Raw genomic sequence first — 230,686 nt, 5'->3', positions numbered from 1 at the left:
CTAGAAACTTTTGATAAATTAGGCATTCCTCTTACTGAACAAAAAAAACTTACAAACGTTGCTGTTGATGCAGTATTCGATAGTGTATCCATTGCAACAACCTTCCGAAAAGAACTTGCTGAGCATGGTGTAATATTTTGTTCTATAAGTGAAGCAGTAAAAGATCACTCAAATTTAATCGAAAAATATTTAGGTTCTGTAGTACCAGCTAATGATAACTATTTTGCTGCATTAAACTCAGCTGTTTTTAGTGATGGCTCATTCGTTTACATCCCAAAAGGAGTTAAATGTCCGATGGATCTCTCATCATATTTTAGAATCAATAGTGGAGACTCTGGTCAGTTTGAAAGAACTTTAATTATCGCAGAAGAATCTAGCTCCGTCAGCTACCTTGAAGGATGTACAGCTCCAATGTTTGATACGAATACTCTTCACGCAGCGGTAGTTGAACTTATTGCCTTAGACGACGCCTCAATAAAATATTCAACAGTACAAAATTGGTATGCTGGAAATGAAGAAGGAGTTGGAGGAATCTTTAATTTTGTCACCAAAAGGGGGAAATGTTTAGGTAAGAGAAGTAAAATAAGTTGGTCTCAAGTTGAAACAGGCTCTGCCATAACATGGAAATATCCTAGTTGTATACTTTTAGGAGAGGAATCGGTAGGAGAATTTTATTCTGTAGCTCTCACTAATAACCTTCAACAAGCCGATACAGGTACAAAAATGATTCACATTGGTCCTAGAACTAAATCAACAATAGTTAGTAAAGGAATTAGTGCTGGTAATTCAATTAATAGTTACAGAGGTCTTGTAAAAATGGGTTCAAAAGCTTCTGGATCGAGAAATTATAGTCAATGTGATTCAATGTTAATAGGTGATCAAGCTGCTGCGAATACATTTCCTTATATTCAATCTCAACAACCAAATTCAGAAATTGAGCATGAAGCAAGTACATGTAGAATTTCTGAAGATCAACTTTTTTATTTACAAAGCAGAGGTATTGAATTTGAAGAGGCTGTATCAATGATGGTAAGTGGCTTTTGTAGAGATGTATTCAATCAACTACCGATGGAATTTGCGGCTGAAGCAGATAAGCTGCTTGCCCTCAAATTAGAAGGTTCCGTTGGATAATCAATTAATTTCTAAAGTGCGATGCAAAGCAAAACTAAAGAATTAGATCCAATATTAGAAGTAAATAATCTTTTTGCATCTATAGAAAATCTTCCTATTTTAAAAGGGGTGACCATTTCAGTTAATCCTGGCGAAATTCATGCAATCATGGGAAGAAATGGATGTGGTAAAAGTACTCTTTCCAAGATTATTGCGGGTCATCCATCATACAATATAACTAAAGGTGAAATAAAATTTACTGGAAACGATATTCACTCTTTAGAGCCAGAAGAGAGAGCCCAATCTGGCATTTTTCTTGGTTTTCAATATCCGATTGAAATTCCAGGAGTAAGTAATCTAGAATTTCTTAGAGTTGCAACAAATGCAAGAAGAAAATTTCTTAATAAAGAAGAACTAGATACTTTTGATTTTGAAGACTTAGTAAAAGAAAAACTAGACTTAGTCAAAATGGATTCTGCTTTTTTATCGAGGAGTATTAATCAAGGATTTTCAGGTGGGGAAAAGAAAAGGAATGAAATATTACAAATGGCATTATTAGAACCAAAAATTGCAATTTTGGATGAAACCGACTCAGGTTTAGATATTGATGCACTTAGGATAGTTGCCTCAGGTATCAAGAAGATATCTAATGAACAAACCGGCATTATATTAATCACTCACTATCAGAGATTATTAGACGAAATACAGCCCGATTATGTTCATGTAATGGCAGACGGTCAAATAATAAAAACTGGAAAAAGTGATCTTGCTCTAGAACTTGAGAAAAATGGATATGAATGGACTGATAATTTTATAAAAGAGCAATAAATTAATGCAAATTATTGAAGAAATAAAAAAGAATGAATTAATTAGTAATCCATCTGAGATACAAAAAATTTGTCTTGATAAATTAAAATTAAATCCATTACCAAATATCAAAAGTGAATACTGGAGACTTTCAAATAAATCTAAATTTTCAAGTTTTTTAGACCATTCAAATAAGAATAAAGAATCTAAAGTTAATCTCCCATATAAAAAAGCATCTCAAAATATAATTAGACTGATCATCGGAGAGAATAACTCAATCAATTTAGAAAAAGAAAACTATTCAATAAAAAAATTAAAAGAGATAGAAATAATAGACTATATAAAAAAAAATATATCTAATTCTGATCAAAATGATCATTGGAGTGACCTACTAAATCATTGTTTAAGTTCTAAAGAAAACATCTTAGGTTTAAATATTTCTGGTAATAAAATTCCTCCTCTTGAGATATTTAGTGCTTCCTCACCCGACTCTTTTAATGCTAAAACACTTATTTTATTCTTTGAAAAGAATTCTAAAGTCGATTTAATACAGATTAATCTCGGAAACAAAAATTCTTCACTATCTCAATCAACTTATTTGTGCTTGGAAGAAAATACTTTGGTTAATCATGGGGTGGTTTCTTATGGAGAAAGCAAATCTAATTTATTAAATTCTTTAAATGTAATTCAAAAGAACAAAAGTGAATACAGCCTTGGATCACTACATTTCAAATTTAATTATGCAAGATTTGAAATAAGGATCAATCAATTAGATGGAAATGCCAAAACGAATATAAAAGGAATACAAATAACAAAAAATAACGACCAGATAGCTACTTATACAACAATGCAATTTAACGGTCCTAATGGATTTTTAGATCAAATTAATAAATCCTTGGCCGATGATAAATCACATGCAGTCTTTGAAGGTTCCATCATTGTTCCAAAAATTGCGCAAAAGACCGATGCGTCACAATTAAGTAGGAATCTACTTTTATCGAGACACGCAAAAATAGATACTAAACCTCAATTAGAAATAATTGCTGATGATGTAAAATGCAAACATGGTGCTACTATTTCACAATTAAATGAAGAAGAACTTTTCTACATGAGATCAAGAGGACTCACGTTAGCAGAAGCCAGTAAACTACAATTAAGTTCTTATATACAAGAAATTATTTCAAGTATTCCTATTACAAAAGATAGATGGGATTTGCTTGATAAAATTTTAAAAGAAAATTAATGGAAACAATTAAAAATTTCCCGAAAATTGAAAAAAAAAACTTCCCTCTAATAGATAAAAAAGACTTTCCTTTATTAGAAAATAATTTTAAAAGCAAAAATCCAATTATTTATCTAGATCACGCTGCAACAACCCAAAAACCAATCCAAGTTCTTGAAAAAATTGACGAATACTATAAGAATTTCAATGCAAACGTGCATAGAGGTGCTCATCAATTAAGTGCAAAATCAACAGAAGAATTTGAGAATTCAAGATCTTTAATTGCAAAATACGTTAATGCTAATTCAACAAAAGAAATAATTTTTACAAGAAATGCAACTGAAGCTATAAATCTGGTTGCCAGATCATGGGGAGAGTTTACTTTAAAAGAAAATGATGAAATTCTTTTATCAATAATGGAGCATCATAGTAATATTGTTCCTTGGCAAATGGTAGCTGCAAAAAACAAATGTAAACTGAAATTTGTGGGCATAGATCAAGACGGAAGATTAGATATAAATGATTTCAAATCAAAATTAACAACGAAAACAAAACTAGTCAGCTTATTACATATAAGCAACACTTTAGGGTGCTGTAATCCAATAAAAGAAATAACTAAATTAGCTAGGGATAAGGGTTCTTTAATTCTTCTTGATGCTTGTCAAAGTTTAGCCCATCAAAAGTTAGATATTCATGAACTAGGTATAGATTTTTTAGCCGGTTCAGGACATAAATTATGTGGCCCAACAGGCATAGGTTTCTTATGGTCTAAAAAAGAAATTTTAGAAAAGATTCCTCCTTTTTTTGGAGGTGGTGAAATGATTCAAGATGTTTTTGAAGAGAAAAGTACTTGGGCTGAACTACCTCATAAATTTGAAGCTGGTACTCCAGCTATTGCTGAAGCAATAGGATTAGCTGCAGCGATTAACTACATTAACAATATTGGGTTAGATCGTATTAGTGAATACGAAAAGGAGATTACAAAATATTTATTTGAAAAATTAAATCAAATAGAGGATCTTGAAATAATAGGTCCTTCTCCGAGAATAGATCCTAACAGAGCTTCATTGGCAACATTTTATGTGAAAGAAATACATTCAAACGATATCGCTGAAATTCTTGATTCTAAAGGTATTTGTATAAGAAGTGGACATCACTGTTGTCAACCTCTGCATAGACATATAGGAATAAAATCAACGGCTAGAGTTAGTATGAACTTCACAACTACCAAAGAAGACATCAATAATTTTATCGACAAACTTAAGGAAACTATTAGTTTTTTAAAACTAAATTCTTAAATATTTAAAGTTTTCTCTAAAAATTCCTGAGTTTTAAAAAGAACTTGTTTTTTATTATTAGTATTTTTAAAACCATGCCCTTCATTTTCAAAAATTATAACTTCTGAATTTTTGTTATTTTTAAGTAGTTTTTCTTTGATTTGTAGAGTTTTTTTGTATGAAATAACTAGATCTTTTTTTCCATGAAATAATAAAACTGGTTTTTTTAATTGATTAATTTTATAAATTGGTGATCGAAGTTGATACTCATTACGAAATTTTGAATATTTACCTATAAGAGAATTTAAATATCCTTTCTCAAATCTATGAGTTTTTTGATGCATATCATTTAAATCAAGAACAGGATATTTACAAATCGCCACTTTAAACAAATCACCTTCACATAAAGCATTAATTGCAGTTAGACCACCAGCACTATTCCCTAAAATTGCAACTTTGGTGCTATCAACTTGACTTAACCTAATTAAATCAAGTACCAATGCTTTACAATCATACGAATCAAGAATACCCCATTTATAGTTTAATCTCTCCCTGTACGCTCTTCCAAAACCCGAGGAACCACCATAATTCACTTCCGCAACTGTAAATCCTTTCGAAGTCCAATACTGCACTTCCGAATTTAAAGACCCGTCAAAGCAAGCAGTAGGGCCACTATGTGCCTTAACGATTAATGGTGGCTTAATAAATCTTTCAAATAGAGGCTTATAAATAAAAGAATGTGTGGGTTGATTATTAAAACCTTTAAACCAAAAAGATTCTGGTCTTGAATATTCATTTATAGAATCAAGGGATATCTCATTTAATAATTTAGTATGACTTTTCTCTCCAAAATCACACTCAAATAATTCGTCGAAACAACCAAAACTACAACCTCTAATAACTAATTTTTGATCACAAACATCTAAATCACCTATTGAACAAAATGGTAATTTAAGTTCTTTAATACATTCACAATTCTGATAATGTTCTAGTACCCAACTATTATCTTTTTTTGCAACACAAAATAGATTTTTAATATTTCCAGAAAAAAATGAAATTCCAGAAACCCACTGAGGCGATCCATACTCAGTCAAAGGTTTAATTATTCTTTTTTTTAGAATAATATTTTTAATATCAGTTAAATCGAGAAATAATAAATTCCACCAGCCTGTACTATCTTCAGAACAGACTAAAGTAGTATCACTAATCCAGTAAGGTTGAAAGAAAGAAACATTTTTCTCTTCATTAACAAATTTATTAGAAAAATTTTTTATGTTTTGTATCTCTCCATCGTTATCAATTATTGCAAAAAATAGCTCATTTCTTTCCCAAGGCATGGAGCCAGCACTCCACTCTATCCAGGAAAATAAATCAGCTGAAATATTAGAAGATAAATTCCCCGCAAAATTATCAAATTTTTTTATTATGCGAATTTCTTGTTTAGTTTTCTTTAAATTTAATGAGAATAAATAATCTCTGTGTTTTATCTCACATAAACCGAATAAAAGATTGTTTTTAGAAATAATAAATGAAGTATCAAAATTCGTTTTTCTTGACTCAGTAAGTTGTCTTGGTTCCATATCGCATAGCAGATATTCATTATCATTTTTAGGTACTTTTTCTTGGACTTTGAAAATTTTTAACCACATTGCTTTTGAAAGCTGATCGACCCATATCAAATAAATTTGATCATTCACCTCTATACATTTATATGATTTCCCCCCATAACCATGAAAATTGCTTTTAATATAAAAATTATCACCCGTTAATTTTTGTGGAATTGCATTTTTATCATTAAATGGCTTAGCAAAAATAGCATTTTTATGTGTTTGATCTCCAGGAATAATATCTACCCAGAAGATTATATTCTTAATAAGAGATAACTCTTTAAAAGATATATTTTTTTTATCGATTTGCTTAATTTTTAAATTCTTAGCATTATTCATTTAGAAAGTTTATTTCAAGATGTATTTAAAGTGCTAGTATTTTTATAGCTTAACTGTTGAGTAAATAATTTTTTTTACCGTGGCAAACAATTTTTCACAACTCGCAAGAAAGTCAAAAGCAAACAGTCCTACAGAAAAGGTATCTAAAGAACAAACAGGAACTCCATCACTAGAAATATATAAACTTGGTGATGATATATTGAGAGAAAATGCTAAAAGAATAAGTAAAGTTGATAATTCCATAAGAAATTTAGCTAAAGAGATGCTTCAAAGTATGTATGCAGCCAAAGGGATTGGACTTGCCGCTCCGCAAATAGGAATCAAGAAAGAGCTACTTGTAATTGATGTAAATTTTGAAGATGCTGCTGCTGAACCATTAATTTTAATAAATCCAGAAATTACTGATTATGGAACAACTTTAAATTCATATGAAGAGGGTTGTCTAAGTATCCCAGGAGTTTATTTAAACGTTGTAAGACCATCAACAATTAAATTAAGATTTAGAGATGAAATGGGCAGGCCAAGAAAAATGAAAGCTGATGGACTCTTAGCAAGATGCATTCAACATGAAATGGATCATCTCAATGGTGTTTTATTTGTTGATAGAGTTACTTCAAAAGAAGATTTGAATAAAGAACTCATCAAAGAAGGATTTCATCAAAAAGATGTAATACCAATCAACTGATTTAATTATTCAATAAAGCAATGGCTGAAACTACAATCTTTAGCAAAATAATAAATGGTGAGATTCCCTGCGAAAAGCTTCATGAAGATGAGCTTTGTTTAGCATTTAATGATATTGCCTCTCAAGCTCCAGTTCACTTTTTAGTAATTCCTAAAAAACCATTAGTTAGCTTATTCGAGTGTTTGGAGGAAGATAAAGATTTATTAGGACATCTTCTTTTAATAGGAAAAAATATTGCCAAATCTAAGAAATTAAAAAATTGGAGAACTGTTATTAATACTGGTGAAGAATCTGGACAAACAGTATTTCATTTACATATACATTTCTTAGCTGGTAGGAAAATGAGTTGGCCTCCTGGCTAAAACTCTCAAAAGAGTTTCTTTTTAGCTATAAATAAGAAAAATTAAACATGAATTCTCCAGAATCCCTCAATAATAAATCTAAAAATTTACTAGATCTAATTGCTACAAATTGGGAGAGTTTAGATGAATCTCAGAAGTTAGTTTTAACTAAAATTTGGAAAGTATTAACTTACAAATGGCAACTACAGATTTTATTTAATTTACCTTTCCTAATATGGTGGATTATGGATATATCGATTATTAAAGTCCATGAATTTGATTTAAAATTATTAACGTACCTCAACCTTCCAGATTGGGCACTTTCGCTAATAGGATTTGGGCAATCATCTTCATAGATATATAATCTATTAAATATAAAGATATAGAAAAAATATGAATAATGTAGTGCAAAATAAATCTAAAATATTATATCAACTTCAAAAGTTAAGAAGATTAGCACAACCATTTTTCTTACCGATTGATCAATGTAATGGCTTTCAATTTATATGGCTTTTAATATCTCTTTTATTTTGTGTAGGAGGTATTGTTCTTGTAGTTCTTACAGGCATAATTAGTTTTTTTGAAAGCATTCAACCTATTTTTCTTGATAAATATTTTGGAGGAGTAGTTAATACTGTTAATACAATATGGTCTGGCTGGTGGGGATTATTGTTTTCAGGATTATTTCTTATCGGTTCAGGAAGTTTTTTTAGTTTAAGGCGTCAACTTAAGAATCGCAGATGGGTACATTGGTTATTCCTAGCAGTCATAGTATTAATGCTTTTGGCAGTAAATGGAATTAATGCAGGAATAGGATTTATTGCTAGAGACTTAACAAATGCTTTAGTAGAGAAACAACAAGATGGATTTTATAGAATTTTAGGAATCTATGCTTGTTGCTTTGCTGTAGCGCTCCCAATTCGGGTTTCTCAAATATTCTTTACTTATAAATTAGGAATAATTTGGAGAGATTGGCTTTCAAAAAGCTTAGTTAAAGACTACATGACTAATAAAGCATACTACCAACTAAATCCTAATGATGAAGAACAAACAGATGTAGATAATCCTGACCAACGAATAACAGATGATACCAGAGCTTTTACTGGTCAAAGTTTATCCTTTACTTTGGGAGTTTTTGATGCACTTCTTACTTTTTCTCTGAACATTTTAATATTATGGAGCATTAGTACAACATTAACCTTTTCATTATTTGGATACGCAGCATTTGCTACTGCTATCTTATTAATTGCTGGAAAAAATCTTGTAAAAATTGATTTTGATCAACTTAGATATGAGGCAGACTTTAGATATGGATTAGTTCATATTAGAGATAATGCTGAATCAATAGCTTTTTATTCGGGTGAAAAACCAGAAAAAAGTGAAACAGAGAGAAGATTAGGAGAAGTGGTAAGAAACTTTAACTTACTAATAATTTGGAGAGTAATTATTGATGTAATGAGACGTTCTATTAATTATGCTGGCAACTTCTTTCCATATTTAATAATGGCAATTCCTTACTTTAGAGGAGATATTGATTATGGTCGATTTATTCAAGCAAGTTTTGCATTTGGGATGGTAGAAGGTTCGTTATTTTTTATAGTTAATCAAATAGAGGAACTTGCAAAGTTCACAGCAGGAATTGGAAGATTAGAGGGTTTTCAGTCAAAAGTTGAAAGTATCAGTCAAACCAAGCCAATAGACAATCAAAATATAATTTCTGATTATTCTTCTATTCTTATCAACAATGCCGACCTTTTCCCACCTGGGTCTGATAAAGCTATTATCAAAAACTTAAATCTGAGTATTGAAACAAATCAATCATTATTAGTAGTAGGCCCATCTGGTTGTGGCAAAACCTCTTTGTTAAGAATGATCAGTGGATTATGGGAACCCAATCAAGGATCGATTAAAAAACCAAAGACGGGTGATTTGCTATTTATACCTCAAAAACCCTATATGCTATTAGGTTCTTTAAGGGAACAATTATGTTATCCAACAGAAGTTGACAAATTTAGTGATGACCACTTAATTTCTGTTCTTAATGAAGTAAATTTAAATTCTATTGTTGATAGATATCCCAACCTTGACGTCAAACAAGATTGGCCAAGAATACTTTCATTAGGAGAGCAGCAAAGATTAGCCTTTGCAAGATTACTACTTAATTCTCCGAGATTTGCTGTGTTAGATGAAGCAACTAGTGCACTCGATATTAAAACTGAAAAAAGACTATATAATCTATTAAAAGATAGGGAATTATCGTTGATAAGCGTAGGTCATAGGCCAAGTTTAAAGGATTTTCATGAGAACATTTTAGAATTAAATGGGAAAGGAGACTGGAAATTATTTACTACAGATAAGTATAATTTTAAAAATTAGATTACAATCATGAATTCAAATCAAGAACAAAATAATAAGAAAACTATGGATGTAGATAAAACAAATTCGGAAGAATTTCAAATTGATGAGCAAACAATTGAAATTGAAGATAGATATAAGTTTGGATGGAGCAATTATTCAGAAATAACAAATGGAAGATTCGCAATGCTAGGATTTTTAGCAATTATTTTAATTGAATTAATAAGTCAAAAATCATTTCTAAATTGGGCCGGGATATTTTAATTAGTCATCAAATCTAGAGCTGTTATCTCTAGGTTTATTTTTTTTTGTGCCTACAGTATATCTTCCAGTTTTATTTTTAGAGGTTGATCTTGCACTAGCTGCTGTGCTTCTTGTTTGACGAGGCTTTTTTACTTCATTTATGTTTGTAGAAAATGATGCATCTTCTACTTTTTCTCTTGAAGACTGAGATCTTATAGATGATCTTGTTGGTTTGTTAGAAGAGGGTGAAGAATCCTTAAGAGAGGAATTATTTGATTTTCTTGAAACTTCTTGATTAGATAATGGCCGAGAGCCTCTTTTAATTTCACTTCTTGATGATCTTCTTTCTCCAAAACTTCCTCTTCTATCCTCATTACTAATCCTATTGTCTTCAGACCGATTTCTTCTTATCTTAGGTTCATCATTCTCAAATTGATTAGACTCTCTTAAAGAAGGACGCCTCCTGCTTACTGCAGACTCAGGGATAGCTCTTGATATATTTCTCCTTTGCGATCTACCTTCCATATAATCATCTTCTAAATCATCATCTTGAGGTTTGAATCTTCTGGAAGGTCTATCAGAATCTTCAAATTGATCATAATCGTCATTAAATCTATTTCTAGAAGAATTTCTAGGCATATCTGGAATCTGATCATCTTCAAAGTAAGAAGATCTTCTTGCTTGATCAGTGGCAACACCTCTTAATCGAACACTTTCATATGCAAAGAATACCGTCGTTCCTGCTAATAAAAACTGCCCAAATTGCAAAATAGGATCTAATCTCCATCCTTGAAAAAATAATATTCCTCCACATAAAAGACCTATTGCCGCAAAGAAAACATCATAATCTCTTGCCAGCGCAGGTTTAAATGACCTCAAAAAATATAGGCCACCTCCACATACAGCTAGTACGATGCCTACAATACTCGCCCAATTTAGACTAGCATTGACCACTTTTTTTCTCCAAAACTTATTTTTTTAAGGTGCAATAAAGCACCTTTACATATAGTTTACTTAAAACTTTTATAAAAACTAGCGTCTACGTGTAGCTGAAGTACGTTCAAGTGAATCTTTTTGGCTAACAAAGATCAAAAAAGCTGCTGCTGGAATAACTATAAGTAACGCTGCTGCGAAAAAACTCGCTATCATATTAAAGCTAGAACTACCAGCGACTTCTGGGGAAACATCAGCCGCTAATATTAGATTTGAAATTTGAATCACTTTTTAAAATTAAATTCTGAATTTATAATACGAATTAAATCCCAACTTATGGGATATTTATTAAGATGGATTAAATAATTGTCATTTCATTGCCTCAAAACTATTTAAACGTTTTAGATCTTACGCTAGGAATTCTTTTATCGTTTCTAACGCTAGTCTTTTTAATAAGATTAATATTAACTTGGTACCCAAAAGTTGATTTAAATAAAGGTTTTTGGTTATTTATTGCAGTCCCAACAAGTTCTATTTTAAACCTTACAAGAAAACTAATTCCTCCCATCGGGGGAGTCGATGTGGGGCCAGTCATTTGGATAGGAATAATAAGTTTTATAAGAGAAATATTGGTTGGTCAGCAAGGTTTAATCAAATTAGCCATTCAAAAGGGTATTAATTAAGAAAGTATGATATTGCATTAATAGTTAGGTAATAATTCTTCCTCAACGTATTTTGTATGAATTTTACCTTCCATAAATTTTCTTTTATTGAGAAGAGATAAATGAAAATTAATTGTTGTTGGAATTCCTGTTACTGCACATTCATTTAAAGCTCTATTCATTCTTTTAATAGCAGTATTACGATCTTTACCCCAGACTATTAATTTACCTATTAGTGAATCATAAAATGGGGGTATTTCATAACCAGTATAAACATGACTATCGACCCTTACTCCAGGACCTCCTGGAGGCAGCCATCCAGTTATTTTGCCAGGGGAGGGGCGAAAATTATGTGAGGGGTCTTCAGCATTAATTCTGCATTCAATAGCATGACCGTTTAATTGAATATCGTCTTGAGTAAATCCTAAATTGTCACCTCCAGCTATTTTGATTTGTTCAGCGATTAGATCAACACCAGTAACCATTTCAGTTACGGGGTGTTCCACTTGAATCCTGGTATTCATCTCCATAAAGTAAAAATTATTATCATCATCTACTAAAAATTCGACAGTTCCCGCCCCTTCATAACTAATACTTTTTGCAGCAGCAATGGCTGCATTACCCATTTTCTCTCTAAGAGAATGATTTATAGCTGGACTGGGAGACTCTTCTAATAATTTTTGGTGTCTCCTTTGTACAGAACAATCTCTCTCTCCTAGATGAACCACATTACCTGACCTATCAGCAAGGATTTGAATTTCTACATGTCTTGGCTTTTTTATAAATTTCTCCATATATAAACCATCATTTCCAAATGCCGCTTCTGCTTCTCCTTGGGCTGCTTTAAACATTTTTTCTAAGTTAGCCTTATTTTCAACCAATCTCATTCCTCTACCTCCTCCTCCAGCTGTGGCTTTTATTATTACGGGATATCCAATCTCTTGTGCCATTTCATAGGCCTCCTCAACACTCGATAATAAACCTTTGCTTCCCGGAACAGTGGGTACTCCGACTCTATCCATTGTCTCTTTAGCAGTAGATTTGTCTCCCATTGATCTAATAGCATTGGGAGATGGACCAATAAAAGTTATGCCATGATCGTTACACATTTCTGCAAATTTATCGTTCTCCGCAAGAAAACCATAACCTGGATGAATAGCATCAACTCCTCTTGATGTAGCAGCAGCTAAGATATTAGGAATATTTAAATAACTCTTGTTACTTAGTGAGTCTCCAACGCAAACTGCTTCATCTGCTAATTGCACATGCAATGCCTTTTTATCTACGGTGCTATAAACAGCAACAGTTGCAATATCAAGCTCTCTACAACTTCTGATAATTCGTAAAGCTATTTCTCCACGATTAGCAATTAAAACTTTTTCAACCATTACAAAATTAAATTGAAGAAATAAAAATTAATTTAAATTGAAATTACTTTAAAAAGTATTCAATAAAATTTTTGAATTTCAAGAATGCATTGATTAACAATACAACCTAAAACGTTATATGTGGATAATTATTTATTTATGCAATAGAAAAAATCAGTCATCTTAAGTATTTAAAACTAAGTTGTATGAAATAAATCTTTTAAGAATTTAAACCGAACAGATTAATAAAATATTATCGCAAATTAATTCGATTAATGTATTATGATTTAACGGTCTAAGAACACCCTTGTGCTCGAAAACCCTTAGCGGACGTGACGGAATTGGTAGACGCGCACGTCTAAGGAGCGTGTACAAAATTAATGCACTTGTACAGGGATTGGATTAAAACTCCAGTCCCTTTGTTATTTCTCAGCCCTCCACATCTGCAACAGTCGGATGCGTACGGCGGATGTGGCGGCTGACTCCCCAATTTCAGGCTATCGGCTATACTAATTTTGAGTTTTACGCACCCGCCGGTGCTCGAAAACCCTTTGCGGACGTGGCGGAATTGGTAGACGCGCACGTCTAAGGAGCGTGTGGCTTAGGCCTTGCGAGTTCAAGTCTCGCCGTCCGCATTTAATGTATCCTGGATTGATTGCAATGAAAAAAAAATCAATTGCAGTTGTAATTATCTCTAATGGGCCTGGGGAATTGTCAACGTGGGTAAGGCCTGTAGTGGATTATCTAAATAAGATAAATGATACTTCGAAAAATATTGATAAACTGAATTTCTCAATAAGATTAGTTTTAGTACCGTGTCCAAATGCTACTGGTAAAGAATATGAAGTTGCTAAATCATGGCACAAATTTGAATTAGTTACAGAAGCAAAGACTTTTTGGAAATTGTTAATCAGGCCTGCTCAATATGCAAAATGGCCTAAAAAAGGGATCGTTATTTTTCTTGGAGGTGATCAATTTTGGAGTGTTTTGTTAGCAAAAAGATTAGGTTATATCAACATCACATATGCTGAATGGATTTCAAGATGGCCACGTTGGAACAATGTAATTGCAGCAATGAATAAAAAGGTCAAGAAAAGCATTCCTTCAAAATATAGATACAAATGTAAAATTATTGGCGATTTAATGGCAGACATTACTAATAAAAAAGAAATTGCTTTAAATCTTGAAGAAAAAAAGTGGATTGCTTTACTACCAGGTTCAAAAAAAGCAAAGCTCATGGTAGGTATTCCTTTCTTTCTTGAAATGGCTGATCATATGAATAAAAATAATAAAAATATTAATTTTATTATTCCTATAGCACCAACTACAAGTACTAGCGAATATTTATTCTTTCAAAGTAATAAGAATCCTATATCAAAATATTATTCATCCAAAATTAAACAAATTAAACAAATTAAAAGTTCCGTTTTTGATTATGTTATTGAAACCTCAAATAATACAAAAATTTATTTAATTAATAAACATCCTTGCTATGAAGTACTAAAAAAATGTGATCTTGCAATTACCACAGTTGGGGCAAATACTGCTGAATTAGCTTCACTTACTTTACCCATGATAGTTGTTCTACCCACACAACATTTGAATGTAATGAACGCTTGGGACGGTATCTTCGGAATAATTGGGAAAATTTCTTTTATCAATAAATTCTTCACTTTTATAATTAAAAATTGGTACTTAAAACAGAAAAAATTTTTTTCATGGCCAAATATAAAAGCTAACAAGTTAATTATTCCAGAAAGAATAGGAAACATTTCACCAAAACAAATCGCTAATGAAGCTATATTTCTGATAAAAAATAAAAAATATTTAAGTGAGCAAAAAGATAATTTATCAAAACAACGAGGGGAAACTGGTGCAGTTAAAAAATTAGCTTACATAATTTTTAATTCGATCAAAAGATTCAGTTAATTACTAAATAATTACCAGGGATCATCAATTTCTACGGATTCTGATTGAGGATTTTCTATGACTGTTTTTTTCTCTTCAACAGGTTCAATATCTAAAGGTTCTTGTGACCTTTGAATAGGTCTCTTTGAAGCCCGATTAGATATAGATGGCCTTTGAACAGCAAATTCTGTCGTATTTTCTTCAATAGTTTGATTGTCTAATTGTTCAGAGGAGTCATTATCCAAATAAAGTTGTTTTTTATTATTTATTTTTTCTTTTGTGGTTTCGATTTCTACATATTCAAGTTCTTCTTCATATTCTTCTTCTTCTATAAATTCTTCTTCTTTAATTTCTTCCATAAAATTATTTTGTTCTTCTGATTCAGAACCTGACAATAGCTGATTCTCCACTGGAACAAGATTTGCTGTATACCTATTAGCTTCCCTTTCTTCCCAAGAAGAACCACCGACCCCAAGTTTTTCGAGTAATCCACTACTTAATTGATTTAGTTTTTCCTCAGCGCCTTCATAAACAATTATTCTGTCAGTACCACTACTGACTATCTCATCTACAGGAATTTCCCAAGTACTTAAAACGCCTTCACCTAAAAGAGGAACTCCTACTGCACCCATCACAAGAGAAATTAAACCCCCCGTCTCAATATCGAAGGAAAATCCAAGAACTCTTCCAAGAAGCTGACCAGATTCCGTAATTACCTGACAATTTATAACTTTCCCATATCTTTCAGGAGAAAAACCGTCGCTCAAAGAATCTAAAGAATCCACTAAAATTACATCGCCAACCTGCTTTATGCTTTCAAGAGGCATCCATTTAGGTAAACCTGGCAAAAATCTTGTGAGAGGATTATCTCTCAGACCTAAAGCAACTACCTCTCTTCTATCAATATCAACAACCACTTCACCTACAACCCCTAATCTCCTACCAGTATCAGTAGTAATAACTTGGGTCCCCATAAGTTCAGATCTTAACCATAGACGTTCGCTAGGTACAGAATTGCGGCCATTATTATTTGTGGATGTGTTCGACAAACTCATTAATATCTTTCTAACATTCTGACGTAAAAATTTAAAAAAGTGTGATTATGCAGCATTTGGTAATCCAACAACTTGAGTATTAGCACCTCTTGCTTGAGCAACACCAATTGTTCGTTCAGATGCACTTATCATAGGTCTTCTATGGCTTACGACTATAAATTGAGCATTTGATGACTGACTTGTTATTAATTTTGATAACCTTTCAACGTTAATACCATCTAAGAAACTATCTACTTCATCTAATGCATAAAATGGAGAAGGCTTATATTTTTGCAAAGCAAATAAAAAACTTAGGGCCGTTAATGATTTCTCACCCCCCGACATTGAAGCTAATCTTCTAACATTTTTTCCTTTAGGATGAGCCACTAAAGTTAAACCTCCCTCCAAAGGAGCTTCTGGATTTTCGAGCTGAAGGAACCCATCTCCATCTGATAAATTGGCAAAGATCTCTCTAAAATGCTTATCAACCTCTATGAATGCCTTCATAAATGCTTCTTGTCGCATAGTTGAAACAGTTTCTATTCTTAATAACAACTCTGATCTTTCATTAGATAAAACTTCCAGTCTTTGTATCAAATCATTTAATCTTTCTGTCAATTCCTCGAGTTCATCTAAAGCCAACATATTTACCGGTTCTAAACTTTCCAATTTCGTATTAATCACAACGATCTCTGATTGTAATAAATCAAGAGTTATAGATTCATATTCTCCAAAGCTGGGCAAAGGATCAGGTAGCTGTTCTTTATAATTTTCTAACTTGATAGTTTCGCTACGCATTTCCTCATTTAGAGAACTTATATCTCTTTCAAGATATTCCAACTTAAGGGTCAACTGATTTATTTCTTGTCTTTTATTGGAAAAAGATGAATTCAATTCATCCCTTTTTCTTCTTAATATTCCGAGATCCTTTTCAAGCAATGATTTTTGACCATCAAGACTCTCTAGCTCACTTTTATAATCATCTCTTTTCTTTATCCATTCATTATGAGCATTAGATAGCTCTTTAACTGATTCTTGTAGATTCTTTTCTTGAAGAGATATTAGATTTAATTGATTATTTATACGTTCTCGATTTAAAACAAATTGATTCTTTTTATTTAATAATTCATCTTTCTCTTGAATCATTAATTCAAGTTTTTTATCTAACTTTTCGAAATCATTATTATGAGTCATTAAAGAGGATGTTTGATTATCTTCATAATTCTTTTTAAGGATCATCTCCAATTCATCCAACTTTTTTTTATATGGTTTTATTTCATTTTGAATGTTATCCAACATATCATTTAATAAATTATTTTGAGACTTAAGCTTATTAAGCCTCAAATTGTTATCTTCAATTCTTTTCATAGAAACTTTTAAAGCATTATTATTTACTTCAATTTCTTTATTAGAAGATACGCAATCCTCTAATATTTCCCTTTGATTAAAAATTAGTTTATTCAAGTTATTAGTTTTATTTAAAATATCATTATCTGATTTCTTTAAAGCTTCTACAATTATAGATAGTCTTTGTTTTATGGGGTGAGCCTCGTCAATATCATTATTGGTTCCGAACCTATAAGCAAGATCTTTATTAACTTTACTACCACCTGTAATTGCCCCACTCACTTCTAAAAGTTCTCCACTCAAAGTAACCATTCTAATTTTTTGTTTAGATGATTTCGCTGACTCTAAGTCTGAAAAGACTACTGTATCTCCAAAAACGTATTTAAAAACATCATCATAAACATCATCACAATCAATTAAATTAATAGCCTTATCTAAAAATCCATTCTCTTTAAAATTTTCAAATCTTTTAAGCGCGAAATTTTTTTTATAGCTTTTAATTCTATTAAGTGGAAGAAAGGTTAATCTGCCTGCTTTCTTTTTTTTAAGAATTTCAATAGCTTTTGAAGCAATAGTGTCATTATCAACAACTATTTGTCCAAGTCTATTACCAGCTGCAATTTCCAATGCATACCTATGCTTTTCATTAACGGCACCTAATTGAGCAACATATCCATGTATACCCTCTAAACCTGCCTCTAAAAGTATTCTTAATGCATATGATCCCCTGGTTTCATTTAGAGCTTCTTTTCTGCTTTCACATCTTGATAAATCCTTTTCAAGCCTTAATTGTTCGTTGTTTAGCCTTAGTTTAGTTTTATTTAACAAATCTATTTCAATTTTTAAAGTATCAATCTCAGATCTAATAGTGCTCAAATTACGATTTTTTATATCAGTTGATTTTTCATTATTTTGATTAAATTCTGATAGTTTTTGTTTTTCTAACTTTAAAAGATCATTTTGAGTTGCTATTTCTTCTCTTTGAATATTAATTTGTATAATTTCCTCTTCAATATTCCTTTTACTAGATTCAAGAGGTTGTACTAAAGATTTTATATTTTCTAACTCATTATTAAGCTTTATACTTTGCTTTGAAAATTCACCTGATTCACCTGCAGCATCAGAAAGTTTTTTTCTAGATAGCTTGTGTTTTAACGTTAAATCTTGAATCTCGATGTTCAATTTTTCTAGATAATTATCATTAAAGTCCTCTTGTTGATTCTTTTCTAGCTCCGTACTTTTTTTAGATATTGCAATTTTATCGCGTTGATCTTGCAATTTAATACCCTCCTCTTTATTGACAACTGCTATTCTTTCTAATTCCCTTAAATTAGAATTTATACTCCCAATATCAGAATTTACTTTGATTAAATTATCTTCTCCTTTCTCTTTTAATTCTGCAATCATGATTTGCATTGCATCTTGCAATACTTGTATTTCTTTACTAAGAGATTCTTTTTGTTGATTAAATAAAATCTTACTCTTATCCAAGTTAATAGCTTTTTTCTTAATTAATTCAATATTTTGAACTTGTTTATCGAATAAAAGTACTTTTTCAATCTCCTTAATATGAAAAAGTTTTGCCTTCAACTCTTTATATTTTTTTGCTTTTTCACATTCTTTTTCAAGCTTTACTTTACTAGATTGCAGTTCGTTTTCTAGAATCTCGCATCTTTCTTGTCTTTCAAAAACGTCATTAAGTTTTGAATGTGTTTGTTCAATTCTGCTATCAAAAAGAGCTACCCCTGCCAATTCATCAATCAGGGTTCTCCTCTCTTTATTATTCATTGATACTATTCTTGTAACATCTCCCTGCATCACGACATTACTGCCTTCTGGATCAACACTTATATCTCTCAGAACTTTCTGTATTTGTTGTAAAGTGCATTGGCGTCCATCAGAGGTATAAGTCGATGCATATGAGCCCCCAGGCATTAGCCGCAATTTTCTGGAAACTATCCATTCTTTTTGACCTCTTTTAAGCGCGATATCATCTTCTTCTAAATCCAAAGGTGGGACATCTTCCCTTGGCGACCAATCTTCAATATTGAATTTAACGGAAACAAATGTTTCGGAAGATTTACCTTCTTTCACTTTAGAATTATTTATTAAATCTGGTAATCTATCTGCTCTCATACCTCTACTATTTGCCAAACCTAAACAGAATAAAATTCCGTCCAAAATATTACTTTTCCCAGATCCATTTGGACCAGTAACCACTGTAAAACCTTCTTCAAGAGGAATTTTTACACTTCCTCCAAAAGATTTAAAATTTTCAAACTCGACCTGATTGATGTATACCAATCGCAAGTCACAATAGCTAAGTAAGAATAGCTACTTTTCAAAAAATCTCAAGAGAATTATTAAGATTATTTCTAAAAACAAATTAATTATTTTTCGTTAATTGACAAAAATTCCCATCTATTGTGAACAAACCGTTTAACAATTTACCGTTCAATATAATTTTTAACTCTTGAGAGTCTTCATTATGAGAAATACGAGTGAAGGTTCCATTATCGATTCTTTTTACTAAACCTCTATTATTAGAAAGTTGATATTTAACTCTAGAAAGCCACACCAATCTATGATTTGGTTGTTTTACTATTTTAACAACACCCTTATTTAGTGATGGAATTTCGTGAAATTTCCAAGTTAAACAGTCTAATTTATCTTCAACAAGAAAATCATAGTGAATATCAATTAATTTAGTACCAAGAATCTTATGTTCGAGTAAAACCCATCGATTCATGATCTAGTACATCAATACTTTATTTTATTTCAATAATCAATCATTAAATTGAGCTAACAAGATAGCTCATCTTAAAAAGGGAAAACCTAGTTACCCGCATCAGGAACAAATCTCAAAGCAATAAATAGCAAACTGCCAGCTCCTGCAATAGCTGCTGCTACCAAACCAAAATCAGTTGGAATTGTACGGGATGCAAAAATAATTGCTGCAAGTGAGATATCCATGATGAAATAAAAAACTTAATTTAATAAAGTCAGTAATAGCTTATCAAAACCTTAAGACAGAACAGGGGAGATAAATGAAATGTAAATAAAATTTTATATGTCTATAATTTTTTTATTAAAAACAAATCTAAATAAAAGGGTTCCAAATTAAGAAAATACGGACTACTGTAAAAGATATGTAGGTTGATTAATGGAAGCTTTTCATCCTCCCAAAGAAATTGAAGAAACTATTGATGATTCTGATCTGCCAAAGGAAGAAGGCATATCAGAAAAATGGTTGCGTGAAAAAATCGATAGTTTGATTCCGTTAATACAAGAAAGATGGCCTAATATTGCACAACAAACTCTTGAGACGGCAAAAGGAAGTATTGATGATTTAGTTGGAGTAATAGCAAGTCATACTGGATCATCTGCTAGTGGTATTAAAAATCAATTATTTCAAATTATTGATTCAATTCAAGAAAATAATTGGGAAATCGCAGATAAAATAGAACCAATCGAAAGTCAATTAGAAGAGTTACTAGATGAACTGAACAGTACATTAAGGCCAAAACTAGAAACCCCAATTAGAAAAAAACCAATTTTATCTATTGCTATTGCTGCTGGTATAGGATTATTTATAGGTAGTTTAATTAATAGTAGAAATAAATAAATGGATAAACCTAAAAACAAAAACTTTGCTAATACAGCTTCAAGAATCTCTGCAATTGCAAGTTCTGTAATGGATTTGCATGTCCGAATCGCACTTCAAGAAGTTGATAGAGAAAAGAGAAGATTAATAAGTGGGGGAGTATTTATTGCTATGGGTGGAATTTTATTATTATTAGTTTTAATTTGTATTCATGTTATTTTTTATCTCACTCTTAGTAAGTTTAATAATTGGGCCACTGAATATAATTTACTTTTAATAATATTTGTTGATTTATTTCTTGCAGGTTTAAGCTTAAAGCTTGGAGGAAAACTTGCTAAAGGACCTTATCTCCCCCAAACACTAGAGGGTTTAGGTAAAACAACAAAAGCAGTATTAGGAAAAAAATAAATTATCTTATTAAATATTTAATCCATCTACAATCAATACCTCCATTGCTTACAGGTATTTTTAAAGAAGATTTCATTTTTAAATATCTTGTAAGTTTTGGATTCCCACTTAGTAACCAGAATTCCCAACCAGAAAAATTGCTCTTCAAAAATTCACCCATATCCTCATATAAAGTAATTAATTTGTTTTCATCACCTAGTTTTTTTCCATAAGGTGGATTACATAAAACTAATCCTTCTGAAGATTTAAATTGAATGTTTTTAAAATCATCATTTTGTAATTCAATATAGTTATTAAGTCCTGCTTTTTTTATGTTGACTTTTGCTTGATCAAAAACATCTTTATTAATCTCACAACCAATAATTTTTGATAGTTTCTCGAAGGTAAAGACTCTCTTCTGAGCCTTGTTTTTCTCTTCTAGATAAATATTTTTATTAAAATCGAGCCAATTTTCAAAAAGATAAAATTGCTGAAATTTAAGTGGAACTTTAAGAATTTGATTAATAGCTTCTATTAAAAAAGTTCCTGAACCACACATAAGATCAACCAAAGGTTTAGTTCCGTTCCATTCAGTCATCTTTAAAAGTCCAGAAGCTAAATTTTCTTTAAGTGGAGCATTTCCAATAGCAGGTCTATAGCCCCTTTTATGAAGACTTTCAAAAGTGCTCTGCAGGCTAAGAACCCCACGATCATTATTTAAATGTAAATGAATTATCAAATCAGGATTATCTAAAGAAATATTAGATCTTTTATTCCAAACAGATTGTTGGAGATCTGTTATTGAATTTTTAACCTCAAGAGCAGTGAAATGAGAATGACTTAACGATGAAGTTCTGCCGGTTACTTGAACATTAAATGTTTTTTCAGAAGGTAACCATTTCAACCAATCAAATGAATCTCTAACTCCCTCATATAAAGAAAGCCTGTCGTAGCAGACAAAACGTGATACTTCTCTATAAAAACGAAATGCAACTCTTGAAAAAAAATGAATTCTATAAAAAGTGGCATAATCACATTCAAAAGAAACTGATCTTTTATAGGTATTAATATTAAATCCACCCAATTCAGTAATTTCGCTTGCTAAATATTTCTCTAAACCTTCAGGAGATGATGCAATTACGTTCATATATTTAAAAAATTAATGAAATAACTATTCAATACTCATTTTGCCTGCCAGAATATAAATGTCCAATTGGACTAGGTGATCTCAACCGATGTTTCGGACAGCGGTTCGATTCCGCTCAACTCCATTACCTTTTGGGGTTGTAATGGTTTCGACGGGGCGTAAGGAAGATGACTGAAGCCTGCTCGGTTTGAGCAAAAACACAAACGCTAACAAAATCGTTAGTTTCTCCCGTCAAACAGCACCAGTTGCTGCTTGATCTCAAAGGAGATGGGGTGATATCAGCCTTATCAACCAAATGATCCAAGGAGCCTGGAAGGGCTCCACCATTTTAAATTGATCAAAATTTTGTATTAAAATGTTCGTTAATTTGTAAAATTTACTTCAAGAGAATGTATTAGAAATTATTTTTTAAATTTTATGAGTATAAATACTGAGAAGATTAGAAAAAAAATATTTTAACGTGTTAGAAATTAACAATATTAATGAGCACAAAAAATAACATTAATGACTTATTAATAAACTTAAAACCTAAAGTTTTAAGGTTTACAGGTTCAAACTTTCCCACGGAACTTTGGTGTAATAATCAAATAAAAAATCATAAAAAAATATCTGGATAAAATTGTATTTAACTCTCTTTTACAAGCTTGAAAAAGGATTGCTAGGCATTTTTTTCAAACACTTTGTAGACGCTTGTTGTAGCATTTGAAATTCTTTTTGATTTAAGTTCCATTTAAAAACGTTTGCTATATCAATAACTTGAGACTTTTTTCTCATTCCTACAAGAGGTATGGCTCCCTGATAACAACACCAATTAATTGCTACTTGAGCTTGTGAAACTGATCTTGAAACAGCAATCTTTTTAAGACATCTCCTTAATTCAGTAGTTGATTTTTTATAGTTTTTAAAAATCAAACTACGTAGAAAAGAATTTTGCTTGTCTTCATCTTTTTCAGGATCTATACATAATATTCCAAAAGATAAAGGACTATAGGCTAAAAAATCAATATTATTATTTTCACAAATTTTTTTTACGTTGGTATGTTTTAAGAAATCTGGAGATAATAAAGAAAACTGAATTTGAACACTTTTAACTTTCTTATCTCTTTTTGATAAGTATTGAATAATTTTCTTTAATCTTTTAGGTCCAATATTTGATAATCCAATTTGAAAATTAAAACCTTGATCAATTAAATCACAAAGATTATTTAATAATTGTAATTCTTGCCAAGGATTATATTTTGCAGTTGACCAATGTATTTGGACTATATCTAATTTATTATTTAATCTTTCTAAACTTTTGAGAAAAGGTTTGGTGAAGCCTTTATTCCCAACTCTCCATGGATAAGGAGCGAGCTTTGTGGCTATTTGAATGCGTGTTTTTTGAAAAGTAGGAGTATCTAGTAAAAATTTCCCTAAAAGTTCTTCACTTCTTCCGTTAAGTTTTCCAGTTCCATAAGAATCTGCACTATCAATTAAGTTAAACCCTCTTTTTAATGCTTCTTTATAAGTCTCACGTAAATCATCATCATTACTAATTTGATAGTCCCAAAAAAATTTATTTCCCCAAGACCATGTTCCTAATCCAATTCTTTTTTTCACTTACTATTTTTTAGACATACTTTTAAGATTACTCGAAACTATATATTCCACAAATAAGTATTTAGCAAATATAAATTTTAAAACTTTTCAAATAATTACCTATTGACATTAAGAAATTATTCTCCAAAGTAAGGGAAATATTAGTAAAAAATTGTTTATTACTGTTTGCGGTCAAAAAGGAGGTGTTGCTAAAACTTGTACAAGTATTCACCTTGCAAGTGTTTGGCATTCTGAAGGCAAAAAGGTATGTATCGTTGATGCTGATAAAAATAGATCAGCATTAGCCTACTCATCCAGAGGAAACCTTCCATTTCCCGTTTTTCCAGTTAGTTCAGCCGCAAAAGCCTCCAGATCCTCTGAAATTGTTATTACAGATGGGCAAGCAAGCAGTGATAAAGAAGAACTTAAACATCTTGCATACGGATCAGATTTAGTAGTTCTACCCACAACCGCAAAAGCGAGGTCTGTTGAATTAACTGTTGAATTAGCCAGCTTATTAAATACTTTAAAAGTTAACCATGCAGTCGTAATTGTAAAAGTAGATTTTAGACAACAAAAAGCAGCTCAACAAGCTAAGGCAGCGTTAGAAAATTTCGGTTTACACGTTTTTGATACATTTATTCCTTTACTTTCAGCATTTGATAAAGCAGAAGCATCTGGAAATGCAGTATTTGAAGCTGTAGACGATTTAGGAAGATCAGATCCTCGTCGAATGACGGGCTGGTCTGCCTATTGTTCTATTGCATCTCAAATTCCATGCCTGATTTCGAAGCACTCATCCGACACCAACAACTTAAACAACCAACAACTAATCAGCGCTTAAAAGTAGTTGATTCTCCTGATTTTAAAATAGAAAATGGAGAAAACTCACAAATCATACAACCCAAGATATTTAATTATTTTATTGGAAGTTTTATTGGTTCTGTAATAGGAACTATTTCAATCCTCTTTCTTTACATAAACGAATATTTACCAATTGAGCTGCTAAAAATTAAGTAGTATATTCGCTATTTATTTCAACGTACTTTTTAGACAAATCACAACCCCAAGCAGTTCCTTTTTCCGTGCCAGAATTAAGATTAAGAGTTATTGATACTATATCCTCAACTAAATATTTACCATTCATTTTTGTTCGCATGTAATTGGCAACTTTGTTGACATCAAATTTATTTAACTTACCCTTTTTCAAAATCTGAAAATCTCCAATATATAAATCAACAACATCTAATTTAAAATCAATTCCAGAGTTACCTGCAGCTGAAATAATTCTGCCCCAATTTGGATCACAACCATGAATTGCAGTTTTGACCAATGAAGAATTACATATAGATTTAGCCATCTTAATTGCATCTGAATTATTCTTTGCCCCCTCAACCAAAACCTCTAACAAGCAATTTGCGCCTTCTCCATCTCTAGCAATATTTTTTGCCAAGCTTTGGCATACAATATCAATTCCTGCTTGAATCTTTGATAAAAATTTCTTATCAATTTTGTTTCCTGAATTTATTCCTATAAAGGAATCATTAGTACTTGTCTCTCCATCCACAGAAATAGCATTAAAAGACTTTTTAACTGCAATAGTTATCATCTTATCCCAATCTTCTTTATCAACTCCAACATCACAGGTAAGAAAAGCTAACATAGTAGCCATATTGGGATAAATCATTCCTGATCCTTTTGCAAATCCAGATATCTTGACCTTTCTACCTTCAATAAATGTTTCTATAGTTATTTTTTTGTCAACTAAATCAGTAGTTAGAATAGCTTCTGCCGCATTCTGTAAACTATTTATTTTTAACTCCTTGACCAAATTAGGTAAATTATCAATTAAATTTTTTATTTGAATGGGCACACCAATTACACCAGTTGAGCACATTAAAACTTCTTCTTCATTTATTCCTAATAATTGCGAGACCTCCTTCGTGGCAATCAAAGTATGTTGAGTACCAAAATCTCCTGTACATGCATTTGCTTGTCCGGAGTTTATTAATATTGCTCTTATCTGACCTGAAGACTTTTTAATCCTTTGTTCACAAATATCTACGCAGGATGCTCGGACTGTTGATTGTGTAAACAGTCCAGTACAAATGCTATTTTTTGGGGCTAATATTAAAGCCAGGTCTTTTTTTTTAGAATCTTTTAAACCTGCAACGATACCTGCAAAAGAAAAACCATCAGGCTTTTCTTCGCCATCGCTCACAAATGACCAATTACTCTTAATCTGACTCAATCTTATTTATAAATTAAACTCATAATAACTATTCTTTTAATTAAAACACTGCCATATAGATTCTTATGAAATTTATGAGCATCCAACCAAAATTAAAAAATAAACAACGAAGAATAGGTCTTACTGGAGGTATTGCAAGTGGAAAATCAACAATAGCTGACTACATAAAGAAATATAAAGACATTCCAATACTAGATGCAGATCAATATTCAAAAGAACTAATCAAGCCGAAAAGTAATAGCTATAAAAAAGTTTTAGCTTATTTTGGACCTCAAATAGTTGATGAGTATTCTTCAGAAAATGCAATAAACAGGGCATTATTAAAAAAAATAATTTTCGAAAATTCTATACATAGAACATGGATTCAAAATCTTCTTCACCCATTAATAAAAGAAAAAATGATAGAAAAATGTAATCAATTTGAAAAAAATAAAATTTTACTTTTAGTTATCCCTTTGCTATTTGAAGCAAAATTTACGGACCTATGTACTGAAATATGGTTAGTAAAATGTCCAAGAGAACTCCAAAAAAAAAGACTTATGAAAAGAGATAAAATCAGTAATAATGAGGCTGAGAAAATTATAAATCTTCAATTAAATTTTGAAGATAAATCTAAATTTTCAGATGTGATTTTAGACAATTCAGATGATCAAAAGTTATGGGTAAATACAATACAAAAACATCTCTAGAAATTAACTTTTTAGTTTTTCTGTAATAAGTTGATTAGCAAGTTTGGGATCTGCTTTACCTTTAGTTTTTTTCATAAGTTGTCCTACAAAAAAACCAAGGAGTTTAGTTTTTCCCTCTTTAAAAGATTTAACTTCTTTAGGATATTCAATAATAAGTTCTTCAATAATTGGCACAATACTTTCAGAATCAGATATCATTGCCAAGCCTTTTTCTTCAACTACTTTTTGTGGAGAAATATTGTCCTTAATTAATTCTGGTAAGATTTCTTTTGCTATTTTCCCACTAATAACTTTTTTAGAAATCATATTGATCATCTCTGCAAGGTTATTAGGGCTAAGCTTTAAGTCAACAAAACTTTGCTTATTTGATTTCAAATAGCCAACAATATCACTTGTTATCCAATTTGAGGCAAGTTTGGGATCGGCACCGTTTGCTACGGTTTCTTCAAAAAAGTTTGCCATAAAAACTTCATCTGAAATAACTCTTGAATCATATGATGACAACCCTAATTCTTTGACATATTTTTGTCTTTTCTTAGAAGGTAATTCAGGCAATTCATTAAGCCATTTATCTTTTTGTTCTTTTGATATTTCAATTGGGCCAAGATCAGGATCTGGGAAATATCTATAATCACTACTACCCTCCTTTAATCTCATACTTTTTGTTAGTTGCTTAGCTTCGTCCCAAAGCCTAGTTTCTTGATAAATTTCCCCTCCATTCTCATATACATCAATTTGTCTTTCTATTTCATACTCACAAGCCTTTTGAATAGCAGAGAAAGAATTCATATTCTTTATTTCAACTTTTGTACCGAAAGGAGCATTAGGGCCTCTCCTTACAGAAATATTCACATCACACCTGAGTGAACCCTCTTGCATATTTCCGTCTGAAACACCAAGGTATCTAACAGTTCTTCTTATTTCTGAAGCATATTCTGATGCCTCTCTACCTGTCCTAATGTCTGGTTTACTTACGATTTCGACAAGTGCTATACCTGCGCGGTTGTAATCAACTAATGAATATTTAGAGCCGGCCAATCGATCGCTTCCTACATGAACTAACTTACCAGCATCTTCTTCCATATGAAGTCTTTCTATACCGATTTTTTTTAAGTATGTTTCTTTATCTTTTTCTGATATTTCAACTTCTAGCCAGCCATTTTCTGCTAAAGGTTCATCGAATTGAGAGATTTGATAGTTTTTAGGCAAATCAGGGTAAAAGTATTGTTTCCTATCAAATTTACAATGTTCTGCCACATTTAAATTTAAAGCTAGAGAAGTTTTTACTGCATACTCTAAAACAGTCTTATTTAAAACAGGGAGAGTTCCTGGTAAACCACAAACAACAGGATCAATATGAGTATTAGGTTCATCACCAAAAGCTGTTGATGCAGATGTAAATATTTTGCTTTTAGTATTAAGCTGGACATGGGTTTCTAAACCGATCACAGCTTCCCAAGGTTCTAAATTTTTCATTATTAAATATTCCTCTCTTAATCTTATTGGATATAAGGTAAAAGAGGATCAAAACATATCTAAATTATAAAAATAATTAAATGGAATCAGAAACTAAAAATACAATTTTAATTATTGGTGGGGGATTAATAGGTTTATCTATTGCTTATGAATTTGCACGTAATAAATTTAAAGTTGAAGTTTTAAGCAAAAACAGAAGCGAATCTGCTGGATTCGTTGCGGCGGGAATGCTAGCCACCCATGCTGAGGGACTTGAAGATGAATTACTCATATTTGGACAACAAAGTCAAAATTTAATTCCAGAATGGATTAAAAATATCGAACAAGATAGTGGCATTGATTGTGGTTTAAAAAAATGTGGAATAGTAGTACCGTTTGAAAATTTAAAAAAATTGAAGAAATTCAAAACTTATAAATATGGGAAATATTTAAATCAGAAAAACCTGCAGAAAGAAATCAGTGGAATAAATACAAATTGGGAGCATGGATTACTTTTTGAACAAGACGGCCAAATAGATAATAGAAGGAGGCTTATGCGTGCTCTTGAGCGTGCATGTTCTATGCATGGGGTCAAGTTCCAAGAAGGAGCAGATGTAAAAGAATTAATCTTAGAAAAAAATAAAATTCTTGGTGCAAAAGTTTTAAACGCTACTGGAGAAATAAAAAATATTTTTGGGGAAAAAGTAATTCTATGTTGCGGTGCTTGGAGTAAAAAAGTTTTAAATAACTTACCTATCTTTCCTGTAAAGGGACAAATGCTTTCAATACAAGGTCCAGAAAATTCTATTAAAAGAGTTCTTTTTGGTCCTAATACTTACTTAGTTCCTAGAGACGATGGTCTTATAGTTGTTGGAGCAACGGTTGAAGATAAGGCCGAATTTAATCAAGGAAATACACCAAAGGGCATAAATCAACTTCAGGAGGGTATTAAATCTTTATTACCAGAAGCATTAAACTGGCCACAAATGGAACATTGGTGGGGGTTCAGGCCTTGTACACCTGACTTCAAGCCTATAATTGGAAAAACTCAAATCGTCAATCTTTATATAGCTACCGGACATTACAGGAATGGAGTGCTCTTTTCAGCAATTACAAGCGATATTATGTTCAAATTAATTCAAGAAAAAACTCTCAACAATATTGAAACTACTTTCCTTAAAAAATTTAGTTTTAATAGATTTTAAATATAAATTTCTTTAATTTTCTGCTCGCCATTCAGAATCAGAAGTCTCCCAATCACATATTTCGTCTTGATCAAACCATAAATTTATCTCAAATTTTGCAGTTTCTTCTCCATCTGAACCATGAATTATATTTCTACCTATATCAATAGCTAAATCACCTCTTATAGTGCCAGGTTCAGCCTCAAGTGGTTTTGTAGCCCCAATTAATTTTCTTGCACTTAAGATTACCCCTTCTCCTTCCCAAATCATCGCAACCACAGGCCCACTTGATATAAAGTCGACTAAATCCCTAAAAAAAGGTCTCTCTCTATGTACCCCATAATGGTCTTGAGCAAGTTGCTTTGATGGAATTAATTGTTTTAAACCTACCAATTTAAAGCCTTTTTTTTCAAACCTTCCAATAATCTCTGAAACATATCCTCTCTGAACTCCATCTGGTTTAATTGCAAGAAACGTTCTCTCTTTGATCATTTAATTAGTAATCTCTCTATGTATATTCTTCTTTTAGGTGGTAACTTGGCAAGTAATCATTAAAATAAGAGATATTGTTTTGAGTAATTTTCAAAAACTTATATAAATCACAAAACTAAAATTGACCGATTTTGATACAAAAAAATTAAATAAAAATTGGACTATAGAAGATAGTATTTCTACGTACGGCATTGATAAATGGGGAGAAAAATATTTTTCAATTAATTCAGATGGCAATATATCGATAAGCCCAAATAGAAAATCCAAAAAAAAAGTCGATCTTTTTAAACTTGTTAAGGAATTTAAAAGTAGAGAAATCAATACTCCCTTAATAATAAGATTCAACGACATTTTAAAAGACCGAATTACGGAATTAAATAATGCCTTCTGCCAAGCTATAGAAACTTATAACTACAAAAATATTTATCAAGGAGTTTTTCCTATTAAATGTAATCAGCAAAAAAATGTCTTGGAAAAAATCATTGAATATGGGGATCCTTGGAATTTTGGTTTAGAAGTAGGAAGTAAATCCGAATTATTAATTGGATTATCAATCCTAGAAAATCAAAAATCACTTTTAATTTGTAATGGATATAAAGATAAAAAGTATATTGAGAGTGCAATATTAGCTAGAAAACTTGGTAAACAGCCAATTATAGTTATTGAACAAAGAGATGAAGTTAAAAGAATTATAGAAGCTGTAAAAAATCTCAAAGCAACCCCCATACTTGGAATTAGATCAAAATTATCATGTAAGAGTAGTGGGAGGTGGGGTAAATCAGTGGGAGATAATTCCAAATTTGGATTATCAATTCCAGAAATAATGCTAACAATAAAAGAGCTCAAAGAAGCAAATCTAATAAATGAAATGAAATTGCTGCATTTCCATGTTGGAAGCCAAATCAGTGATATATCAGTAATAAAAGATGCATTACAAGAAGCTAGTCAAATATTTGTTGAATTATCTAAGTTAGGTGCGCCAATGAAATATATAGATGTTGGAGGCGGCTTAGGAATAGACTTCGATGGAACTAAAACATCTTCCAATACTTCGACAAATTATTCTCTTCAAAACTACGCAAATGACGTTATTGCAACAGTAAAAGATTCATGTGAAGTAAATAATATTCAACATCCAATCATAATCTCAGAAAGTGGTAGAGCGATAATCAGTCATTGTTCAGTTTTAATTTTTAATATTTTAGGGACAAGCCATGTCAACTCCCAAGTCAAAGTATCCGATAACAAAGAACAATCATTAATCATCACAAATCTGATAGAAACCCTTAATCAGCTAAAGAGTCTTAGAGATAAAAAAGAAGATTTATCTGAAATAATAGAGTTATGGAATGACGCTAAAAAATTTAAAGAGGATTGCCTAGTCGCTTTTAGATTAGGATTTGTTTGTTTGGAAGAACGTGCGTATGCAGAAGAACTTGCATGGGCTTGTGCAAAGGAGATTGCAAATCAATTGGAGAGTGATGAAATTAACCATCCAGATTTATCTGAAATAACCGACACGCTTGCATCAACATATTACGCAAATTTATCAGTTTTTAAATCTATTCCTGATACCTGGGCAATTAATCAAGTTTTTCCAATTATTCCAATTCATAGACACTTAGAAGAGCCCTGTTGTAAGGGAAACTTTGCGGATTTAACTTGTGATTCTGATGGCAAGCTGAATAGTTTTATTGACAATGGAAAGATTAAATCACTTTTAAATTTACATCCTCCAGAAAAAAATAATGATTATCTAATAGGAATCTTTTTGGCAGGAGCATATCAAGAAGCATTAGGGAATTTCCATAATTTATTTGGAAATACAAATGTTATTCATATTGATATAAATGAAGATAATTCTTATAAAATTAAAAACATTATTAAAGAAAATAGCAAATCAGAAATTTTAGAGTTATTGGATTACAGCTCAGATAATTTAGTTGAAACAATAAGAGTCAATACTGAATCTGCTATCAATAATAAAACTTTGACTATTAAAGAAGCACGAAAGTTAATTGACCAAATAGAAACCAGTTTAAGAAAAAGTAGTTACTTGTCAGAATAACTAAGGAGTTTTGTCCTCAAATCTTTTCTTGCATATTCCAAAGCATCATTTAATTTATCAATATCTTTAGCACCCGCCTGTGCAAAATTAGGTTTACCTCCCCCTCCCCCAGAGCAAATACGTGAAATATCATTAATTAATTTCCCTGCATGCATACCTCTTTTAACTAAGTCTTCCCCAAAAGAGACAACAAATAACAATTTTCTATTTTCCTTATTTGGTATTCCTCCAAGAATCACAACCGACTTATCTCCCAATTTAGAAGTTAAATCTAATGCTGCAGATTGTAGAGAATTTCCATCTAGTCCATCAAGTTGACTAATAATCAGCGAAAATAATCCAATTTTATTTGCAGAAGAACTTAGCGAAGAGTATTTAAAATAAGCAATTTCATCCTTCATTTTTTGTATTTCTTTATTTTTATTAACCAACTCTGATTGCAAAGAATTAACCCTATCCAGGAGTTGATTAGGATTTGCTTTTAACAAATCACTTAGTTGACATACGAGAGAATTTTTATCACTAAAGTATTCAAAGGCTGATTGCCCTGACAATGCTTCGATTCTTCTTACGCCCGCTGAAATTCCTTCTTCACTAATTATTTTAAAACAACCTAATTCAGATGTTGTTTTTACATGAGTACCACCGCATAGTTCCATCGAAACACTTGGCACATCAACAACTCTTACTTCATCATCATATTTCTCTCCAAACATAGCCACTGCACCTCTCTCTAGAGCCTCACTCTTGGCCATGTTTTTAATATCAAGAGAATGATTTTCCAAAATCCAAGAATTAACTAAAGTCTCAACTTTAAAAATTTGATCTTTTGTAATAGGTTGAGAAGAATTGAAATCAAATCGTAATTTATTAAATGCGACTAATGAGCCTTTTTGTCCAACGCTTTCATTAACAACTACTTTGAGAGCAGATTGTAGTAAATGAGTAGCAGTATGATTTGCCGCAGCCTTAGCTCTAGCCAAATCATTTACTTTAGTTTTAACTTTTTGTCCCAGACTTAAAATTCCTTTTTTAACTATTCCATAATGCAGAAAAACGTTTTTCTTGCGTATGACGTTATCAACTAAAACTTCTAGATCATTCGAGAATATCTTTCCAATATCACCAACTTGACCTCCAGATTCTCCATAGAAAGAAGTCTGATCAAGGACAATTAAAACTTTCTGTCCTTCACTTGCTTGCTTAACCAAGGTTGATTCAAAAAATATACCCTTAATTTCTGCATCTGAATCAAGTGAATCATAACCATTAAAAAAAGTCTTATCAAATAAGTCTATTTCGCGTTCTAATGAACCCTCCAATGTCAAATCAATGATCTGAGAAGCAGCTTTGGCTCTTTCTTTTTGTGCAGACATTTCTTTTTCAAAACCCTTAACATCAACACCAATATTGTTTTCTTGAGCAATTTCTTCTGTAAGTTCTAGTGGAAAGCCATAAGTATCATAAAGTTCAAATGCTTTAAACCCAGTAATCATTTTCTGACCCGATGAAATCAATTCATCTAGTAATTTCTCACCTCTATCAAGAGTTTCTCTAAATCTTATTTCTTCAATTTTTATCTCACTCAATATATAGTCATAATTATTTTTTAAATCTGGATAATTCTCTTGCATTAATTTAATACCTACACTTGCAAGTTTCGATAAAAATTCATTTTTTAAGCCTAACAACCTTCCATGTCTAACCATTCTTCGAATCAGTCTTCTTAATATGTATCCCCTTCCAAGATTACTTGCTACTACCCCATCAGAAATTAAATGTATAACTGCTCTTATATGATCTCCAATAATTTTTAAAGAGATTTTGGTTCTTTCATCTGAAGAATAATAATCAATTTTGGATATCTCAGAAGCTTTTTGAATAATTGGAAAAATCAAATCTGTTTCGTAATTATTCTTCTTCTTTTGCAATATTTGAGCCATTCTTTCAAGCCCCATTCCAGTATCAATATTTTTGTATTTCAAATCTGTCAATTGACCAGCAGGGTCACGGTTATATTGCATAAATACAAGATTATAAAATTCTATAAAACGATCACCATCTTCTAAATCAATATTCTGAAGACCTTTCTCTGGTTTAAAGTCATAATATAATTCCGAACATGGTCCGCAAGGACCTGTTTTTCCTGAAGACCAGAAATTATCTTTTTCTCCAAGCTTAATTATCCTTTCTGGATGAATCCCGATATCTTCTTTCCAAATCTTTACCGAATCATCATCTTCATGAAACACGCTCACTATTATATTCTCAGAAGAAAGTCCATAAATATCAGTAACTAATTCCCAAGCCCACTCAATAGCCTCTTTCTTAAAATAATCTCCAAAAGAAAAATTACCAAGCATCTCGAAGAAGGTATGATGTCGAGCAGTAACTCCAACATTTTCAATATCGTTAGTTCTTATACACTTTTGACTAGATGTGGCTCTTTTTGATGGCCTTTCTTTCAATCCTAAAAAAACTGGCTTAAAAGGCAGCATTCCAGCGATAGTGAGCATAACTGTAGGATCATCAGGAATTAAAGATGCACTTGGAATAATTTTATGTAATTTTTCATGGTAAAAATTTAAAAATTCTTTTCTTATCTCATCACCTGTAATTGGAGTGTTTTTAGTTTGAAATTTCATTTATAACAGTATCAATAATGAAGTGATTAAAAAACAAATTCGGTAATTCCACACTTAGATTCACGCGGATTTATATTGTATTTAACTAAAGTCATAATACAAAAGAATAATAGTATGATAACTTCTGCAAAAACAAGTACTTCAGATATCAATAAAGTTGAGCAAAAATTATCTGTGCAACAGAAAGTTTTTGCAGATGACACAATTGCAATTAGATCTCTTGACTGGGATCGAAGTAGGTTTGATATTGAATTTGGATTAAGAAATGGAACTACTTATAATAGTTTTATCATTAAGGGCAAAAAACTAGCAATAATTGATACAAGCCACGCTAAATTTGAAAAACTATGGTTTGAGCAATTACTTAGAGAAGTAAATCCAGAAGAAATTGATTACTTAATTACAAGTCATACAGAACCAGACCACTCAGGTTTAATTGGAAACCTCTTAACTCTTAATCCAGAAATAATAGTAGTTGGTTCAAAGTTAGCGCTTAAATTTATTGAGGATCAAATACATGTTCCATTTAAAAGTTTAGAAGTAAAAAGTGGACAATATTTAGATCTTGGAGATAACCCTATAAGTGGAGTAAATCATAATATTGAGTTTATAAGTGCACCAAATTTACATTGGCCAGATACCATTTTCTCCTACGATCACGGTACGAATGTTCTATATACATGCGATGCTTTTGGATTGCATTATTGCTCTGATGAGTTTTTTGATAATGATCAAAAAGAAATTTATGAAGATTTTCGTTTTTATTATGATTGCCTAATGGCCCCGAACGCAAGGAGTGTTCTACAAGCTATTAAACGAATAGATAAGTTGCCTAGACTTAAAACTATAGCTGTGGGTCATGGGCCATTGCTTCATAATCAAGTAAATTTTTGGAAAGAAAAGTATTCAGAGTGGAGTAGTAATAAGAGTAAAGGTAATGAATTTGTATCTGTCTGCTATATAAGTGATTATGGATATTGTGATAGATTAAGTCAAGCTATATCTCACGGCATAAGTAAGGCAGATGCACAGGTTCAGTTAATTGATTTAAGATCTTCAGATTCTCAGGAATTAACAGGTTTAATTTCAGAATCTAAAGCCGTAGTAATCCCAACCTGGCCAGTTAATTCTGATAATGAATTAAAAGAGTCTCTGGGCACTCTTTTTGCCGCATTAAAGCCTAAACAATTTACGGCAGTTTACGATGCTTTTGGAGGAAATGATGAACCTATAGATTCATTGGCAAGTAAGTTGAGAGAATTAGGACAAAAAGAAGCCTTTTCACCTCTAAGAGTTAAAAATATTCCAGATCCTATTATCTATCAACAATTTGAAGAAGCTGGAACTGATTTAGGACAATTAATTAATAAGAAGAAAAATATTGCTTCAATGAAAAGTCTTGATTCAAATCTGGATAAAGCTTTAGGGAGATTAAGTGGAGGTTTATATGTAGTTACAGCTAGCCAAGGAGAAGGTTCGACTTTTAGACAAAGCGCGATGGTAGCTAGCTGGGTTAGTCAGGCAAGTTTCAGTCCGCCAGGCATTACAGTTGCAGTAGCAAAAGATAGAGCTATTGAATCTTATATGCAAGTTGGAGAAGGTTTTGTAGTTAATATCTTACGGGAAGATAACTATCAAAAAATGTTTAGACATTTTTTAAAAAGATTTGCTCCTGGAGCAGATAGATTTGCTGATGTAGATGTAATTAACAATGTTGCAAATGGTGGGCCAGTACTTTCTGATTCTCTTGCATTTTTAGATTGTAAAGTAAGTTCACGATTAGAGACTCCAGATCATTGGATTATTTACGGTATAGTTGAAAATGGAAGTGTTTCTGATTTATCCTGTAAAACAGCCGTTCATCATAGGAAAGTTGCTAATCACTACTAAAAAATAAATCTTTAAAGATGTCAGTAATTAATACAGGTTCACTTTTAGAAAATAAAAACTTATCAATATTTGAAATTACTGAAAATTTTACTTGCATTAGATTTCTTGATCAAAATAAAGAAAGGTTTGAGCTCGAATTTAATCTTGAGAAAGGAACTTCATTTAATACCTTTTTAATCATAAGTAAAGATGAATTATTAATTATTCATCCGCCTGAAAAAGAATATTCAAAATTAATTAATGAAGTAGTTACAAATTTCCATGATGAGTTTAAATTCAACAAAATTAAGATCATCACTGGTCATGTAAATCCTAAAATTATTGAAACTATAAAATCAATCAGTGACCAATTCAGCAACTTAACTATCACATGTTCGAATCCTGGTTTTAAGCTTATTAGTGAACTTTGGAATCAAAAAAATCCAAATTTAAAAACTTTTATTGAACGAGAATTACCTGAAATTAAGATCGTAAAAAAAGAACTTTATCTAGAACTAGAAAATATTTCATTAAAACTTTTTCCTGTACCAACTGCCCGGTGGCCCGGTGGATTAATCATATATGAAGAGAATCAAGAAATACTTTTAAGTGAAAAAATATTTTCTGCGCATTTAGCAACTGAAGAATGGTCAGAGACCAACAGAATGAGTACAGAAATTGATAGAAAACATTTTTATGATTGTCTTATGGCACCAATGTCTAGTCAAATCGTATCAATAGCAGAAAAAATTTCTGAATTAGACATTAACACTATTGCTCCACTCCACGGCCCAGCAATTGAGTACAGCTTAAAAAGCTTTTTAAATGACTACATTAGATGGGGAGAAAATCTTTCAACAAACAATCCTAAAATTGTCTTGATATACGCTAGTGCTTATGGGAATACAGCTTCAATAGGTGATGCATTAGCGAAAGGTGTAAATAGAACTTCAGTAGAAGTTGAAAGTATTAATTGTGAATTTACATCTAATGATGAACTTATAAAATCTATTCAAAACGCTGATGGATATCTAATCGGATCGCCTACTTTAGGGGGACACGCCCCAACTCCAATAATAAGTGCTTTAGGAACTTTGTTATCAGAGGGTGATAGAGATAAACCAGTAGGCATCTTCGGTAGTTTTGGATGGAGCGGAGAAGCAATAGATTTGCTTGAGACAAAATTAAAAGATGGTGGATTTAAATTTAGTTTTGATCCAATAAGAATAAAATTTAGTCCTAATAAACCAAAAATTAAAGAACTAGAAGAAATTGGTACTCATTTTGGGAGAAAAATTTTAAAAAAAGCAAAACAAAAAATCAGAAAATCAGATACCGGAATGATATCCAGTAAAACTGATCCAACATTGCAAGCTTTAGGAAGAGTACTTGGTTCACTGTGTGTTCTAACTGCATCAAAAGGAAAAGATGAAAATAATGTAAAAGGAGCTATGCTTGCATCTTGGGTAAGCCAAGCAAGTTTTTCTCCTCCTGGTTTGAGTATTTCAGTAGCAAAAGATAGATCAGTAGAATCACTTCTTCAAAAAGGTGACTCTTTCGCCTTGAATATTCTTAGCGAAAAAGATTTTAGGGAACCTTTAAAAAGGTTTACAAAACCTTTCTCACCAGGGGAAGATCGATTTGAGGGCTTAGATATTGAATTAACACCTAATGATCAAGTAATAATTCCTGAGTCATTAGCATGGTTAGATGCTTCTGTAAAAGACAGAATGGAATGCGGAGATCACTGGGTAATATATGCTGAGGTTTTACACGGCAATATATTAAAATCCGATAGTCTTACTGCCGTTCATCACCGTAAGAGTGGAGCCAACTACTAAACCAATTTATTTTTATTTATGCCTGATTTAAAAGATCTAATAATCATTTCAGCAAGTTGTGGAAAAAATCTAGAACTTTCAAAAAAATTTCAAGAAAAAAGTAATGAACTTAAATTCAATTCTGAAATTTTGGATCTTACTACTTTTGATATACCGTTATTCAATCCACGAATACATACAAAAGAAAATATTCCTGTCGAAATAATTGAAATAAAAGAAAAGCTTTTTGCTACAGAAAAATGGATAATATGTGCTCCTGAATATAACGGTTCAATACCTCCAATTCTTTCTAATCTCATAGCATGGCTATCCGTATCAGGAGATGATTTTAGAAATTTATTCAATGGTCAGCCAATTGCAATTGCAACTTTTTCTGGTGGAGTCGGATTAGAATTATTAACCTCATTACGAATTCAATTAGTACATTTGGGAAGTCAAGTTTTAGGTAGACAACTGTTATCTTCATTTAGTAAACCAGTGGATATAAAAACAATAGAAGATATAATTCAACGACTTTCACAAATGAAAAAATTGAAAGTATAAATTATTTTTATAAAAATTTAGGCGAATTATATTTATTTATTTTCATTCCAAACTTTTAAAATTTCTCTAGCCATAGGTAGTGCATGTACAGATCCTCCTCCAGGAGTATTTTGTGCAAAAGCAACTATTAACAGCTCACTTTTATCAGAGGGAGTAAAGCAAACAAACCATGCATGATCTGAACCTCCTTCTCCATCTTCAGCAGTCCCAGTTTTGCCTGAAACTGGTGGAAGATTAGACACCCCGTAATTGATAGAAACTCCTGTTCCAGATTCAACAACTTTTCTTAATCCGTTTTTCACTAACTGAAGATTATTTGGATCAATATCAATTTTTATACGCTTTTGATTTATTAATAGTTGATCTTCTTTTTTAGATAAATGAGGAGTGACTAAATAACCACCATTCGCAATTGCTGCATATGCACGAGCTATTTGAATAGGGGTAACTTGGACAACAAATTGACCAATAGACATACTCGCGATGTCCTCTGGAACCCAAGGAGTTCTTCCTGGTTCCCCCCAGCCTCTTCCTTTTTTAGCCCATTGACTACTTGCCACTAAACCTACATTTTCTTGTTCGGAAATTTCGATTCCAGATAGTGCGGCAAAGCCAAGCTTCTTAGAAACGTTATAAATTTCATCTACACCTACGCCATAGCCAATTTGATAAAAAAAAGTATTACTTGAAACTCGCAAAGCATCTTCATAACCTATTGTTCCGAACCCTAAGTCATTATGTTCTCTAAAACATTGACTTCCATATGTAATACAAGGTTTAGTTTCTAAAGAAGTTTCAGGAGGAAACTTTCCACTTTCTAAACCAGCTATAGCAGTTACAATTTTCCAAACACTTCCTGGATCATATGCATTTAAAGCTCTATTAAATAATGGTTTCGCGGGAGAATTGAACAGAGCATTATATTCTTTTTCTGGTTTAAATTCTTTTGAAAAAAAATTCAAGTCAAAAGTTGGTTTACTAGCCATTGCTCTTATAGCACCATCTCTTGGATCCATAACTATTATTGCTCCTCCATTTTTATCTTTAAGCACTTCTTCAGCGATTAATTGTAAATTTAAATCGATTGTCAATTCAAGGTCTTTCCCTTGTTTTGATGGTTTAATACCTAAAGATTTTGTAAAAGTGCCGGAAGAATTCACTTCAATCATTTCTCCTCCCCATTCTCCTCTTATATGATCTTCATAAACAAACTCAATTCCAGTTCGTCCTATTAAATCATTTAATTTATAACCTTTTTTTGACAAAATATTAAATTCAGAATCTGTAATGGGTTGTGTATAACCAATCACATGAGAAGCAACGGTTTTATAAGGATAATTTCTAATCGTTTTTATTGAAATCTCTAAACCATTTAAGATATTTTCATTTTCTTTAAATTTGATAACTTGATCAACTTTTAAATCATCTAATAGAGTTATTGAAAAATTCTTATTTTTTAAACCATCAGAATATTTTTTTTGAAGTGAATCAGATGAAATATTGAATAATTTCGAAATCTTTGATTTATATTGCTGCCATGCTTTTTTGCTGACGTATTGAGGTTTAATTATTAAAGAGTACTTAAAACGGCTATCTGCCAATATTAATCCATTTTTATCTAGTATCCTCCCTCTAATTGGTTGAGTAGAAATTAGCCTAATTCTATTTTCATCAGACATTTTTTTGTAAGTCTCATGATTTAATAATTGAAGAAAAATTAATCTAATTAATATTAATAAAAAAGTAAAAGTAGTAATCAAATAGAAAACCAAAGGCTGTCTATTAAAAGAGGGGAACTTATTATTGAAGTTACTATTTTTCAAAAATTTACATCTCTTTCTGTAAAAACTTGTTTTCTAACAAAGTAATAATCTCCTTGATATTTTTTAATTTTTGAACTAAAAATTTATAATCATTGCGAGCCTTACCTTTATCAAATTCTAAACTTGATATATCTTTTTCTTGCTCTTTGTTATCCATAAATCTAATAATAAGTTAACTTAAAAACTAAACTTCTTTTATATTAAACCAAATAATAAATCACAAATCATCAAAATAATATTAAATTCTATTTAATAAAACGGTTTACATTGACTGATCTAAATTTTGTTCAAAATAAGGATTACAACTGTTTTTTGAAACACCTGAAGACCAACCAATAAATGCTGAGACAAATACAACGACGATTATAGGTAGTAGAGCTTGTTGAGTATTTTCAAGGCTCAGCCATTCCTTCCAACTTCTGATAAATCTCTCTCTTTGAAACTTCCTTTTCTCATTTTCTTCAGCTCTAGCTTTTTTAGCAAAAGACTTTTTTACCCACTTTTCAAAAGGTAGCTTTTTTGTAATTGCCATTTTCCTCTCAACTTCTAATAGTTGTCCAGAGTTAAGCTGAGGGTGAAACGTGCTTATAAGCTCCAAAGTCTTCAGAAACATTTCTACACTTGCATCTTTTACGAGCTTTTGATCTTGACTTAAATCAGACCAATCAATTTCAGGATAAAATCGATTTCTGTTTGGCTGGATTTGCTCTTCTGACATCTGTCCTGGTTCTCTTAACCATCTATTGGTATTTTCATCAAACCTTCTCCAATACAAAAATGGATTAATAAAGATTGTTTTGCCTGCAATTTTTACAACATCTTGTTGTAAATGATTGCTAATTTTATTATCAGGACTTTTCGGTTTCACCAAAATCTAAAATTTATTGTCTACTTAAAGATTATCTTTATTTAAAAATTTTTCCAGAATTATCCAATAATATTAGTTTTTCAATGTCAATAATTAATTTTATGACACTGCCAACGCTTTTTTAAATAATTACAATATTCACATTTAAAAGATGGTGAAGGGAACAAATTAGATCTGAGAAGTTTAACTGTTTCAATAACTTTGCCTTCTACCCATGCTGAAGAACAATCTAATTTAATAAAATGCACATCAAACTTTAATTGATTATTAAAAAATTTCTCATTTTTTTTTCCATTAAAATAAAGAAGATAGGCTTCATCTGCAACTTTGAAACCATTTTTTCTAAATAACCACTGATACATTTCTAATTGTCTTTTATATGCTTTTGCATAATCATATTTATTGAAAGTTTCAAACCAATCAAAATTATTTCTTGATGTTGCTTTTACATCAACAATAATTAACTCCCCATTCTTTTTTTGCCAGACATCGTCGACCGCACCACCAAAATCATAATTATGTTCAGTAGATTTATATCTTATTCCTTTAAAATTGCTTCTCCAAATATCTATATCTTTATGTTTAAAAGGTACAGCATCGATATTATGCTCAATAAATAAAGGATGAGATTCCTGTCTTTCACGATAATAATCAAACTCATTTTTACATAAATTATCTACAGCAATATTTAAAGTAAATGGTAATGATGGAGGTTTTATTTTATGCTTTTTATCAAGAACGCAACATCTAGGGCAATTAAGATATTTTTCAACAGTAGACCTACTTAATTTAATGGTTTCATCCATAATAATTTTGTAAAAAGTTAAAGATAAAAAATTAAAGTATTTTTTATTCCCACTCAATTGTTCCTGGAGGCTTACTAGTAATATCAAAAACAACTCTATTAACCTGCTCTACTTCATTAACAATTCTATTAGAAATTCTCTCTAAGGTTTCATAAGGAATTCTCGACCAATCAGCCGTCATACCATCTTCGCTTGATACGCATCGTAAAACTATTGGCCAAGCATAAGTCCGTTTGTCTCCCATTACGCCAACAGTCTTGACAGGCAAAAGAACTGCAAATGCTTGCCATATATCATTATAAAGACCTGCTTTTTTTATTTCATCTCTTACTATCCAGTCTGCATCTCTCAAACAGTTTAGTTTTTCATGAGAAACTTCACCTAAAATTCTTATTGCTAAGCCAGGGCCAGGAAATGGATGTCTTTTTATAATTTCATCTGGCAATCCTAAAGCACCTCCAACCTTTCTTACTTCATCTTTAAACAGTTTTCTTAATGGTTCAACTAATTTAAATTGTAAATCTTTTGGCAAACCGCCTACGTTATGATGACTTTTTATTTTCACTGCAATTCGCTCACCAGTCTTAGGATCTAAATTCGTTCCAGCACTCTCAATAACATCTGGGTAAAGAGTACCTTGAGCCAAATATTGGAAAGGACCTAATCTATTACTCTCCTCTTCAAAGACTCTAATAAATTCTCTACCAATAATCTTGCGTTTTTCTTCTGGATCAGTTATTCCATTTAATTTATTAATAAATCTTTCCCTAGCGTTAATATATTCAACTTTTATATGAAATTTTTTATCAAAAAATTCCATTAAAAATTCAGGTTCACCTTTTCTCATAAAGCCTTGATCAATAAACATACAAGTAAGCTGTTTACCAATAGCTTTATTTAGAAGAAAAGCGAGGGTTGATGAATCTACGCCGCCAGAAAGAGCAAGTAAAACTTTCTTATCACCTACTTGTTGCTTAATTCTTGGAATTGTTTCCTCTAAAAAAGTTTCAGTAGTCCAATCAGCTTTACATTTGGAAATAGAATAAACAAAGTTTTTAATTACCGTCATTCCGAATTCTGAATGAATAACTTCAGGATGAAATTGAACACCAAATAATTTCTTTTGTTTGTTTGATATTGCAGCATGCAGGGTATTTTCTGTATGAGAAATTTTAATAAATCCTTCAGGCAAGTTATTTATAGAATCTCCATGACTCATCCACATAATAGATTTATCTTGGACATTAGTTAGCAAATCACTTTCGCAATCAATATTTATTGGTGCTCTGCCATATTCAGCTTTATTAATTGCTGGGGTTACTTCACCTCCTAATTCTTTAACCATTAATTGCATTCCATAACATATACCCAAAATTGGAATACCTAAATCAAAAATCTTTGCATCACATTTAGGTGCATTATCTTCATAAACAGAACTTGGGCCACCACTTAAAATAATCCCTTTTGGATTTATATCCTGAATCTCCTTGACAGAGGTAAAGTTACTAACTACAAGAGAAAATACATCTGCTTCTCTTATTCTCCTTGCAATTAATTCAGAATATTGAGATCCAAAATCTAGAATTAATATTGAGGGATCTCTCTCGTTTTTTAGTAATTTTTTACTCATGTCTAAAAGTTACCTCAATTTATTTACAAAAACATAACCCACTTAAAATTAGAAACCTTTAAAAGCAGAAATATAGTCTTTACTATTGAGACCTGACCAACGAATTTTTCTATTTCTATCAAAGATAATTGCTCCAACTTTCATATCTGTTTTTGTATATCTATTTATATATTCTGTAGAGCGCTTTTCAATAGTATCTGATAATTTATTCCATAGTTTGTCAGCCATAGAAAGACTAAAACTTTCAAGAACCAACAATGCATCTTCAACCGTATTTGATTGTGATAATTTTTGAATTATTTCTAATGGAACTTCTTCTTTTATAGCTAAATAAACAAGAATTTCAATTCTTGCATCTGCTAAATGATTATGAGTATGAAAAATTCCTCCAGCTAATTTAATTAATTTGCCATGATAACCAAAAAGGATTACTGTTTTAATCTTTTGTATTGCAGCATCAACTAATAATGGTCCTATCCAATTACCTACTTTAATAATAGGAAATTTGATATTAGAACTTGTTGCTAAATTTAATCCATTTTCACCAATAACAAAAATTATTGTGTCACAAACTTCATTAGCAATAATTTGTTTTAGCTGAGCTTTTGCATTTTTTAATTGATCAGGTGAAGCACTTGCAAAAGTTTCAGCGCTAGTACCTATAATTGAAAGCCCTTCAACAATTCCAAATGATTTATTACTAGTTCTTTCAGCCAAAAATTTTCCATTTGGGAATACAATTTCTAGATTCAGTGTATATCCTTCTGGAATGATATTTAATAAATTTTCAATTAATAATTGTTGAGCAAAATCAGAAATGCAGATCTTAGAGGTCTTTTGATCGATACCAACTCCGTAACCAGGAATAATATTGATTCGATCTAATCTTCTATTACTTGTCTTATAAGTTTTTTCTAAAGAAGCAATTGTCCATATTTCTAAGTTTTGTGTTAAATCAAGATCTAATCCAGAATCTACAAATGAAATTCCAAGGGCCTGAGACTCTTCATTAATTAGCCCAGCAGAATGAACCTTGATTTTTATTAAATTTTTTTCTTTTGGAATTTTAATTAATTCATAATCTTCAAATGGTAATCCTATTAATTTTTTTATTGCTGACTTAGCAGCTCCAGTTACCCATAAAGGTAAAGAAAATCCTTTTTTCAAATCAAGTAATTGAAAAATATTTTATGACTACTAATCTTAGAATGACCTATTAATTAAAAAGTGGCCATACAACAAAAATTATCATTGATGATACCTGGTCCCACGCCAGTTCCAGAAAAAGTTTTACAAGCACTTGGTAGGCATCCCATAGGACATAGAAGTAAAGATTTTCAGGACCTTATGGAAATCACTACTAAAAATCTACAATGGCTACATCAAACAAAAAATGATGTTTTAACGATTACAGGTAGTGGAACAGCTGCCATGGAAGCAGGAATGATTAGTACCTTAAGCAAAGGAGACAAAGTTATTTGTGGTGAAAATGGAAAGTTTGGTCAAAGATGGGTAAAAGTTGCAAAAGAATTCGGGCTCGAAGTGATTAAAGTTGAAGCGGAATGGGGAAAACCACTTGATCCGGAAAATTTTAAAACAATTTTAGAAAAAGATGATACAAAAGAAATAAAAGCAGTTATCCTTACACATTCAGAAACGTCAACAGGAGTTATTAATGATTTAGAAACAATAAGTTCTCATATACGTAATCATAAAAAAGCGTTATCAATTATTGACTGCGTAACAAGTATTGGAGCTTGTAATGTACCGGTAGATGATTGGGAACTAGATGTTGTTGCTTCAGGATCTCAAAAAGGATATATGATACCTCCAGGTTTAAGCTTTGTGTCAATGAGCAAAAAAGCTTGGCAAGCCTCAGAAAATTCTAATTTACCTAAATTCTATTTAAATTTAAAATCATATAAAAAGAGTCTTTTAAGTAATAGCAATCCTTATACTCCAGCAGTAAATTTAGTTTTTGCTTTAGATGAATCACTAAAAATGATGAAAGATGAAGGACTAGATAAAATCTTTAAAAGACATGAAAGACATAAACTTGCAGTCAGTGAAGCTGCAAAAACACTTAACCTCAAATTATTTGCTGATGAAAACCATTTAAGTCCTGCTGTTACTGCAATTCAAATTAAAGATATAGATGCAGAACAGTTTAGAAAGAATATAAAAAATAAATATGATATTTTACTAGCTGGAGGACAAGATCATTTAAAAGGAAAAATATTTAGAGTTGGTCACTTAGGTTATATTAATGATAGAGATATAATTACAGTTATAGCAGCTATTGGCAATACATTAGTCGAACAAAATATAGTTTCCACAGATACAGCAGGAAAGGCCTTGAAAATTGCATCCTGCCATTTATAAAAAAGAGAACCTAAGTACCAGGTTCTTCAACATTTCCACCTAATTCAACAATTTTTTTCATTAATACCAACGATTTTTGTTCGTCACCCTTAGTTTGAGCTACGGCAAGAGCGAATTCTAATTTTTCGAGTTGATGTCCACCTTCAAAAAAGGATAACTTCTTTTTGATTGGGTTTTTATTACCTCTATAAGAAATTTGTGAAGCCATAAGAAATAGTGCTTTACTTATTATTATGCCAACTCAAAGACCCATTATGCAGCAAAAATTTAACTAATTTTTAAAATAAGTTTTAATGGTAAATATTTAGGCTGATTAATTTTTGTTTAATGCGGATAAAATATATTAATTTATAAAGGACTATGAAATTAGTAAATAACAACATATTTTGAACATATACCCGAGCATTTAAATTTATTCCTAATATTATTACCAAACAATTGATTACTTAAATGTCGAATATAAATCTTATTTATTATTTAATTGCAGGGGCAGCTTTTGGGGCACTAGCTTTAAAAACAGGCATACCTGCAGCTCCACTTGCAGGGGCTTTAATTGGTGCAAGTGTTTTAGGCATCAGCGGAAAAGTTGAGCCTGCCGCGTGGCCAAATGGTACAAGAACCATATTAGAAATAAGCATTGGTACTGTTATTGGAACAAGCTTAACGAAGGATTCATTAGTTGAATTACAAACTTTATGGAAACCTGCTATTTTAATCACATTTACACTAATAATTACTGGGCTGGCGATCGGTTTATGGACTAGCAGATTACTTAATGTAGATATAATCACGACAATTCTTGGTGCTGCTCCAGGAGGGATAAGTGGTATGAGTCTAGTTGGTACAGAATATGGAGTAGGGGCAGCAGTTGCAACTCTTCACGCAGTTAGATTAGTTACTGTTCTTTTAATTCTGCCATTGGTTGTAAAAATGCTCAACCTATTTGGAATAATAAAATCTTAAATTTATCTAGACATAATCCAAATTAAAGATACTTTTTATATAGATAGATAAAAAACTAATGAAAGGGAATAAAAAGATAAGATTCATTTTTCCTGTAGTTGCAATGTATGTTCCATTACTATTATTTGCCCCTAAAGCAATTGCAGGTTCCTTTGGAGCAGAAATATTTTGTACAATGAGAGATGGGGGGAATGAACATGAAAGCAGTTGGCAAGCAGCTTACAGTTATATTAAGAAACAAAAAGGGGGTATTTTTAAGACCTCTCCTAAGCAGGCCGCCGGGCAAATTATTGAAACAGTTGTAAGAGAAAGAGATAAGTTTTCATATTGTGTTAAATTTTTAGATCAACTTCATCCTGATAGAAAGCTGCAATTAGAAAACGATAGACAAGAAAAAAGGCGAAAAAAAGAAGAACTTTTGCAAGAAAAAGAAAATGAAGAGTACTCCAAAGAAACCTTTGATAGATATAGCTATTAACCTTAAAAGTATATTTGATTACATTTAAGCTTATAAATTAAATATTATTTATTAGGTATAATTAAATACATAAAATATATTCAATCCAGGAAATATAGTCCTAAAAATAATAAGAAACCTATTGACTTTTATATTGAATCGGTCAAAATTATAGGAAATTAAATAATCTGAATGCACATTAATGATGCTGTCTTTTTAGAAGATTTATGCCCTAAATTCAGATTAAGGCAATGGCGAAAATCAATTCATACATTTACGGGAAAAAGTTGCATATACTGCGGAAAACCTTCAGAGTCCATTGACCATGTACTTCCTAGAAGCCAAGGAGGTTTGAGTACAACCGAAAATTGTGTCCCAGCATGCTTATCATGCAACGGCGACAAATCGGATGATAATGCTTTGTATTGGTATAGAAAACAAAAATTTTATGATCCTAGAAGAGCTATGGCTATTAGAGCATGGTTAGATGGTGATCTGAGATTAGCTTTAAGATTATTACAATGGGCAAATCCTACCTTTATGAATAAAAAAAATAAAAATTACGAGTTTGATAATGATGAATATAATGCCGCGTAATTACCAGACCATACAAGCCTTTGTAGATTGATATTTTTTGCATAAAACTTCTGAATCTTGTGGAGATTCAGGAAATATTAAAAATGCACAAGATACTAAAAGTATTGCAAATAATTTTTGATAGAATTTAAAATCTAAACAAGATTTTGAATAATTTAATTTTTCTTTAAATTGAGAATTGAAATTATCAAAACCAACTATATTTAGTTTTACCTCAGGCTGAATTAAAGTCTGCATTTTCTTTAATAATACATATGTACTATTTATAATACTTAATGACCAATTTATCAAGTCCCATTACAGCAAAAAATAAATTCCTAATCTTTGGAGGAGGTTTTAGCGGAAACTATTTTGCAAAATCAATCAGAAAACTAGGTTGTATAGCATTAGCAAGTTCTCGATCTATTAGTAATGAGCCAAATAGTTTTATTTTTAATAGCGAAGATAATTCAATACCTGAAGATTCAATCTTTGAGGGAGTAACTCATATTCTTAGTTGTATACCTCCAGATAAAAATGGTGACGACCCTGTATTAAAGAGGCTTAAAAATAAAATTAAAAATTTATCTCTAAAATGGGTTGGATATCTCTCTACTACTGGTGTTTATGGCAACACCCATGGTGATTGGGTGTGTGAAAAAGATCAACCCAATCCTTTTCAAGAAAGAAGTCAAAGGAGGTTAAATTGTGAGAGAGAATGGATTAATTCAAATTTACCAATACAAATTTTCAGATTACCTGGTATTTATGGTCCAGGGAGGTCAACTTTAGAAGCTATTAAAACAAAAAAAATCAAAGTGATAGATAAAGAAAATCAAGTCTTCTCAAGAATTCATGTAGCTGATATTGCAAATGCAATTATTTATTTAATACAAAATAAAGATAATTTGGATTTTCATCAAATAATTAATATCGCAGATGACGAGCCTTGCTCACAAATTGAAGTCATAAGATATGGCTACCAATTACTTGGATTAGAAATGCCCAAAAAAATATTATTTGAAGAAGCTAAAAAAGATTTATCGCCAATCGCCCAATCTTTTTGGAAAGAAAATAGAAGAGTTTCAAATAAATTATTATGTGAAAAATTAGGATATAAACTTATTTATAAAAACTACAAAGCAGGATTAAATAATTGCCTTATTAAAATTAAATCATGAATAATCAAATCAATGATATTAAAGATAAATTTAAAATTATCATAAGCGTTGGAGACGAGTCAGGCATCGGACCTGAAATTATTTTGAAAGCTCTTTTTTCAAAAGAAATATCACAAAATCTTGATTTTATAATTGTTGGATCAAAGAATAACCTTGAAAATACTTATAAAAATCTTAAATCTATAGGAATCAAGAATATTGTAGATCCTAATAATTACCAAATACATGATATTAAAATTCCATTTGAAATAAATAAACCAAAAAAAAGTAATGGTAATGCAAGTTTCTTTTACTTAAAAAAAGCTATTGAAATTGTTCAGAAGTATACAAATGCAGCACTAGTTACTGGACCTATTTGTAAAAAGTCATGGTCTTTAGCAGGCCATAATTATTCGGGTCAAACAGAATTATTAGCAGAAACTTGTCAGGTTAAGGATGTCGGTATGTTGTTTACAGCTAAATCTCCAATCACTGGTTGGAGATTTAACACCTTATTGGCAACTACCCATATACCTTTATGCGAAGTACCAAAAAAATTATCTTCACAACTAATTCATACAAAATTAGATTTGTTTGCAAAATTTTGCAAAACCTATGCCAATAAACCCCTTCTAAAAGTTGCTGGATTAAACCCTCATGCTGGTGAAGAAGGCATATTAGGAAGTGAAGAAAAAGATTGGATCAAAAATGCGGTTACTACCTGGGGTAATCAAAATAAAGGAGTTCATGTATTAGGTCCTATTTCTCCTGATACTTGCTGGAATTCATCTTCGAAAGCTTGGAGAGATAAAACAGCTCCAACACATGATGGCATTCTTGCTATGTATCATGATCAGGGATTAATTCCAATAAAAGTTATAGCCCTTAATTACTCAGTTAATACAACTATTGGTTTACCTTTTATCAGAACATCTCCTGATCATGGAACTGGATTTGATATTGCAGGGAAGGGTATAGCTCAATCTCAAAGTATGGTTGAAGCAATAAAAGCAGCTTTTGATTTAACTAAAGATTCAAGACTGTTTAACGCGCATTAATACTTGTCCAAACTCTACTGGTGTTCCATTTTCAACAAGAATTTCTACAATTTCAGCATTAAACTCTGATTCAATTTCATTCATCAACTTCATAGCTTCAAGTATACAAATCGTTTGCCCAATGGAAATCTTACTTCCTAAATCAACAAATGGGTCCTCTCCTGGAGCCGCAGCCCTATAAAACGTTCCAACCATAGGAGAAGTAATGTCTGTAAGATCTGAGCGCCCTGGAGGGGCTACCTGAGACACTTCAGCGTTACTTGTCAGGGTAATATTATCTGTTGATGTTGATTGAGAAGTAATTATTTGCTTCTCCAAAGAATTGTTTTTTGTCGAATTGTTAGTTAAATGATTCTGATCAAACAAATTTCTTTTTATTTCAAGTTTAAAATCTTCCCCTTCTAGAGAAAATTCTTGAATATCACTTGTAGAAATTTTTTCTATCAAGCGATCTAGGTCATCATGATCTAATTTCATAGCCATTAGTTGTCACGTCCAAGATAACTATCGTTACGGGTATCGACCTTAATCATTTCTCCTACAGAAATAAACAAAGGAACCATAACTTGAGCACCTGTTTCAAGAATAGCTGGTTTAGTACCCCCACTTGCAGTATCTCCTTTAACTCCAGGATCTGTTTCTGTAACTTTTAAAGTTATAGAGATTGGAAGTTCAACTTCTAAAACTTTATCTTTATAAAAAATCACATTAACCTCCATACCTTCTTTTAAATACTTTGAACCTCTACCGATTTGATCAGAGGAGAGTCTTGTTTCTTCAAAACTTATCATATCCATAAAAACGTAATCTCCTGACTCCACATAAGTATGTTGCAGGTTAGACTTTTCAAGAACAGCTTGTTGTACTGATTCTCCAGCTCGAAAAGTTTTTTCGACTACATTACCGTTTCGAACTGATTTTAATTTTGTTCGCACAAAAGCAGAACCTTTACCAGGCTTGACATGTAGGAATTCTACTACACGCCAAACTTGTCCATCTATCTCGATGGTAGTACCTGTGCGAAAATCGTTACTGGAAATCATTCCTGTATTACATACCCAAGGATCATAAACCTGTAAGAGTGCTATGCAAAACTTCTTATCAAATCAGAACAAACATTTTTTATTTTTAATTTTAATTTTAATACATGTTTGCTTCTTAAAACCAACACAAGTATTCGCTGATTTACCTACTGGAAACGCAGTAAAAGATCCCAATGCAATACTCAGAAATTCACTCCCTATCAAGCAAGTTGAGCTGCAGGAAATTCAACATAAGTTAGAGGACACTAGCGACCTGGTAAGAGGAGGAAGATGGCCAACTCTCTCAAAAACTGTTACAAAATGTCAATCTTTACTAAAAAAATATAAGAGTCGAATTATTGAGGAATTACCAAACGAAAAACAAAAAATTGCAGAAAACACATTTTTAGATCTTAAAAATGATTTTGATAATCTTCAAGATGAAGCTAAATCTAAAGATAAATATTCATTCATAAAAACCAGAAAAAAAGCACTAGATAAAATAGGGGGACTAGAGGAATATTTTTTACCGAATGAATTTCCCTATTCTATCCCAAGCGAATTTGATGATCTTCCGAGATTACTTGGTAGAGCAAAAGTAAATATAAAAACTTCTAAAGGCGATATGCAAGCAATAATAGATGGATTTAATGCACCGCTTACTGCTGGTGCCTTTATAGATTTATCTTCAAAAAACTTTTACAGTAATATGCCAATTAATAGAGCAGAAGAATTTTTTGTTCTTCAAACTGGTGATCCAGTTGGTAATGAGATTGGATATATAGATCCCGAGACAAATATGGAAAGACATGTTCCTCTGGAAATAAGAATACCTACCGAAAGCGAAACTTTTTATAATGAAACTTTTGAAGAGTTAGGCCTTTATACAGAAACACCGACTTTGCCATTCGCAACACTTGGAACCTTGGGTTGGTCCCATTCCAGTACCGCTGTTGATGATGGATCTTCGCAGTTTTTCTTCTTTTTATATGAAGCAGAGCTAAATCCAGCAGGTCGTAATTTAATTGATGGAAGGAATGCCGCCTTTGGTTATGTAATAGAGGGTTTTGAAGTTTTAGAAGAGCTTACAAAAGATGACACGATAATTTCAATTGATGTTTTAAATGGAATGGATAAACTCAAATTAAATGCATAAAGAATTATTAGAGGATATTGGCGAAAAAGAATTAATAAAAAGACTTGCTAAATTTATGCCTAAAAATCAGGTTTCTGATGATTGCGCATTCATTAAAGCTAAAAACAAAAACTTACTTATTAATACTGATTCATTAGTTGAAAATATACATTTTAATGATGATACGATTTCTGCCTTAGACATAGGATGGAAAGCCGTAGCATGTAATGTATCTGACTTAATCTCAAGTGGATGCAGCAAAATTATAGGAGTTAATATTGGATTAGTAGTCCCGTCAAAAACAGATTGGATTTGGATTAAAGATTTATATACAGGAATAAATCTAGCTTTAGACCATTTTGGGGGGTTAATTCTTGGAGGGGATTGTTCTGTGGGAAAAGAAAAAGTAATCTCTATGACTGCTCTAGGAAAACAGGGTGAAATAAAATTACGAAGAAGTTCATGCAAACCAAATGAAATTATATTGACTACAGGCATTCATGGCTTGAGCAAATTAGGATTAATGATAAAAAGTAAAACAATTTTTGATAGTGATATTGCTCTAACACACTCATTAATCAATAGCTCTTTACAACAATTTTGTAGACCAAAACTTAAACCTAAATTTCTTAAAAAAATACTTAAAGCTCGTACTAATAAAAGTATTAAAACGATTGGTTGTACTGACAGTAGTGATGGCTTATTTCAAGCATTATTAGATTTAGCAACTGAAAGTAATTGCAAAGCAATTATTGATTATGCAAAAGTTCCTAAACATAAAAATTGGCCTAAGGGAAATAAATGGGACAAATATTATTTTTTTGGGGGCGAAGATTACGAGCTAGTGTTTTCTCTCCCAAGAAAATGGGCAAATAATCTTTTATATGAAGATAAAACTATTACAGAAATCGGATATTTTGTCGAAGGAGACGTATCAGTCGATTTTCAAAACTGTGATAACAAAAATTTATTTAAAGATAAGTCTTTTTCTCACTTTTGATTATTCCCATTTTTGAGCTACTATCTCAGCTAAATCTACAACTCTTTGACTATAACCCCATTCATTGTCATACCAAGCAAGAACTTTTACAAGATTATCGCCAATTGACATTGTAAGATCACTATCAACTATTGATGATTCATTAGTTCCTGCATAATCACTTGAAACCAGTGGCTCATCACCGTATTTAATAATTCCTTTCATTGAGCCAAGAGAAGATTCCTTAAGTGCGTTATTAACTTCTTGACTAGTAACAGATTTTGAAGATTCAAAAACGAAATCTACAGCTGAAACATTAGGAGTAGGTACTCTCATAGCTATACCAGTGAGTTTACCTGTCATCTCAGGGTAGACCAAAGCAACTGCTTTAGCAGCTCCTGTTGAAGTAGGAACAATGTTTGTAGCTGCTGCTCTAGCCCTTCTTAAATCCCTATGACTATTATCTAAAATACGTTGGTCACCAGTATAGCTATGAATTGTTGTCATCAATCCTTTATTAATTCCAAACGTTTGATCAAGAACTTTTACTACTGGCGCTAAACAATTAGTAGTGCAACTAGCATTGCTCAAAATATCATAATCACTATGTTTATATTGATCAGCATTCACCCCTACTACGTAAGTCCCAACACCTGCCCCTTTACCAGGAGCAGTAAGAATTACTTTTTTAGCACCAACCTCAAGGTGCTTACTTGCACCAACATCAGTATTGAAAACACCAGTTGATTCTATAACCAAATCAACCCCCCAATCTTTCCAAGGTAAGTTCATTGGGTTTCTATCAGAGAAACATTTGATAGTTTTGTTATTAATTACAAAAGTATCATCAGTATATTGAATGTCTACACCATCCAATTTTCCTAGTACTGAATCATATTTGAGAAGATGAGCGTTAGTTTTAGGGTCTGAAGTTACATTAATACCAACTACTTCGATGTTGGTATAAGCTCCTCTACTTAACCAACAACGCATAAAGTTTCGCCCAATTCTGCCAAACCCATTAATCGCAACACGCAAAGTCATAACAAAAAAATTTCTAATGATTAACCTAAGTTGCTGATCATACAGAATTTTGTGCAATAACGTAAGTATTTTTTGATTTATTAAGCAAATAATTCTACTTTTGTATTAATTCATAAAAAAACCAACATTTTTTGTAAAAATTAAATGCCATTATAATTATTTAGAAGTTATCTTGATTTAACTCTAAATTTGATAATTGAATAAAAAATTAATAAGTAAAAATCATTTTCATTTTATTGGCATTGGTGGTATTGGAATGTCTGCAATCGCTATGGCATTAATAAAAAAAGGGTACTCAGTCTCTGGCTCTGATTTAGTTCAAAATAAAGAAACAAAAAGTTTAAAAAGATTAGGGGCAATAATTTTTGATTCTCAAATTAAAAAAAATATTGATTTTGTGATTTCAAAATTTCAGGATCAGACAATCAATTTTGTAATTAGCTCTGCGATTAAAGATGAAAACGAAGAGTTATACTTTTGCAAAAAAAATAATTTATTAATAAAGCATCGTTCAGAAATTCTTGCAATGATAATGAACTCTTACACATCATTATCAATAGCAGGAAGTCATGGGAAAACCTCAACAAGTACTTTCCTTTCCACGCTGTTAGAATTGTGCACACATGATTCTTCTTCAATAACTGGTGGGATAATCCCAATCTATGATTCCAATGCTCATATCGAAAATACAAAATACTTAGTAACAGAAATTGACGAATCTGATGGAACAATTAAAAATTACAATTCAGATATTGGAATAATTAACAATATCGATTTCGATCATTGTGACCATTACTCAAATATCGATGAAGTTCTATCTTCATTTAAAAAATTTGCTTCTAACTCCCAAAAATTATTGATTAACTATGATTGTAAATTTACAAAGAATAATTTTACTTCCGAAAATCAATGGTCTATTAAAGAAAGAGATAATATTGCTTATTCATTAATTCCAAATGTTATAAATAAGGACAAAACCATTGGTAAATATTATGAACATGGCAAATTCATTGATAATCTAAACATTCCAGTTCCTGGATTACATAATCTTTCTAATATTACTGCTGCCATAGCAGCCTGCAGGATGGTTGGAGTAAGTTTTAAAGAAATTAAAAAAAATACAGAATCTTTAAAATTACCAAAAAAAAGATTTGAATTTAGAGGTGAACTAAATCAAAGAATAATTTATGATGACTATGCACATCATCCTAATGAAATTAAAGCAACAATTAATTTAGCAAGGTTATTTATTAAAAATACAAATAGTAGTGATAGAGGTGAAAGGGGAAGATTAATTGCTATTTTTCAACCTCATAGATTTACTAGAGTAAAACAATTTATTCATGAATTTGTGAAAGAACTTTCAAAAGCAGATGTTATCTACATAACAAATATATTTGGAGCTGGAGAAAAAAATATTGACAATATTGACTCGCAACTAATTGCTAATCTTATTTATAAAAATAATAAGAATGTTAAATGTTTAAAAGATAATTATGAAATTAATGAAAAGTTTTTTAAATTAACCAAAAAAAATGATTTTATTATAAATATGGGAGCTGGAGATTGTCATAATTTATGGTCAATCTTACAAAATAAAAATACTTTCAATGATTGAATAATTAATGAAAAATATTACTTTTAAAGAGAGAATAAACCTTTCTAATTATACGACTATAAAAGTTGGTGGATTTGCGGAATATTTTTCAAAACCAAATAATACTGATGAATTCATCAATTTAATAAATTGGGCGCATTTAAATAATCAAAAATGTCGAATAATAGGAGCTGGCTCAAATTTATTAATAAATAATATTTTCTTAAAAGGCTTAACTATATGTACCAAAAAAATGCGCTCTATCAAAATTGAATCTCATTCGGGAATTGTAGAAGCAGAGGCTGGGGTAATGCTACCAACAATGTCAAATATACTTGCAAAAAAAGGATTGCAAGGCGGTGAATGGACTGTGGGAATTCCAGGCACAGTTGGAGGTTCTATTTGCATGAATGCAGGTTCAAAACAATTATCATTGGCAAATAATCTTTTATCAGTTCAAGTAATCGATACTAAAACTCTAAAAATATCAGAAATTGAAAAAAAAGATATCAATTTTCAATACAGATATAGTCCTTTTCAGCAAAATAATCTCATGATTATAAGTGCAAAACTGCTATTTGAGCCAAAAGGAAATATTGAACAATTATTAGAAACTACACAGAAAAATCTTAAAAAAAAGACCGATACTCAGCCTTACCATTTACCTAGTTTTGGAAGCGTTTTTAAAAATCCGACTAATAATTATGCAGGTAAATTAATTGAAGAACTAGGATTAAAAGGGTTTAAAATAGGCGGCGCAGAAATTTCAACAATGCATGGAAATTTTATAGTGAATAACTCTTCTGCTAATTCAAAAGATATTTTAGATTTAATAACAGTAATTCAACAAAAAGTACTACAAAAAAAAGGTATTTTTCTTGAACCGGAAGTAAGAATGATCGGTTTTGACTATCCTTAATTAAAGAAACTTTTTTATAAAAATGGCAGGTTTTGGACTTCCAAATTTTGGACAACTAACAGAGGCTTTTAAAAAAGCTAAAGAAATTCAACAAAATGCTCAAAAATTACAGGATGAACTTGAAAGCATGGAAATTGAAGGTAAAAGTGATGATGAAATGATAAAAGTATGGATTAGCGGCAACCAACTCCCTCTAAGAGTTGAAGTCAATGAAAATATTTCAACTGCTAATAAAGAAGCAATAGAAAAAAACATATTAGAAGCTATCAAAAAAGCTCATGAAAGTTCAACTACAACAATGAAAGAGAGAATGAATGACTTGACTGGTGGCTTAAATCTTAATCTTCCTGGATTAGACAATAATGAATCTTAGATGATTCAACCATTTCTTTATAGAAAGTATACCTTTCGAAATTTTTGTTTAACTTACAACCGTGATCATTTACATGCAGACAATTACGAAACCTACATTGTATGCCTTCATTAACTACTTGTTTATAAATTTCTGGATATAAATTAGATAATTCGCGAATATCTATTTCAAGTGTTTGCATATTAAAACCAGGAGTATCCACTATGTAGCTTTTACTTGATAAAGAAAATAGCTCAACATTTCTCGTCGTATTTTTTCCACGTTTTATTTTGCTTGATACGGGAGCAGTTTTATTGTCAAGGCCTGGAATTATCATGTTTAGTAAAGTAGTTTTACCAACTCCAGATGGTCCCATAAATATTGAGCATTTTTTTTTCTTTAACTCAATCAATAAAGTTCTTAAATTTTCAGGATTATTTAAGTTTAAAGTAATTGCTTGATATCCCCACTGGTGAAATTTCTCAATTAACAAAAGCCGTTTTTCTTCTGTTATCAAATCACATTTCGTAAGCACCAATGAAACCTCTACCCCTAGTTGCTCAGAGGATATTAAAAACTTATTGACTTGAGATAAATTTAATTTTGGCTCTTCGACAGAACAAATGACATATATATTTGAAATATTAGCAACGGATGGTCTTTCTAATAGATTATTCCTTTTGACTAAACTTTCTATCGTTGCTCTTTTACTTTGTAAATCAATTTGATGAACAATCACTTCATCTCCTACGAAAACGAATTGATTTCTAAAATTTACAGACTTCTTGATTTTACATAAAAATTTTTTGTTAATAACTGAAGTCTCATCTTTATCTAATTCAACCAAATAAAATTCATTAAATTTTTTCGTAACAAGACCCTTATATTTTTTATTAACTTTCATGCAAAATTATGAACTTTATTGTTTTTTGATTTTCTTCTATAGTTTTAAAAAAATATTTCATTTCTTTTAAAGCTCTTTTAACCATGATTTCTGGTTCTCCTTTATCTAAATGGACTATCAAGGTTTCATTTAACGATAATTTCTCTAAGGCTAATTTACATTTCACAACATTCAAAGGACATGGAATCGATTCTAAATCCAATAACTTTGAAACTTTTTTCAAGAATCCTTTCCAAACAACCTACTAAACAAACCACTGTTAGAACTTGAATTCTGTTCAGTATATTTTGAAGCTAGATCCTCTAGAAGATTTCGTTCATCATCTGTTATTCGAGTTGGGAGTTTAACTTTTACTAAAACTTGATGATTACCTCTTGCAACTGGATTTCCTAATCGAGGAACTCCTTTATTCTCAAGAGATAAAGTGCTATTGGGCTGAGTACCACTTGGAATTTTTAAATTAACCTTACCATCAACGGTCATGATATCAACAGTATCACCAAGGATAGCTTGAAGATAACTTACTGATATTTCAGAATAAATATTAATACCTTCTCTTTTTAAATTTGGGTCACTTTTAACTTTAATAAAAACATAAAGATCACCAGGTGGGCCACCTTTTAGACCAACGTTTCCCTCTCCAGAAACTCTCAATTTAGTTCCAGAATCAACTCCTGCAGGAATATTAATGCGTAATTTTTTTCTAACTTGTTTCACACCATTACCACCACAGCTTGTGCATGGATCTGCAATTATTTGACCAGAGCCATTACAAGTTGGACATTCTGCAACTTGTGTAAAATTACCAAAAGGCGTTCTTGTTGCTCTTCTAACCTGCCCACTACCACCACAAGTAGTACAAGTTGTTGGGCCTGTTCCTGGTTTTGCCCCAGTACCTCTACAAACTTCACAAGTTTCTAAATGAGGTATATTTATTTCTCTTTGTTGTCCAAAAATAGCATCTTTAAAATCAATATTTAAGTCATACCTTAAGTCATCACCTTGTTGTGGACCTCTTCTTTGTGATCTCCCGCCTTGTGAAGGTTGTCCGCCAAAGCCATTAAAAAAAGTTTCAAATAAGTCTCCAAAACCACCCATATCACCCATATCTGGCATACCAGCCGCTCCTCCTATTCCGGCCTCTCCAAACTGATCGTATCTGGCTCTAGTTTCGGGGTCAGCTAAAGCCTCATAAGCCTTACCTATCTCTTTGAATTTATCTTCAGCACCTGGATCTTTATTAACGTCAGGATGATATTGTCTTGCTAATTTTCGATAAGCGCTTTTCAAAGTATTAGCATCAGCATCTTTTGAAACACCAAGTATTTGATAAAAGTCGGCCATTAAATAATACTCAACTATTCATAAAAAGGATTTAATTTTCTTCAGAGATAGGATTCTCTGAATCAATATCTTCTTCAACTTTATCCTTTTCTTCAGGCTCTTGTGAATTTTGTTGGCCAGGACCCATTGAAACTTTAACTAATGCATGTCTTAACACCTTACCTTCTAAATGATATCCACGCTGTAATTCTTCAATAATTATATCCTCATGAAACTCCTGACTTGGTTCCCTTAAAACCGCTTCATGTAACTTAGGATCAAATTGTTGTGCAACTACCCTCATTGGAGAAACTCCTTGTTGTTTTAACACTTCCACTAATTGTTTATATAGTCCTTGATAACTTCTGTGCAATGTTTGAGCCTCCTCACTTTCGGGTTTTAGTTGTTGTCTTGCTCTTTCAAAATTATCAACAATGGGCAATATTGCTGTTAAAGCTTTGGAAACAAGTTGAACTTTTAAATCATCTTGATCTCGAGACTGTCTTTTTCTAAAATTATCGAAATCGGCAGCAATTCTTACATACTGACTTTTTAACGTTTCATGCTCTTTTTCTAATTGTTCTAATCTTGCGTCATTATTAGTTATGGTATTTTTTAAATCTTCTGCATAAATATTTTCATCATCTTCGTTAAGTGACTGTTTATCTTCGCTGGTTTGATTTTCAATCACAGAAGAATTTTCATTTTTATTAACCTCTTCAGAAACGTTCTCTTCTAGATTTTCGACATTATCTGATTGTTTTTCAATCATTACACTAAATTTTTATTAAAACCATTGTGAATGAAATTGACGCACAAAACAAGTTGCGGAAGGCCGCACTAATTAGTTATTCGGCTATAAACTTCAAAGCAAGACCGTTATTACAATATCTTTTACCTGTTGGCAAAGGACCGTCATTAAAAACATGACCTTGATGCCCGCCGCATCTTGAGCAATGATATTCTGTTCTTGGAACAATTAATTTAAAATCTACCTTCGTTTCTACAGAACCTTGAATTGGATCCCAAAAGCTAGGCCATCCAGTACCACTATCAAATTTAGTATCAGAAGTAAAAAGAGGTTGATTACAACCTGCACAATAAAATATACCTTTCCGCTTCTCATTATTTAGCTGACTACTAAATGCTCTTTCAGTACCCTCTTCACGCAAAATATAATAAGATTCCGGACTAAGTTTCTTTTTCCACTCCTCTTTTGATAAATTCCAGTCTTCATCCGAAGCAGAAGATGCAGCTAATACTTTCTTTGGTTTAAGAATAAATTTCAAAATTGACATGATAGGAATTAAAATAAAAGATCTTCTAGAAAAAAATTGATTCATATTTTCAAATATATCGAATAGAATTTAATGAAAAGTTATCAGATTAATACTATAAACAATCCACATAAAATAAGTGTTGCTCCAATGATGGATTGTACAGACAAACACTTTAGGATGATAATTAGAAAAATAAGCTCTAAAGCGCTTTTATATACCGAAATGATAGTAGCTCAGAGTTTAATTTATACAGACAAAAAAGAGCGGTTTTTAGACTTTAATTCAGAAGAACACCCATTATCAATTCAGTTTGGAGGAGACAACCCAAAAATGCTTGAAGAGGCTGCAAAAATGGCTCAAGATTGGGGATATGATGAAATTAACTTCAATGTGGGATGTCCAAGCCCAAGAGTATGTTCCGGAAACTTTGGTGCTTCACTGATGAGAGAACCTACCAAAGTAGCAAAATGCATTGAATCACTAAAAAATAATTGTAGTTTACCCGTTACTATCAAACATAGAATTGGAGTTGATGAAGAAGATAGTTTTGATAAATTAGATAGTTTTGTAAAAGAAGTTGCAAATGCTGGAGCAGACAGATTTACTGTTCATGCAAGAAAAGCAATATTAAAAGGTCTAAATCCCAAGCAAAATAGAACAATACCGCCACTAAAATATGATGTGGTTCAGAAATTAAAGAAAAATAATCCAAAGCTGATTATAGAAATAAACGGAGGTTTTACGAATATTGATCAATGCATAAAAGCACTTAATGATTTAGATGGTGTAATGATAGGAAGATCAGCTTACAAATATCCATTAAGGTGGTCTGAAATTGATCAAAAAATATATGGTGAAAATCCTAAAAGCAAAAAAGCTTCCGAAATCATTTTTTCATTGGTTCCTTATATTGAAAAACATTTAAAAAACGAAGGCAAATCTTGGGATATATGTAAACATCTTATAAATCTTGTAGAAGGCATCCCAAATGCAAAGGTCTGGAGAAATGAAATTTCTACCAAATCGATTAGACAAGAATTAAGTATTGATTACTTAAGCAAAAAAGCTTCAGAATTACAAAGAATGGGTTTTTAATTCCCTTCTTGAGATATTTCAGAATTGCTTGAAACACTTCTTTTTCTTCTACTTCTACCATTTTCAAAGTCAGAATTTTCGGAAGAATTTCCATAACTCCTATCTTCCCAACCTTCTGCTCCAGAAGATTTATTAACGTAAGAAGAAGCAGGTTCAGAATAATTACCGCCACCGCCGTAACCGCCACCATTGCCGCCACCGCCGTAACCGCCACCATTGCCGCCACCGCCGTAACCGCCACCGCCGTAACCGCCACCATTACCGCCGCCGCCGTAACCGCCTCTACCGCCACCGCCGCCTCTGCGTGGACCTCCCCCACCGCCTCTTGGCTCAGCTTTATTGATTCTTAAGGGCCTTCCCATAAGCTCAGTTCCTTGAAGACCATCAATAGCTGATGTTTCAAGTGCTTCATCTGCCATTTCGACAAAAGCAAACCCTCTTTTTCTGCCTGTATCTCTTTCTAAGGGAAGAGAACAATTCATAACTTCACCGTACGGTGTAAATAATTCTAAGATGTCTTCTCGCTCTGCGCGGAAAGGCAAATTGCCAACAAAAATACTCACTTGAAACTCAACTTTAAAATAATAACCAAGATAAAAACTACCGATTAAGTAGTTCATATACATTACTATATTATTCTACTTCAATACATACCTTGTTGTAGAAAATTACTTGAGATTTAGGTGAATAATTTTTCCTTCCAATTATTTAATTCAAGTTTGACTTGATCGAATCCTGTTCCACCTAAACTATTTCTTGACTTGACTACGTTCATAGGATTGAGGTTTTCATAAATATCTTCTTTAAATTCATTATGAAATGTTTGAAATTCTTCTAATTTTAAATCTTTAAATAATATGTTTTTACTTAAACAATACTTCACAATATCTCCGACCACTTGATATGCCTCTCTAAAAGGAACCTTCTTAAATACTAGATAATCTGCTAGATCAGTTGCATTAGAAAAATCATTATGAACAGAATCCATTAACTTTTCAACATTAAACTCTATTCCTTCATTTAATAAAATTGTCATAGCTTTTAAGCAAGAAGAAATAGTATCTACTGTGTCAAAAATTGGCTCTTTATCCTCTTGGAAGTCCTTATTGTATGAAAGAGGCACTCCCTTTATCATGGTTAATAAAGATTGAAGATGTCCATAAACTCGACCCGTTTTACCCCTTATTAATTCAGGAACATCTGGATTCTTCTTCTGAGGCATTAAGCTACTTCCAGTCGCACACTTATCAGTTAATTTTGCAAAAGAAAACTCATCAGTAACCCACAAGATTATTTCTTCGGAAATTCTACTCAAATGAGACATTATTAAAGCAGAACTTGAAGCAAATTCAATACAAAAATCTCTATCACTTACAGCATCAATACTATTTTTATAAATATTTCCAAATCCTAATTCTTCAGCAGTAAAATATCTGTCTATTTTAATTTTAGTACCTGCTAAAGCTGCTGCGCCTAAGGGCGAAATATTAACCCTGGCTCTAACTTCTTTAAGCCTTTCACGGTCTCTTTGAAACATTTCAAGATACGCCAAAAGATGATGAGCAAGAGATAGAGGTTGCGCTCTTTGCATATGGGTATAACCAGGTATTAATGTATAGATATTTGATTCAGCAATCGAAAATAAAGAATTTTGTAATTCATCCAATAAGATATCAATATTATCAATTTTTTTTCTCAACCATAATCTAATATCTGTTCCTACCTGATCATTTCTACTTCTACCTGTATGTAATTTTTTCCCAGTTTCACCAATTAAATTAATTAGTTTTTCTTCAATGCAATAATGTATATCCTCCGATGGAGCCCCGGGGCAAAATTTGCCTTCAATAAAATCTTCTTTTATAGTTTCTAAACCCACGATAATTTTTAAAGACTCATCAGTGGACAAAACCTTAGTTTTACCAAGCATTTTAGCATGAGCTATAGAACACTCTATATCTTCTAAAATTAGTGTTTTGTCAAAACTGATTGAAGCATTAAACTCTTCAATAAACGGATTCAGACTACCATCAAACCTATTACTCCAAACTTTAGACATATGAATTAAACTTTAGTTACTTCTAATAAAGCATTATTTTATATATGTGACAAAAAATCTAATCTAACTGAAAGACTACTATAGAAGCATCGTCTTCCAATTGTCTATTTTTACCAGTAAACTCATCTAATAACTTATAAATCTTATTTAAAATTTCTTTAGATTTAAGTGATTGCTGACATAATTTTGAAAAGGCTTGAATTAAACGTTCTTCATCAAATCTTTCGCCTAAAGCATTAGAAGTTTCAGTTACTCCGTCTGTATAATAAAGAATTGCATCGTTTTTATTAAGTTGTATTTGTCCACATTGATATTCAGCATCATTTTGCAAACCAAGAACAAAGCCTTCTGAATCTAATTTAATAATTTTTTGCTCAGAACTTTTCCAAAGCAAAGGAGGATTATGTGCAGCATTTGAATACCTTAATTTTTTTGTTCTAGGATCGTAATCAGAATAAAATAAAGTTATAAATCTATGCGATTGATCTAAATCATAAATAGCTAACTGATTTAAATCATGCAATATTCTATCTGGAGGTAACCCAGTCAAAACCTCTGCTCTTAGCATTCCTCTTAACATAGTCATCAAAAGACCTGCTGGAAGGCCCTTCCCCATAACGTCTCCAATCACTAAAGCCCACCTTGCTTTTTCGCGTCTCTTCTCAGAAATATTTGTTTTCAAGGACATGAAATCATAATAATCTCCTCCTAATTGAAGAGCTGGCCTACAGTGCGCAGCTAAATCTACACCATAAATGGTTGGACAATAATCGGGTAAAAGTTGCGATTGGATTTCTGCTCCAATAGAAATTTCTCTATCTACGTTTTCATGCTTCTTTTTTGATTTAATTAACGAATAATTTTCTAAACCAATTGCCAAACAACTAATAATAAAGTTTAAATTGCGCTCATATTTTAAAGAATCATTGAAAGTATCTTTTTTAAAGGTATAAAGAAATCCTCTACATTTTCCCCGTGACAAAACTTTATAAGACTTAATTACATATTCTTTAAATTGATTATTTAAAACTTTTTCAAAAGACATATCATCTTTCAATTTAAAATTTTTTGAGAAATCAAAATTGTTAAAATACCTTTTAATTTCATCATCCATTTTTAGATTTTTTGTTGCACCAGCAAACTTAATATTTTCTTTCCATATTTCTCCCTTTTCATTCAAAGGAACAATAAAACTTAATTGATGATTAAAAGTATGTTTTAAAATTAAAGAAATATAATCCAGAAATCTTTTTATATTTGAAAAAGATTTTAAATAATAGATTAATGAAGATACTGTTTCTATAAATTTATCATTCTCATGAAGAGGAAATTTATAATCCTTCTCTAAAAATTCTTGAATAACGTCATTAGACAATAATTTTTTTTTTTGGATTTTAGACAAAACACATAGAAACCATAGCTATGTTTTAACACTAAAAATACGTTTTTAAAAAAAATTAATTAAATTTTTATCTATCAGCAAGCAAAGCCTCAACAAACTCAAAGCTATTAAATGGTCTTAAATCTTTAATACCCTCTCCAGCGCCGATAAATCTTATCGGCAGATTGACTTCTGCAGAAACAGCAAGAGAAACGCCACCTCTTGAAGTGCCATCTAATTTAGTAATAATTGCACCACTTAAATTTGCAGATTTTGCAAAACTTTTTGCCTGCTTTAATCCATTTTGTCCTTGACTAGCATCTAAAACTAATAAAGACTCAATGATTGCATCAGGAACTTTTTTGTCAATAATTTTTTTTATTTTTGATAATTCATCCATAAGATTATTTTTATTTTGTAGTCTTCCTGCAGTATCTACGAGTAATAGGTCGCTTTTGCGTTTGTTTGCTGCGTTAATAGCATCAAAAACTACTGCTGCTGGATCTGCATTCTTTGATTGATTCGAAATAACATCTACTTTACTTCTATCACCCCATACTTGTAATTGTTCTACGGCTGCTGCTCTGAAAGTATCAGCTGCTGCTATTAAAGTTTTGTAGTTACTTTTTGATGACAAATAAGCAAGTTTCCCCAAAGTTGTTGTTTTGCCAACTCCATTTACTCCCACTATTAGCCAAACATTCAGCTTCCCTTTCTGTGGAACAAGAATATTTGTTCCAGAATTTTTTATTGGTTTTTCAATGATTGCTCGTAATTCATCTTTTAAAAATTTTATTCCTTCTTCTCCTCCAACAACTTCTTCATTTAATTTTTTCCTAAGTGCATGAATTACTTTATCTGTTGAATCAATACCAACATCAGCTCTTATTAATAACGTCTCTAAATCATCTAAAGATTCTGGTGTAAGTGGATCATCTCCTAATTTATCTAATAATTCTGATACAAAACCTTTTCTTGTTTCTTCTAATCCTCTTCGTAATTTACTCAACCAATCTATTTCATCAATTGATATTTGATTTACTTTTTTACCCTGCGCAGCCAACACCATTGCTGACCAAGTAAAATCATCATCAAAATCTCCTAATTTAACTTCTGTATCATCTTGCAAATTAGAACAATTCTGTTTATTAACTTCTACCTTTAATTGCTCTATTTTTGATTCTTCAGCTTTTAATTGTTCAGCTTTTAGTTCTTCAGCTTTTACTTGTTCTTCTTGTTTTTTTAATTCTTGTTTTTGTTTTAACAAAGCATAAGCTTGCGAAGCCCATTCACGAGAACTATCAGATTCATTATTAGTCATAAATATTTTTAAATCGTATTTAATTAAATTATAAAAAATTATTGATTTATATCAAATAATTACTTCACCTTAACTCTTTGCAATCTCCTTAAAACCCCATTTATCATTTTTCTACCTTGTGTATCACAATATTTATTTGCTAAATTTACAGCCTCATTACATGCAACTGCAAGAGGAGTATCTAAAAAATTAATATCAACATAAGCTAAGCGTAAAATATCACGATCAACCCTAGGCAACCTTTTTAATCTCCATCCATCCATTACTTTGTCAATTTCAGAATCTATAGATTTTAAATTGTTAACTACGCTTATAATTCTATGATTTACATCTTCTCTAATGTCATTTTGATTACTTGATACAATTAATTTTGGAAAATCTAACGTAACTGAAAGTGAGTTCATTACTGATTCCATTTTATAAAGAGCTTTTTTAAGTTCATCTCGAACATTTGCAAAAGAAGAATTACTACCTTCCTTTAATTCACTATCTAAAATATGTTGCGATACATTTTCTAAATCTGCTTCACAATTATCTAACTCATCTCTACAGTGATTTATTAAAGAATCTAAAGCGGATTCAAAAATTTCATCAATTTGAATTTTATTTAATTCTAAATCTCCCGTATCTTTGATAAGACCTAATGAAAGTAAAGACAATTCTCGTGACAGCGATCTGTTATACATCAATTACGTAGATGAAGTATTTGTAGAAGCTCTTAGTTGGGAAAATAATTTCGAAAAAGTAGGATTTGAAGAGCTATCTTTTTCATCAGGATTAACAATACCAACAGAAATAATTGTTCTAAATGCATCTTCTACCGAAATAGCAAGATCTTTAACAGACGATTCAGGAACTAATGTATACCAACCTGTCGTTGGGTTAGGGGCAGTAGGTATAAAAACACTTAATAATTTCTCATCTAATTCTGATTGAAGTGATGGGCCAACATCCCCAGTTACAAACCCAACACTAAATAAACCCTCTCGTGGATACTCTACTAAAACAACTCTTCTAAATCTATTGGATTTATTACTTAAAAAAGTTTCAAGTAATTGTTTTAGAGTTTTATAAACTGCCCCTGCGACTGGAATCTTTGATAAAGTACCTTCTCCAAATTCTAACAACCACCTTCCAACAAAATTTCTCGCCATCAAACCAATAAGCAAAATTGCCAATAAAGGCACTGTTAAACCTAAGGTTAAATTAATTAAATCTTGTAATAAAGGATTTAATGTAATAAATGGGTTTAATTGTTTAGGGACTGAAGTAACTAATGTAAGAACAAATTTACTAACAATAGAAGAAAGCCAGATAGTGGTTGCCAATGGAATAACAACTAACAACCCTGCTATCAGATCATTTTTTAAATCTTGTTGGAGCCTAGTTCCTAGGTTCGAATCTTGACTTTGAGTAGATTCAACCAAAATTACAGTTCCTAATTTTATTCATTTTACTAACAATTTAGCTAGTTTTCCTTGATAGGGATATATTTATTTTTAATAAATTTAAATTATTTATTAGTTTATAAGTTTAAAAACACCATTTATTCGAATCTAATTCATAATATAAATATGAGAAATATGATTCAAAATAAAAAAGAATTCAGTGATAAGCTAAAAAAAAGAGCAATATTTGAAGGTTTTGCAGTATCCGGAATAGCATCAATACCAGGAAGTTCTCGACTCAAATTAAGAACTCAAGCATTAGAAAGATGGTTAGCAAATAATTATCATTCTGAAATGAAATGGATGGAAGCCGAAAGAAGAAAAAATATAAAATCTCTCCTAAATGGAGCGAAAAGTGTTTTAACTGTTGGTTTTAATTATTTAAGTCATGAGCATAAGGAAAGAGCAAAATTCAAAATTGGAAAATTCGGCCAAGGAGAAGATTATCACAAAGTTATTGCTGAAAAATTAAAAAAAATAGGTAAATGGATTAATACTGAAGTTCCAAATTGCAAGTGGAAAATTTGCGTTGACACATCCCCTCTTCTTGAAAAAGCATGGGCAGAAGAAGCGGGTCTAGGTTGGATAGGCAAAAATAGTAATCTTATTAATAAAGAATTTGGATCATGGCTAACCTTAGGTTTTTTGATTCTTTCAGAAGATTTGACGCCTGACAATTCTTCCCAATCTCTATGTGGTGTATGTGAAAAATGTATTGAAAAATGTCCAACAAATGCAATAACAGAACCCTTTGTTATTGATTCTGAACAGTGCATTGCGTACCATACTATAGAAAATAGAAATCAAACTTTTCCAGAACATGTAGAAAAACATTTGAATGGATGGATTGCTGGTTGTGATATCTGCCAAGATGTATGTCCTTGGAATAAAACAGTTCCATTAAATAAGAGCATTGAAGCTTATCCAAAATCATGGGTTAAAAATCTAAATATTGAAGCATTAAGTTGGGATGAAAAAAAATGGAAAAAAAATCTTCAAGGAACTACACTAAAAAGAATAAAACCATGGATGTGGAAAAGAAATATAAAAGCAATGCTCAAAAATACATAAAAATATGGGAAAGTCTCTTTTAAAAATATTATTTTTTTCAATAATTAGTAGCCATGTTTTTATCGCTGAAAGTTTAAAAGCTTTAATACCATATTATTACTTGCCAGAAACAAAAAGCTTACAAAAACAAGGTTTATCAATTGGAAAAGAAGCTTATCAACTTCTATATTTTGGACAAATCAAAGATAGTCTGAATTTAGCAAAATTAGCTGTAAAAATGAATAATAAAAATGAAACATTATGGACTATCTTAGCTGAAACACAAATTGCCAACAAATTATATGATGATGCATTGATTTCACTAGATAATGCTCAGAAAATAAACCCCAAAATGGGTGAAATATATTTTGCAAAAAGTACTATATATTTAAAACAATCAAAAATAAAAAAAGCAGAAATTTCTTTACTATCAGGAATTAAAATCCTTCCTAAAAACTTTAAAGCAATTTTTCAATTAGGAAATATTTATTTAATGGAAAAAACTTATAAAAAAGCCATAGAGGAATTTGATAAAGCAATAAAAATTAAAAAAGATTTTTGGCAAGCAATTAACAACCAAGGCTTAGCATATTTTGAACTAAATAAAATTAATCTTTCTATTATCTCTTTTAAAAAGGCTATAGAACTTGAGGAAAACGCAGAACCACTATTAGCACTTGCTTCGTGCTTAAAAAATAAAGACATTAATAAAGCAATAGTTTTAGCAAAAAAAGCTTTAAAGAAAGACCCAAATTATGTTGACTTTAATTACAGAAAAGAACAGCTTTGGGGCGAAAAACTACAAATTTCTACTGAAAAACTTTTTGAAAATCCTCAAATTAAAAAAGAAATATTAGTTGCAAAAACAAAAATTAAATAAATTTCCCAACTATTAATACTGGTAAATATTTATTTACCTATTAATCTTAATTTAGTTTATGAAAGCTTTCTATAAATTTCCTATTAAATGACTAAGGAAAAATTCACTTCTATATCGTTGCAGGAAGAAATGCAACGTTCCTATTTAGAATACGCAATGAGCGTAATAATAGGACGTGCTTTACCTGATGCGAGAGATGGACTGAAACCAGTTCAAAGAAGAATTCTTTTCGCAATGCATGAACTAGGACTTACTCCAGATAGACCATTCAGAAAATGTGCCAGAGTTGTGGGCGATGTACTAGGTAAATATCATCCTCATGGAGATCAAGCAGTCTACGAGGCACTGGTTAGATTAGTTCAAGATTTTTCTACAAAATATCCAACTCTCGATGGTCATGGGAATTTTGGATCTGTTGATAATGACCCGCCAGCTGCAATGAGATATACAGAAACACGATTGGCGCCAATAGCTCATGAATGTTTCCTACAAGAGATTGGATCTGAAACAGTAAGTTACTCAAATAATTTTGACGGTTCACAACAAGAACCAGACATATTACCGGCACAATTACCCTTTTTGTTATTAAATGGTTCCTCAGGAATCGCTGTTGGTATGGCAACGAATATCCCCCCGCACAATCTTGGTGAAATAGTTGATGGTTTGATTGCCCTAATAAACGATAAAGAAATAAGCGACTTGAGATTGTCGAAAATTATATTAGGACCTGATTTTCCAACTGGAGGAGAATTAATTTGCAATGATGCAATGAATGAAGTTTACCTACGAGGAAAAGGCTCAGTAACGGTAAGGGGAGTAATTAAAAATGAGGAGATTAATTTAGGGAAAGGAAGGCATAAAAAAAATGCGCTTATAATTTCAGAACTACCTTATCAAATAAGTAAAGCAGGATGGATTGAAAAGCTTGCAGAATTGGTGAATCTAGGAAAAATTGATGGGATTTCTGATATTAGAGATGAGAGTGATAGAGACGGGATGAGGATAGTTATTGAATTAAAAAAAGATTCAAACTCTAAAATTGTGGTATCAAATTTATTCAAAAAAACAGCTTTACAATCTAATTTTGGTGCAATATTTTTAGCTTTAGTTAACGGTAAACCTGTTCAACTTACACTAAGAAAATATCTAAATTATTTTCTAGGATTTAGAGAAGAAACAATTAGAAAAAGAACAAAATATTTTTTAAGAATTGCATCAGAAAAATTTGCAATACTAGAAGGATTTTCAATAGCAACTAAAAATATAAAAGATATTATTGAGGTTATTCAAAGCTCAGAAAATGCAACTGAAGCAAAATCAATATTAATAGTCAAACTCAGTCTAAGTGAAAAACAAGCAGATGCGGTATTGAGCATGCCTCTAAAAAAATTAACAACCTTAGAAAGGAAGCAAATTGAAATTGATATGAAAGAACTACTTGAAAAGAAAAAATATCTTAGTAATCTTTTAAATGACAGAAGATTATTGCTTGACACTTTGATTGAAGAACTGAAGAGTTTAAAAAAGAAATTTAATGTAAAAAGAAAAACAAAAATTTTGAAAGATATAAATCAAGCAAAAGAAATAGATACTATAAATAATCAAATATTAGAAGATCTTATAAATAAAGAAACAAAAATATCAGTAGATAATAGATTTTATTTTAAAAAGATAATTTATAATAACTATAAAAAAATATTAGATCATGAAAATAAATTTATAGATAATAAAAATGTTCAAAAGTTTATATGTAAAATTTATAAAAGTTTAAAAATTATTGGAATAACATCTTCAGGAAAAATTCTTCAAATCGATTGGAAATCAAACATTAGTACTGAGTATAAAATGGATAAAAAAATTTTAGGAAATATTGACCCAAAAGAAATAATAAATTTTCATTATCTAGATAGTAAATTAAAAAATTATTTATGCATTTTGAGTTCTGATGGAAGATTTAAAAAAGTTTTATTTGATGAAGATATGATAAAAAGTAATAGGATCTTTTCAATTACCAAATTAAAAAAATCTATAAGTATCATTGATTCATTTATTTTAAATAAAGAACAACAACTAGTAATATTGACTTCTATTGGTAGGCTTTTTAAATTTGATTTATCAGATAAAAACTTAAACCCAAGTACAAAACAATCGCTAGGACTATTATTGGTTAATCTTTTACCTACAGAACAAATAGTGTCTTGTTGTAAAAGTAAGGATAATGAGATCCTTTATTTAGTTTCTAAAAAAGGTAAGTTTTTTAAACTAAAAATTGATGATATTTATAATTCTTATAATTCTAAATTAGGTTATGTAAATGAAAAAATTCAGCTTAAAGATGACCATTTTATAACAGTTCTATCTAGCAACCAATATATCGATATTGAGACGAATAAAAATAAATCTGCAAGATTAAACTTAAACAAATTAGATAATAATTCTGGCAAAAATATTCTTAAAATAGATTTTTTGAATCTGGAAAAAGATGAATATCTTGAAAATTGTTATCGATTAGAAAATTATATCAATTAAGAATTATATTCATTTTCAACCCATTTTAAATATTCTTGATTTACCGTCCCGGTAACATAAGAACCAGTAAAACAACTCATTTCTAATTCTTGAATGGGAGAATCATTAATTATAGATTTTCTCAAATTATCAACACTTTGATATATAAGATGATCTATTTCAAGCTTTTCTGCTATTTCAATTATTGATCTATCATGAGCAATTAATTCATCTTTATTAGGCATATTAATTCCGTAAACATGAGGATATCTAACTGGAGGAGCTGCTGAAGTAAAAAAAACTTTATTTGCACCAGCATCTTTTGCCATTTGCACTATTTGTTTTGATGTAGTGCCTCTCACTATAGAATCATCGACTATTAGTACATTTTTGTTTTTAAATTCTGTACTCATAGCATTCAACTTTTGCCTTACAGATTGTTTACGTTTTTGATGGCCAGGCATTATGAACGTTCTTCCTACATATCTATTTTTAAAAAAACCTTCTCTATACTCTATCCCCAACTGCCTAGCAACTTGCATTGCCGCAGGACGTGAAGAATCAGGAATAGGCATTACTACATCAACATCCCCAGACTGTATTGTTTGCTTAATTGTTTCAGCTAAATAATCACCCATTTTCAAACGTGCTTGATAAACTGAAATTCCGTTCATCACTGAATCTGGTCTAGCTAAATAAACATATTCAAAAGCACAAGGAAATAACTTTGGGTTTTCTGAGCATTGCTTTGAAAAAAATTCACCATTATGGGTTATAAAAATTGCCTCACCAGGTTCAACATCTCTAACAACTTGATAATCATTATTTTCTAATACTAAAGACTCACTAGCTACCATCCACTCTTCCTTTTGAGTAATAAGAGAAATTCTTTTTCCAATTACTAAAGGTCTTATACCGAAAGGATCTCTAAAAGCTAATAAACCATGCCCTGAAATTAAAGCAATTGAAGCATATGAACCTTGAATTCTTTTATGTAAATTTTTAACTGAATTAAAAATTATATCTGGCTCTAGATCTTGATTGTGGATCTGTTCTTGTAATTCAGTTGCGAATATGTTTAACAACATTTCAGTATCACTTGAAGAATTAGTATGGCGCTTATCTACATTAAATAATTGTTTCTCTAGGTCTCTTGTATTGGTAAGGTTTCCATTATGAATCAAAACTATTCCATAAGGAGCATTAACATAGAAAGGTTGTGCTTCTTCAACACTTTCTGCTGAACCTTTAGTTGCGTACCTAACGTGCCCTAAGCCAATTTTTCCTATTAAATTCCTCATATCTCTTGTTCTATAAGCAGTATTTACTTGTCCTTTAGCTTTATGTATATGAAAAACAGTATCTTCCATTGTAGCTATTCCGGTTGAATCTTGACCTCTATGCTGAAGTAGCAGAAGACTGTCATAAATCTGTTGATTTACATCATCACAAGAAACAATTCCAACAATTCCACACATAATTAATTTCCGTATTTTGTAGATAATTCCATATTGTTATTCATTATTAAAAACAGTTAGAAATACTATTATTAAATTTTTCGGTTAATTCATCAACCCTTAAATTACAAAGTATTTGATCTTGGAGAGTTATATCAAGATTATGTTCAGAAACAAATCCAATTTTTTTAACGTATACGTTTTTTCCAAAATCTTTGCTCTTAATTTCCAGAAAATTCAAAAAGTTTTGTTCTTCTTTTTTATTAACTGAAAATATTATTCTTGATCCTCCTTCACTAAATAATAAATTATCTTGACGAGCATTTTTTTCTTCTAATTGAATATAAGCTCCCTTAGAAGAAAGAATACAACATTCTGATAAGGCGACAGCTAAACCTCCATCACTAACATCATGAGAAGAAGCAATATAATTTTTTTGAATTGAATCTCTTAAAAAACTTTGACAGCATTTTTCATCTTGTAAATGAATTTTAGGAGGTCTTCCTGTTACTAAATCATGAAAATATTCTAAATAAGAACTTGCAGCTATTGAGGATTCAGAAGCATTTGAACCAATTATCCAAATTTGATCATTTATATTCTTCCATCCTGAACTAATAGCTTTATCTACATTTTTAATAGTTCCTACCATTCCAATAACAGGAGTGGGATTAATAGGAGTTACTTGATTGTTTTGTTTTTTTGATTCGTTATATAAAGAAACATTTCCTCCTGTTACAGGTGTCTCTAAAGCAATACAAGCCTTGGAAATCCCATCACATGCTGATGAAAGTTGCCAATATCCTATTTCAGTTTCGGGTGAAGAAAAATTTAAATTATTTGTTATAGCTATTGGCTGAGCACCAACACAACTTACATTTCTAGCAGATTCTGCAACTGCTGCAATAGTTCCTCTATATGGATCTAATAATACCCATCTACTATTACAATCTACAGAAGCAGCTACACCAGAAAATTCATTATTTTTATTTTTCTCGTCTTGCCGTCTAAGTCTTATTAACGCTGCATCTGCATCTCCTGGCTTAAATATAGTATTTGATTGTACTTGGGAATCATATTGTCGATAAACCCAACTTTTAGAAGCAATTGAAGGATTAGATAAAAGTTTTAAAATAATTTCAGAGAAAGAATATTTTTTTTTGTCTTTTAAAGAAAAAATTTTATTTTCGCTAATAGCTGGCAATTCCTCTTCTGTCCATTCCCATTTCTCTAATAAATGAATAGGAGGCTCCTTGATAATATTATGAATATTAATTGGAGTTTCATCAGATAAAGCAGAAGTAGGAATTTGTGCAACTATTTGATTTTTTTGAGAGATAATAACCTCTCTTTTAGATATGACTTCACCAATAACATTTGCAAACAGTCCCCACTTTTTAAATTGATTAATAAGAGTATTTAACTTTTCTTCTTTAACAACCATCAACATTCTCTCTTGTGATTCAGATAGTAAGTATTGGTAAGCAGACATATCATTCTCTCTTGCAGGAACTAAATCTAGGTTAATTGAAATACCTAAACTCCCATTTGCAGCCATTTCAGCACTACTACACGTTAATCCCGCAGCTCCCATATCTTGAGCAGCGAGTACATCGCCTGTTTTAAAAGCATCTAAACAAGCTTCAATAAGACTTTTTTCAATAAATGGATCACCTACTTGTACTGCCGGTCTATTATCCAAAGAATTACTAGTTAATTCTGAACTAGCAAAACTAGCACCTCCTACTCCATCCTTTCCTGTGGTATTTCCTACATATAAAACAGGAGAGCCTACTTCTTTTGCTCCTGAACAAACGATTTCATCAGTTTCTAATAAACCTAAAGCCATAACATTAACAAGAGGATTGCCAGAATAACTGTCATCAAAATCTATTTCTCCACCGACAGTAGGAACCCCAACACAATTACCGTAATGAGATATCCCCGCAACTACTCCTCGAAGTAAAGAAATATTAGATGATTTATCAAGATTACCAAATCTTAAAGAGTTTAAAACTGCTATAGGTCTCGCACCCATTGTAAAAATATCTCTTAATATGCCACCCACTCCTGTTGCAGCTCCTTGAAAAGGTTCAATAGCAGAAGGATGATTGTGACTTTCAATTTTGAAAACAAGTTTCTGATCATTTCCTACATCAATAACACCTGCATTTTCTCCTGGACCAACCAATACGTTTTTTCCTGTAGTAGGAAAATTAGCTAATAATGGTTTTGAATTTCTATAACAGCAATGCTCAGACCACATTACTCCAAACATTCCCAATTCTGTTCTATTAGGTTTTCTTCCTAATCTTTTGCATATCTCTTCATAATCATCACGAGTTAAGTTTTCAACTTTAAGTGATTCATTAACATCATAAGTATTGTTACTTGAAGAATCTATCATTAGTCAAATCCAAGGGTCATCTTCTTTTTTATTTCTGAAAGATCTTACTTGTTCTTTTTCATTATAAAAACTATTACTATTAAATTCTGATTTTTGGTTTATATCTTCATCTTCTTCTAGCCAATCTTCTAATTTATTTGTTGCGGTATTTTTCATTTCATCAAAACGATCAATTATTTTCTTTCCTTTTTTAAAAAATTCATGTTTAATACTTGATTTTATTAAAGGAAAATCATCTAGAGAAACGCAAGAACAAAAAACTAAACCTGGTTGCTGATCAACAATATTCTCTATATTTAATTTCCATCTACTTGAGCCTGGAATCCTTGGATTAGAACGAGAAATTAAATAAAACTTTATGTTGCCAGTTTTCATTTCGAATAAGAAATCTGCTATGACCCCTATCTTTGAACCTTCAGAATTAACTAAACTAGCTTCAATTAAGTTAGGAAATCTATTTAATGTAGCAAGGTCTGAAATTGCGGGATCACCTTTTACGAAAATATCATTATCTATAATTTGACTAATTTGATTTAATTTCCATACATTTCTTTTTAAATCTAAATTTGAAGGGCGAGAATACCAACCTAAAATTCTGTGAACAGGTGGATGCATCCAAACATTTTCACCATTGCCATAATTTAAGGTGGCATTACCTTTCACGTTGTGTCTTAATAATTCACTTAATAAAAATTCTTTTGGTAATTTCAACTTAAGAACGAACTTGAACAGGCATGACTAAATAGGTAAAAGAATTAATATTATCTTCTGGAACTAAAACAGCTGGAGTAGTGGGAAGATTACATTTAAAAATTACATTTTCACTTGATATAACTTTTAAACCTTCTAATAAATACCTTACATTAAAAGCTATATCGAATTGATCAAAATCAAAAGATACAGGAACTAATTCACTGGCATTTCCTATATCTTGAGCATCAGCACTGACTAATGCTAAATCCTTTTCATTTAGTTTAATCTTAACGACACTACTTTGTTGATCTGCTAAAACCGCTATTCTTTCAAGTGATTCAATTATTTTTTTTGTATTAAATGTAAACAGTTTCGTAAAATTATCAGGTATTAATTGAGAATAATTTGGATAAGAACCTTCAAGAGTTCTGGTAGTAATTATTTGATTAGAGGAAATAAATACTACTTGACCTTTGTCATAGAAAAGTTTAATTGAATTTTCAGAACTTCTAAGACTAACAAGCTTTTCAATTTCCCTTAAAGATCTTGTTGGTATAGTAACTGATAAGTTTTCTTCATTTGAAGCAAAATCTTCTTTTTCATCAAAATTTTCTTTGTTGTCAATCAAAACAACAGCCAATCTATGCCCATCTGTCGCAGCTGACTCCAAATATTTTAAATTAAATGTAAAATTTACTCCTGTGAGTAATTGTTTGGAATCATCACTACTACTGGCGAATATAGTTAATTTTAAAGCTTTTAAAAAAGAACTTGGATCAATATTCAAAGATGTACCACTTTCTACAAACGGTAAGCTTGGATAATCCTCTGATGGAATACCTTTAATATTAAAAGAACCCCTATCACTTTTAATTAAAATATTATCAGAGCTCTCATCAACATCAAGAGAGACAGGAGTTTCACTTGGTAATTTATTAACTATTTCAGATAAAAGTTTGGATGGAACAGTAATTGCTCCACTTTTGTTTACAGTCGCATCAAATGAAGTTTGTATTCCTAGATTCAAATCAAATCCAGTTAAACTAATTTTATTAGTACCTTGATCAGCTGTTAGAAGTAAATTTGCAAGGATTGGATGCGTAGGTCTTGAAGCAACTGCTTTACTAACTAATTGAATAGCATAATTAAATTCATTTTGATTACAAACAATCTCCATCTGAATTCATAACTTTATTTATATACTAGAGCCATTTTCTTGATTATTGCAATTAAATATTTTTCTTTTAAATCTTCAATCTTTCTAATAGAAGACTTTCTAATTATGAATTAATATAGTAGTAGTAGTTTTTGTGGAAACTGTGGAAAATAGTCAAAATTATTGTTGTACTTGATGGTTAATAAAAATAAAATGGTGGAAAAAAAATCATAAATGTTGATAGATGTGAACTAATAGAATTTTTTTTTAAAATTATCAACATTTTTGTTTTTGTTTCGATGGTTATTCAACAGTTTCTTAAGAGTTTTAAATTAATTCCACAGTCACTTTTATTTTCGGTTTAGTTAGTATCCCAAAATTTTTGTTATGTTTTTTAACGAAGGTTCAATATTTTTCCGAAATATAGCATCGTTATTTTTAATCGCACAATCCGGATCTTTTAATCCATTTCCTGTTAATACACAAACTATTGTTGATTCTTTTTTTATTCTGTTTTTATTTTTAATAAGTCCCGCTACTGAAGCTGCGCTTGCTGGTTCACAGAAAATACCTTCTTTTGCAAGCATTTTATAAGCTCCAATAATCTCTTCGTCAGTTACAGATTGAAAATCTCCTTTACTTTCTTTCTTAACGATTTTTGCTTTATCTCTATTTACAGGATTTCCAATCCGAATAGCTGTCGCAATCGTTTCAGGATCTTGAATTATAATATTTTTCACTAAAGGTGCAGATCCTTCTGATTGAAATCCCATCATTAGTGGCAATTTTAAATTTTTCTTAATTTTTGCATATTCTTTAAAACCCAACCAATAAGCGGTTATATTACCCGCATTACCCATTGGTATACATAGCCAATCAGGAGCAATACCTAAGTCATCTACTATTTCAAATGCTGCAGTCTTTTGACCTTGTATTCGGTAAGGATTAACAGAATTTACAAGATTAATCGGATATTCGGAAGACAACTTCCTGACAATTTCTAAAGCTTTATCAAAATTACCTTGTATAGATATGATTTCGGCTCCATACATTAAAGCTTGAGCAAGTTTTCCTTGAGCTACATATCCATCTGGAATTAATACATAAGATTTTAGACCACCTCTTGAAGCATAAGCAGCTGCAGCTGCAGAAGTATTTCCTGTACTAGCGCATATTACCGCTTCACGTCCTTCCTCTTTTGCTTTACTTATCGCCATAGTCATACCTCTGTCTTTGAAAGAACCAGTAGGGTTAAGACCATCATATTTTAAATAAACTTTAGTATCGTTTCCAATTAAATCACTAATTGATTTGCTGAGAATAAGAGGAGTATTTCCTTCATTTAAGGATATGATGGGAGTCTTAGAGGAAACTGGTAGATATTGTTTATATGCATTGATTAATCCTGGCCATCTTTTTTTTCTGTAATGAAAAGAAAATTTGTTCTTAATTTTATTTACTATTGACATAGTTATTTAATTGTTTTGATCTTTTCTAAGGGCTTGCTAGTAAAGAAATCTAACAATTCTGATATTGATTGTACTTTATTCATAACTTTACTCAAAGCGTTTACGTTTAAAATAACAGTTTTAGTTGGATAACTTTTAAAAAAACTTACGAGATCTATTTTTCCGTTCCCAGTATATAAACCTTGTATAACACTAGATCTTAGGGCTAACCTACCTGTTCTTTCATCATTTGTGTTAGGAGTATGAAGTATAGATGAAAGTCTATTTAAAAAAACATTACCTATTTCGGAATATACTAATTTACTTGCAATAGTTATAGGTATTTCAAATTTGTTATTCAATATTGATTGAATCTTTTCATCTGAAGAACCAGTTGCATTTAAAATTTTTCTTAATGATTTTGATGAATTACCGCTTTCAGCGAAAGTTTTTAAAGAATCGACAGTTATTGTTCTCGAAAAAATACTGTATATAATTTTGATTTTTTCCGCAGATTGAGCTTTAGGAACATTAAAAAATATTTGATTAATAAATAATATTAAAAAAATTCTAGGAATTAAACTTTTTGAAAATTTCATTTATATTGTTGAACCAGCAGCAATTTTTACAAGCCTGACTACACCTTTTTCTGTCACCTTTTTCGCTATTTTAAAACTCATTTCTTTTGTATATGGCTCATTTATAAGTCTTGGCATTCTTTTTAAAAAGATATCCATAGAATAACCTGGTATCTTTTGTATGATTTCTAAAAAGTTCTTGAACGGTTCAATAGACAATATTAAATCATTTATGTTGTTGTCTTCTTTAGCAACATTTAATTTTATTGATTTCGGAAGGAAATTATTGACGCTTTTTAATAACTTCAAGCCTATCAAATCTATTTGAATAGTTAAACCATTAATAATCTCATCTCTTAGAAATCCCCCTTTTGGAGAAAATAGGAGATTTATAACTTCATCAAGAAGTTTTTCTAAATCAAGATTCGTTTGTTTTGCAGCATTAGAGAGTAAATCTTCTAATCTGTCCCATTTAAATTGTTTTTTATCAAAAAGCATTTCTTTTAAACTTTCTCTTAATTGAGGATCAGGGTCTTCCATTAATCTTCTTGCAAAATAAGGATAAGCCGCACCAAGTATTTTAAAGTCAGGATCTACACTTAAAGCAATTCCTTCTAAAGTTAGTAGAGATCTAATTATAAGAGCATAATATGGAGGTAACTGAAAGGGAAATTTATACATTACTCCTGACATGTCGTCAGTTACACTTTTGAAATCCATTTTTGATACACCAAGTTCTACTGCATTTACAAATACATCTTGAAAAGCTGGAACAATAGGTTCAAGATTAACTTCTTTTGAAAGAAAACCTAACTTAACAAAATCTTGGGATAATTTATCAAAATTTTTATTTACAAGATGAACTACTGCTTGAATTAAACCAGATCTCGAACTCCTAGAAACTTCACTCATCATGCCGAAATCCAAATAACATAATCTTCCATCTTTTAAAGCTAATAAATTTCCCGGATGTGGGTCAGCATGAAAAAATCCATGCTCTAATAATTGTTCTAAACTACATTGCACTCCAATTTCAATCATTTTATCAGGATCAATTCCTAAATTTTTAACGCCTTCAAGATTAGTTAGCTTTGTCCCATCTATCCATTCCATGGTTAAGACTCTTCGTGAAGTAGTTTCTTTATAAATTTTTGGCACAGCAATTTTTGAGTTATGGAGATGCAGATTTCTAAATTTTTCAGCATTTTCAGCTTCATTTAAATAATCCATTTCTTCAAAAACTCTCTTTCCTAACTCATCAATTAAAGCAACAAGATCACTTCTTATAAATCCAATATTGTTTTTCAACCAATTAGCAATATTCCTAACTATATATAAATCAAGTGTGATTTGTTCTCTTAAACCTGGCCTTTGAACTTTTACAGCTACAATTTCTTTATTCTTAAGAACACCTTTATGAACTTGTCCTAAAGATGCTGCAGAAATAGGGTCTTTGTCTATGGTTAAAAAAATCTCATTAATTTTTTTATTTAAATCTTCTTCTATTAATTCCATTGCCTTATTTCCATCAAATCCTGGTAATTGATCTTGAAGTTCAGAAAGTTCTTCAAGGAGAATAACAGGAATAATATCTGGTCTGGTTGATAAAGCTTGTCCTGCTTTAACGAATGCAGGTCCTAATTCTACTAGTAAATTCGTTAGTTGTTTTGCTCTAAATCTTGCTTTTGATTCTTTTTTTAATTGTCCTGTTAATTTATCCCATCCAACTGAAATAATATATAAAAATATTGGGATTAAGGTTTGCCAAAGTCTCTTGAACAGTCGACTAGGATTTTTTTGATAAATTTTTGAAATTATTTCAGGATCATATTTTAGTAATCCTGATGCTTCTATAAAATCTGTATAATCTTCATTCATAACTTTATTTATTTAAACCCTTTTATTTTCTTCAAAAAGAAGTTAATTTTTTTGTATAAAAGAATTATCATGTTAATACAATTAATTTTAAAAAATATTGCCTTAATAGAAATTATAGAAATTAATTTCGAAAAAGGTTTGAATATTTTTACTGGAGATTCAGGATCAGGAAAATCCTTGATTTTAGATTCCTTAAATGTTTTATTTGGTGGATCTAATATACCCTTAAATCACTTAATACGTCCAGGAAAAGAAGAATGTTTAATTGAGGCGAAATTTTCAAATTCTTCTCAAGTTACTGATTGGTTTTTGAGAAATGGTTTTTATAAAATCTCAGGAGAAATATTCGTAAAAAGAAAATCTTATATAAAAAATAATAAAATTCTTTCAAAATATACTATAAATAATTTTTCTATCAGTAAAAAGCTTTTGGAAGAGTTAGGTTTATTATTAGTAGATTTTGCTGGTCAATCTGATAGCGTTTTATATGATAATCAAGACTATAGAAGATCAATAATTGATGATTTAGGTTCCAAAAAATTAAAGACGATAAATTTTGAAATTAAAAATATATGGCAAGAATTTCAGAATCTTAGAAAAAGAAGACAAGACATGATGTATTCATATAAACAGAAAGAAAAAAATAATTTTGCAATTAAAGAGATGTATAAAGTATTGGAGGAAGCTAATTTAAATTCAGCTAATGAAATTTTTGAATTACAATCAAAGGAACTGCGACTGTCGAATAATTTTGATATCAATAACTCCATTAAATTATCACTTGATAATTTAAATAGCTATAAAAATGAGGCTCCATCAGTTAGTTATTTAATTGCTCAATCAATTAAACAATTAAATAAAGTGGTTCAATTTGATTCAAAGATTAAGGATTTAAATGAAAATTTAATGAATATTCAAAGTGATGTAGAAAATTTAATTTTTGCCTTAACAGAATATTCGGAAGAACTTGAGAATGAGGATATTAGTTTGGAAGAAATTCAAAAAAGATTATTTTATTTGCAAAATTTAGAGCGAACTTTTTCTTTAGAACTTCCAAAATTGATTTTGAAGAAAGATGAATTAAAAACATTTATAGATACAAATTTATTTGAGGAAGAGATTAAGAAGTTGGATATTCAAATTAATGATTCGCAAGCTAATTTAAATACTCTTTTTGAGATTCAGTCTTTTCAAAGAAGAAAAACTGCTAATCAGCTTCAAGATTCTGTAATTTCTATTTTGAAAAATTTAGGTTTAGAAAATGCAGATTTTTCAATTAACTTTTCAAAAGTTACACCTTCTTCAGAAGGCAACGAAAATATAGACTTCCTTTTTTCTGCAAATCCTGATCAAAAGTTGGCTCCATTATCTAAAGTTATTTCTGGTGGTGAAATGTCAAGATTTTTATTAGCAATAAAATCTAGCATTTCTCAAAAATCTAACACTTTTTTCTTAGATGAAATCGATAATGGTTTAAGTGGAAAATCATTACATTCTTTAGTGGATTTAATAAAATTGACTGCACAGGAAAGGCAGGTTTTGTGTATTACTCATCAGCCTTTCTTAGCAGCAACTGGCAACACTCATTTTAAAGTTAAGAAAAATGTTATCAATGGAATAACCTTTACTTCCATAACGAAATTAATTACTAAAAAGGAAAGACAAAATGAGTTAATTGAACTTATAGGTGGCGGTTTTAGTGAAGCAAATAATTATGCATCGAGACTTATAGATAGAGCAGCCGCATAAACCAAAAAATTTACACTATAATAAGTGTTCTTTAAATCATTTTAAGATTTAAGCATGGTTAAAAAAAACATTGGTGTTAATGAAGATAATTCAATTAAGATTCGAGGCGCTCGACAACATAATTTAAAAAATATAGATCTAACTCTTCCAAGAAATAAATTTATTGTTTTTACAGGTGTTAGTGGAAGTGGCAAGAGCTCTTTGGCTTTTGATACTATTTTTGCTGAAGGTCAGAGGAGATATGTAGAAAGTCTTTCTGCTTATGCAAGACAATTTTTAGGTCAAGTTGATAAACCAGATGTAGATAATATTGAGGGCTTATCTCCTGCTATATCCATAGATCAAAAATCAACGAGCCATAATCCTCGATCAACTGTTGGAACTGTAACTGAGATACAAGATTATTTAAGATTATTATTTGGTCGAGCCGGAGAACCCCATTGTCACCACTGTGGTCTACCTATTGCTCCTCAGACAATTGATGAGATGGTTGATCAAATAGTTTTGCTGCCCGAAGGAACAAGATATCAATTACTTGCACCTGTTGTGAGGGGTAAAAAAGGAACTCATGCAAAATTACTTAGTGGATTAGCAGCAGAAGGCTTTGCTCGAGTAAGAATTAACGGTGAGGTAAGGGAACTTGCAGATAGTATTGAATTAGACAAAAATCATACTCACAATATTGAGGTAGTAGTCGATCGATTGATTGCGAGAGAGGGAATCCAGGAAAGATTGAATGACTCTTTACAAACTTGTCTTAAAAGAGGGGATGGACTCTCTATCGTAGAAGTTGTTCCAAAAAAAGGCGAAACTCTGCCTCCGAATCTAGATAAAGAAAAGTTATATTCAGAGAATTATGCCTGTCCAATTCACGGATCTATTGTTGAAGAGTTGTCTCCAAGACTATTTTCTTTTAACAGTCCCTACGGTGCTTGCCCTGATTGCCATGGTATTGGATACTTAAAAAAATTTACTGCAGATAGAGTAATACCTGACCCTTCTTTACCTGTTTATGCTGCTATAGCTCCCTGGAGTGAAAAAGATAATACTTATTATTTTTCATTACTTTATTCAGTTGGCCAAGCTTATGGTTTTGAATTAAAAACTCCATGGAAAGATTTGAGTGATTTACAAAAAAATGTCTTACTTTCTGGATCTGATAAGCCAATCGTAATTCAAGCTGATAGTCGTTTTAAGGGTTCTAGTGGTTTCGAAAGACCTTTTGAAGGAATCTTGCCTATTTTAGAAAGGCAATTAACCGAAACTAATGGAGAATCAGTCAAGCAAAAGCTTGAAAAATATTTAGAATTGGTTCCTTGTAAAACATGTTCTGGTAAAAGATTAAAACCAGAAGCACTTGCCGTTAAGATTGGGCCTTACAGTATTACTGATTTGACCTCTATAAGTGTCTCAGATACTTTATTTCATATCGAGAAAATAATGGGGTTAAGTAAAAATATAAAAGAAAATATTTCTTTATCCGAGAAACAAAAACAAATAGGTGAACTAGTTTTAAAAGAAATTCGACTGCGTTTAAAGTTTCTAATTAATGTCGGTTTAGATTATTTAACTTTAGATAGACCAGCAATGACTTTATCAGGAGGAGAAGCACAACGTATAAGATTAGCAACTCAAATTGGAGCTGGCTTAACTGGTGTTTTATATGTATTGGATGAACCCAGTATTGGTTTACATCAAAGAGATAATGATAGATTGCTGGAAACTTTAAAAAATCTCAGAGATTTGGGAAATACTCTTGTTGTTGTTGAACATGATGAAGATACTATGAAATCAGCTGATTACTTAGTGGATATTGGACCAGGTGCAGGAGTTTATGGAGGGGAAATTATTGCAAAAGGTTCATTTGAAGATGTTTTAAATTCAAAGAAGTCATTAACTGGAGCATATCTCAGTGGAAGAAAATCGATTCCTACTCCCAAAGAACGTAGATCTTCAGTCAAGAAAAGTTTAATTTTAAATAACTGCGTTAAAAATAACTTAAAAGATATATCAGTTGAATTTCCTTTGGGGAGATTAGTTTCCGTAACAGGAGTGAGTGGAAGTGGAAAAAGTACATTAGTTAATGAATTATTACATCCTGCGCTTAGTCATTCTCTTGGTTTAAAAGTACCTTTCCCTAAAGGTGTTAAAGAGTTAAAAGGGATAAAGGCCATAGATAAGGTAATTGTTATTGATCAATCTCCTATTGGAAGAACTCCTAGATCAAACCCTGCAACTTATACAGGGGCTTTTGATCCAATTAGACAGTTATTTACTGCGACTGTAGAAGCTAAAGCCAGAGGTTATCAAGCCGGGCAATTCAGCTTTAATGTAAAAGGAGGTAGATGTGAAGCTTGTCGAGGACAAGGAGTAAATGTAATTGAAATGAATTTTTTACCTGATGTCTATGTTCAATGCGATGTATGTAAGGGAGCTCGTTTTAATAGAGAAACTCTTCAAGTTAAATATAAAGGCTTTAATATTTCTGATGTTTTAGAAATGACTGTTGAGCAGGCTGCAGAAACTTTTTCCGCGATCCCACAAGCAGCTGATAGATTATCTACATTAGTAGATGTAGGGCTTGGTTACGTGAAGTTGGGCCAGCCAGCTCCAACACTATCTGGCGGCGAAGCACAAAGAGTAAAATTAGCAACTGAATTATCTAAAAGAGCTACTGGAAAAACTTTATATTTAATTGATGAGCCAACAACTGGGTTAAGCTTTTATGATGTTCATAAATTAATGGATGTTATTCAACGTTTAGTAGATAAAGGTAATTCCGTAGTTGTTATTGAGCATAATTTGGACGTTATTAGATGTTCAGACTGGATAATTGATCTTGGACCTGATGGAGGTGATAAAGGTGGAGAAGTTATAGTTGAGGGTACACCTGAAGATGTTGCGAAGCATTCAATAAGTTATACAGCGAAATATTTAAAAGAAGCTTTAAATTAAGCTTTTAACTAGTTATATTTCTTCGTATTGTTAATATTTAATTTGTCAAATTATCTTTTTTTTAAGTTGTAAAAAATTAACTATAGCTTGTCTTTTAGTAGTTATAACTTTTTTAAAATAATAAATCATAATGTTTTCTTAATATTTCTACCTTAATAGACAGCTTATTAGTAATAGGGTAATTTAAAATCATAAATGAGTTTGAAATTTTTATATTTACATTTGCATGGTTTAATACGTTCTAATAATCTTGAACTAGGTAGAGATTCAGACACTGGTGGTCAAACGCAATATGTTTTGGAATTGGTAAAAAGCTTGGCTAATACGTCAGAGGTTGATCAAGTTGATATAGTTACTCGTCTCATTAAAGATAGTAAAGTTGATAGTTCTTATTCAAAAGAGCAAGAATTTATTGTACCGGGTGCACGAATTTTAAGATTTCAATTTGGACCCAATAAGTATTTAAGAAAAGAATTATTTTGGCCTTATTTAGACGAATTAACTCAAAATCTTATTCAGTATTATCAAAAATACGAAAATAAGCCAAGCTTTATCCATGCTCATTATGCAGATGCTGGCTATGTGGGAGTCAGACTAAGTCAAGCTTTAAAAGTACCTTTTATTTTCACCGGGCATTCTTTAGGAAGAGAGAAAAGAAGAAAATTACTTGAGGCTGGTTTAAAAATTAATCAAATTGAAAAGCTTTACTGTATAAGCGAAAGAATTAATGCAGAAGAAGAGTCTTTAAAATATGCTGATATCGTTGTGACAAGCACTAAACAAGAATCTGTATCTCAATATTCTCAATATCACTCTTTTTCATTCGAAAAATCAAAAGTTATTGCTCCTGGAGTTGATCATACTAAGTTTCATCATATTCATTCAACAACTGAGACCTCTGAAATTGATAATATGATGCTTCCTTTTTTGAAAGATTTAAGAAAGCCTCCTATATTGGCTATTTCTAGAGCAGTAAGAAGAAAAAATATTCCTTCTTTAGTAGAAGCTTATGGACGATCAGAAAAATTAAAAAGAAAAACGAACTTAGTTTTAGTTTTAGGTTGTAGAGACAATACATCTAAACTTGATTCTCAACAAAGAGATGTTTTTCAAAAGATTTTTGAAATGATAGACAAATATAATTTATATGGAAAAGTGGCTTATCCCAAAAAACATTCTCCAGCAAATATTCCTTCTTTATATAGATGGGCAGCTAGTAGTGGAGGAATTTTTGTTAATCCTGCCCTAACAGAACCCTTTGGCTTAACATTACTTGAAGCTTCTTCATGTGGTTTACCAATTATTGCTACAGATGATGGAGGTCCTAAAGAAATTCATGCAAAATGTGAAAATGGCTTATTAGTAAATGTAACTGACATTAATCAGTTGAAAGTTGCTCTTGAAAAAGGTATTTCAAATAGTACTCAATGGAAGATATGGAGTAGAAATGGAATCGAAGGAGTCCATAGACATTTTAGTTGGAATACTCATGTCAGAAATTATTTATCAATCTTGCAAGGCCACTATGAAAAATCGACAATTGTTTCATCATCAGGAATCAAAGAAAGTTGTTTGAAAGGTAGTTCCTCACTTATAAAACCCCATTGATCAAAAATTTGTGGATCAGAATGAATGATTAACTGATGCTTTTGCGTTTTTTTTAATTTAAAGCCTTTTTCAGATAATTTTTTTATTAGCTTAGCTGTTTCTTCAAATCGAGATGCCATTGCATCAAGACTTACACAGTCACTTGTTAAGCCATCATCCTTCCAAGTAAAGAAACTCATACTTAATAATTCAAAGATTTATTTTTAAAACTATACCTAAAACAATAAGTAATATGTTTACTTTCCAGAAGTTTTCAACTATTTTCTCTTCTTTGATACCCTTTAGTTCAAAATGATGATGAATTGGTGTCATCAAAAAGATTCTTTTCCCTTTTTTAAATAACTTTTTGGTGATTTTAAAAAAACTTACTTGAATCATTACTGATAGAGCTTCAGTAATAAATATTCCTGAGATAATAAATAACGTAAAAAAACTATTAGTTAATATTGAAATAGATCCTAACGCCGCACCAATTGTTAAAGATCCAGTATCTCCCATAAATATCTTTGCAGGATATTTGTTGTATTTTAGAAAACCTATACATAAACCTGACATTGCATAGGAAATAAGGCCATAAATTATTAAATCTTTTTGATCTTTAATAAATATTTCCGTACCAAGTCCAAAAAAAACTATTGCGCTACATCCAGCTGCTAATCCATCTAGGCCGTCGGTCAAATTTACTGCATTACTTAAACCTACTAAAGTTAAAAAACAGATTGGAAAAATTACTATATTAGTATCCATATTCCAATTATTAGATATAGTGATCAAAGGATTAATATAATTGCTTTGACTTGCAAATATGATAAATAAAATTGCAATTAAAGCTTGTAATGTAAATTTTTCATTAGATTTTAGACCTGTATTTTTTTTGTTTGCAATACTTAAATAATCGTCTAAAAATCCTATAATAAAAAAACTTATAGTACAAAAAAATAATAATAATATACCAATAGAATCAACGTAATTATTAACTATTAAAAGTAGTAATAAAAAGGGCAAAATAATAAATATTCCGCCCATCGTAGGAGTATTTGTTTTATTAAAATGAAGAGTTGGACCTTCACTTCTTATATTTTGTAATAAATTTAATCGTGTAATTATTTTAAAACCGTATTTTGTTATTACTAAGGAAATTAAACTTGATATTAGAAAAATATTAATTATTAGTAAACTATTGAAAATGTAAGAATTTACTATTAATGAAATTACAAGTAAGAAAAATAATGATGTAAAAGTTAGCGATCTAGTCTTCCCAATCATCATTTGAAACGTCTTCTTCGGTTTTATAATCTTCTTTTTCTCCCATTAAAGCTGAAAGTTCTTCTTCTTCAATTGTACTTATCTCTTGAGAATCTCCATCTTTTTCGTTTACAAGTCTGCCTGTGTCTTCTAGCCAAGATAGTAAATCCGGTTCTTCTCTTAATGGCAGTACAGGAGCAGGGTCTTCTCTGTGATAGCAAGTTAAGGCTGGATTTACTTCAGCAATTTCGTTTAATCTAATTTTGAGTTTATTAGAATCCATTTAAAAAAATCTTTACTTTTATACCATAATACATAAACATGTACTTGAAAAATTTTGTTTGATAAAGAAAATTTAAAATATTTTCTAATTTGGCCAATGTCAGTCTTGTCAGCCATTTTTTTTAAATACTATGGCTTTTTAAAGCCGGATATTTTATTAATTAATAATTATCTTGTACTCTTATTAGTTTTTGGTCCAGCTCTTGTAGTTACAATAATATTAGTTTTTAATAAAATTTAGAAAGCTGAAATCCTTATTACTTTCACCTTTCTTCACTGGAGGTAAATTTTAATGCAGCAGGTAAAAAAAGTTGTTCTTGCATATTCCGGAGGGGTTGATACTAGTGTCTGCATTCCATATTTAAAAAATGAATACGGTATCTCAGAAGTTGTAACTTTTGTAGCTGATCTTGGCCAAGGAGATGATTTAGAGATTGTTAGACAAAAAGCCTTAAATTCAGGTGCAACAAAATCTGTGATTGGGAATTTAGTAGATAATTTTGTAGAAAAGTATGCTTTTCCTGCTATTAGAGCGAATGCACTTTATGGAGAAAAGTATCCTTTATCAACCGCTTTGGCTAGACCACTGATAGCTGAAAATCTCGTAAATTTGGCAAGAGAACTAAATGCTGATGCAGTGGCGCACGGCTGTACAGGAAAAGGAAATGATCAAGTAAGATTTGATTTGGCTATTCATGCTTTAGGACCTGATTTACAGATAATTACACCTGCTAGAGAATGGAAGATGAGTAGAGAAGAAGCTATTTTGTACGGTGAAAAATTTGGAATTCCAGCTCCTGTCTCTAAGAAGTCTCCTTATTCGATTGATGTAAATCTTCTTGGTCGTAGTATTGAAGCTGGTTTATTGGAAGATCCAATGCAAGAACCAAATGAAGACGTTTTTGATATGACTTCATCTATTAATAACGCACCAAATGCTCCAAAAGACCTAGAAATTGTATTTCAAAATGGATTTCCTATTGCAATAGGAAATGAATTTTTAAGTCCTGTAGAGATCATTCAAAAGGCTAATTCTCTAGCAGGCGAACATGGCTTTGGAAGAATAGATATGATTGAAGATAGAGTTGTCGGTATTAAGAGCAGAGAAATCTATGAGGCGCCTGGCCTTCTACTTCTTATAAAAGCTCACAAAGAATTAGAAAGCATAACATTAAATCCAGATGTATTAGATTTTAAAAATATAGTAGAAAAAAAATGGGGTCAACTAGTTTATCAGGGATTTTGGTTTGGTCCTCTCAAGCAAGCATTAGATGGTTTTATTGATTCCACTCAATCATCTGTTAACGGTAAGGTCAAAATAAGATTACATAAGGGAAATGCAATAGTAATTGGTCGATCTTCTGAAAATAACTCTCTCTATAGGGAGGATTTGGCAACTTACAGTAAAGATGATATTTTTAATCACAAGCAAGCAGAAGGATTTATTTATATGTGGGGGATGTCCAATAAAATATGGGCAGAATTAAATTCAAAAAAGAATAATTAGCGTTCAAGACTTTGAGACTCTTTAAATTGAGATGATGTAGTTTCAGAAGTTGCCGTTATTTTATCATTAGTTTCCTCTTTAGATTCTGATTTATTAGTTGAATCAATACTCTCAATTTCTTTTTTCTCTGATTGATTAGATCCTTTATTTGAAGATCTTGGCGTAGGTAAAGGCCCTTCTTGTTTTACTGTTAGATATCTAATAACATCTTCACTTAAACGCATTGCTTTTTCGATTTTGAAAATGTGTTGGCCATTACCTTGATGACTTAATTGAACATAAATACCTTCTCTATGTTTTGCTATTTGATAAGCTAATCTTCTTTTACCTCTCATTTGACTATCAAGGATTTTACCCCCTGATTCCTCAAGAAGTTTATTATATTTATCTATGTGATTAGTTACCTCGTCCTCAGCTATATCGGGACGAAGAATGTACATTGTTTCGTAATAAATTTGATCAGTCATAATTTTCAGACAAGGTCTTTGGCTCAGAATTTGATTAATGAGCGTCTGTTCATTACTTACGATACATTATCAAGGTCAAATTCTTTATAAATAGCATTTAATTTTTTGATTAAAGATATTCTTTTAATGCATCATGCATAACCTCAAAAGGTACTTCTAATCCGTTTGTCCAGAATGATAATGATTTTGCTCCTTGAGCAATTAGCATTTGAGTACCATCTATAGTCATGCATCCTTTTTTATCGCAAAATTTTAAGAACGGAGTAGGAGAAGGATTGTAAATTAGGTCATAAACAATTGTCTTGGAATTTATGGAATCCCAAAACCCTTGACCAAATGGTAGCTCATCAATATTAGTGCTATTGCTCATTCCTACTGGAGTTGTATTGATTATTAAATCAGTTTCTTGAATTAAATTTTTAATCTCGTTTTTAGTACTAAGCAAACCTTTTATTTCGATATCATTTTTAAAATTGGTAATTAATTCATTTAAAGAATTTTTTTTTCGTGAAATGATTGTAATTTTTGATAATTTTAATTCTATTAGACCTTGGATTACTGATCTAGCTGCACCTCCAGAACCTAAAATTAATGAACTCTTTTTTATTAAATTAAGCTTTTTTAAAGGATAGATAAATCCATCAATATCAGTATTTGTTCCAATCCAATCTTTATTATCGTTCAATTTCAGGGTATTAATAGCTTTTACTTTCTTTGCAACTGGAGATATTTCACTACACATATCAAATACTTTTTGTTTAAAAGGAATTGTAATGTTCAAGCCTTTACAATTCATTTTTTTTAGAGAATTAACAACTCTTTCTAAGTCTTCATTTTTACAAGGTATAGCCATATAAATTAAATCAAGGCCTAAATATTGAATAGCTGCATTTTGCATAATTGGAGACAAAGAATGACTTACTGGGTTTCCAATCAAAGCAAGAAATGATGTTTTACTTGTAATCATTATTAAGAGAAATTTTGCAGGAAAATTGTGATCTGTTCGGGAACCACTCCCCGTTTCAGAGTAACAATAATGTCGTCTATGACCGATTATGGAGAATATTAAATAGAGTATCTACCCATGGGGAAGGTTGTTGGAATCGATTTAGGGACAACAAATAGTTGTGTAGCTGTTATGGAAGGTGGTAAACCTACTGTAATAGCAAATGCAGAGGGTTTCAGAACAACACCATCTGTTGTTGCATATACAAAAAATCAAGATCAGCTTGTTGGTCAGATCGCAAAGCGACAAGCTGTTATGAACCCTGAAAATACCTTTTATTCGGCCAAGCGTTTTGTTGGTAGAAGAGTTGATGAAGTTAATGAGGAATCAAAAGATGTCAGTTATGGTATTGAAAAGGCTGGTTCAAATGTAAAATTAAAATGCCCAGTTTTAGATAAACAATTTTCTCCTGAAGAAGTAAGTGCTCAGGTTTTAAGAAAACTTTCTGAAGATGCAGGTAAATATTTAGGCGAAAATATAACCCAAGCTGTTATAACTGTTCCGGCTTATTTTAATGATTCTCAAAGACAGGCTACAAAAGATGCAGGTAAGATAGCAGGGCTTGAAGTCTTAAGGATAATAAATGAGCCTACAGCTGCTGCTTTAGCTTATGGATTAGACAAAAAAAGTAATGAAAGAATACTTGTTTTTGATTTAGGCGGTGGAACTTTTGATGTATCAGTTTTAGAGGTTGGAGATGGTGTATTCGAAGTTCTATCAACTTCTGGAGACACTCATTTAGGAGGTGATGATTTTGATAGATGTATTGTCGACCATCTAGCAAGCATTTTTAAAAGTAATGAAGGAATTGATTTAAGACAGGACAAACAAGCTTTGCAACGTCTTACTGAAGCGGCTGAAAAGGCAAAGATTGAACTTTCAAATGCTACTCAAAGTGAAATTAACTTACCTTTTATAACTGCTACTCCAGAAGGCCCAAAACATCTTGATTTAAACTTGACTAGAGCAAATTTTGAAGAGCTTGCTTCTAAATTAATCGATAGATGTAGAGTTCCAGTAGAACAAGCTCTAAAGGATGCCAAGCTATCTACAGGAGAGATTGATGAAATAGTAATGGTCGGCGGCTCAACTAGAATGCCTGCTGTTCAAGAATTAGTTAAGCGAGTTACTGGTAAAGATCCTAATCAAACTGTAAACCCTGATGAGGTTGTAGCTGTTGGTGCAGCCATTCAAGGAGGAGTTCTAGCAGGTGAAGTAAAAGATATCTTGTTGTTAGACGTTACCCCGTTATCTCTTGGTGTAGAAACATTGGGAGGAGTAATGACAAAAATGATTACTCGAAATACAACAGTGCCAACAAAGAAATCTGAGACTTATTCAACTGCTGTAGATGGTCAAACTAACGTCGAGATTCATGTTTTGCAGGGAGAAAGAGAAATGGCATCAGATAATAAAAGCTTAGGAACCTTTAGGCTTGATGGTATTCCCTCTGCTCCAAGAGGTGTTCCGCAAATAGAAGTAACGTTTGATATTGATGCAAATGGAATTTTAAGTGTCACCGCGAAAGATAAAGGAAGTGGTAAGGAACAATCCATTTCTATAACAGGTGCTTCAACTCTTTCAGATAATGAAGTTGATAAAATGGTTAAAGATGCAGAATCAAATGCTTCTGTCGACAAAGAAAAAAGGGAGAAAATTGACTTAAAGAATCAAGCGGAAACTCTTGTTTATCAAACAGAAAAACAGTTGGGAGAACTTGGTGATAAAGTTGATGCTTCAGCTAAAGCTAAGGTAGAAGAAAAAAGTAAAGCATTAAAAGAAGCAACTTCAAAAGAAGATTATGAAGCTATGAAAAAATTATTAGAAGAACTACAACAAGAACTTTATGCAATTGGTTCTTCTGTATATCAACAGCCAGGTAACCAACCTCCAGCACCAGGGACTCCAGATTCAAATGAATCAAATGATAAAGGTGGCGATGATGATGTAATTGATGCAGACTTTACAGAGACAAAAGATTAAATAAAATATTTATTTAGTTCATTTGCTACCCAATGAGAACATGAAGGAGCAAGTAAAAATCCATTTTTATAGAAACCAGTACATATAATTAATCCATTTTCTAGATTTTTCTGAATAGGGGATGGTTCTCCTTCCGGTCTTGATCTAATGCCAAACCATTTTCTCGTTACTCTTTCTCTAGATAGCCAGCTAGGTTTGTTCTCAATAAAATCAGTAAGTTTTTCGAAGACATTATCTTCTGGTTTTTCATGATATTCATCAGTAGAACCAATGATAATTTTATTTTTTGTTAAAGGAATTATGTTTTTGCCATTAATGTTGAAATGTTTTGGCAGGGATAATAAATTAACTTCATGTAAGTTTGTACAAATTTCTAAAGCTTGGCCCAAGACTGGTTTTAATTTGATTTTATGAGGCTTGTCTATTATTAAATTTATTGAATTAAGAGAATTACATAAGATAATTGCATCAGTTTTGATTTCGTTATTACTTCTCGAAGCCGCAATCCATTGTTTGTTAAATCTTTTAATTTTTATTATTTCATCTTCTAAAAAATTAATTTTTTTGTTTTTTAGGTAAACATTTAATGTATCTAATAATGATTGAGGATCTATTCTCCCATCTTTGTGGGAAATAACTCCTTTAATATTTTTTGTCTTGAAAATCTTATTGATATTTTTAATAATGATTGAGTCTTTCTCTAAAATTTCAAGTCCTTGGTTTGTATTGTCATTAACAAATTTCTCTAGCTTTTCAAATTTTGCATCATTTGTCGTCAACTGAATTAATCGTTTTTCTATATGTAATTCAGGATTAAACTCTTGTAATAATTTGATCCATTTTGGCCACAATTCAAGGCTTTGTTTTCTAAGTATCCAACTTCTGCCATTCCTCTTTTGATATATATATCCCATTAGAAGACCTAATGCAGCACTACTACTATTTTTGTCTAAAGTTGGATCTGCAATTGTTATTTGATACCCTAATTCAGACAGTTCTAATGCGTTAAACTTTCCTATTATGCCAGCACCTACAATCAGTATATGTGGTTTTTGAAAATTTTCTTTTAATCCTTTCATTGATATATTAGGTGTACTTACTTATTTGATTAAACAATTAAATTTTCTTTGGAACATCCTTCAATTATATTCAAAATTGTTTGTCCTGATCGTCCAGGCTTAGTAAGTAAGCTTACAAGTTGGATATCAAATTATGGTGGCAATATCAAGCATTCAGATCATCATACAGATCAAGATGCGGGGCTATTTCTTAGTAGGATTGAGTGGAATAGCATCCATACAACAATTAACAGAAAGGATATTTATGATAAGTTTCAAAAAATTGCAGTTGATATAAATGGAAAATTTAATATTAATTATTCAGATGAGATTCCGAATGTTGCTATTTTTGTGAGTAAACAAAATCATTGTTTAATTGATTTACTTTGGCGAGTAAGAAATGGTGAACTCAAAATGAATGTCCCATTAATAATTTCTAATCATCCTGATCTTGAAAGTATTGCGAATGACTTTAATTCACAATTTGTTTATTTTGATACTGTTAATTCCTCGAAATCTGATGTTGAAGATCAGATTTTAAAATTAATCGATCAATTTGATATCGATTTTGTTGTATTAGCTAAATATATGCAAATTTTGAGTGATTCTTTTTTGCAAAAGTTTTCTTCAATAATAAATATTCATCATTCTTTCTTACCTGCTTTTAAGGGCGCTCAACCATATCATCGTGCATGGAAAAGGGGTGTAAAATTAATAGGTGCTACAGCACATTATGTAACTAAAGATCTTGATGAGGGCCCAATTATTGAACAATGTACTGTCAATGTAAGTCATAGAGATGAAGTTGATGATTTAATTCGAAAAGGCAGGGATATAGAGAGAGTTGCTTTGGCAAGGGCTGTTAGATTACATCTAAATCACCAAGTATTTGTTTATAAGAGCAAAACCGCTGTTTTTGATTAAAAATAATTTTTAATCCTCTAATTCAATTTGAATTTGTCTTTCATAAATTGATTCTTCATTAAACGCTCTTGCTATTAGGAAACTTGCAATACAGCTAATGAGAACGGGCTTCATAATTAATAAATTTTTTGTTAAAGCAAAAGCTAAGAACATTGCAGTTATTGGTGTTCTTGAACATCCAGCTACAAATGCCCCCATTCCAGCAAATATATATGTACTTGGGGCATGACCTGTAGCAATTTCTACCCAGGTTCCCATGATTAATCCAATAGCTCCTCCTAAGGTGAGCATCGGATAGAATAACCCTCCAGGGGCTCCAGATGCAGCGGCTAATCCTGTTGTTATAAAAAGTATAAATACAGCTAAAAAGGCTATTTCAATATTCGTATTCTTTTCGACTATTATTTTTTGCAATTCATCTAAATTATGGAAAGAGCTAGGCAAAAAAGAATAAATGCTTCCAAGTAAAAGTCCGCAAATACTCATTTTTAGAACAAATTTATTTTTATACCATTTTTTTCCAAGCTTTTGCATAAAAAGAACATACTTACTATAAAGTTCTGCGAATAATCCAATAATTATTCCAAGTAACAAAAGGTAAATAAAATCAATAGGCAAGAAAAAGACAGATGGATCATATTCTTTTTGGATTAAAAAGCCTAGATTGAAATCAAAACCCCCGGCTTTTGGATCTAAACCCAAGGCTTGAATAATATCTGCAGATGAATCTGCTATGAAAGTTGTAATTACGACTAATAATAAGATTACTGGTCTTGCAGAATTTAATAATTCTTCAATTGCGTAAATGAAGCCACCCAAAGGAGCGCTAAATACTGCTGCTATTCCAGCTCCACCTCCAGCAGCAACTATTACTCTTCTAAATGCTAGAGGAGCTTTTAGCCATCTTGCCATTTGCCAAGCAACTGAACCCCCCATTTGAACTGATGGACCTTCAGGACCCAAAGGGAACCCGCTTCCGATTGCAATGATTCCAGATATTAATTTGACTAATCCAACTTTAAGATTCATGGGTACTTTTTTATGTCTTAAAAATCCCATAATTTGACTTACACCTGAACCTTTCGCTGCAGGAGCAAAATTTTTAATCAAAAATCCTGCAATAGCTCCACCAACTGCACCAAATAGTGGTAAGACTGCAACAGACGGAAAATGATTTAAAAGTTCTAATCTCCAATTATTTATAAAATAAATTCCAGTTTTAAAAGAAATACTAGTAATTGATGCCCCTAAACCTGTTAATAGAATTGATATGAAAACAACAAAAGATCTTTGTTTAAGTAATTTTTTAATGCTTCGAGAAGAGTTATTTCCTGTTTTTTTAATATTTTCTTTTATGAGGTTTCGCATAGGCCATGATTACTTTGTCAAGCTGAAATCGTGTATTTCATCAAATTGAAGATAGCGATAAAGTTCATCAGAATATGGATTAATTTTATTTTTAGTAATATCCTGATATTCTTCTATTTCAGGAATTTTTCCAAGAAGTGCACAAACTGCTGCTAATTCTGCACTCCCTAAAAATACTTGAGCATTTTTCCCAAGCCTATTGTCAAAATTTCTTGTACTAGTAGAAAATACAACTGATCCTTCATCTACTCTGGCTTGATTTCCCATGCATAAAGAACAGCCAGGCAATTCTAATCTCGCACCACAATTTTCAAATATTTCATAGTAACCTTCTTGTTTCAGAGTTTCCTCATCCATTTTTGTGGGTGGACAAATCCATAGTTTTGCCTTTAAATTTTTCACACCTTCAAGAACTTTTGCGGCAGCCCTGTAGTGACCAATGTTTGTCATACAAGAACCTATAAAAACTTCATCAATATTTGTATTTGCAACATCAACAATTTCCTTCACATTATCTGGATCATTGGGGCAAGCAACTATAGGTTGTTTAACTTGAGATAAGTCAATTTCAATTATTTCTTCGTAACTGGCATTCAGATCTGGCTGAATTAATTCAGGTTTCTTTAACCAATTTTTCATATCATTAATTCTTCTTGATATTGACTTTGAATCTTCATAATTGCTCTCAATCATTTTTTCTAAAAGGCAAATATTGCTTCTTATGTATTCTTGAACAGTTTCCTGTGATAAAAGTATTGTGCTTCCAGCGCATGAGCGTTCAGCAGTAGCATCAGTTAGTTCGAAAGCTTGTTCAAGTTTTAAGTTAGGCAATCCTTCAATTTCCATAATTTTTCCGTTAAATATATTTTTTTTATTTGCTTTCTCAACAGTCAAAAGTCCCTTTTTAATCGCAAAGAGTGGGATTGCATTAACTAAATCTCTTAAGGTTATGCCTGGTAATAAATCGCCCTTAAATTTTACGAGTACTGATTCTGGCATATTTAATGGCATTGATCCTATTGCAGCAGCAAAGGCAACAATGCCTGAGCCTCCAGGAAATGAAATTCCAAGAGGGAATCTTGTATGACTATCTCCACCTGTACCAACAGTATCAGGAAGGAGCATTCTGTTAAGCCAGCTGTGAATTATTCCATCCCCGGGTTTTAGGGCTACTCCACCTCTTTGAGATATAAAGTCAGGTAATTCTTTATGTGTAAGCAAATCTACTGGTTTAGGATATGCAGCTGTGTGACAAAAACTTTGCATAACTAAATCTGCAGTGAATCCTAAACAAGCTAATTCTTTAAGTTCATCCCTCGTCATAGGCCCAGTAGTATCTTGACTCCCAACTGTCGTCATAATTGGTTCACAGGTCATTCCAGGTCGAACCCCCTTTAAACCGCATGCTTTACCTACTATTTTTTGTGCTTGAGTAAAACCAGAATTAAATTCTTTTGGATTTTTTGGCCTGATAAATATTTCACTAGGTTGATAATCTAATTTGTTTCTAATCTTGTCTGTGAGTGACCGTCCAATCATGAGATTTATTCTCCCTCCAGCTTGAATTTCATCAGTAATAGTTGATGGACACAAGTCGAATTGACTTATTACTATTTCAGAATTAGTATTTTTTTCAATTTTTTTAATAACGCCTTCATAAGGAAATATCTTTATTAAATCCCCTGTGTTCATTTGAGATACATCAGCCTCTATCGGAAGTGCTCCTGAATCTTGTGCGGTATTAAAGAAAATAGGAGCTATTTTGCTGCCAATTATTATTCCTCCGGTTCTTTTATTTGGTACAAAAGGTATATCTTCGCCAATATGCCAAATCACTGAATTTATAGCTGATTTTCTTGAACTACCTGTGCCTACTACATCTCCAACATAAGCAATTGGGATCTCTTGTTTTTTAAGATTATCAAGAATTTCTAATCCATCTTGCTTTTTAAATTCGAGCATAGCCAAAGCGTGCAATGGTATATCAGGACGAGTTGTCGCGTGAACTGCAGGAGATAAGTCATCTGTATTTGTCTCACCATCAATTTTGAATACTAGACAAGTAATTTCTTTCTGTAGAACTTTTTTACTTTTGAACCATTCTGCATTTGCCCAACTATTTACTACTTCTTGTGCATAAATATTATTTTGAGATAATTCATAAATATCATTCGCCGAATCGTAAACAAGAATGATATTTTTTAAAACCTCTGCTGCTTTTTTTGCTAGTAAACTATTTTCCCCTTTAAGTATTTCAACCAGAGAATTAACATTATATCCACCTATCATTGTGCCTAGTATCTCAATTGCTCTCTCAGGGTTAATGTATCTGCAATGTTTTTCGCCTTGAGCAATTGCCGTAAGCCAGCTTGCTTTTACATATGCTGCCTCGTCTACCCCTGGCGGTACTCTATTTATGAGCAAATCTAGTAAATATTCACTATCGTAATTAGTGTTTTGCTCCAAGAGGTTAGTAATACAGTTAGTCTGTTCTGCATTTAGTGGTAATGGAGGTATGCCTTTAGTAGCTCTCTCAGCTACATGATGTGCATAATCTTTGAGCAATGTTTCCAATTTCTTCATTTGTAAGGTTTAATGCCTAATCTATTGTTATTTTTAATATTGATAAGGAGAGTATTCATAAATGCTTTTTTAAATATTCAAACTTCTTAATTAATCAATGACGACTTCATCCAATAATCAATCTTTAGAAAAAACATCTGATTTGCATGTTGTTGAAACACGTCCATTAATACCTCCAAGCAAACTTCATAATGATATACCTTTAGATTATACCTCTGCAGAAACTGTCTCTAATAGTAGAAGATCAATACAAAATATTTTGCACAATAATGATCCTAGGATTCTAGTCATAGTGGGACCATGTTCAATCCATGATATTGAGGCTGCTAAAGATTATTCAGAATATATTCAGGAATTTAGAAAAATTTATAAAGATAAATTAGAAATTGTAATGCGAGTATATTTTGAAAAACCCAGAACTACAATTGGTTGGAAAGGATTAATAAATGACCCTCATTTAGATGGTTCATATGACATTAATACAGGTTTACGAAGAGCGAGAAATCTACTATCTTATTTGGCAACGCGTGGGATACCCTCAGCTACTGAGTTATTAGATCCAATTGTTCCTCAATATATTGCTGATTTAATCAGTTGGACAGCAATTGGTGCAAGGACTACTGAAAGTCAAACTCATAGAGAAATGGCTTCAGGATTATCCATGCCTATTGGTTTTAAAAATGGTACTGATGGTTCTTTTAGCACGGCTATTAATGCGATGCAGTCGGCTTCAAAATCTCATCATTTCTTAGGTGTTAATGATCAAGGTTATGCTTCTATTGTAAATACAACGGGTAATCCAGATGGACATATAGTTTTAAGAGGAGGTTCTAAAGGAGTTAATTATGAAAATCAACATGTAAAAAGTATTTCTTCAGAATTAAAAGTAGGTAATCTTCCTTACAAAGTTATGATTGATTGTAGCCATGGGAACTCAAATAAAGATTACAGGAAGCAATCTGATGTTCTTAAAAACGTAGCCAATCAGATTAAGAATGGTGAAAAAAATATTTTAGGAGTAATGCTTGAAAGTCATCTGAAGGAGGGTAATCAAAAACTTTCAAACAGGAAAGATCTTGAATATGGTACGAGTATTACTGATGCTTGCATAAATATAGATACAACAAAAAATTTGCTTCAGATTCTGTATGATTCAATTTTGTAATTTATAAACCTGTAATAAAAAAATTAAAGCAAAATGCTGCTGAAATTGGCACTATAAAATTATCTATTCCAAAAATACTAAATTGTTCAAGCATTGTAGAAATAGAAGCAATAGTAAAAAAATTTATATTAAAAGTGTATTTTTGGATATAACTTAAACCAAAAACTACTATAAAGCTTGTAATAAACATAGTGGTTGTTCCAAACAAGGATTTTTTTTGGTTTAAAAAAATCCAACTTTTGGATTTAAAGTTCTTTCCTATTAATGCTGCAAAGCCATCACCAAATGTCATTATAAAAAAACCAGCAATCAGTGAAGTAGGATCTTTTTCCCAATAAAGGTAAATTAAAATAAATAAACTTAAACAATAAAATAACGTTCCATAACTTTTTCTATCTACATCCTCAATAGTTGGAAATAATTTAGATTGGTAATTTATGAAAGTTAACAACGTAACAAGCCCTGTAAAACAAAGAGCAGAAGTTTGATCTATATCTAAGAATTTTGCGAGAGGAATTAAAGGTCCTATTCCAATATGAATAATTTTTCTCAGTACTTCTTTATTATTTGGATTAAATCTTTTGTATATTATCGATATAAAAAAGATAATAAATATATAAATTAAAATAAAAACAAAATTCAACAACTTAATTAGGCTGCTTTTTGATGAGTGGTCATTACTCTAAGTTTTAATATTGCCTTAGCTTCTAGTTGCCTAACTCTTTCTCTGGATACATTTATTTGTCTTCCTATTTCTGCCAGTGTAAGAGGTTCCTCTCCGTCTAAGCCGAATCTAAGTTTCATAATTTTTTGTTCTCTTTCATTTAATTGAGTTAGCCAAGTTCCTAAATGTTCTTTTTGGATTGCTCTATCCATCCCTTCCATAGGCTCTTCTCCATTTGGATCTGGAATAAGTTCACCTAAGGTACTACGATCTTCTTCGCCTCTTGCGTGAGCATCAAGAGATGCACATGGAGCACTTTGAGAGATTAAGTCTTCTAAATCTTTTTGCTCAATTCCCATCGCTGTTGCCATTTCTAATCTGGTTGGTTGTCTTCCAGATTTTTGAGATAATTCTCTAGAAACTCTTCTCATTTTGGAAAGTTTTTCACTAATATGAATTGGTAATCGAATTGTCCTAGCGCTATTATCAATAGCTCTTGTCATTCCTTGTCTAATCCACCAATAAGCATAAGTAGAAAATTTATATCCCATTGCAGGATCAAATTTATCAACCGCTCTTTCTAAGCCTATAGCGCCTTCTTGTACCAAGTCTAATAATTCTAAACCTTGATTTTGATACTTCTTGGCAACAGATACTACAAGTCTTAAATTGGCTGACATCATTCTATCTCTAGCTCTTTTCCCAATTTTAATTAGGCGAAGATGTTTAGATGATCTTTCTATCTCAGGAATTTCTAGCATCTTTTTCATGTTTTGAACATGATGAGCTAGCTCTATTTCTTCTGCTGCAGTAAGAAGAGGAACTCTTCCAATACTGCTTAAGTAATAACCTATTGAATCTGAAGCAAGTCTTGCAGATTTTTTTTGGTTTTGTTTAGCAGTTAAGCTTGGTTTTGTTTTGCGAGTCTTGCCCGCAGTGTTTGGTAATCTAGGTTCTTCAGTTTTCTTTTTTGAAGAACTATTTCCAGATTCCAGAAGGATCCCCATCACCCTGGCCTCTTTAAGTGGATTTTTTAAAAAGCTAGCACTGAAATCAAGAAAAAAAATACTTTTGCGTTGAAACTTTAAAGACAAGAAAATTGATTTCTCTTAATATTACTTCAAAATAACTGATATGACTTGATTTCTTATAAATATAAAATTTTTATCAATATTAAGAAGTTTTTAAAATGTTATAAAAAAATTTATTTTTGTAATCTTTTTATTAGATCAATTTGAGAACGATTTGAGTTTGAATCTCCCTCTTTTTTTTCGTATATTCCATCTTTATTCATGATCCAGGAGTAATAATTATCATCAATATAAGTTTGTAAAAGATCATATAGTTGAGATTTTAATTTTAGGTCTTCTATAGGTGTAACAGCTTCTATCCTTCTGTCTAAATTTCTTCTCATCCAGTCTGCGCTGCCTATAAAAACTTCTGGATTATTGTCATTGTAAAACCAAAAAATTCTAGAATGTTCAAGAAAATGCCCAATAATACTTGTAACCTTGATATTTTCACTCAAATTCTCTCTTTGAGGATATAAACAACATATTCCTCTTATTATCAGGTGAATTTTTACTCCTTTTTGGGAAGCTAAATAAAGTAATTGAATAATTTCTGGATCTACTAATGAATTCATTTTTGCAATAATTTCAGCTTTCTTGCCCTTTTCGATATTTTCAATTTCTCTATTTATTAAAAAGATGAATTTTTTTCTTAATGATGTTGGAGATACTAATAATTTCTGATAAGCCTTTTGTTTTGAGAAACCTGATAAGTAATTAAAGAGTTCAATTAAATCTGAGGAGATATCAGGATCTGTTGAAAGAAATCCTATGTCTGTGTAATAGCGAGAAGTATTCGAATTGTAATTTCCCGTTCCAATATGAAAATAATTCCTTAGTCTTCCTTTCTCTTTTCTAACCACTAAAGCAATCTTTGTATGTGTTTTAAAGCCTAGTATTCCATAAACAACATGAATTCCAGCTTGCTCAAGCTGTTTTGCCCATTGGATGTTGTTATCTTCATCAAATCTTGCTTTGAGCTCAACAAGAGTCATTACCTCTTTCCCATTCTCAGCTGCTCTCATTAAGGCTTCAATAATTGGAGAATCTTTTGAAACTCTATAAAGAGTAATTTTAATAGCTAGTACAAGTGGGTCGTCAGCAGCTTTGTTGATAAATTCTTCTACAGAGGTTTTGAATAAGTCGTATGGATGATGTAGAAGTATACTCTGTTTTCTAAGAATGCTAAAAATAGAGTTAAAATTTTTGTCTTTAGAAGAATCTAACGATTTTAATAATGGATGTGTATCTCCAATTAATAAATTTTCTTTTAAGTCTTCTCGATTAATTTTTATGAGGTAATTTAAATCGTCAAGTCCTAATAAGCTTTTGCAAAAGTAGATATATTCTTCTGGTATTGCAATACTTTCAATGAGTAACTTTAAAATATTTTGTGGAATATTTTCATTTACTTCTAATCTAACTACATCTCCCCCTAATCTTCTTTTTTGCAAGCTTTGCTCTACCGCAAGAAGTAAGTCGTCAGCTTCAAGTTCTTTTAATTCTAAATCTGCATCTCTTGTTACTCGGAAAAAAGAATAATTTAAGCATTCCATTCCATTAAAAAAGGCATTGATGTTGTTTCCAATTAAGTCTTCAACAGTTATAAAAAAATGCTCTCTTTCATCTTCAGTTTCAATAATTTCATTGGGAATTAGTATAAATCTGCCAATATTTTTTGTCGGTATTTTAATTCTTACAAATTGATTTTTTGATTCTTCTCCATCATTAATGAGAGCAGCCAAATTAAGACTTAAATTACTTATAAAAGGGAATGGGTGCGCAGGATCAACTACTAATGGTGTTAATAAAGGAAAAATTGAAGATAGGAAATAGCTATTACACCAATTTTTCTGATTTTGATTGAGTTCACAATACTTTTTTATGAAAATGCCTTCATTTTTAAGCTCATCATTTAATTCATTATTAAAATATTTTTCTTGAAGGATTGTGAGTTTTTTTACTTCCTTGTTAATTTTTTTTAATTGTTCTTTAGGAGTATGTCCATCAATACTTTTTTTTCTAATTCCGGCTTCAACTTGAGCCTTTAATGATGCAACTCTAACCATAAAAAATTCATCAAGATTATTACTGAAAATTGAAAAAAATTTAATTTTATCTAGTACTTTATAATCTTTCTCCATCCCTGTAAGAAGGACTCTTTTATTAAAGTCGATCCAACTTAATTCTCTATTAATAAAATTGTTAGCTTCGTATTTCATTAAAGGGATTGTATTTGTTAATTATAAGAAATATTGTTATTTTTTCCTTCAATAATAAGGTAAATCATAAAAAGTAAAATAATTGATCCTGCAATAAATGGTGCTTTTGGACCAAAATCATCATAAACTCTTCCAGCCATTCCGATACCTAAAACCCCGCCAAGACTTTGAAGACCTTGCAAATTACTTAATATAGAGCCCTGGTTATCCCCATCTAATTTCTTTGATATTAATGCTCTTAATGTAGGTGTAATTAAACCCGCACCCACGGCTAAGAATGAAACTGCAGAATAAATATTTACTATCGCATTTTCTTGAGGGGTAGTTATCAAAAGAAAACATGCTAAGAGAATAAAACCTGCACCAATTAAAGTAAGTCTCATTTCTCCAAATTTTTTTACTAGAGGACCAATTAGCCCACCTTGTACAATAATTGCTATCACCCCCACAACTACCAGAGTTCCACTGGATGCCTTAGTTGTCCAATTCAGGGACTCTTGTAGGAAGAAAATTAAAATATTTGTTAGTCCAGTAAAAGCTATGAAATATATAAAAAAAGCTAGAGATAATTTTCTAATTTTTTCTTCTTTAAATACTTTAAATAATTGTTTTAGAGGATTTTTTAAAATTTGAGTTGATTTATTTAATTCGTTTTGAGGCTTGGTTTCTGGTAAATAAAAGAATACTAGTATGAAGTTAATAATTGGAATTATTGAAGCTATTATTACTGGAATAATGAAATTATTATTTGTATTTTTAGCAAAAATAACAACAAATATATTACCCAAGAAGAAACTTAATCCAAATGCGACTCCAATAAGTCCAAATGTTTTTGCTCTTTTTTCAGGACTAGAAATATCTGCAAGAATAGTAGTCGCTGTTGCAGCAGTTCCACCACTTAGACCGTCAATAAGTCTTGCTATAAATAATAAAAATAAGGGGATAGTCGCTAGTGAAGTTGACCAATCAAATAAAACTGTAAATGATAATATTGATATTCCGATGATTGAGCCCGTTATACAAAACAAGGTTACAGGTCTTCTTCCATATCTATCACTCATAAGCCCAATAAAAGGCGAAGCCGTAAATTGTGCTAATTGATAAGTACAAGAGAGCAAACCATAAGTACTAGCTTTTGAGTCAAATAGTAAAACAAAAGAAGGTAAAATTGGTAAAAGAATACTTTCGCTTAATCTATCATTTAGGAGAGTTACAAAAGCACTGAATAAAGTAAATTTTCTACTTGGCTTGAATAAACTTTTTTTCACGATATTTATCTACAATACAATTTTCTTTTACTACCATACTTGTTAATGGAGAATAATGTGCCCGGTATAGTTTATTTAGTTGGAGCAGGTCCTGGTGACCCTGAGCTGCTAACTTTAAAAGCCTTACGACTTATCAAAAGTTGTGATGCTTTGGTCCATGATGCGTTAGTTTCTCCCCAAATCATAAAGGAGACTAATAAGAAAACTGAAATATTTAATGTAGGTAAAAGGGCTGGGTTGTGTTCTGTTCCTCAGGCTGATACTAATTTACTTATTGTGAAATTAGCAAAAGAGGGAAAGAATGTTGTAAGGCTTAAAGGAGGTGATCCTTTTGTTTTCTCACGAGGCGGTGAAGAAGTATCTTTTTTAGAAAAAAATGGGATTTCAGTTGAAATTGTCCCTGGGATAACTTCTGGAATAGCTGCTCCTTCAAATTTTGGGATCCCATTAACTCATCGAGAAGCAGGAAGCTCTATAACTTTTGTGACTGGACATGAAGATATTAATAAAGATAAAAAGACTGTTAATTGGAGATTGTTAGCTAAATCATCTGATGGTTTAGTAATTTATATGGGCATGAGAAATATAGAATTTATTGTTAAAGAATTACTTATAGGCGGTTTGGATGAAAATACTAAATGTGCTGTTATTCAAGAAGCAACTTTAAATAATCAAAAATGTTTAATTTCAGAATTAAAGAATTTAGCAGAGGCAATAAGTAGTAGAGGTTTCTCTTCACCATCGATTATCGTTATTGGAAGTATTGTTGATTTTAAAGTTAATAACTATATAAATAACCTATCTGATGCTTTTTTACCAGAAAAGAAATAATCTTACTCATATAACAATTCCCAGAAATACTTTGGATCAAAAGTTGTTGTAAATTTTATATCATTAACTCTATTAATTTGTCTACAAGATAAACTATTAATTGCAATTAAAATATCATCATTGTAAAATTTAGGTAAGATCAAATCTTCCTTAATTATTTTTAATTTTATAGCTTTTTTAACCATAATTCCCTGAAGACATCCACTTTCTTTTCTTGGTGTCATCCATACATTATTTCTTTTCAGTATGATATTAAAAGTACTCCCACAACATAGTTCATCAGCAGTATTTAATATTAAACAATCATCAAATAATTTTTTATTAGCTTCTATTAGTACTTGTATTGATTGATTATATGAGAAAGTTTTACATTGATTAATTAAACTATATTGATTTCTTTTTTCTGTTTGACTAATAAATGTACTTATTGGAGAAAAACTAGGTTTTATAATATAAAATTCAATCCATAAATTATTTTTGTAATCTTCCTGTTGATCTTTGTTAATTCTAATTGATCTGCCTTTATTCAAGCCTCTGCTGTAGTTAATTCTAATTGATCCTAACTGCTCGTTTTTAAGAGATAATTTTTTAATACCTAGACTAATAATGTTTTTTAAATGTGATTTATTAATATTCAAATTCATATTTAAAACTCTATTGCTATTTTCTAGTCGTTGAATATGTTCGTCTATCAAAACAGCATTATTCTTTTTTATTAAAACAGTTTCGAATATTCCATCTCCAAACTTTAGACCTCTATCATTTGCTGATATATAAATGTTTTCAATATCTAGCCATTTATCTTTATGCCAACCTATACTCTGTTTCATTTCAACGAATCTATTAAAGGCAAAAGTTTCCACTTTAGTTCTTCTGTTTCATTTTGAGGATCAGAATCACTAACTATTCCGCAACCAGCAGATATATTAATTTGCTTATTTTTTACTACAAATGATCTTATTAGTATGTTGCTATCAAACTCTCCATTCCAGTCAACTTTTATGAAGGATCCACAGTAAGGTCCTCTTCCATTTTTTTCTATTTCAAATAGCCTTTGGCATGAACGTAATTTTGGAGCCCCAGTTATTGAGCCTCCTGGCCAGCAAGCAATTAGTAAGTCAACCCAGCTTTTATCCTTTTTTAGTTTCCCTCTAATTACTGATGTAAGATGATGTACTTTCAAGTAACTCTCAAGTTTTAATATTTCTGGAACCTCAATACTTCCTATTTCGCATACTTTGCTTAAATCGTTTCTTAAGAGGTCCACAATCATAATATTTTCAGCTCTATCTTTTTCGTTTGTTATCAAATCTATGGCATTTAATGCATCTTGATTTTGATCTTGGTGTCTGGATCTTGTCCCTTTGATAGGTCTTGATTCGACATATCCTTCTTTGTCTATTTTCAAAAATCTTTCAGGTGAAGTTGATAACACTGATTCGTTGATTCCCTTCGAATTATTTATTATTATTCCTCCAAAAGGGGCTTTCAATTTTCTTCTTATTTTTGAATATATGTTTAAAGAACTATAAGTTTCTAAAGCTTCAACCTCACATTGAGTTGTTAGATTTGCTTGAAAAATATCTCCTATAGATATTAATTTCTTAACTTTTAAAATATTTGTTTGAAATTCGTTGGTTATTTCTTTTAAATTAATTTTTGAAAAATTAAATTTCAGATTATTTTTAATAGAATTTTTTTCTGTTTCAGCATTAATATTTAAAATTATTTTTTCAAATTTATTTATTTCAGTAGAACTAGTTCCCTCAAGAATTATTTCATTAAAAACTAGATTAAATTTAATAATTGGATCATAAGATGCAATCCACAAAGTTGATATTTCATTATTCTTCCATGGATTTTTTGGCTCGATATATGCGCCCGCCTCAAAGTTTAACCAGCCCATCCAAAATCCTCTATCAATTTTTTTTAATTTAAAAAATGGATTATTATCATTATTCAAATTATTTATATCTCTAGAGCAAATAATTTCCTTTGGGTTAACTCCTAAAATAGACCATTCTCCATTATCTTTCCCATCACTATCTAACCAAGACAATCCATGGTCTCCAAATTTCAATGCAAAATGATTAGCTATCAATTCTGGATCAAGCCACTTAGATAATTTTTTGGTCTTAATTCTCATTCTTTTTTATTTGCCATTTTTTGTAGGCTGTTTGTCTAATTCTGCAACTATCACATTTCCCACAGGGTTCTAAATTTCCTGAATAACAACTCCATGTTTTTTCTAAAGGAACATTATTATCAAAAGCTAATTGAATAATATCTTCTTTATTTAGATCGAGTAAAGGTGTCCAAAGTTTAATTGGATTTTCTTCTCTTCCACGTTTGTTAGCAAGATTAGCTAGTTCTTGAAACTTTTTAATGTAATCGGGTCTGCAATCAGGATAACCAGAATAATCCAGTGCATTAACTCCTAGGCCTATTAAATCAGCATTTATTGCTTCAGCATAGCTTAACGCAACAGAAATAAAGATCGTATTTCTTCCAGGCACATAGGTATTTGGAATTGTATTTTGCTGTATGCCATCAATAGGTAAATCTTTTTTTATATCTGTAAGAGATGACCCGCCCCACAAAGATAAGTCAAGCTTTACTATTTTGAATTCCTCTATTTCAAAGTGATTGGCTATTGTGAATGCGGAATCTAATTCTTTTTTATGTCTTTGTCCGTAATCAAAAGATAAGCCAAATATTTTAGCTTTGGACGCTTTTGCTAAGCCTGTAACAGTTGAAGAATCTAAGCCTCCTGATAATAAAATTACTGCAGATTTATTTTTTAAATCCATATAAATTATTTAATCTTTAAGTATTTATGTGTCTGAAGACTTAAGTTCCATTCAGGATTATTTTTAACAAAATCAATCGTGAGTGAAAACCCACTTGCGTTTTCCCAAGCGGGCTGTACATAATATTTTTTATCTAACTTATAAAAATTGTCTTTTGATGATAAGTTCTGATATTTGTTCATTATTTCTTGCTTTATATCAATTGCAAAATCAATATCTTTTTTATCATTGATAATTATTTTTAATTCATTAAAGTTTTTCAAAAAATAAGTTCTGGGGGGTAAATGTCTTTTTGGAGATAAAGTAATCCAATCATAATTACCTGACATTTTGTTGACGCCACTTGTTTCAATATGGATCTTGATTGGGTTTTGATCCTTTTCAGAAGTTTCTTTATTTATAGCTTGGCACAAATTATCTAAATTATGATGTAAAGGCTCACCACCAGTGATAACCAAAAAAGATGCGCCTTTTTTTCGAGCCTTTTTTATTTCATCAATGATTTTTTTGATTGGTATTAAAGGGTATTTTTCTTTATCCCAAGAATGTTTAGTATCGCACCATGAGCATCCAACGCTACATCCAGCTAGTCTTATAAAAAAGGCACTTTGGCCTGTGTGAAAACCCTCTCCTTGTAATGAATGAAATTTTTCTACTAATGGTAAGAAATTTGTCATTATTGCATTCAAGAAAAATAAATAATATTAATTTGATTGCTCTAATTTTTCCTGCGATGCTTTGATCAACCCTTTAAATAATGGATGTGGCTTCCCTGGCCTTGATAAGAATTCAGGATGGTATTGGCATGCTAAAAAATATGGATGATCAACTAATTCAATTAATTCTACTAATCTTCCATCTGGTGATGTGCCACTGATTTTGTATCCAGAATCTAAAAAACTTTGTTTGTAGTAATTATTAAATTCATATCTATGTCGATGCCTCTCATATATAACATCTTCGTTATACAACTCTTTACCAGTTGTATTTTTTTGAAGTCTACAAGGATAAACTCCTAATCTCATAGTCCCTCCAAGATCAACAATGTCTTCTTGTTCAGGTAATAAATGAATAACAGGGTTTTGGGAATCTGGATTTAATTCTGAGCTAGATGCATCAGGTAATTGGGCTAGATTTCTTGCCCATTCTATTACTGCGCATTGCATACCTAAACATAAACCTAGGAAAGGAATCTTCTTTTCTCTTGCAAATTTTATTGCTTCAATTTTTCCATTCACTCCTCTATTCCCAAATCCTCCTGGAACTACAATTGCATCAACATCATTTAAATACTCTTCGGCTGATTTCTCTTCGATCATTTCAGCACTTACCCAATACAAATCTAATAAAGCTTTTTGTTCAATGCAAGCATGCCTTAATGCCTCCACTACTGAAAGATATGCATCACCAAGTTCTATATATTTTCCAACTAAAGCAACTTTTATAGGGTTACCAGGATTTCTAAGATTATGAATTATTTTTTCCCAATTCTCTAAATCACATTCTTTATCTTCGAGTTCTAGACAAGTTAAAGTCTGTTTACATAAACCTTCATTCTTTAATGAAAGAGGAACTGAATAAATACTATCAGCATCTAATGCTTCAATTACACAATTAAGATTAACTCCGCAGAAACCACTGAGTTTTCTTTTTAGCCCTTCATTAATTTCTTTATCACTTCTGCATACAAGCAAATCTGGTTGTATACCAATGGATCGTAACTCCTTAACAGAATGTTGAGTAGGTTTAGTTTTTATCTCACCAGATGTTTTGATATAAGGAAGTAAAGTTACGTGAATATAAGCGACATCATTTTTATTAACATCATTTTTAAATTCTCTTATTGCCTCTAAAAATGGTAGAGATTCAATATCTCCTACTGTTCCACCAATCTCAGTTATGACGATATCAGCATTGCTGTTAGCTGCTACTCTATGAATCCTTTCTCTTATTTCTCTTGTGATGTGAGGAATAACTTGAACTGTACCTCCGTTGTAACTCCCTCTTCTTTCTTTATTAATGACTGCTTGGTAGATGGATCCTGTAGTGACACTATTTAAACGAGTCATTGCAGTGTCAGTAAATCTCTCATAGTGACCTAAATCTAAATCTGTTTCAGCTCCATCTTCGGTAACGAAAACTTCGCCATGTTGAAACGGGCTCATTGTTCCTGGGTCAACATTTAGATAGGGATCTAGTTTAAGTATTGAAACGCTATACCCTCTTGATTTTAATAATCTTCCTAAGCTCGCGGCAACAATACCTTTACCTATGCTAGAAACAACTCCTCCAGTAACAAAAACAAACTTTGACATGCAATATTTTTAATTAAGCACAACCTCCTTATATTTTATTTAAACAAAAAATTTATTGATCATCCATAAATAGTTTATTCATCAATTGTTATTTCAATATCTAGTTCTTTTAATTGGGATTTGGAGACATTTGAAGGTGCATTTGTAAGAAGACATTTTGCTTGTTGATTTTTTGGAAAAGCGATTGTTTCCCTAATTGAATCTTCCCCCAAAATAAGCATTGTTATCCGATCTACCCCAAATGCTATTCCCCCATGAGGTGGAGCACCCATTTCGAGAGCTTCAATTAAAAAACCAAATTTTTCATTAATTTGATTATCTGTTAATCCAACTATTCTAAGAACTTCTCTTTGCATTTCAGCTTGATGGATACGCAGAGAACCACCACCTAACTCTAATCCATTTAGTACCAAGTCATATGCATGTGCTGTAGAGCTCTCTATTTTTTCTTTTAATTCTTTTGAATCTTCAAGCTTAATATTTTTAGGAGAACAAAACGGATGGTGTAAAGCTTCAAATCTTTTTTCTTCTTCATTCATTTCAAACATAGGGAAATCTGTGACCCATAAAAAGTTCCATTTATCCTTCTCTATTAGCTTTAAATCTTTTGCAATATATTGCCTGACTCTATCTAATGATTGATTTACAATTTGAGTATTTCCAGCCCCTAAAAGAATCAAGTCCCCATCTTTTGCTTCTGTTATTTTTAAAATATTAGAGATATGATCTTTATTTAGATTATTTTTTATTGCCCCAATTGTTTCAAGTTCATCTCCTTTAACTCTTATGAATGCTAAACCTCCAGCTCCTGCATCTTGGGCAACTTTAAAAATATCTCCTCCAGGTTTGATTCGTACGTTACTAATACTTGTGTTGCCATCTTTAATAGTTATGGATTTTATTGCTCCCCCATTCTGAATTGCTTTAGTGAAAATGTTAAAACCAATATTGCCGAGTATCCCACCTAGATTTTTAAGTAACATTTCATATCTTGTATCTGGTCTGTCTGTTCCATAGTTGTCCATGGCCTCCTGCCAAGTCATTCTTGGAAACTCCTTATTGAAGTTTATATTTAGTACATTTTTCCATACATTTTTTATTAGTTTTTCATTAAAAGAAATAATTTCTTCTTCACTTATAAAACTCATTTCAATATCAAGCTGAGTAAATTCTGGTTGTCTATCAGCTCTGAGATCTTCATCACGGAAACATTTTGCGATTTGATAGTACTTGTCTAACCCTCCTACCATTAAAAGTTGTTTAAACAATTGTGGAGATTGTGGTAAAGCAAAAAACTCACCGTTTGAAAGCCTAGCTGGAACTAAAAAATCTCTAGCTCCTTCTGGAGTCGATTTTGTCAGTAATGGCGTTTCTACCTCTGTAAATCCAGAATTATCAAGATATTCTCTTACTGCTTTAATAATTTTATGCCTTGTTTTTAAATTTTTGAGTAATTTTCCTCTTCTTAGATCTAAATATCTATATTTTAGTCTAAGCTCTTCTTTTGTATTTTCATAATCATGTACTGAGATAGGAAATGGTAAATTATTTTTTATTTGATTAAGAATTTGTAGCTCTTTAACTTTTAGTTCTAACTCTCCAGTGAGAATATTTTTATTTATCGAATCCTTTGGCCTTTCATTTACAATTCCATTAACCATTATCACAGTTTCATTTCTTAAAATCTCAGCCTGTTTAAAAAGAGTCTCACCATCTTCAGGATTAATAGTAATTTGCATAAATCCACTATGATCACGCAAATCTATAAAAATTACTCCACCATGATCTCTTCTTCGATCAACCCATCCACATAAATTAACTACTTTCCCAATATCTGACTTATTGAGTTCTTCACAAATTTTGTTTCGCATCTAGAAATGACTTATTGAGCAATAATTAACAATAATAATTCTTCAAGGGCAAATTTAGTTAAATATCTTTTTTATAAAAAGCTCTTTTCGTTATGGTACCTTTGAATGTTTTACCTCTGATTAAAATTTCAACAACATTATTTAAAGTAGCGTAAGAATTTTGAATATAAGCAAAAGCTATTGCCTTTTGCTTAGTAGGGGACCAACTACCGCTAGTTATAGTTCCAATATTTTCTCCATCTTTAAATACTTCGCATCCTTTTCTTCCAATAGCTCTCCCTTCAATATTTAGACCAACTAACTTTTTATTAATACCTAATCTTGATTGTTTTTCAAGAAACTCTCTTCCAAAAAAGTCATGATTATTTTCTAAATGTACTAGCCAACCTAATCCTGCTTCATATGGTGTAGTTGTTTCATCTAAATCTTGTCCATATAAGTGCATTCCTGCTTCAAGTCTTAAGGTATCTCTAGCACCTAAACCACAAGGCTTAATATTTTTTGAAACTAAGAAATCCCATAAATTAATTGCTGCTTTTGCGGATAATAGGATTTCTAAACCGTTTTCACCTGTATAGCCCGTTTTCGAAAAGAAAATCTTTTCTTTGGACGAAATATGTTTAAAGATTTTATATTCACAACCAAAGTAAGGGATATATGAAATCGATGATTTAATCCATTCTTCGAATAATTTAAAGGAATTTTTGCCTTGTAGTGCAAAGAGGACCTTATCTTTTTTAGCATTTGATATTGAAATATTATTGGTATTTAAATTATTTTTAATCCAAGAAAAATCAATTTGGTATCTGCTCGCATTTACTATTAAAAAAATTTCTGAGATATCCTCTTCTTGTTGACCAAGGTCATAAATTATTAGGTCATCTATTATTCCTCCCTTTTCATTAAGCATTAATGTATAAAGCCCTTGTCCTTCTGAAAAGGAATATAAATTAGTAGGAAAAAATTTTTGAATATATTCTTTTGGATTAATTCCTCTAAGAGAAATTACACCCATGTGGGAAATATCAAAGAATCCTGCTGATGTTCTTACTGATTCATGTTCGTTTATTAATCCCGAAAAGGATATGGGCATTTCCCAACCTGCAAAATTGACTAACTTTGCATTTGACTCAATATATTTTGAATAAAGTGGACTTTTAAGCAAATCCATGAAACATTTAATGAGTTATTTTGTTTTTCATACTCTAGTTTAGAAATTTTTTATTGCATATTTTGTACTGACATAATTAAGCTTCTCAGTACTTTTGCGGCAACTATACTACTAACTCCGCTACTATCAATTTCTGGAGATAATTCCACAATATCTGAAGCGACAATTCTAAATTCTTTTAGAGTTTCAAGAATTACTTCAAAGTCATTCCAAAAAAAACCTCCTGGTTCTGGAGTTCCCGTACCAGGTAATAAACTTGGGTCAAACCAATCCAAATCTATTGTTAAATATATTGGAGAATTAGAGTAAGGAAGAAGGGCTTTTTTAAATTCTTGAGCATTTCCTCCTGGCAAGAATTTTACTAATTGCTTTTTTTGACTCATAAATTTAAACTCTTCTTTGGTACCACTTCTTATTCCGACTTGCAAAATCTTTTTTTCAGGTAAAAGATCTAAGCATCTTTGCATTGCACAAGCATGACTATGTTCATTCCCCATATATGAGGTTCTTAGATCTGCATGAGCATCTAGTTGAATTAAAATCAGATCTGGATATTTATTTGCTAACGCCTCAATAGCACCACTAGTAATAGAGTGCTCACCTCCAAGCATAATGGGAGTAAGCTTTCTACTCATAATGAAATCTGTTGCTGATTTGACTGCTTTAATGACAGACTTTGAGTCATTTTTATCTATTTCTAGTGAACCAAAATCAACATAATTAAAATCTTCTAAATCTTTTCCTAATCTTGGACAAAATGTCTCTAAGCATGTGCTTACTTGCCTTATGGCATTTGGACCAAATCTAGTCCCTGACTTATAAGAGCATGTACCATCATAATTCACTCCAAATATTCCAATTGAACAATCATCTGGATTTCTTTTAGCCCCCATAAAAATTGCACTTTCGTTATCAAATAAATTTTTATTGATCATTTTACGAATTGAGTTCTTTTACAATTTTATTTGGCATCATTTTGAATGCAGCATTTTGAAAATTTAAATTCCAAACATCACAATTACTTTCTATATCCATGACTTCTTTGTAATTGACTTTTGATAAATTTAATTCTTCATCTGAAGCGAATGTCCAACTCCAAATACCACTTGGATATATTGGCACAAATGAATACATAGTTTCAGATAATTTAAATATTTTATTGAGTGATTTCAAAATATGTATATGAATATTTTTGAATGATTCAGGTGATTCGCTTTGAGTCGCTAATATTCCCTTTTTCGTGAGTATTCTTTTACATTCTTTATAAAAGGAATCTGTAAATAATAAATTAGAAAATTCTGATGGATCTGAACAATCTATAAAAATAACATCATAAAAATTATCTTTAGTTTTTTCCACCCATTTAACTCCATCATCAATATGTATAGCTAATCTTTTATCACTCCACGCTCCACCTCCAATTTCTTGTAAAAATGTTTTAGATACTTTGATCACTTCTTCATCAATTTCTACCAAATCAATTTTTGCAACTTGAGAGTATTTTAAGCATTCTCTTGCAGTTCCACCATCACCTCCTCCAATAATCAGAATGTGAGATTTCTTATCAATGCTACTTAACGCTGGATGGACAAGACATTCATGATAATATTTTTCGTCTCTCAATGACGTCATCCAGCATCCATCTAACATTAAAGCTTTACCATAAAAATCAGACTCTATAATGAGAATTTCTTGATATTTAGAATTTTTTTTAAGTAATACTTTCCCATTGAGCCCAAATCTTGAGCCTTTGTGATACTCATCTATCCAAGTTGGCATATCTTTCATTTTTTTTTCAATTTTTCTCTCATTATTGTTTTTTTAGCAACTTCCCAAAGCCGCTGAAAATCTTTTGGGTTTTGTTTTTTAATATTATCTCCTACTTGATCTTCCATTATTGCAAATCTGTCTAAAAATTTTTTATTAGTTTTTTGAAGAGATGATTCTGGATTTATTTTTAGAAAGTTTGAAAGACTTATCAAAGTAAAGTAAACATCTCCAAATTCATCTTTGATATCATGTGCCTTTTTGCTTTTTATTGCCTCTTTTAATTCGCATATTTCTTCATCTAATTTATCAAAAATCTTTTTACTACTTTCCCACTTAAAACCGTATTCTTTAACAGTATTAGTAATCTGGTTTGATCCAATAGTTGCAGGTAGACTTTTTACTTTTGAATTCAATTGTCTACTAATTGATGATTTCTTATAGAACGTCTTATTTTCAGAATTTTTAATATTTCTCCAAATTTCTTGTGACTTTTTTAATGATACTTTTTCTTTTTTTTTAAAAATATAGGGATGTCTATTAATAATTTTTTTATTTAAATTTTCAATAACATCTTTTAATTCAAATTGTTTTTCTTCAAAGCCAATTTCCGAATGAAGCATTATTTGTAATAGGAGATCCCCTAATTCTTCACAAATATTATTCGCGTTTTTTTCATATATTGCATCAATCAATTCACCACTTTCTTCATTTAAAAATGGGATCAAGGATTTATGTGATTGTATTTTTTGCCATGGGCAGCCCCACGTTTTATCTTTCAAATATTTAACATTTGATATTAAAATTTTGAAACTCTCTAAAGTGTTTTGCTCACTATCTTTCTGATTGTTATATCCATTGTTTAAGTTCATAAAACTGTATCTTATTTATTCAATTTTGACTTAATCATGAAATTTTTAAAGACTAAGTATAAAATTATCAACTTCATCTACTAGAATGAATAACTATAGGGCGATTAGCTCAGCGGTAGAGCGCCTGCCTTACAAGCAGGATGTCCCTGGTTCGAACCCTGGATCGCCCATTTTCTTTTTATAACAATGACTGAGATCGTTAATCTTTCAATCAGTCAAACTGCAGCATCAGAGCTTTCAAGGCAAGCATCCTTTGGTGGATCGCCGGGTGAAATGTTTATTGATTTAATCAAAGATGATATAGGCTCAGAAGGATGGATGCATATTAAATTAAAACCCGGTACATTTAATGGATCACCAATATCCAGAACTGAAGGCATAACTTTATATGCTGACAGTAAAAAGTTCTCCTTGTTAAAAGATTTAAAACTTGATTATTACAGTGATTTAAGTGGTGGAGGTTTTCTTATCTCAACTCCTAAAAATGCTAAGAGGTGTGCTTGTGGTTCTGGTTTTAAACTCTTGTAGTTTTACATATATTTTGCAAACTGATATTTTTTTTAATTATTTGCTTCTATCAATATAAAATAAGTAAAAAGCTAATGAAATAACTATTGCAAATGAATGAGTCGAATGATGAACTTACATTAAATAATTATTTGCCTTCACAGGTAGAACAAAAATGGCAAAAGCAATGGGATAGTTTAAGAGCATTTAGTCCTAATCCTAGTGATAAAGGGGACCCTTTTTGTATAGTTATTCCGCCTCCAAATGTGACAGGGTCTTTGCATATGGGCCATGCTTTCAATACTGCATTAATAGACGTGATTATTCGTTTTCAAAGACTTCTTGGTAAAAATGTTTTATGTTTACCTGGTACCGATCATGCTTCAATAGCCGTTCAAACTATTCTTGAAAAACAATTAAAAACTGAGGGTAAAAATAGCGAAGATATTGGCAGAGAGGAATTTTTAAAAAGAGCCTGGATTTGGAAAGAGCAAAGTGGGGGTAAAATAATATCCCAATTAAAGAGGATTGGGTATTCCGTAGACTGGGAAAGGGAACGATTTACTTTAGATGAAAAATTGAATGAAGCAGTTGTTGAAGCATTTAATATTTTGCATGAGAAAAAACTAATTTATAGAGGTGAATATTTAGTTAATTGGTGTCCAGCATCTCAATCAGCAGTTAGTGATCTTGAAGTTGAAATGCAGGAGGTTAATGGATATTTATGGCATTTTAAATATCCACTAATTTCTGATCAGGGTCAAATCTTAGATGAATATTTAGAGGTCGCAACAACTCGACCTGAAACCTTATTGGGAGATACCGCTTTAGCTGTAAACCCAAACGATGAAAGATATAAAAAATATATTGCTAAAAAAGTGAAAGTACCTTTTGTTGATAGAGAAATACCTGTTATTTCTGACATACATGTTGATAAGGATTTTGGTACAGGTTGTGTAAAGGTTACCCCAGCTCATGATCCTAATGATTTTGCTATCGGCAAAAGGAATAATTTAAAGCAAATCAATATAATGAATAAAGATGGAACTCTTAATATTAATGCAGGAAAGTTTCAGGATTTAGATAGATTTGATGCTAGAAAACAAATCATAAAGGAATTAGATACTTTAGGTTTATTAACTAAAATAGAAAACTATAAAAATACAGTACCTTTTTCTGATAGAGGAAAAGTCCCAATTGAGCCATTATTGTCAACCCAGTGGTTTTTGAAAATGGACAATATTTCTTCAAGTTGTCTAAAAGAACTAGATTCTAAAAAGCCTACCTTTATTCCTCAGCGTTGGGAGAAAGTTTATAAAGATTGGTTAGATAATATCAATGATTGGTGTATTAGTAGACAATTATGGTGGGGACATCAAATTCCTGCATGGTATGTATTAAAACAATCAGAAGATTCAATAGATCAAAATACTCCATATGTTGTTGCCAGAAATGAGAAAGAAGCATTAAGCAAAGCTATTAAAGAATTTGGGTCTAATTTGCAACTTATTCGTGATAAGGATGTTTTAGATACTTGGTTTTCAAGTGGTTTATGGCCTTTTTCTACATTGGGGTGGCCTAATATCAATGATGCAGATTTTAAAAAATGGTATCCAAATAGTGTTTTAGTTACTGGTTTCGATATTATTTTCTTTTGGGTAGCAAGAATGACAATGATGGGGAAAACTTTTACGAATAATATTCCATTCAAAGATGTTTATATTCATGGTTTAGTTCGAGATGAAAATAATAAAAAAATGAGTAAAAGTTCAGGTAACGGAATTGATCCTTTACTGTTGATTGATAAATATGGTTCTGATGCTTTACGATTTGCTTTACTTCGTGAAGTCGCTGGCGCTGGTCAGGATATAAGGCTTGACTTTGATAGGAAAGAAAATACTTCTTCAACAGTTGAAGCATCAAGGAATTTTGCAAATAAACTTTGGAATGCTACTAAATTTGTTTTAATAAATAAAACTTTTTCTGAAAATTATTCTTTAAATGAGAGTGATGAAAAATATTTAGAATTATCTGACAAGTGGATTTTATCAAAATTAAATCAGTTAAATACAAAAGTATCTAATCTTTTAATTGAATATAAATTAGGCGAATCTGCAAAATTATTATATGAATTTGCATGGAATGACTTTTGTGATTGGTATGTTGAATTTGCAAAACAAAAATTCAATAATAAAGAATCCCACAACAGAAAATTATCTGAAAAAATATTAATTAAAGTACTAACTGATGTGTTGGTTATGATGCATCCCTTTATGCCACATATCACTGAAGAACTTTGGCATAAATTGCAAAAAAAACCTGAACAAATTTTATTATCTCTTCAGAAATGGCCTGTATTAGAAAAAAAATATATAAATTCTCAAATAGATAAATCCTTTCAAGAGCTCTTTGAAATAATTAGATTGATTAGAAATCTTAGGGTTGAGTTAGGACTTAAGCCATCTCAACTGGTTCCTGTTTACTTGATTTCAGATAATGTTGAATTAACTAACTTTTTGAAAACTTTAATAGTTGATATTAAAACTTTTACTAAGTCATCTGAAGTTTTTATTTGTAAATCTAAGGATATCGATAAAAACGACTTTGCTAAGTCTTTTTCTGGAATTATTGGTGAAATAGAAGTTTATTTACCCTTTAGTGATTTTGTAAATCTAGAAGCTTTAAAGGATAGACTTACTAAGGACCTGCAAAAAGTTAATTCTGATATAGAAACATTAAATAAGAGAATATCCAACAAAAATTTTATAGACAAAGCTCCTAAAGATATTGTTGAGGAATGTTTTGCCAAGTTGAAAGAAGGAAATTTGCAATCGGAAAGAATAAATAAAAAACTTAAATTATTAAAATGATATGACTTCTTTTTTTGAAAATATCTATGACATAGCCTATTTTTTTAATACAAATATTGGGATTTTTGCTTTTATCCTTTTATATATTTTCATTGTTTTATTAATTCTTCCTGCCTCTTGGTTATCTTTATTATCTGGTTTTTTATATGGTTCTTATTTCGGTTCAATAATAGTTTTTTTTGCTGCAGTTATTGGTGCTTCAGTAGCATTCTTTATTTCAAAAAGTTTTTTATCAATAAAGCTTAAAAAAGTTATTAATCGTTTCCCCAGATTAAGTCTTATGGAACAAGTAGTGCAGAAAGGTGGTCTCAAATTAATCCTTTTAGCGCGACTTTCTCCTCTCTTTCCTTTTAGTATTCTTAATTATTTTTATGGGTTAAATAATATTAAATTTAGAAACTTTGCTCTTGGTCTTTTAGGAATCATTCCTGGAACATTTCTTTATTGTTCTATAGGGAGCTTGGCAAAAAGTTTGCAGGATTTAAAAAATTTACAGCCAACAAATAATTTATTTATAACAATTATAAGTGTGGTTTCTACTTTGATGGTTGTTTATTTTTCAGCAAAGTATGCCAAAGAATATATTAATGAGTCAAAAGACATTAGTCTCTAATATTCCAATCTCTTATAGAAGCAATAATTACAAACCAAAAAAGTCTTAATTTTCCAAACAAACTTTTATTAGATTGTAATTCTACATATTTTGCCTGACCGCAAGGGGTTTTAATATATTTGAAAAGGTTTTTGTTATCCATAAAATCAATATCCCTAGGTAGTAATTTATTAATCATTAATAGTTTATTTCATTATCTACTTTTTTAGTTTTTCATAATTTACTGCTGGCTTAAATATTGACTTCTATGAAACGAATTACCTTGAAATTATATTTTTTCACCTGGTTCGAAACCTCTAAAGCACTTGAATCTTGGGAACCTGAGACTGAATGTTTCAGCATCTTGAGATTGAGTTCTTGCATCAGCTCTGATTTCTACCATTTGGCCGATTAGTTTATCTTTTCTACTCCAATATTCTTCACGTTGAGAATCACTAAATCCACTCCCGCAATTAAGACGATAATTATATTGATCATCATTACCTTCAACCAGGATTGCTCCAAGTCTGCCTTCGTTTCTGCCTGTCCCTTCCTCTATTGCTACAACTCTTAAGGTAACTTCTATGAATGGTTTTGCTTTTAACCAATTATGTGTTCTTTTGCATTCATACCACCCATGAGGATTTTTAATCATCACGCCTTCATATCCTCCCTCTACCGCTGATTTGTTAAGTTCTACAAATCTACTTTGTCCTTCAGGAGTATCTAAATCAACATTTTCCCATTCAAGTGTTTGGACATGTTTTAAAAGAGTTGCATTTTTTGCTACCCAATCTTTTACCAACATACTTCTAGTAGTTTGATCTTTTTCCCATAAACCCTTTTTGAAATCTTTAATTGGACATAAATCAAATAAGTGTAAAACTGCATCTTTGGATTGTTTGCCATCTTTTCTATGTACTTGCTTCATTAGGTCTTGAAAATTAGCACTCATTACTTCACCGTCTAAGACTAAATCGTAGGGGGCAGGATGTTTCTCTAATACTTTTTCTATTTCTGTAATGATATGACCAAAGTTATTAAATTGTTTTCCGTTTCGAGAAAACATTTCTACTTTATTTTTTCTAATAATTGTTAATACTCTGACTCCGTCTAATTTAATCTCAATTTGTTTCTTCCCTATCATTTTCTTTTCATGGTTTGCGCTGTCATGTGCAAGGGGACATGAGAAGATAGGTATAGCATACTTTGGAAATTTTTTTGCAACTTTGTTTATTGTTTTTTCAGAAACCCCACAACGAAGATCTTTAATCAATACTCGTCTATAAAATCCGTTCCATTGTTCTTTAGTTGCAGATTTCATAACTAAATTGATCGCATCTCTAGCGGCATGCCCAGTAAGTTCTCTTTTGATTAATTGATTTGTTAATACTTTAAAAATACTCCATTTACATCCTTGACCAGATGCCTCTTCTTTTTTTTCAGGTACTTGCTTTACACCAAAAGTTACTAAAGGATCTAAGGCCATAGTTATTCCCTCAAAAAAATCATTCAGCCCATTTTCCATTGCTTCTAAAATGATTTTTTCTTTATCTAATCTGCTTGGGTGTAATTCTAATTTTTTTATTATTTCTTCTTTCCGAAGTTCTTCATGTTTCACAAGTTTTTGAACCTTTCCTAATTTACTTTAGCTATTCTGTCTATCTTCCAATCTTTATCACTTTTTGAAAAAGTAAAATCTAAGGGAAGCTCATCTTTCTTATCCTCAGATTTTAAATTTAAAGTAATTATGATTTGATCTTCTTGAACTCTTGGTCTACCTGACTTTAGATTTCTATACTTATTTAAATTTAAGCCAGCTAAAAATTTTAAAAAGTCTTGACGTTTTACATGTGTTTTATAAGTTTTAGTAGTAAGTCCATATGCAGCGTCAATTCTACCTGCTGCCACTTGATCAAAAAATTTCCGAACTAATGGATTAATTCCTCTAGCGCTTATAACAAGTTTAACAGCATTGAAGGTCCAAAAAGAAACAAGTACTGCTCCACCAACCAATAAAGCTTTTATACCAATATCTTTAACTAGTAATGCATCCATTTTGTAATCAGTTTTCTTTAATTTTAAGAAAATAAATCGTCATTGATGACTTTTTTTGTCAAAATAATACTAAATTTAATTGTTAATGTCTCTAATTCCTCTTTTACCAGTATTTCATAAGTTTAATAGGCAATTTTTTGATCAATCTTTAACAACTAATAGAGAACCTTTAGTAAAGGTTAGATGGAGCGATAATAGATTAAAAACAACTGCAGGTTTTTATAAGCGTAAACAACTTAAAGGAGTAATTGATTCTGAAATAATTTTGTCAAAGCCAATTTTAAGTAAATTATCGTGTAATGAAATTCATAGTACTTTATGTCATGAAATGATTCATGCATGGGTAGATAGGATTTTGAATATTAATGAGATACATGGACCAAATTTTTTGAGTAAGATGAATGAAATTAACAAAGTAGAAAATAATTTTCAGATAAGTATTAGACATAATTTTCCTGTTGAAAGAAAGGCATTAAAATATACCGGCAAATGTTTAAATTGTGGGGAGAAATATATGTATAGAAAAAGAATTAAAAATATTGCTTGTAAGAAATGTTGTAATTTGTTCTTTAATGGATCCTGGAATAAAAACTGTCTAATTTTGTTTGATTGATAATTTGAAAAATGTGATTTTGTTTCTTTATTTAGAATTTCCTATTATGTTGTTGTAACTTGATATTTAAAAACAAAGATAATTTATGAATTCTCGCAGACCTAGAAACTTTAGAAATAATTTTGATAGAACAATACTTGATAAACAAGTTGATAAAATTTTTGAAACAGGCAGACAATTTGTCGATGGTGTATCAGGTTCTAGACCCGGTAAAAAAAGAAGTACTGATTTTCAAGGAATATCTCGCAGGAATGTTAAAAATGTCGGAAGATGGGTATCCGATAAAATGGATATGTTTTTTGAAGAAGAAGACGATGATTGGTCTGATCAGGAAAATAGTTATGAAGAGGCACAAGATATTAAATCTTTTTCAAGAGAATCTAAATTTATTGATCTTGAGAAACCATTTTCTAAGCGTCCTTTAGAGGCTTTATCTTTAAGGCAACCTAAAAGTATACAGATAGACGAACAAAAGAAGTTGCCTTATGGAAAATCAAACTCTTTTGATGAATGGCCGGATGATTCAGATTTAAAAGTTGATAGATGGCAAAGATCTTCTGAAAAAATCAATGAGATTAATGTAAATCAAGATAATCCAAAAAGCGTTTCAAATAATGGAAGAAGTATTCCGAGGTCTAGACGAAGAAGAATATAGATTAGAGAAATTTTGAATTCCTGATGGTCCTAACCAAGTTTCTAAAAGAGGATTGAAGACTTCGCGAATAATAGTTAGAGGTTTTTTATTACGAAAAAATCTGTAATTTCTTGACCAAAATGGGCCTTCAAAACAAAATTCTTCCTCTAACCAATTTGAATTAACTATTGAAATGCTGTCCACTTCTCTAAATAATTCTGATCTATCTTGAGTTAAGTTTTTCCAGATTGGTTCTTCTTTTGATTTTAAATTTTGACTGACTTGTTCTGAATTCCACCAACTTTCAGCCCAGGCAAGATTTTTGTTTTGATTTCTAATCCAAACTTGCCTTCTAATTAAGGGTTCTTTTAATTGATCGATTTCTCTTGGACCCTCTTTTTTAAATAGAGGATCTATCTGCATAGATATTAATCTGATTTTTGTTTCGTGATTAGTTAAAAGTTGTAAATGTCTTGTTGGACTTCCATCCCCTAGTAACATTAATTTCCATGCCCCAGATATTTTTGGTAAAGCATTTGCGACTAAAAAGGCAGTAGCTTTCTCTTCCCATAAAATTTTTGGTGAGTTGAAGAGTTTATTATTCAGAGCTGTTACCAATATCTTTTATGATGATAACTTTTTTTCAGCAAAGCTAGTTGTGTTTTCTTTTTTTAGTTCCTTAATTTTGAGCCAAACTAGTAATGCTGTTAAATCAGCTTTACTTACACCGGGTATCTTGGATGCATCACCAAAATTAGTAGGTTTTATTTTATTTAAATTTTCACGGGCTTCTAGAGATAAAGTATCTATTTGGTCATAGTTAATTTCTGATGAAAGTGATTTGAGACTTTGACGATTTATCTGATCAATATTATTTTTTTGTCTTTTAAGGTAGCCTTCGTATTTAATATCTATTTCAACTCCTTCAATTACTGATATCGGAAGAGTTTTATCTACCAAATCATATTTTATAAAATCAGAATAGTGAAGATTGGGTCTTTTTAAAAGTTCTTTTAATGTTGTTGATCCTTTAATTTTTGATCCACTATCTAACTCTATTTTTTTAGCGACTTCATCAGTACATTTTAAACGTGTATTTTCTAATCTTGAATTTTCTTCTTTAAGTGATTTCATTTTTTTCTTATGAGCCAACCATCTTCTTTCATCTATTAAGCCAATTTCAAAACCTAAAGGAGTTAATCTCCTATCAGCATTATCTCCTCGCAAGGTAAGTCTATATTCACTTCTACTTGTGAGGACTCTATATGGTTCTTTAAGATCTCTTGTAATTAAGTCATTTATCATGGTGCCTATATAGCTGCTCTCTCTTGAAAATATTATTGGATCTTTCATATTTAGTTTTCTAGTTGCATTAATTCCTGCAACTAATCCTTGGGCAGCAGCTTCTTCATAGCCAGTTGTTCCATTGATTTGTCCAGCACTAAATAAATTTTCTATCTCAATTGTTTCTAATGATGACTTAAGTTGTGTCGCAGGGATGTATTCATATTCAACAGCATAAGCAGGCCTAAGCATTTTACATTTATTTAATCCTGGCAATGTTCTTAAAAGTTCTAATTGAATATTTTCAGGTAACCCAGTAGAGAATCCTTGTACGTATATTTCTGGTGTATTTATCCCTTCAGGTTCTAAGAAAATTTGATGTGAATTTTTGTCTGCAAATTTTACAATCTTGTCTTCGATTGAAGGGCAATATCTAGGCCCTTTACTATCTATAAATCCTCCATAGATTGGAGTTAAATGCAAATTATTACGAATTAATTCATGAGTTTTTAAAGTTGTTCTTGTTATGTGACAACTTACTTGCGGCATATTGTTTTTGATTTTGGGATCAAACGAAAAATATTTATCTGCAGCTGTACTTGGTTGAATATCTAATTCATCAAAAGAAATACTCTTTTTATCCACTCTTGCAGGAGTTCCAGTTTTTAATCGCTCAGTTTTTATTCCAAGATTATGTAAGCTTTGCGTTAATCCTTGTGCCGCTTGCTCTCCAGATCTCCCTGCAGACATTGATTTATTACCTATCCATATTTTTCCTTCCAAAAAAGTTCCTGCAGTAATTATTATTGATTTTGCAGAATAGTAGGTTCCAAAAAAAGTTTTTACACCTTTGATTTTTTTAGTCTTATTCTTTGAGTTATTGGTAAAAGTTTCAGCCTCTTTTATCACTAATTCAGTTATCATAGCCTCCTTTAACGAAAGATTATCTGTGTTTTGGAGTATTTCTATCATTCGTTTAGAGTATTCTCTTTTGTCTGTTTGAGCCCTTAATGCCCAAACGGCTGGCCCCCTACTCGCATTTAAAATTCTTTTTTGGATTGCAGTTTCATCAGCTAATTGTCCAATGATTCCTCCTAAAGCATCAACCTCATGGACTAATTGACTTTTTGCTGGCCCACCTACAGCTGGATTACATGGTTGCCAAGCAATCCTATCTAAATTTATTGTAAATAACGCAGTAGAAAATCCTAATTTTGCTGTCGTAATTGCAGCTTCACAACCTGCATGTCCCCCTCCAATAACAATAATGTCAAAAGACTCATTTGGGGATTGTGGATCTTTCATTATCGTGATGATTAGTTGGCTAAGTTTCTAAATCTTGTAAATTGGGGTTCAAATAATAATTTAACAGTTCCAACAGGACCGTTTCTGTGTTTCGTGACAATAATTTCAGTTATTCCTCTGTCTTCAGTTTCTGGATTGTAATACTCATCTCTGTAAATCATTAATACTAAGTCGGCATCTTGTTCTATAGATCCGGATTCTCTAAGGTCACTTAACATAGGTCTTTTATTTGTTCTTGATTCAACTCCTCTACTTAATTGAGATAAAGCAACTACTGGTACTTTTAACTCTCTTGCCATACTTTTGAGACCTCTAGTGATACGAGATAGCTCTTGAACTCTGTTATCAGGTGTTGTACCCTCCATTAGTTGTAAGTAGTCAATAACTATTAATCCAAGTTCTTTTTTCTGCTCAGCTATTAATCTTCTGCATAGAGACCTCATTTCTAAAACACTTAAATTAGGCTTATCATCAATAAAAATTGGCAGTTGACCTAAAGAGTTAATTCCTTCTCCAAGTAAAGGCCATTCTTCTTGTTGTAGTCTTCCGGTTCTTAATCTTCCGCTTTCTATACCCACTTCCATAGAAAGTAATCTATATGTAAGTTGTTCTTTGCTCATCTCAAGGCTAAATACACAAACTGGAAGATCCTGAGATTGAGCTACATTTTTTGCTAGGTTTAAAACCATTGAAGTTTTTCCCATTGAAGGTCTTCCTGCCACAATTATTAGATCACTCCTTTGAAAGCCTTGAGTCATTGCGTCAAGGTCATAAAAATTTACTGGAATACCAGCTACAGATGTTCCTAATGATCTGGACTCTATTTCATTAAAAGTACTTGTAAGAATTTCTGCCGCTTGGGTCAGACCTTTTGTTGGTTTTTCTTGACTAATTTCAAAAATTTTCTGTTCTGCCTTATCTAAAACTTCATTGGTTTCTTGTGTTTGATCAAAACCTAGTTGAACAACCTCATTCCCAGATCGGATGAGTTGCCTCCTTATAAATTTATCACTAATTAAATTAGCAACTTGTTCTATTGAAGCTGTTGAAGAAACATTTTCTACAAGTTCTACTAATTTAGAATTCCCTCCAATTTTTTCAAGTGATCCATTGTCAGCAAGCCACGCACTCATTGAAGTTAGATCTGTAGGTTTGCCTTGTGTATGCAACATTAAGGCGGTTTTATATATCTCTTGATGAGCATTTATATAAAAGGCTTCTGGTTTAATCAAGTCTGCAATTCTTCCTATCGCATCAGGATCAAGTAAGATTCCTCCTAAAACAGCTTCTTCTGCTTGAATATTTTGGGGAGGAACTAAACCAGCGTTTTCATTATTAAAGTCCTTTTTAAAATTCTTATTAGACCCATTATTTGAAAAAGGAACTGAAACCATTTACTTAAAGACTTAGATATATACTCTGACTACTTTTCCGAATAATGCAACAAAGTTATTAACTTGTTACTTCAATGTTTACTTCCGCACTTACTTCTTGATGTAGTTTTATCTTTGCAACGAAAGAACCTAAATTATGAATATCTGGGACAGTTATGTCTCTCCTATCAATATCTTTTTTCGTAGCTGCCTCTATAGCTTCAGCAACATCTCCATTAGTAACAGTTCCAAAAAGGACACCATCTTCTCCAACTTGTTTCTTGATTGTAAATCTACCAATAGTTGCTAGTGCAGTTTTAAAGTCAATAGCTTCTTGTTTTACTTTCTCTGCAGCAATTTTTTCTTTTGCTCTTTTTCGTTCAATTTGTTTCAGAATTGAAGGAGTTACATTAGCTGCTTTACCAAATGGTAATAAAAAATTCCTTGCATAACCAGGCGCTACTTCTACTACATCACCATCTCTACCAAGAGTGGCAACTGATTCTGTTAAAACGACTTTTACTCTTTTAGCCATGAAAATATTTATTTATATATTTAATAATAAGACCTAGAGGGTAATTTTACTTTTTTTGCGAATCCTAATTTGGCAAGAATCTTAATATGTTCCCATGTTAAATCAATTTGGCCTCTAAATAATCCCTGTCTAGCTGAATTAGGAAATGCATGATGATTATTATGCCATCCTTCTCCAAATGTTAAAGCTGCAACCCAAGCATTATTTTTTGATCCATCTCCACTGTCAAAAGGAGCTTTTCCCCAACAATGGGTAGCTGAGTTTACTAACCACGTAATGTGATAAACCACTACAAGTCTTAGAGGTATTCCCCATAATACTAATGCCCATCCTCCAACACCTAATTTTTGCCCTATCGCATATAAACATAAGCCAATAGGAATTTGTAAAAAGAGAAAATATTTATTAAGGAATCTATAATATGGATCCTTAATTAAATCTGCACTTAATTTTGGTACTGCTTTTAATGCCTCAACATCTTTAAACATCCAACCCATATGACTCCACCAAAATCCTCTCTTACTATTGTGATGATCAACTTCTGTGTCTGAGAAAGAGTGGTGGTGCCTGTGTAGACCAACCCAATCTATTGGTCCATGCTGGCAGCTGATAGCTCCACATGTAGCAAAAAATCTCTCCAACCATTTTGGGACAACAAACGATCTATGGGAAAGTAAACGATGATAACCCAAAGTGACTCCAAGACAAGCAGTCAACCAGTAAAAGAAAAATAATGCAGTTACTGCAGGCATGCTCCAAAACTGAGGTTGTAATGCCACTAAGGATAATAAATGGATGGCAATCATAAAAAAGATTGTTCCCCATGTTTTGTGTAATCTTGGTGGATATCTCTTAGAGTGACTAGATGGTTCAAGTAATTTATCCGAAAGTTCTATAACTTTTTCTGCAGGGACAGGTTTTTTTAATTTGGCTGTTTCTTGGAAGATAACTGATTTCATAATATTGGAAAAACTATTTTCAAAAAGGCCGATATGTAATATTATCATACTATACTATTGATTATTTTAATTATCCGTGAGCTTAGGATATCGCGATAAATTATTGAAGGGTCGAAGAGCGATGGCTCATTTGATTCATCTTTGGCATGAGAGGAATGGTTGGTCTCACAGGGTTTTACCCTTGCTTTCTGAAATACTTGATTTAGGAAGAGTACATAATTCTCAGATTTCAAATCTTAGAAATGGAAAGTTATCATCGCCTGGTCCGGAAGTTTTTCTTGCACTAGCACAGGTTAATACGATTCTTGATCAAGGCATAGAATCGATAAGGGATCAATTAGAAAAGAATCATCCAGAATTATGGAGGTCATTACAAGATTCTGCTCTTCCATTAAAAAATGATGCTGATAATCCTTTGTCAGCTGGAGAATTATTTGAAATTTTTTCTGGATTAAAACCGCTTCCATTGTCATTTGATTGGTATATAGAGGATTCTGAAGCGTCTGCGTTAAGTGATGCTCTTTCTGATCATTTTTGTCAAAATAGGCCTTGGAGATCTTGTAAAACAATCATTATGGATGCGTACACAGTTTCTAAGACACTAAGAAGAGATCGTTTTGCAGAAGTGATAGCGGGAATAAAAGATTTTACAGCCGAAGAATTAGATGGTGAATTGTTAGATCTTTACGAGACCTCAAAAAAACTTTCTTATTTCAATGGAGGAGGACCCAATACTTTTCTTACATACTTAAGAGATATAGCTTCACAAAAAAAGAAAGTTTAAGAGAATGAAAAATAAAAATTATAATTATAAGTTAGCCGAAGAAATGGTTATATCTGTGGAAGAAGGTTTAAAGGGTATTTTTAATGAAAGATCAAATCAAATCTATTACAAATTAAATAATATCTTGAAAATTTTTAAAGAAGAAAAAGTCTCAACTAGTCACTTTAATCAATCTACAGGTAGCGGACATGATGATTTATCTAGGCAAAAGATTGATGAGGTATTTGCAAAATTTTTTCAAGCAGAAAAATCAGCTGTCAGGATGCAATTTGTAAGTGGGACTCATGCTATAAGCTCCGTTCTTTTTGGTATTTTACGGCCAGGGGATTTAATGTTATCTGTAACTGGAACTCCTTACGATACATTGGAGGAAGTGATCGGTATAAGAGGAAAGGGCAAAGGTTCTTTATTAGATTTAGGAGTTGAATATCGTCAAATTAGTATGGATGAAAAAACAAATTCCTACGAAGATAAATTAGTAGATTTTTTTAAACATAATAAATGTAAACTAGTATTTATCCAGAAAAGTTGTGGTTATAGTTGGAGAAAATCTTTAAATAATAATCAAATAAAACAAATTTGTAATCTTGTTCATTCACTTAATCCTGAGACTATTTGTTTTGTGGATAATTGTTATGGAGAACTTGTAGAAGATAGTGAACCAATTATTAATGGCGCAAATATAATCGCTGGATCGCTAATTAAAAATTTGGGTGGGACTATTGTTCCTACTGGCGGATATATTGCAGGTGATTATGAATTAGTTGAAATGGCATGTTGTAGATTGACCGCACCAGGAATTGGTGCCGATGCAGGAATTAATTTTGGTTACGGAAGATTAATTCTGCAGGGATTATTTTTAGCACCACAAATGGTGCACGAATCTTTAAAAGGTGCTGATTTGGTAGCTGCAGTATTTAAAAAACTAGGTTTTATTGTTTTACCCGAGCCTAAATCGTACAGATCAGACATCATTCAAGCAGTTAGATTAAATAATCCACACTTAATACAAAAAGTATGTCAGTCCTTTCAAAATTCTTCACCGATAGATTCTTTTTTAAATGTTATTCCTTCTCCAATGAGTGGTTATGATTCAAATTTATTAATGTCTGGAGGTACGTTTATTGAAGGAAGTACAAGTGAATTTTCAGCTGATGCTCCTTTAAGAGATCCATTTAATATTTTTATTCAAGGTGGTTCTCACATTGCTCACATCAAAATTGCTTTAATTCAATTAGTATTTGAATTATTAGAAGAAAATCTAATTGAAAAGGAATCTCTCATTTTTCCATAAATTTTATTATGTCTTATAAGTTTCCAAATTACCTAAGATATGCTGATACACATGAATATGTGCAGGAAGAAAATGGATTGTTTAAAATTGGTGTTAGTGAGTTTGCTATTGATCAATTAGGAGACATTGTTTTTGTTGAATTAGTTGAGAAGGGAACTAATTTACAAAAAGGAGAAACTTTTGGAACAATTGAATCTGTCAAGGCTGTTGAAGAAGTTTACCTTCCTTTTTCAGGAGAAGTGATTTCTGTAAATGAAGGAGTTATTGATAATCCAGAAATTTTGCAACATGATCCAATTGGTGATGGATGGTTGCTAATTATTAAATCAGAATCAAATGTTTTGTTAGACGAATTAATGAATTCAGATGAATATAAATCAAAGGTTGTTCCGAATTAAAGCAAATTTCTAAAAACCGGCTATTTTAAAGAAAAATAAATTAAATATGAATCCCAAAAGTAACTCGGATTTATTTATTGATAGACATCTTGGATTGAAGGATAATGATGAAAAAAAAATGCTTCAGAAACTTGGTTTTAACAATATAGATGAATTTATTCATAAAGTTATTCCTGAGGATATTCAGTTAAAAGAAAAATGTTCAGATGTCTTGCCAAAAGGATGTTCTGAAATTGAGGCATTGAACGAATTAGAAGAAATATCTAATAAAAATAATAAATTTAGATCTTTAATTGGACTTGGATATTACGGAACACATACCCCTAAAGTTGTACAAAGGCATGTGTTAGAAAACCCCAGGTGGTATACCGCTTATACCCCTTATCAAGCTGAAATTGCTCAAGGCAGATTAGAAGCTTTGTTTAATTTTCAAACTTTAATTTGTGAATTAACCGGTTTCTCCATAGCTAATGCATCTCTTTTAGATGAGGGAACAGCTGCTGCAGAAGCAATGACAATGAGTTTTTCTTCAAGGAAAAATAAGTCTTCAAATACTTTCTTAGTAGATGAAAATGTTTTTGACCATACATTTAATGTTTTATTGACGAGAGCTAAACCATTAGGAATTAAGTTAAAACGTTTTAACCAAAAGTACTTTAATAATCATGATGATGTTTTTGGTCTCTTAATCCAGCTTCCTGGTAAAAATGGAGATTTATTTGATCCAACATTTTTAATCTCCCAAGCTCATAAAGCAGAAATAGTGGTCACATCAATTATTGATCCTCTTGCGCAGGTTTTAATAAAACCAATAGCTCAATTTGGAGTTGACATAGCTGTAGGAAGTTTGCAAAGATTTGGAGTCCCAATGGGCTTTGGTGGTCCTCATGCAGCATTTTTTGCATGTACTGAAAAATATAAAAGACTTATACCAGGAAGAATCGTAGGACAAACTCTATCTAGAAATGGGGAACAATCGCTGAGATTGGCATTGCAAACAAGAGAACAACATATAAGAAGAGAAAAGGCGACTAGTAATATTTGTACAGCTCAATCTTTATTAGCAATAATATCTTCTTTTTATGCCACATATCATGGGTCTTCAGGATTAACAAAAATGGCTAAGAGATTAGTTGTTTTAAGACGATATCTAGAATCTTTACTTTCTGAGTTAGGTTTAAAAATACCTCTTGGGAGTAGGTTCGATAGTTTTGATATTTACTGTGAGGAATCTGAAAAGATTCATAAAGAAGCTCTAAAAAACGGATTCAACTTTAGAATTTTACCTTTGGGTTCATCGATCGAGGAATCTAAAGGATTTGGAATTTCCCTAGATGAGCTTACTGATAAAAATGAAATCCATAAGATAGTAACTTGCGTAGCAAATGGGCTAGGAAGAAAAGAAGATTTAACGCACATTACATTTAATAATTGTTTTCAGTTTGAGGGTATTCCCCTAAGAAATAAAGAATGGATGAAACAAAATGTATTTGAAAATTATCAAAGTGAGACTGATTTAATGAGGTACATTTTTAAGCTTGCTGAGAAAGATTTTTCACTGGTTGATGGAATGATTCCACTAGGAAGTTGTACGATGAAATTAAATTCTGCAGCAGAGCTTAGTCCAATTTCATGGGCTAATTTATCGTCAATTCACCCTTTCGCTCCAGCTAATCAAACAAATGGTTATTCAAAAATAATAAGCGATCTTGAGAAATGGATTAGTGACCTAATTGGCTTGAATTCAGTTTCATTTCAACCCAATGCAGGTTCTCAAGGTGAGTTTGCGGGTCTATTGGCAATTAATTCTTACTTCTCTTCAAAAGGTGATTTATTAAGAAAAAAATGCCTAATACCACAAAGTGCTCATGGAACAAATCCTGCTAGCGCGGTGATGGCAGGATTTGATGTTGTAACTATTAAATGTGATTCTGAGGGTAATATTTCTTATGAGGATTTATTAATTAAGGTCAAGGAATTTGATAATACTATTGGTGCATTAATGTTAACTTATCCCTCTACTCATGGAGTTTTTGAATTAAAAATCAGAGAAATATGTGACTTAATTCATTCAGTTGGTGCATTTGTTTATTTGGATGGAGCAAATCTTAATGCTCAGGTCGGATTATGCAGGCCTGGTGATTATGGAGTGGATGTTTGCCATTTAAATTTACATAAAACATTTTGTATCCCTCATGGAGGTGGTGGTCCTGGAGTTGGTCCAGTTGCAACATCTGAAACTTTAAGTCCTTTCCTTCCTTCCCATTCTTTGAAAGATAATACTTTTAGTCAATTCGGTTATTCTGTATCTTCTTCACAGCATGGAAGTGCAAGCATTCTTCCAATAAGCTGGATGTACATAAAGATGGCTGGTCAAAGTGGTTTAAGAAAGGCCAGTAGTCATGCAATATTGTCAGCAAATTATATTGCTAATACATTAAAAAATAAATTTAAGATTTTATATAAAGGACAAAATAATTTTGTCGCACATGAATGTATCCTTGATTTTAGAGAGTTGAAGTCAAAAACAGGTTTAAGTGTAAATGATATAGCTAAGAGATTAATAGATTATAGCTTTCATGCTCCAACGATAAGTTGGCCAGTTCCTGAGACTATAATGATAGAGCCTACTGAAAGTGAAAGTTTGACGGAGTTAAATAGATTTTGTGAAGCTATGCTCTTAATAAGCGAAGAAATTGAAGAAATTGAAAATAATATTAATCTCAGAAATAATAATTTAATTAGTAATGCTCCTCATACTATAAATGAGTTGATTTCAGATAATTGGAATTATCCTTATTCAAAAGAAAAGGCTGCATATCCGTATAAAGGTAAATTCGAACATAAATTCTGGTCTTCTGTATCAAGAATTGATAATGCTTATGGAGATAGAAATTTAATTTGTTCTTGTAATGTCAACGATAAAGATTCTTTAGATAACAAAAAATGTGCATAAAGACTAGCATTCTTCTTGTTTTTTAGTTAACGTAAAAATTGAATAAAAAATTTACTATTTTCTTATAGAATTTTTTTAGATTTTTTTATTATTATTATCAAGCATCAAATTTATTTGGGGTATTTGAAGCTATGAGCAAAGATTTTAAATCTGGTAATGTTAAGCGCTTGCCAATTAATAATTTGAATTTACCAAATTTTGTTAATAATTCCTTAGGGAATAATACAAAGGTAAATTCTGTTGAAGGGACTAATGTAATTAGAGTACCATTTGGAAAAAGATTTCCTAAAAAACAGAGGCCCGATAAGAATCAAAATATAGCTACTTTAATACTCCCAATTAATACATTTATTAATCCTACTCCACCCCCATATGTGGCTTAATTTATAGAAATTTAGGAAATGTTTTCAAGTGTTTCTGCATAATATTTTTGTAATTGAAGAGTAGCTTGGTTCCAGTCCCATTGTTCAGCCTCTTTCCTAGCTTCTTTTCTCATAGCTTCTTTTTTATTCTTATCTGCAAGGATTTTTTTAGTAGCCTCAATTAAACTTCTTTCTCCATTGTCTTTTTCATCTGGGTTATATAAACAACCATTTATTCCATTATTGATAATGTCTGGGATACCACCTTTGTTAGCACCTATTACTGGGCATCCTGCAGCCATTGCTTCTAACAATACTAACCCGAGAGTTTCTGTGCTTGATGGGAATAAGAATATATCTCCGGATGCGTATGCACTGGCTAGCTCTTTACCAGATAAGTAACCTATGAAATTTGTTTTTGTGTTTTCAAAAATCTTTTCCAACTGCCCTCTGTAGGGACCATCTCCTACTAGAGCGAGACATGCTCCGGGTATATTATCTAATACAGGCTTAATTCTTTCAATTTGCTTTTCTGCTGATAATCTACCTACATAAATCAAAAGTGAATCCGTATTTTGATATTTTCCAAATAATTTTTCTCTCATTTTTTCGCTTCGTAATTCTGGTCTGAAGTTTTCAGTGTCGACACCCCTTTGCCATAAAGCAGTCCTCTGTATTCCTTTATCTTCAAGTTCATTAACCATTGCAGTTGAGGTACAAAGATTTAATAAGGCTTGATTATGAGCTGCTTTTAACAACTCCCATAAAAGGGGTTCTAACATTCCCATTCCGTAGTGTTCAAGATATTTCGGAAGATGTGTATGGTAACTTGCAATTAGAGGAATATTATTTGTTTTTGCTAGCCATATGCCTCCAAGTCCAAGTACAGCGGGATTAACTACATGTACTAAGTCTGGCTTGAATTCTTCTAACTTATCAGAGACTGCAGGGCCAGGTAAGCCTAATTTTAATTCAGGATATAAAGGTAGAGGCATTGCAGCAACTCCTACTATTGTTGCTCCTTTATAAGATTCAGGACATCCCTCAGGACAAAATACTATAACTTCATCACCATTTTTTGTTAAAAATTCGATGGTCTTAGTTAGTCTTGTTACTATTCCGTCAACTTTAGGTAGAAAAGTTTCAGTAAAGAATGCTATTTTCACTTTTTTAAGTTAGATATTAAAACTATTTTTAATTAGTTTTTATTGCTTTAGCCTGTTTTTTCGTCCAAGTTGAAATACAAGGAATTCTTTTTTTATCACATCTCATAGAGTATTTTTTAGCTACTTCAACAACTTCTTCTAATAAGCCATTATCAAGAGTGGTGGGATTAAGCCCCAATTCTATGAAACATTTATTATCAACTATTAAATCATTTTCGACAGCTTCATTTCGAGGATTTGGTAAATAATTGATTTCGGCTCCAGTAAGAGAAGCAACTTTTTTAGCTAATTCTCCAACCTGGTGACTTTCTGTCATTTGATTGAAAATTTTTACTCGTTCGCCAGATTTTGGAGGATTTTCTAGAGCTAGTTGGACGCATTTTACTGAATCTTTAATATGTATAAAAGCTCTTGTCTGTCCTCCTGTCCCATGCACAGTAAGGGGATATCCGATCGCTGCTTGCATGAGAAATCTATTAAGAACTGTACCGTAATCGCCGTCGTAATCGAATCTATTTGTCAATCTTGGATCTTTTAATGTTGTTTCTGTATTTGTGCCCCAAACAATGCCTTGATGTAAATCTGTGATTCTAATCAAGTCGTTTTTGTTGTAATAAAGAAATAATAATTGATCTAATGTCTTTGTCATATGATAAACGCTGCCAGGACTGGCGGGATGAAGAATTTCTTCTTCAAAACGACTTCCATCTGGTTGAGGCACTTCAACTTTTAAATAACCTTCAGGAATTGTTGCACCTCTATGTGATCCATATCCATATACTCCCATGGTTCCTAAATGAACAATATGAATATCTAAATTACTTTCTACAATTGCAGCAAGTAAATTATGAGTACCATTCACATTATTATCAACTGTATATCTTTTGGTAAAACTTGATTTCATTGAGTAAGGTGCAGCCCTTTGTTCAGCAAAATGCACAATTGAATCAGGTTTTTCCTCAATAAGTAAATTTAGTAATTTTTGATATTGTTTCGAAAGATCAATATTAATAAATTTTATTGGTTTTCCACCAGTCTCTTCCCATGCAGAAAGTCTTTCATTTATTGAAGAAATTGGGGTTAACGATTCCACTTCAAGATCAATATCTATTTTTCTGCGACTTAGGTTGTCAACTATAATTACTTCATGATTTTGTTCTGCTAAATTCACCGCACAAGGCCAACCGCAAAAACCATCTCCGCCAAGAACAATTACTTTCACTCAAAACTCCAGAATTAAAATGTCATTTTATATTTATTAAATTACTACAGAGTGCTTCCAAAATGCGAAAAAAGATTGTAAAAAGTTTCAAATCTTTTCTCTTTAATTAATAAATTGGCTATTCTTGCAATTTTTTTAATATTAAAATTATTTTTAAAGAATCAAATTACTTTATTGAAATATTTTTTTCAGGTGAACTAGCGTTTGCTAACTTCTGCTTTTCAATTCTTCCAGCTAAAAAAGCGTCTCTTCCTGCTTTTACACCATAATTCATCGCTTTAGCCATTTTTAACGGGTTTTTAGCTAATGCGATAGCACTATTGATTAAAACTCCATCTGCTCCAAGTTCCATAGCCTGAGAAGCTTCACTAGGTACACCTATGCCGGCATCAATTATGACAGGAATATTAGAATTTTCAATGATTATGGATATATTAGATAAATTTAAAAGGCCTTGACCAGAGCCTATAGGTGATCCTAATGGCATCACAGTCGAACAACCTATCTCCTCTAACTTTTTAGCTAATATTGGATCAGCATTTATATATGGAAGAACAATAAAATCTTTATTTATCAATATTTCAGCTGCTTTAAGGGTTTCAATAGGATCAGGTAATAAATATTTTTTGTCAGGAATAACTTCTAATTTGACGAAATTATTTTCTTCTTGACCTGATAATTTGGCAAGTTCTCTTCCTAAAATTGCTATTCTGATTGCTTCGTCTGAATTGGTACAACCAGCAGTATTAGGAAGCATCCAGAATTTTTTCCAGTCAATTTTTTCCAGTAAATTTTCTCCATTTTGATTATTTTGAATTCTTCTCACTGCGACAGTGACTATTTCAGATTCAGTATTAGCTAAACTCTCTATCATTACTTCTGAAGACGTATATTTTCCTGTACCAACCATCAACCTACTTGAGAAGTTTTTGCCTCCAATTTGTAAACATGAATCTTCTTTCATTTTAAAATCCTTTATCTTTTATTCCTTTGAAAGGTGTGTAATTATTTCTTTTTTCAAGTTCTTTGCTCTTTTTAATTGCTGTTTTGTTATTTGGATCTATTACTAAAACTTTCGTATAAGTTGCATATGCCAAATCATATTCCAGCAGTCGTTGTTGTGCGGATGCCAGATTATTTAAAGCGACTGTATATTCAGGGAGTGATTTTATAGCTGAGTTATAGTGCTTGATTGCTTTTTTAAACTCATTTTGTGCTGCATAAGAAAAACCAAGAGCATTTTCAATAATAGCTTTTGCTTCGTCTGGTTCATTATCATAAGATTCAACAGCTTTCAGAAAAGTCTTAGAGGCCTCTGTATATAACCTTTTTTTAATTTGGATAGAGCCAAATTCATATAATTCAGAAGCTTTTGTTAGTGAATTAAGGCCTTTTTGCTCAAATTTTACTAAATTTAATTCTTCCTTTCTTGTCCTAAGAAATTGTCGAAATACAAAAATAGAGATTATTATAAGTACTATAAAAAGTATGATCAAATAGGATTGAAAGGAAGATATTTCCATTACTTATAAGATATTTTGTAAAATTTTATTTTTTAATTTAATTGTTTACGGTAGAAACTATTTTTTCAAAACATTGTGGATCGCTTAAAGCTAATTGTGCAAGCATTTTTCTATTGATAATTATGTCAGAGTTCTTCATCCCATTAATTAATTTGCTGTAATTTGTGCCATTAATTCTTGCCGAGGCATTTATTCTTGAGATCCAAAGTCTTCTGAAATCTCTTTTTCTTCTTCTTCTATCTCTATAAGCGTTGCAGAGAGCTTTCATTACTCTTTGATTTGCTGTTCTAAAAAGATTTTTATTTCCTCCTCTGAAACCTTTAGCAAGGTTTAAGATTTTGTTTCTTCTTTTTCTGGCTATGTTGCCTCTTTTAACGCGTGCCATAAATTTATTTAAAAGTAATTTGAATGCTCTTAAGCGTAAGGAATCATTAATTTTACATTATCAGCATCTCTTTCATCAACAACAGCTTTTGTTTTAAGATGTCTCTTCAATTTTGAGCTTTTGTGATCTAATAAATGATTATGGAAAGCTCTTCTTCTAGTAAATTTACCCGTAGCAGTAGCTTTAAATCTTTTAGCTGCTGATTTACGAGTTTTAAGTTTAGACATTTCCCTTGATAATGTTTAATCTAGATAATCTAAACCTTTATATGCATTGGTGCAAATTAAAGTTTTGAATTGAAAAGGTAATGTTGAAATTATGCTGCGCAAATTGAACTTAAAGCTTCTCATTTATGGATGTTGGTTATTTTGTTCAATTTCTCCAATACTGACATTAAGTGGCTTTGCAGATGAATCTTCAAAAATAAATCTTACTCAAGAATTAAAAAAAGGTAATTTTTTAATAGGATTAAAACAATACTTAGGAGCTAGGAGTGATAACTTTCCAAAAAAAAATAATATTACTTTTACTACAAAAAATGATTTTTTAAAACTCCATTCTACTAATGGTGTAAAACACAAATCCAAAAAAATAAATATTGTTTTGAAGAAAAAAAACTTGATAACCCCTTTCACTGTTGAAAGACTAGTATTTGGTCCATTTGCAAGCTATGAATCGGCACAAAAGCAAGCTGAAAAATTAAAAGAAAAAGGTTATCAAGCTCTAGTTGCCTTTCCAAACAATTGGGAAGTTTGGATTCCAGTTGGCAAAAACCTTCCTGACAAAAAACTAAACTATAGACTGTTTAAAAAATCCTACAAGTCAAAAATTATCCCTTTCCTTGTTACTGAATATTCGCAACATGAACTCCAAGGCCCGATATATATAACTTCATCTCAAGAGATAAGTATTAATAATATTAATTTTGGTAAAAAGTTTTATTTAGCTAAAGATTCATATGGAACTTGGACGTTGATCCAGAAAATCAAATTTGATGATTACTTAAAAGGTGTTCTGCCACATGAAATTGGCTCTAATTCACCATTAGAGGCATTGAAAGCACAAGCAGTAATTGCGAGAACTTGGGCACTTTATAATTCCGATAGATTTAAAATTGATCAATATCATTTGTGTATAACTACTCAATGCCAAGTTTATAAACCTCCTTTGATTGAATATAAAAATGTACATAAAGCGATAGAAGATACTTCAAATTTCATAATCACTTATAAAAAGAAACCAATTAATTCCTTTTATCATGGATCTAATGGAGGCATATCAGCTAGTGCAAGTGAATCTTGGCAAATAAAAGATTATCGTTATCTTAATTCAATGATTGATGGTTCAAATGCTTTAAAAAAAGCTTTTAGACTTCCAATTAAAAATGGGGATGAATTAAATAAATTTCTTGAGTTTCCAGATGAAAAAGTTTACGGTAGAAAGCATTCTCTTTTTCGTTGGGAGAAAATAGTCTCTAATGAGACGATACAAAATAATCTATTAAATAATCAATTAATTAAGGAGAAATCAGATTTGGTTGATCTAAATATTATTGATAGAGGCTTCAGTGGAAGAGTAATAAAATTAGAAATTAAGCTTAAAAATTTAAAGAAACCAATAGTTCTTGTAAAAGATGATATTCGTCGAATATTGAGTTTTTTGCCGAGTAATTTATTTACTATTAATAAATTAAATGATAATCTTTGGCTTTTTAAAGGAGGTGGCTTCGGTCATGGTGTAGGTTTATCTCAATCAGGAGCGATAGAAATGGCTGAATTAGGCTTTACTTATCAACAAATATTGAATCATTACTATAAGGGAACAAAAATTAAAAAAATTGAGATATCGTCTCAATAATTAAAATGAAAATTATAAATTAGCATTTATGAGTAACGGTTTTTATAAAAATCGAAGATTAAAATCATTTTTATTTCTTGCTGTTTGTTTATTAGTAAGTACTATTCCTCATATCTTTCAATTCAAACATTTTCTATTTTTTACAATAACGATTTCTTTTTTTGTTGCTTGTTATGGATTAAATGTAATTTCAAAAAATATAAAAAGAAGTGTTTTTTCACAAAGTAACGAAAAGATAATTAGTTATGATAAGTTACCTGCTCTCGATATTTTAGTTGCTGCCAGAGATGAAGAAAATGTTATTGAAAGATTAGTTGAGAGATTATTTAATTTAGATTACCCAATTAATAAATTAAATATTTATATCATTGATGATGGTAGTTCTGATAAGACACCTTTAATTTTGGAAAGATTATCTAAAGAGTTTGATAAATTAAAAATTATTACTAGATCTGCAAATGCTGGAGGTGGTAAATCAGGAGCATTAAATTATGCTTTAAAGTTTACACACGGAGAATGGTTATTAATATTAGATGCTGATGCTCAATTGAAGAATGATACTCTACCAAGACTATTTCGTTTCGTTTATGAGGGATCTTGGTCAGCAGTGCAATTAAGAAAATCCGTCATAAATGTAAGTAAGAATTTTTTAACCACTTGTCAGTCTATGGAAATGGCAATGGATGCAATTTTTCAATATGGGAGATTATCTGTTGCGGGAGTATCTGAATTGAGAGGTAATGGTCAATTAATTAATAAAGAAGTTTTACTTAAATGTGGTTCGTTTAATGAAGATACAGTTACTGATGACTTGGATTTAAGCCTTAGGCTTTTACTTTCTAAATCAAAAATTGGGATTCTCTGGGATCCTCCTGTTATGGAAGAAGCAGTTGAAAATATATCTGCTTTATTTTCACAGAGACAAAGATGGGCTGAAGGTGGTTTGCAAAGATTTTTTGATTATGGGGAGCAATTATTTTCAAAAAAAATTGAACTTATTCAAAAGTTTGATTTAACCTTTTTCTTTATCTTGCAATATGCCTTGCCTATTATTTCTTTGACTGATTTGATTTTAAGTATTGCTCTAACGGAATCACCCAGCTATTGGCCAATTTCCATAACAGCATTTACTTTGTCTGGAATTGCAGTTTGGTATGGCTCTTCATGCAAGAGTGAGGGTCCAGTTTTACAAAATCTCAATTTGATGATGATGTTAGTTTCTCTTGTATATCTATCTCATTGGTTTTTAGTTATACCATGGGTAACAATAAAAATGTCTATTTTTCCTAAAAAGATTCTCTGGAAGAAAACACTTCATACTGGTGTTTAATTTATTCATCTAAATCAATAATTTCTCCGTTAAAAAAATTTGCTAAATTTTTGGGACTATTATTATAGGATTCTGGTTTAGGTTTATTAGTTGGGGAGGGTGAATTTTGAAAAGCAGTGCTTTGTTTTTCATTATTGTCATTTAATTTCTTGATTACTTTATCTTGTAATTTTGCAGTCTTAGTAATATTAATTTTTTTGCTAGAAAAGTTAAGTTTTACTTTATCCCCAAATACTTTTTTTATAGCATTTTCAATTATTACTTTTCGACTTTTGATCATATTTTCCCAGTTGGGAGATAATGCTATTAAAACTTCATTCGAATCAAAACTGGCAAGTTCTGCTTGCTGAGAAAGTAACATTTTTGTTGATGGCAATTCTAATTTAGAAAGAATTAGCTCCCACTTTTCTTTTAAATAATCAGTTTGATTATCATTTTTAGAATTTTGGTTAATGTCCTGATTATTAATTAATTCTTTCTTATTGAAATCTCCTGATTCATTTTGGTTAATGTCCTGATTATTAATTAATTCTTTCTTATTAAATATTGATTGATTGATATTTTCTTCAAGAAGACTTGTTAAGTGTATTTCCAACCATAATCTCGGATTGTCGCTTGTTTTTATTTGATAATCAACATTCTTAAGCTTGTTATGCCAGTCAATAATTCTGTTCTTACTAATATTGTAAGAAAATTTATTTAATTCATCTTGAAATTCAATAGAGGTATAGTACATTTCTGAATAATTATTATTTAAAGTTTTAAGTAAAAGGTCTCTAGTAATATTTAATAGTCCAACTAATATCTCATTGGGTTCATTTCCTGCATCATATAAGTTATTACAACTAATTAATAACGACTCAGGCTGATTATTAATTAATGCATTGATTAAATCAGTCAAATCATTTTCGGATACTTCTCCAAGTAAGCTTCGAACATTTTTAGTAGTTACGCCATTAGGAAGAAGACTTAATTGATCTAGTAAACTTTGTGCATCGCGCATTCCACCATTCGATCTTTTTGCAATTAGTTTGAGAGCTTGATCTTCAAATTTAATTGATTCTTTATTTGCTATTGCAGAAAGGTTATTGAAAATAGTATTTGAGCTTATTCTTTTAAAATCAAATTTCTGACATCTACTTTGAATTGTATTTATAACTCTTTCAGGATTTGTTGTTGCAAGAATAAAAACAACTTTTTCAGGAGGTTCTTCAATAGTTTTGAGTAAAGCATTTGATGCAGCTGTTGAAAGCATATGACATTCATCGATAACATAAACTTTCCATCTAGCTTGAGTCGGAGCAAATCTTGCTCTATCAATTATTTCTCGTATATTTTCAACTCCAGTATTAGATGCGGCATCAATTTCAATAATATCTAGGGCATTACCTTCCGCAATTTGTATACATAATTCGCATTTTCCACATGGATTTGGTGTAGGTTGTTTAGATGATAGACAATTTAATGATTTTGCAAATATTCTTGCACTTGATGTCTTCCCTGTCCCTCTAGGTCCATTAAAGAGATAAGCAGGTGCAATTTTCTGAGATATTAATGCTTGTTTGAGAGTGATTGATATAAATTCTTGACCAACCAGCTCATCAAGGTTAAGAGGCCTATATTTTTGATGAAAAGGTTTATGTATATTAAGCATTTATTATTTTAATTACATGATTAAAGTTGAATTATGGAAAACGATAACCTTAATTTTTATGCAGATTCTTTAATAATCCTTTGAGACCCTGCTGGAAGTTTAACAATTTTCGACAAGAACAGTTTGTCTACCATTTTTTTCGTAATGGTGAACTCTTTAACTTCTTCTTGTGATGGAAGTGTATACATTAAATCAAGCATTAATTCTTCAATTATTGATCTAAGAGCTCTAGCGCCCGTTTTTCTTTTGAAGGCTTCATTAGCGATTGCTTCCACAGACTCTGGTTCGAAATTTAATTCAACGTTATCCATACTTAATAAAGTTTTAAATTGCTTTACCAGTGCGTCTCTTGGTTCTGTCAGAATTGATTCAAGAGTTTCTTGAGTAAGACGATCTAATACCGCGCATACAGGAATTCTTCCAATAAATTCTGGAATTAATCCATATTTGACTAGATCATCTTGTTCTAAATTCTTGAGAGCATCTCGGGAATCAACTATTTTTTTTGCATTTATTTTGCTTTCGTCAGGGTTGGTAGTAAATCCAATTGAATTTTTCCCTAAACGTTTTTGAACAATATCCTCTAAACCTATAAATGCACCTCCACATATAAATAAAATCTGACTTGTATCGATTTGAATACAGTCATGGTTGGGGTGTTTTCTTCCTCCTTGTGGTGGAACATTGGCAATTGTTCCTTCAAGCATTTTTAACAATGCTTGTTGAACTCCTTCTCCAGATACATCTCTTGTAATTGATGGGTTTTCACTCTTTCTAGCGATCTTGTCTATTTCATCAATGTATATGATCCCCTTTTGAGCTAAATCCACATTCATTTCTGATTTTTGTAGAAGTCTCAAGAGGATATTTTCAACATCTTCGCCGACATATCCAGCTTCAGTAAGACTTGTTGCATCAGCTACTGCAAAAGGAACATCAAGAAATTCGGCTAAAGTTTGTGCTAATAACGTTTTACCACTTCCAGTTGGGCCAATTAGTAAGATGTTTGATTTTTGTAGTTTAGTTGCTTGTAAATCATTAGAATTATTTTCTTTATTTTCTTCTTTTAATCTCCAAGCTAGTCTTTTATAGTGATTATAAACAGCAACTGATAGTATTTTTTTTGCAGATTCTTGACCTACAACTTGGTTATCAAGAAAAGTTTTAATTTCAAGTGGTTTGGGGATAGAAGTTAATTCTAAAGGAATAGATTTATCAGAATTATTAGTTGGTAATTTTTTCTTTACTTGAGGTGAGTTATTGATTTTTGCTTGAGTATCAATTAATTCTTCATCAAGAATTTCATTACAAAGGTCTATGCATTCATCACAAATGTAAACCCCTGGACCAGCTATAAGTTTTCTAACTTGATCTTGTGATTTACCACAAAAAGAACATTTTAGATGGGCGTCGAATTTGGCCATCGATTATCAAAGCTTGTGTAGAATAAAAAAGGTTAAATATCCCTTACTTATTAGGATTGCTTATAAAATTGGATTCGTCATCATATTCTTAAAATATTACTTTTACTTGTCATTTTTTATGACTTTATCAATTAGTCCATATTCAACTGCTTCTGCAGGTGATAGAAAATAGTCTCTTTCAGTATCTTCATTAATTTTTTCTAAAGATTGATTAGTATGTTCTGCTAAAAGAGAATTTAATGTTTTTTTGAGAAATAGTATTTCTTTTGCTTGTATCTCAATTTCAACTGCTTGGCCTTGAGCACCTCCAAGCGGCTGGTGAATCATTATTCTCGAATTAGGTAAAGCTAACCTTTTCCCTTTAGCCCCCCCACTAAGGAGGAATGCCCCCATACTTGCAGCTACACCAAAACAGATTGTTACAACGTCTGGAGAGATTTGCTGCATTGTATCGTATATAGCTAATCCAGCAGTAACAGAGCCTCCGGGAGAATTAATATATATTTGTATATCTTTGTCAGGATCTTCTGCTTCTAGAAATAATAATTGTGCAACTAATGAATCTGATACTTGATCATTAATCCCGGTACCTAAAAATATTATCCTTTCCCTTAATAATCTTGAATAAATATCAAATGCTCTTTCTCCTCTTCCAGATTGTTCTACTACAGTAGGAACAGCAGATCTAGATTTATCAATAACATCGCGAGAATTTATTGAGCTTTGGATTAAATGTTTTTTTTCAGAATACACTTAGTTAGTCTCTTTCTTCATCTAATTTAAGGGTTTTTTTGCTGAATAGTTAAATTTTTTATAAATTAATTTTTTTCTTTTTTATTTACCTTTGGTTTACTTTTAGTTTTAACTCCTTTTTTTGTAGTTGCTTTTGTGGTTGTTTTTGTGGTCAATTTTGTTGCTTTTTCATTTATTTCTTTTACTGCTGAATTTTCTTCAAGCCAAGTGATTAACTTTTCTTGTAGGAGATCGTTGCGAACTACATCTTTTAATTTCTGAATGTCAATTTGTTTTGGTGATTTAGAAATTTCATCTTTATATTCCTTCATTTTCTGATCTATTTCTTCATCATCGACTGTGATTTTTTCTCTTTCTGATAATGCTTTTAAAGCTAAATTTCTTTGAACATTTTTTTCAGCTTGAGGACGAGTTGATTCTGCTAAAGATTTCACCAATTCTGGAGTAAACGTTGATTTAATATCCATGCCTTGTTGAGCAAATCTTTGTGCTGTTTGTTCAATATTATTTCTAACTTCAATATCAATCATTGCTTTTGGAATCTCGGCATCTAACTCTTTGGATAGTGCATCCATTAAAGCTTCAACTTTTATATTTTTTTGAGCATTGTCAAAATTCTCCTTTAGTTGTTTTTCTATATCTTTTTTTAGTTCTTTTAATGAATCTTTATTTCCAGATTGTTTTGCAAAATCATCATTAAGTTCGGGTAATTCTTTTTCTTTAAGATCTTTAAGACTTACTTCAAAAATTGCTTCTTTACCTCTGGAATCTTCATGAGAATAGTCTTCAGGAAATCTTAGAGTAAGAGTTTTATTATCATCAATTTTCATACCAACAATTCCCTCAACGAAGCCTGGAATCATTTTGTTCTTTTCTAATTCAAGATCCATTGAATCACTAGATCCCCCGTCGATTTCTTTCTTGGAATCTTTGTAAATACCTTTGAAACTAACTACCGCGATGTCTCCTAACTTAGCAGGCCTGTTATTAACTGGAATAATATTTGCTAATTGATTTCTTGATTTTTCCAAAGCTTCATCTATGGATTTGGGGTCAAACTTACTTTTTTTAATCTCAACTGATAGACCTTTTGATTTTTTTAATTTTAATTCGGGTGCAATATCAGTTTGTAGAGTAATTTTTAAAGGTTTTTCCGGATTAAAAATTTTTAGTATTGATTCAAATCCATCAACTAATTCTGGTTCACTTAGTGGCTCTATTGATTCCATCTTTAAAGCTTGGTTCCAAGATTTATCAATTATTTTTTCTAGGGCAGAGGCATGTAGTTGTGTAATGCCGATTCGTTGTATTAATACTTGTTTTGGAATTTTGCCAAGCCTAAATCCAGGAATTTTGGCCGAACGACTAATTGAATTTATTGTCTCATTTACGCATGATTTGCATGTATTAGATGGTATTTCTAATTCAAGTGCAACTCTACTTTGGGGTAGTGCGGTAGTTTTTACTATTAATTCTTCTTTAATCATGTTTGAGTTTTTAAAATTATTACAATAGGCAGAATCTTAATTATTCCACATTAAGTGATTTCCTTGAAGTTAACTTTTTTGATACAGTAAGAAAAATATTAAATCTTATAATTTTTTAATTTATATAGTGAGAAATTCTCCTTTTTTGCCAAATAGACCATTAAAAGTAGCCGTTTTAGGTTCTTCAGGTGCTGTTGGATCTGAACTACTTAAAATTCTTGAAGAAAGAGATTTTCCTATCTCAGAATTAGTTTTGCTTTCATCTCAGCGGTCAGAAGGGAAAATAGTCAAATGGAAAGGAGAAAAAATTATTACTAAAAAAGCTTCAAAAGAAGAATTTTTGAATGTTGATTTAGTTCTTGCTTCCGCAGGTGGAAGTATTTCAAAAAAATGGTTATCTACAGTTAAAGATCAAAATGCTGTACTAATTGATAATTCAAGTGCATTCAGATTAGAAAATGATGTTCCTCTTGTTGTTCCAGAAGTAAATGGTTGTGAAGCTTTAAAGCATAATGGTGTTATCGCTAATCCGAATTGTACAACAATATTACTGACTCTAGTTTTAGCTCCTTTGAATAAAATTTCGTCGATTAAAAGAGTAATCGTTTCAACTTATCAATCGGTAAGTGGAGCTGGTCAATTAGCAATGGAGGAATTACAGTTTTTAACTAAGAAATATTTGCAGGGAGATCCCAAAGAAAGTGAAGTCTTACCATATTCCTTAGCATTTAATCTCTTTCTACATAATTCACCGATGCTTTCAAATAATTACTGCGAAGAAGAGATGAAAATGACAAATGAAACTCGCAAAATACTAAATATTACTGATTTAAAACTATCTGCAACATGCGTTCGAGTTCCCGTTCTTAGAGCTCATTCTGAATCAGTTAATGTTGAATTTGATGATGTTATCAAACCTTCTTATGCTATTAATCAATTGAAAAAAGCTAAAGGTTTAGAAATAATAGAAGATTATGAAAAAAATAGGTTCCCGATGCCAAATGATGTGATGGGAAGAGATAATATTGCGGTAGGAAGAATAAGAACTGATATTAGTAATTCTAATGGATTAGAATTATGGTTATGTGGAGATCAAATAAGGAAAGGAGCAGCACTTAATGCTGTTCAAATAGCAGAATTATTAATTGCAAAAAAATGATTCCCAACAATACTAAATTTTCTAATCCATTATTCGGAAGAATTTTGACAGCTATGGTTACTCCATTTAAAAAAAATGGAGCAGTTGATTATGAATTAGCTATTAAACTTTCTAATTACCTTTGTGAAAATGGCTCTGATGGAATTGTGCTTTGTGGGACCACAGGAGAGTCTCCAACTCTTACATGGGCTGAACAACATAATTTGTTTATTGCAGTAAAAGGTTCTTTAAATTCTAGATCTAAAGTTATTGTTGGTACAGGAAGTAACTGTACTAGTGAGGCTATAGAAGCTACACAAAAAGCTTACGAATTTGGTGCGGATGGTGCTTTAGTCGTTGTCCCTTACTACAATAAGCCCCCTCAAGAAGGTCTTTATAAACACTTTAGTTCTATAGCTAATGCAGCTAGTGATTTACCTTTGATGTTGTATAACATCCCTGGAAGAACTGGTTGTAATTTATTGCCTAACACTGTAAATAAACTTATGAATTTCCCAAATATACTCAGTATTAAAGCAGCAAGCGGTAGAATAGAAGAAGTGACAGAGTTAAGGGCGGCGTGCGGCTCTAAACTTTCAATATATAGTGGCGATGATTCATTGTTGCTTCCTATGTTATCTGTTGGTGCTGTTGGTGTAGTAAGCGTAGCTAGCCACATTGTTGGGTTGCAGCTTAAAACTATGATTGAATCATTTCAAAAAGGTGAAATATCTATTGCTCTTGATATTCATGAAAAACTGCAACCACTTTTCAAGGCACTCTTTGAAACGACAAATCCAATTCCCATCAAAGCAGCTTTAGAACTACAAGGTTGGCAAGTTGGTTCTCCTAGGAATCCATTAACGCCTCTTATTAAAGAAAAGAGAGAAAGCTTACTTCAGATAATTCAAAATCTGTCTTTGTAAATACTTTTTTTAACGCTTTAATAAAGTTACTTTGACTTTAATAACCACATTTTTTGCTTGTTAAAATACTTTTATTATGAATTCAAATCAAATCAAATCAAATAATACTCAAACCTTATCTCAAACAAAAAGATCAAATGAACCTGCTTTAAAAATTATTCCATTAGGGGGTCTTCATGAAATAGGTAAAAATACATGTGTTTTTGAATACCAAGATGACATCATTTTAATAGATGGGGGACTCGCTTTTCCAAGTGATGGCATGCATGGTGTGAATGTTGTTATGCCTGATACATCCTATTTGCAAGCTAACTTAAATAGATTTCGTGGAATGATAGTAACCCATGGTCACGAAGACCATATTGGTGGAATTTCTCATCATTTAAAGAAATTTAATATTCCTGTGATTTATGGCCCACCTTTAGCGATATCAATGCTTAAAGGAAAAATGGAAGAAGCAGGCGTGGCTGATAGGACAACAACACAGACTATAGAACCAAGGCAAGTTGTCAAACTTGGCCAGCATTTTTCATTAGAATTTATACGTAATACTCACTCAATTGGCGATAGTTTTTCTTTAGCTCTAACTACTCCAGTAGGTGTTGTTTTCTTTACTGGGGACTTTAAATTTGATCATCTGCCACCTGATAACAAACATGCTGATATTGAAAGAATGGCATTTTATGGAGAGAAGGGGGTTCTTTGCTTACTCTCGGACTCTACAAATTCCGAAGTAAAGGGTTTTGTTCCTTCAGAAATTTCTGTTTTTCCAAATTTAGATCGAATAATATCTGAAGCCAAAGGTAGAGTGATGCTTACCACTTTTGCAAGTTCAACTCATAGAGTTGCGATGGTAATCCAATTAGCGATGAAGCATGGACGTAAAATTGGATTAATGGGACGATCAATGCTAAATGTTGTTGGTAAATGTCGTGAATTAGGCTATATAAAATGTCCTGACGATCTCTTTTTCCCAATTAAAAGCATAAGAGATTTACCTGATAGAGAAACTCTACTCTTAATGACAGGTAGTCAAGGAGAGGTAATGGCTGCATTAAGTAGGATCGGAAGAGATGAACATCCACACGTTAAACTCAAAACTACTGATACAGTAATTTTTTCTTCTAGTCCAATTCCAGGAAATACAATTTCTGTAGTGCACAGTATTGATAGATTAATTAAATTGGGAGCTAATGTTATTTATGGTAAAGAACATGGAATTCATGTTTCTGGCCATGGATGTAGAGATGATCAAAGATTGATGCTAGCGTTAATTAAACCAAAGTTTTTTGTTCCAGTACATGGCGAATATAGAATGCAAGTTTTGCATGGTAAAACCGCCGAATCGATGGGCGTAGATCCCAATAATATACTCATCCTTGATAATGGAGACACAATTGAGCTTAGAGCTGATTCAATGATTCAAGGAGATCCAGTAAAGTCTGGAATTGAAATGCTGGATAATACAAGGACTTGTGTGGTAGATGCAAGAGCTCTAAAAGAGAGACAGCAGTTAGCAGATGATGGAATAGTTACTGTTTTAGCCCCTATAAGTACAGATGGTAATATGGTAGCTCCACCACGAGTAAGTTTAAGAGGTGTAGTAATATCAGCTGATCCAAGAAAAATGTCAATGTGGACCGAAAGGGAGATAAATTGGGTATTAGAAAACCGCTGGAAACAATTATCAAGACAAACCAGTCCCAATAGTTTTGAAGTTGATTGGATTGGGGTCCAAAGAGAGATTGAAAATGGTTTAACTAGAAGAATGCGAAGAGAATTACAAGTAGAGCCATTAATTTTATGCTTAGCTCAACCTGCACCAAGCGGAACCCGAGCTTATAAACCTCAAATAGTTAATGAGCAAAATCAGCATCAAAAAAATAAACATTATCCAAATGTTAATAATCAAAATATAAACCGCAATCAAAATAATTATAAAAATAATCCATCAGTTAGAAATACAAATCAAGTAAAGAATAATCAATCTGTAAAAGATTCTGTTAAAACTCCAGTAGCTAAGACAGAGGAGGCACCTGCAGGTAGGACTAGAAGAAGGAGATCTGCAGTATCAAATTAGTTTTTTTCTAGATTTATATAGTCCTTATTCCAAACAATCTCAAATCCATCTGGTAAATCTATTTTGCCTCTATCTTTCTCAAGAATTGAAGAAGCTAAATGAGTTAAATTTTTTGAGCTTAATTGTTTTGTACAATCCTTCTTTAGAAAAGTATTTAAAATAGTACATCTTGCTTCAATGCATAAGCTATTTAATAATTCCCTCTTTACACCAATTGCATCTTCACAATAAAGGGATGCAAGCTTACTGAGATCATTTTGCTCATTCTTATAATTGCTCATTTTTTCTGCAAAACTATTTATCCTTTTAGAACAACCAGGATACATAGTTTCCAAAATAGGGATAATTTTCCCCCTAACTAAATTCCTTTTAATTGTTAGATCGCAGTTAGTCGGGTCTTCCCAAATGGGAATGTTTTGATGTTGGCAAAACTTTTTGGTATCTTCTCTAGAAAATATCAATAATGGTCTTATTAAAAAAATGTGATGTTTAAGTAATCTTTTTTTGTTGATATAGCTTAGTCCTGCATAATTGCTTCCTCTAGCTAAATTTAATAAAAATGTTTCTGCATTATCTGTATTCGTGTGACCCGTTAATAAGAAAATATCAATTCCCTTTTGGTTCTTAATTAATAATTGATTTGCCCTTTCACTTAATTTCTTGTATCTCCAATCTCTTGCTTTTTCTTCAGAAGAAATATTATTTTTATTTGCTTGATCAAAAAAAAATGAAATATTTTTTTTATTACAGTAACTTTTCAATTCAAGTGCATATTTTGCTGATTTTTCATGCCATTGATGATCTCCATGCCAAACATTCACAAACCAATTATGTTGCGTCTTCATATCGTTGATTAGGTTCAATAAAGCCATCGAATCTTGTCCTCCAGAAACTGCTATTAATAGATTTGCTCCATCAGGAATTAATGTTTTATTGCCCAAAATTTCTTTGTGCAGGAGATGATGCCAGGATGTCCAATTTTTTTGCGACGAATTTTTATCAGACATATTGTTTAACTCAGATAATATTTTTTTAAAAATTCACTGTTTTAATAAAACAATGTCACAATCAGGTAATAAATTCATCAAATCTATGAGTCTGATTAATCTTTTGCCACAAAAAATTCAAGAAGAGCTTAACAGTAAATCTTTACTCAAAGTTATTTCAGGATTAAGTAATTTTGAAACCCAAACTGTTCACAAAATTGTAGAAGCAGCCTCGATGGGCGGAGCTGATTTAATTGATATAGCTTGTAAACCTGAATTAGTTGAATCCGCGATTGGGATTTCACCATTACCAATTTGCGTAAGTTCCGTAGAGCCTAAGTCTTTTATAAATTCAGTTAAGGCCGGAGCTTCTTTAATAGAAATAGGCAATTACGATAGTTTTTATGACCAAGGAATTACTTTTTCGGAGGAGAAAATTTTAAATCTTACAAAAGAAACTAAAGATCTTTTACCTAATATTCCTCTATCAGTGACAGTTCCACATAATATACCCATTGATAAACAAGTAGATCTTGCAATTAAATTAGTTCTTGAAGGCGCTGATATTATTCAAACTGAAGGAGGCAAAAGTTCTAACCCATATAGTTCAGGAATTCAAGGATTATTAGAAAAGTCAGTACCTACTTTGGCGGCTACTTTTGCAATATTCAGGGAATTTGAGAAACAGTCTATTAATATTCCTATCATGAGTGCTTCAGGTTTAAGTGAGGTGACATGCCCTTTGGCAGTATCATGTGGAGCTTCTGCAGTCGGAGTTGGATCTGTAGTAAATAAACTAGATGATTTAATATCAATGGTTGCTGTTGTTAGAGGCCTAAAAGAATCTTTGAAAAATTCAATGATTAAAGAAAAAGTTTCCTAAGATATAAAAAATCTTAAGTTATTAGATGAATGAATAACTATAAGCTTCAAGCACCTTATCAACCAAATGGGGATCAACCTAAAGCCATTAAGAAGTTAGTTCAAGGAGTTAATAGTGGCGAAGAGTTTCAGACCCTTTTGGGAGCAACTGGAACGGGAAAAACTTTTACTATTGCTAATGTAATTCAGCAAACTGGAAGACCAGCACTTATTCTGGCTCATAATAAAACTTTAGCAGCTCAATTATGTAATGAATTAAGGCAGTTTTTTCCTAAAAATGCTGTTGAATACTTTATCTCTTACTATGATTATTATCAGCCAGAAGCTTATGTACCAGTAAGCGATACTTACATAGCCAAAACTGCTTCAATTAATGAAGAGATTGATATGCTTAGGCATTCGGCTACTAGATCATTATTTGAGAGGAAGGATGTAATTGTTGTTGCATCTATTAGTTGTATTTATGGTTTAGGAATACCAAGTGAATATTTAAAAGCTGCTGTTAAATTTGCTGTTGGTGAATCCATAGATTTACGTTCTTCTCTAAGAGCGCTTGTGGATAATCAATATACAAGAAATGATACAGAAATTACGAGAGGTAGATTTAGAATTAAGGGAGATGTATTAGAAATTGGACCAGCTTATGAAGACAGATTGATAAGAATTGAATTATTTGGAGATGAGATTGAGGCTATTAGATTTGTTGATCCATTAACTGGAGAGATTCTTGAGAGTCTTGATCAGGTGAGTGTTTATCCAGCTAAGCATTTTGTCACTCCAAAAGAGAGACTAGATTCTGCCATTAGTGCTATTAGAGATGAATTAAAAGAACAACTCGATAAATTTGCTTATGAAGGCAAGTTGTTGGAGGCGCAGCGTTTAGAGCAGCGCACAAAATATGATTTGGAAATGCTAAGAGAAGTTGGATATTGTAATGGTGTTGAAAATTATGCACGTCATTTGGCTGGTAGAGAAGAAGGAACTCCTCCAGAATGTCTAATAGATTATTTCCCAAAAGATTGGTTATTAGTAGTTGATGAAAGTCACGTAACATGTCCGCAATTACACGCAATGTATAACGGAGATCAAGCTAGAAAAAAAGTATTAATAGATCATGGTTTTAGATTACCAAGTGCTGCAGATAATAGACCTTTAAAGTGTGAAGAGTTTTGGGAAAAATCCAGACAGACATTGTTCATTAGTGCAACCCCTGGCCAATGGGAGTTGGATCAATGCGAAGGCAAGTTTATTGAACAGGTTATTAGACCTACAGGGGTTTTAGATCCCATAATTGATGTAAGGCCTAGTGATGGACAAATAGATGATCTTTTATCAGAAATAAGAGTTAGAGCTAAAAAGAACCAGAGAGTATTGGTTACTACTCTCACAAAAAGGATGGCAGAAGATCTTACGGATTTTTTATCTGACAATAAAGTAAGGGTGAGATATTTGCATTCTGAAATTCATTCGATTGAAAGGATAGAGATTATTCAAGATCTTAGATTGGGTGAATATGATGTATTGGTTGGAGTAAATTTGCTAAGAGAAGGTCTTGATCTCCCTGAAGTTTCTTTGGTTGCTATTTTAGATGCTGATAAAGAGGGCTTTTTGAGAGCAGAGCGATCCCTAATTCAAACTATTGGAAGAGCGGCAAGACATGTTGAGGGAGTTGCTTTACTTTATGCAGATAACTTTACTGAATCAATGAAAAGAGCGATATCTGAAACTGATAGAAGAAGAACTATCCAAAAAAAATATAATCAAATCAATGGCATTACTCCAAAACCTGCAGGTAAGAAAATTGAAAATTCAATATTATCTTTTTTAGAGCTTTCCAGAAAATTAGATACTGGAGGATTATCTAAAGATCTGATAAACATTGTTAGTAATAAAACGGACGATATTTTAAATGCTAAAGATAATCAATGTTTACTAGATGAAATGCCTAGCTTAATTGATAAGTTAGAAAATAAAATGAAAGATGCAGCAAAAGAACTAAATTTTGAAGAGGCTGCAAATCTTAGAGATAGAATTAAGAAACTCAGGCAAAAATTATCTAGAAATACTTAAATAATTACTTATTTATCTAATTGGAAATAAGAATGAATTGCATTAACTGCTTGGTCACAATCTTTTTCTAAGACGATACAAGAAGTTCTTATTTCACTTGTGGCAATCATTTCAATATTAATATTTTTATTAGCTAGTGCTCTAAAAATTTTCCCAGCTGTTCCAACCTTAAATGCCATTCCAGCTCCAACTGTGCTTACTTTAGCTATAGCAGGTCCATCTTCGATGAATGATCCTGCCAATTTTTTTGTTAAAGAGTGGAAAATTGTATTGGCTCTTTCTCTATCTTGCTTGCTCATAGTGAAACTTATGTCTTTGGTTTTTAAAGATGTTAACCTTTCAGATTGCACAATAGTATCAAAAATTAAATTATTCTCTGCGAGAGCTAAACATATTGAGGCTGCCACCCCAGGTTTATCAGGTAGGTTCCGAATGCTAACTTGAACTTGATTTTTATCTAATGCAATTCCTCTTACCTCAGGCTGATCTTCTCTCTCAATTACTGGATTAATAAATATTTGTTTATCAGATAATTTAAATTTTTCACTGACAAATCTAATAGCTTTTGGAATATTGTCAATATCAATTACGCAGCTGACTTTAATTTCGCTGGTAGCTATTAACCTTACATTTATGTTTGCTTGGGATAAAGTATCAAATAAATCAGCAGATACACTTGGTCTCCCCATTATTCCAGCTCCTTGAATACTTAATTTAGTCATATTTTTTTTGAAATCATATTCGCCACCTAATTGATTTGTTATTAATTTACATTGATCAATTGTTTTGGTTAACTCAAAATCATTAACTGTAAATGCAATATCATTACTCTTCCCATCATGTGTAGCTTGGATTATTAAATCAACATTAATGTTTGCTTCAGACAAGGTTTCAAATATTTGAGCTGCAATTCCAGGTCTGTCAGGTAGTTTGGAAATACTAAATACGGTTTGCGTTTCTAATACTTCAAGACTATTAACAGTCTTTGTTAATTCTAACCCTCCTCTTTTTAAAGCTAATGGTTTAATTTTGCTATGTAGAAGAGTGCCATTTGAGAGGGTTTGACTCGATTTCACATATAATTTAATTCCATAATTGCGAGCAATTTCTACAGCTCTTGGATGAAGTACTGAAGCACCCACACTCGCAAGTTCTAGCATCTCTTCACAACTAATAATATCTAATAATTTTGCATTAGGTACAATTCTTGGATCAGTGGTAAGAACCCCAGGAACATCTGTATATATCTCGCAAGTTTCTGCACCTAATGCTGTTGATAGTGCTACTGCTGAAGTATCTGAACCCCCTCTTCCCAAAGTTGTGATTTCCATTGATCCAGTATGACTAAGCGTTGAGCCTTGAAACCCTGCAACTACTACTACATAACCTTGATTAATATAGTTTTGTATTCGTTCTGTTTTGATATCTAGAATTCTTGCTTTTCCATGAATTGATTCAGTAACAATTCCCACTTGGCTACCTGTCAAAGATATTGCAGGAATCCCATATTCATTTAATGACATTGATAGAAGTGCCATAGTTACTTGCTCCCCTGTAGAGAGGAGCATATCTAATTCTCGGCTATTGGGATTTTTGCTGATTGATTCTGCTAACTTATTTAAGTGATCTGTAGAATGACCCATGGCAGATACAACTACGACGATATCATTTCCAGCTTCTTTACTTTGAATAATACTTTGTGCAATCGCCTTAATTTTTGTGATGTCTTCAACCGATGTGCCGCCAAATTTTTTGATTAATAAAGCCATAATTAAATCATAATATAAATTATTAAACTTAATATTTGATTAACTTAAGTTAACGAGATTTTCCGTAAATACATTAATAGGATTATTGCCTTTTTTTAGTGATGATTCAATATCTAATAAATTACTCATCAGTTTAATTAAGAAATCTGAGGATATATTGTTTACTTTTTTACGGATAAAAAAAATTCTTTTTGGGTTAGATATATTTGCAAGTTTGCATATTTTTGATAAATCTTGCTCACCAGATTTATGAAGTAATTTTACTATGGTATGCATTCTGATTTGACTTATTAATCCTGCATTGAGCCTTAAAGCAGGTTCTCCTTTTTTTAATAAATAATATATTTCTATAAGACCATCACTAATATTATTTTGTAATAGATGATCGATTATTTTAAAGATATTTGACTGTTGATCATTGAATATTTTTTTTACATCATCACTTTCTAGAATAAGTTCTTTGTTTTCGTTATTATTTATGGCAGATAGATATATCTTTGCTTTAGATAATTCGCTAACTAAGTTAAAACTATCATTTCCTACTGAATCAATAATTAAATCAGTGGTCCCTTTACCTAGATGAATATTCATCGAATTTGCTGTGAATTCTAAGTATCTTTTCTGGCCTTCAAAATCCCAGATATCGGGCAATGAAAATGAGCTTTCAATTGCTAAATCTTTTTTTATTAAATTTTGAATAAATTTTGTACTCTTTAGTCTTGAATCTGGTTTTTTTGTATTTTGTAAAAGAAAGTAAGTGTTACTTGGAATGTTTTGATAAATTTTCTCAAATTTGAGTCTTATTTCCTCATTTTTATTTGTGAATAATGGGTTATTTTTTAATACAACTACTCGAGATCCATCCCCCAAAGGAGGTGTTAGTATTTCATCAAATGCTTGTTTTATTTGATCATCATCATCACCATTTAAGTAACTAATATTTATTTCTCCCCATGTTTTGGATACTTTTTCATCAATTATTTTTTTTATAAACTTATTACTTGCATTTAAATCATTTCCCCATATTATTTGTATTGGCATATCTGCAAAAAAGAATCTTATTATAATTATGCTTTCTTTAAGATAAAGTAAATTAAATTTTAATGATAAAAGATCATCCTATTTTTTTAGAAAGTATTAGGTTTATTAAATCTAATTTGATTGAAAATAATTTTAATTACTTGGAAAATAAAGTTTTAGAAAGATTAGTGCATACTTCAGGTGATTTTAATATTCAGAAGCTTTTGGAGTTTAGTGAAGGGGCGTGCGAAAAAGGTATTACATCTCTTAAAGCTGGAGCACCAATATTGACTGATACTGATATGGCAGCAGCAGCTATTAAATCAATGGCAAAAAATACAAACGGAAACTCAGTTGTTTCGGCGAAACATTGGTTTGATGATAGAGATTTATCAGGGTTGACTAAAACTGCTTATGGGATAGAAAAAGGTTGGATTGAATTATCTGCTAAAAATTCAGGAAGTCAATCGCCAATTATTGTTATTGGAAGTTCTCCAACGGCATTAGTCAATTTATTAGAGATTATACAGAATTCACAACAGATTCCTAGTTTAATTATTGGAATGCCTGTAGGTTTTATTGGTGTTAGGCAAAGTAAAAATAAATTACTCAACACTAATTATCCTAGAATTGTTATGAACTCTACGAGAGGAGGGGCTGCAATGGCCGCAGCAGCTGTTAATGCCTTATTAAGAGAAACTATTTAAAATAATTTTTATATAATCTGTTTAAAATTTTATTTAATTTTAATTTGAGCATTCAACTGATTATTTTTTTCTAAATAATCTAAAACTAATATAGCTTTATTAATAACTTCTTTAGGAACCCCGGCTAACTTAGCGGCTTCAATTCCATAACTTTTGTTCGCACCACCTTTTTCAATTTTATGACAAAAAAATAGTTGATCTTTCTTCTGTTTTACTAATACCTGAAAATTTTCTACGTTTGTATTTGTATTTTTAAGATAATTTAGTTCATGATAATGAGTAGCAAAGATTGTATTGCATACAATTTTTTTTGCAAGATATTCACTTACTGACCATGCTATAGATAGCCCATCAAAAGTAGAGGTCCCTCTTCCTATCTCATCAAGTAAGACAAGAGAGTTTGATGTCGCTTGATTTAGTATTGATGCTGTCTCTGACATTTCTACCATGAATGTCGATTGTCCAGTTGATTGATCATCTACGGCTCCAATTCTTGTAAATATTCGATCTACAATTTGAATATCGGCTTTGCTTGCAGGGACGAAGCTTCCAATTTGAGCCAGAATTTGTATTAATCCTATTTGTCTAATAAAGCAACTCTTTCCACTTGCATTTGGACCAGTTAATATTATTAATTTTTGCTTCTTATTAAACAAAATATCATTAGATATAAATTGTCTATTTGTTAATAGTTGTTCAACTATAGGATTCCTTCCTCCAATAATCTTTGTGCTTTGTTGGTCTGTTAAATTAGTAATGGGTGAAATAGTCGGTTTTATAAAATTATTTTCTAATGATGTAATTGCTAAACCAAGTAATGCATCTATACAGGCAATAGCTTTTGCTACGGATCTAATCCTTTTTATTTTGGAAGATACAAGATTTCTTACTTCGCAAAATAATTCGTATTCTTTAGCAGCCGCGCGATTTTTGACTTGAAATATTTTACTTTCTCTATTCTTGATTTCTGTGGTTACATATCTTTCCTCATTAGTAAGAGTTTGCCTTTTAATCCAATGAGCAGGTGCTAAATTAACTTTAGATTTATTAATTGATATGTAATAACCAAAGTTTTTATGGAATTGAATTTTTAAATTTGATATTTTACTAATTTTTCTTTCTTTTAATTCCTCTTGATTCAACCAATCTGAGTAGTCGTCTATTAAATTACGTAAGCCATCCAACACATTATCAACCCCATCATGGATAATGCCTCCTTCACTAGTATTTAAAGGTGGATTTTCTACTAGCTTGAAGCTTATTAGATCGGCTAACTCCAAAAGCTCATTATCAATATTTTTTAATTGATTCGTCCAGGATGGGATTTCATACTTAAATAATTCAACAATAGACTTTAATCTAGGTAATTTTTTTAACCCCTCTGAGATTGCAATTAAATCTCTTGGACTAGCATGCCCTGCACATGCTCTCCCTGAAAGTCTTTCTAAATCGCCCATTGCTCTAAGTATATTTTGGGTGTCTGTCCGTAACTTTTTAGACTCTAAAAAGTTTGAAATAATATTTTGTCTTTTATTAATTTCATCAATATTTAATAATGGAGAGTCTATCCATCTTCTTAAACATCTTGCACCCATACAGGTATATGTTCTATCAATACTCCACAGAAGTGAACCAGCATAATTATTTTCTCTTTGTGTATTTTTTATTTCTAAATTTTTTTGAGTTTGATAATCAATAATTAAATGATCTTTTGGAAATTGTATTTGTGGAAAATCTAAAGAAATTTTTAAAGAAGAATCGTTCTCTAAATTTGAAGGATTGATTTTCTCTAAATAATTTAGTAAGCCACCAAGTGCTTTAGTTGCATTATTTAAATGCTTGAGTCCTAGGCCCTCTAAACTAAGAATTTGAAAATAATTTTTTATAGTTGAACATGCTTCATTAATACTGAAAAAAGTTTCTTGGGTGACAGTATATGTAATTTGTTGATTTTGGTTTTCTAATAACTTTTTCTCTTCATTGCTTCCTATGATGATTTCTGATGTATCTAATTTAATAATTTCATCGAATAATTTAGAGATTGATTGTCCCTCCATTGTTAATAATTCTCCTGTACTCACATCAGCTCTTGAAATACCCCATTCATATAAATCTTCTGAAATGTTTTCTGATAAGTGGATTGCAGTTATCCAATTATTTTTTTTTGCAACCAACATCCCTTCTTCAATTACAGTCCCTGGCGTAATTATTCTTGTTATTCCTCTTTTCAGTGGTGTTCCGTAATTTCCAGTACTTTTTTCTAACTGATCACATATAACTACTGAATGGTTTTTTTTAATTAATTCGGCGCAGTATCTCTCCATTGCATGATAAGGGACTCCTGCCATAGGAATTTTACCAATATCTTTACCCGCATCTTTGCTCGTTAAGGTTATTTCTAATAGGTTAGATATTAATACAGCATCTTCAAAAAAACATTCAAAAAAGTCACCTAATCTATATAACAACAATCTATTGCTGTTTTCTTCTTTTAATGTCACATAATGTTTGAGAATTGGAGTTAATTTTTGTTTTTCAACAGTTTTATAACTGTAAGATTTTTCATTAATGCAATCATTCTTTCTTTCTGAATTTGAATTATTTTTAAATTTGTTTATTAAATTAGTAGAATTTTTTCTTTGTCTGGGCCTTTTCTGTGACTCTTTTTTTAATTCTTCAGTAGATAAATCTTCAGGAATTTGACTTGAGTTGTTTGGGCGTTTAACTTCATGATTAATTGCAAATAAATCCTTCTGAATTATCGTATCTTCTTCCATCTTTTTATTATTTATAAATAGATATTAGGAACATATTTTAGTTTTGCATTTTAAAACTGACTAAAAGTATGTAAATTTTCTCCAAAAATATTCATTTTCATGAGATCATAGTATCTATAATAATTTAAAAATAAGTTTGAATCATGCAGGCAGTTAATTTTTTCTTCGTAAATGCTCTTTTATTTGCTTCTCTTATCGCGGTAGTAGGAGTTCCCGTTTTATATGTAACTCAACCTTCTACTGAAGATGGACAGAAGGAAAGTAGAAGAAAAATATATTCTATTGCTGCAGTTTGGCTCGTTTTAGTTTTTGCAACAGGGATTGTTTCAGCCTTAGTTTGAACTTAGTACCTTTTCATGAGAGTGTAGATATATAAGAAAGAAAATTTAATGACTATTTTTGAGGGATCTTTTACCAATGCTTCTAATTTAAAAGTAGGCATAGTAGTAGCAAGATTTAATGATTTAATTACTAATAAAATATTATCTGGGTGTCTTGATTGTCTTAAAAGGCATGGTTTAGATACTTCAGAAACAAGTAAAGAAATTGATATTGTTTGGGTTCCTGGATCATTTGAACTGCCAATAGCAGCTAAAACACTTTTGAAAAAATCTAACTATGACGTTGTAATTGCTCTTGGAGCTGTTATTAGAGGAGAAACTTCTCATTATGATGTTGTTATTTCTGAGGCTAGTAAGGGAATTTCACAGGTTTCACATGAAAATAATGTCCCAATTATTTTTGGGGTTTTAACTACTGATAGTATGCAACAGGCTTTAGAAAGAGCTGGGATAAAAAACAACTTTGGTTGGAACTATGCTTTACAAGCAATTGAGATGGGTTCTTTAATTAAAAATTTAAATTAGTTTCAAAAAAAGTAAGGTTTTGTTCATTTCATTCCTTTTTTAAGATAAAATAAACTAGTTATGCGGATGTAGCTCAGTGGTAGAGCATCTCCTTGCCAAGGAGAATGTCGAGAGTTCGAATCTCTTCATCCGCTTTTTAAGCGGTATTAATTGGTTGGCTATTATTCTGCTAAATCAGATTATTTGAATGATTACTTTTTTAAAATAAAAATTTGAAATATAATTAATAGATAAATATAAATTTTTAAATGCCACTTACTGTTTCTATTGAGGATTTAAGAGGATTATTTACTAAACCCTATGGGGAAGATGCACCAACAAAAGCAAAGTGGGCAGAGTTTTATAATGAGAATGTTATCTTTATTGATCCAACACAGGAAACGAAAGGATTAGATTCTTATGTAGAGGCCCAAGAAAAGCTGGTTAAAAGATGCGATGATGTTTATTTGGAAACTCATGCAATCTCAATCACTGGAAACTATGGATTTGTAGAATGGACTATGGGTTTAAAAATTATGGGTAAAGAATTTATATATCCTGGCACTACACGTTTGATATTTTCTGACAATGGCTTAATCCAAGAACACAGAGATTATTTTGATTTTTGTGGTCCTACTTTTGGCCCCGTTCCTATTTTGGGTCCGTTTATAAGGTGGCTTTATGCAAGATTTATATCTTAAAGATCAAAGACGTTAGTAAAATTTTAAAAATTTTGAATTGTATTTTTCAAGTAAATAAATATCAAATATTAAGATTTTTAATCTCAGGTTTAATTGCAACATTTATAAATTTCTTAGTATTTAATTCATTTTATCTAATTTTTAAAAACATAATATTTGCTTCCTTATTGGGTTACTCGACGGGACTTTTATCATCATTTGTTTTTGCAAAGATTTGGGTTTTTAGAGATAATTCACAAAAAAAAATAATTAAATCTTTTTTTATTTTTTGTTTAATTTATTTTTTAGGAGGTTTAGAAATGTCTCTAGTAATTATTTTTTTGAGTCGATTAATTGATAATTATAAGATTGCTTGGTTGATAGGAGCATTTATTGGCGCCTTAAATAATTATTTAGGTTCGAAATATTTTTTATTTAAGAAGTAATTTATATTTCGTGTACTAGAAGATTTTGTGAAGTAACTTCTTTGAAATCAACTTGCGAATAAAACATTTTTTTGCTCGTAGTCATTAAATATATTTTCTTAGTATGTTTTATTTTCTTTGATTCTAAAAGATTTTTAACAATCATCTTGCCGTAACCTTTCCCTTGATGATTTTGATCAATTACTATATCCCATAAAACGCCTCTATAAATACCATCTGACAAGGCTCTCCCAAAACCAACTGGTTCATTATTAGACCAAATACTTACAACAACATCGCTATTAGCAAGACATTTTTTGAGATCTTTAATTGTTCTATCCCTAGCCCAAAATGCATTACGATGTAGAAATCGTTGAAGTTTAAATAATCCTTTCGTGGGTTTAAGATTAGGACCTAATCCAAATAATCTTAATCCAAGAGCACCTTTTGAATGTTTAATTAAATATACTGATTTCATAAGTTTGGAAATTCTAGAATTTTGAGAGAAATGCAATAACTTCTTTAGTAAATTTGATTTAACACCTGAATCAATTTCTTTTTAAAAAAATAAAGAGATATAGGATTTGCTCATTTAGTTGTAACGCACTAATTTATAATGATTGTAATAGGATAAATTTTTTAGAGGAAAAACAATTATGCTCAAACTTTTGTTGGGAGACCCGAATACACGAAAGTTAAAGAGATATCAACCAATAGTTGAAGAAATAAACTTATTAGAAGAAGACGTATCCATATTAACTGATGATGAATTGCGGAATGAAACTCATAATCTCAAATCAAAAATTTCATCAGAGTTAAATATTAAAAAACAAAAGGAACTATTAGAAGAAACATTACCAAAAGCTTTTGCAATCGTCAGAGAAGCAAGTAAAAGAGTTTTAGAAATGCGTCATTTTGATGTGCAATTAATTGGTGGGATGGTTCTCCATGAAGGACAAATTGCTGAGATGAAAACTGGAGAAGGTAAAACTCTCGTTGCAACGCTACCTTGTTATCTCAATGCTTTAACTGGTAAAGGTGTACATGTTGTTACCGTGAACGATTACTTAGCTCGAAGAGATGCTGAGTGGATGGGACAAGTGCATCGTTTTTTGGGCTTATCAGTTGGTCTAATTCAGCAAGATATGAGTCCTTCTGAAAGGAAAAAAAACTATGCATGTGACATAACCTATGCCACTAATTCTGAATTAGGCTTTGATTATTTGAGAGATAACATGGCTACTGAAATCGAAGAAGTAGTTCAAAGAAAATTTAATTATTGCGTAATAGATGAAGTAGATTCAATTTTAATTGATGAAGCAAGAACTCCTCTAATAATTTCTGGTCAAATTGAAAGGCCACAAGAAAAATATCAAAAAGCGGCAGAATTATCATTATCTCTAATTAAGGCGAAAGAGTTGAGTAAAGATGGTATTGATCCAGAGGGTGATTATGAAGTAGACGAAAAACAACGTAGTTGTATATTAACTGATCAAGGATTTGCTAAATGTGAAGAGGCCTTGAAGGTTAATGATTTATACGATCCTAAAGACCCGTGGGCTCATTACATTACTAATGCTTTAAAAGCTAAAGAATTATTCGTTAAAGATGTAAATTACATCATTAAAAAAGATGAAGCGGTAATAGTTGATGAATTTACTGGAAGGGTTATGCCTGGAAGAAGATGGAGTGATGGACAACATCAGGCAATCGAAGCAAAAGAAGGTCTTAAAATTCAACCTGAGACTCAAACATTAGCATCTATAACGTATCAGAACTTTTTCCTTTTATATCCAGGCTTAGCTGGTATGACAGGAACTGCCAAGACCGAAGAGGTGGAATTTGAAAAAACTTATAAATTAGAATCAACAGTTGTTCCAACTAATCAGACAAGGAAGAGACAAGATTGGGCTGATCAAGTTTTTAAAACAGAGCTCGGAAAATGGAAAGCGGTCGCTAATGAGACAGCAGAAATACATAGGAACGGTAGACCTGTTTTAGTAGGTACAACAAGTGTCGAAAAAAGTGAGTTATTAAGTACACTTCTTTTCGAGCAGCAAATCCCACATAATTTGCTAAATGCAAAACCAGAGAATGTAGAACGCGAGGCAGAAATCGTAGCTCAGGCTGGAAGATCTGGTGCCGTCACCATCGCAACAAATATGGCTGGAAGAGGGACTGATATTATTCTTGGTGGTAATAGCGACTATATGGCAAGGCTAAAATTAAAAGAGACTTTAATGCCCTTACTCGTTAAGCCAGATAATGAGCATAAACCGCCAATACCTCAACAAAGAAATTCAAAATCTGGGGGAGGATTTTCTGCAAATGTTGATTCAATTGCAAATAAAAAGACTAAAAGTAGTGTAGACAGTCTTTTCCCATGTCAGTTAGGCGAAGATATTAAAAGAAAACTATCTTTATTATCCAATGAACTTGTAAAAAATTGGGGAGATAGAAGCTTAACTATTCTGGAATTAGACGATAAAATTGCTACTGCTGCTGAAAAAGCTCCAACTGAAGATAAACTAATACAATCTTTGAGAGAATCTTTATCAGAGGTGAAAAATGAATATGAAAAGGTATTAATTCATGAAGAAGAAAATGTTAGGAATGCTGGAGGTCTTCATGTCATTGGAACTGAAAGGCATGAGTCAAGAAGAGTTGATAATCAACTTAGAGGAAGAGCAGGTAGACAAGGAGATCTTGGAAGTACCAGATTCTTTTTATCTTTGGAAGATAATCTATTAAGGATATTTGGAGGAGATAGGGTAGCAAACCTAATGAACGCTTTTAGGGTAGATGAAGATATGCCTATTGAGTCAGGAATGCTTACTAGATCTTTAGAAAGTGCACAGAAGAAAGTTGAGACTTATTATTATGACATCAGAAAACAAGTTTTTGAATATGATGAGGTAATGAATAATCAAAGAAAAGCGGTTTATAATGAGAGATTAAGAGTTCTAAAAGGGAATGATTTGAAGAAACAAGTCATAGGGTATGGAGAAAGAACAATGGAAGAAATTGTAGAAGCTTATATCAATCCTGATTTACCTCCAGAAGAATGGGACATTGATCAATTGATTTCTAAAGTAAAAGAATTCATTTATTTATTAAATGATCTTAAATCAGAAGATGTTAGTGTCTTATCTATTGAAGAATTAAAGAATTATCTACAAGAGCAATTACGTATTGCATATGATTTGAAGGAAGCTCAAATAGAGAAATTTCGTCCAGGTTTAATGAGAGAAGCTGAAAGGTTTTTTATACTTCAACAAATTGATAATTTATGGAGAGAACATCTTCAATCGATGGATTCTTTAAGAGAATCTGTAGGATTAAGAGGTTATGGTCAAAAGGACCCCTTGATTGAATATAAAAACGAAGGTTATGATATGTTTCTTGAAATGATGACTAATATGAGAAGAAATGTCATTTATTCAATGTTTATGTTTCAACCTAAAAGCGAAAAAGAAACTAATAATTGATTCGCAATTAGTTATCTCCTAAGAATTCTATTATTTCTTTGTCTTTTAGATTTTGTGCATTGCCAACTTTAGAAATATCATTAGATTCTGAATTTACTAAACATTGAAGGGTATTTTCTAGTTTAAGGATTTGGTTTTCAAGCTGATCTATTCTATCCATTAAATTTTTAATTACATTAGCTTCAGCGTCTGGTAAAGCAGAGTGTGCTAAGGGATTAACTTTTACACCACTTTGATGAACTACTCTTCCTGGTATCCCAACAACAGTACTATTTTCTTCGACATTACGAACAACGACTGAACCGGCGCCAATTCTAGTATTTTGTCCAATTATTATTGAGCCTAGAACTTTTGCTCCTGCCCCAACTACAACATTCTCCATTAATGTTGGATGCCTTTTGCCATGACTTTTACCAGTTCCTCCTAATGTAACTCCTTGATAAAGTAAGCAGTTATTACCAATTTCAGCTGTTTCTCCTATAACAACACCCATGCCATGATCTATAAAAACTTTTTTCCCAATTTTGGCACCTGGATGTATTTCTATTCCTGTTAATAATCTATTTAAATGACTTAATAATCTCGGAATTAAGGGTAACTTTAATAACCATAATTTATGAGTAAACCTATGAACGATAATTGATTGGAAACCAGGATAGCAAAGAAAAATTTCTAAAATTCCTCTCGCTGCAGGATCTCTCTCTCTTATTATTTCAATATCTGACTTGAAAGTTCTTAGCATGATGAATTAATTAATTACTCCTATCTCGGCTTTTAAATGATTTATAGTTTTTATGCTTAAATAATTTTTTGCACATATAATTTGTGGTACTCTCATTAATTGAGAACGATTTTTTAACAGAGTATTTTCAATAACAGATAAACTAGGTCCATCGCAAACTATATAATTGGATGCTTTTAAAAGGGCTAATAATCTACTGCTGTTATCTGAGATGGTAGTCATGATTACTATATCACTTCCTCTCATGCTATGTATGATGATTTCTGCAGCTCTTAATAGGCCAGGACTGATGCTTACAATACCTACACAACTACCAGGTTTTAATTCTTTGATTATTTTTAATTCTTTCTGAAAGTCGCTCAAATCAACAGCAATAGCTCTAACCCTATATTGTTTTGCTAATTTTTCTAAGGGTTGTAAAAAATATCTACTTGTGACAATTGTCCCATTATTGGAGTTGCAAAGAACTTTTTCTAATTCTTCCATAGGGACAACTTCTACTGGGACGTTGATGTTTGGAGAGAGGTCTTCTGCAATTAACATAGAAGCACCAATATCTTCCCGAGGGGTACTAACGATTATTCTTGATCCACATTTAATACGCCAATCAATTTCATTAGTCAACAGATTTCTTGTTTCTTGAAGAGTGCATCCAAGTTTGATTAATTTGTCTACTGCTTTTTTTGTCTCTAGATCAGGAGTTGTATTTAAATTGTTTTTTGAATTAAAAGATTTTTTAAGATTTTCTCTCACATAAATCCCTGATCCTGCTATGGCTTCAACCACTCCGTCCGTTTCGAGTTGTCTATAAACTTTACTTATAGTATTGCGATGCAATCCTGTTTGCATAGCTAATTGTCTAGTACTAGGCAAGCGATGACCTGGAGGATAATATCTAGCTGCAATTGCAAAGCAAATTTGATTATATAACTGTGTAGATGCAGGAATATCAATTTCTTGTTGAATATGAAATCTCACTTTAGAAAAAACCTAATTAATTTCTTTTATGTTCACAAGTGATATTTTAACATCCATCAAAATTTTTGAATGAATTTCGTATTGTTAGATTGGCTAAATTTACCCTTCTTCTTTTCTTATTAAAGGTGTTTTTCTGGGACTTAAAAACATAATCATATTTCTACCTTCCCTTTTTGGCCTTTGTTGAACTTCTGACTGTTCTTCTAAATCATTAGCCATTTTCAAAAGGAGTGTTTCTGCTAAATTTGAGTGTTGAATTTCTCTACCTCTAAAAAAAACTGTACATTTAACTTTATCGCCTGATTTTAAAAATCTCACAGCTTGACCTATTCTTACGTCATAATCATGTTTATCAATTTTGTATCTCATTTTCACCTCTTTAACTTCAGTTTGGTGAGATTTTTTCTTTGTTTCTTTTGCTTTTTTCTCCTGTTCAAATTTATATTTTCCGTAATCCATTATCCTACAAACAGGCGGATTAGCTTTCTCGCTTACTAAAACTAAGTCAAGTCCTCTTTGATCAGCAATTTCTAGCGCTTTTATTCTATCAAGAACTCCTAGTTGTTTCCCATCTGAATCAACAACTCTTAGTTGAGGGTATTTTATTCTTTCGTTAATATTTGGGAGCTCTCTAACAGGAGCGCGGCGATCAAAGCGTGGACGTGGTGGCATTCAGTTTTTTAAAATGATTGTTTTGATGATGAAAAGAACTACTTATTTTATAAAGTTAGCGTAATGCATACTTTATATTGATTATTGCATCTTTTAGTAGGTTTTTGTTATTAAGCCAAATTGGATTGTTTTTATTACGGAACCATGTTTTTTGTCTCTTAGCAAATTGGATTGTTTTTGTTGTAGTTATTTCAATAGCTTTTTCAAGTTTTAAATTTTCCTTTATTACATCCTTGGCTTCCCTATATCCAATCGTTTCTAGTAAAGGTAAATTTGATCCATATTGATTAATAATCTTTTTGGTCTCCTCTATAATTCCAAATTCAAACATATTTTTTGTTCTTTTGAAAATACGTTCTTTTAAATCTTCTCTATATAAACCTAATTCTAATATTTTCCATGGGGGAGGGTCCTGGAATTTTTGAGAGGATATTGGTTTGCCTGTTACATAAAAGACTTCTAAAGCTCTTATCGTTCTAACTTGATCAGCGTAATTGATTTTTTTTGTTAGGACAGGATCACAAATTTTTAAAAGTTCCCAACATTTTTCTTGCCCTAGTTTTTCGAATTGTGATCTTAAAGCTTTTTGAGGGGGCACATCCGGAGCAAAGAATCCCTTTATTATTGAATTCATATATAGCCCGCTTCCGCCTATTAGAAAAGGAATTCTTTTTTGATTTAGTTCCCGATTTATTGATTTGGTAGCAATTTCTTGAAATTGTTTTGCATTTACTTGGCTAGAGGGTTCTTCAAGATCTATTAAAAAATGCTTTATTGTTTTTTGTTGTTCTTTAGTTGGCTTTGCTGTACCTATGTCCATAAATCGATAAAGTTGTCTTGAATCGACATTATGTATATTGAGATTAAAATATTTAGCAATTTCGATTCCTAGCTCAGTTTTGCCACTCGCTGTAGGCCCGATTAAAACTATTACTAATGGTTTTGGTTGGAACATATGTGATTTTTTGGAAGAAATATTCAATTCATATGATTAAAGTGATTAAAATTTGCATTTACTTCAAGCCTTTCTCTTATACCGATGGTAAATTTAATGCAACACCTTTTAAAAATAACATTTTAAAAGTTTTATTTTATTTTTTATATTAAATGAGTGAGGAAAAAAGATCTAATAAAATCTCCAATGACTATGGTGCTGATCAGATACAGGTTTTAGAGGGTTTAGAACCTGTTCGTAAACGACCAGGAATGTATATTGGTTCTACTGGTCCAAGAGGACTTCACCATCTAGTGTATGAAGTCGTAGATAATTCTGTAGATGAAGCCCTAGCTGGTCATTGTGATCATATTGAGATAGTTCTTAAAAAAGATGGATCAGCTTTGATTTCAGATAATGGCAGGGGTATTCCTACAGACATACATCCAAGAACAGGTAAAAGTGCTTTGGAAACTGTTCTTACTGTTCTTCATGCAGGGGGGAAATTTGGAAGTGGTGGATATAAGGTTTCTGGTGGATTACATGGCGTCGGAATATCTGTTGTTAATGCTCTAAGTGAGTGGGTGAATGTTACTGTTTTAAGAGATGGTAATGAGTTCAATCAAAGATTTGAGAAAGGCATTGCAAAAGGTGAATTGAAATCCCAAAAACAACAAAATAAACCATTAAAAAAAGGGACAACAATTTGTTTTAAGCCAGATACATCAATATTTACTGATGGTATTGAATTTGATTATGCTCTTTTATCCTCAAGATTAAGAGAATTAGCTTATCTTAATGGGGGCGTCAAAATTATCTTTAGAGATGAGAGGCAAAATTTATCCGATGGTTCTTTCAAAGAAGAAATTTACTTATATGATGGTGGCATTAAAGAATATGTTGAATACATTAATAAAGAAAAGGAATCTATTCATTCTGAAGTTATTTATGTCGATTCCCAAAAAGATAATGTATATGTAGAAGCAGCTCTACAATGGTGTTCGGATGTTTATTCAGATAACATACTAGGATTTGCAAATAATATCAGAACTATAGATGGAGGAACACATATAGATGGTTTAAAAACAGTCTTGACTAGAACTTTTAATGCCATCGCGAAAAAAAGAGGTAAAAGAAAAGAAGTTGATAAAAATTTGTCAGGAGAAAATATTAGAGAAGGTTTGACGGTCGTATTATCTGTAAAAGTTCCAGAGCCAGAATTTGAAGGTCAGACAAAGACAAAATTAGGAAATACTGAAGTAAGAGGCATTGTTGATTCGCTTATAGGAGAATCATTAATAAAGTATATGGAATTTAATCCTAATATTTTTGATTTAATTCTAGAAAAAGCAATTCAATCCTTTAATGCAGCAGAAGCAGCGAAAAGAGCAAGGGATTTAGTAAGAAGAAAAAGTGTTCTTGAGAGTTCAACTTTGCCTGGTAAATTGGCAGATTGCAGCTCAAGAGACCCCTCAGGGGCTGAAATTTATATTGTTGAGGGAGATTCTGCTGGAGGTTCAGCTAAGCAAGGAAGAGACAGGAGATTTCAGGCAATTTTACCTTTGAGAGGAAAAATATTAAATATTGAAAAAACAGATGATGCAAAAATATATAAAAATACAGAAATTCAATCACTTATAACTGCTTTGGGATTGGGTATAAAGGGTGAAGAGTTTAATATAAATTCTCTAAGGTATCATCGAGTTGTAATCATGACTGATGCAGACGTAGATGGAGCCCATATTAGAACATTACTATTAACGTTTTTTTATAGATATCAAAGAGATCTTGTTGAAAAAGGTTTCATATATATTGCATGTCCCCCTCTATATAAAGTTGAAAGAGGAAAAAATCATAAATATTGCTATAACGAAAATCAATTGAAGCAAACTATAGAAGATTTTGGAGAAAAAGCTAATTATAATATTCAGAGATTTAAAGGTTTAGGTGAAATGATGCCGAAACAATTATGGGATACAACAATGAATCCTCAGACCAGAATGATGAAAAGAGTAGAAATTGAAGACGCTTTAGAAGCAGATAGAATATTTAATATTTTGATGGGAGATAAAGTCGCACCAAGAAGAGAGTTTATTGAAACCCATAGTGCGAATTTAGATATGGCGACATTAGATATATGATGAAAAATGTGATAAAAAATATTTGTTTAATCGGATTCGCTCTGATTGGTCCAATTACCTTACCGGCAGGAGGCATACAAAGGAATTTGAATGAATACTATATTCTTAATAATTCCAAGGAAATCATCCTAAATGCAAATTGTTCACTTTATACTTTTCCTAAAATTAATGCTAAAAGATTGTTGGTTCTTAATACCGGTTCCTCACTATCAGTTTTACAAAAATGGGTAGTCAATGAAAATGATACTTGGGCACGAGTAGAGTTGCTAACAAATAGATTTATTGAAAATCCTAATATAACTAAAAGGGGTTGGATTAAAATATAGAGTTTGGAATTAGATAGTGTTATTCATATTTTAGCAGGAAGTACTTTAGGGTTAATTGTAAGAATGGTTATAAAATATATTTCTGGAAGAGAGAAAATATTTACTTCTAATACTATTTTAATAGTAAATGTTTTAGCATCTTTATTTTTAGGTATTTTCGTAAGTTTAAATATAACAAATAAGAATTTAATATTATTTTTTTACGTTGGTTTTTTAGGTTGTTTAAGTACATTTTCTTCTTTTATATATCAGTTATTTCAATTGATTCAAGAAAGAAAATATTTTAAATTATTGCTTTACTATACTGAAGTTTTTGTATTATCTTTTTCATTTTTTTGTTTAGGATATTTTATTACTTCGATCTGGATAAGTTGAATAAAAAATATTTATTAAATTTATTATTAACGGCATATTTTGCAACATTTTTAAGGTTTTATTTTGATAATAATTTTTTTATTTCTATTATAGGTTCATTTTTATATGGCTTCTTTGTTTCAAGGTCAATTAGCAAGTCAAAAAGAGAAATTTTATTAAGTGGGTTCTGTTCTTGCTTTACATCTTTTAGTGGGTTTGTTGATTTTTTATATCAATTTATTATCCAAGGTTACTATCTAAAGTTATTTCTTTATTTGAATGTAATTGTTATTTTGAATTTAATAATAATGTATATTGGTTTTCAATTAAGTAGAAAATTTATTTAATTTTATATAATATTAATGTTACTTCGATTAAGAGCAATATCATGGAAGAGAATAATAATATCAAGGTAATAACCTCTTTATCTTCTGATTTAACTACAAGTGGGAAGATCACAATACAGCTTGAGGAATTACTAGTTGCAGGAAATTATGATGAAGCCAAATTATTACTAGAACCTTCCCAACCTGTTGATATCGCTGATGCAATTGGTAGTCTTCCCTTAATACTGCAAGCTCTCGCGTTTAGGTTGTTAAAAAAAAATGAGGCAATCGAGGTTTATGAGTATCTAGATCCAATAGTTCAGCAAACATTATTAGATAGACTTCGTTCTGGAGAGGTTTTGGAAATAGTTGAAAAAATGTCCCCTGATGATAGGGTTCAACTTTTTGACGAATTACCCGCAAAAGTTGTACGAAAATTTCTATCAGCACTAAGTCCTGGTGAAAGAAAAGTAACAGCAGAATTATTAGGTTATGAGCCAGAAACAGCCGGTAGATTAATGACTACTGAATTCATAGATTTAAAAGAAATGCAAACTGCTGAAGAGGCTTTGTCTATAGTAAGAAAAAGGGCTGCTTTTACAGAGACAATTTATAGTCTATATGTCACGGATAAAGAGAGGCATCTAACTGGCATTTTATCTTTAAGAGATCTTGTTACAGCAGATCCTAAAAGGCCTATTGGCGAGGTCATGACAAAAGATGTCGTAAATATTTCTACTAATACTAATCAAGAAGACGTTGCTAGAGCAATTCAAAGATATGATTTTTTAGCCCTTCCTGTTGTAGATAAAGAAAAAAGATTAGTTGGCATTGTTACTGTTGATGATTTGATTGATGTTATTGAACAAGAAGCTACTAGAGATATTTATGCTGCGGGCGCTGTTCAGCCTGGTGATGAGGATGATTATTTTCAAAGTGGTTTATTTACAATTGCTCGAAGGAGAATTCTATGGTTATTAATTTTAGTTTTAGCTAATGGGTTAACTACAAAAGTTATTGCAATGAATGATCAGATTTTAAAAGAAATAGTTTTACTAGCTGCTTTTATCCCATTGCTTATCGGTACCGGAGGAAATGTTGGAGCTCAAAGCTCAACAGTCGTTATAAGGGGTTTAAGTACTCAAAAATTAAAATCATTAGGAGCATTTAAGGCAGTGGTTAAAGAGGCCATAACTGGTGCTCTGTTGGGAATTTTAATGATGCTAGTAGTTTTCCCTTTTGCTTGGTGGCAAGGCGAGGGACCATTAATTGCATTCGCAGTTGGAATTAGCTTGATTTCGATAACAACGCTAGCTGCAACGGCCGGAGCTATTCTCCCCTTACTTTTCGACAGGATGGGTTTAGATCCTGCTTTGATGTCTTCCCCTTTTATAACCACTGTGACAGATATTGCCGGGGTGTTTATTTATCTTAGTACTGCAAATTGGCTACTTAATTCTTCAATGTTATAGAAACACTAGGTATTTATTCTCATTTTTGCTTAATTGTGGATTTTTTTGTTTAACTTTACATTTCTTAATGGTATTGTTTACAAAACAACATTAACTTTTATGTCATCCGCAACATTAGTTGAGAATAAATTAGCTACTATTTCATCTTTAAAATCCAGCAACGATGTAGATTTGGTTAGGTCTTATTTGAGGGACATTGGACGAGTTCCATTACTATCACATGAACAAGAAATAACTTTAGGTAGGCAAGTACAAGAATATATGCAAGTTGAGAGAGCTGAAATTGAAATAATAGAATTGACAGATGTTAAACCTTCAGCTGAAGAATTAGCCGAAAAGTTAAATTTATCTACTTCACAAATCAAAAGAAGACTCAGAGCTGGGCAGAGAGCCAAAGAAAGAATGGTTGCTGCAAATTTAAGATTAGTCGTTAGTGTTGCAAAAAAATACACAAAAAGAAATATGGAACTTCTCGATTTAATTCAAGAAGGAACAATTGGATTAGTAAGGGGTGTAGAAAAATTTGATCCTGCTAGAGGATATAAGTTTTCAACATATGCTTATTGGTGGATTAGACAAGGTATTACAAGAGCAATTGCAGAAAAAAGTAGAGCTATTAGATTGCCAATCCATATCACAGAAATGCTTAATAAACTAAAGAAAGGTCAAAGAGAGTTAAGTCAAGAAATGTCAAGAACACCTACGATAAGTGAACTGGCTAAATATGTCGAGTTACCTGAAGATGATGTTAAAGATTTAATGTGCAAAGCTGGGCAGCCAGTCAGCCTAGAAACAAAAGTAGGTGATGGTGAAGATACTGTTTTACTGGATTTGTTGGCTGGAGGAGAAGATTTACCCGATGAGCAAATCGAGATGGACTGTATGAGAGGTGATTTACATTCACTTCTTCATCAGTTACCTGATTTGCAATGTAGAGTTTTAAGAATGAGATATGGAATGGACGGAGATGAACCAATGTCTCTAACAGGTATAGGACGTGTTTTGGGTATTAGTAGAGATAGGGTAAGAAATCTAGAAAGAGATGGTCTAAGAGGTTTAAGAAGACTTAGCGAAAGTGTTGAAGCTTATTTTGTCTCTTGAATAAATTCATATATCAATTTATTAGTTGCCTCAGGATTTTCATCATGTGGACAATGCCCAGCATTCTTAATAATATCTAGCCTTTTTATATTTTTATAATTTTTCTTCCAAGATTTTGCTTCACTTAGAGATTCCCATGGATCTTTTTCTCCCCAAATTAACTGAATTGGAGCATTAATTTTATCAAAAAAGTCTGTTGCAAGATAATCATCAAAAAGATTGATAAATCCACGAAATGCTTCTTTCGAATTTTCTCTTTGAGAAGGGTTATATAAAATTTCTATTAATTCTTCATCAAGATTTTTTCCTGAGGGATATGCTTTTTTAAGGATTTGTTTAATTATTGCAGGATTGGCAGCCCTTTCAAAAAGGGTGTTACTAATAATTCTTTTACTTACTAATGTTTTTATTACCGGACGCAATAAGTTCATTAATACATTGCTTCTTTTAAGTCTCTTATCATCCATTGTTCTTTGGGCACAGTCAATTAAAACAAGGCCATTACAATTTTCATTGAGAATTTCAGCAGCTTTTAAAGAGACAACCCCACCTATTGAGTTGCCCACTAAAAATACAGGGGATTTAATTACCTCATTACAAAAAGTAGCGACCTGACTTCCCCATAAGTCAAAGGAATATTTAACATGATTATCTTTGTAAGACTCATAATCTAATAAAGCTCCAGGTTGGCTACTTTCTCCAAAGCCTAGTAGGTCAATTGAATAGCAATTATGAATATTTCCGAGAAAATCTTGATTATGTCTCCAATGTCGTTTTGATGCTCCAAAACCATGAATTAATAAAATATTTAAATCACTATTATTAGAGGATTGTTTTGAAGAAGACCATGATATGTCCCAATCTTTCCATTTCCAATTTTCGGATTTTTTAAAAGGCATTAGAAGAAAAATATTAATTAAACTTTAATTCAAAAAAAAAATATTCGTTTTTGATTAATTATTCTTAGTTTAGAAAAAATTTTTAGTCTATGGAAAAAACAAAAGTTGTTTGTATTGGAGAGGCTTTAATAGATAGAATCAAGAATAAATCAAATCAAGAATTTACAGATTTTTTGGGAGGAGCTCCTGCAAATGTAGCTTGTGCATTGAGAAAATTAAAAATAGATTCGGCATTTATTGGACGTATAGGAAGTGATGAATTTGGTAAGAAATTTATTAATCAATTTAAAGAGTTAGAGGTAAATATAAATTTTTTGCAATTGGATGATTATCTTCCTACTCGTATAGTGAAAGTAGATAGAGATAATTCTGGAGATCGATATTTTTCTGGTTTTGATACAAGCTTAAATACAATTTTTGCTGATGAAGCTCTTGATAGAAATGAAATTAAAAAAGATTTGAAAAGTTTGGAAAAACTCTTTTCAAAAACAAAATATTTAGTTTGTGGAACAATTATATTATCATCTTCAATATCAACAGATTCTATTAACTTTTTATTGAGTTTAGCTAATAAATTTGATGTAAAAATAATAATTGATTTGAATTGGAGAGAGGTTTTTTGGGAGTTTGCAACTTCTTCATCAGAAACTAGTAAAAAGGAGAGAGTTGATTTAATTAGGAATTTATTAAACGAGGCGCATATTTTAAAGTTGGCCAAAGAGGAAGCAATCTTATTTTTTGAAAATGAAAATCCTTTAGAAATATCTGAAAGTTTGTTAAACCGTCCTGATGTAATAATTACAGATGGAGCAAATCCTATTTTGTGGTTTATAAATGGAGTACAGGGAATGACTGAAGTATTAAAGTCCCTAAAAATTATTGATACTACTGGAGCAGGTGATGCTTTTTTAGCTGGATTAATTTCACAATTACTTTCGTTTGATTACCCTTCAAATGAATCAGAAATACAAAATTGTGTAAGATTCGCAAGTGTTTGTGGGTTACTCACTTGTCTTGGTGAAGGTGCGATTGAACAACAACCAGACTATTCAAAGGTTAATAAATTTTTTGGATCCCAGATTTTATAATTTCTCCCAAAATTTGTAGCGTAACTTATTTCTATTTTCCAGAAATTATTCAAACATGGCTTTATTAATTCCGGCCATTCAATAACCATTATAGCTTCATTTTGTATAGCCTCTTCTTCCTCAGAAATAAAGAATTCTTTTGCCATCAAACTATTTTCTAGCCTGTATAAATCCATATGAATGAGTGGAATTGTTCCAGAATTGTAATGATGCGATAAAGCAAATGTTGGACTTGTAATGTCTTCTGAAATAGATAGTCCTATTGCAATTCCTTGGACGAATGAAGTTTTTCCAGCTCCAATAGGACCATGTAATAAAATAACCGATTTTGGATTTAATCCTCGAGCGAAATCACTTCCTAATTGAATTGTTTCTTTTAAATTCCCAACAAACACAAAATTATAGAAAATTCACTTATAGTTAAAGTATAAGATATTTTTAGAAATGGTTATTGCTAATTCGATTAAAACCTCCATACCAAACTACGTGATAGCTGATATTTCCTTATCAGATTTCGGGCGTAAAGAAATTAAAATTGCCGAAACTGAAATGCCTGGATTAATGGCACTTAGAGATAAGCATCATTCTGATAAGCCTCTAAAAGGTGCAAAAATTGCTGGTAGTTTGCATATGACTATTCAAACTGCTGTTTTAATTGAAACTCTTGTTGATCTTGGCGCACAAGTTAAATGGGCTTCATGCAATATTTTTTCAACTCAGGATCATGCTGCTGCTGCTATTGCAGAACAGGGCATTTCTGTCTATGCCAAAAAAGGTGAGAGCCTAGATGAGTATTGGCAATATACTCATTACATTCTTGATTGGGGTACAGATTCTCCAAATATGATTCTTGATGATGGGGGGGATGCAACAGGTTTATTAATACTTGGCAGTAAAGCGGAAAATGATTTGTCAGTTTTAAATAATCCTAGTAACGAGGAGGAAATAGCATTATTCAAATCGATTAAGTCTAAATTGCAAGAAGATAGCAGCTTCTACTCTCGTATTAAGGGAAATATTATTGGCGTTACTGAAGAAACAACAACAGGAGTTGCAAGACTTTATCAATTGCAAAAACAAAATGCACTACCATTTCCTGCTATCAACGTAAATGATTCAGTTACTAAGAGTAAATTTGATAACTTATATGGTTGTAGAGAATCTCTAGTTGACAGTATCAAACGTGCTACTGATGTAATGATTGCAGGAAAGGTTGCATTAGTAATGGGATTCGGAGATGTTGGTAAAGGGTCTGCTCAATCGCTAAGAGGACTTGGAGCAATAGTCAAAGTTGCTGAAGTTGATCCTATATGCGCTCTTCAAGCAGCTATGGAAGGATTTAGTGTTGTTACTTTGAATGATGTTGTTGAAGATATAGATATATTTGTTACTGCTACTGGTAATTATCAAGTTATAACTAACGATAACCTTATCAAAATGAAGGATGAGGCGATAGTCTGTAATATTGGACATTTTGATAACGAGATTGACGTTGCTTCCTTGAAAGATTACCCATGGGAAAATATTAAGCCTCAAGTTGATCATATTACTTTGCCAAGTGGAAATAAAATTATTCTTTTAGCAGAGGGAAGACTTGTTAACTTAGGCTGTGCAACAGGTCATCCAAGTTTTGTTATGAGTAATTCTTTTACTAATCAAGTATTAGCTCAAATTGAACTTTTCAATAAGTCAGATAAATACTCTAAAGAGGTCTATGTTTTACCTAAACATTTAGATGAAATGGTAGCTAGATTACATTTGGATAAAATTGGGGCTAAGTTAACAAAACTAACTAAAGATCAAGCAGACTATATTAATGTCTCTGTTGAAGGACCTTATAAACCAGAGCAATATAGATATTAAATTTGAGTTTAATTTTTATTAATTTACTCACTTCCATCCCTGAATATATTAGTAAGGCTGTTGAAACAAATTCAACAATAGCTTACCTTACGATATGTTTGGCGATGTTTTTAGAGAACATTATACCTCCAATTCCATCGGAAATAATTATGCCTTTAGGAGGATTTTTTGTCTACCAACAAAAATTAAATTTTTATATTTTGGTTTTTTGGGGTGTATTTGGAACGATACTAGGTTCTATGCCTTGGTATTATTTGGGTAAATTAGTAAATGAAAAAAGACTATCAAACTTTTTAAATAAAAGGGGCAAATATATAGGAATAACTTCTAATGATCTTATTAAGAGCAGGAGATGGTTTGATAAATATGGGGTTTCGTTAGTTTTTTGGGGGAGATTAGTACCTGGTATAAGAACATTAATTTCAGTACCTGCTGGAATGGAATTAATGCCACTTCGGAAATTTTTAATTTGGACCAGTTTAGGAAGTTTAATATGGGTTACATTATTAGCTTATGCAGGATTTGTCTTTGGCGAAAATTATCCAATTATTGAAACATATTTAAATCAAATTAAATTTATTGTCAAACCCATATTAATTCTGATATTTGTTTATTTTTTAATAAAATTTTTAATAAGACTTTATAATAAAAAAATTACTTAAAAAGGAATATCTCCAGAGTTATTATTATTTGAAAAATTGCTATTATCTGTTTCTTTCTTAGAGCTCAATAAATTTAATCTATCAACTCTAACAACGGGTTTAAATCTATCTTCTCCTGTATTCTTGTCTTTCCAACTATCAATTTTAAAGCTTCCTGTAATACCAATTAAAGAACCTTTTTTGACATAGTCAGCAGCTATTTGTGCTTGTTTGCCCCATATTTCTAGATTAAACCAGTCAGGTTCATCACCTCTACTTATTCTATTTACTGCAAGAGTGAAGTTGGCAACTGTACTTCCAGATTCGAAATATCTCACATCAGGCTCTCTTCCAGCTCTACCAACCAAATTAATAGTGTTAATTTCCATAAGCTATTTTTTTTTATATTACTCATCTTTTTTGTTTTTGCTTAAGTTTTGCAAGCTATTCATAACTAAATAAAAGTTTTTTTTGAGGTATTGAGAAAATAGATATATTATTTGTTTAATAGATTTCTTATTGTGATTTTTAACAGATTTAAATTTTCTAGGGATATAGGGATTGATTTGGGTACTGCTAATACTCTTATTCATGTATCAGGTAAAGGTGTGGTTCTACAAGAACCCTCAGTAGTAGCTATGGATCTTGAAGAGGGAGTACCTTTAGCCGTAGGTGAAGAAGCAAAATTAATGCTTGGAAGAACCCCAGGAAATATAAGAGCTGTGAGACCTTTGAGAGATGGAGTTATTGCTGATTTTGATGCGGCAGAACAAATGATAAAAACTTTTATTCAAAAATGCAATGAAGGAAGGGGGATTTTAGCTCCAAGAATAGTTATTGGTATTCCGAGTGGGGTTACTAGTGTTGAACGAAGAGCTGTTAGAGAAGCTGGATTAGCTGGAGCTAGAGAGGTTCATTTGATTGATGAACCTGTCGCTGCAGCTATAGGAGCCTCATTGCCAGTAACTGAACCAATTGGAACCATGATCGTTGATATCGGGGGTGGAACTACTGAAGTAGCAGTTTTAAGTCTAGGCGGAACGGTCCTAAGCGAATCTGTAAGAATAGCAGGTGATGAACTTAATGAATCGATAGCAATTTATCTTAAAAAAGTACATAATCTAGTTGTCGGTGAGAGAACTGCAGAAGATATTAAAATCAAAATTGGCTCGGCATTTCCAGATGATGAATTTGATAATACTTCTATAGAAGTTAGAGGTTTACACCTTTTATCTGGCTTGCCAAGATCTATTACTTTAACCTCTGGAGAAATTAGAGAGGCTATGGCTGATCCTCTTTCCAAAATTGTTGAAGCTGTAAAAAGAACTTTGGAGCGAACTCCTCCTGAATTAGCGGCAGATATAGTTGATAGAGGAATTATGCTCGCTGGAGGTGGAGCTCTTGTAAGAGGGATTAGTGATTTGCTTAGCCATGAAACTGGAATTTTTACGCATATTGCAGAGAATCCATTACTATGCGTAGTTAACGGTTGTGGAGTGGTATTGGACGATTTCAAAAAACTCAAGAGAGTTGTTGATACACCTGATTTTATAAGGAATGCGATTAGAGATTAGTTGAATGTTAGATATTCGACGAATATCAACTAATCGTTGGTGGAATAAAAAGAAAAATTGGGGTTTATTTATATTTTTATTGTTCTTGTTTTTTGTGAGAATATCAAAAGGATCTTTATATAAAGATTTTTATTATTTAATTTCTAAACCTTTTTGGCCAGGACAATATCAAAGGGAAGTTTTAACTAAAAGTGTTGAACAAGAGTTTTTGATCAGATTAAAACAGTTGGAGAAAGATAATAAAAGATTACGCGAAATTTTATCTCTACAAAGATTGTCTGATTCTGAAAGTATTTCAGCGAATGTAATTTCAAGAAAAACCGGCAGTTTTTGGAGGCAAATTATCTTAAATAAAGGTGCAAAAGACGGAGTAGAAATTGGGAGTTTTGTTGTTGGTCCAGGAGGCTTATTAGGAAGAGTAGAGAATACTTCTTTATTTACTTCGACAGTACGATTATTAACTTCTCCTGAAAGTAAAGTGGGAGTTTGGGTTGAAAGGATTCAGATGCATGGATTATTAGTAGGTTCAGGAAATGATTATCCAAAAGTGACTTTTTATAATAAGGATATTGATATAAAAGTGGGAGATTTTGTTTTATCTTCCCCAGCAAGCACTTTATTACCTCCCAATATTCCCATAGGAATTATTCAATCTGTTGATGAAGAATTCAAAGCAAAAAAAACAGCGAATATTTTGCTTTTAGGAAAACCTCAAGCAATTGATTGGGTACAAATCTTAAAAGTTGAAATTTAAATGGGAAAATACTTAAAAAAAAATATATCTTTAATTTCCTTTTTATTTATACCAATAGTTTATTTCTGGGATCCTAATTGGTTAGAATTCTTGGGAGTTCAGCCTTATTGGCCTTTATTCTGGTTATTGCCTTGGTCAATGATCTATGGATCATTTAATGGTTCAATAATTGGTTTATTTTTAGGACTTATTTTAGATTCATTGAGTCTTGATAGTAGTTTCACACAAATTCTGGGATTGGTTTTATGTGGAATATGGTTTGGAAAGTTAAGTATTTCAAATAATATTTTTGTAGGGTATTTCAGATTTGGTTTAATTTGTTCTATTGCAAGTTTTTTTTGTGGTTCGCTATATTTTTTTCAAGTCTTGATCAAGTATTGGTCTAATCATAATATCTTTTTGTATTTACCAATTATTAAAAATATTTTTGCTCAAGTTTTTATAACCGGTTTATTAGCTCCATTAATATGTTCATTACTCTTTAGGCTCTTCCAAAAATCAAAAGGGAGGTACAAATTAATAAGCTTTATAGATGACTAGCTTCTAAAAAGTAATAATGGATTTTTTAATAATAAAATAATTTTGTAAATTTAAGGAATTTATCATTTAGGGTACATAATGTTATATTTTTAATTGTTAGATTATATTAAAAAGATGTTCATTGCAAAATAAACTTTGCCTTGAATTATCAGCAAAAAAATTTTCCCGATGTCAAAAGCAAGTATTTTAGTTGTTGATGATGAACCAGCTGTTTTGAAAGTATTAGTTACTAGACTTCAATTAGCAGGATATCAAGTTCACCAAGCCACCAATGGAGAGGAGGCTCTTGAGGCTTTTCACAGAGAATCTCCAGATTTAATAGTTCTTGATGTCATGCTTCCAAAAATGGATGGATTTGCAGTTTGTAGAAGAATTAGAGCTGAATCAGTTGTACCAATAATATTTTTAACTGCTTTAGAGGCCATCTCTGAAAGAGTAGCCGGCCTAGATTTAGGAGCTGATGATTATTTGTCAAAACCGTTTAGTCCTAAGGAATTAGAAGCCAGAATAGCCACAATCTTAAGACGTATGGGTCCTAGTATCACAGTTACTGAAACTAAAGAGGTTCCTTCCGGAAAAGGAGTTATGAAATTTGGAAATCTAGTAGTTGATACTAATAGAAGACAAGTTTCTAGGGCTGGAGAAAGAATTAGTTTAACTTACACAGAATTTAGTCTTCTTGAATTATTATTTGATGAGCCAGGTAAGGTAGTTCCAAGAGCTGAAATACTAGAGCAGCTTTGGGGATATCCTCCAAGACGAGCCGCTGACTTGAGAGTTGTAGATGTTTATGTGGCTAGGCTAAGGGGTAAGTTGGAGCCAGATCCAAGAAATCCAGAGTTGATACTTACTGTTAGAGGAATAGGTTATGCATCCCAAAGAGTTGGAGAAAAAGCAACATCTTTGGCAAGTTGATCCTTATTCTGATAGTTTGATTAAATAAAACAATAATATTGAATTAAATTTTGTCTGAAATAAGAGATGCTCGCTTATTAAAAGCTAATTCACTAGTCAATAAAGGATTTGAACCTTACGCAGAAACATTTAAAATATCACATTCTACTAAATTTCTCGCTGAGAAATTCGACTATTTAGACAATGGTCAAGAATTTAAATTAGATGTTGCTCTCGCTGGAAGAGTTTTAGCAAAAAGAGTGATGGGAAAAATTGCTTTTTATACTATTGCTGACCAAGAAGGGAAAATACAGCTTTATTTAGAAAAAAAAATTCTTGATGATTTTGAAATCAATGCAAAACTACTTTCTTTTGAAGATCTTAAAGAAATCGTAGATATTGGAGATTGGATTGGTGTTTTTGGAACTATTAAGAAAACTAATAAAGGTGAACTTTCAATAAAAGTATCCAAGTGGGAAATGTTGTCTAAATCATTACAGCCTTTGCCTGATAAATGGCACGGCTTAACAGATATAGAAAAAAGGTATAGGCAAAGATATCTGGATTTAATAGTTAATCCTTTGTCAAAAAATGTATTTAAAACAAGAGCAAAATGTATCAGTCTAATAAGAAGGTGGTTGGATGAAAAAAATTTTTTAGAGATAGAAACACCGATACTTCAATCTGAGGCTGGAGGGGCTGAAGCTAGGCCATTTATTACGCATCACAATACCTTAGACATACCATTGTATTTAAGAATAGCTACGGAATTACATCTTAAAAGAATGGTGGTAGGAGGATTTGAAAAAGTATATGAGTTAGGACGAATTTTTCGTAATGAAGGGATAAGTACAAAGCATAATCCTGAATTCACCTCAGTGGAAATATATCAGGCTTTCTCTAATTACATTGATATGATGAATTTAACTGAAGATTTGATCAGAAATATTGTATCAAGCTGTTGTGATTCCTTAGTTATAAATTATCAAGAAAAGGTAATTGATTTTTCAAAGCCTTGGAAAAGAATATCAATGAAAGATGTTGTTATGGAATATACAGGGATTGATTTTGATTCTTTTAATGGTGATTTGAATAAAGCTATTAAGGATTTAGAGAAAATTAATATTGAGATTTCTCCAAAAATAAATACCTTAGGCAGACTTTTGAATGAAGTTTTTGAGCAAAAGGTTGAATCTCAACTCGTCGAACCAACTTTTGTAATCGATTATCCAATTGAAATCTCTCCTCTTGCGAGACCTCATCCCGAAAATAAAGAGATGGTTCAGAGATTTGAGTTGTTTATTGCAGGCCGCGAACTTGCTAACGCATTCAGTGAATTAATAGATCCAGTTGATCAAAGGCAGAGAATGCAATTACAGCAATCTTTGCGAGATGCGGGTGATCTTGAAGCACATTGTATTGATGAAGATTTTTTACAAGCTTTGGAAATAGGTATGCCGCCTACAGGAGGTTTAGGAATTGGAATTGACAGACTTATCATGTTACTTACAAATAGTCCTTCGATTAGAGATGTCATACCTTTCCCATTGTTAAAACCAGAAATAACTTCTACTAAATCTGAAAAATTAACCTCGAATGAAGTAAAATAAAAAATGATCCAATACGAAATTTTTTAAATGAGTGGTGAACGTGTTGGTTTCCGCTTCAAGCACGCAGATGCAGTAGTGAAAAGAAATCCTCAAGGCCGATCAAGAAGAGGCTGGGTTATGGAACCAGTTGAACAAACTACGAGTAGAGGTACTAAGATGCCTGCTTATAGAATTCGCTGGAGAGATAGCGAAAGGCCTGAAACTGTTTTGCAGCATATGTTAATTGCTGATCCAGATCCTTCCCCGCCCCCTAATACAGTAAGTTTAGAATCTGATTAAATTTTCTTAAAGAAATATCTCCTTTATTATCTCTTAAGAGCAGTTTTTATTTCTCTTCTAATATCTTTTTGTTTATCGGCTTGTCTTTTATCATGTAATTTTTTACCTTTACCAATACCAATAGTTAATTTTATCCATGACCCTTTTAAATAAATAGATAAGGGAATAATGGTTAACCCCTTTTTTTCAGTATTGTATTTAAGCTTTATTATTTCTTTTTTATGTAACAATAATTTTCTATTTCGTAATGGGTCGTGATTAAAAAAAGAGCCCACATTTTTATGTGGTGATATGTGAACATTTAATAAAAGTATTTCACCATCTCTGAAAGAACAATACCCATCTCTTAAATTTACATTGCCATTTCTGATAGATTTTACTTCAGTTCCTAAAAGTTCAATTCCAGCTTCAATTGTTTCAAGTATTTCATACTGAAATTTTGCATATCGATTTTCTGAAAGACGTTTAAAAACGGCTTCTTTTCTTATGCTTTTATTTGCTTTGTTAAAAACTTTAGCCATTGCAGTTGTAAAAAATCTTTCCTCAAAGAACAATTGCCATTAATCTTTAATTATGGCAATAATTTCTTCAAGTTTAGATGAATCTAATATTCCTCGCTCAAGGAAAGAGCTGAGGTTAGTTGATTCAAAGATAATTGCTGAAGAAAAAATAAACAAAAATTCAAATTTAGCTCGGCCGAATTCCTTTAAAGAATTTATTGGACAAGAGCAAATTAAATCTTCATTAAAAATAGCTATAGAGGCTTCTAAATATAGGAAAGAGGCATTAGAACATACACTCTTATATGGCCAACCAGGTTTAGGAAAAACTACATTAGCTTTATTGATTTCTTATGAGATGAATACAAAATGTAAAGTAGCAAGTGCACCTTCGATTGAAAGGCCAAGGGATATTGTGGGATTACTTCTTGGATTAAAAGAAGGAGAGATTTTATTTATTGATGAAATACATCGTTTAAATAAATTAACTGAAGAACTTTTATATTCTGCAATGGAGGATTTTAGGTTGGATCTAACAATGGGAGCTAATAGAGGGACTCGCTGCAGAACAATTAATCTACCGAAATTTACTTTGATTGGGGCTACAACAAAACTTGCATCAATTAGTGCTCCTCTCAGAGATAGATTTGGACTATGTCACAAAATTGAATTTTATTCAAATGATGAATTGCACCAAATAATTTTTAATTTTGCTACTTTGATAAATCTTCAATTAGAAAATGATGCTTGTAGCGCGTTAGCAAAGATTTCTAGAGGTACTCCAAGAATTGCCTTGAGATTATTAAAAAGAGTAAGAGACTATGCTCAGGTTATAAAAAATACAAATAAAATTTCTTTGGAGATAATTGAAAAGGCTTTAAATTCTCAAAAAATAGATAATAAAGGTTTGGATAACATAGATAGGAAATTTTTGTCTTTTTTAAACCTTAATAATAATAATCCTATTGGCTTAGATTCAATTGCTGCAGGTTTGGGAGAGGAATCATCAATGTTAGAGTTTGTAGTTGAGCCATATTTAATTCAAATTGGATTTATTATGAGAACTCCCCGAGGAAGAAAACTTACATCTTTAGGAAAAAAATACATTAGTTCCAGAAATGAAAAGTATTAGAAAGATTAAGTTTTATCTTTTATTGATTTGCTTTTTAATCAATATTGTATATGTCACTCCTAGTTATTCACTAAGCCCACAGGAAGATTTATTTAAAAATGCTTTAAATTTAAGCTCCAGTGGAGAATTTAATCTAGCGTTAAAGCAATGGAATAAGTATTTGGAATTATTTCCTAATGATGCAGCAGCTTTAAGTAATAGAGGAAATATAAAACTTGTTAATGGTGATCCTGAAGGTGCAATAGAGGATCAAGATAAAGCCATTGAGTTAGATCCAGGTGAGGTTGATCCTTATATTAATAGAGGGATAGCAGAAGAATCTTTAGGGCTTTGGTTACAGGCAAAAAACGATTATTTATATGTAATCTCAAAAGATAAAGATAATTTTTCTGCTTTATATAATTTTGCTAATGTTGAAGGGTCTTTGTCAAATTGGCAGAGTGCAAGGAATTTGTTTTCTAAAGCTTCAGAATCAAATCCTGGTTTTGCTATGGCAAGATCAAGTATGGCTTTGGCGGACTACCAATTAGGAAATATGGAAGAGAGTGAAAAAGAATTAAAAAATTTGATCAGACGTTATCCAACTTTTGCTGATGCGAGAGCAGCATTAACAGCCTTGGACTGGTCAAAAGGGATGTCTGGTGAAGCTGAAAGTAACTGGATTGCAGTTACGGAATTAGATTCAAGATATGCTGATGAGGAATGGTTAATAAACGTTCGCAGATGGCCTCAAAAACCAACGAAAGATTTGATGAAATTTATAGCTCTGAAATAATAAATGGAAAGAGATAAATTGTTAAAAAAAATTGATTCATTCAAGGATGAACTTATTACTATGAGGAGGCACATTCATGCTCATCCAGAATTAAGTGGCTTAGAAAATCAAACGGCAATTTTAATAAGTGGTTATCTTAAAAACATTGGTGGGAGAGTTACAGAATCAGTTGGAAGAACTGGGGTTGTAGCTGATTTCGGACCAAAAGATAAAGGTTTTATAGGTTTGAGAGTTGATATGGATGCCCTTCCAATATACGAGAATACTAATTTAAGTTTTTCTTCAAAAATTGATGGCATCATGCATGCTTGTGGACATGATTTACATACATGTATTGGTTTGGGTGTGGCGAAAATTATTAAGGATTTAAACCTTAAATTTGGGACAAGAATAATTTTTCAACCTGCTGAAGAAATTGCTAGCGGTGCTAGGTGGATGATTGATGATGGTGTGACTATTGGGTTAAAACAAATTTTAGGAGTGCATGTTTTCCCTGACTTATTGGTAGGGACTATTGGGATTAAAGAAGGAAGTCTAACAGCAGCGGCAGGGGAACTTACAGTTGAAATATTAGGAAAATCAGCACATGGTGCGAGACCTCATGAAGGTGTAGATGCTATATGGGCAGCATCCAAAGTGATTTCTGGTATTCAAGAAGCAATAACTAGAAAATTAGATCCTCTAGATCCTGTCGTCATTACCTTTGGGAAAATAAATGGGGGAAATGCATATAATATTTTGTCTGAAAAGGTTAATCTAACTGGAACAATAAGATGTACAAATTTGCAATTATTTAGGGATATGGGTGATTGGCTTAACTTTAATATTTCCTCTATCGCAAGGAGTTGTGGGGCTGAAGCTAAGGTAAAATTCAGGGAGATTGTCCCACCTGTAAATAATGATTATGAAATAAATAAGGTTTTAAGAGACTCCTCAATTAGAATTTTAGGTCATGAAAATGTTATTGAATTACAAAAACCATCCTTAGGTGCTGAAGATTTTGCTGAGTTTCTAAATGAAGTTCCTGGAGCAATGTTTAGGCTTGGTGTCTCAGGTGAGAAAGGTTGCGCTCCACTTCATAGCTCAAAATTTGATCCAGATGAAAGAGCTATTAACGTAGGGGTTAAAGTAATAACTGAATCTATAGTAAAATTAAATAATTAATGGGATAAAGATTTATAAATGAAATATGAAAAAGTTTATATCTTTTCACTTGTTGCACCTTTAATGATTCTTTTATCAATAATAGGATTCTTATCAAGGAAAGAAAGTAAGAGGATTTTTTATATACCAATTGGTTTGATGGGAATTTTTATAATTTCTGAAAAAGAATTTAGTAGAGGAATTAAGAGAAAAAAAATCTTAAATAAAATAAAATCTTATAAACAATCTAAATAAAAATATTTTCTATATTTTTTGAGAATATAAGATGACTTTTTATTAAAAAGAGCTATTTTTAAATATAACTAGGGGTGCTAAGTCAATTACTTAGCTGAGATCATACCCTTCGAACCTGAAACAGTTAAAACTGACGAAGGAAAGTTTCAATTTGATCGAACTCTAGTAATAAACAATTTAAATCTTAAAAGTCATGCGAAATTCCTGGATACAGCCACGTATTGGGCAGAAGAATATTACTCAGATGAATTTCGCTAAAAATGGTCATATTACTGAAGAGATGAATTATGTTGCTAAAAAAGAAAACCTTCCACCTTCATTAATTATGGAAGAAGTTGCAAGGGGTAGATTAATAATTCCAGCTAATGTAAATCATGTAAATCTTGAACCAATGGCAATTGGGATTGCTTCTAAATGCAAAGTCAATGCAAATATTGGTGCTTCTCCCAATGCAAGTGATATTAATGAAGAAGTTGAGAAACTTAAATTAGCAGTAAAATATGGTGCTGATACAGTTATGGATTTATCCACAGGAGGAGTAAATCTTGATGAGGTGAGACAAGCAATAATCAAAGAATCTTCTGTTCCTATTGGAACTGTTCCGGTTTATCAAGCTTTAGAAAGTGTGCATGGATCGATAGAAAGATTAACAGAGGATGATTTCTTACATATCATCGAAAAGCATTGTCAGCAGGGTGTTGATTATCAAACCATTCATGCTGGTTTATTAATAGAACATTTACCTAAAGTCAAAGGAAGAATTACTGGCATCGTAAGTAGAGGCGGAGGAATTTTAGCTCAATGGATGTTGCATCATTTCAAGCAAAACCCTCTATATACAAGGTTTGATGATATTTGTGAAATTTTCAAAAAATATGATTGTACTTTTTCATTAGGAGATTCACTTAGACCAGGATGTTTACATGATGCATCAGATGATGCGCAATTAGCTGAATTGAAAACATTGGGTGAACTTACAAGAAGAGCTTGGACTCATAATGTTCAGGTTATGGTTGAAGGACCAGGACATGTACCTATGGACCAGATTGAGTTCAATGTTAGGAAACAGATGGAAGAATGTTCAGAAGCTCCTTTTTATGTTCTAGGCCCATTAGTTACAGATATTTCTCCAGGTTATGATCATATTTCAAGTGCGATAGGTGCAGCCATGGCAGGATGGTATGGAACTGCCATGTTATGTTATGTCACTCCTAAAGAGCATTTGGGGCTTCCAAATGCGGAAGATGTTAGAGAGGGTTTGATAGCTTATAAAATTGCTGCACATGCAGCTGACATAGCCAGACATAGAGCAGGTGCTCGTGATAGAGATGATGAGCTCAGTCATGCAAGATATACTTTTGACTGGAATAAACAATTCAAACTGTCTTTAGATCCTGAAAGGGCTAAACAGTACCATGATGAAACCTTGCCAGAAGAAATATTTAAAAAAGCTGAGTTTTGCTCAATGTGTGGACCTAAGCATTGCCCAATGAATTCCAAAATTTCTGATGAAACTCTTGATGAATTGAATAATAAACTGACAAAATGCGATACTGCAATTTAGTTTAAGTTTATAAAATTTCTTTAGTCTTATTTACAACATTTTCAACTGTAAATCCAAAACTAGTCATACATTTCCCACCAGGAGCTGATGCACCAAATCTGTCCATAGTAATACAAATTCCATCAAGCCCAGTGTATTTGTGCCATCCGAATGAATGGGCGGCTTCAACTACAACTCTTTTTTTGATACTACTTGGCAAGACACTTTCTTTATAAGAAGCTTCTTGCTCTTCAAATAGTTCTACGCAAGGCATGGAAATAACTCTAGTCTTTTTGCCTAATTTTGAAATTTCTTTACTTGCTTCAATGCAGAGGTTTAGTTCACTACCAGTACCAATAAATATTACATCAGGAGTTCCTTCACAATCGGAAACTATATATCCACCTAATGCAACTTTTTCAATAGAGGTATTCTCTTGATTTGGCATGGCTTGCCTACTTAAGCAAAGAGCAGAAGGTCTTTTTCTGTTTTTAATAGCAAGCTTATAAGCACCACTTGTTTCATTACCATCTCCAGGTCTAAATACAAGCATATTTGGCATAGCTCTTAGTGAAGGGATCGTTTCAACAGGTTGATGTGTTGGACCATCTTCGCCAACTCCAATTGAATCATGAGTAAGTACATAAATAACTCCCAGCTCACTGAGAGCAGATAGCCTCATTGAACCTCTCATATAGTCTGCAAAAACAAGAAAAGTTCCTCCATAAGGTATTAATCCACTGTCGTGATAAGCAATTCCATTTAATATTGCTGCCATGGCATGCTCTCTTACACCAAAATGTAAGTATCTCTTTTCTGGAGAATATGCCTGAAATGAGCCTGTTTCTCCTTTTATATCTGTGTAATTAGAGTGAGTTAAATCCGCAGATCCTCCAATTAATTCAGGAAGATTAGGTCCAAGAGCTCCTAGGCATATTTGAGAATGTTTTCTTGTTGCGAGACCCTTATCATCTGTCGTATATGAAGGCAGATCTGAATCCCAGTTCTCTGGTAATTCACCTTGGATCATTCTTTTGAATTCTGCTCCTTCAGAGGGATATGTGTTTTGATATTCTTGAAATTTTAAATTCCATTTTTTTTCAGAGTCTTCACCTTTAGTAATAGCTTGTCTAAATTGAGAATATACATCCTCAGGTATTTCAAAGGGAGGATATTCCCAATTTAAAAACTCTCTTGTTAAGGAAGCTTCTTCTTCTCCTACTGCAGCTCCATGAATTCCTGCAGTATCTGACTTATTTGGTGACCCATAGCCTATGATTGTAGAAATTTTGATTAGAGAAGGTTTATCTTTTACAGATTTCGCATTCTCAATAGCTTTGGTAATCCCATTTACATCATGATTACCATCTTCAACATGTTGCACATGCCATCCATAAGCTTCGTATCTTTTTAAAACATCTTCTGTAAATGAAACATCTGTACGTCCATCAATTGTGATTTGATTATCGTCATATAGAGCTATTAATTTTCCAAGCTTAAGATGTCCAGCAAGTGAACATGCTTCAGAGGCAATCCCTTCTTGATTACAACCGTCTCCCATTATTACATAGGTATAATGATCAACAATTTCGCAATCTTTTTTATTGAATTTAGCTGCTAAGTGTGCTTCTGCAATCGCTAAACCAACTGCGTTGGAAATTCCTGCTCCTAATGGCCCCGCTGTTACCTCAACACCCTCAGTCTCAAATGTTTCTGGGTGTCCAGGTGTCTTAGATCCCCATTGTCTAAATTCTTTAATATCTTCTATGGAAACTGATTTATATCCAGTCAGATGCAGAAGGGAATATAACAACATACACCCATGTCCCGCTGATAATACAAAGCGATCTCTATTAAACCACTTTGGATTATTGGGATTGTGATTGAGAATATTGTGCCATAATGCATAACCCATAGGAGCGCAACCCATAGGTAAGCCAGGATGCCCGCTATTAGATTTATTTACTGCATCTACAGCCAGCATTCTTATACTATTGATACATAGTGATTCTAATGAAACAGATGCAGCGACCATTGTTTTAAGTAAGGTAATTTTGGAATACAGAGTTGGTTTTCATCAATCAAGTTTGCTAAATGCTAGACAAACGTTGTGACCACCAAAGCCGAATGAATTAGAAAGAGCAACTCTTATTTGAGCATCTCTAGCATTATTTGGTACATAATCAAGATCACAATCTGGATCAGGATTGACGTAGTTTATTGTAGGAGGGACAAAATTATGTGTCAAAGAAAGAATACAAGCTACAGCTTCTATACCTCCAGAACCCCCTAAGAGATGACCAGTCATCGACTTAGTAGAGCTTACAGGAATGAGGTAAGATCTGTCTTTAAATATGGATTTAATTGCAGAAGTTTCATTTTTGTCGTTTGCTGCAGTGCTAGTTCCATGAGCATTTATGTAATCAACCTGATCAAGGTTAATTGAACTATCATCAATGGCTAGCTTGATTGCTTCTGCCCCTCCAGTTCCCCCTGGAGAAGGCGAAGTAATGTGATGAGCATCACAAGTTGATCCATAACCAATAATTTCAGCATAAATTTTTGCGCCTCTTTTTTTTGCACTTTCAAAAGTTTCTAGAACGAGAATCCCAGATCCTTCTCCAATCACAAATCCATCCCTTTCAGCATCAAAAGGTCTACTTGCAGTTTGAGGACTCTCATTTCTAAAAGAGAGTGCTTTAGCGCTTGCAAAACCTGCTACTCCAAGAGGAGTTATACTTGCCTCTGCTCCTCCGCAAATCATCGCATCTGCTTTCCCCAGCTGTAACAATCTAAAAGAGTCTCCAATAGCATTTGATCCGGCAGCACAGGCGGTAGATACAGCAGAGCTTGGACCTTTTGCTCCTAACGCAATAGCAGCAAGCCCTGTCGCCATGTTGGGTATCATCATTGGAACCGTGAAGGGGCTTACTCTTTTTGGGCCTTTATGACTCAATATTTGAGCTTGACTTTCCATTGTAAGTAAGCCTCCAACACCAGAGCCAATTATTACGCCAATTCTTGATTCATTGGCTTCAGTTATTTCAAGTCCAGAATCATTGAAAGCTTGCTTTGCAGCTATTACTCCAAATTGTGAAAATCGATCCCATCTTTTAGATTCTTTAGGTTCAATAAAATTTTCGGATTGAAGATTTTTAACTTCTGCTGCAAACTTACAGGGATGTTGTTCAGGATTAAAGAGAGTAATATCTGAAACTCCATTTGACCCCTTTTGTAGGCCGAGTAAATATTCATCAATGTTGTTACCAATTGGGGTTACTGCCCCTATACCGGTAATAACTACTCGATGGAAATTTGGCATCCTAAATTAACCTTTTTTTTCTTCGATGAATTTAACAGCATCTCCTACTGTTGCGATACCTTCAGCTGCTTCATCAGGTATCTCGATATCAAATGCTTCTTCAAGTGCCATCACTAGCTCTACGGTGTCTAGGGAGTCTGCACCTAAATCATTTTGAAAGTTTGAATCAGATTTTACTTCGGCTGATTCAACACTTAGTTGCTCAGAAACAATAGAGCAAACTTTTTGAAGGATTTCTTCTTGTGACATAGTTTATGGAATTTACTAATTATCTACTTGATTTTATGCCCTAGAGTTAACAAGAGTGAAGCATATCTTAATTTTTTTAATTTCTTTGTAAGACAATAGTATTATATTGTGAGGTTCACAAAGACAATTTTTACATGTCACACGCAGTTAAAATTTATGACACATGCATTGGATGTACCCAATGTGTAAGGGCATGCCCATTAGATGTTCTGGAAATGGTTCCATGGGATGGTTGTAAAGCCGGCCAAATAGCTTCATCTCCTAGGACAGAGGACTGCGTTGGATGTAAAAGGTGTGAAACAGCATGCCCAACAGATTTTTTAAGTATCAGGGTTTATTTAGGTGATGAAACGTCAAGAAGTATGGGCTTAGCTTATTAATTTTTATAGTGCAGTTGGAAGAGAGTCCATGTCTTATTAAATACTTAATTTTATTCAATATAATTGAAGAAAATTATTTATATGTGCGGAATTGTTGCTGTTACCGGTTATAAAAAAGCATTACCATTACTTATTAATGGACTGGAAAAGCTTGAATACAGAGGGTATGATTCAGCGGGTATTGCCATAATTAACTCTGAAACAAAGAATGTATCTTGTAATAAGGCGGAAGGAAAACTTAAAAATTTAAAAAATAACTTAAAAAATATCGAAATATCTGGAACTGTGGGAATAGGTCATACACGTTGGGCCACTCACGGAAAACCAGAGGTTAAAAATGCACATCCCCATATCGATAGCTCAGGAGAGGTTGCAGTTGTTCAAAATGGGATTATTGAAAATTATCAGGAATTAAAAATTAAATTACAAAAAGAAGGAATTGTTTTTAAATCTGATACTGATACAGAAGTCATACCACACTTAATACAAAAAGAATTATTGGCTTTAAGGCAATTAAAGCTTGAAAGTAACGGTTCAACTTTATTAGTAGCAGTAAGAAACGTAATCTCCGATTTAGAAGGATCATATGCATTAGCAGTATTATGGTCAGGTGCTCCTGAAGCATTAGTTGTTGCTAGGAAGCAGGCACCTTTAATAATTGGATTAGGGGAAGGAGAATTTATTTGTGCAAGTGATACGCCAGCAATCGCGAATTTTACAAAAATTATTTTACCTTTGGAGGATGAGGAAATAGCTCTTTTAACTCCTTTAGGAATAGAAATTTATGATTCTAATAACGAGAGACAATATCGAAATCCAATTTCTCTACAAACTGCAGACCAAGTAAGTGATAAAAAAAATTTTAAACACTATATGTTAAAGGAAATCTATGATCAGCCTGATATAGCTAAATATTGGCTAGAAAAATATTTAATTAAAGATTTAAAGACTGATCAATTTCAAATTAATTACTCTTTTGATACAGATTTTTTAAACTCTGTTGAAAGAATAGATATTGTTGCTTGTGGTACGAGTAAGCATTCTGCAATGGTGGGTAAATTTTTATTAGAACAATTCTCAGGCATACCAACAAATGTTTTTTTTGCGAGTGAGTTTAGATACTCCCCACCACCATTACTTCCTAATACCTTAACAATTGGAGTGACTCAGTCAGGAGAAACTGCCGATACTATTGCGGCTATAAGCATGGAAATTAAGAGGAGATCTTCAATAGAAGATAGAAACTTTAAACCAAATTTAATTGCTATTACGAACAGAGTGGAAAGCTCAATAGGTAGACAAATTCCAAATGTTATTGATATTAGTGCTGGAATTGAAATTGGTGTTGCTGCTACAAAAACTTTCTTTGCGCAACTTCTTTCTTTTTATGGATTAGCTATAAAATTTGCTCAAATTAAAGGAAGTCAAAGTAATGAAAATATTAATCAATTAGTTTCAGAATTAACTAAATTACCTGTATTAGTTGAAGAACTTTTAGAAAAACATAATGAATCTTCTGAAAAACTTGCACATGATTTTTTTAATATTAAAGATGTTATTTTTTTAGGAAGAGGAATAAATTATCCCATTGCTCTCGAGGGAGCTCTGAAGTTGAAGGAAATTAGTTATATACATGCTGCAGGATATCCTGCTGGGGAAATGAAGCATGGGCCAATAGCTTTACTAGACAAAAAAGTACCTGTAATTTCAATAGCTACTCCAGGGCAAGTCTTTGATAAGGTTATTAGTAATGCTCAAGAAGCAAAAGCGAGAGATGCTTATTTAATTGGTGTTGCCCCTCAATGTAATGGGACTGAAATATTTGATTATTTAATGACCATACCTTCAACAAATGAATGGATTTCACCCCTTCTTGCGATTGTTCCTCTTCAATTATTGAGTTATCACATTGCTTCTCATAGAGGACTTGATGTTGATCAACCAAGGAATCTAGCTAAAAGCGTAACAGTAGAGTAAACATTTAAAAAAAGGAAAGCTTACAACTCTAACAGACCTGAAGGAGGAGTAAGTAATATAAAATTTTTTTTAATATCTACTACTGGAACTATTTCTTTAACAAATGGTATAAGAACCTCTTTATTATTTTTCAAAAGTTGAATTACAAGTAAATTATTTTTCTCGTTAGATAAGTTAATAACTTTTCCAATTATGTGTAATTGGTTATTTTCTGAAATTTTGACATTTAAATTAATTAGTTCGGTTAAGTGATATTCTCCATGACTCAATTTTGGAATTGCATCAACTTTCACGAGGATTTTTTGTCCCTTTAAATTTTCTGCTTGAGTTCTATTATTTATCCCTTTAAATTTAATTATGAATGATTCTTTACCTGGTTTTTTAAAACCATGCGTAAGCTCGAATTCTATAGGAGTCTCGTTGCCTTTTTGTATCCATCTTTTGCCAGGCTCTGTAAATCTTTCTTCAAAATCACTTAGAGACTTAATCTTGATTTTTCCATTAATGCCTTGAGGAGATGTTATTAAGCCAACAATTAACCACTCATCATGATTTATCATAGTTTATATGTAATTTATTTCTATGGAATTTTCGAATAAACCAATACTACCCGGTTCTATAGTAGTTGTTAAAGATGTTAATTCTATTTATAGAGGTTACAAAGGATTTGTACAAAGAGTAACTAATAAAACGGCAGCTGTTCTTTTTGAGGGAGGTAATTGGGATAAGTTAGTAACATTTCAATTAAATAATTTGGAACTTGTTTGAATAATTAATTTTTCTTTTTCTGGAAAATCTTTTGTATCAGAATACTTGCAGCATTTTTTTCGGCTTTTTTATGAGAATGCCCAAAGCTGAAAGCTTTTTTAGATCCATTTATGTATATTTCACAAGAGAATCTTTTCGGGTCTCCGTGATTTTTTGATACTTCATATATTTTATAAATAGGTAAATCAAATCCTTGGCTTTGACACCATTCTTGTAAAGCTGACTTGGCATTATATTTATGTGGTGCTTGTAAATATAATTCGGCATCTTTTTTCCAAAAATTATCTAACCATATATTGACTTCATTTATTGAATTAAAACATTTATATATTGCGCCTATTAATGCTTCACTAGTTTCAGCAATTATGGTATCTTTCGAATTCTCATCACCCATTGCTTTTGGTCCTTTTATTATTACTTTTTCTATAAATATTTTTTTACCTAATTCAGTTAACCATTCATCACTGACTATTTGAGATCTTAGTTCTGATCTAGAACCTACACTCATGCTTTTATATGTTCTCTCAATAAAATCTGATGCTGATAATCTGAGAACAGCATCCCCAAAGAATTCCAATTTTTCATAATTAACTATATTGTTTGCGGAGGAATGTGTTAATGCTTCATTGAAAGTATGAAGTATTAGTTTATCTTTTTCGTTGATAATTTTGATAAATCTTTTTGAGTTTATTTCAAGCGAATTTAAAAACTTAATAATTTGTTCAAGTCTTGCGTCATCAATTAAGGTGTCCATATAAATTAAGTATTTTCATTAAGTAGAAAGCAGGTCATAAGCCGGGTTCTGTTCATCTTCATAAGATGGGCAATCATCTATCTAGGACTGGAATTACTTCACAGCCTCAAGCGGCGCTTAAAAGTAGATTTTTTAATGGTCATAAATCTACTTAGCCTTGCACCCAGCCGGGGTTTACCTAGCCAACACTTCTCAATGTTGCTGGTGCGCTCTTACCGCACCCTTGCACCCTTACCATACATAAAGTATTAGGCGGTATGTTTCTGTGGCACTATCCTCACGGTTACCCGCACTGGGAATTACCCAGCAAGCCTGACCATATGGGAGCCCGGACTTTCCTCAAAAAGATTTATTTTCAAAACAAAATAAAACATTTTTGCGATTGCCTCTCCTGCTTTCATTTAGCATAATGCTTATTTACCCAAAAAACATCTCTTGGGGCTGTAGCTCAGTAGGATAGAGCGACGGTTTCCTAAACCGTAGGTCGTGGGTTCGATTCCCTCCAGTCCCGTTTCAGTTAATAAACTATATGTAGTATGCGTGCATATTTACCACTCTCTAGCTAGCGTGTAATTAGTAATTAACCTTTTATGGCTAAGCTGCACGATATGCGTTTAAAACTCTTAATTCAGCAAGAGCATGAGCGTATTTCTAAATCTCAACTTAATGATCTAGATCTGTCAATAGTTCAGGCAAGATGTCTTTGTTGGCTTTCTTTATTAGCGGAAGCTCATGAAGACCAAGCAAATGATGCCGAGAAGAGAGGAGATGCTGAACAAGCAATGGGATGGTTTGCAGACTCAATGAGATTAAGAGATGTTATTAATTTGGTGACTAGTATTGAAATTCCTTTGCCTGATAGTCCAGACTCTCTCGATGAAAATGACGAATTATTTGATGGTCCTACAATTGTGCCTAAATAATGCATTGATATGAATTAGAGTTATTATTCTTTTGAAAGAAGAACTATGTCAATGCAATGATTGTCAGAAATTTTATCAAAGAGTGTGATCGTATTATTCGAGAATTTCCTACTTTCAGACAACAACAGGAATTAAAATGGGCTTCTATCCAAACTTTTAGAACTCTTTGCAGCAAAGTTATAGAAGTATTACATAATCAATTATCTGATAAAGATTTTAAAAATAAATCTGTTGAAAATAAAAAACATATTTCTGATAAAGAAATTACAGATCTAATAGAGGAATTTGAAAATATAAATTCTTATTTATACTCTATTGAAGCTTTAATGGAGAAGATTTTTGATATTAAAGCTGCTAAAAATGTGGAAGTTGAATTTTAAAAAATTGCTAAAAAGTTTGCTCCTGATCCACTAAATATTGAATAGATTATTTCATCAAATACCAGATTTACCTGATAAGAATAAATTTAAGTAGTTACTTCTTCAATATCACATGTAATTTCTACTGGCATAGGTGAAACTTTCCAAATCGATTTGCAATATTCTCTTATAGATCTGTCAGAAGAGAAATATCCTGATCTTGCAGTATTTAATAGAGCCATTTTATTCCACGCTTTTTTATTATTCCAGAAGTTACTAACTTCATCTTGCTTGTTTAAATAGTCTTCGAAATCAGCCATTACGAAAAATGGATCATTTCCAGTCAAACTATTTAATAAAGGTTTGAATAATTCTTTATCTCCATTACTAAAATGGCCAATTTCGATTAAACGAATTACTTCTTTTAACTCAGGACATTTCTCAATGAAAGTCTTGGGAGAATAACTATTATTTTTTAAATGCATTATTTCACTTTCAGTTTTTCCGAAAAGGAAGAAATTTTCCTTTTTAACAAGATCTCTCAACTCTACATTTGCTCCGTCAAGAGTTCCAATTGTTAAAGCTCCATTCATTGCAAATTTCATGTTTCCTGTACCTGAAGCTTCTTTACCAGCAGTTGAAATTTGCTCAGAAAGATCTGTTGCTGGATAAACTATTTCTCCAAGTTTGACATTATAGTCAGGTAAGAAAACGACTCTTAAAAGTCCTTCCATATCAGGATCCGAATTAACTACATCTGCGATTCCATTAATAAATCTGATAATTAATTTAGCCATAAAGTAACCTGGAGCGGCCTTCCCTCCAAAAATAACTGTCCTCGGAGCTTTATATTTGCTAGTACCATTTTTGATCCTTAAATACTGAGCAATAATTTGCAGAGCATTTAAATGTTGTCTTTTATATTGATGGATCCTTTTAACTTGGACGTCAAACATACTTGATGGATCAACCAGTATGCCTGTTTTTGTATGGATAAAGCTTGCTAGCTTTCGTTTCCCCAGCAATTTTGTTTCCTCAAATTGTTGAAGGAAATTTGCATCATCTTTTTTCTTTTCTAATTGTTTAAGTAGTTCCATATTTGTAATCCAATCTGGACCAACTTCTTTTTCTAATAAATTAGATAAGGAGGGATTTGCTAAAGCAACCCATCTTCTAGGAGTTACTCCATTAGTTACATTGGTAAATTTTTCAGGCCATAGTTCTGCAAATTCTGGGAGAAGTTGCCTTTTAATTAGGTCAGAGTGAAGTGCAGCAACACCGTTAATATGATGAGCTCCGATAGTAGCTAGATGAGCCATTCTCACTGACTTGGAACCTTCTTCATCAATAATAGAAAGTTTTTTTAAAATCTTGTCATCACCTGGGTAACGAAGTCTTAATTGTTGTAAAAACCTCCAATTTATTTCGTAAATAATTTCTAAATGACGAGGAAGTAAATCACTAAATAGGCTTAAATCCCATTTCTCCAAAGCTTCAGGAAGCAAAGTATGGTTTGTATATGCTACTGATGAAGTAGTTATATTCCAGGCATTATCCCAACCTAGTTGATACTGATCAATTAATAGACGCATTAATTCTGCAACCGCGATTGCTGGATGAGTATCATTTAATTGAACAGTCCAATGTTTGGCAAATTCTGTTACTGAGATAGATCTTTTTTCAAGACTTCTCAACATATCTTGGAGAGAACAACTGACAAAAAAATGTTGTTGTTTGAGCCTTAATCTTCTCCCTTCATCAGTTCCATCATTCGGGTAGAGAACCTTAGATAGAGTTTCAGAAGCTACTTTTTCTTCTACCGCACCATAATAATCACCAATATTGAAGGCATAAAAATCAAAACTCTCTGTTGCATCAGCTCTCCATAATCTTAATCTGTCACATGTATTTACTCTGTAGCCTAATACTGGAACATCATGAGGAACACCAATTGCATGTTCTGAGGGCACCCATCTTGATCGATATTTACCTTTATCGTCTCTATAACTTTCAGTTCGCCCGCCAAAACCAACAAAACATGATTCATCAGGTTGAGGCAGTTCCCATGGCCAACCACCTTTAAGCCATTTATCCGTAACCTCAACTTGCCAACCATCTCGTATTAATTGGTTAAATATTCCGAATTCATATCTAATACCATATCCAACTGCAGGAACTTGTAACGAAGCTAAAGACTCCATATAACAAGCTGCAAGTCTTCCAAGACCACCATTACCTAGGCCTGGCTCTTCTTCGACTTCAAGAATTGTTGAAAGTGATTCTATTCCAAACCTTTTCAAGGCATCTTCCGCTTCTTGTGTTATGCCAAGATTTAATAGATTATTACTTAATTGTGGACCAATTAAAAATTCTGCTGATAAGTAAGCAACTGTTTTTTGGGGTTTTTTTCTTATTACTTCTTGACTAGCTAAATATCTTGTCATTAATCTATCCTTAACCGCGTAACTCAGTGCCATATATAAGTCATGATGACTAGCGGAAGTTGCTAATTTGCCAAGAGTAAAGAATAAGTGCTCTGTCATTCCTTTGAAGAGCGCATCAGAATCCATGCCAGCTTTCTCAGGATCTAGATAGCAGCCTGGAGTAGGCAAGCGCAGGTCAAAGGGTTCGTTGGAGTTCATTAGATTTGACATATATATGACATTAGCCAGTTTTTATATAAATTCTTTGTTGTACCTTCAGATCCACACTTGTTGAGTATTTTTGCTTTTTTTTACATACTTTGTAAAGTGGGCCCTCCATAAACTATCTTCCAATTAGATAGTTTAATTTTTCTCGCATTTAAAATGTATCCTTTACTTGCTGAATTAAGTGCACATGATTTGGAAGTTGCTGAGACGCTCATCGGAGTAATTAGATTTCTATTGATATTTTTAGCTGCCAGAGCATTAGCGGAAGTATTAGTAAGACTAAGTTTACCTACGATTGTTGGAGAGCTTTTAGCAGGGGTTGTTATAGGAGCATCTGGTTTCCATTTATTAATACCACCCTCTGCTCATACAGAATTAAATCAAGGGTTAGTAAACGTAATAAGTTCTTTGGCATCAATACCGCCAGAAGTTGTTCCTGACGTCTATTTTGAAAGTTTTCCTTCTCTTCAAGCTGTTGCGACACTTGGATTATATGCGCTTCTTTTCTTAACAGGATTAGAAAGTGAATTAGAAGAATTAGTTGCAGTTGGTGCGCAAGCTTTTACAGTTGCTATGGCAGGCGTAATTTTGCCTTTTGCTTTTGGTACTTTTGGATTAATGTTTATTTTTCAGGTAGATCTTATTCCAGCAGTATTTGCAGGAGCATCAATGACCGCTACAAGTATAGGTATTACAGCAAGTGTTTTTGGTGAACTAGGATATTTGAAAACTAGGGAAGGTCAAATCGTTATTGGGGCAGCAGTTTTAGATGATATTTTAGGCATTGTTATTCTTGCGGTAGTTGTAGCTCTTGCTGCTGGAGGCTCTTTAGAGATAGCTCCAATAGTTAAATTAGTTGCAGCAGCTGTTGTATTTGTAATTGCAGCGATTGCATTAAGTCGTACTGCAGCTCCTGGATTTGATTGGCTTCTTGATAGGTTGAAAGCACCTGGAGCGGTAGTTGTAGCTTCTTTTGTAATACTTGTCTTATGTTGTTTTGTAGCTACAGCGATAGGTCTTGAAGCGGCTTTAGGAGCTTTTGCCGCTGGTTTAATTCTTAGTAGTTCTAAAAATAATCATGCTATCCAGCAATCAGTTTTGCCATTAGTCTCATTATTCGCTACCATCTTTTTCGTACTGGTAGGTGCTGGTATGGATTTATCAGTTATTAATCCACTGGACCCAGCAAGTAGGTCTGCTCTTGTAGTAGCAGGATTTTTACTGGTCGTTGCAATAATAGGAAAAATTGCCGCTGGATGGGTTTTCTCAAGTGATAAGCCTACAAACAGATTAGTTGTAGGTTTAGGAATGATGCCTAGAGGAGAAGTGGGATTAATTTTTCTTGGATTAGGAACAAGCGCTAAGCTTTTAACACCATCCCTTGAGGCGGCAATTTTATTAATGGTCATTGGAACGACATTCCTAGCTCCTGTTCTTTTAAGAATTGTTTTGAAAGATAAGCCCCCAGGTGGTGATAATAAAATTTCAGATGATGTTGCGGCTGATCCAGTAGGTCTTCTTTAACTAATAATTTTATTAGAATCAATAAATATAATTATTTATTAAATGGAAAAACCAGTGCTTATAAGTGATGAGGTAAATTACGCATGGAATTTTTTGAATTATCCAATACACACTATTACTGCAAAACCTAAAGAAGAAGGTTCAAAATCATGTGCAATTTTGTTGATACATGGTTTTGGAGCTTCCACAGATCATTGGCGTTTTAATATCCCTGTTTTGAGTGATAAATATGAAGTTCATGCAATAGATCTTTTGGGGTTTGGAAAAAGTCCCAAGCCAACAGATGTCCAGTACTCAAGTCATCTTTGGAAAGATCAAGTTGCAACATATGTGAAAGAAGTAATTAAAAAACCAACATTTATTGTTGGTAATTCTTTAGGTGGCTATGCATCTCTAGCAGCAAGTGCAGAACTAAAAGAATTATCTGCTGGAGTAGTGTTACTTAATGCTGCTGGAATGTTTAGTGAAGAAAAAGTATCAAATAACAGCCTTTTACAAAAATCTTTCAAAACTTTCTTTGAAACATTTTTGCGAGGCAATATTTTTCTTCAAAGAACTATATTTGAAAGCATGAGACGAAGAGTCAATATAAAAAAAGCATTAAACAATGTTTATAAAAACCAAACTAATGTTGATGATTATCTTATTGATTCAATTAGAAAACCTTCACTGGATCCAGGTGCCTTTAACGTTTTTAAAAGTGTTTTCAATCCTGCAGGTGTCCAAGGAGAACCATTTGATAAATTATTCAAAAAGTTGAAATCTCCACTTTTACTCTTATGGGGAGGTAAAGATCCTTGGATGAACACAGCAAGCAAAAGACTTCTTTATAAAAAATATGCTCCTGAAAATACTAAAGAAGTGATTCTTGATGCTGGTCATTGTCCTCATGATGAAGTCCCCGAATTAGTTAATCAACATATACTTGACTGGATTGATTCTTTGTAGAGAGATTTTTGTGAAAGTTAATTCCGTTGATAATAAAAAAGGTATTTATGTTTTTCAATTAGACGAAAAAAATTATATTAAATTTTGTCCTAACAGGGGTGGGCTCATAACTAACTGGGTTTCAGAAGGGAGAGAAATATTATATTTTGATGAAAAAAGATTTATTGATAAAACAAAAAGTATCAGAGGAGGAATCCCAATTCTGTTCCCAATTTGTGGAAATCTTGATATCCCCAATTCATTATTTGGAAAAAAATATATGCCATTTATGCAACATGGTTTTGCAAGGGATTTACAATGGCAACATTGCCTAAATGAGCAAAAAAATTCTCTTTGTTTGATTTTACAAGATACTGAAAAAACAAAAACTTTTTATCCATTTAATTTTGAGCTCAAAATTGAGGTTTCTTTAAAAATTAATTGCTTAAAATTTATTATTAACATTCAGAACAAAACTAATATTGAGATGCCAATAAATTTTGGATTGCATCCTTATTTTAATATTTCAGATTTTAAAAACTTAAACTTTATAGATAACCCGCTAAATTGTCAGGATCAAAAAAATAATTCCTTGAGAAATACTTTTGACGAGTTAAAAAATATTAATAATGGAATTGATTTACTTATGTATACCTCAGGAAGAAGTTCTTTCCAAGATGATTTTTTTAAAAGACAAGTTACTCTAATGCATCCTTCGCCTTTTGATTTGGGTGTGATTTGGAGTGATCCACCCAGGAAAATGGTATGTCTTGAGCCATGGACTAGTCCACGCAATTCTTTAGTTAATGGATTAAGGAAAATTTCGATTCCTCCAAATTCCTCCCAAATATTAGATGCCTCAATACTAATAAATACTTTGAAGTAACTACTGATAATTATGAAAGTTATAGTGATCGATGATGATCCAACAGGTTCTCAAACAGTAAATAATTGTTTATTGCTTCTGAAATGGGATTATTCTACTTTAATCAAAGGATTTCAAAGCAAATCTAATTTATTTTTCATTTTGGCTAATACTAGGTCTTTATCAGAAAATGACGCAAAATTAAGATTAGTAGAAATTTGTAATGCCCTTAAAAAAGTTATCTCAAAGGAATCATACAAAGAGGAATTTATTTTTGTAAGTAGAGGTGATTCCACCCTTCGTGGTCATAATTTTTTAGAGCCTAAAATTATGAACGACTGTCTAGGACCTTTTGATGCTACCTTCCATATTCCAGCATTTATTGAAGGTAAAAGAATGACAATTGATGGAGACCATTTTGTTGATAATGTTCCTGTAAGTCAAACGCTTTTTGCCAAAGATAAAATTTTTGGATACAAAACAAGTAATGTCAAACAATTATTATTTCAGAAAAGTAAATCTCAACTTAAATTTAATGATATTCAAAATTTAAAAATGTCCGAATTAAAAGTTCTTGAAATTAAAGAAAAAAATATTGTTTTTAATAAGATCAGAAATTTAAAAGAAAATTCTCATGTAATTGTTGATATTGAGAATTATTCACAACTTGACAAGTTTTCATTATCAATAAAAAAACTAAGTAAACAAAAGAAATTTCTCTTTAGGACCGCTGCAAGTTTTATAAGTTCAATTTCTGCTGTAAAAGATAATCCTAAAGAACCATTTTTTTACTCCATTATTAGAAGAAAAAATCGTGAAAAAAAATTTCTCCCAGGATTTTTAGTAATTGGATCTTATGTAGAACTTACAACAATGCAACTAAAGGAATTCTTAGAAATAAGTGATTGTATACCAATAGAATTGGACGTTTTTGAATTTCTCAGAATTTCTAAATTAAAAAGTAATAAGGATCAATTGGTTTTGTTTAAAAACAAACTATTAGCGCAAATCAGATCCATATTAAAGCAAGAAAATACTCCCGTTTTATTTACCTCAAGAAAAGAAGTTTCTCTAGCTAAGAACGATGAGCAAGTAAATTTTTATAATTCTCTTGCTCATTTTATTTCTGAATTAGTTTCAGATTTGAAAAATGAAATAGGGTATTTAGTATCTAAAGGAGGAATCACGTCAAATGTAATTCTCAGTAATGGGTTTAAAGCAAATTATGTTTATTTGCAAGGACAAATAATTACTGGGGTTTCGCTAGTTACTTTCAAACTTGAAAATGATGAGAATCTTCCAATCGTGACATTTCCTGGAAATATTGGTAACCAAGATTCATTGGTAAAAGTATGGAGAATTTTAGAAAATAAAAACAATTCTTCCAATTAAAAATTTGAGATAATTGCTTCAGCAAAACCACTACAGGATAGTGGCGCTACAGTTGGTTCCATTAAGCGTGCTAGATCATAGGTGACTTTTTTTTCTTCAATAGCTTTACTAATTCCAGAAGTCACCATATTCGCTGCTTCATTCCAACCAAAATATTCAAGCATCATTACTCCACTAAGAATTACCGAACCAGGATTTATTTTGTTTAATCCTGCGTGTTTTGGAGCTGTTCCATGGGTTGCTTCAAAAATTGCAGAATTGTCTCCAATATTAGCTCCTGGAGCCATACCCAGACCTCCCACAATTGCAGCAGCAGCATCAGAAACATAATCTCCATTTAAGTTCAAGGTCGCAAGAATAGAATATTCTTGAGGCCTTGTTTGAATTTGTTGGAAAATACTATCTGCAATTCGATCATCAACCATAATGAGTTTTTTCCATTTGTTATCTCCATGGGAATTTGATATTGAGGTTATTACTTCTTTTATTTCTTCGCAAATAAATGCTTTTTTATTACTTGTTAGCTTGTCATATCCTGGCTCAATCTTTCTGGCGTTATTTTCGATTGTAATTTCTGGATTTTTGTGAATATTGTCTAAAATCCAGCTTTCTCTTTCCGTAATGCAGTCTGCTCTGAATTCATTTACTGCTAATTCATATCCCCAATCTCTAAAGGCACCTTCTGTATATTTCATGATATTGCCTTTATGAACAAGAGTTACATGCTTTTTATTCCCTGATAATCTTTTTGCATGTTCTATGGCCTTTCTTATATGCCTTTGACTTCCTAACTTACTTACGGGTTTTATCCCAATACCTGAACCGTCTGGTATTGATCTATTTTTTAAATTTTTACTATTTGGAATGACAACATTATTTAGATGATTAATTAAATCAATGCATGTATGATCATCGGCTTCCCATTCAATACCCATATAAATATCTTCTGTATTTTCTCTATAAACAATTACGTCTAAATTTTGTGGATTTTTGTGAGGACTAGGAGTCCCTGAATAGTATTTACAGGGTCTAACACAGCTATATAAGTCAAAAATTTGTCTTAAAGCGACGTTTAAAGATCTAATTCCCCCTCCGATAGGAGTTGTTAATGGGCCTTTAATTGCAACTCCAAAGTGTCTTATTGCTTCAATAGTATCCTGTGGTAAATAGTTGTAAGTTCCGTATATTTCACAAGCTTCGTCGCCAGCATAGACTTTGAACCAATTTATTTTTCTTTCATCTCCATAACTTTTTTTTATTGCTTCATCAAGAACAAGTTGAGTAGCTGGCCAAATATCTACCCCAGTACCGTCACCTCTGATATAAGGGACAATAGGATTATTAGGAACATTAGGCTTACCTTGATTAAAAGTAATTAACTCTCCTTCTGTGGGTAAATTTAATTTTTCAAATTTAGGCATAGCACTTGATTAGATAGTAAAAAAGTCAATTAATTAAGTATTTTTGTATCTTAAATTGAAATTAAGGATATTCTTTAAAAACTAGAAATTAATTATTCAAATGTGAATAGATAATAGTTTGTTAATCAGCATTTCAACATCTTTGTTAAAAGAAAAAGAATTTAATAAGCAAGGTTGAAGAAATTATGTCAACTTCAATCAAAGGTTTATTACCGCTTATGAATGCAAGTTCAAATGTTAGCAATCTTGAAATAGCTAATAAGGTAGCTACTACCGCTGCATTATTTCGTAAATATTTCCCGGATGCGAGTGTCAATTTTAGTCCTTGGGATAAAGCAAATGATAGAGATTGGTTTGATACCCTTGATTTTTCTTTCCATTTTCCAGGTTGGAGTCCAAGTATAGAATGTAGAGCAGTTTTACTTCAGTTGAGAATTGAAAATAATTGTGAAAATGGAGTACCTAAGTTGTTAGGAATAATAATGCGCGGAATGATAATTCCTGCTGAAAGATGGAGAGTAGCTACTATTGGGGAGTGGGAGATGACGGGGACCCATTTACCTCAGCAGGAACAAAAGGATAATCTTTTTTTAGTTTGTAAAGAACTTTACAATTTATTCTCTACAACATCCACTAGTAACAAAAATTAGCTGTTTTATATATTTTCCTTGTAGATTAAATATATGTACAATTCTGAAAATAAATAAATGGCAGTTGCTCTTGCAGGACAATTGAGAGAAGGGACAAAGAAATCCCATACTATGGCTGAAAATACTGGCTTTGTTGCTTGTTTTTTGAAAGGCGTTGTTGAAAAAAAATCCTACAGAAAACTGATAAGTGATTTATATTTTGTTTATGAAGCTATGGAAGAAGAAATTGAAAGATTGGTTCAAGAGGAACATCCGGTAATAAAACATATCGGCTTTAAATCACTTTTTAGAAAAGAAACACTTGAAAATGATCTCAAATTTTATTTTGGAGATAATTGGCAGAATGAAATTAACATTTCTAAATCAGCGAAAGAATATGTCAACAGAATTCACTTGGTAGCAAAAAAATCTCCTGAATTACTAGTTGGCCATCACTATACCCGCTATATAGGAGATTTATCTGGCGGCCAAATTTTAAAAAAAATAGCAAAAAAAGCTTTAAATTTAGATGGAAATAACGGGTTAAACTTTTATGAATTTAAAAATATTGATGATGAAAAAAAATTCAAAGAAGAATATTCTAAGACTCTTAATCAGCTCCCGATAAATCAAAACATTGCTGATCAAATTATTGATGAAGCTAACCAAGCTTTTACTTATAATATGAATATGTTTAAGGAGCTTGAAGGTAACTTAATAGCAGTATTAGGAAAAATTGTCTTCAACTATCTTACAAAGAAAGTTAGGAAGGGGAGTACAGAAACTTAATATCTATGTTTGAATCATTAAAAAATTTTGTAAAGAACAATATTGAAGATTTAGATGGTAAAGAATTAGAAATATCAAAAGAATTCAAAGAACATCATAATAAAGACTCGAAATATATTATTAAAAATTGGATTTTTGAATCCCATCAATATAGAAAGTGGAGAATTACTAAATTAGATGGAGGAGATAAGCTCCAGGTTTTTAACACTGTTGCTTATCCAAATTTCAAAAGTGAGTTTCCTATATTAGGCGCTGATATTTTATGGTTTGGAACTTCTCAAAAATTACTAGCTATTTTTGATTATCAACCATTAATTCAGGAAAAAGAATATCTTCAGAAATATTGCTCAAGTTTAGATTTCATAAAAAATCAGTATCCTATATTTGATAATCATAAAATGAAAAATATATATGATTCAAAAAAATATTTTTCGCCTTGGGTAATGATTTGTAGAGGGAATAAATTAAATCTTGATAGAGATTTAAATAATATCTTTTATTCCTTTGTTAGTAATTATGTGACAATTAATAAACTACATCAAAATAATCAATTTTTGGATTTGGAACAAATAAAAAATAATCAAATAGATTACGATAAATATAGTGCTGAAAAAGATCCTGCTGACAAGTTATTTAAAACATTTTTTGGTGAAACTTGGACTGAAAATTTTATTAATAATTTTCTTTTTACCTTGAATCATAATCCTCTATTATAAATGCTAATTCAAAATACCATTTTTTATAGCCAAGAATGGCGATGGGCTAAATTTATAAAATTCTTAATTTCTCAGTTAGACAAATATCATTGCGTCGAACACAAAATAGCTTCTGATTTTTCTTACAAAGAGTCAAGCTATGGTTCAAAAAAATCAAAAAAGAATATTAATCTTTTCACATGGGGAGCAACTCATAAAAAAAGGATTAACTTCGCAAGAGCTGTATGTATAAATAGTCCAAATTATTCTGTTTTGAATTTTTTAATTATCCCAAAAACTTCCTATAACATTCCATTCCTAGGCATAGATTTTGTTTCTTTACCTAATAGTCATTTATTAGTTTTAGATTTTCAGCCATCTTTAAAAGTCGAAAATCAGTTTAATTCTGAATTATTAGAACAAATAATAAAACTTAAAAACTTATGTCATTCATCTCTACCTGTAGCTGAAAAAATGTCTGAAGAAGTAGAAAAATTTTTTTCCCCAGGATTGATTTGGTCTAGATTACCAAGGCAACAAGATAGTGATAATTTGATAGAAAATCAGCTTTATGATTCATTCAAAGAATATTTGAATTTGTATCTAAAAACTCTTTTTGAAAGTGAGGAAGTTGGCCAAGGCTTACAACAAGAGTTAATTAATGGTCAAAATGATTATTTGAACTATAGAAGGGATAATGACCCAGCAAGGCCAATGTTATCAAGTTTATTTGGTAAAGATTTTACAGAATCCTTAATTAATAAAGTATTATTTTCTACTAATAAAGTTTTATAATTTTGGATATTTTAGATTAGATGAAAAAACAATCAGTTCTTTTTGTATGTTTAGGTAATATTTGTAGATCTCCTGCTGCCGAAGCTATATTCCTAGATTTAATTAATAAAAAAGGATTAAATGATAATTTTATTGTTGATTCTGCAGGGACTGGTAGTTGGCATATAGGGAAGAAGGCTGATAAAAGAATGAGAATAGCGTCACGAAAAAGGGGTGTAGAAATCTTTAGTAGAGCTAGACAAATAAATTCTAATGATTTTGAAAAATTTAACTATATAGTTGCTATGGATGATTCAAATTATGAAAATATTATTGATATGAAATCTCGAAAATCATTATCTGATTTTGCATCAATAAAAAAGATACAAAATTTCAGATCAATTTTTCAAGAAATAGAAGTCCCTGATCCTTACTTTGGAGGAGATGAGGGATTTGATAATGTCCTTGATATTTTAGAAGACTCTGTCAGTGGTTTTCTAGATACTATTTATTAATTTATTCGAGTTGAATCTCTTTAGGAATCTTTAAATTGTAGATGTTAACAATTTTTTCTACTACTTCATTAATTGAATATCCGTCAGTAAGAAGTTCAATTGCATCGTTTGCTTTTTTGAGAGGAGAAATTTTTCTTGTTGAATCCTCAAAATCTCTTTTTCTTATAAGTTCTTTTAATTGATTGAAGTCTATTTCTTCAGTCCCTCTTAAATCTAACTCTGACTTTCTTCTTTTAGCTCTTTCGTCAATACTAGCTGTTAGGAATATTTTAAGTTCTGCATTTGGAAAAACTGTTGTTCCTATGTCTCTCCCTTCAGCCACCAAGCCTCCAGATTGGCCAATTTTTCTTTGTTCATAAACCAAAAATTCTCTCACTTTTTTTATTGATGAAATTTTAGAAACAATAGCACTTATTTCTTGTGAACGAATTTCTTCAGTTACACAAAAATTATTTATAAATACATCTTGCTGAGAAATAGAATTTGACTTAAAAATAATAGAAATATTATTTAGAATTTTTTTTAATTCTGACTCTTCTGCATAATCAATCTTTTCTTTTTTAAAGAGCCAACTTATTGCTCTATACATTGCTCCAGTATCTAGATATAAAAGATTTAACTCCTTGGCAATTAACTTTGTTATGGTACTTTTCCCTGAACCAGCTGGCCCATCAATTGCAATAATTGGCTTTCTTTTCATAAGAAAAACGTGATCAATTAATCTTGTTTTTCCACATTTTATCGCACCTGCTAAAATTGAAATATTATCGTTTGATTGAACTTTTTTCAAGCTGTAGGGATGTAGATGTTCTAAATATTCAATTGAAATATTTTTTGATTTAAGTTTTTTTGTTAGTTGTTTTAAGTCAATCTTTTTATCCTTTTTAAAAATTATTTTTGCATTTTCTAGTTCATTTGAGAATAATTTAAGAGTTTTCCTTTCATTTTTAGATAAATGCTTATTACGCGAACTAAATGGGACCCCGTCAGAATCTCTTTCAGTAGGAACAGGGATAATTTTGATGTTGAATTTTTTTTCTTCTATAAGGTTTTTTATGATTAATAGTTGTTGCCAGTCTTTTTCTCCTAAAAAAAGATTTTTAGGTTGTATGAGTTTCAGTAATCTATAAACAACAGTGCAAACCCCATCAAAATGTCCAACTCTTGTAAGCCCACATAAAGCTGAAGATAATTCTTTAGAGGCTTTCAAATAACTGATGCTTTTATTCTTTTTGGGATACATATCAGTTACATTTGGAATAAAAATTGCATCTGCCCCATTAGAAAAAGCAATTTCAATATCTTTATCAATAGTTTTGGGGTAGCTTTTAAGGTCTTCTTTGCTATCAAATTGAAGTGGATTAACAAAAATACTTAATAAGTTTGTATTGCAATTTAAACTTTGTGCAGTTGATATTAATTTTTGATGACCATCATGAAGATTACCCATAGTTGGGATAAAGTTAATATCACTTTGGAGATTTCGTCTCCATTCTTTAAGCTCTTCTGTTTTTCTTATTATTATTTTGTTCACTTTGTTTTAAAAAATAAATCTATTTAATAAATAATTACTGGACAAAAGTAATCTACGGAGGAATATCTATATAAAGGGATTCTATCATTTTTATTTTATGGATTACAAAACATCAGGCGTTGACATAAAAGCTGGAAGAGAATTTGTCTCAGAAATAAAGCAATCTGTCGAATCAACATATTCATCTAATGTTTTGGAGGGGATTGGAGGATTTGGCGGTTTATTTAAAATCCCTCTTGAGGGTTTAAAAAAACCCGTCTTAGTATCAGGAACTGATGGTGTTGGCACGAAATTAGAATTAGCTCAAATCAAAAACTTTCACTTTGAAGTTGGGATTGATTTAGTAGCAATGTGTATGAACGACATTATTACAACTGGGGCAAAGCCGCTTTTTTTTCTTGATTATATTGCTACAGGGAAGCTTGAAAAAAATCAATTATTAGAAGTTATTAAAGGTATTGCACATAGTTGTCGAGAAAATAACTGCTCTATACTTGGAGGAGAAACTGCCGAGATGCCAGGATTTTACTCAAAGAATAAGTATGATTTAGCAGGATTTTGTGTTGGAATAGTTGACGAAGAAAAATTAATTAATGGCAAAAAAATATGTGAAAATGATTTGATAATTGCATTACAAAGTAACGGAATTCATAGTAATGGATTTAGTTTAGTTAGAAAAATAATTGAAAATAACAATCAAATTGATAAGCAATTTGAAAAAAAATATAACTTAGATTTTTATGATGAATTATTAAAACCTACAAAAATTTATTTTAAAATTGTAAATCAAATTTTATCTCAGAATATTCAAATAAAGGGAATGTCGCATATCACTGGAGGAGGAATTCCTGAAAATTTACCAAGGTGTATGTCCTCTGATTTTATTCCTTACATAGATAAGAAATCATGGAAGATTCCTGTTTTATTTGAATTTTTAAAGGATGTAGGTCAGATTCCTGAAAAAGATTTCTGGAACACTTTTAATCTTGGGGTTGGATTTTGTTTAATAATTGATAAGAAATATAAGGATAAGATCTTAAATATTTGTAATGCGTTTGATGTATCAAGTTGGGTCCTAGGAAAGGTTCTCAAGAAAGATAATTCAAAAGAGAATAATTTTTTGCCTGAAATAATAATTTAAATCGTCTGAATAAAATTTTTTGAGAAATTACAAATCAGATTTATCTACACAAATGAAAAAGTTAGGTGTAATATAATAAAACCACCGCCGAGTTATATCGGAGATTTTAGTAAGTAGATTTAACTTTAATTCAATGCCCTTTGAAAATAATCAAAGAATAACACGTAGACGTAGCTCAGCTGGACCTACACCTCCTAAAAGACCAATAGGTAATAATTCAGATTTTAACGGGCGTCAAAATCAAGGCCCCCGTCCAACTTTTTTAACTTTAAGGGATCATGGAAAGGTTTTTGTTGCTGATTTACCAAATCTATCTGACGGACAATTAGCTCATATAAGTAAAGAAGCTAATGAGGTTTTAAATAGTCTTGAGAAAAGGCTAAGTGATATTGAGAATGACTCAGGTTCTACAAATTCTGAAAATGATACTTTGATAAAAGCCTCTACTAAAAGAGATGTAACACTGAGATTTATCAAATCAATAGAAGAAGAACAAGAACATAGAAAAAATAATCCTGCGTTAAGAGATGCTGCTTCTGAATCATTACCAAGAACTTTTCTTGAGGTTGCAAGACATAGATTGCCTGGGGCAACTTTTGATTCGCTTCTTAGAGAAGCACTTGAGGCTTGCGCTGTAGATGAGAACCCTAAGGAAAGCGAAGTTGTTGATGAAGAACCCAAAGAATCTGTAAAAATTATGGATATACCCTCTTCTAACGCTAATCCTTCTTTTGTTGTTAATATCGATTAAAACCAAAAATAAGATAATGGAAGCTTATGAGCTTAACCATAAATCGATAAGTGATAAAACCAAAAAAGAATCTCGAGTTTCTCTAGATAAAGAAAAGATTTTGTGTAATCACTGTAAAAGGACTGCTTCGAATGGTATACGTTGTTTAGGTATATGTGTTGCTGATAATGACTATTAGAAAGATTAATGTAAAAAAACGATTACTAGATTCTCTTTTTTAGCATATTTAATTTTTTAATTATCTTCTGAAAGAATAAAAAAATACAATACTTTTATTATCCTAGAATCTAAAGGTGATATCTCTTTATGACTTGAAAGCTTTCTCAATGGGCTATTAATGGGATAATAAAAATAGGTTCATAAAACCCGATAATTTATCAAGTAACTTATCTTCCATACAATTCAGCCTGAAGGAATTGAAATACGAAAATCGCTACGAAAAACTTCAGTTCTTTGAAAGCTTTATAGCGGATACTATAACTGATTTGAAAAAGGCGGCACCCAGATTCGAACTGGGGATAAAGGATTTGCAATCCTCTGCCTTACCACTTGGCCATGCCGCCGATAGAGAAATGATTCAATCACATAATGATCTTACCAGTAGCGCGTCTCATTCTGTATTAATTATATGTAATGGACATGGGGAAGATGTTATCGCATTAGAAATAATAAAAAGATTCTTAAAAAAAATAAAAATTAAAAAAGTTGAAGTTATGCCATTGGTTGGCAATGGTAAGATTTTTGACTGCATAAAATCCAAGAATTTTAGCAAAATTGGTTATCTCAAGGAATTACCAAGCGGAGGTTTTAGTAATCAAAGCTTAAAAGGATTTCTTCTTGATTTTTTTGCAGGGTTTTTAGTAGATGCTTTTAAAAACTTTTTACTTGTAAGAGGCAAGTCAAAAGATAATTATAAAATTATTGCCGTGGGTGATTTGTTGCCTTTATTTTTTGCGTGGATTTCAAAATGCGAATTTAGTTTTGTCGGTATGCCTAAAAGTGATCATACATGGAGTAACGGACCTGGATGGGCATTGAGTGATTTTTATCATAAATTAAAAGGCTCTGAATGGGACCCTTGGGAAATTTTTCTAATGAGGTCTCCTAGATGTAAAAGTTTAATAATGAGAGATGAAATTACAGCAAATAATTTAAATAAAAAAAAGATTAGTGCCAAATATTTTGGGAACCCAATGATGGATTTTGTAGATACAAAAAATGAAAATATTTCTAATATTATTATGTTTAATAGGTTAATTTTAATAATAGGAAGTCGATTCCCTGAAGCTCTAAATAATCTTGATATTTTTTTAAAATGTTTAGAAGATTTAAAAATATCAAATGATTTGATTATTCTTTTGCCTCTAAGTATTAATGCAAATGTTTTTACGATTAAGCGTCATCTATCTAATAATGGTTATTTGGAAGAAAAAAATGTGAATTTTTTGGTTGGTGAAGATTCAGTTTGGAAAAATAAAGATAAATATATTTTGTTAGGCAAAAGTACTTTTAATCAGTGGGCTAATATGGCCTGTGTTGGATTGTCAAATGCAGGCACTGCTACAGAACAAATAACTGGCCTTGGTATACCCTCTATTTCTATTCCCGGCGCTGGTCCTCAATTCACAAAATCATTTGCAAAAAGACAATCTAGATTATTAGGAGGAAGTGTATTAGTTTGTGATAATAAAAAAACTCTTATTGATAATTTAGAGGTTTTACTAAATAAAAAAGATTACAGAGTAAAACAAGTAAAAATCGGAATGAAAAGAATGGGTAAAAGGGGGGCTAGTAAAAAAATTGTGGATCATATAAATTTAAATTTGTTAACTTGATCAAGTAATATTTAAAAGGTTTTATAAATTTTTATGTATCCTATTAATGATCGTCAATATATAGCAACATGCTCTGAGATAGCTAAGTTACTCAGTGTAAGTTTGTCCTCAGCCAAAAAAAAAGTAGAAATTCAAATTGCAAAAAAAGGTTCTAAAACTATTGAAGAAAAAAGACAAGTTGCACAAGATCTTTTGAAAACATGTGAAAATGATAATGGAAACAAACTAAGTTCATCTAAAATACTAGATAAACTTATGTCGACTCTAGAAAATGAAGATAATTTTATAACTGAAGATTAATTAATGTTCAAATATATTCGAGAATTTTAATATATCTAATTCAGAATGAACTGGAATAGTCTTAAAACATTTTTGAGCCAACTCATATCTTCCTTCTCTATCAAGAATAACCTTTAATTTGTGCATTGCCTCAATTAAATATCTAACGTCGTTCGCAGCATAATCAATTTGCTTATCAGATAAATCTTCCGAGCTTCCCCAATCACTACTTTGCGAACTTTTATCTAATTCTACTTCTAGTAATTCATTGATTAAATCTTTTAAGCCATGTTTATTTGTGTAGGTCCTTGCTAATTTACTAGCTATTTTTGTACAGAAAATATTTCTTGTATTTATTTCAAGATTACATCTTAGAGCTGCGACATCAAATCTGGCATAATGAAATATTTTCATTATGTTTTTATCTTCAAATAATTTTTTTATATTGGGTGAATCTGAGTTGTTAAGTTCTATTTTTATGCATGCAGTCAAATTTAATTCATTACATATTTGTATTAAACAAAGTCTATCTCTTCCATGTATCAATCCCATTGCCTCAGTATCTACAGCTAAATAAGATGAGTCCTTGTATAAATTATATAAATCAGTATTTATATCATTATGGGAAAAATTTATTTTTTTATTTTTTTCATCATTATTCATAAGAATTAACGATAATTTATTTCAATTTTTACTTTACATTATTTTCTAATTTTGTGATTAAATTTTTTCTAAGGATTTAAAGTAAATTTTTAATCATAAAAAATTTAAATTTATATTATGATAAATTCTGAATTAGACAAAATAGTTAATATTATTAGTTGTGTATAAATGACTTATTCTCTTAATTCAACATTATTACTTACAATTCTTCTTGCAATAGGTTTATTTTTTTTCCTAAGAGCTTCAAGTAAGGATAGAACGACAATAGTTGAAATAACTTCCTCTCAAAAACCTATAGAAGTTTTAAAAGTTATGTACGAATGGCTTGATTTAAGAGGTTGGAACCAGACAGGTGGAGATTTTGATCAAAGAATTTTAATATTTAAAGGCCAAGTTATATCTAGCAAATTTTTAGCAATTTTTTTAGGTTTGCTTGGTGGGTTTGGATCCTGTGCTCTAGGGTTAGTAATTATTCAAATTTATCCAACTTTGGGATGGTGGCCTATTCTTTTAGGTCTAATTGGAGGTCCTTTATCAGGAATGATTTATTTTAAGAAATCAGCTAGGGAAGAGAAATTTGAATTGAGATTGATAAGTAGTGAAGATAATAAAGAAATGACGTTAATAAGATTAAGAGCTCATAGAGATGAATTAATATCTTTAGAAAATGAATTAAGAGATAGGCTCAAATTAAAAAGTGATGGTTCTTTGTTTAAAACACCAATTTAGTCAAATTTTCTAAATTGGTTTCAAGCAATTTAATCAAAAATATTATTTTCCATACAAAATTTTTCTAAATTTTTATCATTTTGCCAATCCTGAGGTTTTGTGAAAATTTTTGTGAGATAGTCTTCTCTAGAGCCTTTTTGGGCTTTATACCCATATTCCCATCTAGCCAATGGTGGTAATGACATTAATATAGATTCAGTTCTACCATTTGTTTGTAATCCAAAAATTGTTCCTCTGTCCCAAACCAAATTGAATTCTACGTATCTTCCTCGTCTATATAGTTGAAATTCTCTTTGCTCTTTTGTGTAGTTTTGGTTAACTCTTTTTTCAATTATTGGCTGATACGAATCTAAGAATGCTCCACCGCAATTTTCTGCTAATGAAAATAAATTATTCCAATTTAAGTTTAATTCTCCAATATTAATAGATTCTTTATAAGCCTTACTCTCTTTATTATCACCTTTATAAATTCTGCCAGAACCATCTTGATAATCATAAAAGATGCCTCCAATACCTCTAGATTCATTTCTATGTTTTAAAAAGAAATATTCATCACACCATGGCTTAAATACCTTGTGGAGATTTTTATTCACTTTTTCACAGGCATTACAATGTTCTTTATGAAAATTTCTTACGTCAGTTAAATATGGATAATATGGCGTTAGGTCGGCACCTCCACCAAACCACCAAACTGGTCCTGCTTCAAAATAACGATAATTAAGATGTACTGTAGGTATAAATGGATTTTTAGGGTGTAAGACCATCGAAGTGCCAGTCGCAAACCATTCATGGCCTTTAGCTTCTGGTCTTTGTGAGATTATCGATTGAGGTAGTTCTTTCCCATGTACTTCTGAGAAATTCACTCCAGCTTGCTCAAAAATTGAGCCGTTTTTTAAAACTCTTGACCTTCCCCCTCCACCTTCTTCTCTGAGCCAAGATTCTTCAGTAAATTTAGCTTTTCCATCAATATTTTCTAGGCCTTTGCAAATATTATCTTGTAACTTGAGTAAGAGATTCTTCGTTTTTTCTCTTGAATTCTTAGGTGGTTCTTTAGACATTTATTTAACTTGATATTTGAAGAATAAAAATTTTGGTTAATTAGTAGTTTCCCTTTATAATTTCGTTTAAGGGGGTGGTAATTTCTTATTATTCGATAGTTCGACATAGTTCTTAATCTTTTAAAGAGTCGACTAACCTATAAAAACATTTAAAAATTTTGATGACTACAGTCGAAGATGCTAATTATTCATTATCAAAGATTCTAGATTCTGGATCAAAGAAAAATCTTATTGAACTGGCCTGGATTAAAAACGTTAGAGTAATTTTACCCAGAATAATAATCACACTATCCTTACCCTCATTTGCAAATTCTCAGAGAGAGCGAATAGTAAAAGAGGTTAAAAATATACTCCTTAAATTTGAGGATGTTAATGATGTACAAATAGAAATTGACAATAACGTATCTCAATCTAATTCTACAAGCGAAAATAATTTACCTGAGTTGAAGAACATTAAAGGCATAAAACATATTATCGCTATAAGTAGTGGTAAGGGGGGTGTCGGTAAAAGTACAATTGCAGTTAATATCGCATGCTCGTTAGCTAAATTAGGTTTAAAAACTGGTTTATTAGATGCTGATATTTATGGGCCTAATACTCCTTCCATGCTGGGAGTTACCGAAGAAAATCCAAAAGTAACTGATGGTAGCGGTAATGATCAAAGATTAATTCCAATTAATAAATATGGCATCTCATTAGTCTCAATGGGTTTTTTGATAGAAGAGGGACAACCAGTTATTTGGAGAGGACCAATGTTAAATAGTATAATAAAGCAATTTCTTTATCAAGTTGAATGGAATAATCTTGACTTCTTAGTTATTGACTTACCTCCAGGTACAGGAGATGCTCAAATATCTTTATCTCAATCTGTTCCTATTTCTGGTGCAATTGTTGTAACGACACCTCAAAAGGTATCTTTGCAAGATGCAAGAAGAGGGTTAGCAATGTTTAAGCAACTTGGTGTTCCAATATTGGGCGTTGTAGAAAATATGTCTGTTTTTATTCCACCAGATATGCCTAATAAAAAATATGAAATTTTTGGTAAAGGTGGTGGGAAAATTTTAGCTGGGGAAAATAATCTACCATTACTTGCTCAAATTCCTATCGAAATAAAACTTGTCAATGATAGTAATAAGGGTGTTCCAATTTCAATAAGTGAACCAGATAAAGAAAGTTCAATTAGATTTAAAGAGTTAGCTCAATTGATTAAAAAACAATTTATTAATTAGTATAAATGTTTAAGGAAATTTCTTTAAAAAACAAAAAGAGATTTTTTGAAAAAAAACAAAAAATTAATCGAAAAATTATTTTTTCACCTTTACTAGTTATCCCTTTAGCGTTAGTTTTTATTTCAAGTATTTTAATAAAAAGTGTACAAAGAGAATTTTTACAATCAGATTTTTTAAATCATCTTTTCACAGGCTTATTAGGTTATTTTTTAGCTATTTTTATTTCATATATACCAATAGAGAGAATTAAAAAATATTTGATTCCATTCTATTTTTGCTCTTTACTTTCATTAATTTTCATCTATTTTTTTGGGATTTCAATTTATGGTGCTCAAAGATGGTTGAGCTTTGGGATTTTTTCTTTTCAACCTTCTGAAGTCGCGAAATTGAGTACTATATTAACTCTTGCTTTAGTGCTAGAAAGGAAGTCTATTACTTCGATAAAAGATATAATATTACCTTTTTTAATTGTAGTCATTCCCTGGTTATTAATATTTTTTCAACCTGATTTAGGGACTTCTCTAGTTTTAATAGTATTGACTTTTGTAATGCTTTATTGGTCCCAAATGCCGATAGAATGGTTTCTCATTTTGTTTTGTTGTATTTTTACCTCTCTATTTTATTTAATTTCTCCAAACTTGCTTGCTCTCTGGATTCCTTTTATGGGTTACTTAGCCTATAGGTCCTCGCAGAAGAAAATCATCTTCTCGATGTTTACATTAGCTCTTCATTCATTAGTTATAAAGTTGACACCTTTTATTTGGGAATTTGGCTTAAAAGATTATCAAAAAGATAGATTAGTTCTGTTCCTAGATCCTAGTAGGGACCCCTTAGGAGGAGGATATCATTTATTGCAAAGTAAAATAGCAATAGGTTCTGGAGGCCTTCTTGGTAATGGTTTATTAAATGGTAAACTTACAAATTTACAATTTATACCTGAACAACATACAGATTTTATCTTTAGTGCGTTAGGGGAAGAATTAGGTTTTTTAGGATGCATTCTGGTTCTTTTTTTGTTTTTTGTTTTGATTGGTCGTCTTGTAAAGGTATCTGAAAATGCCAGAACTCATTTTGAGTCATTAATAATTATTGGAATAGCGTCAACATTTTTATTTCAGATCATTATTAACTTATTCATGACTATTGGATTAGGTCCAGTAACTGGCATCCCGCTACCTTTTATGAGTTATGGTAGGACTTCTTTATTAATTAACTTTATATGCATTGGTCTGGCATTATCTACTTTAAATCGCTCTAGATCATTAAGAAATTAATGAAATCTCTAATAACTATAAAAAAAATTCAAGATTTACTCCTGCAAGGATTAAATACCTCATATGTTGATGACGAAACTTCTAGACGGATGTGGTGGGCCTCTTTAGAAGTTATTCAAAAAGAGTTCCTCTCCCATTCCACTCAAGAAGGAGGATTTTGGGTAGCTTCTCCTTTGCCTGCTCTCACAGATAAAAAATGTCTTGCAAAAATGCAAGGTTGGTTATGGTCTCCAGAAGGTTTTCCATATTTTCAGATGGATAATGCTGGTTTCCTACCAGTAGATCATTCCATAAAAATTAAAGAAGATAGTAATTTTGTTAGGAATTACAAAGTCTTAAATTTAAATACTAAAGATGGTTATGAACCTTTTTTAATAATTATTACTACTAATTTTCAATGTCTTTTAACAATTGCAGGAGAAAAAGACAAGAGAACTTTACTTATGAGATGTGATGAAAGCAGCCTAAAAACTACCATTGAATTGATTGATGCAAAATTGAATCAAGAAAATTATGAAGAGGCAATTAATTTTCGTAATGCAATTAAAAATTTAGGAGATCTGAATATTAATAATGAATTTGAAAAAAGTTTTTGGCCTAGTTTATCAATTAAGTTGGCAAATTTAATTCCTAAATTAAGTGTTCAGAATGCAGTTAAAAATGATGACAAGAATGATCAATTAACGGAGGCAAAGTTATTACAAGCAATTTCTCATGAAGTCAGAACTCCTTTAGCAACTATAAGGACTTTAATAAGCTCTACTCTCAGAAAATATAATATGGACGAATCAATGAGAAACCGTTTAATTCAAATTGATAATGAGTGTAATGAGCAAATAGATAGATTTGGTCTTATTTTCAATGCTGCGGAACTTGTAAGTAACGATATTTCCCCCCCCAATCAGTTGGCAAGAATAAATTTAGGGGAAATTTTTTATAAATTATCACCTGTTTGGAGTAAACAATTAAAACGGCGCGGGATTTCGATAGAAATTGATATACCTAAACAACTTCCCGAAATTTTGAGTGATTCTGAAAAACTAGAATTAATGTTAAGAGGGCTAATTGATAAAAATACTAGAGGTTTAAGAGAAGGTAGTAGTTTAATCTTAGAGTTACGGCCCGCGGGACAAAAATTAAAACTTCAATTAAAGGTAAAAAAATTTGATACGGGTAAACACGAAATTTTTAATACAGAAAATGGCTCTGATATTGGTCCAGTATTAAATTGGAATCCTCAAACGGGAAGTTTACAATTAAGTCAAGTCGCAACTCAAAAATTATTAGCGAGTTTAGGAGGTCACGTTACACAAAGAAGGGATACTGGCTTGACAGTATTTTTCCCAATTGCAGATATAGATCATATTTAAATGCATATTTCTTTTTTACATTTATTAAATAATGTAGAAACTTTTTAAAAAATTAAGAAATTTGTAAAACATGAATGCTAGTTTCTTATAAGAAATAATTTCAAAATTTAGGATGACTGAAACTTTAGTTGGTCAATTTCCAAAGCATATAGGCAGTACTGGGGGTTTATTGAACTCTGCAGAAACTGAAGAAAAATATGCGATTTCATGGAATAGCTCCAAGGAACAAGCATTTGAGTTGCCAACTGGTGGAGCCGCTATTATGCACGAAGGAGATAATTTAATGTACTTTGCAAGAAAAGAACAATGTCTTGCTCTTGGGACACAATTAAGGGGTTTTAAACCTAGGATTGAAAATTTTAAAATTTATAGAATATTCCCTGGCGGAGATATTGAATTCTTACATCCTAAGGATGGTGTTTTCTCCGAGAAAGTTAATGAAGGTAGAGAAAAAGTTGGTCATAATCCAAGAAGAATTGGAGAGAATCCGAATCCTGCAGGTTTAAAATTTACTACCAAAGAAACTTTTGAATAAATTATCAAAAGTTGATATAAGAAACAAATATAATTATAATTTGGACTGAATTTACTAGTATGATCAGTTCTCAAAAAGATAGTTTTTTAAAGGCTTATAAAGAAGGTAAAAATTTTATACCTATTTTCAAAACTTGGCCTGCTGATTTAGAGACCCCATTATCAACATGGCTTAAATTATCAAATAAAGATTCACATGGGGTCTTTTTTGAATCCGTCGAAGGTGGGGAAAATTTAGGTAGATGGAGTATTGTTGCTACTAATCCTCTTTGGGAAGCAGTTTGTCGTGGAGAAGAAACTATTAAGACTTGGAATAATGGAAACAGTGAAAAATATAAAGGCGATCCTTTTGATTTATTAAGAACTTGGACCGAAGAATATAAGTCATATAATATCGATAATTTACCTTATGTTGGTCAGTTATATGGTTCTTGGGGTTATGAATTAATCAATCGCATAGAACCTAATGTGCCTATTAATCCTATAGAAGATAATGATTTACCCTATGGATCTTGGATGTTTTTTGATCAATTAGTAATATTTGATCAAATGAAAAGATGTATCACTGTAGTTGTATATGCTGACACTTCCAGGACATCAGAAACTCATGTTCAAGAAATTTATCAAGATTCGATTTCAAGAATTAATAGAATCAAAGATTTAATGAGTGCTCCAATTAATGAAAAACATGCTCTTAACTGGGATGAAAAAAAAGATTTGAATATTGCAATTTCAAGTAATTGGGAAAGAAAAGAGTTTGAGGAAGCTGTTGTTTCTGCAAAGGAATATATAAGAAAAGGAGATATTTTTCAAATTGTTATTAGCCAAAAATTTCAATCGAAAGTTAAAAGTGATCCCTTTAATCTATATAGAAGCTTGAGGATTGTTAATCCTTCACCTTATATGGCTTTCTTTGATTTTGGATCATGGTACTTAATAGGTTCTAGTCCTGAAGTAATGGTCAAAGCAGAGAAGAATAAAACTAATCAAATTGTTGCAAGCTTAAGACCGATAGCTGGCACAAGGCCAAGAGGTCAAGATGCTGAACAAGATTTAAAATTTGAGAAAGATTTATTAAAAGATCCTAAAGAGATATCAGAACATGTAATGCTTATTGATCTGGGAAGAAATGATTTAGGAAGAGTATGTGAAACAGGCACAGTAGAGGTTAAAGATTTGATGATAATTGAAAAATATTCACATGTAATGCACATAGTTAGTGAAGTTGAAGGTATCTTAAAAAGTAATACTGGGGTATGGGATTTACTTAAAGCATGTTTTCCTGCTGGTACAGTAACTGGGGCTCCAAAAATTAGAGCTATGCAATTAATTAAGGACTTTGAGAAAGATGCTAGAGGTCCGTATGCTGGAGTTTATGGGTCTATAGATATAAATGGTGCACTAAATACTGCGATAACAATACGAACAATGATAGTTCAGCCTTCAAATGATGGAGAATATATAGTTTCTGTTCAGGCTGGTGCTGGGATAGTTGCAGATTCCTCTCCTGCGAATGAATATCAAGAGACTATTAATAAAGCCAAAGGTATATTAATGGCATTGGCTTGTTTGGATAGATAAATGCATAATGATAATTTATATAAAGGCTTTGAAGTAGAACTCTTTACTGGTTCTCAAAATAATCATGTTGGAGTTTCTGATGATATTGAAAAAACGTTTTCGAATTTTGTCAAAGAGCCGGATAACAGAAATGTTGAGTATATTACGAATCCAGAAAAAGACTATAAAGTCAGTTATAAGAATTTATTAGAACCTAGAAAAAGTTTAAGGAAATGGTTAAACAAAAGAGATTTAACAATAATCCCTTCATCTACATTATGTTTTAAACACAATAATCAGTTTCAACGTTCTGATAAAAATAATGTTTATCATCAATTTATTCAAGATAACTACGGTATATCAATCGCCACTTCCAGTGTTCATATAAATTTAGGTATTGATAACTTAGATAAACTTTTTGCAGCTATCCGACTTGTAAGGTGTGAGGCTTCTTTGTATTTATCAATAAGTGCAAGCTCTCCTTTTTTAAATAATAAACTTACTAATAATCATTCACAGAGATGGATTCAATTCCCTAAAACACCAAATAAGGTTCCTTTTTTTTACAATCATGATGACTATATAAAATGGATTGAAGAAAATATTAAGAATGGAAATATGTACAATATTAGACATTTTTGGTCTTCTATTCGCCCAAATGGACCTCAAAGGCCTCATGTTTTAGATCGTCTTGAATTAAGAATTTGCGATTACATCTCTGATATTGAGTTATTGTTGGCAATAACAGCTTTACTTGAACTTAGAGTCATTTA

At 31.5% G+C, this 230,686-nt stretch carries 217 protein-coding genes, 5 tRNA genes, 1 other RNA gene, 1 pseudogene and 1 riboswitch (2 of these 225 running past the window's edge); of the genes and pseudogenes, 116 read left to right on the top strand and 108 right to left on the bottom strand.

What is annotated here, in order from left to right; all coding sequences use genetic code 11:
• The 4 genes in view from sufB to ACTF45_RS01715 are tightly spaced (at most 21 nt apart) and all read left to right on the top strand, a layout consistent with a single transcriptional unit that may run on beyond the window.
• Nucleotides 1–1,131 carry the 3' portion of a Fe-S cluster assembly protein SufB gene (gene sufB, locus ACTF45_RS01730; protein ID WP_438949233.1) on the top strand. It extends 312 nt beyond the left edge of the window, so only the last 1,131 of its 1,443 coding nucleotides appear in the window; its start codon lies off the left edge, out of view; the stop codon is at nucleotides 1,129–1,131.
• A 21-nt stretch (nucleotides 1,132–1,152) separates the two neighbouring features.
• On the top strand, nucleotides 1,153–1,938 hold the full coding sequence (gene sufC / locus ACTF45_RS01725) for a Fe-S cluster assembly ATPase SufC (protein ID WP_438949232.1): 786 nt from the start codon (nucleotides 1,153–1,155) through the stop codon (nucleotides 1,936–1,938).
• A gap of 4 nt (nucleotides 1,939–1,942) precedes the next feature.
• Complete coding sequence (locus ACTF45_RS01720) at nucleotides 1,943–3,160, top strand: SufD family Fe-S cluster assembly protein (protein WP_288347923.1); 1,218 nt, start codon at nucleotides 1,943–1,945, stop codon at nucleotides 3,158–3,160.
• The gene (locus ACTF45_RS01715) at nucleotides 3,160–4,437 is read left to right on the top strand and encodes a SufS family cysteine desulfurase (protein WP_288347921.1); all 1,278 of its coding nucleotides are present in this window, start codon (nucleotides 3,160–3,162) and stop codon (nucleotides 4,435–4,437) included. The genes ACTF45_RS01720 and ACTF45_RS01715 overlap by 1 nt, the downstream gene beginning before the upstream one ends.
• Here ACTF45_RS01715 and ACTF45_RS01710 read toward each other — a convergent pair.
• Entirely contained in the window at nucleotides 4,434–6,362 is a 1,929-nt protein-coding gene (locus tag ACTF45_RS01710) for an alpha/beta hydrolase family protein (protein WP_438949231.1), read from the bottom strand. The genes ACTF45_RS01715 and ACTF45_RS01710 overlap by 4 nt on opposite strands.
• Nucleotides 6,363–6,441: 79 nt before the next feature.
• Between ACTF45_RS01710 and def the strand changes: the two genes are divergently transcribed.
• The 5 genes from def to ACTF45_RS01685 are packed head-to-tail and all read left to right on the top strand — an operon-like array spanning nucleotide 6,442 to nucleotide 10,007.
• Nucleotides 6,442–7,047, top strand: coding sequence for a peptide deformylase (def, locus tag ACTF45_RS01705; protein WP_288347917.1), 606 nt, complete (start codon nucleotides 6,442–6,444; stop codon nucleotides 7,045–7,047).
• 20 nt (nucleotides 7,048–7,067) lie between these two features.
• On the top strand, nucleotides 7,068–7,409 hold the full coding sequence (locus ACTF45_RS01700) for a histidine triad nucleotide-binding protein (RefSeq protein WP_288347916.1): 342 nt from the start codon (nucleotides 7,068–7,070) through the stop codon (nucleotides 7,407–7,409).
• A 47-nt stretch (nucleotides 7,410–7,456) separates the two neighbouring features.
• A complete protein-coding gene (locus tag ACTF45_RS01695) occupies nucleotides 7,457–7,744 on the top strand; it encodes a hypothetical protein (protein ID WP_438949230.1) in 288 nt (95 codons plus the stop codon).
• 37 nt (nucleotides 7,745–7,781) lie between these two features.
• Nucleotides 7,782–9,764 (top strand): ABC transporter ATP-binding protein/permease, encoded by a 1,983-nt coding sequence (locus ACTF45_RS01690; RefSeq protein ID WP_288347913.1) that lies wholly within the window; start codon nucleotides 7,782–7,784, stop codon nucleotides 9,762–9,764.
• Between the two features lie 9 nt (nucleotides 9,765–9,773).
• Entirely contained in the window at nucleotides 9,774–10,007 is a 234-nt protein-coding gene (locus ACTF45_RS01685) for a chlorophyll a/b-binding protein (RefSeq protein ID WP_288347911.1), read from the top strand.
• Here the strand turns inward: ACTF45_RS01685 and ACTF45_RS01680 are convergent, their stop codons facing one another.
• Both ACTF45_RS01680 and psbX read right to left on the bottom strand, forming a co-directional pair.
• Nucleotides 10,008–10,940: a Ycf66 family protein gene (locus ACTF45_RS01680; RefSeq protein ID WP_438949229.1), complete on the bottom strand. Its 933-nt coding sequence runs from the start codon at nucleotides 10,938–10,940 to the stop codon at nucleotides 10,008–10,010. It lies immediately after the preceding gene.
• Nucleotides 10,941–11,018: 78 nt separating this feature from the next.
• A complete protein-coding gene (gene psbX / locus ACTF45_RS01675) occupies nucleotides 11,019–11,207 on the bottom strand; it encodes a photosystem II reaction center X protein (protein ID WP_288347909.1) in 189 nt (62 codons plus the stop codon).
• Between the two features lie 89 nt (nucleotides 11,208–11,296).
• Between psbX and ACTF45_RS01670 the strand changes: the two genes are divergently transcribed.
• Entirely contained in the window at nucleotides 11,297–11,602 is a 306-nt protein-coding gene (locus ACTF45_RS01670) for a YggT family protein (protein WP_288347908.1), read from the top strand.
• A 17-nt stretch (nucleotides 11,603–11,619) separates the two neighbouring features.
• Here ACTF45_RS01670 and accC read toward each other — a convergent pair whose 3' ends face one another.
• The gene (gene accC, locus ACTF45_RS01665) at nucleotides 11,620–12,969 is read right to left on the bottom strand and encodes an acetyl-CoA carboxylase biotin carboxylase subunit (protein WP_288347907.1); all 1,350 of its coding nucleotides are present in this window, start codon (nucleotides 12,967–12,969) and stop codon (nucleotides 11,620–11,622) included.
• Between the two features lie 532 nt (nucleotides 12,970–13,501).
• Between accC and ACTF45_RS01660 the strand changes: the two genes are divergently transcribed.
• Nucleotides 13,502–13,583: transfer RNA gene (locus ACTF45_RS01660), tRNA-Leu, on the top strand.
• 4 nt (nucleotides 13,584–13,587) lie between these two features.
• Entirely contained in the window at nucleotides 13,588–14,877 is a 1,290-nt protein-coding gene (locus ACTF45_RS01655; RefSeq protein ID WP_288348270.1) for a glycosyl transferase, read from the top strand.
• 11 nt (nucleotides 14,878–14,888) lie between these two features.
• Here the strand turns inward: ACTF45_RS01655 and ACTF45_RS01650 are convergent, their stop codons facing one another.
• The 4 genes from ACTF45_RS01650 to ACTF45_RS01635 form a co-directional block, all read right to left on the bottom strand.
• The gene (locus ACTF45_RS01650; protein WP_288348268.1) at nucleotides 14,889–15,911 is read right to left on the bottom strand and encodes a PRC-barrel domain-containing protein; all 1,023 of its coding nucleotides are present in this window, start codon (nucleotides 15,909–15,911) and stop codon (nucleotides 14,889–14,891) included.
• Between the two features lie 45 nt (nucleotides 15,912–15,956).
• Nucleotides 15,957–19,547 (bottom strand): chromosome segregation protein SMC, encoded by a 3,591-nt coding sequence (gene smc / locus ACTF45_RS01645; protein ID WP_438949228.1) that lies wholly within the window; start codon nucleotides 19,545–19,547, stop codon nucleotides 15,957–15,959.
• 76 nt (nucleotides 19,548–19,623) lie between these two features.
• Entirely contained in the window at nucleotides 19,624–19,986 is a 363-nt protein-coding gene (locus tag ACTF45_RS01640; RefSeq protein WP_288348253.1) for a hypothetical protein, read from the bottom strand.
• Nucleotides 19,987–20,072: 86 nt separating this feature from the next.
• On the bottom strand, nucleotides 20,073–20,210 hold the full coding sequence (locus ACTF45_RS01635; RefSeq protein WP_288348254.1) for a hypothetical protein: 138 nt from the start codon (nucleotides 20,208–20,210) through the stop codon (nucleotides 20,073–20,075).
• Between the two features lie 190 nt (nucleotides 20,211–20,400).
• Here ACTF45_RS01635 and ACTF45_RS01630 point away from each other — a divergent pair, with 190 nt between their 5' ends.
• Nucleotides 20,401–20,862 (top strand): hypothetical protein, encoded by a 462-nt coding sequence (locus ACTF45_RS01630; protein ID WP_288348256.1) that lies wholly within the window; start codon nucleotides 20,401–20,403, stop codon nucleotides 20,860–20,862.
• Complete coding sequence (locus tag ACTF45_RS01625) at nucleotides 20,863–21,249, top strand: phage holin family protein (RefSeq protein ID WP_288348258.1); 387 nt, start codon at nucleotides 20,863–20,865, stop codon at nucleotides 21,247–21,249.
• 1 nt (nucleotide 21,250) lies between these two features.
• Here ACTF45_RS01625 and ACTF45_RS01620 read toward each other — a convergent pair whose 3' ends face one another.
• Nucleotides 21,251–22,375 (bottom strand): THUMP domain-containing class I SAM-dependent RNA methyltransferase, encoded by a 1,125-nt coding sequence (locus ACTF45_RS01620; RefSeq protein ID WP_438949227.1) that lies wholly within the window; start codon nucleotides 22,373–22,375, stop codon nucleotides 21,251–21,253.
• A gap of 636 nt (nucleotides 22,376–23,011) precedes the next feature.
• Nucleotides 23,012–23,974: an aldo/keto reductase gene (locus ACTF45_RS01615; protein WP_438949226.1), complete on the bottom strand. Its 963-nt coding sequence runs from the start codon at nucleotides 23,972–23,974 to the stop codon at nucleotides 23,012–23,014.
• A gap of 151 nt (nucleotides 23,975–24,125) precedes the next feature.
• Between ACTF45_RS01615 and ACTF45_RS01610 the strand changes: the two genes are divergently transcribed.
• Entirely contained in the window at nucleotides 24,126–24,797 is a 672-nt protein-coding gene (locus tag ACTF45_RS01610) for a nucleotide-binding protein (protein WP_288348264.1), read from the top strand.
• Nucleotides 24,798–24,965: 168 nt separating this feature from the next.
• Here ACTF45_RS01610 and argJ read toward each other — a convergent pair whose 3' ends face one another.
• Nucleotides 24,966–26,204 (bottom strand): bifunctional glutamate N-acetyltransferase/amino-acid acetyltransferase ArgJ, encoded by a 1,239-nt coding sequence (gene argJ, locus ACTF45_RS01605; RefSeq protein WP_438949225.1) that lies wholly within the window; start codon nucleotides 26,202–26,204, stop codon nucleotides 24,966–24,968.
• A gap of 74 nt (nucleotides 26,205–26,278) precedes the next feature.
• Between argJ and coaE the strand changes: the two genes are divergently transcribed.
• Complete coding sequence (coaE, locus tag ACTF45_RS01600; protein ID WP_288347550.1) at nucleotides 26,279–26,893, top strand: dephospho-CoA kinase; 615 nt, start codon at nucleotides 26,279–26,281, stop codon at nucleotides 26,891–26,893.
• Nucleotides 26,894–26,896: 3 nt separating this feature from the next.
• Here coaE and gatB read toward each other — a convergent pair whose 3' ends face one another.
• Nucleotides 26,897–28,369: an Asp-tRNA(Asn)/Glu-tRNA(Gln) amidotransferase subunit GatB gene (gene gatB, locus ACTF45_RS01595; protein ID WP_288347552.1), complete on the bottom strand. Its 1,473-nt coding sequence runs from the start codon at nucleotides 28,367–28,369 to the stop codon at nucleotides 26,897–26,899.
• 80 nt (nucleotides 28,370–28,449) lie between these two features.
• On the opposite strand from gatB, the gene thiO reads away from it, so the two are divergent.
• Nucleotides 28,450–29,553 carry a glycine oxidase ThiO gene (gene thiO / locus ACTF45_RS01590; RefSeq protein WP_288347554.1) on the top strand — a complete coding sequence of 368 codons (1,104 nt, stop codon included), beginning with the start codon at nucleotides 28,450–28,452 and terminating at the stop codon, nucleotides 29,551–29,553.
• A 12-nt stretch (nucleotides 29,554–29,565) separates the two neighbouring features.
• Here the strand turns inward: thiO and ndk are convergent, their stop codons facing one another.
• Complete coding sequence (gene ndk / locus ACTF45_RS01585) at nucleotides 29,566–30,024, bottom strand: nucleoside-diphosphate kinase (protein ID WP_288347556.1); 459 nt, start codon at nucleotides 30,022–30,024, stop codon at nucleotides 29,566–29,568.
• 121 nt (nucleotides 30,025–30,145) lie between these two features.
• On the opposite strand from ndk, the gene speA reads away from it, so the two are divergent.
• Complete coding sequence (gene speA, locus ACTF45_RS01580; protein WP_288347558.1) at nucleotides 30,146–32,092, top strand: biosynthetic arginine decarboxylase; 1,947 nt, start codon at nucleotides 30,146–30,148, stop codon at nucleotides 32,090–32,092.
• On the opposite strand, the gene alaS is transcribed toward speA, so the two are convergent.
• Entirely contained in the window at nucleotides 32,077–34,737 is a 2,661-nt protein-coding gene (gene alaS, locus ACTF45_RS01575) for an alanine--tRNA ligase (RefSeq protein WP_288347560.1), read from the bottom strand. The two genes, speA and alaS, sit on opposite strands and share 16 nt — an antisense overlap.
• Nucleotides 34,738–34,851: 114 nt before the next feature.
• Between alaS and ACTF45_RS01570 the strand changes: the two genes are divergently transcribed.
• From ACTF45_RS01570 to ACTF45_RS01560, 3 genes are read left to right on the top strand one after another with little or no spacing between them, the layout of a single operon-like run.
• Complete coding sequence (locus ACTF45_RS01570; RefSeq protein ID WP_438949224.1) at nucleotides 34,852–36,627, top strand: diflavin flavoprotein; 1,776 nt, start codon at nucleotides 34,852–34,854, stop codon at nucleotides 36,625–36,627.
• Nucleotides 36,628–36,644: 17 nt separating this feature from the next.
• The gene (locus ACTF45_RS01565) at nucleotides 36,645–38,447 is read left to right on the top strand and encodes a diflavin flavoprotein (RefSeq protein ID WP_288347564.1); all 1,803 of its coding nucleotides are present in this window, start codon (nucleotides 36,645–36,647) and stop codon (nucleotides 38,445–38,447) included.
• Between the two features lie 18 nt (nucleotides 38,448–38,465).
• Nucleotides 38,466–38,990 carry an NADPH-dependent FMN reductase gene (locus ACTF45_RS01560; protein WP_438949223.1) on the top strand — a complete coding sequence of 175 codons (525 nt, stop codon included), beginning with the start codon at nucleotides 38,466–38,468 and terminating at the stop codon, nucleotides 38,988–38,990.
• Nucleotides 38,991–39,022: 32 nt separating this feature from the next.
• Here the strand turns inward: ACTF45_RS01560 and mrdA are convergent, their stop codons facing one another.
• From mrdA to cbiD, 6 genes are all read right to left on the bottom strand, one after another.
• Nucleotides 39,023–40,813 carry a penicillin-binding protein 2 gene (gene mrdA, locus ACTF45_RS01555; protein WP_288347567.1) on the bottom strand — a complete coding sequence of 597 codons (1,791 nt, stop codon included), beginning with the start codon at nucleotides 40,811–40,813 and terminating at the stop codon, nucleotides 39,023–39,025.
• 4 nt (nucleotides 40,814–40,817) lie between these two features.
• Nucleotides 40,818–40,970 (bottom strand): hypothetical protein, encoded by a 153-nt coding sequence (locus tag ACTF45_RS01550; RefSeq protein ID WP_288347569.1) that lies wholly within the window; start codon nucleotides 40,968–40,970, stop codon nucleotides 40,818–40,820.
• A gap of 105 nt (nucleotides 40,971–41,075) precedes the next feature.
• A complete protein-coding gene (locus ACTF45_RS01545; protein ID WP_288347570.1) occupies nucleotides 41,076–41,684 on the bottom strand; it encodes a hypothetical protein in 609 nt (202 codons plus the stop codon).
• A gap of 83 nt (nucleotides 41,685–41,767) precedes the next feature.
• Entirely contained in the window at nucleotides 41,768–42,487 is a 720-nt protein-coding gene (locus tag ACTF45_RS01540; protein ID WP_288347571.1) for a PD-(D/E)XK nuclease family protein, read from the bottom strand.
• A 43-nt stretch (nucleotides 42,488–42,530) separates the two neighbouring features.
• Nucleotides 42,531–44,117, bottom strand: coding sequence for a glutamine-hydrolyzing GMP synthase (gene guaA / locus ACTF45_RS01535; protein WP_288347572.1), 1,587 nt, complete (start codon nucleotides 44,115–44,117; stop codon nucleotides 42,531–42,533).
• 48 nt (nucleotides 44,118–44,165) lie between these two features.
• Nucleotides 44,166–45,284 carry a cobalt-precorrin-5B (C(1))-methyltransferase CbiD gene (cbiD, locus tag ACTF45_RS01530; protein WP_438949222.1) on the bottom strand — a complete coding sequence of 373 codons (1,119 nt, stop codon included), beginning with the start codon at nucleotides 45,282–45,284 and terminating at the stop codon, nucleotides 44,166–44,168.
• 87 nt (nucleotides 45,285–45,371) lie between these two features.
• On the opposite strand from cbiD, the gene ACTF45_RS01525 reads away from it, so the two are divergent.
• Nucleotides 45,372–46,499, top strand: a complete 1,128-nt coding sequence (locus tag ACTF45_RS01525) for a pyridoxal-phosphate-dependent aminotransferase family protein (RefSeq protein ID WP_288347577.1) — start codon at nucleotides 45,372–45,374, stop codon at nucleotides 46,497–46,499.
• Between the two features lie 10 nt (nucleotides 46,500–46,509).
• Here ACTF45_RS01525 and ACTF45_RS01520 read toward each other — a convergent pair whose 3' ends face one another.
• The gene (locus tag ACTF45_RS01520) at nucleotides 46,510–46,707 is read right to left on the bottom strand and encodes a hypothetical protein (RefSeq protein WP_288347574.1); all 198 of its coding nucleotides are present in this window, start codon (nucleotides 46,705–46,707) and stop codon (nucleotides 46,510–46,512) included.
• 242 nt (nucleotides 46,708–46,949) lie between these two features.
• Here ACTF45_RS01520 and ACTF45_RS01515 point away from each other — a divergent pair, with 242 nt between their 5' ends.
• The 3 genes from ACTF45_RS01515 to ACTF45_RS01505 all read left to right on the top strand — a co-directional run bounded on the left by ACTF45_RS01515 (nucleotide 46,950) and on the right by ACTF45_RS01505 (nucleotide 48,516).
• On the top strand, nucleotides 46,950–47,462 hold the full coding sequence (locus ACTF45_RS01515; protein WP_438949221.1) for an AbrB family transcriptional regulator: 513 nt from the start codon (nucleotides 46,950–46,952) through the stop codon (nucleotides 47,460–47,462).
• A gap of 58 nt (nucleotides 47,463–47,520) precedes the next feature.
• On the top strand, nucleotides 47,521–47,940 hold the full coding sequence (locus ACTF45_RS01510; protein WP_438949220.1) for a DUF6554 family protein: 420 nt from the start codon (nucleotides 47,521–47,523) through the stop codon (nucleotides 47,938–47,940).
• A 171-nt stretch (nucleotides 47,941–48,111) separates the two neighbouring features.
• Nucleotides 48,112–48,516, top strand: coding sequence for an HNH endonuclease (locus tag ACTF45_RS01505; protein ID WP_288348245.1), 405 nt, complete (start codon nucleotides 48,112–48,114; stop codon nucleotides 48,514–48,516).
• On the opposite strand, the gene ACTF45_RS01500 is transcribed toward ACTF45_RS01505, so the two are convergent.
• A complete protein-coding gene (locus ACTF45_RS01500; RefSeq protein ID WP_288348243.1) occupies nucleotides 48,517–48,753 on the bottom strand; it encodes a transcription factor TFIID in 237 nt (78 codons plus the stop codon).
• Nucleotides 48,754–48,791: 38 nt separating this feature from the next.
• On the opposite strand from ACTF45_RS01500, the gene ACTF45_RS01495 reads away from it, so the two are divergent.
• Both ACTF45_RS01495 and pdxA read left to right on the top strand, forming a co-directional pair.
• Nucleotides 48,792–49,676: an SDR family oxidoreductase gene (locus tag ACTF45_RS01495; protein WP_438949219.1), complete on the top strand. Its 885-nt coding sequence runs from the start codon at nucleotides 48,792–48,794 to the stop codon at nucleotides 49,674–49,676.
• Nucleotides 49,673–50,713, top strand: a complete 1,041-nt coding sequence (pdxA, locus tag ACTF45_RS01490) for a 4-hydroxythreonine-4-phosphate dehydrogenase PdxA (RefSeq protein ID WP_288348240.1) — start codon at nucleotides 49,673–49,675, stop codon at nucleotides 50,711–50,713. The genes ACTF45_RS01495 and pdxA overlap by 4 nt, the downstream gene beginning before the upstream one ends.
• Here the strand turns inward: pdxA and accB are convergent.
• Nucleotides 50,690–51,196, bottom strand: a complete 507-nt coding sequence (gene accB, locus ACTF45_RS01485) for an acetyl-CoA carboxylase biotin carboxyl carrier protein (protein WP_288348239.1) — start codon at nucleotides 51,194–51,196, stop codon at nucleotides 50,690–50,692. The two genes, pdxA and accB, sit on opposite strands and share 24 nt — an antisense overlap.
• Nucleotides 51,196–51,756, bottom strand: coding sequence for an elongation factor P (gene efp, locus ACTF45_RS01480; protein WP_011131664.1), 561 nt, complete (start codon nucleotides 51,754–51,756; stop codon nucleotides 51,196–51,198). The genes accB and efp overlap by 1 nt, the downstream gene beginning before the upstream one ends.
• Nucleotides 51,757–51,799: 43 nt before the next feature.
• Here efp and ACTF45_RS01475 point away from each other — a divergent pair, with 43 nt between their 5' ends.
• Together ACTF45_RS01475 and ACTF45_RS01470 are read left to right on the top strand one after the other, a co-directional pair.
• Nucleotides 51,800–52,891, top strand: coding sequence for a peptidylprolyl isomerase (locus ACTF45_RS01475; protein WP_288348237.1), 1,092 nt, complete (start codon nucleotides 51,800–51,802; stop codon nucleotides 52,889–52,891).
• Nucleotides 52,884–53,870, top strand: coding sequence for a thiamine-phosphate kinase (locus tag ACTF45_RS01470; protein WP_438949218.1), 987 nt, complete (start codon nucleotides 52,884–52,886; stop codon nucleotides 53,868–53,870). The genes ACTF45_RS01475 and ACTF45_RS01470 overlap by 8 nt, the downstream gene beginning before the upstream one ends.
• Here the strand turns inward: ACTF45_RS01470 and gap are convergent, their stop codons facing one another.
• Entirely contained in the window at nucleotides 53,871–54,893 is a 1,023-nt protein-coding gene (gene gap / locus ACTF45_RS01465; protein ID WP_438949217.1) for a type I glyceraldehyde-3-phosphate dehydrogenase, read from the bottom strand.
• A gap of 196 nt (nucleotides 54,894–55,089) precedes the next feature.
• Here gap and murC point away from each other — a divergent pair, with 196 nt between their 5' ends.
• From murC to ACTF45_RS01450, 3 genes are read left to right on the top strand one after another with little or no spacing between them, the layout of a single operon-like run.
• Nucleotides 55,090–56,511 carry a UDP-N-acetylmuramate--L-alanine ligase gene (gene murC, locus ACTF45_RS01460; protein ID WP_438949216.1) on the top strand — a complete coding sequence of 474 codons (1,422 nt, stop codon included), beginning with the start codon at nucleotides 55,090–55,092 and terminating at the stop codon, nucleotides 56,509–56,511.
• Nucleotides 56,512–56,518: 7 nt separating this feature from the next.
• Nucleotides 56,519–57,409 carry a UDP-N-acetylmuramate dehydrogenase gene (murB, locus tag ACTF45_RS01455; protein WP_438949215.1) on the top strand — a complete coding sequence of 297 codons (891 nt, stop codon included), beginning with the start codon at nucleotides 56,519–56,521 and terminating at the stop codon, nucleotides 57,407–57,409.
• A 22-nt stretch (nucleotides 57,410–57,431) separates the two neighbouring features.
• Nucleotides 57,432–57,782, top strand: coding sequence for a YbaB/EbfC family nucleoid-associated protein (locus tag ACTF45_RS01450; RefSeq protein ID WP_288348185.1), 351 nt, complete (start codon nucleotides 57,432–57,434; stop codon nucleotides 57,780–57,782).
• On the opposite strand, the gene rsgA is transcribed toward ACTF45_RS01450, so the two are convergent.
• The 5 genes from rsgA to msrB form a co-directional block, all read right to left on the bottom strand.
• Entirely contained in the window at nucleotides 57,748–58,665 is a 918-nt protein-coding gene (gene rsgA / locus ACTF45_RS01445; RefSeq protein ID WP_288348183.1) for a ribosome small subunit-dependent GTPase A, read from the bottom strand. The genes ACTF45_RS01450 and rsgA overlap by 35 nt on opposite strands.
• Entirely contained in the window at nucleotides 58,655–58,888 is a 234-nt protein-coding gene (locus ACTF45_RS01440; RefSeq protein ID WP_288348182.1) for a sulfurtransferase TusA family protein, read from the bottom strand. The genes rsgA and ACTF45_RS01440 overlap by 11 nt, the downstream gene beginning before the upstream one ends.
• Nucleotides 58,885–60,009, bottom strand: a complete 1,125-nt coding sequence (gene dnaJ, locus ACTF45_RS01435; RefSeq protein ID WP_288348180.1) for a molecular chaperone DnaJ — start codon at nucleotides 60,007–60,009, stop codon at nucleotides 58,885–58,887. Before dnaJ ends, ACTF45_RS01440 begins: the two co-directional genes overlap by 4 nt.
• A 31-nt stretch (nucleotides 60,010–60,040) precedes the next feature.
• Nucleotides 60,041–60,760 carry a nucleotide exchange factor GrpE gene (grpE, locus tag ACTF45_RS01430; protein ID WP_438949214.1) on the bottom strand — a complete coding sequence of 240 codons (720 nt, stop codon included), beginning with the start codon at nucleotides 60,758–60,760 and terminating at the stop codon, nucleotides 60,041–60,043.
• 76 nt (nucleotides 60,761–60,836) lie between these two features.
• A complete protein-coding gene (gene msrB, locus ACTF45_RS01425; RefSeq protein WP_288348178.1) occupies nucleotides 60,837–61,331 on the bottom strand; it encodes a peptide-methionine (R)-S-oxide reductase MsrB in 495 nt (164 codons plus the stop codon).
• 27 nt (nucleotides 61,332–61,358) lie between these two features.
• Between msrB and dusA the strand changes: the two genes are divergently transcribed.
• Nucleotides 61,359–62,363: a tRNA dihydrouridine(20/20a) synthase DusA gene (gene dusA / locus ACTF45_RS01420; RefSeq protein ID WP_288348177.1), complete on the top strand. Its 1,005-nt coding sequence runs from the start codon at nucleotides 61,359–61,361 to the stop codon at nucleotides 62,361–62,363.
• On the opposite strand, the gene ACTF45_RS01415 is transcribed toward dusA, so the two are convergent.
• From ACTF45_RS01415 to ACTF45_RS01390, 6 genes are all read right to left on the bottom strand, one after another.
• Nucleotides 62,360–62,926, bottom strand: coding sequence for an RNA recognition motif domain-containing protein (locus tag ACTF45_RS01415; RefSeq protein ID WP_438949327.1), 567 nt, complete (start codon nucleotides 62,924–62,926; stop codon nucleotides 62,360–62,362). The genes dusA and ACTF45_RS01415 overlap by 4 nt on opposite strands.
• A 116-nt stretch (nucleotides 62,927–63,042) precedes the next feature.
• Nucleotides 63,043–64,422: an argininosuccinate lyase gene (gene argH / locus ACTF45_RS01410; RefSeq protein ID WP_438949213.1), complete on the bottom strand. Its 1,380-nt coding sequence runs from the start codon at nucleotides 64,420–64,422 to the stop codon at nucleotides 63,043–63,045.
• A gap of 58 nt (nucleotides 64,423–64,480) precedes the next feature.
• On the bottom strand, nucleotides 64,481–65,824 hold the full coding sequence (locus ACTF45_RS01405) for a PP2C family protein-serine/threonine phosphatase (RefSeq protein WP_438949212.1): 1,344 nt from the start codon (nucleotides 65,822–65,824) through the stop codon (nucleotides 64,481–64,483).
• Nucleotides 65,825–65,891: 67 nt separating this feature from the next.
• On the bottom strand, nucleotides 65,892–67,124 hold the full coding sequence (ftsY, locus tag ACTF45_RS01400; protein ID WP_438949211.1) for a signal recognition particle-docking protein FtsY: 1,233 nt from the start codon (nucleotides 67,122–67,124) through the stop codon (nucleotides 65,892–65,894).
• Between the two features lie 59 nt (nucleotides 67,125–67,183).
• A complete protein-coding gene (nusB, locus tag ACTF45_RS01395) occupies nucleotides 67,184–67,810 on the bottom strand; it encodes a transcription antitermination factor NusB (RefSeq protein WP_438949210.1) in 627 nt (208 codons plus the stop codon).
• A 3-nt stretch (nucleotides 67,811–67,813) separates the two neighbouring features.
• A complete protein-coding gene (locus ACTF45_RS01390) occupies nucleotides 67,814–68,551 on the bottom strand; it encodes a DUF502 domain-containing protein (RefSeq protein ID WP_011131646.1) in 738 nt (245 codons plus the stop codon).
• A 147-nt stretch (nucleotides 68,552–68,698) separates the two neighbouring features.
• On the opposite strand from ACTF45_RS01390, the gene queG reads away from it, so the two are divergent.
• The 3 genes from queG (at nucleotide 68,699) to ACTF45_RS01375 (ending at nucleotide 73,031) form a co-directional block, all read left to right on the top strand.
• Nucleotides 68,699–69,643, top strand: coding sequence for a tRNA epoxyqueuosine(34) reductase QueG (queG, locus tag ACTF45_RS01385; RefSeq protein ID WP_288347986.1), 945 nt, complete (start codon nucleotides 68,699–68,701; stop codon nucleotides 69,641–69,643).
• Nucleotides 69,644–69,647: 4 nt separating this feature from the next.
• Entirely contained in the window at nucleotides 69,648–70,502 is an 855-nt protein-coding gene (locus ACTF45_RS01380) for a tetratricopeptide repeat protein (protein ID WP_438949209.1), read from the top strand.
• Between the two features lie 87 nt (nucleotides 70,503–70,589).
• Entirely contained in the window at nucleotides 70,590–73,031 is a 2,442-nt protein-coding gene (locus tag ACTF45_RS01375) for a DNA gyrase/topoisomerase IV subunit A (RefSeq protein WP_438949208.1), read from the top strand.
• Here the strand turns inward: ACTF45_RS01375 and purF are convergent.
• The 7 genes from purF to ACTF45_RS01340 form a co-directional block, all read right to left on the bottom strand.
• Nucleotides 73,028–74,488, bottom strand: coding sequence for an amidophosphoribosyltransferase (gene purF / locus ACTF45_RS01370; protein WP_288347990.1), 1,461 nt, complete (start codon nucleotides 74,486–74,488; stop codon nucleotides 73,028–73,030). The genes ACTF45_RS01375 and purF overlap by 4 nt on opposite strands.
• Nucleotides 74,489–74,534: 46 nt before the next feature.
• Nucleotides 74,535–76,874, bottom strand: a complete 2,340-nt coding sequence (purL, locus tag ACTF45_RS01365; protein ID WP_438949207.1) for a phosphoribosylformylglycinamidine synthase subunit PurL — start codon at nucleotides 76,872–76,874, stop codon at nucleotides 74,535–74,537.
• A gap of 3 nt (nucleotides 76,875–76,877) precedes the next feature.
• The gene (locus ACTF45_RS01360) at nucleotides 76,878–77,585 is read right to left on the bottom strand and encodes a PRC-barrel domain containing protein (protein ID WP_288347993.1); all 708 of its coding nucleotides are present in this window, start codon (nucleotides 77,583–77,585) and stop codon (nucleotides 76,878–76,880) included.
• A 1-nt stretch (nucleotide 77,586) separates the two neighbouring features.
• Nucleotides 77,587–78,744, bottom strand: coding sequence for a DNA polymerase III subunit beta (dnaN, locus tag ACTF45_RS01355; protein ID WP_438949206.1), 1,158 nt, complete (start codon nucleotides 78,742–78,744; stop codon nucleotides 77,587–77,589).
• Nucleotides 78,745–79,088: 344 nt separating this feature from the next.
• Complete coding sequence (gene thrC / locus ACTF45_RS01350) at nucleotides 79,089–80,192, bottom strand: threonine synthase (protein WP_438949205.1); 1,104 nt, start codon at nucleotides 80,190–80,192, stop codon at nucleotides 79,089–79,091.
• A gap of 2 nt (nucleotides 80,193–80,194) precedes the next feature.
• Nucleotides 80,195–80,770, bottom strand: a complete 576-nt coding sequence (locus ACTF45_RS01345) for an alpha/beta hydrolase (RefSeq protein WP_288346555.1) — start codon at nucleotides 80,768–80,770, stop codon at nucleotides 80,195–80,197.
• Complete coding sequence (locus ACTF45_RS01340) at nucleotides 80,771–82,627, bottom strand: ABC1 kinase family protein (protein ID WP_438949204.1); 1,857 nt, start codon at nucleotides 82,625–82,627, stop codon at nucleotides 80,771–80,773.
• A gap of 69 nt (nucleotides 82,628–82,696) precedes the next feature.
• Between ACTF45_RS01340 and ACTF45_RS01335 the strand changes: the two genes are divergently transcribed.
• The 3 genes from ACTF45_RS01335 to ACTF45_RS01325 all read left to right on the top strand — a co-directional run bounded on the left by ACTF45_RS01335 (nucleotide 82,697) and on the right by ACTF45_RS01325 (nucleotide 88,939).
• Entirely contained in the window at nucleotides 82,697–84,376 is a 1,680-nt protein-coding gene (locus ACTF45_RS01335) for an AAA family ATPase (protein WP_438949203.1), read from the top strand.
• Nucleotides 84,377–84,430: 54 nt separating this feature from the next.
• The gene (gene uvrA / locus ACTF45_RS01330) at nucleotides 84,431–87,331 is read left to right on the top strand and encodes an excinuclease ABC subunit UvrA (RefSeq protein WP_288346558.1); all 2,901 of its coding nucleotides are present in this window, start codon (nucleotides 84,431–84,433) and stop codon (nucleotides 87,329–87,331) included.
• 195 nt (nucleotides 87,332–87,526) lie between these two features.
• Complete coding sequence (locus tag ACTF45_RS01325; RefSeq protein ID WP_438949202.1) at nucleotides 87,527–88,939, top strand: glycosyltransferase; 1,413 nt, start codon at nucleotides 87,527–87,529, stop codon at nucleotides 88,937–88,939.
• Here ACTF45_RS01325 and ACTF45_RS01320 read toward each other — a convergent pair.
• The 3 genes from ACTF45_RS01320 to ACTF45_RS01310 are packed head-to-tail and all read right to left on the bottom strand — an operon-like array spanning nucleotide 88,855 to nucleotide 90,467.
• Nucleotides 88,855–89,118: a hypothetical protein gene (locus tag ACTF45_RS01320; protein ID WP_011133337.1), complete on the bottom strand. Its 264-nt coding sequence runs from the start codon at nucleotides 89,116–89,118 to the stop codon at nucleotides 88,855–88,857. The two genes, ACTF45_RS01325 and ACTF45_RS01320, sit on opposite strands and share 85 nt — an antisense overlap.
• A gap of 10 nt (nucleotides 89,119–89,128) precedes the next feature.
• Nucleotides 89,129–90,205: a phospho-N-acetylmuramoyl-pentapeptide-transferase gene (gene mraY / locus ACTF45_RS01315; RefSeq protein ID WP_288346604.1), complete on the bottom strand. Its 1,077-nt coding sequence runs from the start codon at nucleotides 90,203–90,205 to the stop codon at nucleotides 89,129–89,131.
• Nucleotides 90,189–90,467, bottom strand: a complete 279-nt coding sequence (locus ACTF45_RS01310) for a DUF3134 family protein (protein WP_011133335.1) — start codon at nucleotides 90,465–90,467, stop codon at nucleotides 90,189–90,191. Before ACTF45_RS01310 ends, mraY begins: the two co-directional genes overlap by 17 nt.
• A 291-nt stretch (nucleotides 90,468–90,758) precedes the next feature.
• Here ACTF45_RS01310 and ACTF45_RS01305 point away from each other — a divergent pair, with 291 nt between their 5' ends.
• A complete protein-coding gene (locus ACTF45_RS01305; protein ID WP_288346561.1) occupies nucleotides 90,759–91,973 on the top strand; it encodes an argininosuccinate synthase in 1,215 nt (404 codons plus the stop codon).
• Here the strand turns inward: ACTF45_RS01305 and rpsF are convergent.
• Together rpsF and ACTF45_RS01295 are read right to left on the bottom strand one after the other, a co-directional pair.
• On the bottom strand, nucleotides 91,970–92,440 hold the full coding sequence (gene rpsF, locus ACTF45_RS01300) for a 30S ribosomal protein S6 (RefSeq protein ID WP_288346562.1): 471 nt from the start codon (nucleotides 92,438–92,440) through the stop codon (nucleotides 91,970–91,972). The two genes, ACTF45_RS01305 and rpsF, sit on opposite strands and share 4 nt — an antisense overlap.
• Nucleotides 92,441–92,549: 109 nt before the next feature.
• Nucleotides 92,550–93,407, bottom strand: coding sequence for a shikimate dehydrogenase (locus tag ACTF45_RS01295; RefSeq protein WP_288346563.1), 858 nt, complete (start codon nucleotides 93,405–93,407; stop codon nucleotides 92,550–92,552).
• 117 nt (nucleotides 93,408–93,524) lie between these two features.
• Between ACTF45_RS01295 and dnaK the strand changes: the two genes are divergently transcribed.
• Complete coding sequence (gene dnaK / locus ACTF45_RS01290; protein WP_288346564.1) at nucleotides 93,525–95,429, top strand: molecular chaperone DnaK; 1,905 nt, start codon at nucleotides 93,525–93,527, stop codon at nucleotides 95,427–95,429.
• Here dnaK and ACTF45_RS01285 read toward each other — a convergent pair.
• Nucleotides 95,426–96,508, bottom strand: coding sequence for an FAD-dependent oxidoreductase (locus tag ACTF45_RS01285; protein WP_288346565.1), 1,083 nt, complete (start codon nucleotides 96,506–96,508; stop codon nucleotides 95,426–95,428). The two genes, dnaK and ACTF45_RS01285, sit on opposite strands and share 4 nt — an antisense overlap.
• A gap of 48 nt (nucleotides 96,509–96,556) precedes the next feature.
• Between ACTF45_RS01285 and purU the strand changes: the two genes are divergently transcribed.
• A complete protein-coding gene (gene purU / locus ACTF45_RS01280) occupies nucleotides 96,557–97,411 on the top strand; it encodes a formyltetrahydrofolate deformylase (protein ID WP_288346566.1) in 855 nt (284 codons plus the stop codon).
• A 9-nt stretch (nucleotides 97,412–97,420) separates the two neighbouring features.
• Here purU and ACTF45_RS01275 read toward each other — a convergent pair whose 3' ends face one another.
• Both ACTF45_RS01275 and acnB read right to left on the bottom strand, forming a co-directional pair.
• Nucleotides 97,421–98,779 carry a ClC family H(+)/Cl(-) exchange transporter gene (locus ACTF45_RS01275; protein ID WP_288346567.1) on the bottom strand — a complete coding sequence of 453 codons (1,359 nt, stop codon included), beginning with the start codon at nucleotides 98,777–98,779 and terminating at the stop codon, nucleotides 97,421–97,423.
• A 9-nt stretch (nucleotides 98,780–98,788) separates the two neighbouring features.
• Entirely contained in the window at nucleotides 98,789–101,362 is a 2,574-nt protein-coding gene (gene acnB, locus ACTF45_RS01270) for a bifunctional aconitate hydratase 2/2-methylisocitrate dehydratase (protein ID WP_288346568.1), read from the bottom strand.
• A gap of 97 nt (nucleotides 101,363–101,459) precedes the next feature.
• Here acnB and ACTF45_RS01265 point away from each other — a divergent pair, with 97 nt between their 5' ends.
• The gene (locus ACTF45_RS01265; RefSeq protein ID WP_438949201.1) at nucleotides 101,460–102,527 is read left to right on the top strand and encodes a 3-deoxy-7-phosphoheptulonate synthase; all 1,068 of its coding nucleotides are present in this window, start codon (nucleotides 101,460–101,462) and stop codon (nucleotides 102,525–102,527) included.
• Nucleotide 102,528: 1 nt separating this feature from the next.
• Here ACTF45_RS01265 and ACTF45_RS01260 read toward each other — a convergent pair whose 3' ends face one another.
• From ACTF45_RS01260 to ACTF45_RS01245, 4 genes are all read right to left on the bottom strand, one after another.
• Nucleotides 102,529–103,170 carry a diacylglycerol/polyprenol kinase family protein gene (locus ACTF45_RS01260; RefSeq protein WP_353884894.1) on the bottom strand — a complete coding sequence of 214 codons (642 nt, stop codon included), beginning with the start codon at nucleotides 103,168–103,170 and terminating at the stop codon, nucleotides 102,529–102,531.
• 8 nt (nucleotides 103,171–103,178) lie between these two features.
• Nucleotides 103,179–104,198: an RpoD/SigA family RNA polymerase sigma factor gene (locus ACTF45_RS01255; protein WP_438949326.1), complete on the bottom strand. Its 1,020-nt coding sequence runs from the start codon at nucleotides 104,196–104,198 to the stop codon at nucleotides 103,179–103,181.
• Nucleotides 104,199–104,395: 197 nt separating this feature from the next.
• Nucleotides 104,396–106,483, bottom strand: a complete 2,088-nt coding sequence (gene ppk1 / locus ACTF45_RS01250; RefSeq protein WP_288346571.1) for a polyphosphate kinase 1 — start codon at nucleotides 106,481–106,483, stop codon at nucleotides 104,396–104,398.
• Between the two features lie 17 nt (nucleotides 106,484–106,500).
• Nucleotides 106,501–107,751, bottom strand: a complete 1,251-nt coding sequence (locus ACTF45_RS01245) for an MFS transporter (protein WP_438949200.1) — start codon at nucleotides 107,749–107,751, stop codon at nucleotides 106,501–106,503.
• Between the two features lie 45 nt (nucleotides 107,752–107,796).
• On the opposite strand from ACTF45_RS01245, the gene cobA reads away from it, so the two are divergent.
• Nucleotides 107,797–108,582 (top strand): uroporphyrinogen-III C-methyltransferase, encoded by a 786-nt coding sequence (cobA, locus tag ACTF45_RS01240; RefSeq protein WP_438949199.1) that lies wholly within the window; start codon nucleotides 107,797–107,799, stop codon nucleotides 108,580–108,582.
• Between the two features lie 2 nt (nucleotides 108,583–108,584).
• Here the strand turns inward: cobA and ACTF45_RS01235 are convergent, their stop codons facing one another.
• From ACTF45_RS01235 to mazG, 10 genes are all read right to left on the bottom strand, one after another.
• On the bottom strand, nucleotides 108,585–109,412 hold the full coding sequence (locus ACTF45_RS01235; protein WP_438949198.1) for an aminotransferase class IV: 828 nt from the start codon (nucleotides 109,410–109,412) through the stop codon (nucleotides 108,585–108,587).
• Nucleotides 109,409–110,728, bottom strand: a complete 1,320-nt coding sequence (locus ACTF45_RS01230) for an anthranilate synthase component I family protein (protein WP_438949197.1) — start codon at nucleotides 110,726–110,728, stop codon at nucleotides 109,409–109,411. The genes ACTF45_RS01235 and ACTF45_RS01230 overlap by 4 nt, the downstream gene beginning before the upstream one ends.
• Nucleotides 110,718–111,392 (bottom strand): 7-cyano-7-deazaguanine synthase QueC, encoded by a 675-nt coding sequence (queC, locus tag ACTF45_RS01225; RefSeq protein ID WP_011133318.1) that lies wholly within the window; start codon nucleotides 111,390–111,392, stop codon nucleotides 110,718–110,720. The genes ACTF45_RS01230 and queC overlap by 11 nt, the downstream gene beginning before the upstream one ends.
• Nucleotides 111,393–111,397: 5 nt before the next feature.
• Nucleotides 111,398–112,069 carry a 7-carboxy-7-deazaguanine synthase QueE gene (locus ACTF45_RS01220; RefSeq protein WP_288346575.1) on the bottom strand — a complete coding sequence of 224 codons (672 nt, stop codon included), beginning with the start codon at nucleotides 112,067–112,069 and terminating at the stop codon, nucleotides 111,398–111,400.
• 27 nt (nucleotides 112,070–112,096) lie between these two features.
• On the bottom strand, nucleotides 112,097–113,707 hold the full coding sequence (locus tag ACTF45_RS01215) for a CTP synthase (RefSeq protein ID WP_438949196.1): 1,611 nt from the start codon (nucleotides 113,705–113,707) through the stop codon (nucleotides 112,097–112,099).
• A 74-nt stretch (nucleotides 113,708–113,781) separates the two neighbouring features.
• Nucleotides 113,782–115,578: an aspartate--tRNA ligase gene (aspS, locus tag ACTF45_RS01210; protein ID WP_288346577.1), complete on the bottom strand. Its 1,797-nt coding sequence runs from the start codon at nucleotides 115,576–115,578 to the stop codon at nucleotides 113,782–113,784.
• A gap of 58 nt (nucleotides 115,579–115,636) precedes the next feature.
• Nucleotides 115,637–116,749 carry a glycine cleavage system aminomethyltransferase GcvT gene (gcvT, locus tag ACTF45_RS01205; protein ID WP_438949195.1) on the bottom strand — a complete coding sequence of 371 codons (1,113 nt, stop codon included), beginning with the start codon at nucleotides 116,747–116,749 and terminating at the stop codon, nucleotides 115,637–115,639.
• Nucleotides 116,750–116,799: 50 nt separating this feature from the next.
• Nucleotides 116,800–117,684 carry an agmatinase gene (gene speB, locus ACTF45_RS01200; RefSeq protein WP_288346579.1) on the bottom strand — a complete coding sequence of 295 codons (885 nt, stop codon included), beginning with the start codon at nucleotides 117,682–117,684 and terminating at the stop codon, nucleotides 116,800–116,802.
• A gap of 1 nt (nucleotide 117,685) precedes the next feature.
• Nucleotides 117,686–118,537, bottom strand: a complete 852-nt coding sequence (speE, locus tag ACTF45_RS01195) for a polyamine aminopropyltransferase (RefSeq protein WP_288346580.1) — start codon at nucleotides 118,535–118,537, stop codon at nucleotides 117,686–117,688.
• Nucleotides 118,534–119,388: a nucleoside triphosphate pyrophosphohydrolase gene (gene mazG / locus ACTF45_RS01190; protein ID WP_288346581.1), complete on the bottom strand. Its 855-nt coding sequence runs from the start codon at nucleotides 119,386–119,388 to the stop codon at nucleotides 118,534–118,536. The genes speE and mazG overlap by 4 nt, the downstream gene beginning before the upstream one ends.
• 98 nt (nucleotides 119,389–119,486) lie before the next feature.
• Between mazG and ACTF45_RS01185 the strand changes: the two genes are divergently transcribed.
• From ACTF45_RS01185 to ACTF45_RS01170, 4 genes are all read left to right on the top strand, one after another.
• Nucleotides 119,487–119,558, top strand: a tRNA-Val gene (locus tag ACTF45_RS01185).
• Between the two features lie 16 nt (nucleotides 119,559–119,574).
• The gene (locus ACTF45_RS01180) at nucleotides 119,575–119,916 is read left to right on the top strand and encodes an AIR synthase (RefSeq protein ID WP_288346582.1); all 342 of its coding nucleotides are present in this window, start codon (nucleotides 119,575–119,577) and stop codon (nucleotides 119,914–119,916) included.
• A gap of 92 nt (nucleotides 119,917–120,008) precedes the next feature.
• Nucleotides 120,009–122,765: a valine--tRNA ligase gene (locus tag ACTF45_RS01175; RefSeq protein WP_438949194.1), complete on the top strand. Its 2,757-nt coding sequence runs from the start codon at nucleotides 120,009–120,011 to the stop codon at nucleotides 122,763–122,765.
• Between the two features lies 1 nt (nucleotide 122,766).
• The gene (locus ACTF45_RS01170; RefSeq protein ID WP_288346584.1) at nucleotides 122,767–123,378 is read left to right on the top strand and encodes a TVP38/TMEM64 family protein; all 612 of its coding nucleotides are present in this window, start codon (nucleotides 122,767–122,769) and stop codon (nucleotides 123,376–123,378) included.
• Here the strand turns inward: ACTF45_RS01170 and ACTF45_RS01165 are convergent.
• The 3 genes from ACTF45_RS01165 to ACTF45_RS01155 all read right to left on the bottom strand — a co-directional run bounded on the left by ACTF45_RS01165 (nucleotide 123,368) and on the right by ACTF45_RS01155 (nucleotide 125,415).
• Nucleotides 123,368–123,556, bottom strand: a complete 189-nt coding sequence (locus tag ACTF45_RS01165; RefSeq protein ID WP_438949330.1) for a hypothetical protein — start codon at nucleotides 123,554–123,556, stop codon at nucleotides 123,368–123,370. The genes ACTF45_RS01170 and ACTF45_RS01165 overlap by 11 nt on opposite strands.
• A gap of 90 nt (nucleotides 123,557–123,646) precedes the next feature.
• Entirely contained in the window at nucleotides 123,647–124,978 is a 1,332-nt protein-coding gene (locus tag ACTF45_RS01160; RefSeq protein WP_438949193.1) for an ATP-dependent DNA ligase, read from the bottom strand.
• A 17-nt stretch (nucleotides 124,979–124,995) separates the two neighbouring features.
• Nucleotides 124,996–125,415, bottom strand: coding sequence for a hypothetical protein (locus ACTF45_RS01155; protein WP_288346587.1), 420 nt, complete (start codon nucleotides 125,413–125,415; stop codon nucleotides 124,996–124,998).
• A gap of 85 nt (nucleotides 125,416–125,500) precedes the next feature.
• Between ACTF45_RS01155 and ACTF45_RS01150 the strand changes: the two genes are divergently transcribed.
• The gene (locus tag ACTF45_RS01150) at nucleotides 125,501–126,028 is read left to right on the top strand and encodes a SprT family zinc-dependent metalloprotease (RefSeq protein ID WP_438949192.1); all 528 of its coding nucleotides are present in this window, start codon (nucleotides 125,501–125,503) and stop codon (nucleotides 126,026–126,028) included.
• A gap of 85 nt (nucleotides 126,029–126,113) precedes the next feature.
• Nucleotides 126,114–126,683 carry an RNA helicase gene (locus ACTF45_RS01145; protein ID WP_438949191.1) on the top strand — a complete coding sequence of 190 codons (570 nt, stop codon included), beginning with the start codon at nucleotides 126,114–126,116 and terminating at the stop codon, nucleotides 126,681–126,683.
• Here ACTF45_RS01145 and ACTF45_RS01140 read toward each other — a convergent pair.
• The 5 genes from ACTF45_RS01140 to ACTF45_RS01120 are packed head-to-tail and all read right to left on the bottom strand — an operon-like array spanning nucleotide 126,636 to nucleotide 132,118.
• Nucleotides 126,636–127,280, bottom strand: a complete 645-nt coding sequence (locus ACTF45_RS01140) for a chorismate lyase (protein WP_288346590.1) — start codon at nucleotides 127,278–127,280, stop codon at nucleotides 126,636–126,638. The two genes, ACTF45_RS01145 and ACTF45_RS01140, sit on opposite strands and share 48 nt — an antisense overlap.
• Nucleotides 127,281–127,286: 6 nt before the next feature.
• Nucleotides 127,287–129,251, bottom strand: coding sequence for a tRNA uridine-5-carboxymethylaminomethyl(34) synthesis enzyme MnmG (gene mnmG / locus ACTF45_RS01135; protein WP_288346591.1), 1,965 nt, complete (start codon nucleotides 129,249–129,251; stop codon nucleotides 127,287–127,289).
• Nucleotides 129,252–129,262: 11 nt separating this feature from the next.
• Complete coding sequence (gene dnaB / locus ACTF45_RS01130; RefSeq protein WP_011133301.1) at nucleotides 129,263–130,645, bottom strand: replicative DNA helicase; 1,383 nt, start codon at nucleotides 130,643–130,645, stop codon at nucleotides 129,263–129,265.
• A 58-nt stretch (nucleotides 130,646–130,703) separates the two neighbouring features.
• Entirely contained in the window at nucleotides 130,704–131,159 is a 456-nt protein-coding gene (gene rplI, locus ACTF45_RS01125) for a 50S ribosomal protein L9 (protein ID WP_011133300.1), read from the bottom strand.
• A 20-nt stretch (nucleotides 131,160–131,179) separates the two neighbouring features.
• Nucleotides 131,180–132,118, bottom strand: a complete 939-nt coding sequence (locus ACTF45_RS01120; protein ID WP_438949190.1) for an acyl-CoA desaturase — start codon at nucleotides 132,116–132,118, stop codon at nucleotides 131,180–131,182.
• A 76-nt stretch (nucleotides 132,119–132,194) separates the two neighbouring features.
• Between ACTF45_RS01120 and ACTF45_RS01115 the strand changes: the two genes are divergently transcribed.
• The 5 genes from ACTF45_RS01115 (at nucleotide 132,195) to ACTF45_RS01095 (ending at nucleotide 137,933) form a co-directional block, all read left to right on the top strand.
• A complete protein-coding gene (locus ACTF45_RS01115; RefSeq protein ID WP_288346593.1) occupies nucleotides 132,195–132,902 on the top strand; it encodes a hypothetical protein in 708 nt (235 codons plus the stop codon).
• 4 nt (nucleotides 132,903–132,906) lie between these two features.
• Nucleotides 132,907–134,196: an aminotransferase class I/II-fold pyridoxal phosphate-dependent enzyme gene (locus ACTF45_RS01110; protein WP_288346594.1), complete on the top strand. Its 1,290-nt coding sequence runs from the start codon at nucleotides 132,907–132,909 to the stop codon at nucleotides 134,194–134,196.
• 8 nt (nucleotides 134,197–134,204) lie between these two features.
• On the top strand, nucleotides 134,205–134,594 hold the full coding sequence (gene gcvH, locus ACTF45_RS01105; RefSeq protein WP_438949189.1) for a glycine cleavage system protein GcvH: 390 nt from the start codon (nucleotides 134,205–134,207) through the stop codon (nucleotides 134,592–134,594).
• Nucleotides 134,595–134,640: 46 nt separating this feature from the next.
• On the top strand, nucleotides 134,641–137,550 hold the full coding sequence (gene gcvP / locus ACTF45_RS01100; RefSeq protein ID WP_288346596.1) for an aminomethyl-transferring glycine dehydrogenase: 2,910 nt from the start codon (nucleotides 134,641–134,643) through the stop codon (nucleotides 137,548–137,550).
• 131 nt (nucleotides 137,551–137,681) lie between these two features.
• The gene (locus ACTF45_RS01095; RefSeq protein ID WP_288346597.1) at nucleotides 137,682–137,933 is read left to right on the top strand and encodes a hypothetical protein; all 252 of its coding nucleotides are present in this window, start codon (nucleotides 137,682–137,684) and stop codon (nucleotides 137,931–137,933) included.
• Nucleotides 137,934–137,944: 11 nt separating this feature from the next.
• On the opposite strand, the gene ACTF45_RS01090 is transcribed toward ACTF45_RS01095, so the two are convergent.
• From ACTF45_RS01090 to rpmI, 6 genes are all read right to left on the bottom strand, one after another.
• Nucleotides 137,945–139,078, bottom strand: a complete 1,134-nt coding sequence (locus ACTF45_RS01090) for a glycosyltransferase family 4 protein (RefSeq protein WP_288346598.1) — start codon at nucleotides 139,076–139,078, stop codon at nucleotides 137,945–137,947.
• A 28-nt stretch (nucleotides 139,079–139,106) separates the two neighbouring features.
• Nucleotides 139,107–140,300, bottom strand: coding sequence for an NAD-dependent epimerase/dehydratase family protein (locus ACTF45_RS01085; protein ID WP_288346599.1), 1,194 nt, complete (start codon nucleotides 140,298–140,300; stop codon nucleotides 139,107–139,109).
• 166 nt (nucleotides 140,301–140,466) lie between these two features.
• Complete coding sequence (locus ACTF45_RS01080) at nucleotides 140,467–141,264, bottom strand: thiazole synthase (RefSeq protein WP_288346600.1); 798 nt, start codon at nucleotides 141,262–141,264, stop codon at nucleotides 140,467–140,469.
• 1 nt (nucleotide 141,265) lies between these two features.
• Complete coding sequence (locus ACTF45_RS01075; RefSeq protein WP_438949188.1) at nucleotides 141,266–141,823, bottom strand: hypothetical protein; 558 nt, start codon at nucleotides 141,821–141,823, stop codon at nucleotides 141,266–141,268.
• Nucleotides 141,824–141,860: 37 nt separating this feature from the next.
• Nucleotides 141,861–142,208: a 50S ribosomal protein L20 gene (gene rplT / locus ACTF45_RS01070; RefSeq protein ID WP_288346601.1), complete on the bottom strand. Its 348-nt coding sequence runs from the start codon at nucleotides 142,206–142,208 to the stop codon at nucleotides 141,861–141,863.
• A gap of 29 nt (nucleotides 142,209–142,237) precedes the next feature.
• Nucleotides 142,238–142,435, bottom strand: coding sequence for a 50S ribosomal protein L35 (gene rpmI, locus ACTF45_RS01065; protein ID WP_011133288.1), 198 nt, complete (start codon nucleotides 142,433–142,435; stop codon nucleotides 142,238–142,240).
• 91 nt (nucleotides 142,436–142,526) lie between these two features.
• Between rpmI and ACTF45_RS01060 the strand changes: the two genes are divergently transcribed.
• Both ACTF45_RS01060 and ACTF45_RS01055 read left to right on the top strand, forming a co-directional pair.
• Nucleotides 142,527–144,065 (top strand): SpoIID/LytB domain-containing protein, encoded by a 1,539-nt coding sequence (locus ACTF45_RS01060; RefSeq protein ID WP_288346602.1) that lies wholly within the window; start codon nucleotides 142,527–142,529, stop codon nucleotides 144,063–144,065.
• A 28-nt stretch (nucleotides 144,066–144,093) separates the two neighbouring features.
• Nucleotides 144,094–145,395, top strand: a complete 1,302-nt coding sequence (locus ACTF45_RS01055; RefSeq protein ID WP_288346603.1) for a glycosyltransferase family 2 protein — start codon at nucleotides 144,094–144,096, stop codon at nucleotides 145,393–145,395.
• Between the two features lies 1 nt (nucleotide 145,396).
• Here ACTF45_RS01055 and ACTF45_RS01050 read toward each other — a convergent pair whose 3' ends face one another.
• The 4 genes from ACTF45_RS01050 to tig all read right to left on the bottom strand — a co-directional run bounded on the left by ACTF45_RS01050 (nucleotide 145,397) and on the right by tig (nucleotide 150,713).
• Nucleotides 145,397–147,049, bottom strand: coding sequence for a DNA polymerase III subunit gamma/tau (locus tag ACTF45_RS01050; protein ID WP_438949187.1), 1,653 nt, complete (start codon nucleotides 147,047–147,049; stop codon nucleotides 145,397–145,399).
• A 56-nt stretch (nucleotides 147,050–147,105) separates the two neighbouring features.
• Nucleotides 147,106–148,473 carry an ATP-dependent protease ATP-binding subunit ClpX gene (clpX, locus tag ACTF45_RS01045; RefSeq protein ID WP_288347435.1) on the bottom strand — a complete coding sequence of 456 codons (1,368 nt, stop codon included), beginning with the start codon at nucleotides 148,471–148,473 and terminating at the stop codon, nucleotides 147,106–147,108.
• Between the two features lie 102 nt (nucleotides 148,474–148,575).
• Nucleotides 148,576–149,226, bottom strand: a complete 651-nt coding sequence (clpP, locus tag ACTF45_RS01040; RefSeq protein WP_288347436.1) for an ATP-dependent Clp endopeptidase proteolytic subunit ClpP — start codon at nucleotides 149,224–149,226, stop codon at nucleotides 148,576–148,578.
• Between the two features lie 65 nt (nucleotides 149,227–149,291).
• Nucleotides 149,292–150,713, bottom strand: coding sequence for a trigger factor (tig, locus tag ACTF45_RS01035; RefSeq protein ID WP_288347438.1), 1,422 nt, complete (start codon nucleotides 150,711–150,713; stop codon nucleotides 149,292–149,294).
• 127 nt (nucleotides 150,714–150,840) lie between these two features.
• Between tig and ACTF45_RS01030 the strand changes: the two genes are divergently transcribed.
• The 3 genes from ACTF45_RS01030 to ACTF45_RS01020 all read left to right on the top strand — a co-directional run bounded on the left by ACTF45_RS01030 (nucleotide 150,841) and on the right by ACTF45_RS01020 (nucleotide 154,857).
• Nucleotides 150,841–151,872, top strand: coding sequence for an aspartate-semialdehyde dehydrogenase (locus ACTF45_RS01030; RefSeq protein ID WP_288347439.1), 1,032 nt, complete (start codon nucleotides 150,841–150,843; stop codon nucleotides 151,870–151,872).
• Nucleotides 151,869–152,777 carry a 4-hydroxy-tetrahydrodipicolinate synthase gene (gene dapA, locus ACTF45_RS01025; RefSeq protein WP_288347442.1) on the top strand — a complete coding sequence of 303 codons (909 nt, stop codon included), beginning with the start codon at nucleotides 151,869–151,871 and terminating at the stop codon, nucleotides 152,775–152,777. Before ACTF45_RS01030 ends, dapA begins: the two co-directional genes overlap by 4 nt.
• A 76-nt stretch (nucleotides 152,778–152,853) precedes the next feature.
• Nucleotides 152,854–154,857, top strand: coding sequence for a ribonuclease J (locus ACTF45_RS01020; RefSeq protein WP_288347444.1), 2,004 nt, complete (start codon nucleotides 152,854–152,856; stop codon nucleotides 154,855–154,857).
• Here ACTF45_RS01020 and tilS read toward each other — a convergent pair.
• A complete protein-coding gene (gene tilS / locus ACTF45_RS01015) occupies nucleotides 154,854–155,864 on the bottom strand; it encodes a tRNA lysidine(34) synthetase TilS (protein ID WP_288347446.1) in 1,011 nt (336 codons plus the stop codon). The two genes, ACTF45_RS01020 and tilS, sit on opposite strands and share 4 nt — an antisense overlap.
• An 85-nt stretch (nucleotides 155,865–155,949) precedes the next feature.
• Between tilS and ACTF45_RS01010 the strand changes: the two genes are divergently transcribed.
• Both ACTF45_RS01010 and uvrB read left to right on the top strand, forming a co-directional pair.
• Nucleotides 155,950–156,726 (top strand): DUF561 domain-containing protein, encoded by a 777-nt coding sequence (locus ACTF45_RS01010; protein ID WP_288347471.1) that lies wholly within the window; start codon nucleotides 155,950–155,952, stop codon nucleotides 156,724–156,726.
• Between the two features lie 29 nt (nucleotides 156,727–156,755).
• Nucleotides 156,756–158,795: an excinuclease ABC subunit UvrB gene (gene uvrB / locus ACTF45_RS01005; protein ID WP_288347447.1), complete on the top strand. Its 2,040-nt coding sequence runs from the start codon at nucleotides 156,756–156,758 to the stop codon at nucleotides 158,793–158,795.
• Nucleotides 158,796–158,803: 8 nt separating this feature from the next.
• Here uvrB and ACTF45_RS01000 read toward each other — a convergent pair whose 3' ends face one another.
• Both ACTF45_RS01000 and holA read right to left on the bottom strand, forming a co-directional pair.
• Nucleotides 158,804–160,564 (bottom strand): aspartate kinase, encoded by a 1,761-nt coding sequence (locus ACTF45_RS01000; protein WP_288347448.1) that lies wholly within the window; start codon nucleotides 160,562–160,564, stop codon nucleotides 158,804–158,806.
• Between the two features lie 39 nt (nucleotides 160,565–160,603).
• Complete coding sequence (gene holA, locus ACTF45_RS00995; protein WP_288347450.1) at nucleotides 160,604–161,605, bottom strand: DNA polymerase III subunit delta; 1,002 nt, start codon at nucleotides 161,603–161,605, stop codon at nucleotides 160,604–160,606.
• A 62-nt stretch (nucleotides 161,606–161,667) separates the two neighbouring features.
• Here holA and ACTF45_RS00990 point away from each other — a divergent pair, with 62 nt between their 5' ends.
• Complete coding sequence (locus ACTF45_RS00990) at nucleotides 161,668–162,291, top strand: precorrin-8X methylmutase (protein ID WP_288347452.1); 624 nt, start codon at nucleotides 161,668–161,670, stop codon at nucleotides 162,289–162,291.
• 29 nt (nucleotides 162,292–162,320) lie between these two features.
• Here the strand turns inward: ACTF45_RS00990 and mutS are convergent, their stop codons facing one another.
• Complete coding sequence (gene mutS, locus ACTF45_RS00985; RefSeq protein ID WP_288347453.1) at nucleotides 162,321–165,068, bottom strand: DNA mismatch repair protein MutS; 2,748 nt, start codon at nucleotides 165,066–165,068, stop codon at nucleotides 162,321–162,323.
• Nucleotides 165,069–165,211: 143 nt separating this feature from the next.
• On the opposite strand from mutS, the gene psbZ reads away from it, so the two are divergent.
• The 5 genes from psbZ (at nucleotide 165,212) to ACTF45_RS00960 (ending at nucleotide 167,039) form a co-directional block, all read left to right on the top strand.
• Nucleotides 165,212–165,409, top strand: a complete 198-nt coding sequence (gene psbZ, locus ACTF45_RS00980) for a photosystem II reaction center protein PsbZ (RefSeq protein ID WP_011133271.1) — start codon at nucleotides 165,212–165,214, stop codon at nucleotides 165,407–165,409.
• A gap of 48 nt (nucleotides 165,410–165,457) precedes the next feature.
• The gene (ribH, locus tag ACTF45_RS00975; RefSeq protein ID WP_288347455.1) at nucleotides 165,458–165,934 is read left to right on the top strand and encodes a 6,7-dimethyl-8-ribityllumazine synthase; all 477 of its coding nucleotides are present in this window, start codon (nucleotides 165,458–165,460) and stop codon (nucleotides 165,932–165,934) included.
• Nucleotides 165,935–165,996: 62 nt separating this feature from the next.
• Nucleotides 165,997–166,068, top strand: a tRNA-Gly gene (locus tag ACTF45_RS00970).
• 114 nt (nucleotides 166,069–166,182) lie between these two features.
• Nucleotides 166,183–166,614 (top strand): nuclear transport factor 2 family protein, encoded by a 432-nt coding sequence (locus tag ACTF45_RS00965; RefSeq protein WP_288347457.1) that lies wholly within the window; start codon nucleotides 166,183–166,185, stop codon nucleotides 166,612–166,614.
• Entirely contained in the window at nucleotides 166,587–167,039 is a 453-nt protein-coding gene (locus ACTF45_RS00960; RefSeq protein WP_438949186.1) for a GtrA family protein, read from the top strand. Before ACTF45_RS00965 ends, ACTF45_RS00960 begins: the two co-directional genes overlap by 28 nt.
• Before the next feature lies 1 nt (nucleotide 167,040).
• Here the strand turns inward: ACTF45_RS00960 and ACTF45_RS00955 are convergent, their stop codons facing one another.
• A complete protein-coding gene (locus tag ACTF45_RS00955; protein WP_288347460.1) occupies nucleotides 167,041–167,496 on the bottom strand; it encodes a GNAT family N-acetyltransferase in 456 nt (151 codons plus the stop codon).
• Nucleotides 167,497–167,674: 178 nt separating this feature from the next.
• Here ACTF45_RS00955 and secA point away from each other — a divergent pair, with 178 nt between their 5' ends.
• The gene (secA, locus tag ACTF45_RS00950; RefSeq protein ID WP_438949185.1) at nucleotides 167,675–170,506 is read left to right on the top strand and encodes a preprotein translocase subunit SecA; all 2,832 of its coding nucleotides are present in this window, start codon (nucleotides 167,675–167,677) and stop codon (nucleotides 170,504–170,506) included.
• A gap of 7 nt (nucleotides 170,507–170,513) precedes the next feature.
• Here the strand turns inward: secA and cysE are convergent, their stop codons facing one another.
• The 4 genes from cysE to miaA form a co-directional block, all read right to left on the bottom strand.
• Nucleotides 170,514–171,248, bottom strand: a complete 735-nt coding sequence (cysE, locus tag ACTF45_RS00945; protein WP_288347462.1) for a serine O-acetyltransferase — start codon at nucleotides 171,246–171,248, stop codon at nucleotides 170,514–170,516.
• Nucleotides 171,249–171,254: 6 nt separating this feature from the next.
• A complete protein-coding gene (locus tag ACTF45_RS00940; RefSeq protein ID WP_288347464.1) occupies nucleotides 171,255–172,226 on the bottom strand; it encodes a GntR family transcriptional regulator in 972 nt (323 codons plus the stop codon).
• Between the two features lie 99 nt (nucleotides 172,227–172,325).
• On the bottom strand, nucleotides 172,326–172,898 hold the full coding sequence (infC, locus tag ACTF45_RS00935) for a translation initiation factor IF-3 (protein ID WP_288347465.1): 573 nt from the start codon (nucleotides 172,896–172,898) through the stop codon (nucleotides 172,326–172,328).
• A gap of 55 nt (nucleotides 172,899–172,953) precedes the next feature.
• Complete coding sequence (miaA, locus tag ACTF45_RS00930; RefSeq protein WP_288347467.1) at nucleotides 172,954–173,853, bottom strand: tRNA (adenosine(37)-N6)-dimethylallyltransferase MiaA; 900 nt, start codon at nucleotides 173,851–173,853, stop codon at nucleotides 172,954–172,956.
• A gap of 152 nt (nucleotides 173,854–174,005) precedes the next feature.
• Between miaA and gyrB the strand changes: the two genes are divergently transcribed.
• The 6 genes from gyrB (at nucleotide 174,006) to ACTF45_RS00900 (ending at nucleotide 179,552) form a co-directional block, all read left to right on the top strand.
• Complete coding sequence (gyrB, locus tag ACTF45_RS00925; RefSeq protein WP_438949184.1) at nucleotides 174,006–175,973, top strand: DNA topoisomerase (ATP-hydrolyzing) subunit B; 1,968 nt, start codon at nucleotides 174,006–174,008, stop codon at nucleotides 175,971–175,973.
• Nucleotides 175,970–176,299 carry a hypothetical protein gene (locus ACTF45_RS00920; RefSeq protein ID WP_288347841.1) on the top strand — a complete coding sequence of 110 codons (330 nt, stop codon included), beginning with the start codon at nucleotides 175,970–175,972 and terminating at the stop codon, nucleotides 176,297–176,299. Before gyrB ends, ACTF45_RS00920 begins: the two co-directional genes overlap by 4 nt.
• Before the next feature lie 3 nt (nucleotides 176,300–176,302).
• Nucleotides 176,303–176,674, top strand: a complete 372-nt coding sequence (locus tag ACTF45_RS00915; RefSeq protein ID WP_288347842.1) for a fluoride efflux transporter FluC — start codon at nucleotides 176,303–176,305, stop codon at nucleotides 176,672–176,674.
• The gene (locus tag ACTF45_RS00910) at nucleotides 176,635–177,000 is read left to right on the top strand and encodes a FluC/FEX family fluoride channel (RefSeq protein WP_438949183.1); all 366 of its coding nucleotides are present in this window, start codon (nucleotides 176,635–176,637) and stop codon (nucleotides 176,998–177,000) included. Before ACTF45_RS00915 ends, ACTF45_RS00910 begins: the two co-directional genes overlap by 40 nt.
• A 41-nt stretch (nucleotides 177,001–177,041) precedes the next feature.
• Nucleotides 177,042–178,451, top strand: a complete 1,410-nt coding sequence (mgtE, locus tag ACTF45_RS00905; RefSeq protein WP_288347844.1) for a magnesium transporter — start codon at nucleotides 177,042–177,044, stop codon at nucleotides 178,449–178,451.
• Between the two features lie 99 nt (nucleotides 178,452–178,550).
• On the top strand, nucleotides 178,551–179,552 hold the full coding sequence (locus ACTF45_RS00900; protein ID WP_438949325.1) for an RpoD/SigA family RNA polymerase sigma factor: 1,002 nt from the start codon (nucleotides 178,551–178,553) through the stop codon (nucleotides 179,550–179,552).
• Here the strand turns inward: ACTF45_RS00900 and ACTF45_RS00895 are convergent.
• Nucleotides 179,537–180,451 (bottom strand): alpha/beta fold hydrolase, encoded by a 915-nt coding sequence (locus ACTF45_RS00895; protein WP_438949182.1) that lies wholly within the window; start codon nucleotides 180,449–180,451, stop codon nucleotides 179,537–179,539. The two genes, ACTF45_RS00900 and ACTF45_RS00895, sit on opposite strands and share 16 nt — an antisense overlap.
• 89 nt (nucleotides 180,452–180,540) lie before the next feature.
• Here ACTF45_RS00895 and ACTF45_RS00890 point away from each other — a divergent pair, with 89 nt between their 5' ends.
• Nucleotides 180,541–181,539, top strand: a complete 999-nt coding sequence (locus ACTF45_RS00890; protein ID WP_288347848.1) for a carbohydrate kinase family protein — start codon at nucleotides 180,541–180,543, stop codon at nucleotides 181,537–181,539.
• Here ACTF45_RS00890 and tsaE read toward each other — a convergent pair.
• Entirely contained in the window at nucleotides 181,497–181,934 is a 438-nt protein-coding gene (gene tsaE, locus ACTF45_RS00885) for a tRNA (adenosine(37)-N6)-threonylcarbamoyltransferase complex ATPase subunit type 1 TsaE (RefSeq protein WP_288347850.1), read from the bottom strand. The genes ACTF45_RS00890 and tsaE overlap by 43 nt on opposite strands.
• Nucleotides 181,935–181,983: 49 nt before the next feature.
• On the opposite strand from tsaE, the gene ahcY reads away from it, so the two are divergent.
• Nucleotides 181,984–183,402: an adenosylhomocysteinase gene (gene ahcY, locus ACTF45_RS00880; RefSeq protein WP_438949181.1), complete on the top strand. Its 1,419-nt coding sequence runs from the start codon at nucleotides 181,984–181,986 to the stop codon at nucleotides 183,400–183,402.
• A 2-nt stretch (nucleotides 183,403–183,404) separates the two neighbouring features.
• Nucleotides 183,405–184,064 carry a DedA family protein gene (locus ACTF45_RS00875; RefSeq protein ID WP_438949180.1) on the top strand — a complete coding sequence of 220 codons (660 nt, stop codon included), beginning with the start codon at nucleotides 183,405–183,407 and terminating at the stop codon, nucleotides 184,062–184,064.
• On the opposite strand, the gene ACTF45_RS00870 is transcribed toward ACTF45_RS00875, so the two are convergent.
• Nucleotides 184,061–184,432: a single-stranded DNA-binding protein gene (locus ACTF45_RS00870; protein WP_011133250.1), complete on the bottom strand. Its 372-nt coding sequence runs from the start codon at nucleotides 184,430–184,432 to the stop codon at nucleotides 184,061–184,063. The two genes, ACTF45_RS00875 and ACTF45_RS00870, sit on opposite strands and share 4 nt — an antisense overlap.
• A 132-nt stretch (nucleotides 184,433–184,564) precedes the next feature.
• Here ACTF45_RS00870 and ACTF45_RS00865 point away from each other — a divergent pair, with 132 nt between their 5' ends.
• The 6 genes from ACTF45_RS00865 to ACTF45_RS00840 all read left to right on the top strand — a co-directional run bounded on the left by ACTF45_RS00865 (nucleotide 184,565) and on the right by ACTF45_RS00840 (nucleotide 189,694).
• Entirely contained in the window at nucleotides 184,565–185,617 is a 1,053-nt protein-coding gene (locus tag ACTF45_RS00865; RefSeq protein ID WP_011133249.1) for a rod shape-determining protein, read from the top strand.
• Between the two features lie 4 nt (nucleotides 185,618–185,621).
• Nucleotides 185,622–186,371: a rod shape-determining protein MreC gene (gene mreC / locus ACTF45_RS00860; protein ID WP_288347854.1), complete on the top strand. Its 750-nt coding sequence runs from the start codon at nucleotides 185,622–185,624 to the stop codon at nucleotides 186,369–186,371.
• On the top strand, nucleotides 186,372–186,911 hold the full coding sequence (locus ACTF45_RS00855; RefSeq protein WP_438949179.1) for a hypothetical protein: 540 nt from the start codon (nucleotides 186,372–186,374) through the stop codon (nucleotides 186,909–186,911).
• 168 nt (nucleotides 186,912–187,079) lie between these two features.
• Nucleotides 187,080–187,826, top strand: a complete 747-nt coding sequence (gene rpaB / locus ACTF45_RS00850) for a response regulator transcription factor RpaB (RefSeq protein WP_011133246.1) — start codon at nucleotides 187,080–187,082, stop codon at nucleotides 187,824–187,826.
• A 50-nt stretch (nucleotides 187,827–187,876) separates the two neighbouring features.
• On the top strand, nucleotides 187,877–189,415 hold the full coding sequence (lysS, locus tag ACTF45_RS00845; RefSeq protein WP_288347858.1) for a lysine--tRNA ligase: 1,539 nt from the start codon (nucleotides 187,877–187,879) through the stop codon (nucleotides 189,413–189,415).
• 27 nt (nucleotides 189,416–189,442) lie between these two features.
• Nucleotides 189,443–189,694, top strand: coding sequence for a hypothetical protein (locus ACTF45_RS00840; protein ID WP_288347859.1), 252 nt, complete (start codon nucleotides 189,443–189,445; stop codon nucleotides 189,692–189,694).
• Between the two features lie 26 nt (nucleotides 189,695–189,720).
• Here ACTF45_RS00840 and smpB read toward each other — a convergent pair whose 3' ends face one another.
• Nucleotides 189,721–190,215 (bottom strand): SsrA-binding protein SmpB, encoded by a 495-nt coding sequence (smpB, locus tag ACTF45_RS00835; RefSeq protein ID WP_438949178.1) that lies wholly within the window; start codon nucleotides 190,213–190,215, stop codon nucleotides 189,721–189,723.
• 52 nt (nucleotides 190,216–190,267) lie between these two features.
• Here smpB and ruvB point away from each other — a divergent pair, with 52 nt between their 5' ends.
• The 5 genes from ruvB to thiC all read left to right on the top strand — a co-directional run bounded on the left by ruvB (nucleotide 190,268) and on the right by thiC (nucleotide 195,063).
• On the top strand, nucleotides 190,268–191,326 hold the full coding sequence (gene ruvB, locus ACTF45_RS00830; protein WP_288346915.1) for a Holliday junction branch migration DNA helicase RuvB: 1,059 nt from the start codon (nucleotides 190,268–190,270) through the stop codon (nucleotides 191,324–191,326).
• Complete coding sequence (locus ACTF45_RS00825) at nucleotides 191,313–192,101, top strand: tetratricopeptide repeat protein (protein ID WP_288346917.1); 789 nt, start codon at nucleotides 191,313–191,315, stop codon at nucleotides 192,099–192,101. Before ruvB ends, ACTF45_RS00825 begins: the two co-directional genes overlap by 14 nt.
• Nucleotides 192,102–192,104: 3 nt before the next feature.
• The gene (locus ACTF45_RS00820) at nucleotides 192,105–193,265 is read left to right on the top strand and encodes an amidohydrolase (RefSeq protein ID WP_288346919.1); all 1,161 of its coding nucleotides are present in this window, start codon (nucleotides 192,105–192,107) and stop codon (nucleotides 193,263–193,265) included.
• Between the two features lie 18 nt (nucleotides 193,266–193,283).
• Entirely contained in the window at nucleotides 193,284–193,499 is a 216-nt protein-coding gene (locus ACTF45_RS00815; RefSeq protein ID WP_288346922.1) for a DUF3188 domain-containing protein, read from the top strand.
• Nucleotides 193,500–193,559: 60 nt separating this feature from the next.
• Nucleotides 193,560–193,658: riboswitch (TPP riboswitch) on the top strand.
• 34 nt (nucleotides 193,659–193,692) lie between these two features.
• Nucleotides 193,693–195,063: a phosphomethylpyrimidine synthase ThiC gene (gene thiC / locus ACTF45_RS00810; RefSeq protein WP_288346924.1), complete on the top strand. Its 1,371-nt coding sequence runs from the start codon at nucleotides 193,693–193,695 to the stop codon at nucleotides 195,061–195,063.
• A gap of 7 nt (nucleotides 195,064–195,070) precedes the next feature.
• Here the strand turns inward: thiC and tkt are convergent, their stop codons facing one another.
• Genes tkt through acpP form a run of 3 tightly spaced genes read right to left on the bottom strand, consistent with a single transcriptional unit; the run spans nucleotide 195,071 to nucleotide 198,613 of the window.
• On the bottom strand, nucleotides 195,071–197,077 hold the full coding sequence (gene tkt / locus ACTF45_RS00805) for a transketolase (RefSeq protein ID WP_438949177.1): 2,007 nt from the start codon (nucleotides 197,075–197,077) through the stop codon (nucleotides 195,071–195,073).
• A 42-nt stretch (nucleotides 197,078–197,119) separates the two neighbouring features.
• Nucleotides 197,120–198,364, bottom strand: a complete 1,245-nt coding sequence (fabF, locus tag ACTF45_RS00800) for a beta-ketoacyl-ACP synthase II (protein WP_288346927.1) — start codon at nucleotides 198,362–198,364, stop codon at nucleotides 197,120–197,122.
• 6 nt (nucleotides 198,365–198,370) lie between these two features.
• A complete protein-coding gene (gene acpP, locus ACTF45_RS00795) occupies nucleotides 198,371–198,613 on the bottom strand; it encodes an acyl carrier protein (protein ID WP_011133235.1) in 243 nt (80 codons plus the stop codon).
• Nucleotides 198,614–198,747: 134 nt separating this feature from the next.
• On the opposite strand from acpP, the gene psaC reads away from it, so the two are divergent.
• Together psaC and glmS are read left to right on the top strand one after the other, a co-directional pair.
• Entirely contained in the window at nucleotides 198,748–198,993 is a 246-nt protein-coding gene (psaC, locus tag ACTF45_RS00790; protein ID WP_007099573.1) for a photosystem I iron-sulfur center protein PsaC, read from the top strand.
• An 81-nt stretch (nucleotides 198,994–199,074) separates the two neighbouring features.
• Nucleotides 199,075–200,970, top strand: a complete 1,896-nt coding sequence (gene glmS, locus ACTF45_RS00785; RefSeq protein ID WP_288346931.1) for a glutamine--fructose-6-phosphate transaminase (isomerizing) — start codon at nucleotides 199,075–199,077, stop codon at nucleotides 200,968–200,970.
• A 20-nt stretch (nucleotides 200,971–200,990) separates the two neighbouring features.
• On the opposite strand, the gene rimM is transcribed toward glmS, so the two are convergent.
• The gene (gene rimM / locus ACTF45_RS00780) at nucleotides 200,991–201,530 is read right to left on the bottom strand and encodes a ribosome maturation factor RimM (RefSeq protein WP_288346933.1); all 540 of its coding nucleotides are present in this window, start codon (nucleotides 201,528–201,530) and stop codon (nucleotides 200,991–200,993) included.
• Nucleotides 201,531–201,552: 22 nt separating this feature from the next.
• Between rimM and ACTF45_RS00775 the strand changes: the two genes are divergently transcribed.
• Nucleotides 201,553–201,738, top strand: a complete 186-nt coding sequence (locus ACTF45_RS00775) for an NAD(P)H dehydrogenase subunit NdhS (protein ID WP_011133232.1) — start codon at nucleotides 201,553–201,555, stop codon at nucleotides 201,736–201,738.
• A gap of 4 nt (nucleotides 201,739–201,742) precedes the next feature.
• Here ACTF45_RS00775 and ACTF45_RS00770 read toward each other — a convergent pair whose 3' ends face one another.
• Together ACTF45_RS00770 and rnpB are read right to left on the bottom strand one after the other, a co-directional pair.
• Nucleotides 201,743–202,492 (bottom strand): ribonuclease III family protein, encoded by a 750-nt coding sequence (locus ACTF45_RS00770; RefSeq protein ID WP_288346934.1) that lies wholly within the window; start codon nucleotides 202,490–202,492, stop codon nucleotides 201,743–201,745.
• Between the two features lie 21 nt (nucleotides 202,493–202,513).
• An RNA gene (gene rnpB, locus ACTF45_RS00765) (RNase P RNA component class A) lies at nucleotides 202,514–202,891 on the bottom strand.
• Between the two features lie 38 nt (nucleotides 202,892–202,929).
• Here rnpB and ACTF45_RS00760 point away from each other — a divergent pair.
• The 3 genes and pseudogenes from ACTF45_RS00760 to ACTF45_RS00750 all read left to right on the top strand — a co-directional run bounded on the left by ACTF45_RS00760 (nucleotide 202,930) and on the right by ACTF45_RS00750 (nucleotide 203,889).
• A tRNA-Arg gene (locus ACTF45_RS00760) sits at nucleotides 202,930–203,003 on the top strand.
• Between the two features lie 79 nt (nucleotides 203,004–203,082).
• Entirely contained in the window at nucleotides 203,083–203,415 is a 333-nt protein-coding gene (locus ACTF45_RS00755) for a hypothetical protein (protein ID WP_288346936.1), read from the top strand.
• A 31-nt stretch (nucleotides 203,416–203,446) separates the two neighbouring features.
• Nucleotides 203,447–203,889: pseudogene (locus ACTF45_RS00750) on the top strand (hypothetical protein).
• On the opposite strand, the gene ACTF45_RS00745 reads toward ACTF45_RS00750, so the two are convergent.
• Complete coding sequence (locus ACTF45_RS00745; protein ID WP_438949176.1) at nucleotides 203,882–206,428, bottom strand: glycogen/starch/alpha-glucan phosphorylase; 2,547 nt, start codon at nucleotides 206,426–206,428, stop codon at nucleotides 203,882–203,884. The pseudogene ACTF45_RS00750 and the gene ACTF45_RS00745 sit on opposite strands and share 8 nt — an antisense overlap.
• A gap of 153 nt (nucleotides 206,429–206,581) precedes the next feature.
• Between ACTF45_RS00745 and ACTF45_RS00740 the strand changes: the two genes are divergently transcribed.
• From ACTF45_RS00740 to ACTF45_RS00725, 4 genes are read left to right on the top strand one after another with little or no spacing between them, the layout of a single operon-like run.
• Complete coding sequence (locus ACTF45_RS00740) at nucleotides 206,582–207,949, top strand: cation:proton antiporter (RefSeq protein WP_288346938.1); 1,368 nt, start codon at nucleotides 206,582–206,584, stop codon at nucleotides 207,947–207,949.
• 42 nt (nucleotides 207,950–207,991) lie between these two features.
• Nucleotides 207,992–208,897: an alpha/beta fold hydrolase gene (locus ACTF45_RS00735; protein WP_288346939.1), complete on the top strand. Its 906-nt coding sequence runs from the start codon at nucleotides 207,992–207,994 to the stop codon at nucleotides 208,895–208,897.
• Nucleotides 208,898–208,907: 10 nt separating this feature from the next.
• Complete coding sequence (locus ACTF45_RS00730) at nucleotides 208,908–209,762, top strand: galactose mutarotase (RefSeq protein WP_288346940.1); 855 nt, start codon at nucleotides 208,908–208,910, stop codon at nucleotides 209,760–209,762.
• A gap of 12 nt (nucleotides 209,763–209,774) precedes the next feature.
• The gene (locus ACTF45_RS00725; protein WP_438949175.1) at nucleotides 209,775–211,133 is read left to right on the top strand and encodes a four-carbon acid sugar kinase family protein; all 1,359 of its coding nucleotides are present in this window, start codon (nucleotides 209,775–209,777) and stop codon (nucleotides 211,131–211,133) included.
• Here ACTF45_RS00725 and ACTF45_RS00720 read toward each other — a convergent pair.
• Nucleotides 211,130–212,554, bottom strand: coding sequence for an NADP-dependent isocitrate dehydrogenase (locus tag ACTF45_RS00720; protein WP_438949174.1), 1,425 nt, complete (start codon nucleotides 212,552–212,554; stop codon nucleotides 211,130–211,132). The two genes, ACTF45_RS00725 and ACTF45_RS00720, sit on opposite strands and share 4 nt — an antisense overlap.
• Before the next feature lie 185 nt (nucleotides 212,555–212,739).
• Between ACTF45_RS00720 and ACTF45_RS00715 the strand changes: the two genes are divergently transcribed.
• The 5 genes from ACTF45_RS00715 to ACTF45_RS00695 are packed head-to-tail and all read left to right on the top strand — an operon-like array spanning nucleotide 212,740 to nucleotide 215,956.
• Nucleotides 212,740–213,204 carry a hypothetical protein gene (locus tag ACTF45_RS00715; RefSeq protein WP_438949173.1) on the top strand — a complete coding sequence of 155 codons (465 nt, stop codon included), beginning with the start codon at nucleotides 212,740–212,742 and terminating at the stop codon, nucleotides 213,202–213,204.
• Between the two features lie 57 nt (nucleotides 213,205–213,261).
• Nucleotides 213,262–213,972, top strand: a complete 711-nt coding sequence (locus ACTF45_RS00710; protein WP_438949172.1) for a heme oxygenase (biliverdin-producing) — start codon at nucleotides 213,262–213,264, stop codon at nucleotides 213,970–213,972.
• 5 nt (nucleotides 213,973–213,977) lie between these two features.
• Entirely contained in the window at nucleotides 213,978–214,688 is a 711-nt protein-coding gene (locus ACTF45_RS00705) for a 15,16-dihydrobiliverdin:ferredoxin oxidoreductase (RefSeq protein WP_288346947.1), read from the top strand.
• Nucleotides 214,689–215,462 (top strand): phycoerythrobilin:ferredoxin oxidoreductase, encoded by a 774-nt coding sequence (locus ACTF45_RS00700; RefSeq protein WP_288346949.1) that lies wholly within the window; start codon nucleotides 214,689–214,691, stop codon nucleotides 215,460–215,462.
• Between the two features lie 20 nt (nucleotides 215,463–215,482).
• The gene (locus tag ACTF45_RS00695) at nucleotides 215,483–215,956 is read left to right on the top strand and encodes a low molecular weight protein-tyrosine-phosphatase (protein ID WP_288346950.1); all 474 of its coding nucleotides are present in this window, start codon (nucleotides 215,483–215,485) and stop codon (nucleotides 215,954–215,956) included.
• 1 nt (nucleotide 215,957) lies between these two features.
• Here the strand turns inward: ACTF45_RS00695 and ACTF45_RS00690 are convergent, their stop codons facing one another.
• Complete coding sequence (locus ACTF45_RS00690; protein WP_288346951.1) at nucleotides 215,958–217,490, bottom strand: bifunctional pantoate--beta-alanine ligase/(d)CMP kinase; 1,533 nt, start codon at nucleotides 217,488–217,490, stop codon at nucleotides 215,958–215,960.
• A 97-nt stretch (nucleotides 217,491–217,587) separates the two neighbouring features.
• Between ACTF45_RS00690 and purM the strand changes: the two genes are divergently transcribed.
• The 3 genes from purM (at nucleotide 217,588) to ACTF45_RS00675 (ending at nucleotide 219,560) form a co-directional block, all read left to right on the top strand.
• Nucleotides 217,588–218,631 (top strand): phosphoribosylformylglycinamidine cyclo-ligase, encoded by a 1,044-nt coding sequence (gene purM, locus ACTF45_RS00685; protein ID WP_288346953.1) that lies wholly within the window; start codon nucleotides 217,588–217,590, stop codon nucleotides 218,629–218,631.
• 133 nt (nucleotides 218,632–218,764) lie between these two features.
• On the top strand, nucleotides 218,765–219,382 hold the full coding sequence (locus ACTF45_RS00680) for a histidine phosphotransferase (protein WP_288346955.1): 618 nt from the start codon (nucleotides 218,765–218,767) through the stop codon (nucleotides 219,380–219,382).
• 16 nt (nucleotides 219,383–219,398) lie between these two features.
• On the top strand, nucleotides 219,399–219,560 hold the full coding sequence (locus ACTF45_RS00675) for a hypothetical protein (RefSeq protein ID WP_288346957.1): 162 nt from the start codon (nucleotides 219,399–219,401) through the stop codon (nucleotides 219,558–219,560).
• A gap of 314 nt (nucleotides 219,561–219,874) precedes the next feature.
• Here ACTF45_RS00675 and ACTF45_RS00670 read toward each other — a convergent pair.
• A tRNA-Cys gene (locus ACTF45_RS00670) sits at nucleotides 219,875–219,945 on the bottom strand.
• Between the two features lie 9 nt (nucleotides 219,946–219,954).
• On the opposite strand from ACTF45_RS00670, the gene ACTF45_RS00665 reads away from it, so the two are divergent.
• Both ACTF45_RS00665 and ACTF45_RS00660 read left to right on the top strand, forming a co-directional pair.
• Nucleotides 219,955–221,217: a lipid-A-disaccharide synthase-related protein gene (locus ACTF45_RS00665; protein WP_288346958.1), complete on the top strand. Its 1,263-nt coding sequence runs from the start codon at nucleotides 219,955–219,957 to the stop codon at nucleotides 221,215–221,217.
• Nucleotides 221,218–221,250: 33 nt separating this feature from the next.
• Nucleotides 221,251–221,517 carry a hypothetical protein gene (locus ACTF45_RS00660; RefSeq protein WP_288346959.1) on the top strand — a complete coding sequence of 89 codons (267 nt, stop codon included), beginning with the start codon at nucleotides 221,251–221,253 and terminating at the stop codon, nucleotides 221,515–221,517.
• Here ACTF45_RS00660 and ACTF45_RS00655 read toward each other — a convergent pair whose 3' ends face one another.
• Complete coding sequence (locus tag ACTF45_RS00655) at nucleotides 221,518–222,159, bottom strand: ribonuclease D (RefSeq protein ID WP_288346961.1); 642 nt, start codon at nucleotides 222,157–222,159, stop codon at nucleotides 221,518–221,520.
• A 168-nt stretch (nucleotides 222,160–222,327) separates the two neighbouring features.
• Here ACTF45_RS00655 and ACTF45_RS00650 point away from each other — a divergent pair, with 168 nt between their 5' ends.
• Nucleotides 222,328–222,888, top strand: a complete 561-nt coding sequence (locus ACTF45_RS00650; protein WP_288346962.1) for a cofactor assembly of complex C subunit B — start codon at nucleotides 222,328–222,330, stop codon at nucleotides 222,886–222,888.
• Between the two features lie 29 nt (nucleotides 222,889–222,917).
• Here ACTF45_RS00650 and hemF read toward each other — a convergent pair whose 3' ends face one another.
• Nucleotides 222,918–223,946 carry an oxygen-dependent coproporphyrinogen oxidase gene (gene hemF, locus ACTF45_RS00645; RefSeq protein ID WP_288346964.1) on the bottom strand — a complete coding sequence of 343 codons (1,029 nt, stop codon included), beginning with the start codon at nucleotides 223,944–223,946 and terminating at the stop codon, nucleotides 222,918–222,920.
• Between the two features lie 161 nt (nucleotides 223,947–224,107).
• On the opposite strand from hemF, the gene ACTF45_RS00640 reads away from it, so the two are divergent.
• The 6 genes from ACTF45_RS00640 to gshA form a co-directional block, all read left to right on the top strand.
• A complete protein-coding gene (locus tag ACTF45_RS00640) occupies nucleotides 224,108–225,175 on the top strand; it encodes an Mrp/NBP35 family ATP-binding protein (protein ID WP_288346966.1) in 1,068 nt (355 codons plus the stop codon).
• A 5-nt stretch (nucleotides 225,176–225,180) separates the two neighbouring features.
• Nucleotides 225,181–226,449, top strand: coding sequence for a rod shape-determining protein RodA (gene rodA / locus ACTF45_RS00635; RefSeq protein WP_438949171.1), 1,269 nt, complete (start codon nucleotides 225,181–225,183; stop codon nucleotides 226,447–226,449).
• On the top strand, nucleotides 226,449–227,819 hold the full coding sequence (locus tag ACTF45_RS00630; RefSeq protein WP_288346970.1) for a sensor histidine kinase: 1,371 nt from the start codon (nucleotides 226,449–226,451) through the stop codon (nucleotides 227,817–227,819). Before rodA ends, ACTF45_RS00630 begins: the two co-directional genes overlap by 1 nt.
• Nucleotides 227,820–227,931: 112 nt before the next feature.
• Nucleotides 227,932–228,354, top strand: a complete 423-nt coding sequence (locus ACTF45_RS00625; protein ID WP_011133206.1) for a photosystem I reaction center subunit II PsaD — start codon at nucleotides 227,932–227,934, stop codon at nucleotides 228,352–228,354.
• A gap of 59 nt (nucleotides 228,355–228,413) precedes the next feature.
• The gene (locus ACTF45_RS00620; RefSeq protein ID WP_288346973.1) at nucleotides 228,414–229,934 is read left to right on the top strand and encodes an anthranilate synthase component I family protein; all 1,521 of its coding nucleotides are present in this window, start codon (nucleotides 228,414–228,416) and stop codon (nucleotides 229,932–229,934) included.
• Nucleotides 229,935–230,686: the 5' portion of a glutamate--cysteine ligase gene (gshA, locus tag ACTF45_RS00615; protein WP_438949170.1), read on the top strand. It continues 367 nt past the right edge of the window; the window shows 752 of its 1,119 coding nt (coding positions 1–752); it begins with the start codon at nucleotides 229,935–229,937; its stop codon lies beyond the right edge, outside the window.

Source organism: Prochlorococcus sp. (assembly GCF_965655815.1).
In the GTDB taxonomy this organism is placed as follows: domain Bacteria; phylum Cyanobacteriota; class Cyanobacteriia; order PCC-6307; family Cyanobiaceae; genus Prochlorococcus_A; species Prochlorococcus_A pastoris.
The sequence above is the reverse complement of the archived record's forward strand: the minus strand, read 5'-3'. Positions and strand labels throughout refer to the sequence as shown.

Bases quoted from the DNA above. Each gene is read 5' to 3' on its own strand.
- sufC (WP_438949232.1), top strand. From the start codon at position 1,153: ATGCAAAGCAAAACTAAAGAATTAGATCCAATATTAGAAGTAAATAAT.
- ACTF45_RS01720 (WP_288347923.1), top strand. From the start codon at position 1,943: ATGCAAATTATTGAAGAAATAAAAAAGAATGAATTAATTAGTAATCCA.
- ACTF45_RS01715 (WP_288347921.1), top strand. From the start codon at position 3,160: ATGGAAACAATTAAAAATTTCCCGAAAATTGAAAAAAAAAACTTCCCT.
- ACTF45_RS01710 (WP_438949231.1), bottom strand. From the start codon at position 6,362: ATGAATAATGCTAAGAATTTAAAAATTAAGCAAATCGATAAAAAAAAT.
- ACTF45_RS01700 (WP_288347916.1), top strand. From the start codon at position 7,068: ATGGCTGAAACTACAATCTTTAGCAAAATAATAAATGGTGAGATTCCC.
- ACTF45_RS01695 (WP_438949230.1), top strand. From the start codon at position 7,457: ATGAATTCTCCAGAATCCCTCAATAATAAATCTAAAAATTTACTAGAT.
- ACTF45_RS01690 (WP_288347913.1), top strand. From the start codon at position 7,782: ATGAATAATGTAGTGCAAAATAAATCTAAAATATTATATCAACTTCAA.
- ACTF45_RS01685 (WP_288347911.1), top strand. From the start codon at position 9,774: ATGAATTCAAATCAAGAACAAAATAATAAGAAAACTATGGATGTAGAT.
- accC (WP_288347907.1), bottom strand. From the start codon at position 12,969: ATGGTTGAAAAAGTTTTAATTGCTAATCGTGGAGAAATAGCTTTACGA.
- ACTF45_RS01655 (WP_288348270.1), top strand. From the start codon at position 13,588: ATGTATCCTGGATTGATTGCAATGAAAAAAAAATCAATTGCAGTTGTA.
- ACTF45_RS01650 (WP_288348268.1), bottom strand. From the start codon at position 15,911: ATGAGTTTGTCGAACACATCCACAAATAATAATGGCCGCAATTCTGTA.
- ACTF45_RS01640 (WP_288348253.1), bottom strand. From the start codon at position 19,986: ATGAATCGATGGGTTTTACTCGAACATAAGATTCTTGGTACTAAATTA.
- ACTF45_RS01635 (WP_288348254.1), bottom strand. From the start codon at position 20,210: ATGGATATCTCACTTGCAGCAATTATTTTTGCATCCCGTACAATTCCA.
- ACTF45_RS01630 (WP_288348256.1), top strand. From the start codon at position 20,401: ATGGAAGCTTTTCATCCTCCCAAAGAAATTGAAGAAACTATTGATGAT.
- ACTF45_RS01625 (WP_288348258.1), top strand. From the start codon at position 20,863: ATGGATAAACCTAAAAACAAAAACTTTGCTAATACAGCTTCAAGAATC.
- ACTF45_RS01620 (WP_438949227.1), bottom strand. From the start codon at position 22,375: ATGAACGTAATTGCATCATCTCCTGAAGGTTTAGAGAAATATTTAGCA.
- coaE (WP_288347550.1), top strand. From the start codon at position 26,279: ATGAGCATCCAACCAAAATTAAAAAATAAACAACGAAGAATAGGTCTT.
- gatB (WP_288347552.1), bottom strand. From the start codon at position 28,369: ATGAAAAATTTAGAACCTTGGGAAGCTGTGATCGGTTTAGAAACCCAT.
- thiO (WP_288347554.1), top strand. From the start codon at position 28,450: ATGGAATCAGAAACTAAAAATACAATTTTAATTATTGGTGGGGGATTA.
- ndk (WP_288347556.1), bottom strand. From the start codon at position 30,024: ATGATCAAAGAGAGAACGTTTCTTGCAATTAAACCAGATGGAGTTCAG.
- alaS (WP_288347560.1), bottom strand. From the start codon at position 34,737: ATGAAATTTCAAACTAAAAACACTCCAATTACAGGTGATGAGATAAGA.
- ACTF45_RS01570 (WP_438949224.1), top strand. From the start codon at position 34,852: ATGATAACTTCTGCAAAAACAAGTACTTCAGATATCAATAAAGTTGAG.
- ACTF45_RS01565 (WP_288347564.1), top strand. From the start codon at position 36,645: ATGTCAGTAATTAATACAGGTTCACTTTTAGAAAATAAAAACTTATCA.
- ACTF45_RS01560 (WP_438949223.1), top strand. From the start codon at position 38,466: ATGCCTGATTTAAAAGATCTAATAATCATTTCAGCAAGTTGTGGAAAA.
- ACTF45_RS01550 (WP_288347569.1), bottom strand. From the start codon at position 40,970: ATGGATAACAAAGAGCAAGAAAAAGATATATCAAGTTTAGAATTTGAT.
- ACTF45_RS01540 (WP_288347571.1), bottom strand. From the start codon at position 42,487: ATGGATGAAACCATTAAATTAAGTAGGTCTACTGTTGAAAAATATCTT.
- guaA (WP_288347572.1), bottom strand. From the start codon at position 44,117: ATGAGTAAAAAATTACTAAAAAACGAGAGAGATCCCTCAATATTAATT.
- ACTF45_RS01525 (WP_288347577.1), top strand. From the start codon at position 45,372: ATGATACCTGGTCCCACGCCAGTTCCAGAAAAAGTTTTACAAGCACTT.
- ACTF45_RS01520 (WP_288347574.1), bottom strand. From the start codon at position 46,707: ATGGCTTCACAAATTTCTTATAGAGGTAATAAAAACCCAATCAAAAAG.
- ACTF45_RS01515 (WP_438949221.1), top strand. From the start codon at position 46,950: ATGTCGAATATAAATCTTATTTATTATTTAATTGCAGGGGCAGCTTTT.
- ACTF45_RS01510 (WP_438949220.1), top strand. From the start codon at position 47,521: ATGAAAGGGAATAAAAAGATAAGATTCATTTTTCCTGTAGTTGCAATG.
- ACTF45_RS01505 (WP_288348245.1), top strand. From the start codon at position 48,112: ATGCACATTAATGATGCTGTCTTTTTAGAAGATTTATGCCCTAAATTC.
- ACTF45_RS01500 (WP_288348243.1), bottom strand. From the start codon at position 48,753: ATGCAGACTTTAATTCAGCCTGAGGTAAAACTAAATATAGTTGGTTTT.
- ACTF45_RS01495 (WP_438949219.1), top strand. From the start codon at position 48,792: ATGACCAATTTATCAAGTCCCATTACAGCAAAAAATAAATTCCTAATC.
- pdxA (WP_288348240.1), top strand. From the start codon at position 49,673: ATGAATAATCAAATCAATGATATTAAAGATAAATTTAAAATTATCATA.
- accB (WP_288348239.1), bottom strand. From the start codon at position 51,196: ATGGCTATGAAATTAGATCATGATGACCTAGATCGCTTGATAGAAAAA.
- efp (WP_011131664.1), bottom strand. From the start codon at position 51,756: ATGATTTCCAGTAACGATTTTCGCACAGGTACTACCATCGAGATAGAT.
- ACTF45_RS01475 (WP_288348237.1), top strand. From the start codon at position 51,800: ATGCAAAACTTCTTATCAAATCAGAACAAACATTTTTTATTTTTAATT.
- ACTF45_RS01470 (WP_438949218.1), top strand. From the start codon at position 52,884: ATGCATAAAGAATTATTAGAGGATATTGGCGAAAAAGAATTAATAAAA.
- gap (WP_438949217.1), bottom strand. From the start codon at position 54,893: ATGACTTTGCGTGTTGCGATTAATGGGTTTGGCAGAATTGGGCGAAAC.
- murB (WP_438949215.1), top strand. From the start codon at position 56,519: ATGAAAAATATTACTTTTAAAGAGAGAATAAACCTTTCTAATTATACG.
- ACTF45_RS01450 (WP_288348185.1), top strand. From the start codon at position 57,432: ATGGCAGGTTTTGGACTTCCAAATTTTGGACAACTAACAGAGGCTTTT.
- rsgA (WP_288348183.1), bottom strand. From the start codon at position 58,665: ATGAAAGTTAATAAAAAATATAAGGGTCTTGTTACGAAAAAATTTAAT.
- dnaJ (WP_288348180.1), bottom strand. From the start codon at position 60,009: ATGGCCGACTTTTATCAAATACTTGGTGTTTCAAAAGATGCTGATGCT.
- grpE (WP_438949214.1), bottom strand. From the start codon at position 60,760: ATGATTGAAAAACAATCAGATAATGTCGAAAATCTAGAAGAGAACGTT.
- msrB (WP_288348178.1), bottom strand. From the start codon at position 61,331: ATGAATCAATTTTTTTCTAGAAGATCTTTTATTTTAATTCCTATCATG.
- dusA (WP_288348177.1), top strand. From the start codon at position 61,359: ATGAAAAGTTATCAGATTAATACTATAAACAATCCACATAAAATAAGT.
- argH (WP_438949213.1), bottom strand. From the start codon at position 64,422: ATGTCTAAAGTTTGGAGTAATAGGTTTGATGGTAGTCTGAATCCGTTT.
- ftsY (WP_438949211.1), bottom strand. From the start codon at position 67,124: ATGACTAATAATGAATCTGATAGTTCTCGTGAATGGGCTTCGCAAGCT.
- nusB (WP_438949210.1), bottom strand. From the start codon at position 67,810: ATGTATAACAGATCGCTGTCACGAGAATTGTCTTTACTTTCATTAGGT.
- queG (WP_288347986.1), top strand. From the start codon at position 68,699: ATGAGAAATATGATTCAAAATAAAAAAGAATTCAGTGATAAGCTAAAA.
- ACTF45_RS01380 (WP_438949209.1), top strand. From the start codon at position 69,648: ATGGGAAAGTCTCTTTTAAAAATATTATTTTTTTCAATAATTAGTAGC.
- ACTF45_RS01375 (WP_438949208.1), top strand. From the start codon at position 70,590: ATGACTAAGGAAAAATTCACTTCTATATCGTTGCAGGAAGAAATGCAA.
- purF (WP_288347990.1), bottom strand. From the start codon at position 74,488: ATGTGTGGAATTGTTGGAATTGTTTCTTGTGATGATGTAAATCAACAG.
- purL (WP_438949207.1), bottom strand. From the start codon at position 76,874: ATGATAGATTCTTCAAGTAACAATACTTATGATGTTAATGAATCACTT.
- dnaN (WP_438949206.1), bottom strand. From the start codon at position 78,744: ATGGAGATTGTTTGTAATCAAAATGAATTTAATTATGCTATTCAATTA.
- thrC (WP_438949205.1), bottom strand. From the start codon at position 80,192: ATGTCAATAGTAAATAAAATTAAGAACAAATTTTCTTTTCATTACAGA.
- ACTF45_RS01345 (WP_288346555.1), bottom strand. From the start codon at position 80,770: ATGAAATTTTCAAAAAGTTTAATTCCTAGAATTTTTTTAATATTATTT.
- ACTF45_RS01340 (WP_438949204.1), bottom strand. From the start codon at position 82,627: ATGAATGAAGATTATACAGATTTTATAGAAGCATCAGGATTACTAAAA.
- ACTF45_RS01335 (WP_438949203.1), top strand. From the start codon at position 82,697: ATGTTAATACAATTAATTTTAAAAAATATTGCCTTAATAGAAATTATA.
- uvrA (WP_288346558.1), top strand. From the start codon at position 84,431: ATGGTTAAAAAAAACATTGGTGTTAATGAAGATAATTCAATTAAGATT.
- ACTF45_RS01325 (WP_438949202.1), top strand. From the start codon at position 87,527: ATGAGTTTGAAATTTTTATATTTACATTTGCATGGTTTAATACGTTCT.
- ACTF45_RS01320 (WP_011133337.1), bottom strand. From the start codon at position 89,118: ATGAGTTTCTTTACTTGGAAGGATGATGGCTTAACAAGTGACTGTGTA.
- mraY (WP_288346604.1), bottom strand. From the start codon at position 90,205: ATGATTGGGAAGACTAGATCGCTAACTTTTACATCATTATTTTTCTTA.
- ACTF45_RS01310 (WP_011133335.1), bottom strand. From the start codon at position 90,467: ATGGATTCTAATAAACTCAAAATTAGATTAAACGAAATTGCTGAAGTA.
- ACTF45_RS01305 (WP_288346561.1), top strand. From the start codon at position 90,759: ATGCAGCAGGTAAAAAAAGTTGTTCTTGCATATTCCGGAGGGGTTGAT.
- rpsF (WP_288346562.1), bottom strand. From the start codon at position 92,440: ATGACTGATCAAATTTATTACGAAACAATGTACATTCTTCGTCCCGAT.
- ACTF45_RS01295 (WP_288346563.1), bottom strand. From the start codon at position 93,407: ATGATTACAAGTAAAACATCATTTCTTGCTTTGATTGGAAACCCAGTA.
- dnaK (WP_288346564.1), top strand. From the start codon at position 93,525: ATGGGGAAGGTTGTTGGAATCGATTTAGGGACAACAAATAGTTGTGTA.
- ACTF45_RS01285 (WP_288346565.1), bottom strand. From the start codon at position 96,508: ATGAAAGGATTAAAAGAAAATTTTCAAAAACCACATATACTGATTGTA.
- ACTF45_RS01275 (WP_288346567.1), bottom strand. From the start codon at position 98,779: ATGCGAAACCTCATAAAAGAAAATATTAAAAAAACAGGAAATAACTCT.
- acnB (WP_288346568.1), bottom strand. From the start codon at position 101,362: ATGAAGAAATTGGAAACATTGCTCAAAGATTATGCACATCATGTAGCT.
- ACTF45_RS01265 (WP_438949201.1), top strand. From the start codon at position 101,460: ATGACGACTTCATCCAATAATCAATCTTTAGAAAAAACATCTGATTTG.
- ACTF45_RS01255 (WP_438949326.1), bottom strand. From the start codon at position 104,198: ATGGGGATCCTTCTGGAATCTGGAAATAGTTCTTCAAAAAAGAAAACT.
- ppk1 (WP_288346571.1), bottom strand. From the start codon at position 106,483: ATGAAATACGAAGCTAACAATTTTATTAATAGAGAATTAAGTTGGATC.
- cobA (WP_438949199.1), top strand. From the start codon at position 107,797: ATGGAGAATAATGTGCCCGGTATAGTTTATTTAGTTGGAGCAGGTCCT.
- ACTF45_RS01235 (WP_438949198.1), bottom strand. From the start codon at position 109,412: ATGAAACAGAGTATAGGTTGGCATAAAGATAAATGGCTAGATATTGAA.
- ACTF45_RS01230 (WP_438949197.1), bottom strand. From the start codon at position 110,728: ATGAGAATTAAGACCAAAAAATTATCTAAGTGGCTTGATCCAGAATTG.
- queC (WP_011133318.1), bottom strand. From the start codon at position 111,392: ATGGATTTAAAAAATAAATCTGCAGTAATTTTATTATCAGGAGGCTTA.
- ACTF45_RS01220 (WP_288346575.1), bottom strand. From the start codon at position 112,069: ATGACAAATTTCTTACCATTAGTAGAAAAATTTCATTCATTACAAGGA.
- ACTF45_RS01215 (WP_438949196.1), bottom strand. From the start codon at position 113,707: ATGTCAAAGTTTGTTTTTGTTACTGGAGGAGTTGTTTCTAGCATAGGT.
- aspS (WP_288346577.1), bottom strand. From the start codon at position 115,578: ATGCGAAACAAAATTTGTGAAGAACTCAATAAGTCAGATATTGGGAAA.
- gcvT (WP_438949195.1), bottom strand. From the start codon at position 116,749: ATGGATTTGCTTAAAAGTCCACTTTATTCAAAATATATTGAGTCAAAT.
- speB (WP_288346579.1), bottom strand. From the start codon at position 117,684: ATGATCAATAAAAATTTATTTGATAACGAAAGTGCAATTTTTATGGGG.
- speE (WP_288346580.1), bottom strand. From the start codon at position 118,537: ATGAAAGATATGCCAACTTGGATAGATGAGTATCACAAAGGCTCAAGA.
- mazG (WP_288346581.1), bottom strand. From the start codon at position 119,388: ATGAACTTAAACAATGGATATAACAATCAGAAAGATAGTGAGCAAAAC.
- ACTF45_RS01180 (WP_288346582.1), top strand. From the start codon at position 119,575: ATGACTGAGATCGTTAATCTTTCAATCAGTCAAACTGCAGCATCAGAG.
- ACTF45_RS01175 (WP_438949194.1), top strand. From the start codon at position 120,009: ATGAATGAGTCGAATGATGAACTTACATTAAATAATTATTTGCCTTCA.
- ACTF45_RS01170 (WP_288346584.1), top strand. From the start codon at position 122,767: ATGACTTCTTTTTTTGAAAATATCTATGACATAGCCTATTTTTTTAAT.
- ACTF45_RS01165 (WP_438949330.1), bottom strand. From the start codon at position 123,556: ATGATTAATAAATTACTACCTAGGGATATTGATTTTATGGATAACAAA.
- ACTF45_RS01155 (WP_288346587.1), bottom strand. From the start codon at position 125,415: ATGGATGCATTACTAGTTAAAGATATTGGTATAAAAGCTTTATTGGTT.
- ACTF45_RS01150 (WP_438949192.1), top strand. From the start codon at position 125,501: ATGTCTCTAATTCCTCTTTTACCAGTATTTCATAAGTTTAATAGGCAA.
- ACTF45_RS01145 (WP_438949191.1), top strand. From the start codon at position 126,114: ATGAATTCTCGCAGACCTAGAAACTTTAGAAATAATTTTGATAGAACA.
- mnmG (WP_288346591.1), bottom strand. From the start codon at position 129,251: ATGAAAGATCCACAATCCCCAAATGAGTCTTTTGACATTATTGTTATT.
- dnaB (WP_011133301.1), bottom strand. From the start codon at position 130,645: ATGGTTTCAGTTCCTTTTTCAAATAATGGGTCTAATAAGAATTTTAAA.
- rplI (WP_011133300.1), bottom strand. From the start codon at position 131,159: ATGGCTAAAAGAGTAAAAGTCGTTTTAACAGAATCAGTTGCCACTCTT.
- ACTF45_RS01120 (WP_438949190.1), bottom strand. From the start codon at position 132,118: ATGAAATCAGTTATCTTCCAAGAAACAGCCAAATTAAAAAAACCTGTC.
- ACTF45_RS01110 (WP_288346594.1), top strand. From the start codon at position 132,907: ATGAAAAATAAAAATTATAATTATAAGTTAGCCGAAGAAATGGTTATA.
- gcvH (WP_438949189.1), top strand. From the start codon at position 134,205: ATGTCTTATAAGTTTCCAAATTACCTAAGATATGCTGATACACATGAA.
- gcvP (WP_288346596.1), top strand. From the start codon at position 134,641: ATGAATCCCAAAAGTAACTCGGATTTATTTATTGATAGACATCTTGGA.
- ACTF45_RS01095 (WP_288346597.1), top strand. From the start codon at position 137,682: ATGAGCAAAGATTTTAAATCTGGTAATGTTAAGCGCTTGCCAATTAAT.
- ACTF45_RS01080 (WP_288346600.1), bottom strand. From the start codon at position 141,264: ATGAAAGAAGATTCATGTTTACAAATTGGAGGCAAAAACTTCTCAAGT.
- ACTF45_RS01075 (WP_438949188.1), bottom strand. From the start codon at position 141,823: ATGGAAATATCTTCCTTTCAATCCTATTTGATCATACTTTTTATAGTA.
- rplT (WP_288346601.1), bottom strand. From the start codon at position 142,208: ATGGCACGCGTTAAAAGAGGCAACATAGCCAGAAAAAGAAGAAACAAA.
- rpmI (WP_011133288.1), bottom strand. From the start codon at position 142,435: ATGTCTAAACTTAAAACTCGTAAATCAGCAGCTAAAAGATTTAAAGCT.
- ACTF45_RS01060 (WP_288346602.1), top strand. From the start codon at position 142,527: ATGCTGCGCAAATTGAACTTAAAGCTTCTCATTTATGGATGTTGGTTA.
- ACTF45_RS01055 (WP_288346603.1), top strand. From the start codon at position 144,094: ATGAGTAACGGTTTTTATAAAAATCGAAGATTAAAATCATTTTTATTT.
- ACTF45_RS01050 (WP_438949187.1), bottom strand. From the start codon at position 147,049: ATGCTTAATATACATAAACCTTTTCATCAAAAATATAGGCCTCTTAAC.
- clpX (WP_288347435.1), bottom strand. From the start codon at position 148,473: ATGGCCAAATTCGACGCCCATCTAAAATGTTCTTTTTGTGGTAAATCA.
- tig (WP_288347438.1), bottom strand. From the start codon at position 150,713: ATGATTAAAGAAGAATTAATAGTAAAAACTACCGCACTACCCCAAAGT.
- dapA (WP_288347442.1), top strand. From the start codon at position 151,869: ATGATTCCCAACAATACTAAATTTTCTAATCCATTATTCGGAAGAATT.
- ACTF45_RS01020 (WP_288347444.1), top strand. From the start codon at position 152,854: ATGAATTCAAATCAAATCAAATCAAATAATACTCAAACCTTATCTCAA.
- tilS (WP_288347446.1), bottom strand. From the start codon at position 155,864: ATGTCTGATAAAAATTCGTCGCAAAAAAATTGGACATCCTGGCATCAT.
- ACTF45_RS01010 (WP_288347471.1), top strand. From the start codon at position 155,950: ATGAGTCTGATTAATCTTTTGCCACAAAAAATTCAAGAAGAGCTTAAC.
- uvrB (WP_288347447.1), top strand. From the start codon at position 156,756: ATGAATAACTATAAGCTTCAAGCACCTTATCAACCAAATGGGGATCAA.
- ACTF45_RS01000 (WP_288347448.1), bottom strand. From the start codon at position 160,564: ATGGCTTTATTAATCAAAAAATTTGGCGGCACATCGGTTGAAGACATC.
- holA (WP_288347450.1), bottom strand. From the start codon at position 161,605: ATGCCAATACAAATAATATGGGGAAATGATTTAAATGCAAGTAATAAG.
- ACTF45_RS00990 (WP_288347452.1), top strand. From the start codon at position 161,668: ATGATAAAAGATCATCCTATTTTTTTAGAAAGTATTAGGTTTATTAAA.
- mutS (WP_288347453.1), bottom strand. From the start codon at position 165,068: ATGGAAGAAGATACGATAATTCAGAAGGATTTATTTGCAATTAATCAT.
- psbZ (WP_011133271.1), top strand. From the start codon at position 165,212: ATGCAGGCAGTTAATTTTTTCTTCGTAAATGCTCTTTTATTTGCTTCT.
- ribH (WP_288347455.1), top strand. From the start codon at position 165,458: ATGACTATTTTTGAGGGATCTTTTACCAATGCTTCTAATTTAAAAGTA.
- ACTF45_RS00965 (WP_288347457.1), top strand. From the start codon at position 166,183: ATGCCACTTACTGTTTCTATTGAGGATTTAAGAGGATTATTTACTAAA.
- ACTF45_RS00955 (WP_288347460.1), bottom strand. From the start codon at position 167,496: ATGAAATCAGTATATTTAATTAAACATTCAAAAGGTGCTCTTGGATTA.
- secA (WP_438949185.1), top strand. From the start codon at position 167,675: ATGCTCAAACTTTTGTTGGGAGACCCGAATACACGAAAGTTAAAGAGA.
- cysE (WP_288347462.1), bottom strand. From the start codon at position 171,248: ATGCTAAGAACTTTCAAGTCAGATATTGAAATAATAAGAGAGAGAGAT.
- infC (WP_288347465.1), bottom strand. From the start codon at position 172,898: ATGCCACCACGTCCACGCTTTGATCGCCGCGCTCCTGTTAGAGAGCTC.
- miaA (WP_288347467.1), bottom strand. From the start codon at position 173,853: ATGTTCCAACCAAAACCATTAGTAATAGTTTTAATCGGGCCTACAGCG.
- gyrB (WP_438949184.1), top strand. From the start codon at position 174,006: ATGAGTGAGGAAAAAAGATCTAATAAAATCTCCAATGACTATGGTGCT.
- ACTF45_RS00920 (WP_288347841.1), top strand. From the start codon at position 175,970: ATGATGAAAAATGTGATAAAAAATATTTGTTTAATCGGATTCGCTCTG.
- mgtE (WP_288347844.1), top strand. From the start codon at position 177,042: ATGGAAGAGAATAATAATATCAAGGTAATAACCTCTTTATCTTCTGAT.
- ACTF45_RS00900 (WP_438949325.1), top strand. From the start codon at position 178,551: ATGTCATCCGCAACATTAGTTGAGAATAAATTAGCTACTATTTCATCT.
- ACTF45_RS00895 (WP_438949182.1), bottom strand. From the start codon at position 180,451: ATGCCTTTTAAAAAATCCGAAAATTGGAAATGGAAAGATTGGGACATA.
- ACTF45_RS00890 (WP_288347848.1), top strand. From the start codon at position 180,541: ATGGAAAAAACAAAAGTTGTTTGTATTGGAGAGGCTTTAATAGATAGA.
- ahcY (WP_438949181.1), top strand. From the start codon at position 181,984: ATGGTTATTGCTAATTCGATTAAAACCTCCATACCAAACTACGTGATA.
- ACTF45_RS00870 (WP_011133250.1), bottom strand. From the start codon at position 184,432: ATGGAAATTAACACTATTAATTTGGTTGGTAGAGCTGGAAGAGAGCCT.
- mreC (WP_288347854.1), top strand. From the start codon at position 185,622: ATGTTAGATATTCGACGAATATCAACTAATCGTTGGTGGAATAAAAAG.
- ACTF45_RS00855 (WP_438949179.1), top strand. From the start codon at position 186,372: ATGGGAAAATACTTAAAAAAAAATATATCTTTAATTTCCTTTTTATTT.
- rpaB (WP_011133246.1), top strand. From the start codon at position 187,080: ATGTCAAAAGCAAGTATTTTAGTTGTTGATGATGAACCAGCTGTTTTG.
- ACTF45_RS00840 (WP_288347859.1), top strand. From the start codon at position 189,443: ATGAGTGGTGAACGTGTTGGTTTCCGCTTCAAGCACGCAGATGCAGTA.
- smpB (WP_438949178.1), bottom strand. From the start codon at position 190,215: ATGGCTAAAGTTTTTAACAAAGCAAATAAAAGCATAAGAAAAGAAGCC.
- ruvB (WP_288346915.1), top strand. From the start codon at position 190,268: ATGGCAATAATTTCTTCAAGTTTAGATGAATCTAATATTCCTCGCTCA.
- ACTF45_RS00825 (WP_288346917.1), top strand. From the start codon at position 191,313: ATGAAAAGTATTAGAAAGATTAAGTTTTATCTTTTATTGATTTGCTTT.
- ACTF45_RS00820 (WP_288346919.1), top strand. From the start codon at position 192,105: ATGGAAAGAGATAAATTGTTAAAAAAAATTGATTCATTCAAGGATGAA.
- ACTF45_RS00815 (WP_288346922.1), top strand. From the start codon at position 193,284: ATGAAATATGAAAAAGTTTATATCTTTTCACTTGTTGCACCTTTAATG.
- thiC (WP_288346924.1), top strand. From the start codon at position 193,693: ATGCGAAATTCCTGGATACAGCCACGTATTGGGCAGAAGAATATTACT.
- tkt (WP_438949177.1), bottom strand. From the start codon at position 197,077: ATGGTCGCTGCATCTGTTTCATTAGAATCACTATGTATCAATAGTATA.
- fabF (WP_288346927.1), bottom strand. From the start codon at position 198,364: ATGCCAAATTTCCATCGAGTAGTTATTACCGGTATAGGGGCAGTAACC.
- acpP (WP_011133235.1), bottom strand. From the start codon at position 198,613: ATGTCACAAGAAGAAATCCTTCAAAAAGTTTGCTCTATTGTTTCTGAG.
- psaC (WP_007099573.1), top strand. From the start codon at position 198,748: ATGTCACACGCAGTTAAAATTTATGACACATGCATTGGATGTACCCAA.
- glmS (WP_288346931.1), top strand. From the start codon at position 199,075: ATGTGCGGAATTGTTGCTGTTACCGGTTATAAAAAAGCATTACCATTA.
- rimM (WP_288346933.1), bottom strand. From the start codon at position 201,530: ATGATAAATCATGATGAGTGGTTAATTGTTGGCTTAATAACATCTCCT.
- ACTF45_RS00775 (WP_011133232.1), top strand. From the start codon at position 201,553: ATGGAATTTTCGAATAAACCAATACTACCCGGTTCTATAGTAGTTGTT.
- ACTF45_RS00770 (WP_288346934.1), bottom strand. From the start codon at position 202,492: ATGGACACCTTAATTGATGACGCAAGACTTGAACAAATTATTAAGTTT.
- ACTF45_RS00755 (WP_288346936.1), top strand. From the start codon at position 203,083: ATGGCTAAGCTGCACGATATGCGTTTAAAACTCTTAATTCAGCAAGAG.
- ACTF45_RS00745 (WP_438949176.1), bottom strand. From the start codon at position 206,428: ATGTCAAATCTAATGAACTCCAACGAACCCTTTGACCTGCGCTTGCCT.
- ACTF45_RS00740 (WP_288346938.1), top strand. From the start codon at position 206,582: ATGTATCCTTTACTTGCTGAATTAAGTGCACATGATTTGGAAGTTGCT.
- ACTF45_RS00735 (WP_288346939.1), top strand. From the start codon at position 207,992: ATGGAAAAACCAGTGCTTATAAGTGATGAGGTAAATTACGCATGGAAT.
- ACTF45_RS00725 (WP_438949175.1), top strand. From the start codon at position 209,775: ATGAAAGTTATAGTGATCGATGATGATCCAACAGGTTCTCAAACAGTA.
- ACTF45_RS00720 (WP_438949174.1), bottom strand. From the start codon at position 212,554: ATGCCTAAATTTGAAAAATTAAATTTACCCACAGAAGGAGAGTTAATT.
- ACTF45_RS00715 (WP_438949173.1), top strand. From the start codon at position 212,740: ATGTCAACTTCAATCAAAGGTTTATTACCGCTTATGAATGCAAGTTCA.
- ACTF45_RS00710 (WP_438949172.1), top strand. From the start codon at position 213,262: ATGGCAGTTGCTCTTGCAGGACAATTGAGAGAAGGGACAAAGAAATCC.
- ACTF45_RS00705 (WP_288346947.1), top strand. From the start codon at position 213,978: ATGTTTGAATCATTAAAAAATTTTGTAAAGAACAATATTGAAGATTTA.
- ACTF45_RS00700 (WP_288346949.1), top strand. From the start codon at position 214,689: ATGCTAATTCAAAATACCATTTTTTATAGCCAAGAATGGCGATGGGCT.
- ACTF45_RS00695 (WP_288346950.1), top strand. From the start codon at position 215,483: ATGAAAAAACAATCAGTTCTTTTTGTATGTTTAGGTAATATTTGTAGA.
- purM (WP_288346953.1), top strand. From the start codon at position 217,588: ATGGATTACAAAACATCAGGCGTTGACATAAAAGCTGGAAGAGAATTT.
- ACTF45_RS00680 (WP_288346955.1), top strand. From the start codon at position 218,765: ATGCCCTTTGAAAATAATCAAAGAATAACACGTAGACGTAGCTCAGCT.
- ACTF45_RS00675 (WP_288346957.1), top strand. From the start codon at position 219,399: ATGGAAGCTTATGAGCTTAACCATAAATCGATAAGTGATAAAACCAAA.
- ACTF45_RS00665 (WP_288346958.1), top strand. From the start codon at position 219,955: ATGATTCAATCACATAATGATCTTACCAGTAGCGCGTCTCATTCTGTA.
- ACTF45_RS00660 (WP_288346959.1), top strand. From the start codon at position 221,251: ATGTATCCTATTAATGATCGTCAATATATAGCAACATGCTCTGAGATA.
- ACTF45_RS00655 (WP_288346961.1), bottom strand. From the start codon at position 222,159: ATGAATAATGATGAAAAAAATAAAAAAATAAATTTTTCCCATAATGAT.
- ACTF45_RS00650 (WP_288346962.1), top strand. From the start codon at position 222,328: ATGACTTATTCTCTTAATTCAACATTATTACTTACAATTCTTCTTGCA.
- hemF (WP_288346964.1), bottom strand. From the start codon at position 223,946: ATGTCTAAAGAACCACCTAAGAATTCAAGAGAAAAAACGAAGAATCTC.
- ACTF45_RS00640 (WP_288346966.1), top strand. From the start codon at position 224,108: ATGACTACAGTCGAAGATGCTAATTATTCATTATCAAAGATTCTAGAT.
- rodA (WP_438949171.1), top strand. From the start codon at position 225,181: ATGTTTAAGGAAATTTCTTTAAAAAACAAAAAGAGATTTTTTGAAAAA.
- ACTF45_RS00630 (WP_288346970.1), top strand. From the start codon at position 226,449: ATGAAATCTCTAATAACTATAAAAAAAATTCAAGATTTACTCCTGCAA.
- ACTF45_RS00625 (WP_011133206.1), top strand. From the start codon at position 227,932: ATGACTGAAACTTTAGTTGGTCAATTTCCAAAGCATATAGGCAGTACT.
- ACTF45_RS00620 (WP_288346973.1), top strand. From the start codon at position 228,414: ATGATCAGTTCTCAAAAAGATAGTTTTTTAAAGGCTTATAAAGAAGGT.